Annotated in this window: 226 protein-coding genes, 7 pseudogenes and 2 riboswitches (2 of these 235 only partly in view); of the genes and pseudogenes, 138 read left to right on the top strand and 95 right to left on the bottom strand. The window is 54.7% G+C overall.

The genetic code is table 11. The features are described 5' to 3' along the window. Both F3I47_RS13855 and F3I47_RS13850 read left to right on the top strand, forming a co-directional pair. Positions 1-146: the final stretch of an FAD-dependent oxidoreductase gene (locus F3I47_RS13855; protein ID WP_150029158.1), read on the top strand. Its footprint begins 1081 nt before the window's first position; only the last 146 of its 1227 coding nucleotides appear in the window; its start codon lies beyond the left edge, outside the window; its stop codon occupies positions 144-146. A 146-nt stretch (positions 147-292) separates the two neighbouring features. Continuing rightward, on the top strand, positions 293-2065 hold the full coding sequence (locus tag F3I47_RS13850; RefSeq protein ID WP_150029157.1) for an EAL domain-containing protein: 1773 nt from the start codon (positions 293-295) through the stop codon (positions 2063-2065). A gap of 36 nt (positions 2066-2101) precedes the next feature. Here F3I47_RS13850 and F3I47_RS13845 read toward each other — a convergent pair whose 3' ends face one another. The 6 genes from F3I47_RS13845 to ascF form a co-directional block, all read right to left on the bottom strand. Next, positions 2102-3037 (bottom strand): ABC transporter substrate-binding protein, encoded by a 936-nt coding sequence (locus tag F3I47_RS13845; RefSeq protein ID WP_150029156.1) that lies wholly within the window; start codon positions 3035-3037, stop codon positions 2102-2104. A gap of 25 nt (positions 3038-3062) precedes the next feature. Further along, a complete protein-coding gene (locus F3I47_RS13840) occupies positions 3063-3821 on the bottom strand; it encodes an ABC transporter permease (protein WP_046102761.1) in 759 nt (252 codons plus the stop codon). Next, positions 3818-4558, bottom strand: coding sequence for an ABC transporter ATP-binding protein (locus tag F3I47_RS13835; protein WP_150029155.1), 741 nt, complete (start codon positions 4556-4558; stop codon positions 3818-3820). The genes F3I47_RS13840 and F3I47_RS13835 overlap by 4 nt, the downstream gene beginning before the upstream one ends. Continuing rightward, positions 4555-5256 carry a thiaminase II gene (tenA, locus tag F3I47_RS13830; RefSeq protein WP_150029154.1) on the bottom strand — a complete coding sequence of 234 codons (702 nt, stop codon included), beginning with the start codon at positions 5254-5256 and terminating at the stop codon, positions 4555-4557. The genes F3I47_RS13835 and tenA overlap by 4 nt, the downstream gene beginning before the upstream one ends. Positions 5257-5326: 70 nt before the next feature. Next, a riboswitch (TPP riboswitch) is annotated at positions 5327-5429 on the bottom strand. Between the two features lie 106 nt (positions 5430-5535). Next, positions 5536-6966 carry a 6-phospho-beta-glucosidase gene (locus F3I47_RS13825; protein ID WP_150029153.1) on the bottom strand — a complete coding sequence of 477 codons (1431 nt, stop codon included), beginning with the start codon at positions 6964-6966 and terminating at the stop codon, positions 5536-5538. A 36-nt stretch (positions 6967-7002) separates the two neighbouring features. Beyond that, positions 7003-8451 (bottom strand): PTS cellobiose/arbutin/salicin transporter subunit IIBC, encoded by a 1449-nt coding sequence (gene ascF, locus F3I47_RS13820; RefSeq protein ID WP_058957089.1) that lies wholly within the window; start codon positions 8449-8451, stop codon positions 7003-7005. A 255-nt stretch (positions 8452-8706) separates the two neighbouring features. Between ascF and F3I47_RS13815 the strand changes: the two genes are divergently transcribed. Then, complete coding sequence (locus F3I47_RS13815; RefSeq protein ID WP_150029152.1) at positions 8707-9723, top strand: LacI family DNA-binding transcriptional regulator; 1017 nt, start codon at positions 8707-8709, stop codon at positions 9721-9723. On the opposite strand, the gene F3I47_RS13810 is transcribed toward F3I47_RS13815, so the two are convergent. Beyond that, a complete protein-coding gene (locus tag F3I47_RS13810) occupies positions 9720-10469 on the bottom strand; it encodes a DNA-binding transcriptional regulator YciT (RefSeq protein WP_150029151.1) in 750 nt (249 codons plus the stop codon). The two genes, F3I47_RS13815 and F3I47_RS13810, sit on opposite strands and share 4 nt — an antisense overlap. Before the next feature lie 74 nt (positions 10470-10543). Further along, on the bottom strand, positions 10544-11806 hold the full coding sequence (locus tag F3I47_RS13805; protein ID WP_150029150.1) for a DUF1479 domain-containing protein: 1263 nt from the start codon (positions 11804-11806) through the stop codon (positions 10544-10546). 253 nt (positions 11807-12059) lie between these two features. Here F3I47_RS13805 and F3I47_RS13800 point away from each other — a divergent pair, with 253 nt between their 5' ends. Continuing rightward, complete coding sequence (locus tag F3I47_RS13800; RefSeq protein WP_150029302.1) at positions 12060-12881, top strand: Cof-type HAD-IIB family hydrolase; 822 nt, start codon at positions 12060-12062, stop codon at positions 12879-12881. 36 nt (positions 12882-12917) lie between these two features. Here the strand turns inward: F3I47_RS13800 and F3I47_RS13795 are convergent, their stop codons facing one another. After that, positions 12918-13304, bottom strand: coding sequence for a helix-turn-helix domain-containing protein (locus F3I47_RS13795; protein ID WP_058957093.1), 387 nt, complete (start codon positions 13302-13304; stop codon positions 12918-12920). Positions 13305-13415: 111 nt separating this feature from the next. Here F3I47_RS13795 and F3I47_RS13790 point away from each other — a divergent pair, with 111 nt between their 5' ends. Next, positions 13416-14465 (top strand): NAD(P)-dependent alcohol dehydrogenase, encoded by a 1050-nt coding sequence (locus F3I47_RS13790; RefSeq protein WP_111207289.1) that lies wholly within the window; start codon positions 13416-13418, stop codon positions 14463-14465. A 203-nt stretch (positions 14466-14668) separates the two neighbouring features. On the opposite strand, the gene F3I47_RS13785 is transcribed toward F3I47_RS13790, so the two are convergent. The 3 genes from F3I47_RS13785 to F3I47_RS13775 form a co-directional block, all read right to left on the bottom strand. Further along, positions 14669-15352, bottom strand: a complete 684-nt coding sequence (locus tag F3I47_RS13785; protein WP_058957095.1) for a hypothetical protein — start codon at positions 15350-15352, stop codon at positions 14669-14671. An 82-nt stretch (positions 15353-15434) separates the two neighbouring features. Next, positions 15435-15677 (bottom strand): hypothetical protein, encoded by a 243-nt coding sequence (locus F3I47_RS13780; RefSeq protein ID WP_150029149.1) that lies wholly within the window; start codon positions 15675-15677, stop codon positions 15435-15437. A 2-nt stretch (positions 15678-15679) separates the two neighbouring features. Further along, a complete protein-coding gene (locus F3I47_RS13775) occupies positions 15680-15904 on the bottom strand; it encodes a hypothetical protein (protein ID WP_009092851.1) in 225 nt (74 codons plus the stop codon). A 214-nt stretch (positions 15905-16118) separates the two neighbouring features. Between F3I47_RS13775 and F3I47_RS13770 the strand changes: the two genes are divergently transcribed. Continuing rightward, the gene (locus F3I47_RS13770; RefSeq protein ID WP_009092853.1) at positions 16119-16424 is read left to right on the top strand and encodes a hypothetical protein; all 306 of its coding nucleotides are present in this window, start codon (positions 16119-16121) and stop codon (positions 16422-16424) included. A 173-nt stretch (positions 16425-16597) separates the two neighbouring features. Then, on the top strand, positions 16598-17689 hold the full coding sequence (locus F3I47_RS13765) for a diguanylate cyclase (protein ID WP_111207290.1): 1092 nt from the start codon (positions 16598-16600) through the stop codon (positions 17687-17689). 37 nt (positions 17690-17726) lie between these two features. On the opposite strand, the gene map is transcribed toward F3I47_RS13765, so the two are convergent. From map to F3I47_RS13685, 15 genes are all read right to left on the bottom strand, one after another. Next, complete coding sequence (gene map / locus F3I47_RS13760) at positions 17727-18512, bottom strand: type I methionyl aminopeptidase (protein ID WP_009092855.1); 786 nt, start codon at positions 18510-18512, stop codon at positions 17727-17729. Next, positions 18509-18754 carry a ParD-like family protein gene (locus tag F3I47_RS13755; protein ID WP_150029148.1) on the bottom strand — a complete coding sequence of 82 codons (246 nt, stop codon included), beginning with the start codon at positions 18752-18754 and terminating at the stop codon, positions 18509-18511. The genes map and F3I47_RS13755 overlap by 4 nt, the downstream gene beginning before the upstream one ends. Positions 18755-18873: 119 nt before the next feature. Further along, complete coding sequence (locus tag F3I47_RS13750; RefSeq protein ID WP_140922844.1) at positions 18874-19959, bottom strand: tyrosine-type recombinase/integrase; 1086 nt, start codon at positions 19957-19959, stop codon at positions 18874-18876. A gap of 3 nt (positions 19960-19962) precedes the next feature. Further along, positions 19963-20199, bottom strand: a complete 237-nt coding sequence (locus F3I47_RS13745; protein ID WP_140922846.1) for an excisionase — start codon at positions 20197-20199, stop codon at positions 19963-19965. 609 nt (positions 20200-20808) lie between these two features. Then, positions 20809-21108: a hypothetical protein gene (locus F3I47_RS13740; RefSeq protein ID WP_150029147.1), complete on the bottom strand. Its 300-nt coding sequence runs from the start codon at positions 21106-21108 to the stop codon at positions 20809-20811. Positions 21109-21285: 177 nt separating this feature from the next. Next, positions 21286-21483: an ANR family transcriptional regulator gene (locus F3I47_RS22730; protein ID WP_223812730.1), complete on the bottom strand. Its 198-nt coding sequence runs from the start codon at positions 21481-21483 to the stop codon at positions 21286-21288. A gap of 40 nt (positions 21484-21523) precedes the next feature. Further along, entirely contained in the window at positions 21524-22543 is a 1020-nt protein-coding gene (locus tag F3I47_RS13730) for a RecT family recombinase (RefSeq protein WP_140922852.1), read from the bottom strand. Continuing rightward, positions 22540-23361, bottom strand: a complete 822-nt coding sequence (locus F3I47_RS13725; RefSeq protein WP_140922854.1) for a PD-(D/E)XK nuclease-like domain-containing protein — start codon at positions 23359-23361, stop codon at positions 22540-22542. The genes F3I47_RS13730 and F3I47_RS13725 overlap by 4 nt, the downstream gene beginning before the upstream one ends. Continuing rightward, positions 23358-23651 carry a host nuclease inhibitor GamL gene (gene gamL / locus F3I47_RS13720; RefSeq protein WP_140922856.1) on the bottom strand — a complete coding sequence of 98 codons (294 nt, stop codon included), beginning with the start codon at positions 23649-23651 and terminating at the stop codon, positions 23358-23360. Before gamL ends, F3I47_RS13725 begins: the two co-directional genes overlap by 4 nt. Further along, entirely contained in the window at positions 23648-23857 is a 210-nt protein-coding gene (locus tag F3I47_RS13715; protein WP_140922858.1) for a hypothetical protein, read from the bottom strand. Before F3I47_RS13715 ends, gamL begins: the two co-directional genes overlap by 4 nt. A gap of 131 nt (positions 23858-23988) precedes the next feature. Next, complete coding sequence (locus tag F3I47_RS13710; RefSeq protein WP_140922860.1) at positions 23989-24213, bottom strand: hypothetical protein; 225 nt, start codon at positions 24211-24213, stop codon at positions 23989-23991. A gap of 632 nt (positions 24214-24845) precedes the next feature. Next, positions 24846-25112 (bottom strand): hypothetical protein, encoded by a 267-nt coding sequence (locus tag F3I47_RS13700; protein WP_140922864.1) that lies wholly within the window; start codon positions 25110-25112, stop codon positions 24846-24848. Between the two features lie 71 nt (positions 25113-25183). Further along, entirely contained in the window at positions 25184-25381 is a 198-nt protein-coding gene (locus tag F3I47_RS13695) for a hypothetical protein (protein WP_140922866.1), read from the bottom strand. Between the two features lie 147 nt (positions 25382-25528). Further along, positions 25529-25801 (bottom strand): hypothetical protein, encoded by a 273-nt coding sequence (locus F3I47_RS13690; protein WP_140922868.1) that lies wholly within the window; start codon positions 25799-25801, stop codon positions 25529-25531. Positions 25802-26595: 794 nt separating this feature from the next. Continuing rightward, positions 26596-27246 (bottom strand): LexA family transcriptional regulator, encoded by a 651-nt coding sequence (locus tag F3I47_RS13685; protein WP_150029145.1) that lies wholly within the window; start codon positions 27244-27246, stop codon positions 26596-26598. A gap of 102 nt (positions 27247-27348) precedes the next feature. On the opposite strand from F3I47_RS13685, the gene F3I47_RS13680 reads away from it, so the two are divergent. From F3I47_RS13680 to F3I47_RS13650, 6 genes are all read left to right on the top strand, one after another. Continuing rightward, positions 27349-27594, top strand: a complete 246-nt coding sequence (locus F3I47_RS13680; RefSeq protein ID WP_150029144.1) for a helix-turn-helix transcriptional regulator — start codon at positions 27349-27351, stop codon at positions 27592-27594. A gap of 47 nt (positions 27595-27641) precedes the next feature. Then, positions 27642-28844 carry a DnaT-like ssDNA-binding domain-containing protein gene (locus F3I47_RS13675; RefSeq protein WP_140923057.1) on the top strand — a complete coding sequence of 401 codons (1203 nt, stop codon included), beginning with the start codon at positions 27642-27644 and terminating at the stop codon, positions 28842-28844. Between the two features lie 94 nt (positions 28845-28938). Then, positions 28939-29397, top strand: a complete 459-nt coding sequence (locus F3I47_RS13670) for a DnaT-like ssDNA-binding domain-containing protein (protein WP_140923056.1) — start codon at positions 28939-28941, stop codon at positions 29395-29397. A 619-nt stretch (positions 29398-30016) separates the two neighbouring features. Further along, positions 30017-30937: a myo-inosose-2 dehydratase gene (gene iolE / locus F3I47_RS13660; protein WP_150029143.1), complete on the top strand. Its 921-nt coding sequence runs from the start codon at positions 30017-30019 to the stop codon at positions 30935-30937. After that, positions 30934-32121 (top strand): Gfo/Idh/MocA family protein, encoded by a 1188-nt coding sequence (locus tag F3I47_RS13655; RefSeq protein WP_140923054.1) that lies wholly within the window; start codon positions 30934-30936, stop codon positions 32119-32121. Before iolE ends, F3I47_RS13655 begins: the two co-directional genes overlap by 4 nt. Positions 32122-32132: 11 nt before the next feature. Beyond that, positions 32133-33164, top strand: a complete 1032-nt coding sequence (locus tag F3I47_RS13650) for a Gfo/Idh/MocA family protein (protein WP_150029142.1) — start codon at positions 32133-32135, stop codon at positions 33162-33164. A gap of 74 nt (positions 33165-33238) precedes the next feature. On the opposite strand, the gene F3I47_RS13645 is transcribed toward F3I47_RS13650, so the two are convergent. Continuing rightward, positions 33239-34249, bottom strand: coding sequence for a Gfo/Idh/MocA family oxidoreductase (locus F3I47_RS13645; protein ID WP_140923052.1), 1011 nt, complete (start codon positions 34247-34249; stop codon positions 33239-33241). A gap of 113 nt (positions 34250-34362) precedes the next feature. On the opposite strand from F3I47_RS13645, the gene F3I47_RS13640 reads away from it, so the two are divergent. From F3I47_RS13640 to F3I47_RS13610, 7 genes and pseudogenes are all read left to right on the top strand, one after another. Next, positions 34363-35382 (top strand): LacI family DNA-binding transcriptional regulator, encoded by a 1020-nt coding sequence (locus F3I47_RS13640; RefSeq protein ID WP_140923051.1) that lies wholly within the window; start codon positions 34363-34365, stop codon positions 35380-35382. A gap of 91 nt (positions 35383-35473) precedes the next feature. Continuing rightward, a pseudogene (locus F3I47_RS13635) lies at positions 35474-36594 on the top strand (IS3 family transposase). Positions 36595-36948: 354 nt separating this feature from the next. After that, positions 36949-38883 carry a methyl-accepting chemotaxis protein gene (locus tag F3I47_RS13630; protein WP_140923050.1) on the top strand — a complete coding sequence of 645 codons (1935 nt, stop codon included), beginning with the start codon at positions 36949-36951 and terminating at the stop codon, positions 38881-38883. Positions 38884-39688: 805 nt separating this feature from the next. Then, the gene (locus F3I47_RS13625; RefSeq protein ID WP_140923049.1) at positions 39689-39928 is read left to right on the top strand and encodes a DNA polymerase V; all 240 of its coding nucleotides are present in this window, start codon (positions 39689-39691) and stop codon (positions 39926-39928) included. Then, positions 39928-40155: pseudogene (locus tag F3I47_RS13620) on the top strand (DNA polymerase V subunit UmuC); the annotation flags it as partial. The gene F3I47_RS13625 and the pseudogene F3I47_RS13620, both read left to right, overlap by 1 nt. A 73-nt stretch (positions 40156-40228) precedes the next feature. After that, positions 40229-41212 (top strand): tyrosine-type recombinase/integrase, encoded by a 984-nt coding sequence (locus F3I47_RS13615; RefSeq protein ID WP_150029141.1) that lies wholly within the window; start codon positions 40229-40231, stop codon positions 41210-41212. 1 nt (position 41213) lies between these two features. Beyond that, positions 41214-43337, top strand: coding sequence for a tyrosine-type recombinase/integrase (locus F3I47_RS13610; RefSeq protein WP_150029140.1), 2124 nt, complete (start codon positions 41214-41216; stop codon positions 43335-43337). Between the two features lie 975 nt (positions 43338-44312). Here the strand turns inward: F3I47_RS13610 and F3I47_RS13595 are convergent. From F3I47_RS13595 to F3I47_RS13575, 5 genes are all read right to left on the bottom strand, one after another. Beyond that, the gene (locus F3I47_RS13595; RefSeq protein WP_150029138.1) at positions 44313-44771 is read right to left on the bottom strand and encodes a hypothetical protein; all 459 of its coding nucleotides are present in this window, start codon (positions 44769-44771) and stop codon (positions 44313-44315) included. 90 nt (positions 44772-44861) lie between these two features. Continuing rightward, the gene (locus tag F3I47_RS13590) at positions 44862-45227 is read right to left on the bottom strand and encodes a hypothetical protein (protein WP_150029137.1); all 366 of its coding nucleotides are present in this window, start codon (positions 45225-45227) and stop codon (positions 44862-44864) included. Positions 45228-45382: 155 nt separating this feature from the next. Then, positions 45383-46081, bottom strand: a complete 699-nt coding sequence (locus F3I47_RS13585) for a DUF1868 domain-containing protein (RefSeq protein WP_140923096.1) — start codon at positions 46079-46081, stop codon at positions 45383-45385. Positions 46082-46151: 70 nt separating this feature from the next. Further along, positions 46152-47270 carry an ROK family transcriptional regulator gene (locus F3I47_RS13580; RefSeq protein ID WP_150029136.1) on the bottom strand — a complete coding sequence of 373 codons (1119 nt, stop codon included), beginning with the start codon at positions 47268-47270 and terminating at the stop codon, positions 46152-46154. A 29-nt stretch (positions 47271-47299) separates the two neighbouring features. Beyond that, positions 47300-48127 (bottom strand): glycerophosphodiester phosphodiesterase family protein, encoded by an 828-nt coding sequence (locus tag F3I47_RS13575; RefSeq protein ID WP_223812725.1) that lies wholly within the window; start codon positions 48125-48127, stop codon positions 47300-47302. 215 nt (positions 48128-48342) lie between these two features. Here F3I47_RS13575 and F3I47_RS13570 point away from each other — a divergent pair, with 215 nt between their 5' ends. The 17 genes and pseudogenes from F3I47_RS13570 (at position 48343) to F3I47_RS13490 (ending at position 59877) form a co-directional block, all read left to right on the top strand. Further along, a complete protein-coding gene (locus F3I47_RS13570) occupies positions 48343-49410 on the top strand; it encodes an ABC transporter ATP-binding protein (protein WP_046102998.1) in 1068 nt (355 codons plus the stop codon). Continuing rightward, entirely contained in the window at positions 49407-50276 is an 870-nt protein-coding gene (locus F3I47_RS13565) for an ABC transporter permease (protein ID WP_150029135.1), read from the top strand. Before F3I47_RS13570 ends, F3I47_RS13565 begins: the two co-directional genes overlap by 4 nt. Beyond that, on the top strand, positions 50273-51115 hold the full coding sequence (locus tag F3I47_RS13560; protein WP_140923103.1) for an ABC transporter permease: 843 nt from the start codon (positions 50273-50275) through the stop codon (positions 51113-51115). The genes F3I47_RS13565 and F3I47_RS13560 overlap by 4 nt, the downstream gene beginning before the upstream one ends. A gap of 15 nt (positions 51116-51130) precedes the next feature. Continuing rightward, positions 51131-52231, top strand: coding sequence for an ABC transporter substrate-binding protein (locus F3I47_RS13555; RefSeq protein ID WP_150029134.1), 1101 nt, complete (start codon positions 51131-51133; stop codon positions 52229-52231). Positions 52232-52556: 325 nt separating this feature from the next. Continuing rightward, a pseudogene (gene umuC, locus F3I47_RS13550) lies at positions 52557-53600 on the top strand (translesion error-prone DNA polymerase V subunit UmuC); the annotation flags it as partial. 164 nt (positions 53601-53764) lie between these two features. Beyond that, positions 53765-54004 carry a regulatory protein YcgZ gene (gene ycgZ, locus F3I47_RS13545; protein ID WP_140923105.1) on the top strand — a complete coding sequence of 80 codons (240 nt, stop codon included), beginning with the start codon at positions 53765-53767 and terminating at the stop codon, positions 54002-54004. Positions 54005-54059: 55 nt separating this feature from the next. Further along, positions 54060-54338, top strand: a complete 279-nt coding sequence (locus F3I47_RS13540; RefSeq protein ID WP_010670499.1) for a hypothetical protein — start codon at positions 54060-54062, stop codon at positions 54336-54338. Between the two features lie 1059 nt (positions 54339-55397). Continuing rightward, positions 55398-55769 carry a LuxR C-terminal-related transcriptional regulator gene (locus F3I47_RS13535; RefSeq protein WP_190311325.1) on the top strand — a complete coding sequence of 124 codons (372 nt, stop codon included), beginning with the start codon at positions 55398-55400 and terminating at the stop codon, positions 55767-55769. 16 nt (positions 55770-55785) lie between these two features. After that, positions 55786-56070 (top strand): hypothetical protein, encoded by a 285-nt coding sequence (locus F3I47_RS13530; protein ID WP_140029386.1) that lies wholly within the window; start codon positions 55786-55788, stop codon positions 56068-56070. Between the two features lie 51 nt (positions 56071-56121). After that, entirely contained in the window at positions 56122-56826 is a 705-nt protein-coding gene (locus F3I47_RS13525; protein ID WP_150029132.1) for an antitermination protein, read from the top strand. Positions 56827-57039: 213 nt separating this feature from the next. Further along, entirely contained in the window at positions 57040-57261 is a 222-nt protein-coding gene (locus F3I47_RS13520) for a phage holin (protein ID WP_140923108.1), read from the top strand. Between the two features lie 3 nt (positions 57262-57264). Then, positions 57265-57768, top strand: a complete 504-nt coding sequence (locus F3I47_RS13515; RefSeq protein WP_150029131.1) for a lysozyme — start codon at positions 57265-57267, stop codon at positions 57766-57768. Further along, a complete protein-coding gene (locus tag F3I47_RS22345; protein WP_190311324.1) occupies positions 57731-58159 on the top strand; it encodes a hypothetical protein in 429 nt (142 codons plus the stop codon). The genes F3I47_RS13515 and F3I47_RS22345 overlap by 38 nt, the downstream gene beginning before the upstream one ends. A 190-nt stretch (positions 58160-58349) precedes the next feature. Further along, positions 58350-58544: a hypothetical protein gene (locus F3I47_RS13505; RefSeq protein WP_140923110.1), complete on the top strand. Its 195-nt coding sequence runs from the start codon at positions 58350-58352 to the stop codon at positions 58542-58544. A gap of 92 nt (positions 58545-58636) precedes the next feature. Further along, complete coding sequence (locus tag F3I47_RS13500; protein ID WP_140923111.1) at positions 58637-59020, top strand: hypothetical protein; 384 nt, start codon at positions 58637-58639, stop codon at positions 59018-59020. Positions 59021-59297: 277 nt separating this feature from the next. Beyond that, positions 59298-59522: a hypothetical protein gene (locus F3I47_RS13495; protein ID WP_140923112.1), complete on the top strand. Its 225-nt coding sequence runs from the start codon at positions 59298-59300 to the stop codon at positions 59520-59522. A 112-nt stretch (positions 59523-59634) separates the two neighbouring features. Beyond that, positions 59635-59877 carry a DUF4282 domain-containing protein gene (locus tag F3I47_RS13490; RefSeq protein ID WP_140923113.1) on the top strand — a complete coding sequence of 81 codons (243 nt, stop codon included), beginning with the start codon at positions 59635-59637 and terminating at the stop codon, positions 59875-59877. A gap of 96 nt (positions 59878-59973) precedes the next feature. Here F3I47_RS13490 and F3I47_RS13485 read toward each other — a convergent pair whose 3' ends face one another. Continuing rightward, positions 59974-60318 carry a hypothetical protein gene (locus F3I47_RS13485; protein WP_140923114.1) on the bottom strand — a complete coding sequence of 115 codons (345 nt, stop codon included), beginning with the start codon at positions 60316-60318 and terminating at the stop codon, positions 59974-59976. A 26-nt stretch (positions 60319-60344) separates the two neighbouring features. Between F3I47_RS13485 and F3I47_RS13480 the strand changes: the two genes are divergently transcribed. From F3I47_RS13480 to F3I47_RS13435, 10 genes and pseudogenes are all read left to right on the top strand, one after another. Continuing rightward, positions 60345-60917 (top strand): terminase small subunit, encoded by a 573-nt coding sequence (locus F3I47_RS13480; protein WP_140923115.1) that lies wholly within the window; start codon positions 60345-60347, stop codon positions 60915-60917. After that, a pseudogene (locus F3I47_RS13475) lies at positions 60904-62187 on the top strand (DNA-packaging protein); the annotation flags it as partial. The gene F3I47_RS13480 and the pseudogene F3I47_RS13475, both read left to right, overlap by 14 nt. 167 nt (positions 62188-62354) lie before the next feature. Next, a complete protein-coding gene (locus F3I47_RS13470) occupies positions 62355-62744 on the top strand; it encodes a hypothetical protein (RefSeq protein WP_223812722.1) in 390 nt (129 codons plus the stop codon). A gap of 2 nt (positions 62745-62746) precedes the next feature. Then, positions 62747-63862, top strand: a complete 1116-nt coding sequence (locus tag F3I47_RS13465) for a phage late control D family protein (protein ID WP_140923354.1) — start codon at positions 62747-62749, stop codon at positions 63860-63862. Beyond that, positions 63859-64470 (top strand): phage baseplate assembly protein V, encoded by a 612-nt coding sequence (locus F3I47_RS13460; protein WP_140923355.1) that lies wholly within the window; start codon positions 63859-63861, stop codon positions 64468-64470. Before F3I47_RS13465 ends, F3I47_RS13460 begins: the two co-directional genes overlap by 4 nt. Before the next feature lie 3 nt (positions 64471-64473). After that, positions 64474-64839 carry a phage tail protein gene (locus F3I47_RS13455; RefSeq protein WP_140923356.1) on the top strand — a complete coding sequence of 122 codons (366 nt, stop codon included), beginning with the start codon at positions 64474-64476 and terminating at the stop codon, positions 64837-64839. A gap of 4 nt (positions 64840-64843) precedes the next feature. Continuing rightward, positions 64844-65953 carry a baseplate J/gp47 family protein gene (locus tag F3I47_RS13450; RefSeq protein ID WP_150029130.1) on the top strand — a complete coding sequence of 370 codons (1110 nt, stop codon included), beginning with the start codon at positions 64844-64846 and terminating at the stop codon, positions 65951-65953. Next, positions 65954-66616 (top strand): hypothetical protein, encoded by a 663-nt coding sequence (locus F3I47_RS13445; protein ID WP_140923358.1) that lies wholly within the window; start codon positions 65954-65956, stop codon positions 66614-66616. Between the two features lie 49 nt (positions 66617-66665). Next, entirely contained in the window at positions 66666-68084 is a 1419-nt protein-coding gene (locus F3I47_RS13440) for a hypothetical protein (protein WP_140923359.1), read from the top strand. A gap of 2 nt (positions 68085-68086) precedes the next feature. Then, positions 68087-68512, top strand: coding sequence for a tail fiber assembly protein (locus F3I47_RS13435; RefSeq protein ID WP_140923360.1), 426 nt, complete (start codon positions 68087-68089; stop codon positions 68510-68512). 35 nt (positions 68513-68547) lie between these two features. Here the strand turns inward: F3I47_RS13435 and F3I47_RS13430 are convergent, their stop codons facing one another. Next, positions 68548-69153, bottom strand: a complete 606-nt coding sequence (locus F3I47_RS13430) for an Ail/Lom family outer membrane beta-barrel protein (RefSeq protein ID WP_190311323.1) — start codon at positions 69151-69153, stop codon at positions 68548-68550. A 101-nt stretch (positions 69154-69254) separates the two neighbouring features. Here F3I47_RS13430 and F3I47_RS13425 point away from each other — a divergent pair. Beyond that, positions 69255-69412 (top strand): annotated as a pseudogene (locus F3I47_RS13425) (ASCH domain-containing protein); the annotation flags it as partial. Between the two features lie 380 nt (positions 69413-69792). Here the strand turns inward: F3I47_RS13425 and F3I47_RS13420 are convergent. Next, complete coding sequence (locus F3I47_RS13420; protein ID WP_150029128.1) at positions 69793-70494, bottom strand: hypothetical protein; 702 nt, start codon at positions 70492-70494, stop codon at positions 69793-69795. A 404-nt stretch (positions 70495-70898) separates the two neighbouring features. Next, positions 70899-72077 carry an aminotransferase class I/II-fold pyridoxal phosphate-dependent enzyme gene (locus F3I47_RS13415; RefSeq protein ID WP_150029127.1) on the bottom strand — a complete coding sequence of 393 codons (1179 nt, stop codon included), beginning with the start codon at positions 72075-72077 and terminating at the stop codon, positions 70899-70901. Between the two features lie 240 nt (positions 72078-72317). On the opposite strand from F3I47_RS13415, the gene F3I47_RS13410 reads away from it, so the two are divergent. The 8 genes from F3I47_RS13410 to F3I47_RS13380 all read left to right on the top strand — a co-directional run bounded on the left by F3I47_RS13410 (position 72318) and on the right by F3I47_RS13380 (position 79283). Next, positions 72318-73130, top strand: coding sequence for a MetQ/NlpA family ABC transporter substrate-binding protein (locus F3I47_RS13410; protein ID WP_150029301.1), 813 nt, complete (start codon positions 72318-72320; stop codon positions 73128-73130). Further along, positions 73127-74152 (top strand): methionine ABC transporter ATP-binding protein, encoded by a 1026-nt coding sequence (locus F3I47_RS13405; protein WP_140923363.1) that lies wholly within the window; start codon positions 73127-73129, stop codon positions 74150-74152. The genes F3I47_RS13410 and F3I47_RS13405 overlap by 4 nt, the downstream gene beginning before the upstream one ends. After that, the gene (locus tag F3I47_RS13400) at positions 74145-74813 is read left to right on the top strand and encodes a methionine ABC transporter permease (RefSeq protein ID WP_150029126.1); all 669 of its coding nucleotides are present in this window, start codon (positions 74145-74147) and stop codon (positions 74811-74813) included. Before F3I47_RS13405 ends, F3I47_RS13400 begins: the two co-directional genes overlap by 8 nt. Positions 74814-74830: 17 nt before the next feature. After that, positions 74831-75295, top strand: coding sequence for an S-ribosylhomocysteine lyase (locus F3I47_RS13395; RefSeq protein ID WP_140923365.1), 465 nt, complete (start codon positions 74831-74833; stop codon positions 75293-75295). Continuing rightward, positions 75295-75456, top strand: coding sequence for an SDR family NAD(P)-dependent oxidoreductase (locus tag F3I47_RS22340; protein WP_190311322.1), 162 nt, complete (start codon positions 75295-75297; stop codon positions 75454-75456). Before F3I47_RS13395 ends, F3I47_RS22340 begins: the two co-directional genes overlap by 1 nt. A 187-nt stretch (positions 75457-75643) precedes the next feature. Beyond that, complete coding sequence (locus tag F3I47_RS22510; RefSeq protein ID WP_223812721.1) at positions 75644-75769, top strand: SDR family oxidoreductase; 126 nt, start codon at positions 75644-75646, stop codon at positions 75767-75769. A 16-nt stretch (positions 75770-75785) separates the two neighbouring features. After that, positions 75786-78131, top strand: a complete 2346-nt coding sequence (locus F3I47_RS13385) for a molybdopterin-dependent oxidoreductase (protein WP_150029125.1) — start codon at positions 75786-75788, stop codon at positions 78129-78131. Positions 78132-78173: 42 nt separating this feature from the next. Beyond that, complete coding sequence (locus F3I47_RS13380; RefSeq protein WP_150029124.1) at positions 78174-79283, top strand: iron-containing alcohol dehydrogenase family protein; 1110 nt, start codon at positions 78174-78176, stop codon at positions 79281-79283. Positions 79284-80121: 838 nt separating this feature from the next. On the opposite strand, the gene F3I47_RS13375 is transcribed toward F3I47_RS13380, so the two are convergent. The 3 genes and pseudogenes from F3I47_RS13375 to F3I47_RS13365 form a co-directional block, all read right to left on the bottom strand. Continuing rightward, a complete protein-coding gene (locus F3I47_RS13375) occupies positions 80122-82050 on the bottom strand; it encodes a methyl-accepting chemotaxis protein (RefSeq protein WP_150029123.1) in 1929 nt (642 codons plus the stop codon). Between the two features lie 413 nt (positions 82051-82463). Further along, positions 82464-82954 (bottom strand): annotated as a pseudogene (locus F3I47_RS13370) (DDE-type integrase/transposase/recombinase); the annotation flags it as partial. Between the two features lie 155 nt (positions 82955-83109). Continuing rightward, complete coding sequence (locus F3I47_RS13365) at positions 83110-83583, bottom strand: MarR family winged helix-turn-helix transcriptional regulator (protein ID WP_150029122.1); 474 nt, start codon at positions 83581-83583, stop codon at positions 83110-83112. A gap of 139 nt (positions 83584-83722) precedes the next feature. Between F3I47_RS13365 and F3I47_RS13360 the strand changes: the two genes are divergently transcribed. From F3I47_RS13360 to umuC (F3I47_RS13340), 5 genes are all read left to right on the top strand, one after another. Further along, entirely contained in the window at positions 83723-84154 is a 432-nt protein-coding gene (locus tag F3I47_RS13360; RefSeq protein WP_009092860.1) for an organic hydroperoxide resistance protein, read from the top strand. Positions 84155-84247: 93 nt separating this feature from the next. Further along, a complete protein-coding gene (locus F3I47_RS13355; RefSeq protein WP_150029121.1) occupies positions 84248-85036 on the top strand; it encodes an HpcH/HpaI aldolase/citrate lyase family protein in 789 nt (262 codons plus the stop codon). Positions 85037-85207: 171 nt separating this feature from the next. Continuing rightward, positions 85208-85918: a nitroreductase gene (locus tag F3I47_RS13350; RefSeq protein WP_150029120.1), complete on the top strand. Its 711-nt coding sequence runs from the start codon at positions 85208-85210 to the stop codon at positions 85916-85918. Between the two features lie 267 nt (positions 85919-86185). Then, entirely contained in the window at positions 86186-86563 is a 378-nt protein-coding gene (locus F3I47_RS13345; protein WP_009092864.1) for a peptidase, read from the top strand. Between the two features lie 2 nt (positions 86564-86565). Next, a complete protein-coding gene (gene umuC, locus F3I47_RS13340) occupies positions 86566-87828 on the top strand; it encodes a translesion error-prone DNA polymerase V subunit UmuC (protein ID WP_150029119.1) in 1263 nt (420 codons plus the stop codon). Positions 87829-89171: 1343 nt separating this feature from the next. Here umuC (F3I47_RS13340) and F3I47_RS13330 read toward each other — a convergent pair. Beyond that, positions 89172-89558, bottom strand: a complete 387-nt coding sequence (locus F3I47_RS13330) for a nuclear transport factor 2 family protein (protein WP_190311333.1) — start codon at positions 89556-89558, stop codon at positions 89172-89174. Positions 89559-89657: 99 nt separating this feature from the next. On the opposite strand from F3I47_RS13330, the gene F3I47_RS13325 reads away from it, so the two are divergent. After that, positions 89658-90428, top strand: a complete 771-nt coding sequence (locus tag F3I47_RS13325) for a helix-turn-helix domain-containing protein (protein ID WP_223812720.1) — start codon at positions 89658-89660, stop codon at positions 90426-90428. Positions 90429-90527: 99 nt separating this feature from the next. On the opposite strand, the gene F3I47_RS13320 is transcribed toward F3I47_RS13325, so the two are convergent. Beyond that, positions 90528-90854 (bottom strand): four-helix bundle copper-binding protein, encoded by a 327-nt coding sequence (locus F3I47_RS13320; RefSeq protein WP_140029438.1) that lies wholly within the window; start codon positions 90852-90854, stop codon positions 90528-90530. A gap of 357 nt (positions 90855-91211) precedes the next feature. Here F3I47_RS13320 and F3I47_RS13315 point away from each other — a divergent pair, with 357 nt between their 5' ends. Next, positions 91212-91577 (top strand): hypothetical protein, encoded by a 366-nt coding sequence (locus F3I47_RS13315; protein WP_150029116.1) that lies wholly within the window; start codon positions 91212-91214, stop codon positions 91575-91577. Between the two features lie 49 nt (positions 91578-91626). Next, on the top strand, positions 91627-93684 hold the full coding sequence (locus F3I47_RS13310) for a pyrroloquinoline quinone-dependent dehydrogenase (RefSeq protein ID WP_370462010.1): 2058 nt from the start codon (positions 91627-91629) through the stop codon (positions 93682-93684). A 173-nt stretch (positions 93685-93857) separates the two neighbouring features. Here F3I47_RS13310 and F3I47_RS13305 read toward each other — a convergent pair whose 3' ends face one another. Next, a complete protein-coding gene (locus tag F3I47_RS13305; protein WP_150029114.1) occupies positions 93858-95003 on the bottom strand; it encodes a serine hydrolase in 1146 nt (381 codons plus the stop codon). A 73-nt stretch (positions 95004-95076) separates the two neighbouring features. Between F3I47_RS13305 and F3I47_RS13300 the strand changes: the two genes are divergently transcribed. Together F3I47_RS13300 and F3I47_RS13295 are read left to right on the top strand one after the other, a co-directional pair. Then, complete coding sequence (locus F3I47_RS13300; RefSeq protein ID WP_150029113.1) at positions 95077-95691, top strand: TetR/AcrR family transcriptional regulator; 615 nt, start codon at positions 95077-95079, stop codon at positions 95689-95691. A 474-nt stretch (positions 95692-96165) separates the two neighbouring features. Continuing rightward, positions 96166-96345 (top strand): general stress protein, encoded by a 180-nt coding sequence (locus tag F3I47_RS13295; protein WP_009092874.1) that lies wholly within the window; start codon positions 96166-96168, stop codon positions 96343-96345. 174 nt (positions 96346-96519) lie between these two features. Here the strand turns inward: F3I47_RS13295 and F3I47_RS13290 are convergent, their stop codons facing one another. After that, complete coding sequence (locus F3I47_RS13290) at positions 96520-97803, bottom strand: DUF2254 domain-containing protein (protein ID WP_370461998.1); 1284 nt, start codon at positions 97801-97803, stop codon at positions 96520-96522. 520 nt (positions 97804-98323) lie between these two features. Here F3I47_RS13290 and F3I47_RS13285 point away from each other — a divergent pair. Continuing rightward, positions 98324-99802: a SulP family inorganic anion transporter gene (locus F3I47_RS13285; RefSeq protein WP_150029111.1), complete on the top strand. Its 1479-nt coding sequence runs from the start codon at positions 98324-98326 to the stop codon at positions 99800-99802. 74 nt (positions 99803-99876) lie between these two features. Here the strand turns inward: F3I47_RS13285 and F3I47_RS13280 are convergent, their stop codons facing one another. Then, on the bottom strand, positions 99877-100596 hold the full coding sequence (locus F3I47_RS13280) for an aspartate/glutamate racemase family protein (RefSeq protein ID WP_150029110.1): 720 nt from the start codon (positions 100594-100596) through the stop codon (positions 99877-99879). A 246-nt stretch (positions 100597-100842) separates the two neighbouring features. On the opposite strand from F3I47_RS13280, the gene F3I47_RS13275 reads away from it, so the two are divergent. From F3I47_RS13275 to F3I47_RS13240, 8 genes are all read left to right on the top strand, one after another. Next, positions 100843-101802: a LysR family transcriptional regulator gene (locus tag F3I47_RS13275; RefSeq protein ID WP_046102728.1), complete on the top strand. Its 960-nt coding sequence runs from the start codon at positions 100843-100845 to the stop codon at positions 101800-101802. A 346-nt stretch (positions 101803-102148) separates the two neighbouring features. Continuing rightward, positions 102149-103603, top strand: coding sequence for an NAD(P)-binding domain-containing protein (locus F3I47_RS13270; protein ID WP_150029109.1), 1455 nt, complete (start codon positions 102149-102151; stop codon positions 103601-103603). Next, a complete protein-coding gene (locus F3I47_RS13265) occupies positions 103600-104082 on the top strand; it encodes a CMD domain-containing protein (protein WP_150029108.1) in 483 nt (160 codons plus the stop codon). Before F3I47_RS13270 ends, F3I47_RS13265 begins: the two co-directional genes overlap by 4 nt. Then, positions 104079-104645 carry a peroxidase-related enzyme gene (locus tag F3I47_RS13260; RefSeq protein ID WP_046102724.1) on the top strand — a complete coding sequence of 189 codons (567 nt, stop codon included), beginning with the start codon at positions 104079-104081 and terminating at the stop codon, positions 104643-104645. Before F3I47_RS13265 ends, F3I47_RS13260 begins: the two co-directional genes overlap by 4 nt. 12 nt (positions 104646-104657) lie before the next feature. After that, complete coding sequence (locus F3I47_RS13255; protein WP_009092882.1) at positions 104658-105395, top strand: amino acid ABC transporter ATP-binding protein; 738 nt, start codon at positions 104658-104660, stop codon at positions 105393-105395. 20 nt (positions 105396-105415) lie between these two features. Then, positions 105416-106231 carry a transporter substrate-binding domain-containing protein gene (locus F3I47_RS13250; RefSeq protein ID WP_046102723.1) on the top strand — a complete coding sequence of 272 codons (816 nt, stop codon included), beginning with the start codon at positions 105416-105418 and terminating at the stop codon, positions 106229-106231. Between the two features lie 79 nt (positions 106232-106310). Beyond that, positions 106311-107000 (top strand): amino acid ABC transporter permease, encoded by a 690-nt coding sequence (locus F3I47_RS13245; protein ID WP_009092884.1) that lies wholly within the window; start codon positions 106311-106313, stop codon positions 106998-107000. 16 nt (positions 107001-107016) lie between these two features. After that, a complete protein-coding gene (locus F3I47_RS13240) occupies positions 107017-107709 on the top strand; it encodes an amino acid ABC transporter permease (protein WP_140923388.1) in 693 nt (230 codons plus the stop codon). 99 nt (positions 107710-107808) lie between these two features. On the opposite strand, the gene F3I47_RS13235 is transcribed toward F3I47_RS13240, so the two are convergent. After that, entirely contained in the window at positions 107809-108012 is a 204-nt protein-coding gene (locus F3I47_RS13235; protein ID WP_150029107.1) for a hypothetical protein, read from the bottom strand. 135 nt (positions 108013-108147) lie between these two features. Here F3I47_RS13235 and F3I47_RS13230 point away from each other — a divergent pair, with 135 nt between their 5' ends. The 8 genes from F3I47_RS13230 to F3I47_RS13195 all read left to right on the top strand — a co-directional run bounded on the left by F3I47_RS13230 (position 108148) and on the right by F3I47_RS13195 (position 114305). After that, a complete protein-coding gene (locus tag F3I47_RS13230) occupies positions 108148-108840 on the top strand; it encodes an SOS response-associated peptidase family protein (protein WP_150029106.1) in 693 nt (230 codons plus the stop codon). 601 nt (positions 108841-109441) lie between these two features. Then, positions 109442-109627: a general stress protein gene (locus tag F3I47_RS13225; protein WP_072215481.1), complete on the top strand. Its 186-nt coding sequence runs from the start codon at positions 109442-109444 to the stop codon at positions 109625-109627. Between the two features lie 93 nt (positions 109628-109720). Beyond that, a complete protein-coding gene (locus tag F3I47_RS13220; protein ID WP_150029105.1) occupies positions 109721-110290 on the top strand; it encodes a DUF4142 domain-containing protein in 570 nt (189 codons plus the stop codon). Between the two features lie 315 nt (positions 110291-110605). Continuing rightward, a complete protein-coding gene (locus F3I47_RS13215; protein ID WP_150029104.1) occupies positions 110606-111649 on the top strand; it encodes a catalase family peroxidase in 1044 nt (347 codons plus the stop codon). Continuing rightward, positions 111649-112230: a cytochrome b gene (locus tag F3I47_RS13210; protein WP_150029103.1), complete on the top strand. Its 582-nt coding sequence runs from the start codon at positions 111649-111651 to the stop codon at positions 112228-112230. Before F3I47_RS13215 ends, F3I47_RS13210 begins: the two co-directional genes overlap by 1 nt. 54 nt (positions 112231-112284) lie before the next feature. After that, entirely contained in the window at positions 112285-112875 is a 591-nt protein-coding gene (locus F3I47_RS13205; protein ID WP_150029102.1) for a TetR/AcrR family transcriptional regulator, read from the top strand. A gap of 150 nt (positions 112876-113025) precedes the next feature. Further along, positions 113026-113658 (top strand): hypothetical protein, encoded by a 633-nt coding sequence (locus tag F3I47_RS13200; RefSeq protein WP_150029101.1) that lies wholly within the window; start codon positions 113026-113028, stop codon positions 113656-113658. A 29-nt stretch (positions 113659-113687) separates the two neighbouring features. Further along, the gene (locus tag F3I47_RS13195) at positions 113688-114305 is read left to right on the top strand and encodes a DUF308 domain-containing protein (RefSeq protein WP_223812719.1); all 618 of its coding nucleotides are present in this window, start codon (positions 113688-113690) and stop codon (positions 114303-114305) included. 23 nt (positions 114306-114328) lie between these two features. Here the strand turns inward: F3I47_RS13195 and F3I47_RS13190 are convergent, their stop codons facing one another. Then, a complete protein-coding gene (locus F3I47_RS13190) occupies positions 114329-115189 on the bottom strand; it encodes a LysR family transcriptional regulator (protein ID WP_150029100.1) in 861 nt (286 codons plus the stop codon). A gap of 123 nt (positions 115190-115312) precedes the next feature. Between F3I47_RS13190 and F3I47_RS13185 the strand changes: the two genes are divergently transcribed. Beyond that, positions 115313-116059 (top strand): SDR family NAD(P)-dependent oxidoreductase, encoded by a 747-nt coding sequence (locus tag F3I47_RS13185; RefSeq protein ID WP_150029099.1) that lies wholly within the window; start codon positions 115313-115315, stop codon positions 116057-116059. A gap of 97 nt (positions 116060-116156) precedes the next feature. Next, positions 116157-117635: an MFS transporter gene (locus F3I47_RS13180; RefSeq protein WP_150029098.1), complete on the top strand. Its 1479-nt coding sequence runs from the start codon at positions 116157-116159 to the stop codon at positions 117633-117635. Here the strand turns inward: F3I47_RS13180 and F3I47_RS13175 are convergent. Beyond that, positions 117632-118465 (bottom strand): oxidoreductase, encoded by an 834-nt coding sequence (locus F3I47_RS13175; protein WP_150029097.1) that lies wholly within the window; start codon positions 118463-118465, stop codon positions 117632-117634. The genes F3I47_RS13180 and F3I47_RS13175 overlap by 4 nt on opposite strands. Positions 118466-118570: 105 nt before the next feature. Between F3I47_RS13175 and F3I47_RS13170 the strand changes: the two genes are divergently transcribed. Next, complete coding sequence (locus tag F3I47_RS13170) at positions 118571-119491, top strand: AraC family transcriptional regulator (RefSeq protein WP_150029096.1); 921 nt, start codon at positions 118571-118573, stop codon at positions 119489-119491. 13 nt (positions 119492-119504) lie between these two features. Here F3I47_RS13170 and F3I47_RS13165 read toward each other — a convergent pair whose 3' ends face one another. After that, entirely contained in the window at positions 119505-119888 is a 384-nt protein-coding gene (locus tag F3I47_RS13165; protein WP_140029134.1) for a Rid family hydrolase, read from the bottom strand. A 175-nt stretch (positions 119889-120063) separates the two neighbouring features. Here F3I47_RS13165 and F3I47_RS13160 point away from each other — a divergent pair, with 175 nt between their 5' ends. From F3I47_RS13160 to F3I47_RS13145, 4 genes are all read left to right on the top strand, one after another. Continuing rightward, complete coding sequence (locus F3I47_RS13160; RefSeq protein WP_370462009.1) at positions 120064-120399, top strand: DUF305 domain-containing protein; 336 nt, start codon at positions 120064-120066, stop codon at positions 120397-120399. Positions 120400-120531: 132 nt separating this feature from the next. Beyond that, entirely contained in the window at positions 120532-120882 is a 351-nt protein-coding gene (locus tag F3I47_RS13155; protein ID WP_046102708.1) for a DUF3147 family protein, read from the top strand. A 287-nt stretch (positions 120883-121169) separates the two neighbouring features. Continuing rightward, complete coding sequence (locus tag F3I47_RS13150) at positions 121170-121670, top strand: anti-virulence regulator CigR family protein (protein WP_150042074.1); 501 nt, start codon at positions 121170-121172, stop codon at positions 121668-121670. Between the two features lie 161 nt (positions 121671-121831). After that, complete coding sequence (locus F3I47_RS13145; RefSeq protein ID WP_150029095.1) at positions 121832-122320, top strand: DinB family protein; 489 nt, start codon at positions 121832-121834, stop codon at positions 122318-122320. A gap of 55 nt (positions 122321-122375) precedes the next feature. On the opposite strand, the gene F3I47_RS13140 is transcribed toward F3I47_RS13145, so the two are convergent. Continuing rightward, positions 122376-122996, bottom strand: a complete 621-nt coding sequence (locus F3I47_RS13140) for a protein phosphatase CheZ (RefSeq protein WP_150029094.1) — start codon at positions 122994-122996, stop codon at positions 122376-122378. A 439-nt stretch (positions 122997-123435) separates the two neighbouring features. Then, positions 123436-124356, bottom strand: coding sequence for a LysR family transcriptional regulator (locus F3I47_RS13135; protein WP_111208762.1), 921 nt, complete (start codon positions 124354-124356; stop codon positions 123436-123438). A gap of 105 nt (positions 124357-124461) precedes the next feature. On the opposite strand from F3I47_RS13135, the gene F3I47_RS13130 reads away from it, so the two are divergent. Then, positions 124462-125487 (top strand): NAD(P)-dependent alcohol dehydrogenase, encoded by a 1026-nt coding sequence (locus F3I47_RS13130; protein WP_150029093.1) that lies wholly within the window; start codon positions 124462-124464, stop codon positions 125485-125487. Here F3I47_RS13130 and F3I47_RS13125 read toward each other — a convergent pair. After that, positions 125474-126175 carry an O-methyltransferase gene (locus tag F3I47_RS13125; protein WP_058957138.1) on the bottom strand — a complete coding sequence of 234 codons (702 nt, stop codon included), beginning with the start codon at positions 126173-126175 and terminating at the stop codon, positions 125474-125476. The two genes, F3I47_RS13130 and F3I47_RS13125, sit on opposite strands and share 14 nt — an antisense overlap. A 30-nt stretch (positions 126176-126205) precedes the next feature. Beyond that, the gene (locus F3I47_RS13120; RefSeq protein WP_150029092.1) at positions 126206-127711 is read right to left on the bottom strand and encodes an MFS transporter; all 1506 of its coding nucleotides are present in this window, start codon (positions 127709-127711) and stop codon (positions 126206-126208) included. Between the two features lie 117 nt (positions 127712-127828). Here F3I47_RS13120 and F3I47_RS13115 point away from each other — a divergent pair, with 117 nt between their 5' ends. Then, a complete protein-coding gene (locus tag F3I47_RS13115) occupies positions 127829-128719 on the top strand; it encodes a LysR substrate-binding domain-containing protein (protein ID WP_150029091.1) in 891 nt (296 codons plus the stop codon). 7 nt (positions 128720-128726) lie between these two features. Here F3I47_RS13115 and F3I47_RS13110 read toward each other — a convergent pair whose 3' ends face one another. From F3I47_RS13110 to F3I47_RS13100, 3 genes are all read right to left on the bottom strand, one after another. Next, positions 128727-129509 carry a Brp/Blh family beta-carotene 15,15'-dioxygenase gene (locus F3I47_RS13110; protein ID WP_150029090.1) on the bottom strand — a complete coding sequence of 261 codons (783 nt, stop codon included), beginning with the start codon at positions 129507-129509 and terminating at the stop codon, positions 128727-128729. A gap of 23 nt (positions 129510-129532) precedes the next feature. Further along, the gene (locus tag F3I47_RS13105; protein ID WP_058957156.1) at positions 129533-130243 is read right to left on the bottom strand and encodes a bacteriorhodopsin; all 711 of its coding nucleotides are present in this window, start codon (positions 130241-130243) and stop codon (positions 129533-129535) included. A 710-nt stretch (positions 130244-130953) separates the two neighbouring features. Then, the gene (locus tag F3I47_RS13100; protein WP_150029089.1) at positions 130954-132153 is read right to left on the bottom strand and encodes an MFS transporter; all 1200 of its coding nucleotides are present in this window, start codon (positions 132151-132153) and stop codon (positions 130954-130956) included. A gap of 166 nt (positions 132154-132319) precedes the next feature. On the opposite strand from F3I47_RS13100, the gene F3I47_RS13095 reads away from it, so the two are divergent. Beyond that, a complete protein-coding gene (locus tag F3I47_RS13095; protein ID WP_111208755.1) occupies positions 132320-132937 on the top strand; it encodes a TetR/AcrR family transcriptional regulator in 618 nt (205 codons plus the stop codon). Positions 132938-132991: 54 nt separating this feature from the next. On the opposite strand, the gene F3I47_RS13090 is transcribed toward F3I47_RS13095, so the two are convergent. Both F3I47_RS13090 and F3I47_RS13085 read right to left on the bottom strand, forming a co-directional pair. After that, positions 132992-133348, bottom strand: coding sequence for a hypothetical protein (locus F3I47_RS13090; RefSeq protein WP_140923407.1), 357 nt, complete (start codon positions 133346-133348; stop codon positions 132992-132994). Between the two features lie 378 nt (positions 133349-133726). Beyond that, positions 133727-133948 carry a hypothetical protein gene (locus tag F3I47_RS13085; RefSeq protein ID WP_009092919.1) on the bottom strand — a complete coding sequence of 74 codons (222 nt, stop codon included), beginning with the start codon at positions 133946-133948 and terminating at the stop codon, positions 133727-133729. Between the two features lie 571 nt (positions 133949-134519). Between F3I47_RS13085 and F3I47_RS13080 the strand changes: the two genes are divergently transcribed. Then, the gene (locus F3I47_RS13080) at positions 134520-135629 is read left to right on the top strand and encodes an SDR family oxidoreductase (RefSeq protein WP_150029088.1); all 1110 of its coding nucleotides are present in this window, start codon (positions 134520-134522) and stop codon (positions 135627-135629) included. 87 nt (positions 135630-135716) lie between these two features. Here the strand turns inward: F3I47_RS13080 and F3I47_RS13075 are convergent, their stop codons facing one another. After that, a complete protein-coding gene (locus F3I47_RS13075; RefSeq protein WP_150029298.1) occupies positions 135717-137891 on the bottom strand; it encodes a TonB-dependent siderophore receptor in 2175 nt (724 codons plus the stop codon). A gap of 371 nt (positions 137892-138262) precedes the next feature. On the opposite strand from F3I47_RS13075, the gene F3I47_RS13070 reads away from it, so the two are divergent. Next, positions 138263-139312 carry a site-specific integrase gene (locus F3I47_RS13070; protein ID WP_150029297.1) on the top strand — a complete coding sequence of 350 codons (1050 nt, stop codon included), beginning with the start codon at positions 138263-138265 and terminating at the stop codon, positions 139310-139312. A gap of 8 nt (positions 139313-139320) precedes the next feature. Here F3I47_RS13070 and pagP read toward each other — a convergent pair whose 3' ends face one another. Next, entirely contained in the window at positions 139321-139899 is a 579-nt protein-coding gene (gene pagP / locus F3I47_RS13065; protein ID WP_046102693.1) for a lipid IV(A) palmitoyltransferase PagP, read from the bottom strand. Positions 139900-140333: 434 nt separating this feature from the next. Here pagP and fhuE point away from each other — a divergent pair, with 434 nt between their 5' ends. Continuing rightward, complete coding sequence (gene fhuE / locus F3I47_RS13060) at positions 140334-142556, top strand: ferric-rhodotorulic acid/ferric-coprogen receptor FhuE (RefSeq protein WP_150029087.1); 2223 nt, start codon at positions 140334-140336, stop codon at positions 142554-142556. 55 nt (positions 142557-142611) lie between these two features. On the opposite strand, the gene F3I47_RS13055 is transcribed toward fhuE, so the two are convergent. Beyond that, positions 142612-143457: a VOC family protein gene (locus tag F3I47_RS13055; protein ID WP_150029295.1), complete on the bottom strand. Its 846-nt coding sequence runs from the start codon at positions 143455-143457 to the stop codon at positions 142612-142614. A 20-nt stretch (positions 143458-143477) separates the two neighbouring features. Further along, positions 143478-144617, bottom strand: a complete 1140-nt coding sequence (locus tag F3I47_RS13050) for an amidohydrolase (protein ID WP_150029086.1) — start codon at positions 144615-144617, stop codon at positions 143478-143480. Between the two features lie 358 nt (positions 144618-144975). On the opposite strand from F3I47_RS13050, the gene F3I47_RS13045 reads away from it, so the two are divergent. After that, on the top strand, positions 144976-146406 hold the full coding sequence (locus F3I47_RS13045; protein ID WP_150029085.1) for an FAD/NAD(P)-binding protein: 1431 nt from the start codon (positions 144976-144978) through the stop codon (positions 146404-146406). Between the two features lie 71 nt (positions 146407-146477). Here the strand turns inward: F3I47_RS13045 and F3I47_RS13040 are convergent, their stop codons facing one another. The 7 genes from F3I47_RS13040 to F3I47_RS13010 all read right to left on the bottom strand — a co-directional run bounded on the left by F3I47_RS13040 (position 146478) and on the right by F3I47_RS13010 (position 155697). Then, positions 146478-147713 carry an MFS transporter gene (locus F3I47_RS13040; protein WP_150029084.1) on the bottom strand — a complete coding sequence of 412 codons (1236 nt, stop codon included), beginning with the start codon at positions 147711-147713 and terminating at the stop codon, positions 146478-146480. A 78-nt stretch (positions 147714-147791) separates the two neighbouring features. After that, complete coding sequence (locus tag F3I47_RS13035) at positions 147792-150146, bottom strand: GNAT family N-acetyltransferase (RefSeq protein WP_150029083.1); 2355 nt, start codon at positions 150144-150146, stop codon at positions 147792-147794. Between the two features lies 1 nt (position 150147). Then, the gene (locus tag F3I47_RS13030; RefSeq protein ID WP_046102688.1) at positions 150148-151440 is read right to left on the bottom strand and encodes a lysine N(6)-hydroxylase/L-ornithine N(5)-oxygenase family protein; all 1293 of its coding nucleotides are present in this window, start codon (positions 151438-151440) and stop codon (positions 150148-150150) included. A gap of 1 nt (position 151441) precedes the next feature. Then, the gene (locus tag F3I47_RS13025) at positions 151442-153004 is read right to left on the bottom strand and encodes an aspartate aminotransferase family protein (protein ID WP_150029082.1); all 1563 of its coding nucleotides are present in this window, start codon (positions 153002-153004) and stop codon (positions 151442-151444) included. A 510-nt stretch (positions 153005-153514) separates the two neighbouring features. Next, on the bottom strand, positions 153515-154888 hold the full coding sequence (locus F3I47_RS13020; protein WP_009092932.1) for a PTS ascorbate transporter subunit IIC: 1374 nt from the start codon (positions 154886-154888) through the stop codon (positions 153515-153517). Positions 154889-154917: 29 nt separating this feature from the next. Next, positions 154918-155199, bottom strand: coding sequence for a PTS sugar transporter subunit IIB (locus F3I47_RS13015; RefSeq protein ID WP_009092933.1), 282 nt, complete (start codon positions 155197-155199; stop codon positions 154918-154920). A 48-nt stretch (positions 155200-155247) separates the two neighbouring features. After that, a complete protein-coding gene (locus F3I47_RS13010; protein ID WP_150029081.1) occupies positions 155248-155697 on the bottom strand; it encodes a PTS sugar transporter subunit IIA in 450 nt (149 codons plus the stop codon). 418 nt (positions 155698-156115) lie between these two features. Between F3I47_RS13010 and F3I47_RS13005 the strand changes: the two genes are divergently transcribed. From F3I47_RS13005 to F3I47_RS12955, 11 genes are all read left to right on the top strand, one after another. Continuing rightward, a complete protein-coding gene (locus F3I47_RS13005) occupies positions 156116-156850 on the top strand; it encodes a GntR family transcriptional regulator (RefSeq protein ID WP_009092935.1) in 735 nt (244 codons plus the stop codon). 259 nt (positions 156851-157109) lie between these two features. Further along, positions 157110-158108 carry an MsnO8 family LLM class oxidoreductase gene (locus tag F3I47_RS13000; protein ID WP_150029080.1) on the top strand — a complete coding sequence of 333 codons (999 nt, stop codon included), beginning with the start codon at positions 157110-157112 and terminating at the stop codon, positions 158106-158108. Between the two features lie 23 nt (positions 158109-158131). Beyond that, positions 158132-159283, top strand: a complete 1152-nt coding sequence (locus F3I47_RS12995) for an amidohydrolase (RefSeq protein ID WP_150029079.1) — start codon at positions 158132-158134, stop codon at positions 159281-159283. Between the two features lie 84 nt (positions 159284-159367). Further along, complete coding sequence (locus tag F3I47_RS12990; RefSeq protein ID WP_150029078.1) at positions 159368-160681, top strand: LLM class flavin-dependent oxidoreductase; 1314 nt, start codon at positions 159368-159370, stop codon at positions 160679-160681. 11 nt (positions 160682-160692) lie between these two features. Beyond that, positions 160693-161634 (top strand): ABC transporter substrate-binding protein, encoded by a 942-nt coding sequence (locus tag F3I47_RS12985; protein ID WP_150029077.1) that lies wholly within the window; start codon positions 160693-160695, stop codon positions 161632-161634. A 9-nt stretch (positions 161635-161643) separates the two neighbouring features. After that, positions 161644-162156 (top strand): GNAT family N-acetyltransferase, encoded by a 513-nt coding sequence (locus tag F3I47_RS12980; protein ID WP_150029076.1) that lies wholly within the window; start codon positions 161644-161646, stop codon positions 162154-162156. A gap of 9 nt (positions 162157-162165) precedes the next feature. After that, complete coding sequence (locus tag F3I47_RS12975; RefSeq protein WP_150029075.1) at positions 162166-163098, top strand: amino acid ABC transporter permease; 933 nt, start codon at positions 162166-162168, stop codon at positions 163096-163098. Further along, a complete protein-coding gene (locus F3I47_RS12970) occupies positions 163082-163876 on the top strand; it encodes an amino acid ABC transporter ATP-binding protein (RefSeq protein ID WP_009092943.1) in 795 nt (264 codons plus the stop codon). Before F3I47_RS12975 ends, F3I47_RS12970 begins: the two co-directional genes overlap by 17 nt. A gap of 53 nt (positions 163877-163929) precedes the next feature. After that, positions 163930-164781, top strand: coding sequence for an ABC transporter substrate-binding protein (locus tag F3I47_RS12965; RefSeq protein WP_370462008.1), 852 nt, complete (start codon positions 163930-163932; stop codon positions 164779-164781). A gap of 156 nt (positions 164782-164937) precedes the next feature. Next, positions 164938-165498 (top strand): non-canonical purine NTP pyrophosphatase, encoded by a 561-nt coding sequence (locus tag F3I47_RS12960; protein ID WP_009092945.1) that lies wholly within the window; start codon positions 164938-164940, stop codon positions 165496-165498. Then, positions 165495-166289 (top strand): SIR2 family protein, encoded by a 795-nt coding sequence (locus tag F3I47_RS12955; protein ID WP_009092947.1) that lies wholly within the window; start codon positions 165495-165497, stop codon positions 166287-166289. The genes F3I47_RS12960 and F3I47_RS12955 overlap by 4 nt, the downstream gene beginning before the upstream one ends. 110 nt (positions 166290-166399) lie before the next feature. Here the strand turns inward: F3I47_RS12955 and F3I47_RS12950 are convergent, their stop codons facing one another. Then, positions 166400-167362, bottom strand: coding sequence for a benzoate transporter (locus F3I47_RS12950; protein ID WP_111208740.1), 963 nt, complete (start codon positions 167360-167362; stop codon positions 166400-166402). A 231-nt stretch (positions 167363-167593) separates the two neighbouring features. On the opposite strand from F3I47_RS12950, the gene F3I47_RS12945 reads away from it, so the two are divergent. The 3 genes from F3I47_RS12945 to F3I47_RS12935 all read left to right on the top strand — a co-directional run bounded on the left by F3I47_RS12945 (position 167594) and on the right by F3I47_RS12935 (position 170835). Beyond that, the gene (locus F3I47_RS12945; protein WP_046102677.1) at positions 167594-167920 is read left to right on the top strand and encodes a YebG family protein; all 327 of its coding nucleotides are present in this window, start codon (positions 167594-167596) and stop codon (positions 167918-167920) included. A 1000-nt stretch (positions 167921-168920) separates the two neighbouring features. After that, a complete protein-coding gene (locus F3I47_RS22725; RefSeq protein ID WP_150029073.1) occupies positions 168921-169181 on the top strand; it encodes a phage holin family protein in 261 nt (86 codons plus the stop codon). Positions 169182-169209: 28 nt separating this feature from the next. After that, positions 169210-170835 carry a cholesterol oxidase substrate-binding domain-containing protein gene (locus F3I47_RS12935; RefSeq protein WP_150029072.1) on the top strand — a complete coding sequence of 542 codons (1626 nt, stop codon included), beginning with the start codon at positions 169210-169212 and terminating at the stop codon, positions 170833-170835. A 64-nt stretch (positions 170836-170899) separates the two neighbouring features. Here F3I47_RS12935 and F3I47_RS12930 read toward each other — a convergent pair whose 3' ends face one another. Next, positions 170900-171175 carry a hypothetical protein gene (locus F3I47_RS12930; RefSeq protein ID WP_150029071.1) on the bottom strand — a complete coding sequence of 92 codons (276 nt, stop codon included), beginning with the start codon at positions 171173-171175 and terminating at the stop codon, positions 170900-170902. 690 nt (positions 171176-171865) lie between these two features. Between F3I47_RS12930 and licT the strand changes: the two genes are divergently transcribed. From licT to F3I47_RS12910, 3 genes are all read left to right on the top strand, one after another. Beyond that, positions 171866-172699, top strand: coding sequence for a BglG family transcription antiterminator LicT (licT, locus tag F3I47_RS12920; RefSeq protein WP_009092953.1), 834 nt, complete (start codon positions 171866-171868; stop codon positions 172697-172699). Between the two features lie 136 nt (positions 172700-172835). Then, complete coding sequence (gene bglF / locus F3I47_RS12915) at positions 172836-174698, top strand: PTS beta-glucoside transporter subunit IIABC (RefSeq protein ID WP_150029070.1); 1863 nt, start codon at positions 172836-172838, stop codon at positions 174696-174698. Between the two features lie 12 nt (positions 174699-174710). Continuing rightward, positions 174711-176105, top strand: coding sequence for a glycoside hydrolase family 1 protein (locus F3I47_RS12910; RefSeq protein WP_150029069.1), 1395 nt, complete (start codon positions 174711-174713; stop codon positions 176103-176105). A gap of 65 nt (positions 176106-176170) precedes the next feature. On the opposite strand, the gene F3I47_RS12905 is transcribed toward F3I47_RS12910, so the two are convergent. Further along, positions 176171-177298, bottom strand: coding sequence for a Fic family protein (locus F3I47_RS12905; RefSeq protein WP_150029068.1), 1128 nt, complete (start codon positions 177296-177298; stop codon positions 176171-176173). A 520-nt stretch (positions 177299-177818) separates the two neighbouring features. On the opposite strand from F3I47_RS12905, the gene F3I47_RS12900 reads away from it, so the two are divergent. Next, positions 177819-179759: a methyl-accepting chemotaxis protein gene (locus tag F3I47_RS12900; RefSeq protein ID WP_150041105.1), complete on the top strand. Its 1941-nt coding sequence runs from the start codon at positions 177819-177821 to the stop codon at positions 179757-179759. A gap of 121 nt (positions 179760-179880) precedes the next feature. Here F3I47_RS12900 and F3I47_RS12895 read toward each other — a convergent pair whose 3' ends face one another. From F3I47_RS12895 to F3I47_RS12875, 5 genes are read right to left on the bottom strand one after another with little or no spacing between them, the layout of a single operon-like run. Beyond that, a complete protein-coding gene (locus F3I47_RS12895; protein ID WP_150029066.1) occupies positions 179881-180963 on the bottom strand; it encodes an ABC transporter ATP-binding protein in 1083 nt (360 codons plus the stop codon). A gap of 2 nt (positions 180964-180965) precedes the next feature. After that, positions 180966-181913: a carbohydrate kinase family protein gene (locus F3I47_RS12890; RefSeq protein WP_009092959.1), complete on the bottom strand. Its 948-nt coding sequence runs from the start codon at positions 181911-181913 to the stop codon at positions 180966-180968. Between the two features lie 2 nt (positions 181914-181915). After that, positions 181916-182755, bottom strand: coding sequence for a carbohydrate ABC transporter permease (locus tag F3I47_RS12885; protein ID WP_150029065.1), 840 nt, complete (start codon positions 182753-182755; stop codon positions 181916-181918). Beyond that, on the bottom strand, positions 182745-183653 hold the full coding sequence (locus F3I47_RS12880; protein ID WP_150029064.1) for a carbohydrate ABC transporter permease: 909 nt from the start codon (positions 183651-183653) through the stop codon (positions 182745-182747). Before F3I47_RS12880 ends, F3I47_RS12885 begins: the two co-directional genes overlap by 11 nt. A gap of 9 nt (positions 183654-183662) precedes the next feature. Continuing rightward, a complete protein-coding gene (locus tag F3I47_RS12875; protein WP_150029063.1) occupies positions 183663-184910 on the bottom strand; it encodes an extracellular solute-binding protein in 1248 nt (415 codons plus the stop codon). A gap of 293 nt (positions 184911-185203) precedes the next feature. On the opposite strand from F3I47_RS12875, the gene F3I47_RS12870 reads away from it, so the two are divergent. Continuing rightward, entirely contained in the window at positions 185204-186373 is a 1170-nt protein-coding gene (locus F3I47_RS12870) for an ROK family transcriptional regulator (RefSeq protein ID WP_150029062.1), read from the top strand. Positions 186374-186413: 40 nt separating this feature from the next. Here F3I47_RS12870 and F3I47_RS12865 read toward each other — a convergent pair whose 3' ends face one another. From F3I47_RS12865 to F3I47_RS12855, 3 genes are all read right to left on the bottom strand, one after another. Further along, entirely contained in the window at positions 186414-187688 is a 1275-nt protein-coding gene (locus tag F3I47_RS12865; RefSeq protein WP_009092964.1) for a Glu/Leu/Phe/Val dehydrogenase, read from the bottom strand. 455 nt (positions 187689-188143) lie between these two features. Then, on the bottom strand, positions 188144-188533 hold the full coding sequence (locus tag F3I47_RS12860; RefSeq protein WP_150029061.1) for a DUF1090 domain-containing protein: 390 nt from the start codon (positions 188531-188533) through the stop codon (positions 188144-188146). Positions 188534-188657: 124 nt separating this feature from the next. Beyond that, complete coding sequence (locus F3I47_RS12855; RefSeq protein WP_150029060.1) at positions 188658-189428, bottom strand: MerR family transcriptional regulator; 771 nt, start codon at positions 189426-189428, stop codon at positions 188658-188660. Positions 189429-189790: 362 nt separating this feature from the next. Here F3I47_RS12855 and F3I47_RS12850 point away from each other — a divergent pair, with 362 nt between their 5' ends. After that, on the top strand, positions 189791-190186 hold the full coding sequence (locus F3I47_RS12850; protein WP_046102667.1) for a hypothetical protein: 396 nt from the start codon (positions 189791-189793) through the stop codon (positions 190184-190186). 44 nt (positions 190187-190230) lie between these two features. Here the strand turns inward: F3I47_RS12850 and F3I47_RS12845 are convergent, their stop codons facing one another. Both F3I47_RS12845 and F3I47_RS12840 read right to left on the bottom strand, forming a co-directional pair. Next, entirely contained in the window at positions 190231-190704 is a 474-nt protein-coding gene (locus F3I47_RS12845; RefSeq protein WP_150029059.1) for a nuclear transport factor 2 family protein, read from the bottom strand. 63 nt (positions 190705-190767) lie between these two features. Then, on the bottom strand, positions 190768-191202 hold the full coding sequence (locus tag F3I47_RS12840) for a 6,7-dimethyl-8-ribityllumazine synthase (RefSeq protein ID WP_058958077.1): 435 nt from the start codon (positions 191200-191202) through the stop codon (positions 190768-190770). Positions 191203-191579: 377 nt separating this feature from the next. Here F3I47_RS12840 and F3I47_RS12835 point away from each other — a divergent pair, with 377 nt between their 5' ends. Then, positions 191580-192287 (top strand): phage antirepressor KilAC domain-containing protein, encoded by a 708-nt coding sequence (locus F3I47_RS12835; protein ID WP_009092970.1) that lies wholly within the window; start codon positions 191580-191582, stop codon positions 192285-192287. 146 nt (positions 192288-192433) lie between these two features. On the opposite strand, the gene F3I47_RS12830 is transcribed toward F3I47_RS12835, so the two are convergent. After that, on the bottom strand, positions 192434-193231 hold the full coding sequence (locus F3I47_RS12830) for a MetQ/NlpA family ABC transporter substrate-binding protein (protein WP_009092972.1): 798 nt from the start codon (positions 193229-193231) through the stop codon (positions 192434-192436). Between the two features lie 290 nt (positions 193232-193521). Here F3I47_RS12830 and F3I47_RS12825 point away from each other — a divergent pair, with 290 nt between their 5' ends. The 7 genes from F3I47_RS12825 to uca all read left to right on the top strand — a co-directional run bounded on the left by F3I47_RS12825 (position 193522) and on the right by uca (position 202240). Beyond that, the gene (locus tag F3I47_RS12825) at positions 193522-193908 is read left to right on the top strand and encodes a cupin domain-containing protein (RefSeq protein ID WP_009092973.1); all 387 of its coding nucleotides are present in this window, start codon (positions 193522-193524) and stop codon (positions 193906-193908) included. A 352-nt stretch (positions 193909-194260) separates the two neighbouring features. Beyond that, positions 194261-194359: riboswitch (guanidine-I (ykkC/yxkD leader) on the top strand. A 60-nt stretch (positions 194360-194419) separates the two neighbouring features. Continuing rightward, complete coding sequence (locus F3I47_RS12820) at positions 194420-195478, top strand: putative urea ABC transporter substrate-binding protein (protein ID WP_150029058.1); 1059 nt, start codon at positions 194420-194422, stop codon at positions 195476-195478. A gap of 24 nt (positions 195479-195502) precedes the next feature. Continuing rightward, complete coding sequence (locus F3I47_RS12815; RefSeq protein ID WP_150029057.1) at positions 195503-196318, top strand: ABC transporter permease; 816 nt, start codon at positions 195503-195505, stop codon at positions 196316-196318. Beyond that, entirely contained in the window at positions 196315-197100 is a 786-nt protein-coding gene (locus F3I47_RS12810; protein WP_150029056.1) for an ABC transporter ATP-binding protein, read from the top strand. The genes F3I47_RS12815 and F3I47_RS12810 overlap by 4 nt, the downstream gene beginning before the upstream one ends. Further along, positions 197097-197825, top strand: a complete 729-nt coding sequence (locus tag F3I47_RS12805; protein WP_150029055.1) for an urea amidolyase associated protein UAAP1 — start codon at positions 197097-197099, stop codon at positions 197823-197825. The genes F3I47_RS12810 and F3I47_RS12805 overlap by 4 nt, the downstream gene beginning before the upstream one ends. Before the next feature lie 10 nt (positions 197826-197835). Beyond that, on the top strand, positions 197836-198471 hold the full coding sequence (locus tag F3I47_RS12800; RefSeq protein ID WP_150029054.1) for an urea amidolyase associated protein UAAP2: 636 nt from the start codon (positions 197836-197838) through the stop codon (positions 198469-198471). Positions 198472-198634: 163 nt separating this feature from the next. Continuing rightward, a complete protein-coding gene (uca, locus tag F3I47_RS12795) occupies positions 198635-202240 on the top strand; it encodes an urea carboxylase (RefSeq protein WP_150029053.1) in 3606 nt (1201 codons plus the stop codon). Between the two features lie 41 nt (positions 202241-202281). Here the strand turns inward: uca and F3I47_RS12790 are convergent, their stop codons facing one another. After that, positions 202282-203184: a LysR substrate-binding domain-containing protein gene (locus F3I47_RS12790; protein WP_150029052.1), complete on the bottom strand. Its 903-nt coding sequence runs from the start codon at positions 203182-203184 to the stop codon at positions 202282-202284. Between the two features lie 100 nt (positions 203185-203284). Between F3I47_RS12790 and F3I47_RS12785 the strand changes: the two genes are divergently transcribed. Beyond that, positions 203285-204058 carry a 2OG-Fe(II) oxygenase family protein gene (locus F3I47_RS12785; RefSeq protein WP_150029051.1) on the top strand — a complete coding sequence of 258 codons (774 nt, stop codon included), beginning with the start codon at positions 203285-203287 and terminating at the stop codon, positions 204056-204058. Here F3I47_RS12785 and F3I47_RS22500 read toward each other — a convergent pair. Next, positions 204017-204253: pseudogene (locus F3I47_RS22500) on the bottom strand (DUF2817 domain-containing protein); the annotation flags it as partial. The gene F3I47_RS12785 and the pseudogene F3I47_RS22500 sit on opposite strands and share 42 nt — an antisense overlap. A 571-nt stretch (positions 204254-204824) precedes the next feature. Here F3I47_RS22500 and F3I47_RS12770 point away from each other — a divergent pair. Further along, positions 204825-205343 carry a GrpB family protein gene (locus F3I47_RS12770; RefSeq protein WP_150029050.1) on the top strand — a complete coding sequence of 173 codons (519 nt, stop codon included), beginning with the start codon at positions 204825-204827 and terminating at the stop codon, positions 205341-205343. Positions 205344-205464: 121 nt separating this feature from the next. After that, positions 205465-206496 carry an AraC family transcriptional regulator gene (locus F3I47_RS12765; protein ID WP_150029049.1) on the top strand — a complete coding sequence of 344 codons (1032 nt, stop codon included), beginning with the start codon at positions 205465-205467 and terminating at the stop codon, positions 206494-206496. On the opposite strand, the gene F3I47_RS12760 is transcribed toward F3I47_RS12765, so the two are convergent. Next, positions 206402-207487, bottom strand: a complete 1086-nt coding sequence (locus tag F3I47_RS12760; protein WP_150029048.1) for an alpha/beta fold hydrolase — start codon at positions 207485-207487, stop codon at positions 206402-206404. The two genes, F3I47_RS12765 and F3I47_RS12760, sit on opposite strands and share 95 nt — an antisense overlap. Before the next feature lie 203 nt (positions 207488-207690). Continuing rightward, on the bottom strand, positions 207691-208899 hold the full coding sequence (locus F3I47_RS12755) for an aldose 1-epimerase family protein (protein WP_150029047.1): 1209 nt from the start codon (positions 208897-208899) through the stop codon (positions 207691-207693). 366 nt (positions 208900-209265) lie between these two features. Here F3I47_RS12755 and F3I47_RS12745 point away from each other — a divergent pair, with 366 nt between their 5' ends. The 5 genes from F3I47_RS12745 to F3I47_RS12725 all read left to right on the top strand — a co-directional run bounded on the left by F3I47_RS12745 (position 209266) and on the right by F3I47_RS12725 (position 212877). Beyond that, positions 209266-209823 carry a peroxiredoxin gene (locus F3I47_RS12745; RefSeq protein WP_150029045.1) on the top strand — a complete coding sequence of 186 codons (558 nt, stop codon included), beginning with the start codon at positions 209266-209268 and terminating at the stop codon, positions 209821-209823. A 24-nt stretch (positions 209824-209847) separates the two neighbouring features. Further along, entirely contained in the window at positions 209848-211089 is a 1242-nt protein-coding gene (locus F3I47_RS12740) for a protein-disulfide reductase DsbD (protein ID WP_150029044.1), read from the top strand. Between the two features lie 47 nt (positions 211090-211136). After that, the gene (locus F3I47_RS12735; RefSeq protein ID WP_140923443.1) at positions 211137-211691 is read left to right on the top strand and encodes a sigma-70 family RNA polymerase sigma factor; all 555 of its coding nucleotides are present in this window, start codon (positions 211137-211139) and stop codon (positions 211689-211691) included. Next, positions 211678-212319, top strand: coding sequence for an NrsF family protein (locus F3I47_RS12730; protein WP_009092994.1), 642 nt, complete (start codon positions 211678-211680; stop codon positions 212317-212319). Before F3I47_RS12735 ends, F3I47_RS12730 begins: the two co-directional genes overlap by 14 nt. 150 nt (positions 212320-212469) lie before the next feature. After that, on the top strand, positions 212470-212877 hold the full coding sequence (locus F3I47_RS12725; RefSeq protein WP_033736762.1) for a GFA family protein: 408 nt from the start codon (positions 212470-212472) through the stop codon (positions 212875-212877). A 15-nt stretch (positions 212878-212892) separates the two neighbouring features. Here F3I47_RS12725 and F3I47_RS12720 read toward each other — a convergent pair whose 3' ends face one another. Beyond that, a complete protein-coding gene (locus tag F3I47_RS12720) occupies positions 212893-213378 on the bottom strand; it encodes a DUF1641 domain-containing protein (protein ID WP_150029043.1) in 486 nt (161 codons plus the stop codon). After that, positions 213378-216350, bottom strand: coding sequence for a formate dehydrogenase subunit alpha (gene fdhF / locus F3I47_RS12715; RefSeq protein ID WP_150029042.1), 2973 nt, complete (start codon positions 216348-216350; stop codon positions 213378-213380). The genes F3I47_RS12720 and fdhF overlap by 1 nt, the downstream gene beginning before the upstream one ends. Positions 216351-217184: 834 nt before the next feature. Here fdhF and F3I47_RS12710 point away from each other — a divergent pair. Next, complete coding sequence (locus F3I47_RS12710) at positions 217185-217805, top strand: response regulator transcription factor (RefSeq protein WP_150029041.1); 621 nt, start codon at positions 217185-217187, stop codon at positions 217803-217805. Between the two features lie 25 nt (positions 217806-217830). Here F3I47_RS12710 and F3I47_RS12705 read toward each other — a convergent pair whose 3' ends face one another. The 5 genes from F3I47_RS12705 to F3I47_RS12685 all read right to left on the bottom strand — a co-directional run bounded on the left by F3I47_RS12705 (position 217831) and on the right by F3I47_RS12685 (position 225028). After that, entirely contained in the window at positions 217831-223365 is a 5535-nt protein-coding gene (locus F3I47_RS12705) for an AAA family ATPase (RefSeq protein WP_150029040.1), read from the bottom strand. Beyond that, positions 223365-223748 (bottom strand): response regulator transcription factor, encoded by a 384-nt coding sequence (locus F3I47_RS12700; RefSeq protein ID WP_009093000.1) that lies wholly within the window; start codon positions 223746-223748, stop codon positions 223365-223367. Before F3I47_RS12700 ends, F3I47_RS12705 begins: the two co-directional genes overlap by 1 nt. Before the next feature lie 43 nt (positions 223749-223791). Further along, positions 223792-224046 (bottom strand): XapX domain-containing protein, encoded by a 255-nt coding sequence (locus F3I47_RS12695; RefSeq protein ID WP_150029039.1) that lies wholly within the window; start codon positions 224044-224046, stop codon positions 223792-223794. Positions 224047-224053: 7 nt separating this feature from the next. Continuing rightward, positions 224054-224272 (bottom strand): DUF1427 family protein, encoded by a 219-nt coding sequence (locus tag F3I47_RS12690; RefSeq protein ID WP_150029038.1) that lies wholly within the window; start codon positions 224270-224272, stop codon positions 224054-224056. Between the two features lie 63 nt (positions 224273-224335). Then, positions 224336-225028, bottom strand: a complete 693-nt coding sequence (locus tag F3I47_RS12685) for a hydrolase (RefSeq protein ID WP_150029037.1) — start codon at positions 225026-225028, stop codon at positions 224336-224338. A gap of 287 nt (positions 225029-225315) precedes the next feature. Here F3I47_RS12685 and F3I47_RS12680 point away from each other — a divergent pair, with 287 nt between their 5' ends. Genes F3I47_RS12680 through F3I47_RS12665 form a run of 4 tightly spaced genes read left to right on the top strand, consistent with a single transcriptional unit; the run spans position 225316 to position 230105 of the window. After that, a complete protein-coding gene (locus F3I47_RS12680) occupies positions 225316-227193 on the top strand; it encodes an amidohydrolase (RefSeq protein ID WP_150029036.1) in 1878 nt (625 codons plus the stop codon). Positions 227194-227195: 2 nt separating this feature from the next. Beyond that, on the top strand, positions 227196-227618 hold the full coding sequence (locus F3I47_RS12675; protein ID WP_150029294.1) for a DoxX family protein: 423 nt from the start codon (positions 227196-227198) through the stop codon (positions 227616-227618). Further along, complete coding sequence (locus F3I47_RS12670) at positions 227605-229233, top strand: MFS transporter (RefSeq protein ID WP_150029035.1); 1629 nt, start codon at positions 227605-227607, stop codon at positions 229231-229233. The genes F3I47_RS12675 and F3I47_RS12670 overlap by 14 nt, the downstream gene beginning before the upstream one ends. 50 nt (positions 229234-229283) lie before the next feature. After that, positions 229284-230105: an alpha/beta fold hydrolase gene (locus tag F3I47_RS12665; protein ID WP_150029034.1), complete on the top strand. Its 822-nt coding sequence runs from the start codon at positions 229284-229286 to the stop codon at positions 230103-230105. A gap of 129 nt (positions 230106-230234) precedes the next feature. Here the strand turns inward: F3I47_RS12665 and F3I47_RS12660 are convergent, their stop codons facing one another. Further along, positions 230235-230686, bottom strand: the 3' portion of a protein-coding gene (locus tag F3I47_RS12660; protein ID WP_150029033.1) for a LacI family DNA-binding transcriptional regulator. It continues 529 nt past the right edge of the window; the window shows 452 of its 981 coding nt (coding positions 530-981); its start codon lies beyond the right edge, outside the window; it ends in the stop codon at positions 230235-230237.

Here is a 230686-nt window from a genome sequence, read left to right as displayed (position 1 = left end):
AGAGCAAAAATAAAACCGGTGGCAGCAGTCGCATTCCCGGGATAATCGGTCGGCTGCCCTTTCTGAAGTTTATGGCCGGTCGCCTCATCGGACTCGGGTTCCGGCCGGAATCGCCGCAGGTTGCACGTGGCAAGGACAATAAATGATTTCGACAGCGTTCAGATATCGTGCGACACTGTTTCGCTGTGGAATTACTGTCAGATTGAGCCGCTATTTATCTGATAATTGGGCGCTAATTGAGCATTAAGCAGCGAAATTATTTCGAATTTTGCGCCTGCATAGGAGAGGTTTCGTGCATAACGAGCAAAATGGCAGTGACGTAAAACGACTGAGTGCTATTAAGGCACTGCTCTCACCGGATGAAACCCGGGATGAGGTGCTGGAAAGATTTGTGAATCTTGCCAGTGAGGTCCTGGGTATCTCAGGCAGCTTCATTTCGATTATTGACGACCATAATCAGTATATTAAAGCCTCTCGCAACTTCGATCTTCAGCAATCGACCCGGGATGAGTCACTTTGCCGCCATGTGATTGATGGCGAAGGCCATCTGGTGGTGGTGGACACCCTGCTGGATGAGCGCTTCGTCACCCACCCGTTTGTGAAAGGCGATCCGCATATCCGTTTCTACGCCGGTGTCTCGCTGCAGAATCTTGAAGGTTCGGTACTGGGAACGCTCTGCGTCACGGATACCGAGCCTCACCCCTTTACCGACGAGAAACTGACGGTTCTGCGCTCACTGGCAACGCTGGTCACCTCGTTTCTGGATGCCTGGAATAATGCGGGCTTTACCGATGTCATCACGCATCTGCCGAATCGTCCCCGCCTGCTGCGCGATATACAGCAGCTGACCCTGACCGCACCCCATAGCCGCTTTCGTCTGATCCTGATCGACTGCATCGACATTATTCGCGCGTATGAGCTTTCACGTGCCGTCGGGATCGCCCCGATGGAGAAACTGCTGAAGCAGATGGCGGAAGATGTCGCTCACCGACTCAATCTGGCTGAAAACGAAACGCTCTACAGCTTTGCACCGGGCCGCTTCGCCATCATTCAGCCCTGGTCTGGTCGCTACACTGCGCAGAATATGGTTGAGCTGTTCACAGGCCTCAAGGCCGATCTGGCCGAGAACATTACGCTTGATCTGGATGTCCACACCGGCGAAACCGAGTTTGTGCCGTCGCAGATGGATGCCAATGAAACGATGCGTCAGGCGTTAAGCGCGCTGCACGAAGCGGTTGATGAGAACATCAGCGCGATGGTGTTTGATGAGAGTTACGATACACGCCGCACCGAAGACTTTATGATCATGAACGATCTGGCGCAGGCGCTGCATAAAAATGAAGAGCTTTATCTCGCCTGGCAGCCCAAAATCTGCCTGAGAACCGGCAAAACTGTCGGGCTGGAAGCACTCATCCGCTGGAATCATCCTGAGCGGGGTGAACTTTTCCCTTCAGAATTTATTCCGTTAGCGGGTAAAACGAATCTGATTTCCGATCTTACCAACTGGGTCATCGATCACACGATAGAGCAACTGGCGCGCTGGAATCGCGAATACGATCTGATTCCGGTCTCCATTAACGTCAGTGAACGTGATTTCTCAAAAGCTGATTTTGCCGACAACCTGCTGGCGAAATTGACGGCCGCGCAGCTCCCCGCCTCAATTATGGGTATTGAATGTCTGGAGAATGAACTGATCACCAAAAGCGATGTGGGGATCAAGGGGCTGGAAGCACTGAAATCGCACGGCTTTGTCATTTCACTGGATGATTTCGGCGTAGGCTACAGCAACATCAGCTACCTGCAGGATATCCCGCTGGATGTGATCAAAATCGATCGCTCCCTGATCTCGCGCATGGGTGAGGATGAGGCGTCTAAAATCATCGTCAGGTGCATTATTCAGATGCTGAAAGAGCTGAACTACACCGTACTGGCGGAAGGGGTCGAGACCGAGTCGACGCTGGCACTGCTGAAAAGTTACGGCTGTGACGAAATTCAGGGTTACTTCTTCTCAAAACCGCTGCCCGCCAGTGACATCGAACACTGGCTCTATCAGAAGGTCCGCTAGGAAATCGGCCCGCGGCGCACGCTGCGGGCCGGTCTCTTATTCGCTTTCAGTGGCGTAGCGATCAACCGGGGTCATGCGTTTAATCAGCTGGTTATCGAAGAGAAATTGTTCATAAGCCTGATAGCGTGCGCGATCCAGTTTTGCCGGATCGGCGGCGAACAGCGGCAGCGTCGCTATCCATGACTGGTGATTTAACGGCGTATTCAGTTCCGGATGGGCGCGGGCAAACCGTTGCCAGCTCGCTTCAGGCTGGGCCTGTAACGTCGCATTTCCCTTCTTCAGTGCCCGCAGAAATTTTCTGATCTTTTCTGAATGCGCCTCATCCCGATGGGCCACGATGATCAGCTCGTCATAAGCCGGAACGCCGTAATCCTCAACGTTAAACACCACCGGATCTTTCCCCTTATATTTCATCTCCAGCGCTTCGATGTTGCGATAGCCACCGATCACCGCATCCACTTTTCCGGTCAGCAGGGCGCTGGTGAGCTGAAAGTTGACGTTAATCAGCCTCACCTGATCGGCCTTTACTCCTTCATGGCTCAGCATGGTCGCCAGCGTCGCCTGCTCAATACCGCTGACGGAATAGCCGATGCGTTTGCCTTTTAACGCCCCCGGACTCTTCATCGACCTGTCGAGTGTGATCAGCGTATTCAGCGGCGTATTGATCAGGGTGCCGACCCGCATCAGTGGCAGGCCCTGGTCGGCGAAGAAATGCAGCTGAGGCTGGTAAGTGATGGCTAAGTCTGCCTGCTTTGCGGCCACCAGTCGCGGCGGCAGCGCCGGATCGGAAGGGGGAATGATGCTGACCTCCAGCCCCTCTCCGGCAAAGGCGCCGGTCTGTTGTGCCACCATGATCGGCGCGTGATCGGGATTGATATACCAGTCGAGCACCAGCGTCAGTTTTTCCATTGCCTGAAGGGGGGTGGCGAAGGCGGCACCCAGCAGCAGGGTAAAGAGCGGTATTTTCGTCATACTTTTTTCTCGTCAGTTAAGGTCATTAATCCGTTTCGGGGGCCCAGCTAATCAGGCGACGGAGCAGGAAATCGATGAACAGCCACAGCAGCAGCGTCATCAGCACCAGAATGAACAGGGCGGCAAAGCAGAGATCACTCTGCATCCGGGCATTGGCATTCAGCATGACGTAGCCCAGTCCTTCCGCTGAGCCGACCCACTCTCCGATAATGGCGCCAATCGGGGCCACCGCGGCCGCCATCCGTAAACCTGACCCCAGCGCGGGCAGTGCCGCCAGCAGCCGGACATGACGCAGCTGAGCCGCGCGTGAGGCGCCCAGCGTGCGGGCCAGATCGAGATAGCCGGGCGGGACGCGGCGCAGGCCATCAAAAAAGGCGGAGGTCACCGGGAAAAAGATGACCAGCACCGCCATTGCGACTTTGGCGCTCATCCCGAAGCCGAACCAGAGCACCAGCAGGGGCGCCAGCGCAAACACCGGGATCGCCTGGCTGGTGATCACCAGCGGCATCATCCAGCGCTGCAACCGCGGCGAAAAGGACATCCCCAGCGCGAGCAGGGCACCCAGCAGCACGCCCAGTGCCATGCCGCTGAGGATCTCCGTCAGGGTGATGAGGCTGTGCTGGCTGAGATAGCGGGCGTTCTGCCAGAGCGCGGTGGCGACCGCCGGGGGTGAGGGCAGCAAAAAAGCGGGGACGGAAAGGGTAACGAGCCACCACAATCCGATGAGGCCCGTAAAAAGCGTCACGCCACGGCGTAGTCCGCCAGATCGTTGTCCTGACGTCATCCGGCTAACCTGCTCAGCTGATTCAGCACGGCAGCCTGACTCCGGATGACGCTGACATCCTCTGCCGCCCGTGGAGGCTGCCCCTGGAGGGAGGGAGAGGCTTCGATACCCGTCGGGCCGATTACCAGCAGATGATGACTCAATCGGCAGGCTTCTGCAGCATCATGCGTTATCAGCAACACGGTGTGCCCGGCCAGCACTTCCGCGGCCAGCGTCTGAATCTGACTGCGGGTCAGGGCATCCAGCGCAGAGAAGGGTTCATCCATCAGCACTACGGGCTGGCGGGTATAGAGGGTGCGAGCCAGTGCGGCGCGCTGACGCATCCCGCCGGAGAGCGTCGCGGGCCGTGCGGTGGCATAACGACTCAGACCGACACGCGCCAGCAGGTGCTGCGCCCGCTCACGATCCGGCTTCTCCCCGTTCAGGCGGCTGGCCAGACAAACGTTCTGCTCTACTGTCAGCCACGGATAGAGCAAGTCCTGTTGTCCCATCCAGGCGATGCGTCCGGTCAGTGGCAGGCCATCACTGCCGCTGACCTGGCCGGAGGAAGGCGGTAACAGACCGGCAATCACCCGCATCAGACTGCTTTTACCCACGCCGCTCGCCCCCAGCAACGCTGTAAACTGGCCACCCGCAATCTCCAGAGTGAGCTGGCTGAAGAGCTGCTGCTGACCCAACCTGAGTGACAGCTGACGGATTGCGATACCGGGCGGCGCCGAACAGGCTGACGCAATCATGGGCGGACCTGCCGACTGGCCGCATGATTCAGTCCCATCTGCCAGAACGCGGATTCCAGCCGTGTGGCAGTAGTAAAAATCTGCGCCAGTGAGGCAAAACGCTGCTCAGCCGCACGCTCGCCCGCCAGGGTTTCAAACAGCGAAAGGGCGTTGCGAACGCCGTTCAGATAGGACTCATCGCCGTAGTTTTCTATCCACGCCGCATAAGGATTATCGCTGAAGCGGGTTGCAGGATCCTGTAGCAGGGTCAGACCCGTTTCAGCGTAACCGGCGACACAGGGCATCAGCGCGGTCAGCAACTCCAGCGCATCGCCGCTGTGACCCACATCCAGCACATAGCGGGTGTAGTTGAGCGTTTCCACCGCCTCCGGTTCGCTCGCCATTGCCGCTTCGCTGATGCCCCACTGCTGGCAGTAGTCCAGATGCAGCGGCAGTTCGCTGACGATGGCGTTGAGCGACGCCGTCGCGCTGCGCAGGGCGTCCGGTGCGGAGAGCTTGCTTATCAGCAGGCCCCAGGCGCGGGCGAAGTGCAGCAGAAACAGATAATCCTGGGTGAGATAATGGCGAAACGCGGCGGGGGGCAGCGTACCCTGACCGAGCTGCTGTACAAAGTCATGTGCCACATAGGCGTGCCAGTGAGGGCCAGCCTGCTGACGCAGACGACCGTAAAAGCCGGTTTCGAAAAGCGGATGTGTCATCAGATCTCCTGTCACAATGGAGATCCGGGCATACGGGCTGGAACAGGGAGTGATGCAGGAGATGACGCAGAAATATCTGCCGACCCGTCCCTTCGCTGGCATGACCCAGATCAGGTTCAAAGGGTTCGGCTTACGCCATCTCAGCCCATAACAGGACACCCCTCGGAGACATCGGTTATACGATAATTACCGGCAGAGTACAACGGCAGGTTGAGTGCATACCTGCGGCGTCGCTGACAGGCGTATCACCGCAGACACAACACTCAATAAGTGACGTTGTCACTCAAGATCGGCTCCGTTGCTGGCAATGACCTTCTTATACCACCAGAATGACTTCTTACGCGTGCGGGCCAGCGTACCACGCCCGAGATCGTCACGGTCAACATAGACAAAACCGTAGCGCTTACTCATCTCACCGGTTGAGGCCGCCACCAGATCGATACAGCCCCAGCTGGTGTAGCCCATGACCGGCACGCCATCTTCAATCGCGTCACCCATCGCGCGGATGTGTTCACGCAGATAGCTGATGCGGTAGTCGTCATGGATTTCGCCACTGGCATCGGGTTCATCGCGTGCGCCCAGACCATTTTCGACCAGGAAAAGCGGCTTCTGATAGCGGTCATACATCATGTTCATGGTGATCCGTAATCCGAGTGGATCGATGCCCCAGCCCCATTCACTGCGCGGCACATGGGGATTCGTCAGAGACTTCACCACATTGGCGGCGCTGCTGTTCTGCTCGTTCATCTCCGCCGAGGCGCAGCGTGAGGCGTAGTAGCTGAACGAAACAAAATCGACGCTGTTTTTCAGAATTTCCGCGTCACCCTCCTCGATCTTCAGCGTTACGCCTTTCTCCCGAAACAGCCGGGCCGCGTAGGCGGGATAGGCGCCGCGTGCCTGCACATCGATAAAGAAGAGGTTTTCACGATCTTTTTCCAGCGCGGCCCAGACATCCTCCGGTTTACTCGACCAGGGGTAGAAGTTGCCGCCCGCCAGCATGCAGCCAACCTGGTTAGCCGGATTGACCTCATGCGCAATGCGGGTCACCTCCGCGCTGGCGACCAGCTCATGATGCGCCGCCTGATATTTCACCTGCTCCGGATTTTCGTCGGGTTCAAACACCAGTCCGGCACCCGAGAAGGGGCTGTGGAGCAGGATATTAATCTCGTTGAAGGTCAGCCAGTACTTCACCAGACCATCAAACGCCTCGAAACAGCTGCGGGCATAGCGGGCAAAAAAGTCGATCATTTTACGGTTACGCCACGAGCCATACTCCGTCACCAGATGCATCGGCACATCAAAATGGCAGAGGGTGACCAGCGGTTCGATCTGATGTTTCCGGCACTCTTCAAACACTGAACGGTAAAAAGCAATGCCTTCCGGGCAAGGTGTCAGCTCATCGCCGTTGGGATAGAGACGGCTCCAGGCAATTGAGGTGCGGAACACGCTGAAACCCATCTCCGCCATCAGCGCGATGTCCTCCCGGTAGCGATGATAAAAATCGATCGCATTATGGCTGGGGTAGAACTCGTCGTCGCGAAGCGCAAACCGTTTTTCAAGACCGAGTTTGACCGGCATCCGGTGCGGGCCATTCGGGATCATATCGACGGTGGTTAACCCTTTTCCGCCTTCGCGAAAACCGCCTTCGCTCTGGTTGGCGGCCAGTGCACCGCCCCATAAAAACCCTTGCGGAAACCTTGATTCAGACATGCATTCCTCTTTTCCGGGTCGGTAAGACCCTTTCCTTTAGTGGCTGTTAATGGCGTTGACGCGTTCGGGTACGGCTGCCGGTTGTGCCGTGGTGGTGGCGTCGGTTTCAGGGATATCTTCAAAGCCTAACAGCAGCGTCAGCACAAACGACAGCACCACAGACAACACCATCACCGCGCCGACCCAGACAATACTCATCGGGTTGGTGGGATCAAAAAACTGCACGCTGGTAAACAGGCCAGGCGACGCCATCGAGTGGCTGGCCAGACCGCCAATGCCTGCTACCGCGCCGCAGATAAAACCGCTGATCAGACAGGCGACCAGCGGGCGTTTCAGCCGGACGGCCACACCATACAGCGCAGGTTCTGAAATGCCGGCAACGATAGCGGAGGCCGCCGCCGCGAGCGCGGTCTGACGCAGTTCCCGGTTTTTGGTGCGGAAGGCTACCGCCAGAGACGATCCCCCCAGCGACAGGTTGGCACCAATCTCGGAGGGCATCACCATGCCCTCTTTGCCGGTTTCAGCAATGGTCTGAATGATGGTCGGGGTAAACACCCGGTGCATACCGGTCATCACCAGCAGGGGCCAGATCGCGCCCATAATCGCGACTGAGAGCCAGCCGAGATAGCCATGGACGGTGTAGACCAGCGCAGAGATGCCGCTGCCGATCCAGATGCCAATCGGACCAATCAGCACGATTGCGATGGGTGCGGCAATCAGCACAATCAGCATCGGTTTCAGGAAGTTTTTGGTGACGGCCGGGGTAATGCGGTCCACGCCGCGCTCAATGTGTGACAGGATCCAGGTCATCACCAGCGCCGGAATCACCGTGTAGGTATATTTCACCGCCGTGACCGGAATGAAGGCAAATTCTACGGCCTGACCCTGCGCCGCTTTCGCCATCAGATCGATAAAGTTAGGGTGCACCAGCACGCCAGCAATGGCGATCGCCAGCGACATATTGGTTTTAAACTTCAGCGCGGCAGAGGCGGCTACCATCACCGGCAGGAAGAAAAAGGCCCCGTCGCCAATCACGTTGAGGATCACCAGCGTGGAGGAGCCTTTTTCAAACACACCGGCCATATCCAGTATCATCGCCAGCAGCTTAACCATCGACCCGCCGATAATGGCCGGGATCAGCGGTGACATCGTGCCGACCAGCGCATCCAGAATGCCTGCGCCGATGCTTTTCAGCGTGATTTTGCGTTTCACCGGCGTGGATGAGTCGGCGGCAGGGGATCCCATCGCCTGCAGCGCCTGAAAGGCCTGAGAGACGTTATTGCCAATGATCACCTGACACTGGGTGTCGTTGTGAACCACGCCCATCACGCCATCGATCGCTTTCAGCCGGGGATAGTCCACCTGGGTTTCATCTTTCACCACAAACCGCAGTCGGGTCATGCAGTGCGTTACGGCTTCGATATTGTTGAGGCCGCCTAGCGCATCGACGATGGCGCGTGACACCTCGGCATAGTTTCTGGGCATGATCGCTCTTCTCTGTAGGGTAAATCGGTCAATGTTGTTATGTTTTGCGCCTGCATGCAGGCAGATAGGAAACCGGTTTCACAAAATCATGAAGGGCTTTTATGACCGGGACAAGCCTAAAAATCAGCCAGATTTTCATTTTGTGACCGGCGTCACCCGCCATTGGCGCAAAGGCCGGCTGAGCGCGAGGGTAAATATTTCCAATATTGAGAGGCTTAGGTAGACTGCAGAACGACGCAGTAAAGGAGCATCAGCATGGCAACGATTCAGGAAGTGGCGAACAGGGCGGGCGTCTCAAAAGCGACAGTGTCACGCGTGCTCTCCGGCAACGGGTATGTCGGTCAGGAAAAGCGTCAGAGAGTTCTCGATGCGATTGCCGAAACCGGCTACCGGCCTAATCTGCTGGCGCGCAATCTGGCAACGAAAAGCTCTCAGACTATCGGGCTGGTGATCACCAACACCCTCTACAGCGGAAGCTACTTTACGGAACTGATGGCGCACTCGGCGCGCATACTGGAGCAGCAGGGCCGCCAGCTGATTCTGGCCGATGGCAAACATACGGCGGAGCAGGAGCAGGCGGCAATTCAGTTTCTGCTCGATCTGCGCTGCGACGGCATCATCATCTATCCGCGCTTTCTGTCCATTGATGCGCTGGATGCCATTATCTCCCGTCACAAACAGCCGATCCTGGTCATTAACCGGCGGCTGCGTGTCAATCAAAGCTACTGCATCTACAGCGATCAGCACGCCGGCAGCGTCACGGCGGTGAGTCATCTGCTGAATCAGGGGCATCGCGACATCGCCTTTATTACCGGATCGCTCGATTCCCCGACCGGGGTGGAACGCCTCTCCGGCTATCGTGCCGCGCTGGCAGCACAGGGTCTCGACGCCGATCCGGCGCGTATTGTGTCAGGCCGCTGGACGGCTCAGAGCGGGATGGAGGCCGTGGATACGCTGCTGGTACGCGGGGTATCCTTCTCCGCGCTGGTGGCGAGTAATGATGAGATGGCGATCGGGGCGATCAAACGGCTTACAGCGTGCCGGATAGCGGTGCCCGATCAGGTTTCAGTGATCGGTTTCGATGATATCCCGCTGGCACCCTACATCACGCCGTCATTATCCAGCATGAAACTGCCGGTGACGGAGATGATCAATGAGACGATTCATCGCCTGCTGACCATGCTGGATGGCGGTGACTGGTCTGCCCATCCCCCCTTTACCGCCAGCCTGATGCTACGCGATTCGGTCACGCAGGGACCGGGCGCGGTTTAACCCGTGGCGACCGTTATCACGTTAACCGCGCGCGCCTTAAGCTGCTCTGCCGTGACGGCATCCAGCGTTTTATCGGTAATCACATGCCCGACCTGATAACCGGATGAGAGCGGATAGGGATGGATCTGGCCAAATTTAGAGGCGTCGGTCAGGGCGTAGTTTTCCGCCCCTTTTGCCAGAACGGCATCCACCACATCACAGCGCAGCATGTTGCGACCGGTAAAGCCGGTTTCCGGATGCCAGCCATCCACGCCGACAAATGCCCGGTGAAAGTGAACCTGCTGAATGGAGTAGCGGGTCAGCGGGCCGACAACCGACTCACTGCTTTTCTGCAGCATCCCACCCAGCACAATCACTTCGCAGGCCGCCTCACGCAGAAGCTGGGCAATGTAGTGGCTGACGGTAATCAGGGTCAGATCGGCACGGTCGGCCAGCGCGCGCGCCAGCAGGGCGTTGGTGCTGCCGCCTTCAATAAATACCGACTCCCCCGGCTCAACCAGACGGGCTGCGTGAAGCGCCAGCGTCTGCTTGATGGGGTAGCGGGTGTTCAGGCGGGTACCGACGTTATCGCTGTCCAGCGCCTGCGCAGAGCCGTGAACCCGCCGCAGCAGACGGTCACGCTCCAGCAGCGTGAGATCCTGACGCACGGTAACTTCAGAAACCCCGGTGAGCTGTGCCAGTTCACTGACCGTCACGCTGCCCCGGCTATTAACCAGTTGAATAATCTGATGATGTCGCGGATTCATAATGGGATGTCGCAGAAAAACAGGAGTGGCAGTGTATCAGGGTTTTCCCCGCGCCGGTGCAGCGCGGGGGCAGATCAGGCTAAATCCAGCGAGCGACGTCCGTTAAGATTGAGATCTTCCGGCCTGAAACGTTGATCCCACGACGCTTCATAATGCTCCGGAGGAAAATCGCCTGGCGAATGGCCCTGCGCCAGCGCCTGTGCGACATGGCGGGCATAGAGGCGGTTTTTTTCACACAGCGGGGCGGCCGGAATGTACATCACATTACTCCAGCCCTGCTGATCTCTGACCGGCGCCACGGCGTGAATCACATCACAGTGCCACCACACCGAATCCCCTGCCTCTAAGGCCGGTATCGGACAGAGTCCGGCCATCAGGTGCGGATGCCACTGCTCGTTAACCGGTAAGACCCGGCCTGGGGCGACGCCGCAGAGCTCATCCTCCGGCACATCTGAAAGCAGTGGACGCAGCAGCACATAAGCCATCGCCTGCGGCACCGGCACGACGTGCAGCAGGCCCTGATCGGGGATCATATCAGAGAGGGCAGTCCAGCCCTGAAAGGTGCGGAACACAGAACATTTGGTGGTGCCAGGCAGATCATACTCATCCACTTCAGTGCGGTGTGCCGCGTCCCAGGGGTCATAAGCGGCAAAGTCACCGTGAAACAGCTTACTGAAAACCTGCTGATAAGCCGGGAGCAGCCAGCGTTCCAGCGCGCCGGAATCGGTATGAGCCCCTAATCCGCCGGAGGTGGTGCCAGGCAGGCGACGGCGAATGCGATCGGGATAGATGATGCTGACATCCGGGTCAAACCACTCTTTGCCCTGTGAATCGAAGGTCCATAACCTGTTCAGGAAAGATTGCGCGTGTGCCATTGCCGGGCTTTGTCGCGCCTGCATTTGCGCCTGCGACCAGTAAACAGGATAAATTTCAGGACGCGAGGCGGCCAGCGTGCCAAAAAAATCATCGCCCGGCCCGCGATACTGTTCGTCAAACCGGTTGAGCTCCAGGTAGTCGAGCATTGACTTATCCCAGGCCAGCGCCTGCTCCCGGGGAAAGTGCTGCTTAATCACGACACAGCCGCGCCGTTTAATTCGCGTCCGGGTTTCATCTGAAACCTGTCCCTCTGCAATATCCTGCATCGGCACCACTGGCCAGGCGCTGCCCGTCCACTCCTCATCCGCTTTTGCCTCCGTAATCGCCGCCTCGATGCTGTCACACACCTGCCGGAAAAGGCCTTCAACATCACCTATCTGCTGCCGCAACTGCTGTTTCACTGCGCTTATTGACGCTTTGACGTCTTCCGGCAATGGGGTCGATCGGGTCTCATCATGCATCTCAGGCTCCTCAATATTCGGGTTGAGTTACGAATGTAATTAAAATAACCTTCATTCGTAATTTACGGCTGAGATTAACATCTTTTTAACGCTCCGAAACGTGCGTGATAACACAACTCCGGAACCGGAAGGCTCCGAAAGCCGTTAGCAACGTCACTATTTGCATTCTCATTAATCCACACAGCGAGTAAGCTTTATGAATCAAATCAATCAGCCGAAAGGACAGAACGGCGACTCTATAGGGGCAGGTGAGATGGCGGTTAAGATGATTGCGGTGGATATGGATGGCACCTTTCTGGACGACAACAAAGCGTACAACGTTCAGCGGTTCTCACGGCAGTATGCGCTGCTGAAGCAGAAGGGCATCCGTTTTGTGGTTGCCAGCGGGAACCAGTATTACCAGTTACAGCGCTATTTTCCCGACATCAAAGATGAGATCGCGTTCGTCGCGGAGAATGGCGCGTGGGTTTCAGACTGCAACGAAGAGATCTTCTGTGGCGAGCTGGCCCGCGAGAAGGTGCATAAGATTCTGGATATCCTCGCGCATGAACCCGATATTGCGGTGGTGGTGTGCGGGCGTAATGGCGCTTACATGCACGCATCGGCTTCTGACGAGGTGATGGCTAAGCTCTCAAATCACTATCACCGGCTGGAAAAACGCGATGACCTCTATGCCATTGACGATACAATTTTCAAATTCTCGCTGAATCTGGAGCATGAAGGGGTGGATGCCCTGCTGCAACGGCTGCATGCCAGACTCGGCGAGCTGGAAAACATCATGCATCCGGTCTCCAGCGGGTTTGGCTTTATAGACCTGATCATTCCTGGCTGCCACAAGGCGCATGGCATTGCGCTGCTGCAGGAGAAGTGGGACATCAGCGACTGCGAAGTGCTGGCCATCGGTGACAGCGCCAACGACATTGAGATGCTGCGTCAGGCCTGTTTCAGTTTCTCAATGGCGAATGCCGCCGCTTCTGTCGCCGCCGTGGCGCGATATCAGACGCAGAGCAACAATGAAGAGGGGGCGCTGAATGTGATCTCCCGCGTGCTGGCGCGCGAATTTCCCTTTGAGTGAGGCCGGGCCGGGCTGACAGGCCCACCTGGTCCTCCTTCAGGCCTCCCGGTGGCTGCGCGCGTGATCCTCCATTTCATCCAGCGCAGCCTGATTTTCCAGGCCCCACTGATACATCTGCTCAATTGGCCCGGCAAATGTCATGCCCAGCGCGGTCAGGCTGTACTCCACTTTCGGCGGCACCACCTGCCAGACATGGCGTGCAACCAGCCCGCGCTGCTCCAGCTCGCGCAGCGTCTGAATCAGCATCTTCTTTGAAATTCCCTGCAGGCTCCGCTCCAGTTCACCCGTGCGCGCACGGTGTTCCGGCCAGTGATAAAGCGCATGCAGCACCATCGTGCTCCACTTGACGGAAAAGAGTTCCAGCAGGCGGCGCGGCGGTGAATCCGCATAAAACAGCAGTTTTCCATCAACCCAGGCGGGCATTATTGCCTCCTTAGCAGGGTGGTAACCAAAAGGTAACTACTACCAAAACCGATCCCATGTGTCTATAGTGTGCTGCTTTCTTTACGACCATCAGGTGATAAGAGGCAACAGATGAAGATTAATGCACTGGTCGCCAGTCAGGCAGATCAACCGCTGCGCGCAGGTCAGGTGGAGTTACGCGAGCTTCAGGCTGACGATGTTAAACTCGAGATCCTTTACTGCGGCGTCTGTCACTCCGATTTGCATATGGCGCGCAATGAGTGGGGCGTAAGCCGCTATCCCCTTGTGCCGGGTCACGAAATTGTCGGCCGGGTGGTGGCAGTGGGTGAGAACGTCACTCAGTTTGCGGTCGGAGAGATTGCCGGGGTCGGCGTGATGGTTGACGCCTGTCGCGAGTGCCATTTCTGCCAGCAGCATGAAGAGCAGTACTGTGAGGCAGGCTTTACGCCGACCTATAACGGAACCGATAAGTACACCGGTAACACGACCTTTGGCGGCTATGCCCAACATGTGATTGCCGATCACCATTTTGTCGTGCGGGTGCCTGATAACCTGGCGCTGAACGCGGTGGCACCACTGCTCTGCGCGGGCGTCACCGTCTGGTCACCGCTGCGCCACTTTAATGTCAAAGCGGGGGATCGCGTCGGGGTAGTAGGCCTGGGCGGCCTGGGCCATATGGCGGTTAAGCTGGCCAGTGCGCTGGGCGCAGAGGTCACCTTGTTTACTACCTCGCCGGAGAAAGGGGCGGATGCCCGCCGGCTGGGCGCCAAAAACGTGGTGGTTTCCCGTGACGCGGCCCAGATGGCGGCCTGTCAGGCATCCCTGGATATCATTCTGGACTGCGTGGCTGCGCCACACGATCTCGATCCCTATCTGAATACGCTGAAAACCAACGGTCAGCTGGTGCTGGTGGGTATCCCCGATCAGCCTCATCCGTCACCAAATGTGACACCGATGGTGTTCCGCCGTCTGAGTATTACCGGCACCTCAATTGGCAGTATTCAGGAGACGCAGGAGATGCTCGACTTCTGTGGGCAGCACAACATTACGGCGGATGTTGAGATGATTACCGGTGAGGAGGTCGAAACGGCCTTTGAACGTATGCTGACCAGCGATGTGAAATATCGTTTTGTGATTGATATGCAGAAAACGCGCTGGTAACGCCAGGGGGCACGCTGTGAAGGCGTGCCCGGCACGATGCCCGCGTTTCTGAATGAGCGATGATAGTTACAACATACTGTTACGTTGCTGAATCAGGTGTCAGATAGCTGGGTGCGAAAGGGCTGAGCAGCCAGACCGGGCCTGTTGCAGCAAAAAAATACCCGGCTTGCGGGCCGGGTATTCTCTCAATTCTGGCGTTTTAGTTACGCCTGCGCGTCATCCGCTTTATCCTTCGCCGCTTCCTCTTTCTCTGCAGCATGAGTAAAAGGTTTGAGCAGCTGTATATCCAGAATCACATAGACCATGGTGCTGATGAACAGCGAAATCACGCTGCCGAAAACGCCGCTGGTGGTGAAGGTCAGATAGTTATAGGTGACCAGCCAGGTCAGGCAGATAAACAGCGCGAGAGAGATGTAGAGATTGGGCACGGAGTAGTTACTGGTGCCGCCCCCCTGGGTATGGGTAGCTTTAAACAGATTACCGATAGAATATTTTTCCAGCACCAGGATGGCATTTTCCCAGTTGCGCTGTTTACGTGCGCTGGCGCGTGTCAGGAACAGATAGAGAATAGAGACAAAAAAACCGGAGAAGGCGATCAGCACCGGAATCGCCTCCAGGGCATATTCGATGCTCTTATGGCCGGTGGTGGTGCTGAGATCCAGCGTCAGCGAGGCACCGAGCGCAGCATATAAAAACAGGAACAGCAGCATAAACGTCAGAGTGCGTTTCCAGTCACCGTCGATCTCTGCTTCTTTTTGCTGGATAGCCAGCTGAAGCGATTGCTGAATCTGTCGTGCCTGAGGTGAATCTGTGTCGAGCGTGTCGCAGGGCGCAGCAAAGAAGTTATGCATAAACAGCGCATCTTCTTTCTGAATAGTGATTTTCATCAGAAACCTGTGTGCGGAGAAATTTCCTTTATTCTAATCGGCACGACATGAATTAACAGTCACTTTGCCTTTTAAGCCCGCATTAATGGGAAATCAGGTGAAACAGTGAGCTGATAACAGAGTCCGTAGCAAAGTTCTGCGGAGCGCGCTCTTCCTCGCGGCGTAGCTGCTCATAACGCAGCAGGGCTGCATCTGCGTTATCCGCAAAAATCACTTCCCATACCACTCTGTAGCCTTCAGCGGTTAATTTCTCCCGCTTGTCCTTATGGGTGAGATTAACGGCCAGGATTTCACGGCTTTTCTGAAGCACGCAGTAATCGGGCATGACTATTTCTCCACAGGTGTGTCGAGCGCCTTAAACTGCTTGATGGCGTCATGAATATTGTTGGTTTCCACGGTCGCAATGCAGCGGTCACCGTTGAAAACATCATAACGGGCATTGCGCAGCTGAAACAGCAGATCGCGTCCCCGAAAGTGGATGCGTTTCTGTCTAACTCCAATGCCATGCCGCCGTAACAGGGCCTGTGACAGGCGATCGGTCTCTTTAGTCATTCCGTTAGCCTCCCGGCAGTACGTGGTCACTGCCAGTAAACCTGATAAACATTAGTTTTATATTAAGAGACAACCCTGTTTTTCGCATGGCCATCCGATGAAGCGGGACGAATGCGCTGCAAAGTGAAGAAGATGCAGGACAGAGGCGGTTTCTGACTTAATAAACCGTAAATGCGGTACACTCATCTCACCCTTCGCCACGAGACAGAGTGCTATGAACGACAAGAAGATGATTTCCATTGATCAGTTCAACGCTGATGAACGACTGGCCGTCGAACAGACCGTTAAAGGGCTGATGGAAAAGTATCGTCAGCGCACCGGTAAAGAGCCGGATAGTAAAAAGGAAAAAGAATTCAGCAGTGAAGCGCGTCGGATCGTTATGACGGCAAAGCAGGAAAAAGAGAAAGCGCAGGCGCTGAAGGCGAAAAAACCCCTCCGCAAAAAGAAACCCTCCTCACTGACAGCCAGTGAAGTCAGCGACTTCAGCTGGTCCGCCTCGGTTGCTAAGGGCCGCAGATAAAAACCCCCCATCGCGCTGGCAGGCGACAGCAGTCATCTGTCAGCCGAACAATACCGGCTCTTAGCGCGTAGTCGATCATTCTTAATCCGGCAATAAGAATATTCTGCAAACATATTACTTTTATTCACTAGTTTGGATAAACTGACGTAACCTTTCGCTGCTTCAGTCTGCATATGAACTATTACACACCTGACGATGCTCAACTGAGGCGGCGCGCCAGCCGATTCGTGCGCCGTATGTTTATGATGCGTCAGCTTGGTACGCTGCTCTGCTTTTTGCCGATCCTGTCAGTGCTGATGGAGCGGGGGAAATGCGCGGAACTCTGCCTGCTGCTGTTCGTCAACGCGTTTGTCTGGCCCTATGCCGCCTACAGGCTGGCCTTACGATCGCGCGACCCCACAGGATTTGAACGCAAGAGTCTGACGCTGGATGCGGCTTTTGGCGGCGTCTGGGTAGGGATGATGGCGCTGAGTCCTTTCCCCTCACTGGTTATCATGGCCGTGCTGATTTCTGACCGCTATTCCGCGGGCGGCTGGGTACAGCTGAAATCTGCGCTGCAGGCCTTTTTGCTCACTTTTGTGCTGGTATGGTCAGTCGCGGGTGCACCGATCATGCTGAACTTCTCTACCCGTACCGCCTGGCTGACTCTGCCACTGGCCAGTGTTTATCTGCTGGCGCTCAGTGTGGTTTCGCACAATCTGACGCTGAGCCTGCGTAAAAAGAATCGCGAGCTGGAGCGCATCGCGCTGATGGACCCCGGCCTGAAAATCCCGAACCGTCGTCTGTTTGAGCAGCGACTGGAAAGCGAATTTCTGCGCACTCAGCGAGGCGAGGGCAACGCCTGGCTCATGCTGCTGGATGTCGATCACTTCAAACAGGTTAATGACACGTTTGGCCATGAGGCGGGCGACTTTCTGCTGACAGAGATTTCGGCACTGTTACGAAACAGCGTGGGTCTGAAAGATATACCCGCCCGATTTGGCGGGGATGAGCTGTGCGTCATTGTGCGTGAGGCCGATGAAGCCAGCATCCTGCGACTGGCTAAAAAGATCCAGGAAGGCATTACCTTGCTGCGGTTGCCTGCTTCGCCCACTTTTCAGAGTTCGGTGAGTATCGGGATTGCTTCAGCGCGCGAAGCGGCTTCGATTCATGAATGGCTGCGACGCGCTGATGAGGCGCTTTATCAGGTGAAGCGCGCCGGACGCAATGATGTGCATGTCTGGCGGGCTTCCTCCCTCAACACACTTAGTGAAGTTCGCGACTGAAAAAGTCCAGAGCCTGAGACACTCTCAGGCCACTGGATTAAATTGCCGGGTAGTCACCGGTGCCTTCCGGCCAGGGCGTCAGCAGATCGAAGCCGCTTTCCGTCACGGCGACCGTGTGCTCCCACTGCGCCGAGAGTGAACGATCTTTCGTCACCACCGTCCAGCCATCAGACAGCACGCTGGTGCCCGCTTTACCGGCATTGATCATCGGTTCGATGGTGAAGATCATGCCCGCCTTGAGTGGCATTCCCTGGCCCGGTGTGCCGTAGTGCAGCACCTGCGGTTCGGTGTGGTAAATCTCACCCACCCCGTGACCGCAATATTCACGCACCACGGAGAAACCGGCCGCTTCTGCCACACGCTGTATTGCGGCGCCGATATCGCCCAGCGTTGCGCCCGGACGGACCGTTTTGATCCCGGCCACCAGCGACTGATAGGTGATCTCAACCAGCCGTTTCGCCCGGACTGATGGCGTGCCGACGAAGTACATGCGGCTGGTGTCGCCGTACCAGCCATCCTTGATGACCGCTACATCGATATTAACGATATCGCCATCCTTGAGCTTTTTCCCGGCCGGGATACCGTGGCAGACCACATGATTGACCGAGGTGCAGGTAGTGCGGGTATAGCCTTGATAGCCGATGTTGGCTGGCGTCACCTTCAGTTCGTTCACAATAAAGTCGTGACAGATATCATCCAGCTCTTCGGTGGTGATGCCAGGCCGGACGTGTGGCGTGATCATGGCCAGCACCTGCGCGGCAGCCTGTCCCGCTGCCCGGGCCATCTCGATTTCTGCTGCGGTATGAATTTTAACGCTGTTCATGACACATCTCCTTGTGTGGCGAGGATCTCTTCAGGAAGCATATTCCGGATATCGGTGCGGCCTTCCACCTCCAGCCGGATCAGCATCTGCGTCAGTTGGTGTTGGGTCTGCTGGGGATAGAGTTCCGCCAGCATGCCGATTTTAAGCCAGTGTTCAGCCTGTGCATTGATGGAGCGGCTCATCGCCTGACTGGCGATGCGCAGATTCTCATGCATCAAATCCGAGATTTTTACGATACCCATGCTAATCCTATATAAAACGTATATGTTTCGTATATAGCATATCCTTAACCTCATGAGTTGAAAAGGCAAATTACAGCCCGTCCGAAAATGTCCGAAATTTGTCCGAAATTACAGATACATCATACCAGTACGTACGCATCGCCACGGGAGTCCAGGTACTTCTGAGTCATGGTGAGATTCCTGTGGCCCAACAGCCGCTGTGTAAATGCCTGACCGTAATGTGCCTCATATAATCTTCCGGACAGGCTGCGGATTTCGTGAAAGGTTGGCGGGTTTGGCAAGGCGTCCAGACCGCAACGGGCCCGCGTGCGCGTGAATGCCTGCGTCAGGTTTTCCGGGCGAACCGGGCCGGGCCTGCGTCCATGACGTCGTGTAGCGGAATAGATAAAATGCGGTGAAGGATTATTCCGCCGGCATAACTCAATCACGTCGTTCAGTGTCATGCCGATATCGGGCAGCGCCAGATCAACGGGGATGGCTAACTTACTGCCTTTCTTACTCTGTGTGATGAACAGTCTGCCATCACGAACGTCGGTGAACCTCATGCGGGTAATATCCTCCCGGCGCTGAGCAGTAACCACAGCGACCAGCAGTGCCCGGTAAAACCAGGGTTCGGATTCAGGTACGGCCTCTAGCAGCATCCGGAACTGCTCAACTGAAAGCCGGCTCCTCTGAACCCTGGGCTGTTTTGCCCGTGTGGGTTCAACCGGATTCCTTTCAATCACCCCCGCCACAATCGCCTCACGAAACACATCATTCAGGACACTGCGCAGAATGACTGCCATTGTCTGTTTATTTTCGGTGACATAGACATCCAGAAACAGGGCAATATCGCGGGTCGTGACTGCATTCATCGCCAGGTCACCCAAAGATTTCCGGATTGCGTTCAGCTGGTATTTACGCAGCCGAAGGGTGACCGGTTTTACGTTGCGCCTGACAAGGATTGCCTCATAGGATGAAAGCCATTCAGACACTGTCATAACGGGCCGCGCCTGTAATTTATTCAGAAGGGCGGAGGGAACATAATCCCGGTCCAGATAATGGTTGGCTTCAATAGCCTGAGCAATCGCTTCCCGGCGTGAAACATTACCCAGTGAATACTCTTTTCCGGTGTGAGGATTGCGCCAGTGGTACGTCTTGCGGGTGCGGCGGTAGGTCAGATTGCGGGGGAGATTGGCATCATAAGATTCAGGCCTTTTAATCATATGTCACTTTTCCATCAGCAGATTACGCCCGATAAGACTATGCGAATGGGCGTTCGGATTTCTGACGCGTTTACGGGGGTTGAGATACACCGCTTCCGGATGAAGCCGGTACTCTTTGCCGTGTAACTCCGGGCACGGGTAAATTCGCCCTTCGCGTGCCCAGCGGCGAAGAGTGGACAGGGAAGGTGGCTGAGAATAGGTCTCGCTCGCCCACTCAGTCAGGGTAAGCAGCTTAGCCATGATTTACCTCCGGTTTTCGGTCCATAAAAAAACCCCGCAAAGGCGGGGTCTCATTGTTTATCTTTGTCGCGCTTATCCTGCTCAGGCTTCCATTCAAGCCCACACATGTCGCAGGAAAACTTCTTGTCAGGACGCTTTCGTGGTCCCCAGAAATTGCAGAAAGGACACGTTCTGGGTCTGTAAGCTATTTTCATACACCCCACCGATGCAACGAGTGCTATCACCCGGCTCCTGCAACAATACTGTATAATCTGCCTGAATTATTTCTAATCGCTTCCTGCGGAGAATGCATCTTGCATTTATGAAGGATAACAGACTGATTAACACGTTATTTTTGCAGGTTAAAAGCATGGCCGTAGGCCAAGATCGCGGTGATAAGTGGTTTTTGATCGCCGGTTATTACCGATAAAGGCTGGAATTTATTTTGAATAGATATTTACTCTGCTCTGGCGAGGTTAATGGTGTAGATAAACGCTGCCAGTATGAAACCCGTATTAATTGAATTGACCATTGATGCCTGCCTGTAAGTGGAACTAATAAGTGTTATCTATTTTTCAGTATAGAATGATTTATTAGCTTTAGAAAGATTGTTTTAAAACGTTAATCACATTATTCAGAAGACGAGGTGAGAAGAAAATATTGTACATCTTCACCAAGAATATCCGTCTTCAGGGTTGCAAACAGGGGCGCAATGTAATCCCCACTTTCATCATTTTGCTCAATATAGTCCCGGGCTTCGTCATAAGTCAGGAAAGGCTTATCTGCTTTACTCTCTGCATGTTTTACAGTCCATGAAACAGGTGAGGCGGTCAGGGATAACCGCGCGATGAAATACACCATTTGCTCAACCGGGTCAGAACAATGATGATTCAGTCGGTTGTCAATATAACTCAATAGCTTCCCTTTCATTCTGGCTCCGATCAGGCGAGTGTGTGTGCATTGACGTTTATATTCAAAACGGTTAGTAATTCTGGTCAGGTCTGATGACAAGTAAATTAGCATCGTGAATTTGTTTCGTGAAGTCAGAAAAATGAATAATCGTATGTCTTTGAATGTGTGCAGGGGGCTCCTTTTTTTTTGAAAATTTCAAGACCAACCATTACGAATTATACTTTTACATAATTCCGCGCGATGCGCAGACCAGCATGCGTTGATTTCCTTTCTGGCGAGCTTTATGGCCTTACGCCAGAGTTTACTCGCCTGTTCGTACTGGCCAGAACGCTCAGCTCTGGCGGCTGATTCAGCGACAGAATTGTAACGATCATTTCGGTTTATCTTTGCCATGCTGACGGACGGGTTCATAATCGCCTCTTAATGACCAGGGTCAGGGGGTGCTTTTTGCCTGCGCTTCCACAAGCTCTGCTTTGCGGACCAGAAAAACATCCGTTGCTTTACTGAGCAAATCAGGATGGTTAGCAAGCTTGAGAGCAGCGTATCGATAGCATTTGTCGAGGCCTGGCAGAGTGACCTCATTCAGGGCAGCGCCGGAAAAATCAGTCAGCAGCTCTTCAGGTGTTCGTTCAGCCAGCCGCTTGCTGCCCGGACAGCCATCATGGCTGGCAATGTCTCCCTCCCTGGCCGGGATATCTTCCTCTGACACGGCAGGAGAGGCTTTCGCGGAGTTCTCCTGCCCGCACGGCAAAGTAAGCGCCTGGCTGTTAATAAGCGCGTTCAAATCATCCCCCGGGGTTGCAGGCATAATATTGTGTTCAACAGGGCGAACCGTCTCAAGTTCATCAGGTGTATAAACGCCCAGAATGACATCTGGACAATGCAGGCGGGCCCAGCGTTTGACAGCCAGATAAGCCAGTTGCTGTTTAGGATCGCTTGCCCAGAGTGTGGAGTTTCTTACCTGCGCCTGTGACAACAGCAACTCCAGAATTCGCGGCTTCGCCTCATTCTTCATCGTTGCCCAGACGCGGACACCGCATCCTGATTCATCGTTGAGTGTCCAGTCAGGCGCCGCGTACTTATTCCCCTTACCGGAGGTTTTTTCGGTAAATTTGCCAATGACGTTCTCCCAGGGACCAAACCATTCGTATTGAAGGCGATCGCGCGTCGGTGCCATTGTCGTGATGACAGCATTGACCAGTTGTGCTTCGTAGCCCAGTACGCCGCTGACCATGTACGTCTTCTGTGCTACGGCAAAGGGATTCATTTGCCACTGCAGTGCCTGCATTGCCACGGCGAGACAGTCTGACGCATTGCCGGCCAGATGAGCGGGAACGGTGACTCGGCTGTTTGCCATAATTTCGGCAAGGCGGATCAGCTTATCCAGCGTGTCAGGACTGAATATCGCCGCGGTGTTTGGGGTAGTTTCTGGTGTGGTGAGTTGTCTGCTCATAACAAATTATCCTGTTTGCGTGCCCAGGCCGGACGCCTGAGTTCTTCGACGCCGCCCCAGTTGTTGCTGAGACGGCAATGATGGTAAGTGTTCAGATCACGGCGAAAGAGCTGGTAGCCAGTCTTAACATCTGCTGCGTGCAGCTGGAACGTACGCACCGGGTACCGACCGCAGTCGATGTTTTCACTGACCGCGATAAACACGAATTGCGGATATTCCCCGAAATGCGCACTGAAACCTTCGCGATAACAGGCGTCCTGAACGTGATAGCGAAATTCTTCGACATGACGCGCGAACCGCGCCATGTCCGCGACTTTTTTTATATCCGCAATAACCGGCTGCGTGGTCAGGAATTTATCGGGCCGGATGCGACAAAGCTCACCGGTTTCGTCATCATTCCAGTAAATCGAGGCTTCACAGTGCCCATCGGCTTCCAGTAGACAGCGTGCAGCGGGATGCGCGAAGACGCTCTCACGCATCAGCTGTAGCTTCCGGCTTTGATCTGCGTCCAGTACGATCAGGCCGAGTCCCGCACAGTCACGAAGATAAGCCTGTTCGCTGATTTTTCCTTCCGTGGTGCGCCGGTTGAAATTCGGTGCCACAACATATCTGCTGTCGAACCTGTCCGGCTCCAGAAGCAGGCAGTGAAGGGCACTTCCCATTTCCAGTGCGACCGTCTTCGCTTCATCGACGGGGGCATATTTACGCCAGAGATAAACTGCCGGATTGAGGGCAATATCATCCAGCTGTGATTTACTGACGCCCGGCCCGGCGTGATAAGCTTCATTGCTGAGGTCGTGATAAATACCCGGTTTCATTCCGCCGCCTCCCAGCCAAGCAGCACCTGCAGGTCGTAATTACGGGCCGCCTGCAGATAGGCAAGATTCGTGATAAAGCTGATGTATTCCTCACCGGCTTCCGGATGGGCACAGCACTTCATCGCATCAGGATGAAGGTTCCAGTGGCGGAACAGGTGAAGGTGGTCAGGAAAACAGGACAGGAGCCGCTGGGCTTCGTCATCGATCCACTGTTCTTTCATGATGGCGTCCTGCTCCCGGTCATCCAGGTAATCTTTGTGACGTTCCAGCAATGCAAAGGGCGTGGTCATGGCTTCCCCTCCTGAAGAAGAATGCCGACAAACCGGTCAAAGACCACCTGCATCACGGGCAGTGGTGGCTGGGGTGGCAATGCCGGGGATGAGGGCGACGAAAAGCTGGCACCGTTAACGATATTTTCAGGCGTAAACTCGATATCACGAATGGCATTAAAAGGGCGAGCAAAAGCAGCATCGCCCCTGATGTCTGGTTGCATCATGGGAAATGATCCTTTAAATAGTCAGTTAACCTGTTCCGGTTCTGATAAGCCCGGCAGTACGATGAGGGGCAGGGATGACGTGTTTACTCAGGTGTCAGTGTATCCGGGTATGACGGCATCAGACCCAGCATTTACTCTTCTTCTTCACGGCGGGCCTCGCGGGTCGCCTTTAGGATTTCAACCGGGTCTCCAGCTATCCGCGTATGAATAACAAACGTGCCCGTGTGAGTAACCCGGGCATCAGGCGCGGCAGTGACTGCAGCCCTGACCACACGTTCATGGAAAAATGCACGAAAAACACAGGTCCGGATATGAAGCGTCGCTTCTGCGGGCGTCGCGATGTACTGGATTTTCATTTCTGAATCTCCTGTTAGTGAAAACTAACTGATATCGACATCAATTGTCAGGCCACTGATCCGCACCGGGTATCATCCGGGTACTGCCTGTGCAGGACTGAACAACAATCCCGCATACAGGCATTTCCAGTGATGGGCATCATGAAGATGCTGTTGCTCTTTAGCATTTTCGGCGTATCGACGCTGTCTTTCCCGGCAGAGCAATGCGGCTAACCGCCGGGCTATATCTGATTGTCATAGTCTGCATGGCTGAGTAATTCCCAGCTCTGCCCCTTGTCTCTGGATAACAGCCGCCACTGAGGGGTTACCCGCAAAGTCAGGTACTGCCCACGATAGGTTCGTCTCGCATGGATTTTGCCGGTACGCCAATGCTCTTTTATTCGTTCAGCACGCTGTCTTATCCGTTCAGGTGCGTGAGGTTTTGACATCAGTCTCACCTCATATCAGCGCGCAGACTGTGGCCAATTGCTGCGCAAAAGCCCGATGAAAGCTTTTCATGAAATGCTTACGCCGTCTTAAGGAATTCAGGTTAAAAATGAACCGGTCAGTTTGCGTGTGGTAACGCATACGATGCCTCCTGATGCAAAAAAACCGCCTCATCGGGCGGTCGTGTCAGATAACATGAGTTGCGTTCAGTCATTCACCCCTTCTTCAGGCGGGTATGCGCAGCAGGGGCATTTGTGGCGCAGCTCAGGGTACAGTTCAAAGATGCCCGACAGATTTGCCCTGAGCATTTCATCCAGCGGACCCATGACGCTTTGACGATATAGCGCGGCCTCATCAGAACTGACTTTACCCTCGCTGTTCATACCATCGATTTTCGTCACTGAGGTTGTGACAAGTTTTGCCAGTGCCAGCAAAGTGTCAGTGATATGCTCTGCTGCTTCCCGGTTTTTCATAATGAACCTCCTGAAAAGATAACTTCCCTGCAAGCAGGTGATGGTCACCTGTCCCGCAGGACATGTTTGTATCAATGAATAATGATGATGCGGGTATGACGAACGAAGTCCGCTAAGTCAGCCCCCACCTTTTGCCATTGCGTCAGCGCCTCAAGCACGTCAGTCCGGGACTTACACTGGCTGGCACTCAGATAGGCGTGTATATGGATCAATGCGAGCCGCTGCATCTCCTTGTGTGTAAGAGCTTCCGTGGATCTGTTTTTGGTCATGATGTACTCCGGATAAAAAGAAATAAAAAAACCCGCCGAGGCGGGTTGAGTCTGGTTTAGCTGGAAACCGTCAGGAAAAGATAATCAGAAAACCGAAATAAGCAGGTCATGTGAATATGCTGGCCTGCCAGTCGAGCGGTTATGAAGTTACTCAGAACTATTTTCGGAGCCTTCTTCACAGCGCTCACAGATACTGCATCTGGAGCCTAAATCAGGATATTCAGCAATGACAGGATCAAGAAGTTCGGTGTACAGGATCTCAAGGATGACATTGACTTTATGTAGGTGGGTGCCAGCCTGTTCTTCAGTGACTTTCCCCTCCTTTTGATAATGAACCATCTGGCCAGTCGACTCTTCAAGTTCCCGGGCTATCATCATGACGGTCTGACTGATACGCACTGCTGCTTCGCGATATAACATGTTTACTCCTCAGGTGAAGTTGCCCTTCAGGCAGAGTGGAAAGGGGGTATGAAGCCGCAGAGGCACTGCTTTTCAGCATAAAGCCGAAAAAAATCCCGCACTGGGCGGGAAGGTTGCAGGCACTGCGTTTGTTGATAACGACTTTTAGTTTTGGATCAGGGTGCCACTACTTTCTTAATTCCCTGGTGTCAGGTCAGGCCTGACGGTGATGTTATAGGGGAGTTCAGATTCAGAGTTCTGAATAAATTCATAAATCCTTTCGCGCAGACACCTCGTTTTAAGATGCGTAAAAGATTTATGTGCATCAGTGATGGGACAGAGTGAGCAGGGGAGATTTATTTTTGTGAGGTTTGCTCTTCCCGAAGCAACAACGACGCGCGTCGCGGATCAGGACTAACTCACTGCGCGTTGCTGGCTTATGATATCTGTTTATGTGCACCAGAGGTGCCCGCGGGTCAAACCTGAGACCGCAAACCGGACACGTTACACTGTGCTTTTTCATTAGAACCTCCATCAACAAAGGAAATGGCGCTATGTAGTGCCATCTCGTTTGCTGAGAGGATGGTGGGTTTTGCCACTTCGGGATCTCGTGCTCCTGCACTCCTCCCGCCCGACAATATGCTGTGCCGTTCAGAATGAAGGTAGGATACATATTGTATTTTGTTTTATCAATACAAATTGTATATTTACCTGAGGTGCGTTTACTTGTTGACTTCAAACAGGAAGAGTGAAATCTGAAAGAGATTGCTCTCTTAATCAGTGAATAGAAAGGATAAAATGATATTTTGTGCTTTTTACTTTAGTTTCAGTTTAGATTCGACTGCAATTGCTAAGATTTTATGCTCATCTGTGATTACATCTACTGGCCATCTTGGGTTCATAGGAACAAGTAGGCGCCTATGGCCATCAGATTGAATTTTCTTAAAACTGAGCTCGCTGTTGTTTTTAGACATAACAAGAATCAGATCCTCTTCTTGAGGAACTCTACCCATATCAAAAAGAACCAAAGAACCTGAAGGAACACTAAAACCGGTCGGGGATAGCATTGCATCACCTTCGACTTTGTACCAAAAACCTTTACCAAGAATGACCGCGCCTGACTCTATCCACTCATTTGCAAAATTATCTGCTTCATTTGAACCCAGGTCATCAACATAATTAATAATTAATTCCTTTGATAACAAGGGGTAACAGTTTATCTTCTTGGTCGCGCAAGATGAGTTATTAAAGTCTTCTGAGGTGAATATTGAACCATTTTTATCAACTTTAAATTCATCTATATCGAGTATATGAAGAATTCTTGCTATCACCTCTAGCTCAGGGGAACGGCGGGCATTGAGCCAATGGCTGACTGCTCCTGGTGTAATACCTAGATGCTCTGATAATTTTTCTTGAGTCATTCCAAGATCTTTCATTCTGACCTTAGCGACTTCGTTCCATTTCATTAGGATGTTTGCCTTATAAAATCATAAACCAAGCAATGTACATTTTGTAGACATCTGCACTCTGTTAAGATACATAATGTATACACTGTGATCGGGGCATTTATGAACAATTTAAAATCGTACAGAAAATCTGCAGGCTTAACCCAAAGGGAGCTGGCTCTCTTAGCTGACTGCACTGCCGGTGCTATCTCTCATTGGGAGTCTGGCCGACGCCAAATGACGATTAACACCTGCAGGAAACTAGTAAATATTCTGCGTGATCAGGGTCTTGATACAAGTATGGATCAGCTTGCATGTTCTTCAAACCAAATACGAGACAACGCTCATAGTAACTTTACTTCAACCTGAAAATATTTTACAGAAAAAACAATATGTAAGGATTAGTAAGGGTTTATATGGCCAGCAACTGGATCAAAATGAGCGCTTCTCTGAAGACGCATCCCAAGGTAAATGAAATTGCTGCGCTGCTGGAAAGCCCGGCGGAAGGAAGCGCAGGGTTTGAGGTGTCAGTTGGTGGGCAGCGTGGCGAACTGCTAACGCGTAACGTTACACGTTGCGTTACTGTCACGGCATTACTGCTTATCTGGAGCGCTGCCAGTGAGCACACCTGTGATGGCGTGTTCCGTAATGTCGATCTCAGTTACCTGGATGTACTGGCTGAGTATTCCGGTTTCGGGGAGGCGCTGGCCGCAGTCGGGTGGGCTGTCTACGATGCGGAAGAGCACTGTGTCATCCTGAAGACGGATAACGATGAGAGTGTGGTAGCTGGTTCAAAAAAGTCTTCATCCGCCGAACGGCAGCGGCGTTACAGACAGAGAAAACGTGCGCAAAAAAATGTTACGCAGACCGTAACGCCCAACATAACGCGTAACGCGCCAAGCGTAACGCAGATCGTAACGCGTGACGTAACGCCGGGCGTAGCGCGTTACGCGTGTTTTAATTATTTAAGATCTAAAACAACACATAAAAACAAAAACAACACATATCGCGCGCGTAAATTTCCTGGTCGTTCTGTGGATAACTCGGTCTCTGATACACCACAAGCCGTGGTGGCACAGGGTTTCAGAGCAGTACAGGTCGCTGATGCAGACGTATTTATCCATCCGAGTCAGCAGCTCGGCCATGATGGTGGCGTAACTCGTTACGGTACGCAAAGCGTTACGCCCATGCATAACGCCACCGTAACGGAGCGTAACTCATCGACCCCGGTGCAACGGAACTCCGCTGGAGTAAGGCTGCGTTACGCACAACAACAAATGCCCCCAGACTTGGTTAACCGCTCTGCCACTAATCCCGAATTACCAGAGAATAAGTTTGTTATGTTTGACGGGTGGCAGCCTTCAGCAACGTTTAGTGACACCGCCGATAGTATAGGTATCAAGATTTCAGCAGCACCTGACAGGCTGCAGCTGGCTGATTTCGTGAATTACTGGAAAGCAGAAAGCGTGGCGTACTACCAGGTTCAGTGGGAAATGAAACTGGCACGCTATATTGAAAAAGGGCGCAAAAACTTTTCCTCAAAGCGTTGCAGAGAAAGACGAGACTGCACGCTGGTATCTGAGATGAATTATGTAATACCTGAGGGGTTCAGAGGGTGACGAATTAATCCAATCCATTGACCGCCGGTTTTCTGCATCGCGTCCTGTAGGGTTCTAACGAACCTGAATCATCAGCAGGCCAGCGAGGTTCTGGGTGGCCGAATATGGACCGGCTCAAGATGAATTAAGGCACCCGAACACGCGTCCGGACGACGCCAACGTACGGCTCAAAAATCAAATCGCGCTGAATTTGCGTCCGGATCCTGTGCCTGCTGACCAAGCGGGGGAACGGTGCAAACGCACGGCAAGTCATCCTGCAGAAAAATTTGTGATGTTCGCGGGCTGGCAGCCGTTGTCGGGCCTGCGCGGAACGGCAAGCAAAATCGGCATAGAAATTTCAGGTCCTCCAGACCCGGCCAGGCTTGCAGATTTTGTCACCTTCTGGGAGGCCGATGGGGCGGCTTACAACCAGGTTCAGTGGGAAATGAAACTGGCACGCTATGTTGAAAAAGGGCGCAAACACCTTTCCTCAAAGCGATCCAGAGAAAGACGAGACTGCACGCGGGTATCTGAAATGAATTATGAAATACCTGAGGGGTTCAGAGGTGGGTAAGGGCGGTACCTAGCCTCTTGTCGAAGAAGGCGACTTTTTAGATGGTAAACCGTCCGCTTTGAGCGAAAAGCGGACATTAGGACATAAACACATATAAGGGTCTTCGCATCCGCTATTGAAGTTATGGGCAGAGCTGTTCAGAATTATCGTCGTTTATATTCTTCAGTTATTTACCTGACAATGTCGCGGGTTTACCTGCTTCCAGTACGCCTTCAGGTACACCCCTGAGGACAACCGCACCGGCATTGATAATACTATCCGAGCCAATGGTGACGCAGGGAAGAACAGAGACCCCAGCTCCATCCAGACGTTATTCCTTATTATTACAGGGTAGATAAATTCCAGCCCCTTATTTCTTCGCCCGGCATCGCATGGGTGCCCTGCTGTTTACCACTGATGATTTCCAGCCGCAGGACGGTAAGTGGTAAAAGGACCAGAGCGAGGCGACTTATTAACCCGACGAGCGGGTTAATATTTGAGTTTCTTCCAATCAATAACAATATGAAACAGGCAGGCATTATATTTTCTCCGGATGAGGGTTTTACCTCATTGAACCGGTAACAATTCCAGTTACACCATCCATATAGTGCTCTCAGACTGACCTGTAAGGAGGTATGTCCTGATGAGTCCACATATTCGATTAGGTGTAAGCCCGCTGAGCTGGACCAATGATGTTTTGCCCGATCTGGGCGAGAGTATTTCACTTGAAACCTGCCTGACACAGGCTGCATCTGCCGGTTATCAGGGAATTGAACTGGGCAGAAAATTTCCCCGTACCCATGCGGAGTTAGCCCCGCTGTTGCATAAGGCCGGACTCCAGCTTGCTTCCGGCTGGCACAGCGGTTTCCTTGCCGAACGCGGCGTTGCCGATGAAATCGCAGCCGTGGAATCACACGCCGCACTTCTCAGGGCATTAGGGGCAGAAGTCATGGTTTACGGCGAATGCGGCTGTATGCCGGGCAGTCATCCGCTGGACCAGCCCCTTTCTCTTTCGCCGTCCCTGAGCAGCCTGGATGCTGATGAATATGCCCGCAAAGTGAGCAGGTTTGCCGATATTCTGATGGACAGGTTCGGCCTGAAACTGGCCTATCATCATCATCTGATGATGCTGGTTGAGCAGCATCATGAACTGGAAGAATTTCTGATTAAAACCTCCGACAGTGTGGGACTGGTTCTGGACTCCGGACACGCTTTTGCCGCTGGTGTTAACCTGGCTCAGATAACTGAAAATTTTGGTCACCGTATCGTGCACATTCATCTGAAAGACGTCCGTGCCGATGTCCTGCATCAGGTTCTGGAAAACGACCTGAGCTTTAACGATGCGGTACGCGCGGGACTCTTCACTGTGCCGGGAGAGGGCTGCATTGATTATTCTCCGCTGACTGACTTCATTGCGCACGCAGACTATCAGGGCTGGCTGATAGTCGAGGCGGAGCAGGACCCGCAAAAAGAAGAGCCGTCTGCTGCCGTGTCCCGGGCGTTTCAATGGGTAAAAAACTCTTTTTCACCGTCTCTTTCTGCAGAGGAAACCGTCCAATGAAAGACAACCTCAACATTGGTTTAATCGGCTCGGGATTCATGGGGCAGGCGCATGCTGATGCCTACCGCCGCGCAGCAATGATTTATCCGGACCTGCCGAAGCGTCCTCGTCTCTATGCACTGGCCGATCAGAATCAGGCCTTAGCCGACGAGAATGCGGTGCGCTTCGGGGCTGATAAGGCCTATGGGGACTGGCGTGATCTGATTAACGACCCGCAGGTTGACGTGGTGGATATCACCTCACCCAACCATCTGCACTTTGAAATGGCGCTGGCAGCGATTGCAGCAGGCAAGCACGTGTACTGTGAAAAACCACTGGCCGTCAGTTCGCAGGAGGCACTGCAGATGACGCAGGCAGCAGAGCAGGCCGGCGTCAAAACGATGGTGGCCTTTAACAACATCAAAACGCCCGCAGCGTTACTGGCAAAACAGATTATTGAGCGCGGCGATATCGGTACGCCAATCCGCTTTCGCGGCACCTTTGACCAGGGTTTTTACAATGACCCGGAGCTGCCCTGGTCATGGCGCTGCTCCAGAAGCCTGGGCGGCAGCGGATCTCTGGGCGACCTGGGGGCTCACACCCTTTCCGTCGCGCAGTTTCTCATGGGTGAGATCAGCGAGGTAACGGCCAGCGCGCAGACCTACCTCCGGCAGCGCCCTGTTCCTCAGGTGGACGCCGGTTATGCCAGCCGGATTGATGACCAGGCAGAATGGCGTGAGGTTGAAAACGACGACCAGGTGCAGTGTCTTGTCAGCTTTGAAAGCGGGGCCAGCGGCGTGATTGAAGCCTCACGCCTGGCTGCCGGTCGCATTTTCGGTGTGTTCTGGGAGGTTTCCGGTACCGAGGGCACCCTTTATATGGACGGCGAACGTTTCAATGAGCTGCAGGTTTATCGCTTCAGTGATGACAGACACGATCGGGGCTTCAAGACCCTGTATGCAGGCAGCCAGATCCCGGCCTATTCTGGCTTCTTCGGATTCGATTTTGGCGGCGGCGGACTCGGGTATTTTGATGTCAAAGTCATCGAAGTTCATGACCTGGTTCAGGGGATCTGCAGCGATAGCGACTGTTATCCGGACTTTGCATTTGGCCTGCAGAACCAGCAAATCCTGACCGCCATCGAGCAGTCCATTATATCCCGTCAGTGGGTTGCAGTTGCAGGCAACCGCCAGAACAATGCTTAAAAGGAATCACTATGTTTCCCTCATCCCTGCCCGTCCCGCGACTGCCCTCTGAAAAGTCGATACCCGTACTGCGCTGGGGAATTATCGGCCCCGGCTGGATCGCCGAACACTTTGCCCGCGCACTGAAAGCGCACACCGGACAGCAGCTGGTTGCAGTATCAGCAAGAAACAAAGTAAAAGCACAGGCATTCGCCGAGCGCTGGGCAATTCCGGCGGCCTTCAGCAGCACAGATGAAATGCTGGCAATGAAGGATCTGGACGCAATCTACATCGCCACACCACATAACCATCATTTTCCGGATGGCATGAAAGCACTGAATGCGGGCAAACATGTGCTGATTGAGAAACCTCTGGCGCTGAATGTCAGGGAGGCAGAGACCCTGCAGGCGAAGGCCCGTCAGAAAGGGCTGCTGTGTATGGAAGGCATGTGGTGTGATTTCGCGCCAAAATACGATGTGTTGCGTCAGCTTTTAAACGACGGGGTGATGGGTGATCTTCATACCCTGACTGCCGATCACGGCGAATTTTTTACGCACGACCACCGCATCTTCAATGCCGATCTGGCCGGAGGTCCGATGCTGGATTTAGGCAGTTATCTGGTTTCGCTGAGCGTGATGGTGGCAGGTGAACCGGTCCGCATCCAGTCCTGCGGTCAACCGGCAGAACAGAATGTTAACGGGCAGGCTTCTATGCTGTTCGAACATACCTGTGGCATGCATTCGGTGCTGAACACGACCCTGTTCAGCAATACGCCCGGAAGTGCGGTGATTGCGGGACGCAATGCCACCCTGGTTCTGGCGGGACAGTTTTATGCACCCGGCGGATTTGTGCTGACCTCAAGCCAGGGTGGCCACACGCTGTGCTGGGAAGAACCCGCCAGCCGTTACGCGCAGCTCTGTCATGAAATCCGCCATTTTTCATGGTGCGTGGGGCAGGGATTAAACGACTCGCCCGTTCGCCCGTTGTCCGCCGTACTCAGTACTCTGAAAGCGATGGATACGGTGAGGAGACAGCTTGGGATCGTATTCAACGAAGAGCACTAAAATCTGCAGCAGCCAGGGCTGCGTATCCGTAGCTTCCGGGGCCATATCCTGACAGGACCGGCCCCGGACCTTTATCACAACACCCTGTCGACCGGGCAGAACATTCCGGTTGTCAGGGACTTCGTCGCGGCTTCCGCGATCGCCTGCGCCTGAATCCCATCCAGCAGTCCGGGTAAATCAGCCACATCCTCCCCGTTCAGAGAGCGGACAAACGCGTCAAGATGCTGATAGTAGGTGCCCTGGACACGGCTGAACCAGTCCGCATAAAGGCCCTGTTTGATAATGGCCTTTCCCTGGTAAAGCGTCATCCCCGGCGGGCTCTGGGAACCGGACTCTGCCAGTCCTTTTTCGCCCATCACACTGATCCTTTCATCATAGCCATAGCCCGTACGACGCGTGTTGTCGAGCTGCGCAAACGCGCCCTGCTGCATCTGCATAATCAGCACCGATGTATCCACATCGCCAAACTCGCTGATGGCAGGCATCGCCAGTGCGGCACCCATAGCGCCCACTGAAATAACATCATCGGCTGTCAGCCAGCGCAGCAGGTCAAAAAAATGGATCGCCTGGTCACGCATCTGGCCGCCGGAAGACTTAAGGTAGCTGAGCGGTGGAAGTTCCGACGCACGGCAGACCATCTGGATTAACTCAGGACGCCCGACAGTTCCCTGTTCCAGCTGACGCTTTAACTGCTGATGGCTGCTGTCAAATCGGCGATTGAAGCCGACCGTGATTTTTGTCTTCAGTGGCAGCACGTTTTCAGCGACGCGCGTTGCTGTTGCCAGCGATAAATCGATCGGTTTTTCACAATAAACGGCCTTACCCGCCTTCGCCGCCGCTTCAAGCAGTTCAGCATGTGACGGCGTTGCGCTGGCTATCAGCACGGCATCTATATTGTCACTGTTAATGGCGGCGCTGACTTCGCCCGCCGCGCACTTCATCTGTCCGGCCAGTGCGGCGGCGCGGGCCGTGTCCAGGTCGGCCAGCATCGCAAGCTCAATACCCGGGTGCGTCGCAAGGTTTGCAGCATGTACCTGTCCGATAAAGCCACAGCCAATCAGGGCAAAACGTTTTTTCTGCGTCATGATGATTTCCTGTCTGAAGGTCAAATTTCAGAGATAAAGACGTTGCCAAATTAGCCTGCCGTCATACCCTGAGGAACGCATGTTTTGAGGGAATTACCTCAGCAGGAACTCTGATGAAGACACTGACTCTTGAAATGCTGGCAGAACGGGCAGGTGTTAGCCTGGCTACGGTCGACCGCGTGCTGAATGAGCGGGGCGGCGTCTCTCCCCGGACTATACTGAAAGTACTTGAAGCCGCGCGTGAGGCTGGTTTGAAGCGCATTCTGCCTGAAGAGCATCGTCGTGCCTGGCAGATAGAGGTACTGCTGAGTGGCGACGACGCTTTCTTTTTCAGGCAGCTTGCTCGCGATTTTTCCGCTGTCGCGACCGCTCTGGGTTATCGCCGCTTAGTGCTTCACCGCACTTTTGTGCCGGAGTCCTGTCCGGACAGACTGGCTGTACTCATTGAAGAACGCAGCAAAATACGTGACGCCCTGATTATCTTTGCGCATGAACATCCTGCTGTTTATCAGGCGCTGCAGTGCTGCAGACAACGCGGAGTGCCGGTGGTAACACTCGTCACGGATCTGGCTGGCGCACACAGGCTGTGTCATGTTGGCATTGACCAGCTGCAGGCAGGCCGCACAGCCGGGCTGATGATGGGCAACCTGATCAGACAACAGGGCGATGTGATTGTGGTAAGTGGACGCAGTGAATACCGCGCCCATCAGCAGCGTATTCAGGGCTTTCGCGATGTCCTTGAAAAGCGCTTTCCTGACGTGACATTACGGGAGGTACTGGCGGGTCAGGAAAGCCGCATAACCATCAGCAGACTGCTTGAAAAAGAGCTGGTGCGGTCGGCTGAGGTGGTGGGACTTTACAACACCGGCCTGGGTAATACCGAAATCAGCGAGGCTCTGGCGAGGCATCGTCTGACGCAGGCCTGCACACTCATTACTCACGAATTGTATTCCACCACGAAAGCACTGTTTAGCAGAAACGCTCTGACCCTCACGCTGGATCAGAACACGGCTCGCCATGCGCAGCTGTCGGTAGACATCCTGCTGAGTTATCTCGAACACGGCAAAATACCTGAGGAATACAACAGCGGAAAAGTCACCTTTATGCTTTATACGCAGGAGAACTTTTATTAGTAATCAGTAACTCATTAAGTTGACCTGCTCCCCGTTGATTAATACACCCTGATGTTAGTAATGTCTTCATAAGCCACATGAGGCCATCCCCATGAAAACGCGTTTTCCCGACGAACAGATCATCAGTATTCTTCGCGAGGCTGAATCCGGGGTTTCTGCCCGGGAACTCTGCCGTAAGCATGCTATTTCTGACGCTACTTTCTACACCTGGCGTCAAAAGTATGGCGGTATGGAGGTGTCCGGGGTTAAACGCCAGAAGTCACCTGAGGAAGAGAACGCCAGACTCAGGAAGCTGCTCGCCGAGGCCATGCTGGAGAAGGAGGCGCTTCAGATGGCTCCTGGGCGAAAGTACTGACGACAGACCAGAAGCGCGAAGTCGTGGTGTTGATGTGTGATGCGACCGGTCTGTCGCAACGTCGTGCCTGCAGACTCACAGGTTTGTCCCTGTCAATCTGCCGCTATGACGCTCAGCGTCCGGCGGCTGATGCCCATTTATCAGGGCGCATTACTGAACTGGCACTGGAGCGCAGGCATTTTAGCTACCACCGCATATGGCAGTTACTGCGCCGTGAAGGGCTTCTGGTTAATCACAAGCGCGTGTACCGCCTTTATCATCTGAACGGGCTGGGCGTTAAACGCAGACGTCGTCGTAAAGGGCTTGCAACAGAACGTCTGCCGCAGCTCCGCCCGGCGGCACCCAACATGAACTGGTCGATGGATTTCGTCATGGATGCGCTGGCTACTGGTCTCAGGATCAAGTGCCTTACCTGCGTTGATGACTTCACAAAGGAATGCCTGACGGTCACTGTTGCCTTCGGGATTTAAGGCGTGCAGGTCACGCGTATTCTGGAGAGCATTGCGCTGTTTCGCGGCTATCCGGCTAGGATAAGAACCGATCAGGGCCCGGAGTTTACCTGCCGCGTGCTCGATCAGTGGGCCTTTGAGCATGGCATAGAGCTCCAGCTTAACCAGCCCGGCAAGCCAACACAGAACGGATTTATTGAGAGTTTTAACGGACGCTTTCGCGATGAATCCCTGAATGAACACTGGTTCAGCGACGTAAATCATGCCAGGAAAACCATCAGCGAATGGCGTCAGGATTATAACGAATGTCGCCCGCACTCCACGCTGAATTATCAGACGCCGTCTGAATTTGCAGCGAGCTGGAGAAAGGGTAATTCTGAGAGTGAAGGATTCGACATTACTAACTGAGTTTTGTATTTAATCCTGGGGGCAGGTCAATGTTAAGCGTATGAGTATCAGTACGGGCAACACGTTCCATATACCCAAAAATAGTTATTATCCGGGTTTTTAATGTATGAAACTGGCAAGCTAAGCGGCGTAATACTTAGTAAGCTGATACAGACATTTTTAAAACACGAATGCAATCGTTTGCCTTCTTGGCGTGTTGTGACTTCATGCTAAGAATAAATTATTTAAACTCAAGCTCACAGCATTATATTTTTTACGGCCTGTAAAGTTAGCTAAATGCCAACCGATAACGTTTTTATGATGTTTTACTTTGCATCTTTTGAGAGAAACTAATTAATTCAGCAGGAATTAAAAATGAATAACATTCTTAACAATATTAACCTTACGGCCAAGTTTGCGATTCTCGGCTTGTTCTGTCTTGTCCTTTTCTCAGTTCCTACTGTGCTTTTTGTATCAGAGGGCAATAAATATATTCATGACAAGCAACGGGAAGTGACAGGGGTACCTGTTGAGAACAGGATTCTGGCTCTGCTGAATCTGATACAGCGCCATCGTGCTGAGACTGCCCTTGCCATTGCACAGAAAAATCCTGCCACCTCATCACGTCTGCGGGTACGGGATGACATTGTCAGTGTCTCTGATGCTCTTACAAAAGACATGGCACAGACTGAGGGCAGTGCCGGGGTCATTGAGAAAATCAACGGTGTACGCGCGCAATGGGACGCACTGCAGCAGGACATTGATGCGTCGAAACTGGATCAGACGGCCAGCCTTAACGCACATGCGCTGCTCATCCGCAGACTTCTGAATGTAAACCGTGACGTGCTGGATTTCTACGGTCTTTCACTTGATTCGGATATCAGTACCTATCGCCTGATTACGAGTAACTTTGCCTCTCTGCCTGAACTGACCGAAAGCCTCGGAAAAATCCGCGCTTTTGGCACTTCACTGCTTGCCAGAAAGGAAGCCGTAAGCGAGGCGGACTCCGTCCGCATGGAATCTTTACTCAGTACGGGTGCTTATAACCTGGGGCTGTTTGAGCAGGATTCAGAAAAGCTTTTTTCCTCTGATGCCGGACTGAAGCAAAAATTCAGTACTGATGCAGATGCGGCCGTACAGGAAGCAACTAATGCCCTGAAAACCGCCGGGGCGTTGTTTATCAGCCGCAGTATGACGAATCAGAGTCCGCAGGACTATGCTGCGCTTTTTACCAGCTCGATAAACAGATTCAGTACCTATGCAATTGCCGGCGGTAATGAACTGAATGATCTGCTGAATCAGCAGATAACGGACCACCGGCATGCACAGTATGGTTTGCTTGGCGTTCTTCTCTTTATGGTCCTGCTTTCTGTTGTTTTCGCACTGATCATTATCCGTTCTGTTACCCGGCCTATCGGGGCAGCGTCAAAGCTTGCGCTTGAAGTGGCAGGAGGCGATCTGACCACATCTTTTTCCGTGACAGGGCGAAATGAAACAGCCGGACTGCTCAGGGCATTACTGCAGATGAGTCAGCGGCTGACAGTGACAGTAGAGAATATTAAAAGTAATGCTGTCACTATTGCCACCTCATCTGAGGAGATTGCCCGCGGTAATGGCGATCTCTCTGCGCGAACGGAAGAGCAGGCTGCATCGCTGGCTGAAACGGCCGCCAGTATGGAACAGCTCTCTTCAATCATCGGCAACAATGCTGAAAATACCCGCCATGCAGCTGAAATGGCTGGCTCCGCTACCAGCGCGGCACTGCGTGGTGGCCAGGCCATGGAATCCGTGCTGTGTTCTATGGAAAAAATAAGCAGCAGTGCAGGGCAGATCAAGGAAATTATCTCTGTCATTGACGGGATTGCGTTTCAGACGAATATTCTCGCGTTAAACGCGGCCGTTGAAGCTGCGCGGGCCGGTGAGCACGGCAAAGGTTTTGCCGTTGTTGCGTCGGAAGTCAGGGCGCTGGCACAGCGCTCGGCTGGTGCGGCGAAGGAAATTAAAGGGCTGATCGAACAGTCGGTGGAGAATGCGGAGCAGGGCATTTCAATGACACGGGATGCCGGTGAAAAAGTTAAGGAAAGTATGGATGCGATTGAACAGACAGCGCAGCTGGTCAGGGAAATTTCATCTTCTTCTGAAGAGCAGAGCGCCGGCGTATCGCAGATAAATATTGCGGTGACGCAGATGGATCAGGTGACGCAGCAGAATGCCGTGCTGGTTGAAGAATCTGCATCATCTGCTGATGAACTGGCAAGCCGGGCCGCTAATCTCAGAGATGCTGTCAGCGTGTTTCGGACGAACGCTTGATGATATCCGGGTAAAGCGCTATCGTTATTGGCCTGTAAGCAGGCATCTGACAAATACCAACTTTATCGGTTTCCCTTATTGATATCCTCATTATAAGCCATCCGCTGGGATGGCTTACTCAGTTCAGGCCGCTATGGCTGCGAAAATTCCTCACGAAAGCCCCGTCCTTACGGAAAGTATCATGACTATTAGTTCTGGGTATAGCACCCTGATTTCGGACGAACATGCTGATGAAGCTAAACGGCTGAGGTAACAGACTTACAAAACTTTCTGGTAATATCATCCTTAAGGATCAAGTAGGCGATCAGGTGGTGGTTTGTGTTTTACCCGAATAGCGGTTGCTGAAGAATTCAGTGAAAAAAGTACGGGGCCTCAGGGCCCCGTTTTTTCGATACGTTTGCCAGCCAAATAGTACAATGTTTGTGGACGACCATTGAATATCTTAACTGCGTAGCGGAAGTGGTTGATTGCGCCTTATCCTGCTGGCGGGATGCGGGATGCGGGATGCGGGATGCGGGATGCGGAATGAGTGAGGCTTTTTCAGACATGATTGTGACTGCAGTCCGGTATTTGTCTACATTTCAGGATAAAAAACATTCTGCCTGCGATGGAATATGCGTTTAATGATTACATACAGATAGCAGAATAAATTCTAAATTGGCTTTATCTCAACATTAAAATTCATAATAACCCCCACCGTACCTTTGATTCTCGCTTTACAAAATTTCAAATATCATCAGCTTGCTCATAGCCACTGATTACAATTACTGTTTATATATACAGCTTTTATCAGAGGGGATTCATCATGCCACGCGATTATGAAATCAATGACGCATTCAGACTGGCCATTAAACGCGACGCGCGCGGCCGATACACCGTCAGCACACTTGATTTTATTGAGAAACTTCAGCAGCTGAACTGGCATTTCACATTGTGGGAAGCAAACAGGTGGATAGAAGCGCACAAGTCAGATTTCCGGGACATCTCTGCAGAAGAAGGTGAAGAACGAACTTTTCAGGTCTTCAATCCAAATGGCGCTATGTGATGTTTGCGCTGGTGGATGTGAACTCGTTCTATGCCAGTTGCGAGACAGTATTTCGTCCCGACCTGCGTGGTAAACCAGTACTGGTTCTGAGTAATAATGATGGCTGTGTCATTGCCCGGAGCGCAGAAGCCAAAGCGCTGGCCATTCCTATGGGGGCGCCCTATTTCAAACTCAGGGACGACATCAGGCGGCACCGGATCCATGTGTTCAGCAGCAATTATGCGCTGTAGTAAGTTAAGTGGAATGCAACATTAGCTAAGTAAACTTTGAGCAGCAAAACTGTCGTCAGAGGTAAACGCGATGCTGATCCCACCAGATGAACACGTCCTGTTACTGGCAGAGCGCTGGCTGAAACTGTTATCCGATCTGGGTCGGACGCAGGCCACTCTCGCCGCCTACCGCGGTGCACTACGCCACTATTTTGCTTTCTGCCGCCAGAATCAGATTGAACCTGAAAAGGCCCGATTCGAAGACCTGGCTGCTTACATCAGTCCTCAGTTACCCGGTATGCCTACTCCCGCGGCCAGCGCCACGCTCCAGCTGCGCCTGTCAGCAATCCGTCTCTGGTATGACTTTCTGATGTTTCTGGACCTCTGCACGGTCAATCCGCTGCTCCGATCCGGCACGCCTGGCATGCTCAGTTCCGGCCGGGGACTGGTTCCTCGTGTCATACAGCTGCCGCGTATTCCTGCCGATGCGCAATGGCAGTCTTTTCTCATTCATGCCGCCGCTTCCCCGCTCCGTGACCGCCTGATGCTGGCATTAACCTACTACGGCGCGCTGCGGCGGTCTGAAGTCACCTCGCTGAGTATTGAAGACTTCGATTTCGCGCACCGTCTTATCCGCATCCGGGCAGAAACCACTAAGAGCCGGCGTGAACGAATAGTCTGCTACAGTCCGGCCGTTGCACCCGTACTGGCGGCTCATCTTGTGCAGATGAAGCGAACCGGAATCTGCCGGGGTGCCCTGTTTCGTTCCGCGTCAGACCGGAATCCGGGCGTGCCGCTTTCATTCTGGACCTGGAGCAAAACGGTCCGGAAATGGGCGCTTGAGTCCGGTATGCCGGACATCTCAACCCATACTTTCCGGCATCTACGACTCACACACCTTGCCCGCGCGGGCTGGAAACTGCACGAACTTGCCACCTATGCAGGACATCGCGACCTGACCACAACACAGATCTACATTCATCTTTCTGGTAGAGACCTGGCTGCCCGGATGGCTGGCGCGATTGAAACGGCAGATATAAGGATGGCAAACCTCATTTTCAGCCCGGAGAATTAATATGAGCCCAGTCACACCATCCGGAATCAACTGGCACCCTTTCAACATAACTGAATACCGGCTTAAAACCTCGCTGACATCCGCCGAGCAGGCAGCACTGGCCAGCTCCCACAGCCGGTCCGGTATGTTAAGGGTGAAACCTGCGCCTGACCTTATCAGGCCGCTGATAGATATTGCCAGTGGAAGTGGCTGCAGCAGCAAAATCACCGGGCTTGTAATATCCAGGTTGCTGCGTGAAATGCATGAAGCTGGCATGCCCTGCTGGTGCTGGCCGCGGGAGCGCTGGCAGACGCTGTGCCGGGAAGTCAGGGAGGGCCGTCCGTTAATGGCCGCGTTTGCCTGGCATCTGGCTGATTTGCATGATCCACTTAGCCTGCCTGATATCCGCAAACCCGCGCTTTATGCCTCAGCTATTTTTGGCCAGACTTTTTATTATCAGGAACTGCAACGGCTGACCAATACGCTGACGTCGCTGGGCTATGCCCCGGCCAGCCAGAAAAATCACATCTCAGGCATACTGGCCACGCTGATGATTGTAAACAGGGATCCACGGCTTGAGGCATTTACGCCGGAACTGTTGTGGCAGGTCCAGTCCGGCATGGACGCAGGCACCTCCCGATATGTCGGGCGGGTTTCACACGGACTCGCTGCGCTGGGCATCATCAGCGCCCCGATGAGGATGCGAAACTACACCAAATGGTACGAAAAACCGGTGCAGGGGATCGACCCGGCCTGGGTGCACTGGTGCCGTCGATGGCGGGAAACGTCGGTGCTAAGGCCACGCTCCCGCGAAAGCCTGTACAGTTTTGTTCTGCGATGCGGCCTCTGGCTGGCAGGAGCACATCCGGAGGTACGGGAGCCCAAAGACTGGAGCATTGAAATTTGCGCCAGCTTCATCGCGGCGGTAGGCCGGATGAACGTGGATGATCTTCAGCTGGGCACTGAAAGGGGCACCCGCAAATCGGTGCGCTCCGGCGAGCCCATGATGCCGCATTCCAGGGCGAATTTTATTTATTCACTGCGCCGTTTTATGATCGATTACGAAAACTGGGGCTGGGGACGTCTGCGTTTCAGCCCTGCCCGTCATCTTTCAACACCCGATACCCCCCTTTTCCGCCGTGGAGTCAATCCCCGGGTTATCGATGACCCCGTCTGGCTGAAATTGATATGGGCCAGTCTGAATCTGAGTCAGGGAGACCTGCTCACTGAAATACACTATCCGCTTGCCATGCTGCAGGCGATGGCCGTTATCTGGACCCATGCCGGGCTGAGAAAGAGCGAGCTCCTCCGGCTGACCACCGGGTGCATCGCGGCACAGGCGGATGATATTGTAAAAGAGGATGGCAGTATCATCCCTGCTGGCACGTTGTGCTGGCTGAATATCCCGGCAGGTAAAACCTCTAAAGCCTTTGTGAAACCGGTAGCGGCCGTGGTGAAAAAGTATGTCGACATCTGGCTGGATGAACGTCCTTCTGAACAGGCTATGCTTACCGACGAGCGAACCGGTGAGAAAGTACGTCTTCTGTTTCAGTACCGCGGTAAGCCTGCCGGCAGCGCTATCCTTAACCGCACGGTGATACCGATGCTCTGTGCGAGGGCGGGCGTGCCTTTAGAAGACAGCGGCGGAATGATAACCAGCCACCGTGGACGGGCTTCAGCAGTGACCGCACTGGCCAGCGTACCTCAGGGCATGTCTCTGTACGAACTGATGCAGTGGACGGGACATGCAACGCCTCAGGCCACCATGCATTATCTCCGCATCCGCCCAACGCAGCTGGCAGCTTCGTTTGTCAGGGCAGACAGGGTCGCTCACATGATAAGCGTGCTCATTGATCACGATCCGGCAGCCGCCAGCCTGACCGGACCCGCGACCTATTACGATTTGGGTGATTCTTACTGCACGAATCCCTTCTGGAGCAGCTGTCGGCACCGCATGGCCTGCATCGGCTGTGATTTTAACCTGCTCAAACAGAGTGCGCGCGGACTGGTGCTGGAAAGCAAAGCTTCTGCCAGACGTTACCTTGAAGAAGTTCCGCTCACACCAGATGAGAGGGCCATCGTTGAACAGGACGCAGAGAAAATTGAGCAGGCTCTTCAAAAATTACCGCTTAAACCTGAAGTGTAAAACGGTCCGCTCTGTGCCAGAAGCGGACATTACCTAATTAAGTACCGGCAGCCGATGGCCAGCACGGAGCGTTTGACGAGGCAGGCGTCGTCAAAGCTGCTATCACCGCGCATCAGATAAGTAGCGACCATCAATACGGATTCTGAAAAAAGTGTCACTGTCTGCGGCCGCACAGAACGCCTGGTAAACCTTTGCCGGTACGGCAAGCTAGCGCCTGCAAGCGCCGTTCCGGTACTCCAGCTCCAGCACGCCTGTAGTCGCGTCGTATCCCGCGCTTCTGAAAAGCGCAGATGTAACTTCATGTCTGTTCATAGTGTTCTTCCGGGCAGGTCCCTGATGAAGAGAATATTTGATCGTAAAAGCGCGGGGCACCCGTGCAGAATACCTGTACAGGGTAAAATACAATGGCATACAGCATGCTGTTTACTTGCGGCTAATCCACTGCGTGTCCTTGACTATGAACGCCCCGGGCGTTTACTGAAAACTTTATAAAGTAGTGATTTTATTTGTTATAGGTCTTAACCGGTTTACACGTCGGCGTGCTTACGGTTGGTTCCTGTAACGGAAGGCCAGGAATCACGTGGGCTTCACAGTCTAAAATACGCCCCTTATCAGTAGTTGCGCGATACGATATCACCTGAGACCCGAGCGCGTCAGGCTTAGACATGGAAACATTAGTCACAGTTATCTCATCGGAAGACCCCAGGCCTAACATTTTGGAAGTATCAGCCTGTAGTATCGGGATTGCGAGATCAGGAGACATCGTAGTACACGCACTTAAAAGAAAAGAAATAGCTGAAATACAGATAATTTTTTTCATGATTTTAACTCCAGATTATTCATGTTAAATTTTATTTGCTAATTACCAATGGTCTACCAGCAACATATTTAGCTCATCGTTAAATGGTCAAGATTATTGATATAAGTATTCCTTTTAAGTAATGGTTTTTATTTGAAGTCTAGCAGGTATTCAGGTCAGTTTATTCCCCAATAATGTAATATGCCGGTTGTACCGAATCCCCAGCCTCCTAATCCACAGTTACCTTTGACTTCGTAGTAATCGATTATGTTCGTTTTGGGATCAGCCCAGAATCCAACTCTACATGACTCCTGCACATGTTGTGTTTCGAACTGATTAACCAGAATCGGACGGCCTTGTGACGTATCCATATAAGAACCGTTGAACTTTTCCTGATCGTATTCAAGTCCCTTAAAATAAAACTGATAAAAATTATGTCCGTAAAATTTACTTTCCGTACTGACACTTGTTTCTGTACTAACAAACAATGGATTACCGAAAACCCTGTAGGCTTCATTGATGTTTTTTCCCATAAGATTTGCTGCTGCCGTCCGCTCAGGAGCCAGAGTCGAGCACCCTGATAACAGGCAGGAAACTAAAACAACAAAAGTTTTAATATTTAATTTTTTACACATTTTAATCCCGAATCAAAGGTAAGCTCAATCAGAGAATGGCGAAAGTTATATTATTTAATAAAGTATCTGATTAATATTCTGGGAGGGTTATTAAGTTTCACATCCCCGGATTTTAGGTTGGATAACTGTTGAAAACCATTTGGCTAGTATCCCGTTCACGAAAATAAACTCGTGATAATTAACTTCATACTCCTGAAGGTAACTGCATGAGATTAAGTCGTATTTATATGTAGTCTTGCTATACAGATAAAACAGCATGCTGGTTCCATTACTCAGGTTTATGATTTTTAGTGGTAAGCCTAATGAAATCAGCAGTTCATCCTGAGATGCCCCTACCCATGATGCAGCGATATCTGAAGCAATCTGATCATATTTATTAAGCATCAGATTACCAAGTGGAGAGCCTGCGCTCCCGGATAAAATGAAAACAGGTCTAACCATAGAAAGCCACCTCATGTAATTCTCCTTCACAGAGCGACCTGACAGTTATGTTGCTGATAGTTAATTTTTTTATTGAGCGCGACCTGACCCTGTTTAATGTAGAGTTTCTTTATTTGAATATTTCAACGCTGCGAGGTCGGGAAAACAATAAAAACCATGTCGAGCCGGATTTAGAATATTCTTCGGAATGAATACATGTCCCGTAAGGTACAGAACTCAAATTCCCGAATGGTAATGTTACCAGCCTTCGCAATCATTTCTCTCCACTCCATGCTTTTATCTCTGTACTCCAGCATTTCCGCTCCATCAAGAGTCTCCAGAAGATATCCGAGCGTAATATGGTACTGATAGGAGCAATGATCGTCGCGACGAATACCCGTTATTTCTGACAACTCATCTCTTATTTTCTGAAGACGATTGTGTGTAGTCTGATCGGCCGGTTTTAGCGGGATGAAAAAATTATCATTTCTTCCCGGTAATGGTGCGTCTGAGTCCACTATGAAATCAAAGGATTCAGACAGGCCTGGCTGACGTAAATTAAGTTTATCCAGAAAACATCTGTTAAGCTCCTCCAGCTCCAGCTCACGAGATATACCGGCTGGCCATGGGCCTGAATGACGATCGCACTCGTTTACACCGGTAAAAAGCGTAATGTGGTAACTACTGGATGGAAGGGCCGTCATTTTCCTGAAAAAACTGGTTTCCGGCAGTGCTCTGTATACATTAAGAATTGTATCAAAAGTCTTAAATCCTTCCCCCTGCTGTTCAAGGTGGCCAAGAAATGTATTACCCGCAAAAGGTAAAGGACACCCGGAGGATGAAAATTTTCTTCCCACATCCGGGGCGTAACTGACAAAATCACGTGACATATCCCATCCTCTTTTACTGATATACGGGCCGGCGTACCCTTTACACCAGAGTAAAACTAATCCGGCACTGCTACTTTTTTATATTCAGTGTGTAATATAAAGGCAGCATTGCTGCCCCGCGTGACGCACCCTCTTTACTGAAAGCAGAAGCTTCAATTTGTGCTGATGGCCGTAACGGCTCTAATCGTCCGCTGACTCTGAGTTTGAGCTCCTTCACCAGCCGCCCGACGATTTTTTTAGGCATCGCGCCACCCAGCGTGATAACTTCAGGGTCCAGCCACTGGATACAGCTGAATATAATGGGTTCCAGTTGTTCACTGACACGCGCTATCCAGCACTCAATAACCTTATTCCCGCTGCCAGCAAGGCCATCAAGTTCATCGGGATCCAGACCGGCCTTCTCCAGAGTGATAAGCAAATCTTTATAAGAAGGCCTTGGCAGTTCGAGTGGGAAACTCATTCCAAGTTCTCCGGCATTCGAAAACCCCCCACTCAGAAGCTTATTGTCAGCAATAATGCCTGCAGCAATTCCGTAACCCAGATCAATAAGGACCAGGTCAGAAATGTTACTGTGATTACCGGAGTAATATTCGGCAATGACAGAAGCATTTACGATGTTTTCTACCCAGGTCGGGTAAGGTAACGCTGCAGCAAAAACTGCCTGAAGGTCAACCTCCCTCCAGGTATCAAGCCATGCTACTGTCTGTCTTTTACGGCCGTCTTTTTTCAGGAATCCCGGAACGGCATATCCAATGCCCAGTATTCGTGAGTTACTTAAACGTTTCTTTTTAAGTGCACCGGCAACCATCTGTATGACCTGATTGACCGTATGGGCTATTTCACGGTTTTCAGTATGTTTTTCTGAAACCTGTATGAGCGGTTTTCCGCTTAGGTCAACGACGGCAATGTCAATAAACCCAGGACTGAAGGAAACGCCTACAGAGCAGGCCCCTCCTGGGTTCAGGCGCAGGGGTAAAGAAGGCTGACCACGCTTGCCATCATGTACAGGCTCACCCTCGATAATCAGCCCGGTAAAAATCAGTTCACGACACTGCTGTGTTATAGCTCCCGGAGTCAGTCCTGAGAGGCGACTGAGTTCGGCACGTGTAACGGTGCCATGATTCCTGATCAGGTCGAGCAGGTTACGCTGCGTCGCGCTCAGTTCTAAAGGTGCACTGACTAAAGTCATGATAATTCCTATATGCGGGTATCAAATGGTTAAGCACATTTTAACCCGGCATCTTTGATGAGTCTTTTGACATACAGGACGTCATCATGGCTGACCATGTCAATCAGACCTTCCTTCATCCAGAACAGTATCTCGCTGCGGACATCATGCCCGAACTTAAAACGGTAGTACTCCAGCGTATCAAGACCGAGCTTGCCCGGAGTAAGGTAAAGGCGTACACCTAATCCCGCCTGCTTATAGGCCTTCAGATCGTCTATATGTGTATGTTCATATTCAAGACAAACACAATCAGCACCCGAACCGAGAATAGCTTCAAGCTGATTCTTATAACGTTCAAGTGAGACTGTCTGAATCTTCAGACCCGGAACACTGTCCCTGACCTGATTAAGCAGTACATGGTTAAACCCCAGTAACTGCATTCTTTCGATAATGCCGGTTCTGGTGTTCACCAGTTGGGTGAATCTTTCAATAAAGCGGTCAAGACGGCAGCGCTGTTTTATCTCTACGACAAGACCCATATCGTGTCTGATCGCCCAGTCAAAGATGTCATCCAGTAGCGGTATAGCAGCCTTTCCTTCTTCGGAGGAAACGCTGACGCCAAAGTCATACGTTCTCAGTTCGTCGAGAGTCATATTTGCCACATAACCAGAGCCATCCGATACTCTGTCAATGCGGTAATCATGAATAACCACCATTTTCTCATCCTTAGTCATGTGCACATCGAGTTCAATACTCGACATTCCAGCCAGGCGTGCGCCATCAAATGCTAAAAGCGTATTTTCAGGATACTTACTGGAGTATCCACGATGGCCGTTCGCCAGTACGACCCCTTTACTGGCCTGATGGAAGTTGAACACGTTCAGCACCTTTGAGAAAAAGTATTATTCTTCACTATTAAGTATGTTATCTAAACTTAATAAAAAAAGCAGCGAAAATCTAATTTATTTTTTTATTTAATAAAATCATATACATACAGTTTTCTTAATGAGGGTTATCCTCAAGCAATTCACTGTCACAAAATTTTAATGTTTAATCATTAAAGTTAATCGTGATGATAATTAGGGACTGCATGATGGCTAAACTGAGACTTGAAAAAATTACAAAGCGTTTTGACGAGTACTATGCAGCGAGAGAGATCTCTTTCGATGTTGAAGAAGGGGAGTTTGTCACCCTGCTGGGACCCAGCGGATGCGGTAAAACAACCCTTCTGAAGATGATTGCGGGATTCGTTACCCCAGACAGTGGAAACATCATTCTGAACGGTCAGGCAATTAATACACTACCCCCGGAGAAGCGAAGCACTGCGATGTGTTTCCAGTCTTACGCTTTATTCCCTCATCTGAATGTTGTTCACAATATTGCTTATGGGCTGAAGCAGAAGAGGATCCCCCCTGGCGAACAGAAAGCTACGGTCAATACCGTGCTGAAACAGATGGGCCTCGGATCACAAAGACACAAAATGCCTTCTCAGCTTTCAGGCGGGCAACAGCAAAGAGTTGCGATCGCGAGAGCCATGGTAACAAAGCCTCACGTCATGCTTTTTGATGAACCTCTTTCCAATCTGGATGCAAAGCTGCGTGAAAGTGTGAGATATGAAATCAAACAGCTTCAGGAGCGCCACAATCTTACATCAGTTTATGTGACGCATGACCAGAGTGAAGCGCTCTCCATGTCAGACAAAATTGTGGTACTCAATGCAGGGAACATTGCGCAGGCAGGCACACCTGAAGAAATATACTATCAGCCGGCAAACCGCTTTATTGCCGATTTTATTGGTGCGGCAAATATTATGCAGGCAACCATATGCAGGGCAGAACAACCCGGCTATTACAGGGTATCCACTTCAATGGGGGGCTTCTACGTCAGCTCTTCGAGAGTACCTGAAAGCGATCATTGCTGGATATGCTGGCGACCCGAAGATGCTGTATACATTCCGGAAAGCAGAAAAGACTCTAATCACTTTACCATCACCGTTGAAAGTATGGCTTTTATGGGAAACCATACCGAGGCTTTGGGGCACACAAGCGATGGAACCGGCGTGCGGCTGCAACTTATAAAAAAACCTTACTTTAAAACCGGTGAGCAGGCATGTTTCTATTTGCCTGAAAATGCCATCGTATTTCTGGAGCCTGTGATATGAAAACTAATGTCCGGCAGGAGTTATTTGCCTGGCTTCTTATGATAAGCGGGCTTGGTACTATCCTTATGCTTATAGGCTCAACATTCTATGTTCTGATAGCGCAGAGTATTGGCTATTTTAATCTGACGGGTGAAAGTTATTTTACACTTCAGTACTGGTCCGGGATGCTTCGCGATCCCGTACTGGTGAGCTCACTTCTTTATTCATTGAAAGTTTCACTTCTCGGAGCCCTGGGGGCCGTTATTCTCGCCTACCCCATCGCTTTATGGCTGAGAAAGCCGCTGCCCATGAAAGAAAGTATCATTGCCATACTGCGTATACCTATGTTTATTCCTGGCCTTGTTGCAGCCTTTTTATTTATTAACATCATTTCATTCCATGGTGTTATTAATGAATTCCTTCTGGCCGCAAAAGTTATCGCTGCGCCGCTGCGTATGCAGAATGACAGTTTCGGCACGGGAGTCATTGTCCTGCAGATATGGAAGAATATGCCCTTTGCGCTGATTCTGATAAGCAGTTCAGTGAATACTGTGAAAAATGATCTTTTAAACGCATCGGTAAATTTAGGCGCTAATAAGTGGCAGCGGTTTATCACTATTGTACTGCCACTTACCCTGCCCGCAGTGCAGGTGGCATTGATTATTGTATTCATTGATGCGATCGGTGACTTTGCTTTTTACTCAGTCGCCGGGCCTCATGATGTTTATTCACTTGCGCGACTGATGCAGTCAACGGCTATGGAGTACGGAGAATGGAATAACGCTGCCGTGATTGCCATGATCATCATGATAACCTCACTCTTATTCAGTATAGCAGTTAAGTTAATGATAACACCTTTCATGACATGCAAAGGCGACCTGAAATGAACGTGAACAGTCCAGAAAAGACCAGTGTAGTCATGAGAGTGTCGGTAGCTTTTTTTCTCATTGCTAATTTTATATGGCTTGGGCTGCCCGTGGGCATGGCGGTAATATGGTCGATGGTTGACCCTGCACATCCCTGGAGTTTCCCTGACATATTTCCGGACAGCCTCTCTTTCACAAGATGGGTAAATATGTGGCAGACGACATCGCTTCCTGACGCTATGTTCAACAGTTATTCGATAGCGTTAACAGTAGCTCCCCTGAGTCTGTTACTGGCTCTTCCTACTGCTTATGCTTTCGGACGCATACCTTTCAGAGGAAAAGGGATAGCTGAAATCCTGACGCTGATCCCGCTCGTTATGCCGGGTATGTTGATCGGCATATTTTTCAGCGCCATGATCTTTCAGCTCAATATCGAAAATCCTTTTATCAGCATCGTTACGGGACATACTGTCCTCGCACTGCCTTATGCAATAAGAATACTTTCCGCCGGTTTCCGGGCTGTACCGCAGGAGATGATTGACGCCAGCCGCGATCTGGGTTCGGACAGGTGGGCAACATTCAGGAATGCTTATCTGCCTTTTCTGAAGAGTGCCATTCTTGCTACTCTGATACTGTGTTTCGTCAGGAGTCTTGAGGAATTTTCCGTTTCATATGTACTGGGTTCACCGGATTTTATTACCATTCCGACAATACTTTATTCTTTCCTTGGATACACGTTTGTAAGACCAGACGCAGCAGTTGTATCAATGATACTCATCATTCCTAACATTTTCCTTATGATCATCATTGAAAGAGCGCTGAAGGATAATTATGCGGCTGAGGCAACTGGCAAATATTAATATGAAGAGGTTAATATGAAACGCTTTTTAACTTTAACTACCGTTATAACGGTTACTTGTCTCTCTTTTTCCGCGGCAAAGGGAGCGCAGCTTTCAGAAATGACGTGGAGCGAGGTTGTCTCCCAGGCAAAAAACGAAGGGACAGTTAACTTTAATGTCTGGTATCTCAAGCCACAATGGCGAAATTTTGTAAAAGAATTTGAACATGAGTACGGTATTAAAGTAATCATTCCTGAATCGACCATAGACGGGAATCTGAATAAAATTCTTGCTGAAAAAAATAAAGAAACCGGGAAGCTTGATGTAGTAGGCTTTACGATGAGCCAGATGCCACTTGTCCTTAACTCTCATACCGTTTCGCCAGTAGCATGGCTTCCTGAATACCAGAATGGCTATAGTCAAGTCAATGGTACCGACTTCCTGGGATATGGCCTTGCATTCTGGGGAAGCCAGACCGGGTTTGCGTATGACCCGCTGCAAATGCAGGACAAAAAACTGCCTCAGACTCTGGAGGAGCTTCAGGGCTTCATCGACAACAATCTAAATTTATTTGGATACAATGATCCGCAAAATGGCGGGGCGGGTGAAGCTTTTATACAGAGAGTACTGACACTCCACGGACAGGGAGAGCATAAGTTAGCTGATAAAGCAGACCCGGCCGTTCTCCAGCAGTGGGATAAAGGATGGGAATGGTTTATTAAAAATAAAAGTAAAATCACGCTCACAAAATCGCAGGCAGACAGTCTTACCCGTATCAATGATGGCGAGCTTATTCTGGCACCTGCGTGGGAAGATCACCTGCTGACTCTTAAAAAAACAGGTGCAGTGACATCACGCATAAAATTTTATGTACCCGGGTTTGATATGCCTGCCGGTGCCAACGCTGTAGTAATAGCTAAAAATTCAGCACACCCCGCTGCATCTGCTCTGTTTGTCAACTGGCTGATCAGTGAAAAAACGCAAAGCGAACTCCATAACGTTTTTGGCTCAATTCCTGTCAATAAACATCTGAATAAGGAATTCGATGAGAAATTTCAGAAGGTAAGCTTTTATAACGCCCCATACAGCGTTGAGCTCAAAAAAGAATTTTCAAGGCGGGTATTGCTGAGACGATAAAATTTACCGTTAAACATTTTCCGCAGAATAAATGATTTTTATCAGGTTACACATCCTGTCTCTCATCAATAAGGTGCTATATCAGCTCTGGTATATGCACCTTTTGTCCTGTTCACGATGCGCGCGACTCACGCTCGCTTTCTGTGACCGCATTAAAAGTTATATGTGGCACACAGGTCAGGTGCCAGTAAGAGGTAATTCCCAGGGGAAATTTCGTGTATTAAGTTAAAAATCATTAACTGCGCATTATCTGGACTGACAAGATGGATTCTGCTTTTCGCTCATAGCAGCCATTCCAATCCAAACTAATCGTGTAGATTTTCCATTCCACATAAATGCCGATATGAGCAGCCGGGTTATGACAACGCTGGAGCAGATGGCTCCCAGCGTGGAAGTCTATTCGATAGACGAAGCGTTCCTGGATCTGACCGGTGTGCGCAACTGCATGGTTCTGGAAAACTTCGGACGGGAAGTGCGTGAGACGATCAAACGTAACACGCATCTGACCGTGGGCGTGGGCATCGCACAGACCAAAACGCTGGCTAAGCTTGCAAACCACGCCGCCAAGAAGTGGAAGCAGACTGGTGGCGTCGTCGATCTGTCGAATGTTGACCGGCAGCGAAAGCTGATGGCACTGGTGCCGGTTGAAGAAGTGTGGGGAGTAGGCAGGCGTATAAGTAAAAAACTCAATGCCATGGGCATCACCACAGCCAGAGACCTCGCCGAACAGAGCACCTGGATCATCCGCAAACACTTCAATGTTGTACTCGAGCGTACCGTCAGGGAGCTGCGCGGCGAACCCTGTCTGGCGCTCGAAGAATTTGCACCTGTCAAACAGCAGATTGTCTGCTCGCGCTCGTTCGGCTCACGCATCACTGAGTATATGGATATGCGGCAGGCAGTGTGCGCATTCGCCGAGCGTGCTGCTGAAAAGCTGAGACAGGAGAGGCAGTACTGCAGGCAGATAGCGGTTTTTGTCCGGACCAGTCCGCATGCCGTCGGTGAGGAATTTTACGGTAATCAGGCAATCGGCAAACTGCTTACCCCTTCAAACGACACCCGCGATATCATCCGCGTCGCTATGGATGCGCTCGACCGCATATGGGTGGACGGGCACCGGTACATGAAAGCAGGCGTGATGCTGGGCGATTTTTACAGCCAAGGCGTGGCCCAGCTCAGCCTGTTTGACGAATATCAGCCGCAGGCAAACAGCGAGGCCCTGATGCGGGTCGTCGATGGACTTAATCAGAGTGGTAAGGCCAGTCTGTTTTTTGCAGGGCAGGGGATTCAGAAATCCTGGTCTATGAAGCGGGATATGCTGTCGCCTGCCTACACAACGCGGGTATCGGACCTGCCCCGGGCAAGATAAGACTCCAGTCAGGCTGTAGCAGTACTCCACCCGGATGGATACTCTCCAGCATCTGTCCTTGTCAGTAGCTGTTGTAAGCGAAACGGAAATATCTGTACAAAGCCAGGTTTTCTGTATAATTTTCGCAAAAAAGGTTATTTTCGAATCATACAGTGGGGTCAGTCATGCAACTGAATCTTAGCACCACAGGTTCCAACAGCGATATCGCTGACTATTTCAGCCGTGCAAATCTGCTCCCGCTGCAGGAAACGCTTGGTTCAGTTGTTGCTGAGATCCTCAGTTCAGGTCAGACACTGAATCGCAAAGCTATCTGCTTAAGGCTGATTGTACGTCTTGATAAGGCTTCATCTGATGCAGAAGAACAGCAGTTGCATGCGCTGATTGAGCTTTTGTTCAGCAAATGAGTGTGATTTCACTGCCATCTTTTCGGTGTCGTGAGACAGGAGACCAGCCGCAGTCATGACAGAACAGGATATGCAATTGCTGCGTGATGTGCTCATCGGGGAAGCGACTCTCGCCATACTTAATGACAACACACGTGTCTCATGGCCGGGCATACTGAACAAGCTGAACAGTTTTCTTAAAACAGAAAGTGATATACACAGGATTGATGCCCTGAAACTGGCTATCAATGATGTCAGCGACGAAATCAAAAGGCGCGATGCACTACAGAGAAGTGCTATGGGAGAATTCACCATGAACTCAACCGACAGTTACGATGACCTGACCTGGCATTGATCGTCATTTCATATCCCTTTTTGCTGATGACAGTACAGTGCCCTGCGTGAGGTGTCTGCAGAGATATCCCGACAGGGGGCATTTTCTCTCTGATGACTTGAAGGGAGATGTGTATTGACCTTCTCAGTCCTTGTGCGCAGCGCAGCGGTATGGAAATGCTAATGGGCCTCAAGGACGCAACGGGATCATCCTGATCGGCTTCTGGCGGTCGCCAGACTTCATTTCATCTGCTGTTCAACGAATTTAAGACAATTGGAGCAGGCTATAGTGTCAATAGTGCTATCACGCAGTCACTGAATCGCACGCGTAATGGTGTCAGCTGTTTCAGTATTGTTCGGCGTCGGCACCCTCGGTCATGCCTGCCATCTCATCTGAAGTAATATGCGCTTTCTTTTTCAATTTGTATCAGGATGGTTTTAGAGATACCCCGTAGCATCATGTAATACTCCCTTTCTGTGAGTGGGAAAAAAGCACTCCTCTCATTATCTTCCCTATTTTTTCATGACTGAAAGGTGATTTTCACGGTGTCAATTTAACCGATATGTGAGTATCTGAATGAAAGTATAAATCCTCCTTCTAATATTCAGGCTCGTCAGAATTCATTTTGGGTAGGAATGGGTGCTAACAGGAGTCTGAAAGTTTTTCCTAATACTAATCCTGGTTCAATGTTAATTCATTTTATTCAGCAGGTTACGTTTAATGCGTCAGGCTGAGAATCTCCAGTGCCAAACGATTGCATTGAATGTGCAGCGGGATGTGAGTAGTAATAATATGCGTTTTGAGGAGGGTGAGATTAGTTTTTTTGGCCTTAAATGCCAGAGACGGATAACAGGATATGAATAGTAAAGAACGCTGTGTTGTGGTCATCGGTGACAACAATATTTTGCATTACGGTTTATTCAGCCTCATAGACAGTGCATGCAGTAAAAAAACCTGACAGTTTTATCGTGCAGGGACAGCCGGAAATTCAGTATTCATTCAGCAGCCAGATATCAGGGGCGTTATCATCTCGCCGTTATGTGCCTGGGATACGATGACTTTTTTCCCTGCTGGTTCAGCTTGTTTCTGACACTGGTGCGAAAAACCAACGGTAATGTTCTGGTCTTCACTGACAATCAGGACCTGCTGGATAGCCGGAAAAGGAGTCTTCTGAACCGCGTCTGTGATATGGAGTTTGTTCTGGATGTATCCATGCCCGTTTCATACATCGCGTTTGTGCTCAGACGCTATCTGGAGAGAAAGCGTTCTGAAAGAGAAAACTGCAGAATAACCCTGCGCGAGCATGCCGTTATTGATGGATTTCTGAACGGAATGGATGTCCGGCATCACTCTTCATTGCTGGGGATCCAAATCCGGACGGTCTATCAGCACCGGAAAAACTGTGCCAATAAGCTGGGCGTCAGGAATCTTAAAGATTTACTCAGGCTCTAACAGCAGGGGAAGTCGCGTGCCTGTCATCAATATTCATAAAATCGACTGGTTTCGGATCCTCACCGACCTGAGCCGTTCCGGTTACTCTCTGCAGGACATCGCAGACGAACTGGATGTGGTGGCTTCCACACTTATCGGGTGGAAGAAAGGGGCCAGCCCCCGTCACCATTCTGGTGAAGCGCTCATTGAATTGTGGTGCCGGGTGACGGAGAAGGGCAGACACCAGCTGCCCAGGGAAAAATTTGTTCAGAAATTCATTTTTCATTCGCGAGAACGCGTCTGCAGGCATTCAGAAAAATGAATCTGAACCGACTCATAGTGCCGGTGGCATTCTTACCGGCACAGAGTCACTATGATGAAACTTGAAAGTGTTGTTAAGTACCATTCACCGCGCTCCGTTTCGCCTTTCACCCGCCAGTCCTCCCGTTCACCTGATGATATGACCGGCAGCGATGTGATGGCTGCACTGGGTATGACACAAAAGCGAGCCCCTCTCGGTTACTCCGCCTTCTTCGGTAAAATGCACCTGAGTCGTTACGACAGAGATCGTGCCATACGGTTGCTCACCATGACCGGTATGAAGGCATCAGCCCGGTATCCGGCCCTTGCAAAACTGCCGGAAGAAGAGCGTATGGCCATCATCACGACCATCGCGGGCTATGCCTTTCTTGATTATGCGCGCAGCCCGGATACTGAATCGCCATGTCATGCCTGTCACGGCACAGGCCTGCGCAACGGAAAGTGCTGCAGCAAATGCAGCGGGAAGGGTGTCGTGCGAGCAGCCTGCAAGGACTGTAAAGGGCGAGGGGAAGCGCTTAACCGTGTGATGACACGCTTTCAGGGCGTGCCGGTTTATCAGCCCTGTAAGCGGTGTTCCGGGCGCGGCTTTGAACGTATCCCTTCCGCTGTTGTGTTCAGGGCGGTGTGTCAGGTCACGCAGGCTGTTACGCTGGATACGTGGAACAAGAGCGTGAAGCAGCTGCTGGAGTTTCTGGTCGCCGAGCTGCACCGGGAAGAGGCCTGGGCGGAAAAGCAGCTGACACATATCACTAAGTAGCAAGCGATAATTAAATCTACGATGTTATCGCTCGCTATTTACTTTTCCATTTTTTGTGTTAGATTGACTCCAACGATGGGTAAATGACCCTCAAGAAATTCCTGTTAAGCCCTGGCATGTTGTCAGGGCTTTTTTATGGCCGGATGCCGTCAGTGTATCCTGCTCATCCACCGGCTCCGGCTCTCTTTCTTCCTTTCTGCGCGGCAACTCCTGATGAGCAAACTCACAACCGGCATCGCATACGGCGTATCCGCAGGCGAAGTTGTCCATGGCGTCCTGACCTTTTTCAGCCCGGAAGAGTGGAGTGCGGTGGGCGTTCTGGCCGGCATAAGCCTCGCGACTATCACCTGCATCATCAACGGGTATTACCGGCGCAAGGCAACACTGGCAGAAATCAGGGCACTGCGCTGCACCTGCCAGGACAAGGCGAATTAATTCATGGCCATCTCCGTCGTGCTGCGTAACAGACTTCTGGCTGCAGCTGGTGGAGGGGTGCTGACTCTGGCAATGATACTGCTGGGCGGTCCGGATGGTCTGGAAGGGCGTCGTTATGTTCCATATCGGGATGTCGCCGGTGTGCTCACCGTCTGCGATGGTCACACCGGCCCCGATATTGTCAGAAATAAAACCTACACCGCCAGGGAATGTGATGCTCTTCTGCGCGAAGACCTGAAACCCGTTCAGGCAGCTGTTGACAGTCTGGTCACTGTCCCCCTCAGCGATTACCAGCGCGCTGCACTCTACAGCTTTAGCTTTAACACCGGTACTGACGCTTTTTCCCGATCTTCCCTTCTGAAAAAGCTCAACGCAGGCGACAATACGGGTGCGTGCAGTGAAATGCGCCGCTGGGTCTTTGCGGGCGGCAGAAAGTGGAGAGGGCTGATGAAACGCCGCGAAACTGAACGTGCACTTTGCATGGCGAAGAGCAGCGATGACATTTAGCAGGATTAAGTGGGGTGCTGTGACCATCACGGCTCTGCTTATTCTTGTCATGGCGCTGAGCGTCACCCTGAAACTTCAGTCCTTATCGAAAGCCGTGCTCATTCAGCAGAACAGGCAGCTTGCGCAGGAAAAAACTTCAGCTGAGATGATTGCGAATAACGTCCTCAGGGCAACAGTACTCTTCAGCGACATTGCACAGGCAACCCACAATGCGAATCACGTCAGTAATGCAGAGAGCGAGCGCAGAGTGGTGGTTATTCGCAAGCTGGTCAAGGGTAACAGCTGTGCTACTGAACCTGTGCCTCATCCTGCTGCTGACCAGTTGCGTGCGCACCGGGACAAAGTACGTACCGGTGCCGCCAGTGCCCATCCCGGTGAGTCTGCTGGCTGACTGCGCTGTGCCTTTGATTCCTGACCCGTTGACCTGGGGAGACAGCCTGGAGCTGAATGAGCGCCTGCTTAACGCTCTGGAGCAGTGCAACCACGACAAAGCCGGCATCCGGCAAATCGAACGGGAACGGCAGAAATGAATATGCTGGGCTGAGGACCTGCTTATCCCTCCTGAAGAAGAGAATTCTGAAATGTCAGAATCAATGAATGACGAAGTCGTTGAACAGTCCGAATTCTCTGCCGTAGCAGCTCAGGCCCCATCAGCTGAAGTCAAAGTGGGCGTTCATGATTTTGAAGCTGCGCTGGCGTTTGTTGAAAGTGGCGTTGCTCTGCTGGGCGAAGCCGCAAAGGACGATGTGAAAGCACTGGCGATTATGTATCGCTGAGTAATGCAGTGCACACGTCGTGCAAGGCAACGTGAGCATTCCAAGGAGCATCAGGTATGATTCTCATATAAATAGCTCAGGATGAGGATCATATGAAAAAGGTAGTCAAAACTTTAGTCATCGCCATTACAGTTCTGGCAGTGCTGGCTTTTGCTGTAATGATTCTGTTGATAGTATCGATCAGACCTTCAAAAGTTGATGCTGCCCAGGCTGAAGCCTGCAGACATTATGATTATCAGACCATCATGACTAAGGTTATTCGGGCTAAGACCGGAGATCAGGCTGAATGGAAAAGTTTCTCTGACGTTCAGGACGCCGCTCAAAATAATGGGATTCTGATCGACTATGGACAGATGACATTCGGGAACGATATCTGGTTAGTGCCTTTTACTAAGCGTAACGGCCAGTCAGCTAACGGGGAATACTTTGGCATGCTTGATTGCACGACAGATAGTGTTGAGTTCAGCAAAAAGTGATTTTCTATGAGTAGCAAGTAAGCACTATCAGTTGCATTTTTTATTTCGCCTGATTGCAGCGGCGACAGCTTATGAAAAATTGACCACCGGTCATACTTGCGCCGCTCAACAGCATCATTTCACACTCAGAGAGCGAATTACAGTCGCAGAAAAGTAAAGATTCGTGCTGCAGTAGCACATCAGTAAGCAGTATCTGAGATTATTGCGCATATTTAAGTTCCAGCTTAACTCGCAGTAATGCATTATCTTCTGTAAATGTTTCTTGCCTGAGTGAATCATGGAAATTGAGATTGGAAGTTTTACCCGAGTTAATGGAGAGTCTGTCTATGCTGAGGTGACGATTTACACCGACCCTGACTCGGGTGGTGAAAACGTGTCTTTGTACCTGAAGTTGCCTTATGAGGTGGAAACCACTTTAGCTGAGTTAGAAAAGCTGGCTAAAACTGAAGCAATCAAAAAGATGCGATCTGCAGCAGATTGGTTAGCCGAAAAAGCTTACTAACCGCAGCTGCTTCATCACAGGGCGCATTTGCGAGTGCGCCCGATGATAACTCTTGAAGAATTGATTTCGAAACATTAAGATTATTCTTCTTTTCAATCAGGAAGATTGCCAAATGTTTGGATTCGACAAATTAATAACCCCACGAATCATTAGCGCCCTTTACATTATCACTGTTGCTCTGCTTGCTGTTGCTGCTGTTTTGACCTTCTTTACAAGAGGATTCAATGCTGCCGGTTTACTGCTACTGATAATGGCTCTTTTCGCAAGGATATTTTTTGAATGCATTATGGTTTCATTTAAAAACAATGAATACCTGCGTCGCATAGCTGAATCTCTCGAAAAACAGTCACATTGATTAAGCCGCCTCCGGGCGGTTTTTTATTCAGTTGAGTTTAAGGATAGATACTTAGTGCCCCTGATATTTCAAATATAGTATGTATTGTTATCAGCATTATCTAGCGGACACAAAAAAAGCCCTTATTGCCCACTCGAAAACGGCTCTATAGATAGTCTCGTGATAAACCGAATCCATATTTCGTAAGAAACTGACCATTGATGCGATAGTACTGTCAGCCTCGAATAGGCTAACTTCAGCAGGTCTATCATCGTCTTCATCATTATATTCTATCAAAATCATGGATTTACTTTTGACAGTGACATCTGACAGGGTTAGGTCACAAGTCCCAGGAAGGCTGCACCAAATTCTAAAGTCGCCCATTATTTCAATATTAGTTGGGTAAAAATAAAACGACTCATCCTTGTTTAGATACTCTTCCAGATCTGAATACTTACTCACATCACCTCCATTGAGCACATAAAGTTATGGCACTCACTGACAAACAAGAAATGTTCTGTCGAGAGTACCTCGTCGATTTGAACGCAACGCAGGCTGCTATTCGAGCTGGGTATAGTCCAAAAACTGCGAATGAACAGGGTGCCCGTCTATTAGCAAATGTTAGCGTCCAGATAAGAATCGCTGAACTAAAAGCCAGACGCAATGATCGGGTTGATGTTGATGCTGATTATGTTCTGAAGCGATTGTTTGAGATAGACCAGATGGACGTGATCGACATCATGACAGATGACATGCGCATCAAACCTGTATCGCAATGGCCTTCATCATGGCGTCGGTATCTGAGCGGATTCGATCTGGCTGAGATGTTTGAAGGTCGCGGTGAAGAGCGCGAGATGGTCGGCATCCTGAAAAAGATTAAGTGGCCGGACAAAGTCAGAAATCTGGAATTGCTCGGTAAACACATTTCCGTGCAGGCATTCCGCGAACAGGCTGCGACATCACTGACAGGCAAAGACGGCGGCCCGCTCGAGGTTGCACTGCTTACACGCGAGGAATACCGGCAGGCGCGCCGGGAAATGCTGGAGGATGACGACTGCTGACTTTAAGACCGCTGCTCGCCGTATAGAGTGTGAAGAAGACGGGATGTACTTTGCCCGCTATTTCTTTAAGCAGCGCACTGGCAGCAGAATGATTGTCGCGCCTCATCATCAGGTGATTCAGCGGACGCTGGACCGGGTGATTGATGGCGACATCCGGCGACTCATCATCAATGTGCCTCCGGGCTACACTAAAACGGAACTGGCCACCATCAACATGATGGGCCGCGGGCTGGCGCTGAACCGCCGTGCACGCTTCATGCACCTGTCGTATTCCCACAACCTGGCATTACTGAACTCGTCAACCACGCGCAGCATCGTGAAGTCTGCTGCCTTTCAGGCCATGTGGCCGATGGCGCTGCGCGATGATGCCGACAGTAAAGCCATGTGGTGGACCGAACACGGCGGCGGGGTGTATGCCTCGTCCGCTGCGGGGCAGGTTACCGGCTTTCGTGCCGGACACATGGAGCCGGGGTGGCAGGGCAGTCTGATCATTGACGACCCGGTCAAACCTGACGACGCCTACAGCGAAACCATACGCGTCGGGGTCAACACCCGCTTCAACGAAACCATTCGTTCCCGTCTGGCTATTGAGACCACGCCCATCGTAGTCATCATGCAGCGCATTCACTACCACGATCTCAGCGGATACCTGCTGCGTGGTGGCAGCGGCGAACAGTGGCACCACCTGAACCTGCCGGTGCTGATTGATAACAGCGAACCGTATTCGCTGGTGTACCCGGAAAACACGCACGCGATCCCCATCGATCATGGTCTGCCTGACGGCTGGCTCTGGCCTTACAAGCACAACGAATCGCATCGCGTCTCGCTGTTTTCACACCGGCGTACCGCGGAAGCGCAGTACATGCAGCGGCCCCGCCGGTTTAATGCTGATGGCGCACTCTGGACCGAAGCGATGGTGTCCTGTGCGCGTGCGCTGGATATCACCCTGCAGCCGTCGCGGACGGTCGTTGCCATCGACCCGCAGGCGACGAACAGCGAAGAGAGTGACGAAACCGGTATTGTCGTGGCGAGCAGTTACGGGCGCGGCAATGACCGGCTGTTCTCTGCAGATGCCGATTACTCCGGGAAGTACTCGCCCAACGGCTGGGCGAAGCGCGCCATCAGAGCGTATGAGGAGCACCACGCTGAAGCCATCGTCATTGAAACCAACCAGGGCGGTGATATGGCCGAAGATACCCTGCGCAATGCGGGCTTTCGCGGGCGCATCGTCCGCGTCCATGCCAGCAGGGGCAAATTTGCCCGGGCAGAGCACTGCGGGAACTGATTGACAGTGACCTGGGCCGGGCACTGGGTCTGGCTGATCTGATTAATATTGATGCCGTTACGCAGACCGTTAAAGACCTGCATCAGGCTGTTAAGCAGGTCACCGACTTTGCACATGCCACGGTCGCGCAGGTGCAGGCCGTTGTCAGGCCGATGATTACTGCCCGGAACATCATTCACCATGAGCTGGCGCTGCTTGAAGCCGCAGCGCGTGACATCACCTCACTGGGCGGACTGGTACCCGGCAACCCCGTCTCCAGAACCGTCAGTAATCTGCTCCTTCAGTCAGACCACGTGACCCGCATTCCTGCTCTCTACCGCCTTCAGGACGTGCTGGGAAGGCTGCATAAAAACGTCAAGGCAGGGCAGTCTGCCGCTGGAATAAAGGCTGTTACGCTGTCGGGCGGCAACCTTTACCAGGTGGCATCAGAGCAGTATGGAGACGCCTCTTTATGGACCAGCGTCGCTGATGCCAATGACCTGTCCGATCCGCAGCTGAGCGGCATTCACACGCTGAAGATACCCGCCAGCCCGAGGCAATAGCGATGGACGTTAATCATCCCATAACAGCATCCAGTGCCCGGCACGTCAGCGGGCGCTGTCTTTTAAACGGCAACAGTGTGCCATTTGTATCCTTCAGCATTGAGAGCAATGCGTTTCGCGGCGCGGGCACGTTTGAGCTGACGCTGGCGATTTCAGCGCTGCTGCCCGCCATGCAGCTGCTCAGCTGGTGGGCGGTGCAGACCACCATCAGGGTTGAGCTGTTTATCTCAGTCGTGACCCCGGCAGGCATTGATGAAAAAAAACACATTACCGGCAATATTGATACCTGGCATTACGAACCGGCGCGATTTGAAATCACCGCAGAAGGGCGCGATTACACCGCGAAACTGATTGATGCGAAGACACCCGGCGAGAGCTTTAAAAACCTCACCAGCTCACAGATAGCCTCCACGCTGGCGCAGCGTCACGGCCTGACACCGGTTGTGACAGCGACGACGCAGCGTGTGGGCGAATATTATCAGATTGATTCAACACATCTGACCGGCGAGCAGAGTGAATGGGACCTCATTACCGGGCTCGCAGCGATTGAAAACTTTTCAGTTTATGTAGAGGGTGAAAACCTTCACTTCGAACCGAAGCGAGCACCTGCTAGTGATGGACACTATATTATCCGCTGGCAACCGCCTGGCGAGCAGGGGTATCCGCGGTGCAATGTCTCTGATGACTTGTCATTTTCACGTGCACTGACCATTTCAAAAGGGGTAATGGTGGAAGTTCTGAGCTGGAATGCAAAGCTGAAGAACAGGCAGTTTATCGCAACTTATCCGGGACCGGCCCATGGAACCTTACCGGGTAAGGCCATAGCCGAAAAGCAGGTCTATCGCGTAATCCGTAACGGATTAACTCCCACAGCCGCTCTTGAGCTGGCCCGGTCTCTCTACAGGCAAATCATTCAGCATGAGATGACGTTCAGCGGTTCTGTACCGGGCGACAATCTGCTCATGCCCGGTACATACATACGTATTGAGGGCACCGAAAGCCCGTTTGATCAGGTTTATTACTGTGATCGTATACGGCGCACGGTGAACTGGGAAACAGGCTACAGAATGCACATCTCTGGCAAAAACCACAGCCCTGCACTGGACATTGAACGGTGAGAGCACTGCTGAATGTTATGGCCGCCACAGCCCGCCAGTCCGCTGCAGGTGTAAGCGGGACCCGTCAGGGCATCATCACCGCCTATGACCCGGTCAATTATGCAGTAAAGGTTCAGATTCAGCCGACCGGTGAGGAAACCGGCTGGATACCGCTCAGTACGCCGTGGGCGGGTAATGGCTGGGGGCTGGCAGCAGGGCCGGTGATCGGCGCAGTAGCGGAAGTGGGATTTGATTCCGGTCTGCCGGGCGCAGGGATGGCACAAGGGCAGTTCTATAACGATACGGACTGCTGTCCGGGACCGCCGTCCGGTGAGTTCTGGCTGGTGCATCAGAGTGGGTCATTGCTGAAGTTTCTTAACAGCGGGGAAGTCCTGCTGAGTGCGAAGGAAAAACTTATCTATGATGCACCGGCACATCACTTCACGGGGGGTGATGTGCGGATGGAAGGGGATCTGACTGTCGTCCGGGACATTCGCGACAACAATGGCCGCTATGGCACCGTTCATCGTATCCGCTCGGTTTATGGTGGTCATACTCATCTTGAGAAGGGACAGGGCAACTTTACAGCCCCTCCGAAGCAGCAAATCGACAGCAGTCTGGAACGGTAATCTATGCACGACCTCTATCACTTCACCGGCGGAGATCTGGGCCCTTCTTCTACAGGTGACTTACGCACTGCCGTCGGAGGAGAACATGCTAAGCAGCGCATTCTTCGCCGACTGCTGACCAATCCGGGGGACTATCTTTTTCACCCTGAATACGGTGCCGGGCTGGGAAAGAAAGTGGGTGAGACACTCAAGCCGGGTGAGTGGAGGGCACTCATACGCGGTCAGATGTTGCTGGAAGATGCTGTATCCCGCCAACCTCCCCCTGCTGTGAAGCTGGCTCTTGTTGAGGGGGGCATCAGTGTGTCGATCGCCTACACCGATGCCATAACCGGCACGCCTGAAACTCTTCACTTCGATGTCATGAGGTAAGTGTATGTCATCGCTTAACGTCAAATCCTTCACTGAACTTGTCAGCGAGCAGGTCACATCCATTCAGGCGCGCTCAGCAAAGCTGGTGGACTTCTCTGTTGGCAGTATTCTGCGCTCACTTGCAGAGTCAAATGCGGGTGTGACCATGTGGATCCAGCAGTTAATTGTGAAACTGCTGGTCAGGACCCGCGCGGCCACCTGCTCCGGGGAAGACCTTGATAGCTGGATGGCGGACTTTGGCTTTTTTCGTCGCTCTGCCGTGCAGGCCATCGGAAAAGTGACGTTCTCCAGGGTTACGCCAGCGTGTCAGGCAATAATTCCGGTTGGTACGCAAATAACCACAATCGACGGCACTCAGACCTTCACAGTCGTCGCAGATAAGCCTGGTCAGCCAGAATACACTTTAGCGGCTGGCGTTAAGGCTTTGGAGCTTCCGGTACAGGCAAATATTGCCGGCGCGGGCGGGAATGTGCGGGCAGGCACCCTCAGCATTATTACCAGCACATTGTTATATGTTGATCAGGTAACCAATACTGAGCCGTTTACCGGTGGGAAGGATGCAGAGACGGATGACGACTTCCGCGCGCGATTCAGAATGTGGATCGCTTCATTATCAAAAGCTACCAGAGCGGCGATTGCGTTTGCGCTCAGTAATGTGCAGAACGGGATGAGCTTTACACTGACAGAAAATGTGGCCCGGGATGGAACGCCAAAGCCGGGGTATTTCTATGCAATTGTCGACGACGGGAGTGGCAATCCACCCGCTGAACTCATTGACAGGGCATACAGGGCAATAGATGCCGTTCGCGGCTTCACTCTTACTTTTGGTGTCTTTACGCCGGATAAAATTATTGCCAACGTCATTCTTTCTTTTATTTCAGCCGAGGGCGCTGACCATGCAAAGGTTGTGGAACTAATTGAACACGCAATAAAGGACTACATCCAGGGCCTCAAACCAGGCCAGCTTCTGGCTTATACCCAGCTTGTTAGAGTGGCGTATGCTGCCAGTCCCCTGGTGACGAATGTGACCTCTGTCAGCCTCAATGGCGCAAAAGCTGATCTGGCTGCTTCCCCCGCGCAGGTGATTCGAAAAGGTGATATTACGGTGAGCTGAATGGCAAAAGGCGATCAGAACGACTTCCTCATGCGACTTGCCGCGCTGCTGCCGCAAGGCTGGTTCAACGATAACAGCCGGATTCTGACAGGCACGCTGTCTGCCTGTGCCACCTCGTTATCCTGGTGCTACACACTTTATCGTTATGCCTGTCAGCAGACGCGAATCTCTTCAGCCAGCGATGGATGGCTTGATATCGTTGCATATGACTTTCTGGGGGGCCGGCTTATCAGGCAGGCAGGTGTATCTGATGAGAAGTTCAGACACCAGATACGACTCAGTCTTTTCCGGGAACGTGGAACACGGCAGGCGGTAACCGACATTATTGAGATGCTGACCGGGAATAAACCGGTCGTATTTGAACCGTCGCGTCCTGCGGATACCGGGTCATACGGCGGACCGGTTACAGGTTATGGCACAGCCGGCAGATATGGTTCCTGCTGCCTGCCTTATCAGGCATTTGTCGACGTCAGTCGCCCCAGAGGGCAGGGCATTCCCCGTATTGCAGGCTATGGCGTCTCAACCGCGGGATACGATACCCCGTCGTGCGCACAGTACGCCTCCCGCGAAATGTTCACCGGCAGTGTATCCGATGCGCAGATTTACGCCGCGATAGAATCCGTTAAACCGGAAGGCACGCTTGTCTGGGTGAGAATACATTAATTACTACCCAGGTTAATAATCGACGGCCACCCTGCAGGTGGCTTTTTTTATGGGTAACATTATGGATCGTCAGATTGTATACCCGGGCGCCATACCGCTCGAAACTGACCTGCTGAACACGAATAAATTCGCCATGACAGGACTGGCAAAACTGGCCGCAGCCATTCTGGGTGAGGGTACCTGCCTGCATGGTCTGAACTGCAAGCCTACCGTACCAGCTTCCATGAATGTCGAAGTTGGCGAAGGGCAGATTTACTCCCTCCAGCCTTCTGATGCTACACCTTATTCCTCACTGGCTGCTGATAACGGAAGTACCCTCCTTAAACAGGGATTTAATATGTCTCGGTGCCTGTTCAGGCTTGATGCACCCGCTGTGCAAGGCTACAGCATTAACTATCTGATTCAGGCGACTTACGCAGATATCGATACAGGCCTGACAGTATTGCCCTATTACAATGCGACTGACCCGGCAATTGCCTACAGCGGGCCGCATAACAGCGGCAACGCACAAAGCACAGTGAGATCAGGGCAATGTCATCTGTCAGTGAAAGCGGGTGTTGCTGCCCGTACAGGTGAGCAGAGGTCCCCGGCACCAGATCCAGGTTATACGCCAGCATGGGTCATCACCGTGGAAAACGGCGCGCTATCGATAGGAGGCGCAGCAATACGTATGGCTGATCATGCGCCATTTCTTCCGGAAAACGGCTTCATTAGTGCTGTGCAGCAGGGACGTCTTAATAATTGCAAAACTAAAACCGAAGGCGACAGCTATCATCTTATCTGTCAGCCACCCGTCACAACCCTCGCAGAGGGTATGCGTCTCTTTTTCCGCACAGCAGTGACCAACACAGGACCCTGTAAACTTCGTGTTGGCGATTTGCCTGCATATCCCGTATATGACAACGCCGCCAGAGAACTCATCAAGGGCACGCTCAGCATGTGTCATCAAAACGAAGTCGAGTGGAATGCGACGCTGAATGCGTGGATCTTGTGTAATCACCAGCAGCAAGTCGACTGGGATGATTTTAACAAACGTTTTATCTCAATCAGCGGCGGAGAAATAACCGGCGATTTGACGGTTGAAGGTTCGCTGAGTACGGAGAAAGCACTGAAGGTCGGTGAATCAGAATTAATTGCCGAAGGGGATATTAAGGGCAAAACCTGGGGCGGAAGTCTGCAGAAATGGCTGATAAACCGCTCAGCATCTTTGCTGAAGGGAGATGACTATCTGGTCTGGAAAGATCCGGTCAGTCACCTCATCATTCAGGGTGGGCATCGTTCAGGTGCAGGTGATATTGGATTTCTCACCACATTTCCCAGTAAGTGTCTGACCGTATTAATCACGCAGTCAGGTAAAAAAGGACAGAGTAAAGACAATTCGTTCGTGGACAATGTAAGCACCCAAAAATTCACCTTGCATGCAGGCAAGGGTGAACCATCATTTTACTGGCTGGCAATGGGATATTAATCATGCGGTTTGGTTACAGTGCAAAAGTGAATGCTTTTTTTTTGCTGGATGATGAAGAGGCTTACAGGGCAGGTGGCACCTGGCAGGATGATATTATTCCCGTTACGGAAGACGTCTGGCGTCAGTTTGTCAGTCAGCCACCGGAAGGCAAAACACGAGGTGCAGGAAAAAACGGCATGCCTGAATGGGTTGATATTCCTGATCGGGAAAAAAGGGAGGCAGACCGGCGTTTTGCATTAAAGAGTGACCTGCTGGAAAAGGCGGTCGAAGAAATACGCATGCTGACAATTGTTCAGGACGTTTATGGACTGAGTATTGAGGAAAAAGGAAAACTCGCTGACTGGAAAAAATATTTAGCGGATGTCTACAGGATGGAAATAAACAGTAAGGATAAGGTTGACTGGCCCCGTGCGCCGGGCAAGGCATAAAATGGCCCACATCCTGTGGACCATAAAACAAAAACTCAGAAGCGATAACCAACATCCATAAAACCGCTTTTGACCGGGTGTTTTTTATCATCAAAACTGGCGCGCGAGCCTTCATAGCCTGCAGTCAGCGCCAGATTATCAGCAGGATTAAGCGTAATACCGGTGCTGTATGCATACTGACTGGATGACTGACCGTGCGTGTTGTCAGAAGCAGAAACAGGCTTGACGCTTCGGGCAGGGAATTCGACTCTCGAATGAGAAATACCCCCAAGAGCAAATACGCTTAAATTCTCAGATAGCCGGTAGGTTGGCCCTGCCATTACGGAGTAATATTCAGCCTTACTATCAAGGTTATGTTTTTTTCGGTAACTCTCTCTGCAGGTTTTATCAGCCTGTCTGCATGAGGAGAGTTCATCCTGCCAGCTATTCTTCATCGCGGTCAGCGACCCCATCACACCCCAGGGTTTCGCATTCTCATACTGAAACCTGAAGTTCCCGCCTCTGACATCTCCAAAATCTCTGATATGCCCCTGTTCATAACCTAAAGACATGGTCGGCCTTTCCTGTGACCCGTACGCCATCGTGGCGGAGCACGTAATCACAGCGATCGCGAGACCTGATAATGATTTTCTGAACAACATCTGAACACCTTTTAAACATGGGATGCTGATTTCGGCATGCATACCCGTTGAGGGAGACCCATTTATATCCAGTGTGAAGTTCAGAAAAGTGAAAACAGACAGTTTTAATGAAACTGGTCCGTTTTTGTGATGTTACTGAGGGGTTTGCCCGCAAAGAAGGCGAGGGCGATATAAGTCTCGAATGCTGGCAGAAAGAGCATAAGTGGTTTTTCTCAGTGCAGAATATTTTTCTGGCAATATGGAAATTATCGCAAAATAATTTGAGGTGATTGAGTCGTTGTAAGATTGAACGGGTATTCTGGCATTTCATACCTTATGATTTATTACAATGTCCGCTTCTGGCACAAAGCGGACGTCATACCAGCTTTGCAAGAAATGAACGAAAGCTGAGAGCGATCTCGCGATCGGACTGATTATCATAGTTTTACGAATGCCAATCCGAGTGTGAAACGTGGCTAAGCTATCGAATTTTCTCCCGGCAGGCAGACGTTGCAGCTGCAATTTCATCGGCAATCCTCTGCACGGTCATCCTACCTGCTAAAGCTGGTAATAACGGGGTTTCACTCTATTCAGACTGAAACCCCGAAGATTTAATGGCAATTAACTAAACTGGCTTCTGATTATTTTTATAATTTAGTATCACTTTATAACTTCTCTGGGCTCCCCTTGATAAGTTACACTAATAGCGATTAAAACAAGCTTAGCGATTTGCTGTGGCGTATAATAATCTGAAAAATTCTGGAAAATAGCTTTCTCAAAATCTGTTAACCCGTCATTGGTATCAACAAACGCTGGCGTGCCGTCCGGGAAGTAACGAAACTCTATATGACGCCGCTTCATTTCTGTTTGCATATTGTAAAAAATACGTTTGTTTTCACTTTCACTGCCTTCCAGCTTAGCCCAGGTCAGAAAATCATAAAATGGCTTGAGTCTCTGATTTATGTTCTCTTTATTAAAATTCCCTGTGCCAGCAACCAGAAGAAATACGGTGCTACCATTTGTAATAAAATTATGACTACCATCAATATTTTCAGACAGTAAAACGGTGTTAGTATATTCTGTGAAATTATGATGGGTATCATTATATTTTTTAGGATGGATATCGATATCGTAAAACTTACTTCCCAGCAAAGTACCGCAACCGGACAGACTGAGTGTCATGATGAGGGACATTGTTAATCTGACAAAAAAATTACTCACTTGCATGCACCGTTCAAATAAAAATATTATCGGCAAGAAAAACCATAACTTTAGAGGATTCGTGTAATCGTTTTTATCCCTTCCCATCACCTTTGATATCAGAAAAGCTTGAATCTGCTGACCTGAAAAATCATATGCCATATCGCTTCATGATAAAGTTAATATGCCGTTCTCTACCTGGATTAAAAAAAAGATATAAAAGTATTTCATATATCTGGTTTGAAGCGTACTGTACTGTCCCCGGTTGCTCCACACAAACTGTTGTTCACTACGTCCGCTTCTGGCACAAGGCGGACAGACGGCTCTCAAGGCCCGCTATGAGCGAAAAGCTGACATAAACATCGGGTGCGCTGGGCCATTTAGGAGCATCAAAAAACCAGGCCTGAGAGACCCGGGCTCTGTGAATTCCCTCGAAGTGATCTACTATTCCGCGCAGCTATTAAGCCGGTGAGTTTTATGCTGAAGCGATGATGCAGACTACTACACGTCAGGCTGCTGCTTGCAGGTTGTAGGCTCCTGTGCGCACCTGCTAAAAAGTGTCGGGTTCAACTGAAGAGTTTCAGTGCCGCAATCCGCTTCAGCGACTCATCCAGTGCCTCGTCGCTGGCGGTCAGGCTCAGGCGTATAAACCCTTCGCCGCCAGCGCCAAAACCGTGCCCTGGAGCAACCAGAACCTGCGCCTCGTGCAGCAGGTGCTCGGTGAACAGCTGCGAGCTGTATCCCGCTGGAACCGGTAGCCAGAGGAAGAAGGTGCCCTGGCGGGCATCCATCGGCCAGCGCATCGCTTCCAGCGCGCGGATAACCCGCTCGCGACGATGGTGGTAAAGTGAGGCAAACTCCGCAACCGCGCTCTCCGGCAGACCCAGCGCGGTAATTGCCGCATCCTGCACCGCCCCAAACACTGTGCTGTAGCTGTGGGTGTGCAGCTTTTTAAATGCGCTAATCACCGAGGCATTGCCGACGGCGAAGCCGAAGCGCCAGCCTGCCATCAGGAAGGTTTTCGACATCGTATAGATCTCAACGCTCCACTCTTTAGCCTCCGGCTGCGACAGCAGGCTCGGCGGCGCGTCCTGCGGATGGCGGCCAATCGCCGAGTAGGCGAAATCGTGCAGAAGCGGAATGTTCAGCCGCTGCACGAACGCCAGCGCATCGTCAAACAATTGCGGGGTGGCCACCGCCCCGGTGGGATTGTGAGGATAGTTCAGCATCAGCAGCCCGGCATGCTGAGTGACAGCTTTCGGCACCTCGGTAAAGTCCGGCAGAAACTGGTTTGATGCGTGCAGCGGAATACCGTAGAACTTTGCGTGCGCCTGCGCGGCGGCCGAACGGTAAATGGGGTAGCACGGATCGGTCGAAATCATATACTGACCGGGTGCGAGCAGCGCACGCGGCAGGCCGGTCACGCCGATATGCGAGCCGTGGAAAACGGCAATTTCGCTATCCGGGTCCAGCTCTGTGCCGTACTGACGTTGATAAAAGCGGGCTATCGCCTGGCGCAGCGCGGGCTTGCCCCAGAACGATGGATAATCGTGGTTTTCTGGCTGCGCAGCGGCGGATTGCAGCGTGGCCACCACTGCTGCCGGCGTAGGCTGGCGCGGACTGCCGGAAGACAGGTCAATCAGCGGGCGCTGTGAGGTATCGATCTGTGCCGCCATCTTTTCCAGCGCACTAAACAGATTCTCTTCTAACTGATCAAGCAGGGGTGAAGCAGAAAATACCGGCATAACACATCCCGATAAAAAAATAATACCTGGACTATGGCATAGCCCGTCATTTCATAAAATGAAATTATCCGGCAGGAAAAATATTAAAATTAATAAGGATATTAATAAATCGCAATAACAAAAAACGGTTAAGGTTAGCACAATAAAGATATTGAGCGGAATTCACTTTTGCTGCAAAATCCTAAGTATATTGGAATCAATTATTTTTGTATTCAACACGTTACCGGAGAGAATGTTTCTATGCGCAGGTCATTGATTAGCGGAATTGTTGTTGCCTTATTGTCTTCTGCTGCAGTTATTTCGACAGCGCATGCCGATGATAAATTAATTCGTTTGGGTTTTAATCCCGGCCCTTATAAAGAACAGTTTCAAAAAGGCGTTGCGCCCTTTTTGATCAAGAAGGGGTATAAAGTCGAGTATAAAGATTTCAGCGACGGTATTCAGGTTAATGATGCGGTGGCGCGGGGTAATATTGAAGCCAATATTATGCAGCACCCGGTTTACTTAAAATCCGTCAACGAACGTCTGGGGATCGATAACGTCGGCATTGTGCAGGTGCCAACCCCACCAATGGGCCTCTATGCCGGCAGGCTCAACACGCTGAACACCCCAAAGCCGGGCACGGTGATTTCAGTCCCGAACCAGGCACCTAATGAATACCGCGCCCTGCTGGTGCTGCAAAGCCTCGGCTGGGTTAAGCTCAAGGCCGATATCGACCCGGCGTCCTTCTCACAGAAAGCGATCATCGAAAATCCCTACAAAATCGTGCTGAAAGAAATGGATAACGCCCAGCAGGTTCGCGCACTGCCGGACGTTGATTTCGGCCTGATTCAGGGGAACTTTGCTGTCTCCAGCGGAATGAAATTAAGCTCGGCGCTGAAACTGGAAACGCCAACCAGCCAGTTTATCAATGTGGTCACGGTAGCCGGGAAAAATGAAGACGCGCAGTTCGCTAAAGATATCGTGGCAGGCTACCACTCCGCCGAGTTTAAAACCTATATCACCAGCCATTCGCAGTACGACGGCTACCTGCAGCCCAGCTATTTCAAATGAGCCAGCCGGTTATCCGCTTTAACGCGGTCAGCAAAACGTTTACCCGTAAGGGAGAAAGCTTCCTTGCGCTGGATAACGTCAATCTGACGATTAATCAGGGTGATATCTTTGGCGTAATCGGTACCAGCGGCGCGGGAAAAAGTACGCTGCTGCGCTTAATAAACCATCTTGAAGCGCCTACTCAGGGCGATGTGCTGATTAACAATCTGTCGCTGCAGGGCATCAGTAAGAAACAGCTGAACCAATTAAAGAAAGATATTGGAATGATCTTTCAGCACTTCAACCTGCTGAACTCACGCACGGTATTTCACAACGTGGCGATACCGCTGATCTTACAGGGGCGCGATAAAGCCTTTATTCGTGAGCGGGTGAGCGAGCTCCTGGCTTTCGTGAACCTCAGTGATAAAGCAGAAAGTTATCCCGATGAGCTTTCCGGTGGGCAAAAACAGCGCGTGGGGATTGCACGCGCGCTGGCCACCAATCCGTCAATTCTGCTGTGTGATGAAGCGACTTCGGCCCTGGACCCGCACACCACCGTGCAGATCCTGCTGCTGCTGCAGGAAATCAACCGCCGCTACGGCATCACCATTGTGCTAATTACCCACGAAATGTCCGTGGTACAGAAAATCTGCCACAAGGTCGCGGTGATGGCACAGGGGCGGGTAGTTGAACAGGGCAGCGTACTGGATCTGTTTGGCCAGCCTAAGGAGGAGGTCACCGCCAGCTTTGTACAGTCGGTGATCCATGATCGCCTGCCGGAACAGACCGTGGCGCGCATCAGGCAGCAAAGCCAGAGCCGGGCACTGCGGCTGGAATTCGTCGGTCAGACCGCGCAGCAGCCGATCGTTAACCGGCTGATCCGCGAGTATCCGGTGGAGGTCAATATCCTGTTTGCCAGCATGTCAGAAATTCAGAACACCATTCTCGGTTTTATGATCGTGCAGATCGGCGGGGAAACGGCGGACATTGATGCGGCAATCCGCTACCTCCATGACGCAGGAGTGAAAATCAGCGATGTTTGAATTTATTGATACCGCCGTGACCGGCGATCAGTTTCTGCTGGCGCTGTACGACACGCTGATTATGGTCAGCGTCTCGCTGGGATTTGGTGCGCTCCTTGGTATCCCACTTGGCATTGTGCTGGTACTGTGCCGCCCCGGTGGCATTTTGCCCAACGTGGCGCTGCACCAGCTCCTCAATCCCGTGGTCAATATCCTGCGTTCCCTGCCGTTTATCATCCTGCTAATCAGCATTCTTCCGGTCACCCGCTGGCTGGTCGGCACTACCATCGGCACCGCCGGCGCGATTGTGCCGCTGGTAGTGTTTATCGCTCCCTATATTGTCCGGCTGGTGGAAAGTTCTCTGCTGGAGGTAGATGACGGCATTCTTGAATCCGCCAACGCCATGGGGGCCAGTACCATCCAAACCATCTGGTACTTTATGCTGCCGGAAGCCGCATCATCGCTGATCCTGGCACTCACCACCGCCACGATCGGCCTACTGGGTGCCACCGCGATGGCCGGCACCGTCGGTGGCGGCGGCATCGGCGATCTGGCCATTACCTACGGATATCAGCGCTTTGATGCCTTCGCCACGCTCACCACCGCGCTGGTGCTGATCGTAATCGTGCAGCTTTTACAGACCTTCGGCACGCGTCTGGCGCGACGGATACGTCGCGAATAATGGTAAGGAGAAACAGTATGCCAGCAGTAGAGAGCTTTACGCTTGACCATAACAAAGTCATCGCCCCGTATGTGCGGGTGGCCGGCAATGAAAAACACGTGCTGGGAAGCGTGGTGGAAAAATACGACCTGCGCCTGCTGCAGCCGAACGTGGATGCTATCCCGACAGCTGCAATGCATACGCTGGAGCACCTGCTGGCCTTCGGCCTGCGTGAAGAGCTGGAGGGCGTGATCGATATTTCCCCGATGGGTTGCCGCACCGGCTTCTATTTAATCCTGTGGGATAATCGCGACCCAAAAACCATCGCTACCGCGCTGACCCGCGTGCTGGAGCGTGTCGTTGATGCCACCGACGTCCCGGCGGTTACGCCACTGGAATGCGGTAACTATCGCGACCACTCGCTGTTCTCGGCGAAAGAGTATGCGCGCCAGATATTGGCGGCCGGGATCAGCACCGACGCCTTTTCCCGCCAGGTGGTTTAATGGTTTCTATCGATCTTCGGGGGCAGACGGCGGTGGTCACCGGCGGACTGCAGGGGATCGGACGGTCGATCGCCGAACTGCTGCATCAGGCTGGTGCCTGCGTGGTGGTAGGCGACATCGCCATCATCGCGAGTGAAACCGGCGATCGCTGGCTGTGGTAGTCCTTTGATATCTCCCGGCCTGAACAGGCAGGCGAGTTGATTGCAGTGATGAAGCCCCGGCGCTATGGACGTATTATCAATATCGCCTCGCAGGCGGGGAAAAAGCTATCGCCTGATTGGGTAGTATGTCGCCTCAAGGCATGCGGTACTCGTTTAACTAACTACCTATGCTGAAGACTGCTCACAGGTGCCGCTGGGGCGCACCGCACAGCCTGAAGACGTTGCCAGCGTGGTGCTGTTTCTCGCCAGTCCGCTGTCCTCTTATATGGCCGGCCAGGCGATTAACGTCACTGGCGGTATGACCATGCATTAACATCCCGGAGTGCACCATGAGCCAGCAGGCCGAAGCCGAAAAACGACTGACCGTGACCCACTGGGGCACCTATCGGGTGACCACTGATAACGGAGTACTGACTGCCGTCGAGCCCGTTGAGTGGGACCGCAATCCGTCGAAGATTGGCTTCTCGATGCCGGGTGCGGTGCAGGGCAACAGCCGCGTACGGCGGCCGGCGGTGAGGCTCGGCTACCTGCAGGGCAAGCCTGCCAACCGTGAGGGACGTGGTAAAGAACCCTTTGTGGAAGTGAGTTGGGAGCAGGCGCTGTCGCTGGTGGCCGGTGAGTTGCGGCGGGTAAAAGATACCCACAGTAATCAGGCGATCTATGGCGGTTCCTACGGCTGGTCGAGCGCCGGGCGCTTCCATCATGCGCAAAGCCAGCTGCATCGCTTCCTCAATCTGTTTGGCGGCTATACCGCCAGTACCAATACCTACAGTATCGCCGCCGGAGAACGCGTTTTGCCGCATATTCTCGGCGATCTCGACGATCTTCAGCGTCAGCACACCCACTGGCCGGTATTGGCTGCACACTGTGAACTGTTCGTTGCCATCGGCGGCCTGCCGCTGCGTAATGCCCAGGTTAATGGCGGCGGAGCCAACGATCATGCCCTGGACTACTGGCTGCAAACCCTGCGTGCCAACGGCTGCCGTTTTATTAACGTTAGCCCGGTGCGCAACGATCTGGCCGCTGTCCACGATGCAGAATGGCTAGCGATCCAGCCCGGTAGTGATACCGCGCTGCTGCTGGCGGTGTGTCAGGTGCTGATTGCCGAGCTGCTTATTAATCATGATTTTATCTCCCGCTGTACAGTTGGCTATGATCGCTTTGCTGCTTACCTGCAGGGCGAGGATGACGGCGAGGCAAAAACGCCTGAGTGGGCGGCGACCATCACCGGGCTGCCGGCGGATACCATCCGCCAGCTGGCGCGACAGATGGCGCAGAAGAAAACGATGATCAATATGGCGTGGTCGGTTCAGCGTGCACGTCAGGGTGAGCAGGCCTACTGGGCGCTGGTGGCGGTCACCGCGCTGTTAGGACAAATTGGCACCCCCGGCGGCGGCATCGGTTTTGGCTATGCCTCGACGAATCTGGCTGGTGCCGAACGGCGGCGCTTCTCCGGTCCGCGTATGCCAGCAGGCCGCAACGCGGTCAGTACGCGTATTCCGGTGGCGCGTATCACCGATATGTTGCTGCATCCCGGAGAAAGCTACGAATTCGATGGCCAGACCCTAACCTATCCCGATATCCGCCTCGTTTACTGGGCGGGCGGCAACAGCTTCCACCATCATCAGGATCTCAACCGGCTGATCGATGGTTGGCGGCGGCCGGAAACGGTAATCGTCCATGAACAGTACTGGACCGCGCAGGCCAAATTCGCTGATATCGTGCTGCCCGCTACGACGTCACTGGAGCGAGAAGATATCGGAAGCGCCAGCAACGACGGCTTTATGATCGCCATGCGCCAGCATCTGCCGCCGCAGGGGGAAGCGCGGGATGATTATGCCATCTTCAGCGCGCTGGCTGAAAAGCTGGATTTTGCCGCGCAGTTTACCGAAGGGTACAGCGCGCGAGGCTGGCTGGAAAAGATTTATCAGGATTCCCGTCCGCGGGCCGCAGAGGACGGCATTCAGCTGCCAGACTTCGAGGATTTCTGGGGGCAGGGCAAGCTGGAATACGCTGTACCAGACGTGCCGCAGATCCTTCTGAAGGCCTTCCGGGACGATCCCGAGGCCGCGCCGCTGTCTACGCCGTCGGGTAAAATCGAGCTCTTTTCTGCGGCGGTGGCAGCCTTTGGCTACCGCGAAGCGCCGGGCTACGCCTACTGGTACACAGATGAGCAAAATGCCCAACAGGCACTGCGCCAGCGCTGGCCGCTGCATCTGTTGTCTAGCCAGCCGCGCATGCGGCTGCACAGCCAGTACGACCACGGTTCGGTCAGCCAGCAGACCAAAATTAACGGTCGCGAGCCGCTGTGGATGCATCCGGAGGACGCTGCCGCGCGCGGCATCGGCGAGCGCGATATCGTGAAAGTGTTTAACGATCGCGGCGCGCTGCTGGCTGGGGTACATCTCACCGAGGATATCCGGCCCGGTGTGGTGCAGATCTCCACCGGTGCCTGGTACGATCCGCTGAATGCACAGGAAAACCGCTCACTGGATAAACACGGCAACCCGAACGTGTTAACCACCGACATAGGCAGTTCACGGCTCGGCCAGGGCAGTACGGCACAAACCTGCTTCGTGGAAATTGTCCTCTTTAACGAACCGCTGCCGGAGGTGACGGCCTGGCTGCCGCCGACGTTTGTGGTCTGGACCAGCGAGACAATACAGGAACCGTAGTCACGTAGCCCGTCACAGATTTTGTTGTCATCGGAGGATGCCATGAGTACAGTTCAACCGCTATCACCGCCCGCGCAGTTCGCAATCAAGTCACCGGGCAACTACATCCAGCAGGCGGGCCTTGTCCACCAGGTCGGTGAACGCATCCGTCCGCTGGTCGATCATCTGCGCATTCTCACGTCGCCACAGGCCTGGCAGGCGGTGAACCCGGCGCTGGAGGAGAGCCTGAACCGGGAAGGTGTGCGCTGGCAGGTGGAGTATTTAACCGGCGAATGCACCGATGCGACCATCGCCCGATTTCGCCATAACCTGCTGAAGCAGGGCGCGGAAGGCATTCTGGCCATCGGTGGCGGGCGCGTGCTGGATACCGCGAAAGCCGTTAACGATGCGCTGGGCGATCGCCAGCTTATTGTGCTACCGACGCTGGCGGCAACCTGCGCCGCCTGGTCGCCGCTGGCGATTATCTACAATGAAGAAGGCGGCCATCTCGACAGCCTGGCATTGAATGCCATGCCTGCACTGATTCTGGTCGACAGTGAAATCATCACCCGCGCCGACGTGCGCTATTTGCGCTCCGGCATCGTCGATGCGCTGGCGAAATGGGTGGAATTTGATCCCTGGCAGCGGCATAACCCGCACCATCTGGCGCTGGAGGTAAAAGTGTCGGCGGCCAGGCAGGCCTACGATACACTCCTGCACTGGGGCGAAAAGGCGATCGTGGCAAATGAGAAGCAGCAGGTGACGCCGGCACTGGAAAGGGTGATTGAGGCCAATATCGTGCTGGCCGGATTAGCCAACAGCGTGCGCGGTGAACTGGATACGCCGGGGCTGGCGCACGTGATCCACGATACGTTGACTCATCAGCCGGAGCTGCAGGACTGGCTGCACGGCGAAAAAGTCGGATTCAGCCTGTTACTTCAATCTCTGGTGGAGTACGGTAAGCCGAATGCGCAGCTGCTCAACCTACTAAAAATCTACCGCAGCCCGCTTCGGCTGCCCGCGCTAGAGGGGGACAGAGAGGCGCGCATTGCTCAGATTGCCGCCGATATCCGCTTCCCTCAGAAAAGCCTGAACGGCCTGCCGTTTGCCGTCACCGTTGGAACGCTGCATCGGGCGCTGCTGGCAACTGAGGCAAAGGACTTCGCAGAATAGACTTAAGTGAGGCATCTGCCATTTCCTGCACAGTCTTCGAAGGCGTGATGATGTATGGATAGGCTTATCTGCTGAAATGAACCACAAGCGCAGTCGAAAAGCTACCAGATGCTCAAGCAAAAATAATGTAGGGCGGCCTTGCCCAGTTCAGGCAGCAGCAGCCCCATGCAAACTCAGATGCTTTGATGGCGGCACTGAAAGCATTAATCGCTCAGGGAAAGGCAAGGTCTGGTTTGCGGGGCAGTGAGCGCGCGACAGCTCATGGCGGATGAAGCGCGAAAAATTGTCTCCACGCTATAAACGAGTCTGAAAGATATTCCGGGAATAAAAGGATTTAACCTGATGATGCAAGGTAGATCGCGAGAGTCGGTGAGGAGTAAAGAGGCTTCAGGCAAAAACATTTTAATCCGAAACCTGTCCGAACAGAGTCGGAAAAAATGCTAACTCTTTGATTATAAAGGGATGCATTGGTAAGCATTGCTATCAACAATGAGCGGGCAATATACGCGTATCTCGTTGAAATAGCTTAACTAATCGTTGGCTTTAGGACAAATATGTTTCGTATATAGCATATCTGTTATGGCATGGGTTGCAAGGGTAAATTTACGCGCGCAGGAAAATGCCCCTAATTACAGAGACATCATATCAGTACATACGTATCGCCACGTGAAGCGAGGTCCTTCTGAGTCAGTGTGAAATCGCTGCACGCAACTGGAACACATTGCTCTAAGGTGCAGCCATGCTTGCAGGTTACTAAATCGCCCGGCGCCAGATAGCTGGCCCGGGCAGTAATGCTGGATCAGTTTTAGGGCTCATCGCAGCCAAACCTTGATTTGCACTATCCGTTAACCACTTTGAATATGGATATTTCCTGTGCGAGCTGTGCTGCCTCGTCACGCAGAACCTGAGTGTTTTCTGCAGTCTGGTTGATGAGCGACAGGTTTTGCTGAATACCGCGCTCCATCTGTGTAACTGCCAGCGTCATTTCAGAAATGCCTTTGCTCTGCTCATCACCGGCGACCCGCATCTCCCCAACAACCTGTCTGACGCGATGTACGTCGTTAACCAGTTGTTTCAGTTGCTCACCAGCACCTTTCACCAGCTTGCTGCCAGCAATGACCGTGCTGTCGGAATCGGAAATGAGGAGTTTGATTTCCTGTGCTGCGTTTGCGCTACGCTGCGCCAGCGCACGGACTTCTGCTGCGACAACGGCAAATCCTTTTCCCTGCTCACCGGCGCGCGCCGCTTCTACTGCCGCATTCAGCGCAAGTATATTGGTCTGGAAGGCAATGCTGTCAATCAGTCCCAGGATTTCAGCGACGCGCTGTGAGGAGTTCTGAATGGCTGCCATAGTGTGCACCATTTCCTCCATTGTTCCTGAACTGGTCTGCGCAATCTGTGAAGTTTTTTCCGCGACCGTATCAGCCAGCCGGGTGTTTTCAGCGTTCTGCTGTACTGTTGCGTTAAGTTGTTCCATCGCAGCAGCACTCTGCTCAAGCGCAGCGGCCTGCTCCGCAATCTTGTCTGAAAATGACTGATTGCTTTGAGCCAGCCCAGATGCATTGATCGCTACCGTTTCGCTGCTGCCTTGAACACGGGTGATTACACCCGCAATCTTATCGACGAAAATGTTGAAGGCTCCGGCAATGTCGGCAAGTTCGTCGTGACCATTACGCTCAAGACGGCGCGTCAGATCGCCATCTCCTGTCGCAATCTCGTTCAGAGCATCATAGGTATGACGCAGGCGCTGACCAATACGCTGTGTAAACCACCAGGTGAGAATAAGCAGAATAATCATGGCAGGCACAAGGAATATGAAAATATCCCACATAATCGTGCGGGCCATGCCACTGACCACTTTCTCCGGCGTAACCAGACCTATGATCCAGCCAGTTCCCGGCATGCGGAACAGGGTAACCTGTGCGGATTGATTCAGGTGTGCATCATTAATACGATCGACAGTGGCCAGGGTTGCATCAGGCCCGAGGCTTTTTAATTTTGACACAACGGGCTGCAGCCAGCTCTCTTTCTGAGCAACAGTGGATAAGGTATTCAGCACTTTGGTATCCACGCCAGGGTAGTAGAGCAGCGTACCGGTCTTGTCTGCCGCAAGGGCATAACCCCCCGTCACATTACCCTGAGTTTTCACAAACTGTGCCAGGTTATCCAGCATCACATCCAGTGTAGCGACACCCGCGAAACGGTCACCGGCATAGTAGGGTACGCTGCAGGTCACCATTTTGACGCCTGAAACCTGATCCTGATAAACATCGGACCAGGTACAGCGATCGCGTGGCGCATTGCGAGCCTGTGTATACCAGCTTTCCTTGTGATAATCGCCGGTAGCAGGCTGATTATATCCGTCAGAGTAAGCGAGTTTGCCACTCTCTTCACGCGCCCAGAAGAAGCTGCGCAGTGCAGTGCCTGCAACAAACGCATCCGGCTCAGGCCAGATGCCTCCACCGGCGATAGTATGATTACCATTACTGTCGATCATTTGCGGAAAACTGTTCTGCCACAGCGAAACATCGTGTGGCAGCACCTCTGCCAGACGCGCCATGCTGACTGCCTCTCCCTGAATGCCCGCCAGCTGCTGGTCCAGCCTGCTGACCAGGTTTCCACCGGCTTGCTCAATTAATTTATTGCTGGCTTCAATAATGCGTGGCTGACCACGTAACAACAGTACAAGACAGACAATTGCAGTCGTCACGCCTAACAGCAGGACGCCACCCAATGTCATTTTTGTAGCAATACGTGCAGGAAACATATTTATCCTTATTTATCAGGAAATTATTTTCTTTATGTGACGAGCTTTCTCTGGAAAGCAACCTGGTGATATACCCCTTATTGATTATCGGCAGGCGCCTGCGGATGTTCAGAAAATGTCCAGCTTATTTAGCTGGTCAGAGGAGAACCGCCCGTTCTCCGGTATTAGCCCTGTCTGCTTGTGTAACGAAAAAGTGCTGAGTGTGAGGACATCGATAACTTCCGGAGATCCAGTGGTGCCTCAGAAATGACACTCCCTGATGCAAATTAACGGGCAGGCAGGGTGTCATCAGACGCAGTCGGGCAATGAGGACGCAACGTACAGCAGTCGCTCGCAGGACAGCGTTTCACCGTTCTGGCCGTTACCGGATGAGTTCATTGAATGGTGCAGGGAGGGGGATTTGGCGCTGCGGGCTGTTCACGCGATTCGTAGTTCTTTTTCTTTATCCGTTCACGCTTCAGCAATTGAAAAAAGCTTTCTGCAACTGCATTATCGTGGCAGTTACCGCGATGGCTCATGCTGACTTCAACTCCATGTGATTTCTGGAACGGCCACCACTCATGGCTTGTGGACTGACTGCCCTGGTCAGAGAACCAGCGCCTGTTTTTGGGGGTTATGCCGCCTTACAGCTATCAGCAATGCGTTCAGGACACTCTCCTTTTCCATCTGCGGTTACATTGACCGCCAGCAATTTTGCGTGAGAACAGATCAACAATCATGGCAGGATACAGCCAGCCTTCGTGGGGCCTGATGCAGGTAATGTCCCTCATCCAATGCTCATGCGGAGCAACAGGATTGATTGTCGCAGGAGCCTGTTGGGAGACACGATACTTACCTCGCCTTTACCTGCCCGCAGATCCAGATGGTTCCTGCGATAACCCTGGACGCATCCTGATAATGGCCATGATCAACAACCTCTTTTACTGCTTCAATTTAAACTCTTCAGAATAGCGCTTACTGCCCATGTGCACCTCTCTTTAGAATATTTTAAAGGACGGGGCTGTTAAACCTGTGGCGATTCATTCACGGGATAAGTAGCTCAGACAGTGAGGTTAAAATTCAGTCTGAGTTTGATGTATTTAATAAATTATCTCGTACCCTGAGGATTGCTTTTTGCAGCACCTGCACTTCTTCCAGGGTCAGTCCAAGACCATTAAAAACATCCAGACAGCGATGGCTTGCTTTGAGCAATTCTCTCCCACAATCAGTAAGAAAAATGCCCACTTTTCGCTCGTCTTCCTTTGAACGTAACCTAAGTACGACATCCTTTTTTTCAAGGTTTTTTAACAATGGCGTCAGGGTGCTGGAGGCTAAAAACAGTTTCTCACCTAATTGATTCACGGTCTGGCCATCCTCTTCAGCCAGAGCCAGAAGCGTAATCCATTGCGTGTAAGTTAAGCCCAGTTCAGCCAGGTAGGGCTGATAAGCCTTGCCGAATGCAAGGTTAGCCGTATAGGTTGCAAAGCACAGAAAATCGCCAAGTTTCGGCAAGTTAGTGTACTCAGTCATATCAGGAATTTTGCTGTCAGTCATCAGATCTCTCCCGTGCATTTCGCCCTATCATATCGCATACGATTTATTTTGTAAATTTTATTGACGCCACTGAATCATGCAATATGATCTGGTCATAATATATCGCATACGATTTAATAAACCAGTAAGGATTAACACCATGAAAATTTTTTATAAAACTCGTGCAACTTCAGTCGGTGGTCGTGATGGCCACGTCGCGCTGGATGATGGTTCATTCGGTCTGGATTTAGTCAGCTTCAAAAATGAAAGTGGTAAGACAGGTGCTAATCCTGAGCAGTTATTCGCGATGGGGTATGCAGCATGTTTCGATAACGCCCTGATTCATATCATCCAGCAACAAAAACTGGAAGGTGTTTCGACAAAAACTTCCTGCGCTGTTGGCATAGGACAAAATGCTCAGGGGGGATTTGCTCTGGATGTTGATTTGGATGTGGAAGTACGGGGAATGGACAAAAATTCCGCAACTGAACTTGTGAAGAAAGGACACGAAGTGTGCCCATATTCAAATGCCACACGAAATAATATTAATGTTCGTCTGCATGTAAGTGTTGTCGACACTTTTGATATCTGATGAATTAATAAAATGCCCAATTTGCGCGAGGAAAAATATCCTTACGCAGTTCTGATTTCAGTACGCAACTCTATAATAAGGAATATACAGATTATGGCTATTGTTAAAGATTATCTGAAGAATAATTTTAAGCATAATATCGAAAAGGGAAACCTGCAATTAGGTATAGGTCTCGAAATCCCCTCAGCTGATGTGGCTGAGGTTCTGGCAACCAGTAATTTTGACTGGTTGTTCATTGACGGTGAACATGGCGCTCATACTGTAGAAAGTATTGTTGCTGCGGCACGGGCCATTGCACCATTTAATATGACGCCTGTAGTTCGTGTCGGAGGCCCCAGTACCGGCCTGATTAAACAGTTAATGGACCAGGGGATAAACAATATTATATTCCCTAAAGTAGAAACAAAAGAAGAAGCAGAACAAATCATGTACTGGTCTTCTTTTGCACCTCGTGGTAATCGTGGTATGGGTGCTTCTGCTGTTCGTGCTGGTTTATATGGTCGTATACCTTGCTATATGGAAAGGATTGCCAGTGAATCAATGATGATTATTCAAATCGAAAGCCGTAAAGGCCTTGAGAATCTGGAAGAAATTTGTTCTGTATCGGATATTGGTGCCATTTTCCTGGGCCCAATTGATTTGGCCGTTGATATGGGGCATGGGTTAAATATTTTCCATCCAGAAGTCGTTGAGGCGATGGAATATATGATCAAAAAAGTTAACACACTCGGCATCCCTGTTGGGACAATAGCCGTCACTCCGGAGCAAGCAAAAAATTATAAAGATCTGGGCGTTTCATTCCTGGCTGTAGGAGGGGATACCATGCTGCTTTCCAGTGGTGCGGATGAGGCCCATAAGAATTATTCTGATAGCCTGAAGTAATAATTACAGGGCGATTTTTTCGTTATTAGCATTGGCCGAAAAGATGCCTTTGCTAAAGACATTAAAAGATCCCACTTTTTTGGTGCCACGTTATCTTGCGGGCTCCAGTCCTGATGACTGGAAAAGTGTAGGAAAAAGGTTTCAAACATTATCCAGATTAAGGAAGCCGTTATGACGATGAAGACTGTCCAATCCGAAACATCATCCGAAGAGACACTGTCATTCAAAGAAACTGCCCACGCACGTCGCTCTATCCGCAGTTTTCTCGACAAACCTGTGCCGCTAAGCATCATACGTGAGGTACTGGAGGACGCCCAGAGCGCGCCATCCAACTGTAACACGCAGCCCTGGAATACCCACATCGTTCGGGGCGAAAAGCTTAAGCAGCTTTCCAGCATTCTCCACGTAAAAAATGATGCCGGTGAGTTCTCCCCGGATTTCTCTTTCGACCAGAATCACTTTTACGGCGAATATCGTAAGCGTAACGATGCGATGGGCAAAGCCTACTACGAAGCCATGAACGTTATGCGCGAGGATAAAGAAGGCCGGCATCGCGTGGGGGCGATGAACTACTCGTTCTTTAACGCCCCGCAGGCCGCGTTCCTGTTCATGCCTTCATTTGGCGACAACGTCCGCGTTGCGGGTGATATCGGTATGTATGGTCAGATGTTCCTGCTGTCGCTTGCGGCACGCGGTCTCGGTGGTATTCCTCAGACCTCGCTCGGTTTTTTTGCCGACCCCATCCGCGAATTCCTCGGCGTTTCTGACGAGTTAAAACTGCTGTTTGGTATCTCCTTCGGCTACCCGGACGAGTCAGCCCCCGGAAGTCGCCTCTGCATGGATCGCGTGCCGGTCGACACCAGCGTGACTTTCCACGGCTGAAACACCGGGGGCGGCAACGTTTTGCCGCCCCCGGTTTTCTGTTTCTGCGAGCCATACATATACCGAATGAAAATGCATTGCTGGAAAGATGTGGATGCTTTTGAATATGAATAAGAGAACAAAACTCGCTTTTTGCCTATAGCAGACACCGGCGTACACACATGAGCATTGCCGGCTGTAACGACTTATACTCATCACAGGAGTCATAAATGTGTATGCCTGTTGGATGCAGACAGGCAGCAATGCTGGTCAGAATGGAGCATTTTAATGGCCTTTCAGAATCCCGCTCAGAACTACACCGAAACGCGCCTTAACCTGGGCGATCTCGTTCATCTTTCCCCTTACTCAACCTATTTGATGCGCAGCGAAAGCGACTGCCCCGATGCCGGTATTGTGAAAGGATCCGTGCTGGCTATCGATCGTGCACTAACGCCTGTACACCGCCAGCTAATCGTTGCTGAGGTTGACGGGGAGCTGACGCTGAGACGACTGCTGCTCAATCCGGTTCCCGCGCTGCAGGCGCTGGACGAGGACGAAACGGTAACAGTGCTGGATGTGAACCAGACGCTGCCCGTCTGGGGTGTGGTTGCCTATGCGCTCACTGATGTGGCCGGGGTGGGATTCAACGGGCCGGCAGGAGAGTAGGGATGTTTGCGCTGGCCGATGCCAATAATTTTTACGCCTCCTGTGAAACGGTATTCCGACCCGACCTGCGCGGAAAACCCATTGTGGTTGTGTCGAATAATGATGGCTGCGTTATTGCCCGCTCGGATGAAGCAAAGCGAATGGGCATAAAAATGGCGGCCCCGCTGTTTAAGAATGAGCGTTTCTTCAGGGAGAACGGGGTATACGTATTCAGCTCCAACTACGAGCTGTATGGCGACATGTCGGCACGCATGATGGCGATACTGGGGGAGATGGCTGCGGGGCAGGAAGTTTACTCAATTGACGAGTGTTTTCTGGACGTTCCAGGGATTAACAGCCTTATCCCGCTTGAGACCTTCGGACAGCAGATGCGCGAGCGTATCCGCAGGGAAACGGGACTCATTATCGGCGTGGGGTTTGCGCCGACGAAAACGCTGGCGAAACTGGCCAACCATGCGGCAAAGAAATGGACACAGACTAACGGCGTCGTGGACCTGTCCGACAGACACCGGCAGCGAAAGCTCCTGCATCTGACCAACGTCAGCGATATCTGGGGTATTGGTCAGCGCATCAGCAAACGCATGAATCAGCTGGGAATAACAACGGCTCTGCAGCTGGCAGACAGCAACATCAGCATGATACGGAAAAATTTTGACGTCATCGTTGAGCGTATCACCCGTGAGCTGAATGGTGAGTCCTGCATTGCGCTTGAGGATGCACCGCCGCCAAAAGAGCACATACTGAACTCGCGGTCTTTTGGTGAAAGAGTCACAAAACTGGAAGACATGCAGCAGGCAATCGTGCTGTATGCCACGCGTGCGGCAGAAAAGCTCAGGGAGCAGAATTCACGCTGCAGGCATATCAGTGTCTCAGTTGCCACCGGCAGACATGGCGATGAGCCGCGATATTCCAACACGGCATCCTGCATGTGCGATTATCCGACCAGTGATACGCGGGACATTATAGAATCAGCGCTTCGCGGTCTTGGAACTATCTGGCGGGAGGGCTTCCGCTATGCCAAAGCTGGGGTGATGTTGGGAGATTTTTACCCGTCCGGCATGACGCAGTTTGACCTGTTCAGTGAGCAGCAGCCCCGTGCAAACGCAGATGCTTTAATGGCGGCACTGGACGGCATTAATCGTTCAGGGAAAGGAAAGGTCTGGTTTGCGGGGCAGGGAGCGCGCGACAGTTCATGGCAGATGAAGCGTGAAAGGTTGTCGCCACGCTATACAACTAGGTTAAAAGATATTCCGGGAATAAAATAATCTCACCTGATGATGCGAAGGCAGATCGCGAGAGCCTGTCTGGATTAAAGAGGTTTCAGGGAAGAATAGCCTTATCCGAAGGCTGCCATAAAAATACAAATGCCTCATACCTGCAATGTTGCAAAAATGGTATTACGGCTTCAACGTTTGCTTCTGAAACAAAGCGGACTGACGTCAGGTCAGCTTCCGTGATGATCGAAAAGCGCCGGGCGGATAAACCTTTTCTGGGCCAGCACATTATGTTTTTCTTCGCCTGGCAATCGTAACAAGGACACTATCGTGAAAATCTACTGGACACAAAAGAGTATTCCCGAACTAAAAGACCTATCTTTTCGGGAGCGGGGAAGTCGTTGGCGTAGAGCATACAAATCGGCCTTCCGGCACTGGCAGACCTGGGTGGGACTCATGCTCTGCGGGGCCCTCGGTGGCGCGGGAGCGTACTGTGGCGGCATAACCGGCGCCGTAATATGTGGCGGGCTGGGCGGCTTTATTTACGGACAGATCGTGACACACGTTGTCCTGAAACATTATCGCCACCGGCTGCAGGACGAAGCCCGCTGATCTTTGAAGACATTAAGGCTTGCAGGCTCAGTAAGCTGTTGGTGTGGGTCTTGATTTATGCGTCTCAGTGAATGCCACTGGGAGCTACTGATAGTCAGTCAGCTGCGCCGCTGTAGTCTCCCTGAACTGTGGGGGGCAAAAGGCCTGAGGCATGCTGATAACGCTGGCGTCGCTTAGCCATATTTCTATTTTTCCGGTTGCTGAAATGAGCAGTGGTGTCAAAACGCCCATGCACAGCACATTATTGATGTGAACAAACATTACCCGACTGATGCTGGGCGACTTCGCGTTTATGAATTTGAAGTGCCCAGGCAGGTTGCCATTTATGACAGGCAGAAGATCGTACAGGCTCAGCTGAGCGGGTTCTGTCTCAGTAACCGGTGATCTGCCGGGCAATGCTTATTTCGCTGCCGCTGATGTTGAGTGCCTCTATGGAGACATGGCCAGAGGGCTGGCCGCTGGCGGCATCGCCTCCTTAGGACAGTTACAGTTGCTGAAGCCGTTGCTGGGTCTCGCAATTTCGGCAACGCTGCTGTCTGAAACGGTAGGCCCGGTGATGATTATGATAATGCTGGGTATCATCCTGTGTGTAATCTGCTCAAGCAGATTTGTACATCAGGCCACAACCACTTCCTCTGTCTTTTTGGGCGCTGAAAATGACCGCTTCTGACCAGGAATGTGGCTTTTATTGCAGGATGATGTTGTCATGTTCAATCTCAATCGGGTCAGGAGATGTGATTCGGGTTGCCGCCTGTGAGCGAACAGCAGATATAAAAACCTGATTATCTGGCGCTTCCTAGGTCTCGGTCACTTTCCAGACCTTTAATCATTAGTGTGGCTTCTTCGATACGAATAAATCGTCCAGAATCATCTGTTTCAGCGAACATATACACTTCCATAACTGCCTCTTCACCATCACGCTTAAAACACAAAACACGATGCCTTGAAGCATAGCGATTTCCATCCCGTAACTCGTCGTGCATCTCAATTATGCCGGAAGCAATGATCTCGCGAAGTTTACGTGCATGTTGAGTAAATCCATCTAAGTCCTCCCACGCGTTATCAGTACGCTGCCGATAACCGGGACTAAAATAGCGATTAATTATCACATCGAGTGGCATCTGCTGTTGGTTAAGAATCTCATCCAGTACGTCAGTAATAGAAATCATTTTCATGGTCTGCCCTCAGTAAAAGTCAGGCGTACTTTACAATCGACCCGATGGCTTCGGTACGGTATAAAAGACATCAAATACCTCAGGCGCGCCAATATGACTGAACCATTGATTTCGTTCACCCGGACTTTAGCTCCAGATGGCCCCCCATTGATTGTCACAGTCAGCCAGTCTGATGCAATAAGGGAAACGGCTCGCCACCATCACTTCTGTGGACAATTACTCGGAGCTGAGGATGGGCTGCTTACGGTCGATGCCGGAGATTATCGGTGGGTCGTACCGGCAACGCATGCCGTATGGATACCTCCAGATGTTTCGCATGGACTACGCTCGCACGGCCCTTATTCAGGCTGGAGTATCTATGTGTCTGCCACCCTATGCAGTGAACTAACTGATAAACCTGCTGTTCTCTCAATTACAAATCTGTTGCGTGAGGCAATAACACGGGCTGCCTCATGGGAAAATGCAGAGTTAAATGCGCCTCAAAAACGTTTAGCTGGCGTTATTCTGGATGAAATAGGCTCCCTTCCTGAAGTCGATCTTGGGCTGCCCATGCCGCAGGATGTCCGGCTCGTCAGAATTGCTCAGGCACTATCTGACAACCCGAACGACGATCGTGGACTTAAGGAATGGGCGGTCTGGGCAGGAATATCTTCGCGCACACTGTCTCGTCGGTTTAACGCTGAAACTGGTTTTACCTTTAATGAATGGCGACAGCGCATACGGCTACTCAAGGCTCTTGAGCTTTTGGCTTCAGGCAAGCAAGTGACAACAGTTGCACTGGAACTTGGGTACAACAATGTGAGTGCCTTCATCGCCCTGTTTCGCAGAGTATTTGGTACGACGCCTGCGCGGTTTAAAGTTTAAATATTCAGGCCTGCATTAAGCGTCCGCTTCTGGCACAAGCGGGCTTACCACCGGGAATAAAAAACCCGCCGAAGCGGGTTTAGCAAATTTAATTCATTCTCAGGCTGCCATCTTTCTGCATTGTTCAGCACAGTGATGACAAGCTCTGGAGCACTCCTGACAATGATCATGTTCATGCTTTCCACACTCATCGCCGCACTTCTGACAAACGTCAGCGCAAAGACGGCATAGCGCCTGTGCTGAGTCGCTATTTAGTGTCATGAATTGAGCTGCGAGACGGCAGATATTTGCACATTGCATATCCAGCTTTATGCATTCACGCATCATTTCAAGATTCTCTTCTTCGAGACATGAAGCCGCGCAGTTATCACATGCAGCTGCGCACAGGTAACAGGATTCGATGCATTTTTTATATTCGTCTGACATGATATCTCCTCAGCTAAAGTTACAGATTAAGCATGGATGAGATAACTGATTATGCAATTCTGGTATTAGTTAATAACCTTTCCGGGGTTTCACACACTCCATAACATCGCCTCTTCTATTCAAAAATACTTTTTGCCCGCAGCACATCCCGGCTTGCGTAATTCCGTTTTCCTTCCAGGCCTGAGGTGCGCAGCTTCCCTGAGGAAGCTCACGCATTAACCGGTGACCTGAATACATTGGTTGTTCAGTCAGCTACAGATGGCAGGTTTTTTTATCATTTTCCGGTGAAAAACAGCCGCATAAACCTGCCAGTGCGCCATATTTAATGATTAATCAAATACCATGGGACTTCCTGTTATGTTGCAACCTCAATCTTCACATCTGGGCGGCTTACTGCTGCTGATCGCGGCAGCGATCGGTTTCGCGGTGGCTTTGTATGCGTGGCTGACGCCACTGACCGGTGTGACCGGTACAATCGGCGCGTTAGGTGTGGCTATTGCCAGCGTCATTCTGGCGATACTGACATTTATTCTGCGTAGTGCATCCGGTCGCGGTGCACGTGCGACAGTAATTGTTCTGACCCTGGTCGTGTTATTCGGTACTGCTTTCGCCGCCGCCTTGCTGCATCAGTACATCATTACGGCAGCGATGGTTGCAGGCCTTATTGGTCTGATTACGCTCTGCAGAAACCCCGCCCGTCCTGACCATCGCGTTAAAGCCTGAGGAAACCTTCGTGAAGAACAATAAAACGACTCCGGTAATGAAAGTCGGCATGACGGCGCTGGCGCTGCTGCTTACCCCACTGGCACTCCATGCGCAGGATAAAGCTGCGGAGGCCTCTATGGGCGCGCGGGAGAAGGTCAGTCCGGATGCGGCTGATCACCAATCTCCCGGTACCACTAACACCACAGACGATGCATCAACCGGCAAGCGTGATGGAGATAAGGTCGCAACGGCAGACAATCCGCCGACTTCTCTGGTGCCATCGGGTGCGACCTGGGACAGCTTTCATGGTCAGCTTAACGCGCAGAAATACAGCCCGCTGAAGCAGATCAATACCGACAACGTCAGCCAGTTAAAGAAGATCTGGGAATTTCATACCGGTGATGTCTCGGACGGCAAGGGTGACACGCCCGCGACCGTCTGGTCAGCCACCCCTATTTTTGCCAATCAGACCCTGTATATCGGTACGCCTTTCGATCGCCTGATTGCCCTCGATCCCGGTACGGGCAAAGAGAAATGGCACTACGACACCAAGTCCCCGCGTAAAGCCCTGACCCAGCCCGTTCTGAAAAACCGGGGCGTCTCTTACTGGCAGGCAAAAACCCCCGTCGCCGGACAGGCGTGTCAGAAAATCGTCTACATGGGTACGGTTGATGGCAAGCTCTTTGCGCTGGATGCCGATTCCGGAAAGCCATGCAGCGACTTTGCTGATAATGGTGTTCTCGATCTGAATCAGTGGAACACGATTAACGCCAAATACCCGCTTTCAGTTCTGCAGCCACCAACGGTCGTGGGTAACCACCTGCTGATTGGTTGGGCGGGCAAGGACTGGGCCTATGCTGAAGCGCCTCCGGGCACAGTTTTCGCTGTGAATGCGCAGACCGGCAAACGCGAGTGGACGTTTGACGCTATTCCGGAAGCGGTCCGCAAACGGACCGGTACGGCTAACGTCTGGACACATATGTCAGCTGATGAGGCGCATGGACTGGTGTATCTGCCGGTCTCATCGCCGTCTCCCAACTACTGGGGAGGTAACCGCACTGCACCTATCCCACTGGCTACCTCAACCACTGCACTGGATGTGAACACAGGTAAAGTCGTCTGGTCCCGTCAGTGGGTGCACCACGATGTGTGGGACTACGACATCAACTCGGCGCCGACACTGATGGATATCACGGTCAATGGCAAACCGATCCCGGCACTGATTCAGGCAACCAAGCAGGGCTTTTTGTTTGTAGTGAATCGGCTGACCGGTGAGGATGTCTGGCCGATTGAAGAGCGACCTGTGCCGCAGGGTGATGGCTCGGTTCAGGGTGAAGTTCTTTCACCCACGCAGCCATTCCCGACGAAACCTGCACCGCTGCTTGACCAGTCGAAAAAGCCAGCGATCTGGAAACTGGCGGATATGGTGGGGGCTGGTCAGTGTTCAAGGCTGTGGGATAAGCTGACCTACGAAGGCATGTACACGCCGCCTGTCACCAAAGGCGAAGGCACACTGACGTATCCGGACAGTGCGGGTGGCGTGCAGTGGGGCGGCGTCGCGTTCGATCCTCAAAAACAGATCGCGATCGTTAACACCTCCCATATCGTGCAGTACGTTAAGCTCTACAGCCGCGAAGATTATGAAAAAGCGGATAATGGCGCGGGCAATGAGAGTGGTTTTGCACCACAGGAAGGCGCGCCTTACGGCATGCGTCTCATGGTTGCCAATAACTGGCTGGGCATGCCGTGCTGGCAGCCACCCTTTGGTGAAATCGTGGCGATTGATATGCACACCGGTGACGTCAAATGGCGTCGTCCTGTTGGCGCATCTCAGCAGTATGGCTTCTTTATGCCAGAAAGCTGGGGCTCACCGACCATCGGCGGCCCGGCAGTCACTGCGGGCGGCGTGATATTTATTGGTGCGTCAATGGATGCTAAGGTTCGTGCCTATTCCGTGGAGAGTGGCGAGGAGCTGTGGTCCGATCAGGCAGAAGCCCCTGCGGTAGCCAATCCCTCGGTCTATGAGTATAAAGGCCGCCAGTACGTGGCGTTTGTCGCCGGCGGTAATACCATCCTCAAGGATCAGGTGGGCGACCAGGTGGTGGTTTACGCTTTACCTGAATAGCGGTTGCTTAAGATTCCGTGAAGAATGTATGGGGCCCATGGGGCCCCATTTTTTAAGCGAGCCAGTCCGCAGCAAATTAAGCCGGACTCTGATAATCCAGCGATAAATGTGGACGGCACACCAGAAAGGGTGACCGTCGGAAGCATAGGCTGTATCACCAGCAGGACGGTGTTTCAGCTGAGAGATCCATACACCGCATCCCTGATATCGTTGACCAGCTGGCCGCACATGCCTTCAAAAGCGGTGTTGGTAAGGATAACGACCCGTAAATCATTTTCAGTATCAACAAACCAGCTGTGACCATAAACCCCGCCCCATTGCAATGTCCCTTTAGCCTGAGGTGATGCAGCCATTTCAGGGTCAGATAACACCGCCCAGCCATAACCAAAACCCCAGCCTGGACCCAGCGCCTGAGCTTCGGGACTCGCATGATCTTTCATCATGATTTCAAGCGTTTCAGGTCTGATAAGTGCCGAACCGCTTGGCTTGATATGCATAAGGAACCGGAGGATGTCTTCAGCTGTACCTGCCATTCCACATCCGCCTGAAGGATAGGAGCCGGGATGAAGAATGCGATCGGGATGGAATTTCACCTTTCCGCCCCAGAGTGGCAGAGCGGTCTCGTGCGTCATTCTGAGCGGACGGGGTTCGGCATTGGCATAAGGCACCGCAAGACGGGAAGGGTCTGAAACGGCGAAGTCACTATCCCGCAGTGCCAGCGGTTCCGTGATTTCCTGCCGGATAATCTGCGCCAGTGACAGACCGGTTGCCGCCTCCAGCACGGCGCCAAGAACATCTGTTGCCAGTGAGTATTTCCACGCCGACCCGGGATTGAATAACAGGGGGGCTTTTGCAAGACGCTGAAGGTTTTCCCGGAGTTCGAGGCCAGGTTGATCAAGCCCGTCTGAGACGTTGAAAAGGTGGTACTCGCTCTCTTCGGGCTCAAGAAAACCGTAACTCAGCCCTGACATGTGCGCCAGAAGATGATGAATCAGGATGACTGGTTCACTGCCGTCCCGAAGTTTTGGCCGAAAATCGTGCAGCCATTGCGTCACCGGCTGTTCCAGGCCAATCAGCCCGCGCTCGACAAGACGCATTGCCGCAACAGATACCAGTGGTTTGGTGATTGAGGAGAGACGAAAAATCGCATCCTGCTGCATATTAATCGCGTTTTCCCGGTCCTGCAGCCCCGCTGCGCGGCGATAAATGACCTCATCGCCTTTAGCAACCATGACTACCGTGCCAACGATTCTGTGATCTTCCAGCGCGCTCTCTATGGCCTGATTGACTGCTGTGGTTAAGGAATGTGCATCTGACATAGGTTTACCTTTGTATTTTTAGAGTGACCACTCCATAATAATCAAGGTAAAATTTATTTCAAGAGTGATCATTGTGAAAAATACACGTTCGCGCGGCCGTCCGCTCTCTTTTGACCGGGAGCTTGTCCTTTCTAAAGCTGCTGAATGCTTCTGGGCAAATGGTTATGAGGGCACCTCAATCGCTGACCTCACTCAGGCTATGGGCATTACTCCCCAAAGTCTTTACACCGCCTTCCACTCAAAGGCCGAGCTCTTCAGTCAGGCACTTGACTGGTATGCAGCAACCTTTGGCGGTTTAGAACCGGACAATTTAGATGCGCCAGGGATAGTCGATACCTTGACCCATTGGCTGCACAGACAGGCAGAGGCCTTTGCCTCCCCGTTACATCCCAAAGGATGCATGATCTCAGTGGCGGCGATAGGGTTCGCCGAAGAAAACAGGGCCATTGCCCGTATGGCATCAGCAAAACGGGAAGCGACGATTGAGCGACTGAGGCAAAGGCTGTCGCGGGCAGTAAGTGAAGGAGAGCTGAAAGCGGAGACTGACTCCGCCTCCCTCGCGCGTTTTATTGGCGCTATCGTTCAGGGAATGACGATCCAGGCCAGAGATGGGGCAACTGAACAGCAGCTTACCGCTCTGGCAGCGCTGGCATGCACAGCATTAACGGATTGTCTTCTGAACCAGTGAGTCAGAAAGCGCAAACTATGGCTGATTAAGTGCAAACAGATGCCCGCCTTCAGGAATACCTGAGGTGGTACAGAAGAGGCCAACCGTTATGCCGTTGGCCGCTTTGCGTCAGTCAGTCAGTCAGCTGCACGCTCAGCTAATACTTTGTCCGCTTCACTGCGCATCACGCGTCTGAGCGAGGTGCGCAGGGCGCTAATTTATAGATAAGTAAAAATTTATTAACGAGTTGTGCGGCTGAAACTAAATAGATTTTTCTATAAGCCCGTGTTTTATTTTCATAAAGAGCAGCGCTGTCGCCTGGCTTATTTTGATTTTTTTCGTTTCGCTTGTTTTATTTTCCCCGCAGAGTTTAAACGGGTCCGCTTGCAAACATTCCTGCCCCCTCTAGAATAAACAGTGCAACACGAATACGGCTGGCGATATTTATCATGCCGGTTACCATCTATTTTTAGAAAAGTTATCCAGGAGGATAATATGGCCGAACATCGTGGTGGTTCAGGTAATTTTGCAGAAAACCCTGAGAAAGCATCTGAAGCGGGTAAAAAAGGCGGGCAAAACAGTGGCGGTAACTTCGCCAATGACCGTGAAAAAGCTTCAGAAGCGGGCAAAAAAGGTGGCCAGAATAGCCACGGGGGCGGACGTAAGTCTGAATAATCAGAGATGTTAATGCTGATTTAGCCTCAGGCCCCGGCATTCCTGCCGGGGCTTTCATTTTTAATACATTGAGAGGTGAGGATTAATTTACGAAACCCATTGTCAATAAATAAGCGCTGCCGCAGTGTTACTGGCAACTTTAATTAAATCCTTTCTCTGCCAGCCGATATTATTTTATATCAGGCTCTCTTCTTCACTTATTCCCATCCCGTTTAAATAGTGCCAGCCATAAGCACGTTTAACTGCCTCTTTATCTGCCTCACAATGCATCGCGTGACTGGCACGCGTCAGCGCAAGCAGGGCATGGCGCTGCGCCTCTGCGGCATAACGTTGAGGTGAAATCACCGCCAGCGAGTGCAGCGCTTTCTGCAGGCGCAGCTGAACTTCGACCAGTGCGGCACCATCGCGCGCAATCCCGGTGAAAATATCGTCAAACATGTCGCAGATTTGTGCGGGCTGCATAAAGAGCCGCGGGTAGAGCGTGGTGGCAGAGTCTGCAGAGGCGGGCAGGGTAAACAACCTGACCGCCCGGCCGATAATATCGATCGCAGTGCCCGGATCGTTAACCGCCGGAGATAGTGCGCGTGAGGCGATTTCGGACAGGACACACAGCCCAAAGCGGGGGTCCTGTTCAAAGGAACGCTGCTCACCCAGGGTGAAGGCATGACACAATCTTTGCATCTCATCCTCCTCCAGTGGCCGATCGCACCAGAGTAGCGGGGCGCCATGATGAATAAAAGTGCCCGGCTGAGCGGCAAGATAAAGATGACAGTCGTTCTCCTGAGCGAAGTCGGAAAGATGTTGCAGGTCAACATGTTGCAGATAGCCGGTCTGCGGATGAAAGATGCTCTGCGGGGCGCTGTTCTCCGGCAGAACACCGTTCCAGGCAGAGCAGCCCATACAGGGTTGCCGGAGGCGATCGTGGAGGGCTGCCGTGGTGGCTTCTTCGACGCGATGTGAAGTGTCAGACATGCAGCCAAACTGGGCCAGATGCTGTATCCAGCGCAGCAGCGTCACGACAATCGTGGCAATGACCACCAGGGTGACAAAAAAGAGAATCACCCGCCCCTGGGTGCCATAGGCGCCCATGCCAAGGGCGATGATGCCCACCAGGCTGTAAAGAAAGGAGCCAATAAAGGTCGCCAGCACATTCTGCGTTGTGCCATCCTCAAGCAACAGCACCGTAGCGCGTGGCGTCACGCTGCTGCTGGCAGAGTTATAAGCCGTAACCACGATATTGAGCGAGAAGGTCGTAACGGCCAGCATACTTGAGGCGAGTATCGTCAGGATCTTATCAACCGCGTCACTGCCCACAATCCCTGATACCGAAACCGGTATAAAGGGTTTAATGGCGATAGCGACAAGGGCAGTGATAATTGCCAATAGCGCAAATAATGAACTGCGAAACCAGAGCTGTCGGGTCAGCCGCAGAAGAAGCCACCGCGTTTTAGACATCATGTCACCTTTTTAATCAGTTTATCGTCGCGGCTTCGCATCAGGCCTTCGTCCGCTGTCCTTATAAAGCCACACTGTCACCTCTCTTTTCTGACCATCGGCCTGGGCAGAAACCTTCATTTACAGAGCTGGCTGGTTGCAAGGTAAGAATAGCCACGGATTGGCGCATTGACACCCGCGCGCCCTGCGCGGAAAGGCGCTGACCTGTTGCAGCGGGGTTGATCGGTCATGGCATTCGTTTATAGTAACGGGTCTGTCTGTTCAGCTTTTCGCTCTGATCAGATATCACGGCCCGCGTTCAGAACAGCATTGCGCGGGATGACTTCCGTCCTGAAGGCACTTTGTAGCCGTAAAGGAGAACCTAAAATCATGCGTCTTACGCCACCCTGAGTCTTACCCCTCCTCTGTCGCACTGAGCCCGCTCAGCTGCGCGCCCTGCACATCCCGTCTGCGGATGGATCTTTTCGTATCTGAAAATTATTGCCCCTGCGGGCTGACTTTATTCAAAATCTGAGAAATTATTATGCTGCTGTCCTCGACGCGTAAGGACTGGCTGGGTAACGTCCGTGGTGACGTCCTTGCCGGTATTGTTGTCGCGCTCGCGCTTATTCCGGAAGCGATCGCTTTTTCCATCATTGCTGGTGTCGACCCCCAGGTCGGCCTCTATTCCGCCTTCTGTATTCCCATCGTCATGGCCTTCTTTGGTGGCCGCCCGGCGATGATCTCTTCCTCAACCGGTGCGATGGCACTGCTGATGGTCACGCTGGTTAAAGACCACGGACTGCAATATCTGCTTGCGGCCTCTGTGCTGACCGGCGTGTTCCAGCTTATAGCCGGATACCTCAAGCTCGGCAGCCTGATGCGCTACGTTTCACGCTCGGTGGTGACCGGCTTCGTGAACGCCCTGGCGATACTGATATTTATGGCGCAGTTACCGGAGCTGACGCATGTCACCTGGCACGTCTATGCGCTCACCGCTGCCGGGCTCGGCATTATTTATCTCTTCCCGTACCTGAATAAAACGATTCCTTCCCCCCTGGTCTGCATCATCGTGCTGACCGCTATCTCTGTCTGGCTGCACCTGGACGTTCGCACGGTGGGCGATATGGGTAAACTGCCTGACAGCCTGCCGGTGTTCCTCATTCCGGATATCCCGCTTAACCTTGAGACCCTGCTGATCATTCTGCCGTACTCGGCGGGGCTGGCCGTGGTAGGGCTGCTGGAATCCATGATGACCGCCACAATTGTGGATGATATGACCGACACAGCGAGTGACAAGAACCGCGAGTGCAAAGCACAGGGTATTGCCAATATCTGCACTTCGTTTATTGGCGGGATGGCGGGCTGTGCCATGATTGGCCAGTCGGTAATCAATGTTAAATCGGGTGGGCGGGGACGGCTTTCCACGCTTATGGCGGGCGTGGTGCTGCTGTTGATGGTGGTATTCCTGCGCGACTGGGTGTCGCAGATACCCATGGCGGCGCTGGTTGCGGTGATGATTATGGTTTCCATCGGCACCTTTTCATGGCAATCCCTTGCGAATCTGCGCACCCACCCGCTTTCAAGCAGCGTCGTGATGCTGGCGACCGTGGCCGTGGTGGTCGCCACCCATAATCTGGCCTTTGGCGTGCTGACCGGGGTACTGATTGCATCACTGAACTTTGCCACTAAGGTGGCCCACTTTATGGCCGTTTCCTCTGCCGTAGAGGGCAATACCCGCACCTATACCGTGAGCGGACAACTCTTCTTTGCCTCAGCTGACCGGTTTACCCGCCATTTCGATTTTCGCGAGAAGCTGGATAGTGTGGTGATCGACGTGACGCACGCCCATTTCTGGGATATCACCGCAGTCAATGCGCTGGACCGCATTGTGATTAAGTTTCGCCGTGAGGGCACCGATGTCGACATCAGGGGAATGAACGACGCGACCCGGACGCTGGTTGACCGGTTCGGCGTGCATGACAAACCTGAAAAGGTAAAAAAGCTGATGAGCGGCCACTAATTCATTGATGATTTATGGTGATACAGGATCGGCTTTCAGCCGCGTCATCAGTTGAAAGCAGAATGCCGTGGCGATCACCACGGCATTGGATTGTAACCACTTAGCAGCCTGAAGGTCTGGATAGTTGCCCTGGACAGCGTTGCTGCAGTATCGGCAATGGTAAAGCGGTAAGAGTGATCCTTTATCAGGGGGCTGAGATCGGTACAGGCAATCAGAAGCGCCTCTGCCTCAAGCCTTTCCACTTCAGCGACTAACGCCTTCCATCCTGCCTGCACCTCAGCGTCGTGGAAGCCTTTTGCTTTCACTTGCCCGATTAAAGCTGTGGTCATTTCACGAAGCCGCTTTGAATCAATCATCTCGCGGCCAGACGCTTTTATACGTGCCTGATAGAAACCGGCTTCGAGGGTAGGTTCTGTCGCCAGTACTGCGATTCTGCTGGCTTCTGCGGGTAGCGACGCCAGGACACTCTCTGCAATATGAAGAAGGGGAATATCACCACAGGCCTTTTTCATTTCGGCGAAATAGCAGTGTGCAAGATTACAGGGAACCGCTATCAGGCTGACTCTGGCCTTAACGAGGTCGGCAATGCCCTCCTGCAGGGCGGTAACCATAGCGTGAGCGTCAATGTCCCTGCCGGGCCAGAACGGGGTCGGCAAAGAGATGATATGCATTTTAGGAAAATCCAGATCATATTTTGCACCATAGCCCAGCTGGCACTCTGTCACCAGCATATCAATGAACGGGGCCGTAGAACGGGGTCCCATACCTGCAAGTACACCTATAGAAACCGTCACGCCAGCGTCTCCTTTCCTTAATTCTCTTTCCGGATACCCGGACCTTACTGAGTGGTCAGCATCATTGAAGGGTGACATTTCCGTTGTCTCTTTACCAGAGTTCACAGGCAGCAGGGTGATGGCGGATAACGGACTGCGCTGCCCCGCAGATTGCTCGTGGTGGCTAATTCGGCACACTCTCTCTATGATGACTTTTTTCCGACTCTCTGTCGGGAACGATCAACGACTCAGGGAAGTATCTTCGCGATGACCATGTTAAATGACCTCGATCTGCGTCAGCTGGAGGCCTTCTCGGCGGTAATTTCTGCGGGCAGCGTCACGGCGGCAGCCAAAGCACTGAACCGCTCGCAGCCCGCTGTTTCCCGTCTGATTCAGGAGCTGGAGCAGTCGCTGGGCTACCCCCTGTTTATCCGCAACGGCCCACGCATTCATCCCTCTGAAGAGGCGTTACAGCTGCATCAGTATGTGCAAAAAGCACTGCTCTCTTTGCAGCAGATCCGCTTACGCGCCCAGGAGATTGCGCATCAGCAGCATCGCCCGCTCAGTATTGCCGCGACCCCTGCGCTGGCGGCGGGATTACTGCCGCAGGCGCTGGCCGCACTGAACCTGCAGAACAAAGTCCAGATCATCAGTGAATCTGCCGTTCAGACGGCGCACGCGGTGATCACCGCAGAGGCTGACATCGGTTTATGCAGTCTGCCGCTGGAACATCACGCGGTTGAACTGCACTGGATTGGACAGTCTCAGTGCGTCGTGGCGCTGCCGGAAGAGGATGAGCTGGCGGCGAACCGGGAGCTTTCGCTGAGCCAGCTGGCAGGCCGCCGGCTGATCGCTCCCTTCAGCCCGCAGCGCTTACGCGGACGCTATGAAAAAGCGCTGAAAAAGGTCAGAGCCCCGCTGCTGGAAACCATTGAAACCAACTCTTCGGCCAATATCCTGGGCTGCGTGCGGGCTGGATTAGGTGTGGCGATCCTCGAACCGGTAACGGGCTGGGGCATGCCGCTGGCCGGTGTGGCAATCCGCCCGATTCAGGAAGATATTCCTTACTTCTTTGGCGTCATCACCCCTCAGGGCCGCCAGATTTCCAGTGCGGCTCAGGCGCTGGTGGAGGCCCTGGCCGATGCTGCCGCACACCTGTTGCCGGGGTTTGAACGTCTGACAGCCAGTGAACATCCCCGCATCATGCGTATTATCAACCAGAATTAACACCGCCTCTCCCGGTCACCCGGCAGGGTGACCTCTCCTCCTGCCACAATCAACAGATACCCGTCAGGGTTAACCGGGCGCAGGCTTCTGAATAATCCCTGTGATTTCAATGCTTATAACTTATGCGGCATAAGATATAAGAAATCCATTGGTCAATGGGTGAGCGTGCTTCTTGACTCCGATTTGGGGCAAGAGGAATATGCGAAAACTGAGTTCTTACTATGCGTCATGATGATTCTTATCCGCTTACTATGCGTTTTTAAGATAATAAAAAGCAGGGTCATCGGCGCGTTTAAATCGTTTTCGCCCGCTATCCGGCGATCGCTGACACCAGGGAAATCTCTATATGACGTATGCCGCCAAAGGCCTTGCCGCGCTTGAAGCTCAGCTGCAGCAGGATCTGGAATGTCTGGAATTGCCCGCCAAATCCTGGGTGCCGGAGCGCACCTGGCAGGGGGCGCCGGTTCGCGATGTCGTGGTCATCGGTGCCGGGATGTGCGGTCTGGCTGCGCTCGCTAAATTACAGCTCACCGGCATCAGCAATGTGGTGGCGTATGACGCCGCACCGGCAGGGCGGGAAGGCCCCTGGGTGACCTTTGCACGCATGGAAACCCTGCGCTCGCCGAAAACGCTACAGGGCCCGGCACTCGGTCTTGCACCGCTGACCTTCCGCGCATGGTTTACGGCGCAGTGGGGCAAGGAAGCCTGGCAGGCGCTGGATAAAATCCCTAAAGCGCAGTGGATGGATTATCTGATCTGGTATCGCAGGGTGCTGAATCTGCCGGTGCAGAACAACGTGCGGGTCTGCACTATCGCACAGGCCGGAGATGTCATTGCGCTGGATCTGGACGGCGCCGAAACCGGCCGTGTTTACACACGCCGTCTGGTGCTGGCTACCGGACGTTCAGGACTGGGCGGGTTTGCCGTTCCGGATTTCCTGCAGGGTATTGATCGCCGGTTCTGGGCACACTCCGCCGATGATATCGATTTTGCGGCGTTACAGGGCAAACGCGTGGCGGTGATTGGAGCAGGCGCGTCGTCGATGGATAACGCAGCCACCGCACTGGAGCAGGGTGCCGCAGCGGTCGATCTGCTGATCCGGCGCAAAGCGATGCCGCGTATCAACAAGATGACCGGCATCGGCAGCCAGGGGGTGATACACGGCATGCACTCTCTGCCGGATGCGTGGAAATGGAAGTTTGTCGACTACACCGCCGCGACACAAACGCCGCCGCCTCGCGCGTCAACCCTGCGCGTCTCCCGCCATGACAATGCGCGTTTCTTTCTCGACTGTGCCATTAACGCCGTCAGGCAGGAAGCAGAGGGCCTGGTGATTGAAACCACCCAGGGCGCACTGCGCTACGACTTCCTGATCGCCGCCACCGGCTTCACCAACGATTTCAACGGCCGGCCGGAGTTTGCTGCCATCGCGCCGCATATCCGCAGCTGGGCCGACGGCCGTTATCAGCCAGAGATGGGGCCAGCACGTCAGAACCTGCTGGACGCGCCGGATCTGGGGCCTTCCTTTGAGTTTCGCGAAGTGACGCCGGGGGCCTGCCCGATGCTGGCACACATCCACTGCTTTAACGATGCCGCGATGCTGACGCACGGCAAAGTCTCCGGCGATATTCCGGCCGTGAGTGCGGGGGCCGATCGTCTGGTGCGCGGCATAACGGCCTCGCTGTTTGCCGAGGATGTCGAACAGCACTTCGCCAGTTTACAGGCTTATGACACCCCTGAATTGCAGGGGGATGAATGGGTGGATTCAACCCCGCAACTAAAACAGGAGAACGCGTTGTGATCGACGTTATTGATCAGGCAGCCGGATTAACACCCGATGAGGCGTTGTATCAGACGCGCCGCCTGCGCCCCGAATTTGTTGAGGGTGCAGAAGCGTGCCGTCTGTCCGTGCTGGCGCCCGAAGATGAACAGGGTTTACCGGCGGATCTGCGTCTGGCGCTGGCCCAGCGCATGGCACACCAGAACGATGATGCCGCGCTGCAACAGGATTACGAGGCTCAGCTGGCGGCGTTAAGTCCGTCTGACGTGCTGCTGACCCTGGCCGCGCGCGGTGGGGTGAGTGAAGAGCCACTGGCAACGATTGTGCGCCATGCCGATCTGGTGACGCAGCAACCCATTCAGGCGACCGAACAGCATATCCGGCTGCTTGAGCAGGCCGGGTTAAGCAACCCGCAAATCGTCGCGCTCTCGGAACTGATCGCCTTTGTTAACTTCCAGACGCGCGTCGCGGCTGGCTTACGCCTGATGAGGTCCGCATGATTCCGTCAGTTAACCTCAAACCACTGCACTGGCATCCCTATATCACGCCGGTCGAGGTTGAACAGGCGACACCGGCGCAGCTTGATGCGATGAAGGTGACGCCCTCCAACAAGAAAATCTCAGAGTACGTGCGCACGCTGGTGCACGATCCCGAAAGTTACACCGCCCGCACCGGCCTGTTCAACGCCATTATGTATGTTGAAGGGGGACTGGACCGCGCGGATCGTGAACTGGGCGCGCTCGGTGCATCCATCGTCAACGGTTGTCGCTACTGTGCGGTGGTGCATGCGCGCCGTCATGCCCAGCTGGCCGGGAATGACGCGGTGGTCAGTGCGGTCTACTTCGACAGGGCGGATGTATTAGGTGAACGCGACGCGGCGATCTATCACTTTGCCCGTCGTTTATCGGTCACGCCCTCTGAGGCGACGCCGGACGATGTGGCCGCTCTGCGCGCTGTCGGCATGAACGATCAGGAGATCATCGATCTCATCCACGCCATCGCCATCTTTGGCTGGGCCAACCGTCTGATGCATGTGCTCGGCCATGCTGACCTGAACAAATAAGGGCTGCACCGGATGTTAGAACTCAACAATATTACGCTCGCTTACGGCAGCAACCCGATTCTCAAAGGCGTCGACCTGTCGGTCAAACGTGGCGATGTGGTGTCGATCATCGGGCCAAGCGGCACCGGGAAAACCACGCTGCTGCGCTGCATCAACTATCTGGCGAAGCCCTCTGCGGGGACGATTCAGCTCGATCAGATCCGCATGGATTATCAGTCACCCGACAAAGCGGCGATTCAGGCGATCCGTCTGCGTACCGCCATGGTGTTTCAGCAGTTTAACGTCTTCAAGAACATGACGGTGCTGGAGAACGTGATGGACCCGCTGATCGTCATCCAGCGTAAAACCCGACAGCAGGCGCGCGACATCGCCGTGCAGGAGCTGGAGCGCGTAGGCCTGGGGGCGAAGCACCATCACTATCCGTCACAGCTGTCTGGCGGGCAGTTACAGCGTACCGGTATCGCACGGGCGCTGGCAGTCCGTCCCGACGTGATGCTGTTTGATGAACCGACCTCATCGCTCGATCCCGAGCTGGTGGGGGAAGTGCTTAAAGTGATCAAAGATGTGGCGTCATCCGGCATTACCTCGCTGCTGGTGACGCACGAAATGCAGTTTGCGAAGAGCATTTCGAACCGCATCGTGTTTATGGATCAGGGTGTGGTGGCTGCGCAGGGGACGCCAGCAGAGATGTTTGATAACCCCACGCTGCCGCGCCTTGCCCAGTTCCTCAACTCAGAAAAAGTATTCTAATAAACACAGGAGTCAGAGACATGCCTGCAATCAAAACCACATTACGTCGCCTGGCCGCGCCTGGCATCATCGCACTGGCCCTGATCAGCGGTAACAGCTTTGCGGATGCCGTTCGCACCATTAAGATCGCCACCGCAGCAGAGTCCAAACCCCTGTCATGGGGCGCAATCGGCCATGAGCCACAGGGCTACGAGCCGGACGTACTGAGAGCGATCAACGCGAAGCTGCCACAGTATAAATTTGTGATGGAAGGCGCGGCGGATATCGCTCAGGAAACCGGTCTGGTGACCGGCAAATATGACATGGCGACGGGCGGATATTATAAAGCGCCTGCCCGCAGTAAACAGTTCCTCATCCCCGATGCACCGATCGGTGCCAGCCTGATGAAGATTTACAGTCGCAGCGACAGCAACATCAACAGCATGAAAGATCTGGTCGGTAAGAATATCGTGCCGGTGACCGCAGGCGGTGGTGTCTATAAGTTTGTCACCCAGTGGCAGCAGGAAAATCCGAACGACAAAATCACCATCAAAGCGTCCAGCGCGGGTGTGCCTTACCCGGATCGCCTGAAAGAGGTGCAGAACGGGAAATATGACGCGCTGATCCTGCCGTCAAATCTGGGTGAGCAGACGGTCATCGACAACCAGAAGCTGGCGATCAAAGCCAGTGAGCCGGTGGTGATTAACAACACCTATGTGCTGATCCACCGCTCCGCTGAGAATCAGGCGCTGAGTGATGACATCGCTCAATCGTTGAAGGCGCTGAAAGCGGATGGCACGCTGGATAAGCTGGCGCAGAAGTGGTTTGGCGAAGACGTGACGAAGTACATGAAGTAACAGATTCACTGCGCCCGATGTCAGATCGGGCGCAGGCTGTCCTTTTTAGCAGGAGTGTTTCACCGTGAATCTATCCTCCATGATCCCAGAACTGCTGTCGGCGCTGCCTCTGACGCTCGGCATCATGTTTGTGGCGATGATTATCGGGTTCTTTCTGGCGCTTATCGCCACGTTTTTCCGCGTGCGCCGTCTTCCCGTGATCAGCCAGCTGGCCGATCTCTATGTCTCCTACGCGCGCAGCGTGCCCGTGGTGCTGCAGCTGTTTGTCGCCTTCTACGGCATGCCACTGATTACCGATAACTTCGGTTTTCGCGACTTTTTCACCGCCAACGTGGCGGCGATGATCGGCCTGAGCCTCTATCACGGAGGTTACCTGTCGGAAGTGATGCGCCCGGCCTATCTTGCGGTTGAGCGTGGTCAGCACGATGCCACCGACAGCCTGGGCTACAGCTTCCGCCAGAAAATGCTGCGTGTCATCGGCCCACAGGCGGTGCACTTTGCGCTGCCGGGCTACGGAAATGCCATTATCTATCTGATTCATAATGTGGCGCTGGTGATGTACATCGGTGCAGCTGATGTGATGGCGACCGCGCACCTGATTATGGAACGCGATTACAACCAGTATCAGTTCGGCACCTATCTGGTGCTGGCCGTGCTCTATTCACTGCTGTGCGGTGTGGCGTGGCTGGTTATCCGCTTCTTCGAACAACGTCATGCGAAGTACAGCGCTAAGTCTGCACCGCGCGTGAAGTTCACCACCAGCGTCTGAGCAGGGGAGAAAAACTATGTTTGATGCTGAGGTGTTACTGCCGGACTTCTGGAGCATTCTGGATGCGGTGCCGGTAACGCTGCTGATGGCAGTGACGATATTCATCTGTTCGACGCTGCTGGGCGGACTGTTTGCCTTTATTGAGCATCAGCGCATCCCGGTGCTGCGGCAGCTGGTCATCGCCTACAAAATTGCCTTCAAAGGTGTGCCGATGGTGGTGGTGATTTTCCTCGCCTACTACGGTCTGCCCCCGGCGCTCCACTTTGTCGCCACGCTGTCCGGAATAGCGGTCAATGCTCACTCGCTGCCGAACTGGGTCATCATCATTGTGGCGCTGAGTGCCTGCGTAGCGGCGTTCCAGGCTGAAGTGTGGAAAGGCGCGCTGAATTCGTTCGACAGCGGTCAGTCGGATGCCGCCTTATCGCTCGGCTACAGCGGCGGACAGCTGTTCCGTCGGGTGATGTTCCCACAGATCATCGTGGCGGCAATCCCCGACCTGGCGAATGCGTTTATGGTGATCATGAAAGCCCTGTCGCTGGCGTTTGCCATCGAAGTGGTGGATATTTTTGCTCAGGCCCAGTTAACGGCAGCCCTGAACTTCTACTATCTCGAAGCCTTCCTGATTGCGGCAGCGTTCTACATGGTGATTGCCTATGTGGTCACGAAAATTGCCGACAGGATTGAGGCCGCACTGCGCGTGCGCACCTGATAATTATTGCGTTGTCATGAAAGGGCCGCCCGGTGTGGCATAAGCCGGGCGGCCAGGATCGGTTAAAAGCGGTTTTGCCGATTTTGATCAAATGGGGCACTACGCAGGCCGGACCCTGGCCTTAGTGGGATGTCCGTCGCGGCCATCGTCATGCGTGTGATCAGGATCGGGCTCAATCAGCACGATAAAATCCTCTCCTTTTCCGTCGCGCGATAACGTAATTAAATCGCCTGCGCGGGGCTTCGCGTCAAAGTCATGCTCTTCTTCCACGCCTGTATCTTCAAAAACCACCGTAATTTTCATTTTCGCGTCCTCTGTCTGATGAGCTGCGTCGTGACCTCAGTATTCGCTGACGCTGACCAGAATAAGAGTAGCGCATCCTGAAAATAGCCTGAGCGGCCTGCCCGTAACACACTATCCTTTGCAGAGGAGGTGACTATGTGTGGACGGTTTGCGCAGTACAGCAGCAGAGATGAATACTTTGACGCACTGGGGCTGACGCCCGATGAGGTCATTTACGATCCGGAACCGATAGGGCGCTACAACGTTGCGCCTGGAACAAACGTCCTGCTGCTCAATGAGCGGGAGGAGGAGATCCACTTTGACCCGGTCAACTGGGGTTATGGTCCGGAGTGGTGGCACAAGCAGCCACTCATCAATGCGCGGGGTGAGACGGCTGCCACAGGGCGTATGTTTAAACCTCTCTGGGAGCATGGACGCGCCATTGTTCCGGCAGATGGCTGGTTTGAATGGAAGCGGGACGGCAAAGCAAAACAGCCCTATTTTATCTGCCACAAAAAGCAGGAGCCGCTGTTCTTTGCTGCGATTGGCAGGGCGCCTTACGGCAGGGATCACGGGCGCGAGGGGTTTGTCATCGTAACGGCCGCGAGCAATCACGGCATGGTCGATATCCACGATCGTCGCCCGCTGGTTTTGCGTGCCGATGCAGTACGCGAATGGCTGAGTGCAGAAACCACGCCAGAACGTGCACAGGAGATCGCACGTGACGCAGCCTTACCTGAGACAGCCTTTACCTGGCATCCTGTTACCCGCAAAGTCGGCAACATTCATAATCAGGGTAAATTCCTGATTGAGGCGATTGAACCTGACTCAGTTGGAAACGCAGATTGAATTGATTTCCGGATTGCGTCCCGCGCCGCTGGCACAAATTCAGTAAAATTTATTTTCATCGATTCGGGATTGCTCTTGATCCTCTGATAGATTGCCACATTTTAAGGGAAGCGGTACTTTACTGGCGCAGTTCATTTATCTGCCATCCATGACAACTGCTGGACCGGAAACAGGAAACATTTACTGAAAATTCCAGCTTCACGATTTTGCCTCATTCCTGCTTTTTATTTTTTTGCCGCTTACGCTTTATTTCTGAAAAGAAGCTTGTAATTTTCTTCTTTTAGCGCCAGTCCTGCTGATTTTACGCGTGGCATCAGGCTCGTAAGATTATTTAACATGCTGAACAGGCAGCAGGTTATCTCTGTCCGGGTTACGGCTAAGAATCGTCTTAAAAACGCATCAGGAAAGCGATGCAATGATTTTCGCTTTGGTACAGATTTCAGAGTGAACCTGTTGCTTATAAAGACGATATATTTTTTTCTGAGCGAAGCGGGAATATTTAACGCGATGATTTTCTCAGTGGAAATAATGCTAAAAGTTTGTGTTTAAACACCATTCAAACCACGCTTGTTAAGTCCTTAACATTTAAAGTGAGATGAATATGAACAAGCACAGAGGCGGATCGGGTAATTTCGCAGAAAATCCCCAGCGGGCTTCAGAAGCGGGACGGATTGGCGGAAAAGCCAGTAGTGGGAATTTTAAAAATAACCCTGAACGGGCCGTTGAAGCGGGACGTAAAGGGGGTTCAGTGAGCCGTCGCGGTAAAACGCAGGAAACCCGTGCCTGACTCCGCTATTGCTGCACGGTATTCAGATCTATTTTGTCCGGAACTTTGTGCCGTGCAGAGTTCATTTTCTCCCGCCCTGTTCAGGAGTACACAATGCAATATACAAAAACGGTGAAAGGGCTGCTGGCTGTCTCAGCAGTGGTGACCCTGTTCTCTACTGCCAGCGTGCAGGCTCAGACGCAGACGAACACACCGCAAAGCGGTAATCCCGCCTCCTCCGCATCGAACGGAAAACTCAGCGCCGGCGACCAGAAAGCGGTTAAAGAGATGGCGCAGGCCAATATCAATGAAATTGCCGCCGCAAAAATCGCGCTCAGTAAGTCGCAAAGCGCTGACGTTAAGGCCTTCGCTCAGAAGATGGTTGCCGATCACGGCGCTGCCCTGACCAAAGTGCAGACGGTCGCTCAGCAAAAAGGGGTCGCGCTACCCACTGAGCCGGATGCCACGCATAAGGCGATGGCCCTGGAACTGGAAAAGCAGAGCGGCGGGGCATTTGACAAAATGTATATGGAAAATGCCGGCCTGAAAGACCATAAAATGGTGCTGTCAACGCTGGAAAGTGATGCTAAGACGATAAAAGATCCGGATGTAAAAGCGCTGGCCGACGCGCATACCCCGGTTGTCGAGCAGCACCTGAAATCTGCCCAACAGATGTCGCAGTAACCGGCTCAGGGTTTACTGAGTAAACAGCGTGCCGGGTGGGCAGGGCGTCCGGAAGGGTGGACGCCATTTGTCGCGATGTACCGGCCGGAAAAGACGCTGTCTGTAACTCCTGATACGCCCCTCATCCAGCTTCCTCTCTGAAGCACAGATGATTAAAAGAAAGACGCAAAGTCGTTTGACACCTTAGCCTACCTACTAGTAGATTCATTGCAGGCCCGGCGCGATTAACGGGGTCATCGTTCTGTCAGAGGCAAAACGTGAAGGATGACGCGCGAATGAGCGTTGACGTTAATTTCTGCAATGTTGAGTGTGTTAATGAATAAATCTTCTCTTTCTGACCGTCAGAAATTAGCGCGTCTGGCGATAATCGCTGTCATACCGTTACTGCTGCTTGCGCTCTTACTGTGGGCGGGTGGCTGGCTGGACAGGTCGCGGCTGACATCGGATAAGCTGGTCACGGCTTTAGAAAAGTCGGGCGGCAGGCATCCAGGCTTTCGCCGCAATCATGCTAAAGGCGTCTGTATTCTGGGCGACTTTTCGTCAAACGGTAACGCCAGTGCCCTGTCGCGCGCCGCGCTGTTCGCGCCAGGGGTGACGCCTGTGGTGGGTCGTCTGGCAATTGCAGGCGGCAATCCCCATGCGCCTGACTATACGGTGCCGGTGCGCAGCATGGCGCTGGCCTTTTATCAGAAAAATGGTGAACAGTGGCGAACCGGCATGAATGCGATGCCGTTCTTTCCGGTCCAGAGCGTGGAGGGTTTTTACGATCTGCAGGTCGCGACGCTGCCGGATGCCCGAACGGGTAAACCCGATCCCGCTAAAGTTCAGGCTTTTGTGCAGCAGCACCCGGAGATCAAACGCTTTTTTGGCTGGGCAAAGCAGGCAGTGCCTTCTTCCAGCTGGATTAGCGATCGCTTTAACAGCCTGAACGCCTTTAATTTTATCGATGCCGCAGGCCATTCCCATCTGGTGCGCTGGAGTATGGTGCCGCACGCTGACTATCAGCCGATAGCGGTAAAAGAGAAGGGGGACGCTGACTTCTTACGAAACGATTTGCAGCAGCGACTGGCACAGGGGCCGCAGCAGTGGGACCTGATCATCACCGAAGCGGATGCAGGGGATAAAGGCAATGATGCGTCGGTGGCGTGGCCAGAAGACCGCAGGAAGATCACTGCCGGTACCCTCACCATCCATACGATGACGGCTCAGCAGGATGGCGCGTGTAACGACATCAATTACGATCCGCTGATTTTACCGGATGGCATTGCAGCCTCGGATGACCCGCTTCTGAATGCGCGTTCATCTGCGTATGCCAAATCTTATAATGCTCGCACCCACGAACAGGCCGGGGCTCACTGATGAAACAGAAAAACACTTTTCACCCGGCACTGCGCATCATCCACTGGCTGATGGCCGCGGCCATCATGGCAATGCTGTTTATGGGTGTCGCCATGGTCTCCACGGTGTCGTCATGGCACAGCCTGCTGGTGGCCATACATAAACCGCTGGGCCTGATGATTCTGTTGCTGGTGATTGTGCGGCTCTGGCTGCGCTTCACTACCGCTAAACCTGCGCTGCCGGCCACGCTACCGGGCTGGCAGAAGGGGTTAGCGCATCTGTCCCACTGGGCGCTGTATGCCATGATGCTGGCTCAGCCTCTCATCGGCTGGGCGATGCAGTCGGCCGCTGGTTATCCCATTACCCTGGGTAACCGGGTGCTGCCGGCCATTTTTCCTGTCAGCAACGACGCCTATGCTGTGCTGCGGCCGCTTCACAGCTGGGTTGCTTTGGCCCTTTTCCTGACGGTGATGTTGCATCTTGCCGCTGCCCTGTTCCATGGGTTGATACTGCGTGATGGGGTGTTCAGCAGTATGGCTGGCCTGAGTAAGCGTAAAGGAGGCGCGCCAGGCTCGCTTGACAACCCGCATGGCGGTCAGTAGGTTCAGGGCCGTTTACCGATTTGCTGTTAATTGATCTCAACTGCCGGAGCATGCATGAGTACCGAACGTTCACAGAAAGCCGAAGAAATAATGCACCATACCCGAATGCTGCTCACCTCCGGCGGATATAACAGCTTCAGCTATGCCGATCTGGCTGAGCGGGTAAAAATCCGCAAATCCAGTATTCATCACCATTTCCCCGCCAAAGCGGATCTGGTGCAGGCGGTGGTGAGTGATTATCGTCAGCAGGCACAGACAGGCATGGCGGCAATCAGTCAGCACTTCGCCGGAGATGCCCTGGGGGAGATTAACAGCTATGTGAACTTCTGGGCCACCTGCATAAAAGAGAACAACTCGCCTTTCTGTATCTGTGTGATGCTGGCTGTGGAGTTACCGGTTTTACCTGAAGAGGTCGCTCAGGAAGTGACCGGACATTTTAGCGATCTCACGGAATGGCTGACCGCCGTGCTCGACAGGGGAAATAAGAGCCACGTGTTTAACCTGCAGGAAAGTGCAGCAGCAGAAGCGAAATCGGTTATGGCGACGGTACATGGTGCGATTATTGCTGCACGCGCTTTTAATAATCCCGACATATTTCTGCAAATTGTCGAACCGGTAATAAAACGATTACTGAAAAGTCACTAATCGAGTCCGGGTAAATAGCCGCCTTTGCGGCACCTGTTACTATTTTCCCGCTTTCATTTAAATTCAGCGCGCTGCTGCTGAATTTTATTGCGGGCTATCCAGAAGAACGGTTAATTATTCCCGGTAATTACATTATCCGGAATCACTGCCATGCATCCGCTGGCGGAACAGATCGCTTTTGTCTCAGCAAACACGAGGAAGTTATTTATGACGACAGTTCGTGCTCTGCCATCATTACCTGTTCTCTCTTCATTCTGTTTTAGAATGAGTAACCAGCCTGACGCCATTGCAGCCGGTTTTCAGACGCAGTTGCAGAATCAGGTCCGGCTTTCACTGGCTCATAAGGTCCCGCTGCCCGCCGGGCAAAAAATAGCGGTCGCTGCCACTCCTCAGCGGACGCACATTGATGCACTACTTGCGCAACTGCTGGCGGACAGAAAGCGAGTCTCAGAGGCCGTCTGTCATGCGGATGAGCATCGTGAATCTGCTTCATTGCCGTGCCAGCTGATGAATAAAAATGAACTCGCGTTGAGATGTGACGCTGACGTTTATTCACTGATCCCGGACGTGCCGTTTGTCTGCCCGCCACCTTATCCGCCAGGGAGTGTGAGCCCGCTAACGCCGATTGTTATCTGGACTGCGCCTGAGATCGTCCGGTTCCCTGCTTTGAGTCCCAGAGGAGGGCTATTGCGAATACGCAGTGTTCGTCTGATAAACAAAGCCGGTTATCGCCGGAGGGGAATCAGCGAAAACGACCTGAATTATATTGCCCCGTCTCACTGAAACGCCGGGCACTGAGTCAGTCAGCGCCTGTGAAAGTATTTACCTTCAGATCAAACCGGAGAGTTATTATGCAGACCCCTCAACCATCTATTACGCACGCCCAGAACCAATGGCTTCAGTCTTATTACTATATCCGTGCGATCGCATCTGTTATATGGATTTTACTCGCGGTTTTGATTGGTAAAGATCATCCCGGCATCGGAGCCGTTCTCTTTATTCTCTATCCGGCCTGGGATGCCCTGGCAAATTATTTAGATGCCAGTAAGTCAGGCGGATTAGCGGTAAATCCACCGCAGAAATTTAACCTGATTGTGAGCCTGATTGTCGCGGCGGCGATTATCTGGTCACTCTCCGTCAGCATAAATGCGACCATCAAAGTCTTTGGTATCTGGGCAATTTTTTCGGGCCTGCTTCAGCTTTCGGCGTCCCTCCGCCGCTGGAACTCTTCCAATGGGCAGTGGGCGATGATTTTAAGTGGTGCGCAATCTGCGCTGGCGGGCATTTTTATGTTCAGGCAGGCGAGCAGTGATATGCATCTGGATGTCACCACGGTTGCCCCCTACGCGGCGTTTGGCGTCTTCTATTTCCTGATTTCCGCCATCACGCTGACTCTTAAAAATGGTCGCAGGCGTAAAGTGACGGTGTAAACACCTGACGCCGTCATGCCCTGTCAGTCGGGTTCGGGGGCCAGCATCGTTTCTGCAAGATCAAGCAGGGCACGCAGCCGGTCCATATGACGGAGGTCCTGATGATAGCCTGCCCAGATATCCCTTGAAGGCGGCATATCTGGCGTGGCAATGCGCTGCAGGCCTGGCGTGGCGTCGCCCAGTGGCTGAGGCAGCACGGCGACGCCCATCCCGCGCAGGCACATCTGCGCCTGAACAGCCCGGCTGGTGCTTTTCAATGCCGGGGCCGACTGCGGAAACCGTTCCAGAAGCCAGGAAACGTCAGGAAAGTGTGACTGTGCGCTGTTCATCAGGATCAGCCCTACCGAAGAGGGGGCGCTTAACAGCGCCTCCGCCTTCTCTGGCGTCCCGTAGAGGGCATAAGGCACGCTCATCAGACGTCGCTGAACGATGTCGGGATCGGTAAAAGGCACAATTCGAAATGCGACGTCGGCATCGCGGCGCGACAGATCGAGCAGGCGAAAGCTGGCGATCACCTCCGGCACGATCGCCGGATGACGGCGCGTCAGTTCGCTCAGAACCGGTGCCAGCACGTAGTTAGTAAACCACTCTGCCGCTGAGATACGTAAAATCCCTTCAAGGCGTTCATGATTTCCGGCCAGGCGTCGCTCCATCGCCAGCGCCGAATTTTCCATCGCTTCGGCCAGCTTCATCACGCCGTCACCGGCATCGGTCAGCACCAGGCCATCCTGTGTCCGGCGAAACAGTGCCTGCTGCGCCTCATCCTCCAGAGCCTTTATGCGGCGTCCTACCGTCGGATGACTCACGCCCAGACTCAGGGCCGCTTTCCCGTAAGAGCCGTTACGCATGACGGCAAGAAATACCTGAACATCACTCCACTCCACAGCCGCGCCCTCCGTACAAAAATGAACATTGAATATACAAAAGTGTCAGTTCTCAAACAACTTTGAAGGTATCAACATAGCTTCCATTGGGTCGCCGCAGGCGTCTTTATCAGGAAGCTAACTATGAAGAGATTAAAAGACAAAGTCGCTCTTGTTACCGGTGGTTCAAAAGGTATCGGAGCCGCAGTAGCCCGTCAGCTGGCCGCCGAGGGGGCAAAAGTGGTTGTCAGTTACCTCTCAGACAGAGAGGGGGCTGAGCAGGTGGTCGCCGCTATCGACGCGGCCGCGGGTGAGGCGCTGGCTGTAGCAGCCGATGTCACCAGCCAGGCCGGGGTTGAAGCTCTGGTCAGCACCACGCTCACGCATTTCGGACAGCTGGATATCGTGGTGAATAACGCCGGTGTTTATCAGTTCGCCGCCATTGAGGAGAGCACCGAAGCGCTCTATCGCCGCCAGTTCGACATCAATGTTCTGGGGCCATTGTTAGTCACCGCGGCGGCCGTCCCTTACATGGGCAGGGGAGGCAGCATCATCAACATCAGTTCGTTTGTCACCCGCGTCTTCATCGCCGAAAGCGCCATCTACAGCGGGGCTAAAGGCGCGATAGATGCCATCACGGGCGTACTTTCGAAAGAGCTTGGTCCGCGCGGCATCCGGGTAAATGCGGTCAATCCCGGTCTGATCGAAACAGAAGGAAGTCACAGCGCTGGCGCGATGAATTCGGCGTTCCAGACGTGGAATGAAGCGCAGACGCCGCTCGGCCGTATCGGTCAGGTAGAGGATGTTGCACCGATCGTCTCTTTTCTCGCTTCAGAGGAAGCGGGCTGGATAAACGGTGAAGTGATACTGGCCTCCGGCGGTATGCGCTGATTGTCGCGCCGCTGGGCTGACAGGGGCGACACGCCCCTTCCGATCCCTTGCCTCATGTCCCTGATGGGGGACGTTGCCATTTTCTAAGGAGTGATTAATGTCCATACATCACATCCCGCAGGCCGAGCCACGTCGCTGGGCCATGTTTATCATTTTACTGGTCGGCGCTTTCCTGCCGCCGCTCGATTTCTTTATCGTCAACGTGGCACTGCCCGCGATTCAGCATGAACTGGGTACGTCATCCTCGGCGGAGCAGCTGGTGATCTCCTCTTATGCCGCGGTGTATGCGGTGACGCTGATTACCGGAGGGCGTCTGGGTGATATTTATGGTCGTGGAAAAATGTTCTTTCTGGGGCTGATCGGTTTTGCCGCTGCCTCTGTGCTGTGTGGTTTTGCCTGGTCACCCTGGGTTCTGATTGCCGGACGCCTACTGCAGGGGGTGACAGCCGCCATTATGGCCCCACAGGCGCTGGCTTCCGTTCAGGCTATTTTTCCTGAAGCGGAGAGACCGCTGGCGCTGAGTATCTATGGTGCCGTGTTTGGGCTGGCTTCTGTTATCGGACAGGTGCTGGGGGGCATTCTGATTCAGGCCGATCTGTTTCATCTCGGATGGCGGGCAATTTTTCTGGTTAACCTGCCGGTAGCGCTGCTGGTTGTTCTTTTTGGCCTGCCGCTGCTGAAGGAAACGCGGGCACCCTTCGCTCAGCGACTCGATCCTGTTGGCACACTGCTGGCAACGCTGACGCTGAGTGCGCTGATTGTTCCGCTGATTGAAGGCCGGGAGGCAGGGTGGCCCTGGTGGACGTGGCTGCTCTTTGTGACGGTCCCGCTGCTGGCCTCGGCATTATGGCGTTATGAGCATCGCCTCAGCCTGAAGGGCGGAACGCCACTGCTGAATCCGACTGTACTGCGCGCGCCGGGCCTGGGGCAGGGACTGGTCATCGTTCTGCTGTTCTATTCGATTGGTACCTTCTTTCTGCTCTTTTCTGTGTATCTGCAGGGCGCGCTGCATCTGAACGCGCTGACAGCAGGCACGCTTTTTCTGCCCTTTGGTCTGGGATTTCTGATCGGGCCACTGCTCACCCCTTACCTGAGACGCTTTGTCGGCAACCTGCTCAGCGCCATCGGGATGGGATGCGAGACCGCGGGACTGGCGGGGCTGGCATGGCTGATCGCCACGACGCAGACAGGCCACTCTCCCGCCATGCTGCCGCTCGCGGCGCTCCTTTTCCTGACGGGGCTGGGTCAGGGGCTGGCAATGCCAACGCTGGTGCGGATGGTGACAGGCCAGGTTGCGGCGCCGTTTTCAGGGATGATTGCGGGCGTCACCAGCGCCGCGTTGCAAATCAGCACGGCGCTCAGCGTGGCCGTCATCGGCGGACTTTTCTACAGCCTGCTCGGCAGTGATAAAAGTGCAGCCGGGATTTCGCAGGCGTTTATTGTTGCACTTTTGACGATGGCCGGCTGCCTGGCGGTAGGGGCAGGGCTGAGTATCCGCTTAATCCGGCGCACCTCCGGGCGCACGGACGTCTCAGCCAGCGTTTCCCTTCCATCCCGCCGTCGCGGAACCGGTTAGTCATCCGTCGAGCGCGTAACCGTTTCCCAGCGATCGATCTCCTCACTGAGTGCCGTCAGCTTCTGGCGCACTAAGTCCAGGGCATCACTGCCCAGCAACAGATGAGCGGGTGGATTGTGGCTTTCAATCAGTGCCAGTATGGCCCGGGCAGCCTTTGTGGGGTTGCCGCGTTGCTTTCCGCTCTTTTCTTCACGGGCCTGACGGATGGGGTCGAATAATGCGTCATAGTCCGGGATCGTGCGCGCGCTTCTTACCATCGAACGCCCTGCCCAGTCTGTGCGGAATGAGCCGGGGGCCACGGCGGTAACCGCGATATTAAAGGGTGTCAGCTCCTTGCCTAAGGTTTCTGAAATGCCCTCTAATGCAAACTTGCTGCCGCAGTAGTAGCTGATGCCGGGCAGGGTGATAAAACCGCCCATCGAGGTGATGTTAATGATATGGCCGCGACGGCGCTGACGCATGCCCGGCAGCAGAGCCTTGATCATCGCGACCGCGCCAAAGACATTAACGTCAAACTGGTGGCGCATCTCTTCCAGAGAAGACTCCTCCATGATGCCTTCGTGGCCGTAACCGGCGTTGTTTACCAGCACATCAACTTCACCGAAGGTAGATTCAATCTCCCTGACCACCTCATCAATACGCTCAGCCTCTGTCACATCCAGCAGACGGCCTGCCGCGCGCGCAGGATCCAGCGCCTCAAATGCCTCCAGCGCGGCACGGTTACGCACCGTGCCGATGACCCGATGCCCGGACCTGAGTGCCTCCTGTGCCAGAGCAAGACCAAACCCGCTGCTGACGCCTGTGATTAAGATTGTTTTTGCCGTTGTCATAATCAAAACCTCCATGAATTGTCGGAATTGCATGGTATTCTCTGTGGAGCCGGATTTTCAGGCCCTTTCTTCTCGTTTTCTTGCCTGATCTTATGAGGTGCAGCGATGTCCGACATGATCACCCTGATAAAAGCCCTTGCCCCGCAGGAGGGCTATAATCTGACCGCCTTATCGGGTGTGCGCATTTTGCGTTCCGATCGCCCGCTGGCCAGAACGCCGGTGCTGTATGACCCCGGGATCGTGATTGTCTGTCAGGGCAGCAAACGCGGTTATTTTGGCCAGCAGACTTACATCTATGATGAACAGCACTATCTGGCGGTGTCCGTGCCGGTTCCGTTTACGATGGAAACCGATGCGTCTGCAGCGCATCCCCTGCTGGCCATTTATCTGCATCTGGATTTTCAGCTGGCCGCTGAGCTTATGTTGCAGATCAATCAGCATGAGGCGCTGCACCCTGCGACCGCGCCACAGAGCATGATCTCCAGCCCGATGGATGAGCCGGTGAGGTCAGCTGTAGAGGGGTTGCTTAAGGTCCTGAACAATCCGCTTGAAGTTGAGATTCTTGGCCAGGCGCGGTTGCGGGAGCTCTATTTTCGCGTACTGACCGGTGCGCAGGGTAACGCCATGCGAGCCGCGCTGGCGTTACAGGGGCAGTTCAGCAGAATAGGAAAAGTATTGCAGCGCATCCATGCCACCTATGCAGAATCCGTGACGCTGACTGAGCTGGCTCATGAAGCGGGCATGAGCGTGCCGACCTTTCATCTTCATTTTAAAGCGATCACCCGCTTGCCACCGATGCAGTATGTGAAATCGGTGCGCCTCCACCAGGCGCGAATGCTGATGGTTCGTCAGCAGATGACCGCGGCCTCTGCCAGTTTCGCCGTGGGCTATGAGAGCCCTTCGCAGTTCAATCGTGAATTTAAACGCTTGTTTGGTCTGCCTCCGGCAGAGGAGATCAAACGCATGCAGAAACACTTCGCTGTTCCGCCTGCGCAGGACGCCTCAGTTTTCGTTTCTTCACACTGACGCCGGGCTGACACTATTTTCTGGCCACAATCCGCATTTCCACCAGCGCATTCTCCGGAATGAATTCCGACACGCCGATCGCAGACCATGCCGGATAGGGGGCCTTGATATAGGCATCTTTCACGCTGGAAAACAGGGCGATATGTTTTTTCAGGTCGATATGAAAAGTGGTCATCTCCACAATGTTGTCATAGGTTAAACCGGCAGCGTTCAGGTAGACGCCCAGCTTATAAAACGCATCATGAAATTGCTCGCCAGGATCTTTGCTTATCGGTTTGTCCTTACGCGCAGCGGTAACCCCTGAGAGATAGAATGTGCCATCGGATTCGATAACCGGAGAGAAGTGCCAGTCATGGTAATAGTGTTTAAAGTCTTCAGGGACGATGGGTTTTTTCATGATCTCTCACGCTGATGAGCTTAATGGTTCAGGTCTGTTCTGCATCCCGATCTCTGCTCAGAGGTCGAATCCGCTCAGACCGGCTTAATCACCAGGTTAGCGCAAATGCAGGTTGCCGTCAGCTACACTCAGAATTCTTAACCCGCAAAAGGAAGAGAACATGAAAAAGTCACAGATGGCCCTGCTATCACTGCTGGTGGTTATGCCGGTGACGGCCATGGCGCAGAAAGCAGAGATGAACATGACGCACGACATGCCGGATTCTCCCGCATCAAAAGAGTACATGGCGGGCATGCAGAAGATGCATCACAACATGATGGCGGCAATGAAGGAGCAGGATCCTGACAGGGCCTTTGCCAGCGGCATGGCCGAGCATCACAAAGGAGCGATTGCCATGGCTGAAACGGAGCTGAAATATGGTAAAGATCCTGAAATGAGAAAGATGGCGCAGGAGATTATCAAAGCGCAGAAGGGTGAAATCGAACAGCTGGAAAAATGGCTGCAGAAATAATGGCTGCGATGGCGTGAAGCGCATTCACGTGATGATCTTCACAACGTTACCGCCAGAGAGTCTTGCTGCCGTTGCTGGTGCTTTATTAAACCCGCAGGGCTGACTTGTGGGTTTAAGATTCAGGAGAGTGTGATGATCTGGCTCGTGACAAAATATGCGATAACGGCCTTTATGGTTGTACTGATCTCAGAAGTGGCAAAGCGCAGCGACCGGCTCGGCGGCCTGCTCGCGGCCCTGCCGCTGGTGACCCTGCTGGTGCTTATCTGGATGAAGCTGGAAGGGCAGGCACAGGAAAAAATTGCCGCTCACGCCTGGTATACCTTCTGGTACGTGGTGCCGACACTGCCGATGTTTATCCTGTTCCCCTTTATTTACCCGCGTGCTGGCTTCTGGCTGACACTGCTCATCGCCTGCGCGATAACCGTCCTGCTCTTTGCCCTCTGGGCAATATTACTGAAGCGATTTGGAATCATTCTTCTCTGAATAAGTCTGCATGCGTTAATAAGCGCTGAAAAAGGCGATTCGACTTGCTGCCTTAATACCGGCATCTGTCACCATGAAGTGGCGGTAATTAAATCCTCAGACAGAATCAGAATGACTATTTTATGCGGCCAGTTTGCGTTAAAACACCATTTCTTCATTGTCTGTCCGAACATTAAAATAATCTTTTTCTTAAAGCAGGAAACGCTGCTTTGAGAGATCGTGAGATTGTTAACTTTGCCGCGTTAGCTAATATTTCAGAGACGCAATCGATATTAAGGAATTTCATCATGCTTAAGCAACGTACTCTTAAAGCAGCCGTTGCGCTGGTTATAGGTTTTGCCGTCTGTGCTGCACCGGTTTATGCAAATCCTGGCAATGGCAATGGCAATGGCAATGGCAATGGTCACGGTAACGGGAATCACGGGAACAATGGCGCGCACGGCAATAAAGGGCCGGGTAACGCAAAATCAAAAAACGAACATGGACATCGTAAAAATGCCGGGAAACCCGATCGCGTAGACGCCGACATCAACTTCTCTCGTGCACGGAGCCTTGCCGTCAACTATGGCCTGGTTGGCTATCAGTCCCTGCCGCCGGGCATCGCAAAGAAAGTGGCACGCGGTAAACCGTTGCCGCCCGGCATTGCGAAAAAAGCGTTGCCCGCTTCCATGCTAAACGATCTGCCTTACTATCCGGGCTACGAGTGGCGAGCCGTGGGCGACGATTTAGTGCTGATTGCCCTGAGTACGGCAATCGTGACCGCCGTCATCAACGGTGTATTTGATTAATCCTGTAACAGAGACTCCGCTCAACGCTGGCGGAGTCTTATCAGCCAGGTTCATCGTCAGGTTGAAAAACGGGTGAGGGCAGGTAATACCTGAAAGATTAAACGCTGCGATAAGTTGTGTATTATTGTCAGGCTATCAGAACAGGTTAATCAGGAAAAAGCATGGACTGGGACACGCTGGTTACACTTTTAAAATTCAAACGCTGGATTGATGCCGAAACCCTTAAAACGATTAAAGGCCTCAGCGACAATGCTGATGCACATAAACGTCACCTGATGTTAAGGCTGATGAACCACATCTATGTGACAGACATGATTTTCAGCGCCAATATTTCGGGGAAGCCACACGGCTATACGGCCCTGAACACGCCTGAAACACCCTCAGCAGAAGAACTTGAAGTTAAAATGGCCGTCTGTACCAACGGATATATTGAATATGTCAGCGCACTCTCTCCCGCCGATTTAGACGAAACGATTACATTCCGTTTTGTCGATGGAGGCGAGGGCAGGATGAGGGCCGTTGATATGCTGAATCACATGCTTTTGCATGGAAGCTACCACCGCGGCGCAACAGGCTGGTTAATCTCGGAGTGCGGTGGTGTTCCGCCCAAAGATGTGCTGACCGTTTTTCTGCGGGATCACAATCACTGACAGGAAGGATCTTCTGGCGGCGTTGATGGCCGCCATACGTCTTCACGCAGTCGGTCTATATCCCCAGACTGGCCAGCAGATCATCCACATCATCCTGACTGGCGGCAGGTTCCGCTGAGAACGCAGGTGCCGGCGGCGTAGCGCGCGCGGCGCTGGATGGCGAAGCTGATTTATCGCGGATCACCTGGATTAACTGCTGCTCTGCCTGATTCAGCACCGCCATCATCGCCTGCACGATCTGCCCGGTAATATCCTGGAATCCCTGCGCCATCATAATGGCGTGCAGATGCTGACGTGTCAGATTCGTGGCATGAGGGACATCATCCAGCAGGGCAACGGTATCTGCCGCTAACAGATGTGTTTGCTCTTTCGTCAGGGATTCTGCTGACGTGGCATTCCAGCGCTGCAGTAATCGATCCGCCTTTTCTGTCAGCTGAGTCTGCACCGGCTGAGTGATTTCAACGCTGTTAATAACCTCATCTGCGGCTTCACGGGTCAGTGTGACCACGTAGCCCAGTCTTTCACGCGCGTTGGGGATGCTTCCCGCAACCTCGGCAATGGTTTTATCCAGTCCCAGCTGTTGCAGACTGTCCCGAAGCGTCCGCAGGATAGCGCCCGCACGCGCCGTGATCTCGGTGATTTCCTGTTGCTCACTATGGGTATCGGGTAATGACATGGGTGCTTTCTCCTGCGTAGGCAATGTCGCTATCTGCTGTTATCGGCAGTTCCTGGCGGAATTTGATTTTTTCCTCCTGACGGCGGGGGAGGGGGGATGGGAAGGCGGCTGAAACAGCATGAAGAAACGTCAGTGTCGTGTCTGAGAAAAGCGGTTATGCGGCTATGTGAATAGCAAGCTATAAATAAATCAGCGATTTTATCGCTTGCTATTTACTTTGGCATTTTTTGTGGTAGATTGGCTTTAACGATGGGTAGATGACCCTCGAGAGATTTTTTATTCAGCCCTGGCAATCCTGTCAGGGCTTTTTTTTTGGCTGGATCTCTTCAGTCTGCTCAGCTCAATGACTCGCCAGGACATAAAGCCCCTAACCTACAGCACTACAGCCCCGGCGCTGTCATTACGCATCAGGTTTGTGTCTGATGTTTATGGCACGCCATCAGACCTGTGCTTCGGCGGCGTCCATCATCGCTGGCAGGGCGCTGAACAGCGCCTGAATAGCCAGCCTGACTTTCAGCGACTGATGCGGCGTGCGCAGCCAGACGACAGAAACCGGCCAGCTTCCGGAGGTATGTTCTTTCAGTATCTGTTTCAGGCTGCCGCTGATGAGGTCGTCCCGCACCAGCCAGTAAGGTAACCAGGCGATACCGGCCCCCGTCAGCGTCATATCTTTTACCGCCTGCATATCATCCAGGGTGAATCGGGCAGGCGGCGAAATCTCCACCGCGTCACCCCGTTCATTTTTAACCTGCCACTTCAGCACCTGTCCGCCACGGATGTAGGCCACTGCCGCATGGTGCCGGAGTTCATCCGGGGAAGCCGGCTCGCCAGCCTGGCTGAGATAGTCCGGTGACGCGCAGAAGACCATCGTGTGATAAGCCAGCCGCCGGGCTATCAGGCTGCTACTGTCAGCCAGCGCGCCAATCCTGACTGCCAGATCGAAACCCTCTCCGGACAAATCGACCTGACGATCGCTGAAAGATATCTCCAGTTCCAGCTTCGGGTGCGCTTTCGCCAGCGCGGAGAAGACAGGCGAGACACAGAGGTGCCCCAGCAGCACCGGCACCGATACGCGAAGTTTACCGCTGGCCTGCAGCTTGCCGCTCTCCAGCAGATCCTCGGCAGCCTTGAGTTCGTTCATCGCCCGGCGACAATATTCATAATAGAGCGCGCCTTCATCGGTAAGACTCTGTTTGCGGGTGGTGCGGTTAAACAGCGTGACGCCAAGTCTCTCTTCGAGACGGGCGATGGTTTTTGCGACGGCAGAGCGCGTAACGTGCAGCCGCTCTGCTGCCTGAGAGAAACTCATGGATTCAGCTACGGCCACAAATACCGGAATGGTGTTCATTTCGCTTTTCATATTGTCGCCTCAGCGGAATCAATGACGAGAAATAGTATCGCCGTCGTATCTTAAAAGGCAATGCTACGATTCTGATCTCTGCTCTTAACCCCTACAGGAATCGCGATGAATCACACCATGAAACGCTGGACACTGAATGAGATTGGCCGTCAGCATCTGACACTCACCGAGACCGCCATCCCGCAGCCGGGTCCGGGCGAAGTGCTGGTCCGGGTAAGTGCCGTTGCCCTTAACTTCCGGGATAAGGTCATTATTGAAGGTGGGATGGGAAAAGGAATGCCGATGCCTTTTACGCCGGGTTCCGATATGGCCGGCGTGGTTGAGGCTGTCGGTCCGGGCACGTCTCGTTTTAAACAGGGTGATCGCGTCATCTCCTCGTTCAACGCAGACTGGATCGAGGGAAAGGCGGTTAACAACGCCAGAAATCCGCACTACAACACCCTCGGCTACGCCTTGCAGGGCGTGCTGGCAGAATATGTGGTGATGAACGAAGCGTGGCTGGTCAACGCCCCGCAAACGCTGAGCGATGCGGAAGCCTGCACCCTGGTCTGTGCGGGGCTGACCGCCTGGTTTGCACTGATTGAACGCGGGGGCCTTAAAGCGGGCGAAAGCGTTCTGGTGCAGGGAACCGGCGGGGTGGCTCTGTTTGCACTTCAGATCGCCCGCGCGATGGGTGCAGAGGTCTTTATCACCTCCTCCAGTGATGAGAAGCTGGCGGCAGCAACCGCGCTAGGGGCAACCCATGGCATTAACCGTCAAAAGGAAGAGTGGGTAGAAGCCGTTTACCGCCTGACGCACGATCGGGGTATTGACCATGTGATAGACACCGTCGGCGGGCGTAACTTCGCCGATTCTGTCCGCGCTGTCGCCTCACATGGCCGCATCTCCCTGATCGGGATGATGGACACGCACGACACGTCAGCCTCTGGCGGATTGCTGCTGCTCAAATCTCCGACGGTTCAGGGCATCGGCGTGGGGCACCGGCGGGCGCTGGAGGATCTGGTCCGGGCGGTGGATGTCATAAACCTGAAGCCGGTCATCGATAAAGCCTACCGGTTCGATGAACTGCCTGCGGCACTGGCGCATCTTGACCGGGGCGCATTCGGGAAGATTGTTATCAGCCTGGACTGACAGCGCGCCCGGCCTTAACCAGGGCCAGCACAAAACCATCCCATCCCTTCTCACCCACCGTCTGAATGGCGGTGGCGTCAAGCCGCTCATCCTCAGCAATCATCCGGACAAACTCCCGCAGGCCCCGGACATTAGGATCGTGACTTTCCGCATCAAGCACCTGTCCGCCACGCACCGTGTTATCACCGACGATAACCGTGCCCGGGCGAGAGAGTCTGATGGCCCATTCCAGATAACATGGATTGTTCACCTTGTCGGCATCAATAAAAATCAGATCAAAGGGCGCCTCCAGGTCAGGCAGGATATCAAGCGCTGCGCCAGTGTGCAGCGTAACGCAGTGCGTCAGCCCGGCTTGATGGATATTCTGGCGGGCGACCTCTGCATGATGCTCACTGTATTCGATAGTGGTCACGCTTCCATGCTGAGGAAGCGCTCTGGCCATCCAGATCGTGCTGTATCCGCCAAGCGTACCGATTTCAAGAACCCGGACGGCCTGCGACATCCGTACGAACAGTGACAACATTTTTCCCTGCAAAGCAGACACATCATGAGCAGGTAAGCCCTGCTTTGCGTTGTTAGAGAGCGCGAAATTTAATTCAGCATCTTCGGGCGCAAGCTTTTCAGAAAACCAGGCATCCACCTGTGCCCACTTATCTGAATCTGTCGAGGGATAGTCAGGGATTCGCATAGGTTATTCACTCTCCTCAGAAAAGGTGTTTTAGCGGCGCGGCTGGCCCGACAGGGCCAGGATGGCCAGGGCGCAACACAGTGTGATGGCTGCCAGCACCCGGAAAAGGCACAGATAGGCGCTGTCATAACTATTCTGGACCACTGCGCGGGAAACGCCGGGTAAAAGTGTTATTGCCTGCTGAAGATTGCCGCCTCCCAGCCAGGCTGCCGCCTGGTGTATCTCCGCTGATGTCAGCCCCTGAACGGTTTTGCTGAGGTTCACATCGTTCATTCTGGTAAGAAAGGCGGAAACCATCGCCAGCGCGATGCCTTCTCCCGCTACACGAACGGTGTTGAACAGGCCGGCCGCCATTCCGGCTTTTTCAACCGGAACCGCAGAGAGGGCAAGTCCATCCATCAGCCCCCACGGCAGCGCCGCGCCTGCACCGGTTATCAGCAATGCGACGATAAGCAGCAGGGCGCTGTGACCCTGTAACGCCTGCCCGAGGAAAAGTAACCCGGCTGCCGCGATCATCAGCCCGGATGCTGACACCACGGACGGTGAAAACCAGCGCGTCAGCACGGCGGCGCAGGCGGGAAGAACCAGCATCGGTGCAGTCAGGGCCATAAGGAAAAGCGCACTTCGCGACTCACTGAATCCATTTCCCCCCATAAAGTGCAGCGGAACGATGATCAACAGCACAACGTAGCAGTAGCAGGTTGCCACCGGCAGCAGCAGAATCCCGGCGAAGCGCGGGCTGCGCAGCAGGGAAATATCGAGCACAGGATGGGCAGTACGCTGGCAACGCACAATAAATGCACCCAGAAGCAGCATGGAGCAGAGGAACAGCACCAGCGGCAGAGGGGATAAAAACCCGAACGTGGATAACAGCATCATCGCAGTGGTAAACAGAATCAGCGCCGCGGTAAACAGCGTCAGCCCGGCTTTATCTGCCGGATGAGAGGCGTTCAGCGCCGATAGCGGCAGGTATGCCCTGCCGGCAAGCAGCACGCCGCCTGAAAGCAGCGCAAACAGGATATAGACCCAGCGCCAGCCGAGGGTATCGGTAATAAAGCCCACCGCCAGCGGTCCAAACGCTAAGCCAGCGCCGAAGAGGGTGCCGAGCAGGCTGAACATCCGCGTCCGGTCTGCGCCCTCATAGATGCTGGCCAGCAGCGCGCTGCCGCTGGCTAAGAGCATGGCTGCGGCCAGCCCCTGCAGAGACCTGAGCAGGCCCTGCATTATCAGGTTGTTCATCACGCCGATGATGAGACTGCTGAGACAGAACAGCGCTGCGCCAGCGATAAAAACAGGTTTTCTGCCGAGGGCGTCTGCAGCAATGCCTGCTGTCAGCAGAAAACTGCCAAACGTCAGCATAAATCCATTCGTCAGCCATGACAGCTCGCCAGGGGAACCGCCCAGCATGTGCTGGATGGCAGGCGTGGTAACCACACCGCCGGTGAAACTCAACGGCAAAAGCAGCGCCGCCATAAAAACGGTAAGGGCGGCTGGGGTTCTGGTGTGGCGAAAAAGCGCGCGGGCTCTGTATGACATAACAAGACCTTTTATCCTGACAGCGAATGAGTGAAAACTGCTGCGATGTTATTGCGGACATCTGAGTGGATAAATAGACTGGATGGACGGTCTCAATGGACATAAAGTTGATAATCGATGGATAGCCTGACTTCTCTTACCTCTTTTGTACGGACAGCCGAGACGCTGAGCTTTGTTCAGGCTGCGCGACTGCTGGGAATTTCAGCGTCAGCAGTCGGTAAGAACGTCGCCAGACTGGAGCAAAAACTGGGCGTGCGGCTTTTTAACCGCAGCACAAGAAATGTGAGCCTGACGACGGAAGGGGCGGCACTACTCACCCGATGCAAAGCGATCCTGGAACAGCTTCAGGAAGCTGAGTCAGCACTGGCGAGCAGTGCCGCAGAACCTGCTGGCAGACTCCGGGTCTCACTCCCCGCCGCGGGCTACAGATTACTGCTTCCTGCACTCCCCGCGTTTACGCGCCGTTATCCTCAGATCGAACTGGATCTGGATTTCAGCGATCGGCTGGTGAATATCATCGACGAAGGATTTGACGTGGCGATCCGCAGCGGCGAGTTAGCTGATTCCAGGCTGACGGCAAAAAGGCTGGGTCATTTCCGCTTCCTCCTCTGCGCCAGTCCCGCTTATCTGAACAATTCCGGGGTTCCGGCGTCAGCGGATGATCTGGCTGAACACAGGTGCATTTTTTTCCGCCTGCCCGCCACCGGCTTGCTACAGACATGGGAGCTTCAGGGGCTGCGGCCCGGTGCTGAACCCAGAGCGGCATCGGTGTTGACGGTAAATAACATTGAAGCGGCGATTGGCCTGAGCTTATCGGGAATGGGTATCAGCTATCTGCCCGACTTCGCCGTTCGCGACGCGCTGGCTGAGGGACAGCTAAAAGAAGTAATGCAGGGTTGCTGTACACAGCAGGGGCACTTCTCCGCCGTGTGGCCCTCCGGCCGCTACCTCTCCGCCCGGGTCCGCTGTTTTATCGATTTTATTGCTGAGTCGGGACTGGCCCTTTAAGACCGTCTCACGCCTGCTGCGGCGGTTCAAACCAGGGTGTCACCAGCATATGCGGAAGGGCGAGCGCGGCAAGGGCGGCAAACAGCGACCGGATGCCCGCAGCGTCACCGGGTAACATCATATAAATGATCAGCGAGGCCAGCACTATGGCCGCGGTCAATATCGGCCAGGTCAGATGGAGATAGCCCGCGTATGTGGTAAAGCCCAGCTGGTCACGACGCAGTCGGGTTTGTGGCAGCGCGTGCAGAATCAAAAATCCCATCGAGAAGCCGACGAAAGGCGGCAGCAGCAGCAGCGCCAGAATGCCCGCGATAAGATGTCCATCCCGCCGAAGAAGCCCGGTGAGGGTCAGCCCCAGCGCACCAATGCCACCGAGGATCGCAAGGGCCGCCGTCACAGACCCCGGCATCACGGATGCCAGTCCGGCCTGATGCAGGATAGACCTGAACGCGGGCAGATGAAGAGTGGCCGGGGCCGCTATCATCGTAATCCCCCGCGCCAGACGTTCTGTCAGTCCGCCGTGCGGTGCATCCTCAAGGGCAAAATGGACAGCTGAGGCGATCAGAAAGCCGGGCAACGCCAGCCCTGGCGCGCGGTGCCACCAGAGCAGACAGAGCGCAATCACTGCGCCATACAGGGCAAGAAACGGCAGCCGGCGGCGACGCTGAACCACGTCCAGATCGCTGGCGCCGTGCGCCATGCCGATAATCCCGATAGCGATAACCGCAAACAGCACCTGTACGGACAGCGGGCAGAAGGAGGCAGCCAGGGCTGCCCCCCACAGAGCCATCCATCCGGCCCCTGATCGTGTTATCACTTCACGGTACCCGTGCGGCGGGTATGATCGAGCGCTTTTTCCAGGTTAGCCGCCGCGTAAAAGGCATAGAAGACCTTCGCGATGATATCCAGCACTAAAAATGCCCAGACCGATGAGGGGTCGGTAATGATTTTCAGGCCTTCCGGACCGACGAGGAACACAATCGGATAGATGAACCAGACGACGGTCAGCAGCGCGACATTTTTATTATAGGCACCCGCCAGTGCACTGCCGCGATTGGCCGCCATGGTGCGAAGCGGTCCCCACAGCAGGTAAACCACACCCAGAAACGCGGCACAGGACCAGAGGTACCAGACCCATTTCGCCGCCGCCGTTTCAGCCAGTGACGAAACCAGACCGGTGATAATCATCATGACATCCAGCACGATGATGGCAGTGAGAAAACCGCCCATTTCACCGGGTTTACCGTGTTCATGGAAGGCGAGCATGACCAGTCCTGCCAGTAAAATCGGGGTCGTAATCGACCAGTCAGCGTAACGCGCCAGATAGACGGTGCTGCCGCTGTCCAGCGTCAGATTACCGAACCCGAATGCCATGGCCAGATAGGCGGTGGCGGCGATAAAAGGGACGGATGCATGCATGAGGGTATGATGACGGGAAGGAAATGTTTTGCCGCCGGTGGCGTAAATAACCAGTGACGCAATTGCCATGACCGAAAACCCGATCAAAAATGCGGTTTGATCCATGTTAATCTCTCCTGAGCAGTAGCGCGGAAATGCCGCCTGCTGCGTTGCCATAAATTGAATGCGTTTATATTCCGAAAAGAATATGCATTCAGTATAAGGCGATTTCAGCAGCCTGCTCATTGTCAGGACGATTTCCGCCTGCGGATTAAAATAAAGAGGGTGAAAAGCCCTCGTTATCTGATTTAAAAAAGAACGGTGATGTTACGTTCTGTTTCTTAGCGTTTCGTTTTCCGATCGGCTGTCGGGTTGCCGTCAGGCTTAATGGTTATTTTCTGCTTAAAATTCAAGTGCCTGAATGCGTTGAGAAACCGAGTTTCTGTTTCACACAAAAAAGAGAAAGTACAAGAAAAATATTTTTATCTGGAAAAATGAACACGCTGTACTAAGTCAATCCCGTGACGACATCAGGATTCAGGTCAGCGATGCGTGAAATAACAGAAGTCAGCACCTCTTATTGCCCGCCAGGATAATCAGAAAACCCGAAGCGGCGTGCTGAATAGTGACCCGACAGAAAAGGGAAATATCCTGTAAACGATCGTCGCGGCTTAGGCGAGGGCGCTAATAAGTGCGGGAAGAAGACGGAAATAGTCAGGCCCGCATCGTCATTCGTTTATCTGCTTTACTCTTTCTGTTCACCGCTGCGTATTGCGCAGACCGCATCTGTTTTGTTCTCTGCGCCATGATTATGCCTGCGTGAACGCTGCAACCGGTCAGTGATGTCTGGCACCAGGGCGGAAAGCCTGCTGTTTAGCCAGCAAGGCGATTACAAACGCCACTGCCATCAGCGCCATCAGCGCCCACGGAAATGAAGCGGCACCGACACGATTGAGCAACAGTCCGCCGAGAATGCCGCCACTGGCGATCGCCAGATTCCACGCGGTCGTCACCATCGCCTGAACCACATCCACATGGTTGCCTGCCGAATCAGCGGCGGCCGTCTGCATCTGGGTTGATGCCCCACCGAATGACCATCCCCAGACGATAACCGCCAGGAAGATAACAACCTGTTCCCGCATGCCCATAGCCAGCACCACAGAGACCGCAGTCAGTGCCGCCAGGCTAAGCAGCACCAGCCTGCGCAGGTGGCGATCGACCCAGATGCCGGTTATCCCGATCCCGGTTAATGCGGCCAGTCCGAACACCAGCAGGATAAGACCGACAGCGTTGCTCAAGCCCGACAGCGCCAGAAAGGGCCCGATAAAGGTATAAAGAATATTGTGGGCGGTCATCCAGAGAAAGATGACCGCCAGCACCGGGCGAACACCCGGCATCCTGAAAACCTGCCAGACGGGCAGACGGCGGTCTGCCTTCTGTCCCGGCAGATCAGGAACGGCAACCCATGCCCAGATAAACAGCACAATCGCCAGGGCAGCCATCACGCCAAAGGCGACCCGCCATCCCAGCATGTTTCCCAGCCAGGAGCCTGCGGGTGTGCCCAGGGATAACGCAACCGGAATGCCGACCATCGCAATGGCCAGGGCGCGACCCTGTAAATCTGGCGCAACAAGACGCCGCGCATAGCCTGCCAGCATTCCCCAGGCCAGCCCGGCCGCCACACCGGACATAAAACGGGCCGCCAGCGTGAGCCAGTAGCTGGCAGAAAAGGTGGCGATGGTGTTGAAAATCACAAAAATCCCGATAGCGAGCAGCAGGACTTTTTTGCGGCGCCAGCCGCTGGTCAGCACGGTCAGCGGGATCGCCGCCAGCAGTGACCCCAGAGCATAGAGACTCACTAACTGTCCTGCCATCACCTGAGAGACGCCAAGTCCCTGACTGATGTCCGGCAGCAGACCGGCTGGCAGGGTTTCGGTCAGAATGGCGATAAAGCCGGTCATGGCAAAGGCCAGCAGGGAGGCGAGCGGCAGACCCGCCTGAGCGGTGACTTCACGGGGTTCGATATGAGCGGACACGTTAACCTCTTTTAATCTCACTGAAGGAAAGAAGCCGCTGACAGCGGACTTCGAGACATCTGTATCGATTGGTATATTTCTCGAAACTAGAGATCGGGTCGTCACTTGTCAAGCACATATGTATCGATTAGTATTTAAGTCTCACAGGCATGAACAGGAGGGGGCTATGGCTCAGATGGGACGTCCACGTTCGTTTGACCGGGACGAGGCGATTCGTCAGGCAATGTTTCTTTTCTGGCAGCATGGCTTCGAGTCCACCTCGCTTGCTCTGCTCAAGGCCAGTCTCGGCAACGGCATTACCGCACCCAGTTTCTACGCTGCATTTGGCTCAAAAGAGGCGCTGTTTGAAGAGGTTGTCGACTGTTATCTCTCCTCATATGGTCAGGTTAACGACTGTCTCTGGGACGACGAGCTCAGGCCGTTTGATGCCATAGAACAGGCATTGCGCGCTTCCGCAAAGATGCAGACCGATCCGGGGCATCCCAGCGGCTGTCTGATCGCCTTGTCCGTAAATACCTGTTCCCCTTCAAACGAGCACATCCGCACCTTACTGGCAACGCAACGCCAGCGCACCCGGTCGGGGTTTTTGCGCTGTGTCGTCAGAGCCAAAGAGGCGGGCGAGTTGGCTGCCGACACCGATGCGCGTGCGCTGGCACAGACCTTTCACAGTTTTGAGACAGGACTTTCGACGGAAGCGCGGGATGGGGCAACGGGAGAGGAACTGGATGCAGCCGTGACGGCTGCGCTGAAAGTCTGGGAGAGGTTTACAACGAAGGCGGCATAGCCTGAAGCCATAGACGTTTCATCATAAAGCCCGCACCGGGCGGGCTGAATACGTCTACAGGCCGACCAGCGTAATGCGTTTCCGGGCGGTCAGCGTTTCATACAGCGCTTTAGCCAGACGGTCAGCTTCCACCACGCCACATTCCGACTGCTCGCCGTCGGGATCAGCCCAGAACGATTTAATACGCAGTGTGGTGTTGATCCTGGCGACGCGCTCCATCTCCAGCACGGCAAGCACCTGATGCCGCATCTCTCCCCCTTTAACGCTCGATTTAGCCTCTATCACGGCTGCGCGGGTGGCTTTTCCGTCATAGATGACATGGCAGCGTGCGCCGTTAAGGTTGAAAGTATGAAGCACCTCATAAAGGCCCTGAACTGTCTTTGCACTGTAGGATAACGGCATATCAAACATAACAGATCCCTCTGACGCGGAACGGTGTGAGCCCCCAGCATAGGTGAACTGTAACCAGAGGAGAAGTTACTGTTTTTTAATGAGAAATATAGATATCTAAGGATACTGTAACGTCCGTGATTTTTATTCCAGTTCTGGCTGGCACTACCAGAAAGCGAAGCGCGAAAAGAGGAGGCCTGGCGGGGGCGGATTTGGGTTAATAAAAAGCCTGCGCGAGGCAGGCTAATCGTTCCAGCAGAATGTATGCACACAATCTGATATTTGTCTGCTTCCGCCATCGTACAGGAGAAATATTAGGATAAGATTAAGAATAATCGCTATCTCAACGCATTAACTTTTGTTGTGCGCGACGTCCTGATTACGCGGCGTGCGGTCAGTTTATTTTTGTGCCTGCGTGTTTTGCTCAGCCTCTTTCTGTTTTTTCTTCGCCATATGATGACCGACTGCGCAACCGGCTGCGGCGCCAGCCACACCATGATGGGCAAGATGACCTGCCACGCCGCCTGCTACGGCACCCTTAAGACATCCGGCGGCGTTAGCCTGCAGGTTGACGGACAAAAACAGACCGGTAGCCATAACGATAACTGATAATTTTTTCATCTCTTCCTGTCCTGGTGTTCGTGGTTGTATGTTCATGCCGACAGAGCATAGCCGCTTTTTTTCACTTCAGGCTGGCCCGGTCAGAGTTATCGCGAAGTTAGTTACCGGTCGTTACGCTTTTGTCGTTCTTCACCGCAATGCGTGATTTATTTCAGCGGGTGTCATACTGGATCGAAATTAAACGACAGATAAACGAAAGCAGAATGCGATCCTCTCTTTTCTCTCTGTTTAACCCGTGGTGAGAATATTGAAGACTGTAATGAAGCAAAAAAAATAAATAGTCCGTTTTTATTTTCATTCCTGAAAATGTTTATTAGTTCAGCGAAAAAAAATTAAAAAATGAGTTGATTCCATATGGCAAAGATTGTTGAAATCAGGCGGCAGGTTCAGCCGGCAGCTATTTAATTATTGTTTAACTTTGTCAGCTGAAAGATAAACAAAATCTAAATAGATGAGTACGGTGAAATTATTTAACGCCATGCAGGGGAGTTCACTGAAGTGAATTTCACTCCTGTTCTGGAAAACATTCTTTAATGCTTTCCTGTGATTAACCAGAACGAATGACACTATCATGAAAAATATACTCATTACCGGGTCAACAGGTTTTTTAGGCGGCGCTGTCGTCGCCCGTTTATTGCAGAACAGTCCCAGGGACAGACTGCTGCTCCTTGTCAGAGGCGAAAATGTTGAGGAGGGGGTAAACCGCGTTAAAACAAACCTGAAAAACTTTGGGTTAGATGAGTCATTAATCAGCACGATAGAGAGTGACAATATTCTTCTGGGCGACCTCGCCTTCACGGAAAACTTTATCCACGACACGCGCCTTGACGACGTGACGCACGTGATTAACTGCGCCGCCGTCGCATCCTTTGGCAATAACCCCTTTATCTGGAAAGTGAATGTTGAGGGCACGTTTCAGTTTGCCGAGCGCATGAGCCGCGTTGCGGGGCTGAAGAAGTTTATCCACGTGGGTACGGCCATGTCCTGCGCCCCGGAACCGGGATCGCTGGTGACCGAGAGCGAGCTGGACTCCAGCCGCGATCAGCACGTTGTCGAGTACACCTGGAGTAAGGCCTCAATTGAAAAACTGATGACGGAAAAGCTGCCCGGGCTGCCGCTGGTTATCGCGCGTCCTTCGATTGTCGTGGGCCATTCCGATCAGGGTTGTCTGCCCTCAGCCAGCATTTTCTGGGTGTTCCGGATGGTGCTGGCGCTGGGTAAATTCACCTGCGAACTTGGCGATCGGATTGATGTGGTGCCGGTTGATTACTGCGCAGAGGCACTGGTACTGCTGCTTGATGCGGAAGCGGTGATCAATGAGGTCATTCACATTTCTGCCGGGGCGCAGAGCAGTGTCACCTTCGCGGAAATTGACGAAGCGATGGCCAGAGCATCCGGTGAAAAAGCCCTGGGACCGGATTATCAGAAGGTCTCCTATAAACACCTGGCGGAGAGCAGAAGAACCTTTAAAGATCTGTTCGGGCCCTGTAACGAACGCATCATGCTGCGAGCCATGAATTTATATGGTCATTTTTCCAATCTGAATGTGGTCTTTGATAATTCAAAATTACTGCAGCTGGGAATGAGCAGGCCTTCACGCTTCACCGATTATCTGGATCGCTGTGTGGTGACGACGCGTAATTCAAAGATTGCAGAACTGATGCAGGTGGACTTTAAATAGCAGAGTCCGGGCGTGGATAGCTGGGGTATTGAGCTCAGGAGTTGATGTGAAAATGAAAAAGCGCTTCCGGAGGGAAGCGCGTTATTTTCAGAAGGTGAACGTCAGACCAGCATAATAGGCACGACCCGGTTCATTATAGGTTGAAGCCCCGTCAGCTTCGCGATACAGCTGTTTATCCAGCAGGTTATTAATCCCGGCATTGGCGCGCAGGTTTTTAGTAATATCATAATTAAAGTTAATGCCAAAGATGGAATACGCGCCCACTTCACGATCAGACATCGATCCATTTTCCGTCCGCGACTCGGCATGGCGGCGCGGTTTCTGACGCCCATACATGGTCCAGTTCAGGTCAGTCGAGAAATCCTGCGTAACCTGCCAGTCGAGCAGGGTATTAATGGTATATTTCGGAATGATCGACAGCGGGTTTCCGGTCTCCTTATCCTTAGACTCGATCATATAGGTAGCATTAGTGCGCCACTCCAGTGTGTCCCGGACCAGTGGAATCGTGACGTTACCCTCCAGCCCCTCAACCACCGCTTTGCCGCCGTTACTCCATTGCAGAATATTATTGCCATTGGAGGCGTAGCCCAGCACCTCGGTACCGGAGACGATTTTGTTTTTATAGTCATTGCGGAACCAGGTGATCCCCGCAATATATCCCTGCTCGCTGTACTCAATACCCAGTTCTTTATTAACGCTGACTTCGGGATCAAGATTTTCATTACCCAGCAGATAGCAGCTGCCGCGCGCAACATTGACCGGACAGCCGTTGCCCCGGGTCGCCAGTAAATACCCTTCACTGGACTGATAGAGGTTGGGGGCTTTGAATGCACGGGCAATACCCGCCTTCAGCGTAAAACTGTCGCCCAGTCCCTGCGAGATATTCAGCGACGGACTCCAGTTAGCGCCGAACGTATCGTGATAATCAAAGCGCAATCCGGGGATCACTTCAGTGCTGTCCGTCAGGGCGATGTTATCTTCAAAGTAAAGGGAGCTGAGCGTGGCGCTGTTTTTACTGTTGCGACTGCCGGGGTCACCACTGACCCCATTGATCGAAACGCCTGGCGCACGGGTGCCATTCATGGAGTTGGGATCGTTCAGCTCATCCCGGTTCCACTCCGCGCCCAGCGTCACGGTCTGTTCACGCAGCAGTTCCAGGGGGAAACTGATCTCTCCGCCAGCACGATAACTGTCGAAACGGCTGGTCGAAAAGGTTCTGCTGTTGATCCGGCCTTCACCTGAACCGGCTGTGCCTTCGTTCAGGCGGGTATTGTTGGTTTTTTCATAGTTGAAGGTGAGTTTCGACTGTCCCCAGTCCCAGATCCCATTGTGGGCAAGCCCCCAGGTCTGACGATAGAGCCGGTTGGTCTCCGCACCATCGAGCGATTCGATCAGCGCATTACCGGCCCCGTTGCTGTACTGTGTATCACCGGCATAGATATTGCCCTGGCGGCTATAGCCGTAACTGAAATCCAGCACCTGAAGCGGCGTGATCTTCCAGGAGAGCACGCTGTTAATGTCTTTGTTACGCACACCTTCACGACCGGCGGCAGCCGAGCCGTTCTGCGACTGGTTAATATCGAAGCCATCACTGTCGGTTTTGTTGATGTTGCCATAGAGACGCATGGTCAGCGCATCGCCTGCCAGCGGCCCGCTCAGATTGAAGTTGGCGCGGCGCGTTGCGCCTTCTTTATTATCTTCCGGCTGGTTGGTGTAGAGCGACAGCGAACCGCTCCAGTGATCGGTGGGACGTTTGGTGATGATGTTCACCACACCGCCGGCCGCGCCGGAACCATAGCGGGCTGCCGCCGGTCCGCGAATGACTTCAATCCGCTCGACCATTTCAGGTGGCACCCAGTTAGAGTCACCGCGGGAGTCACGCTCGCCACGCCAGCTGTATCGAACCGAATTGCGCGACGTGGTGGGAACGCCATCGATCAGAATCAGGGTGTTTTCCGGCCCCATGCCGCGAATGTCGATCTGACGATTGTTGCCGCGCACGCCGTTAGCACTGTTGCCGGTAAGATTAACACCCGGCATTTTGCGGATAATATCGGAGAGGTCATTGACCGGCGGATTCTTTCTGATGTCCTGCGCGGTGATCACCGATACCCCCGGCTGCTGCTTTAACTCCTCTTCGGCGGTGACCAGCATGGTCTGATCGTCGGCCAGCTTCTCCGTCTCTTCCTGACTCGCCCCGTTGGCCGAAGCACTTAATACGCCAGCCAGCAGCAGCGCAGCAGGGCGCTTATGGACACGCATAGTTACATTCACTTAGAAGTTCTCCCTGAATCGTTAATGTATGTAAGCAAATGCGTATGATAATGATAATAGTTCGCATTGTATATCGCAGCAAGGGATCTTTACATTCCCGCATTCGCGATCGTGCTGTCGCCTCAGAGAGCGGCAAATTCGTGCGGAAAACGTACAGCCGGGAGGTATCTGGTTCTGTGTCATGGCCCGTTTTAATTCTCAGATTTCATCAGAATGCGTTTCCGTGACTCCAGACTTAATAGGTCTGGAGTCACAGCGACTGAGTCAGTAGAATGGCCCGCCTGTAGAGTGAAAGGGAGAATAATGTGATCGATCGGACATCCAGCCCGGTGCGCTCCGCGCATGTCGGCCAGCACGTCATGATCTGGCTGGAGCAGGTTAAAGCCGCCTCGTTAGGTGAGCTGGATAACTTCGGGGATGAAGGAACCGTAGAGCAGGTGATGAAGGTCTGGGTCAAACTTTCGCTGCTGATCAGCCGCCGCCGCCCGGAGATCGCCGTTTCTTCCCTGCTGAAACATGTTCTGCCCGGTATTGGTTCTCAGCCGCTGAAAAACCTGACGCGTCTGCGTCTCAACCGGCTCTATAACATCCTGATTGCGGAAGGGAAAAAGGAGGAGGCGCGGCGGGTCTTTGCACTGACGAAACAGTTTCTGGCCTGGGCCGAGATGCAGGGCTATCTCGATCACTCCCCGATTGCCTCAATGAAAAAGCGCGATGTGGCGGGCCGGGCATCACCGCCGCGCAGTCGCCAGCTGAGCGATGCGGAGATCTGGGTTTTCTGGCACGGGCTGGACAACTGGGCACTGTCGGAACAGGCGCGCTGGGCGCTGCGGTTGTGTCTGGTCAGCGCCCGGCGACCGGATGAGATTGTGCAGGCGCAGAAAGCGGAGTTTGATCTGCAGCTGGAACTCTGGAAGCAGGGCACCCGTAATAAATCGCAGCGGGAGCATGTGCTGCCAATCTCACCGCTGATGCATCAGTGCATCGAGGCTCTGCTACAGGCCGCCGATCCGGACTCCCCCTGGCTGGTGCCCGCACCCCGCGATCCGCAGCAGCCGCTCTCTAAAGGCGCGCTCAATCAGGCGCTGCGCCGGATGATCCGCGCCCCGCGCGGGCTGGGACTGGAAACCTTCACGCCGCGCGACCTGCGCCGCACCGCGCGATCCAAACTCTCTGCGCTCGATACGCCCAACGACGTTGCCCGCAAAATCATGAACCATGCGCTGGAAGGGATCGATCGGGTTTATGACACGCATGACTACCTGAGCCAGATGCGCATCGCCATGAACCGTTTTTCTGCTGCCGTTGAGCAGATCATCGCCTGCGAAAGTTATCATCAGCTGCAACACCGCTATGAGGGTGAAACCCTGTTACTCGACGAGCGCGCCATCATGGCGATGGCGCGCTGACCGGACCGTCAGAAGTGGTAACGCAGCCAGGCAAAGTAGACGTTGCCGTTATTGTGCGTGCCGGGGATGTAGGTCATCTGGAAATCGAGATCGCCATAGCCGATGGCGGCAAGCGGCAGTATCGCCGGCACCGGGATGTAATCCCAGTTGTGACGTGCCGTCACACCGGCGGTATAACCCGCGCCCCAGTGGAAATTCTGATCGGCCAGCGGACGCCACGTCGCCACCCAGCCGTAGCCGCCAAAGGGCTCCCACTTATTAAAGGAGTCCTTGAACGCCATTAAGTAGATACCGTTCCAGTTACCTTTTTCATCGTAGCGGGAGATACCGCCACCGGCGCCCCAGGGTCTTTCATTATATCTATCAATATGTTCCCGGTCGTAGGTTGCACGGTTGTGCCACGTGATAGCGGGCAGGTAAAAATCGATACCCTGTGGCTGCTGCCAGGTCGTGGCAACGTTATTGCTGAAGGTGTTCCAGCCAGCACTGACATTCTGCACCAGCGTGGCAGACCAGGCAGAAGGGGCTGAAAACAGACTCAAAACGGTCGTCGTCATCAGCGCATTGAAAAGGGAAGTTTTGCGCATGTGCGAATTCCTGCAATCTCTGGTGTTTAATAAGGTAATAAAAGGGTTAAGGCGGGTATTGTGGCATGAAGAGTGACAACTTCAGGTCAATGAACGGCCCTTACGGGATATTATAGTGACGGTAAGCGAAACGGCACCCGAATTTTTCTGATAAAGCCGCCGGGATTTATCGGGCAACTTCTCCCATCTTCCTTTTCACGGCTTCTCCGGCACCGATCATTTCCTGAAAAAAGCGGCATCATCTGTTAACAAAATCTTGCAATGAAAATCGCAATGCGTATATTTCTCATTTGCTTTAAAGGTTTATCACACCCGCCTCAGGCGCACAGGGAAAACGTTTCTGGTTCCTCAAACCAAAAGCAGGGCAGCGATGTCCGCAGGATGCACGGTCGTGACAGTGGCAGATAAAAATCATAAAGATAATTGAGGAATAAATGAACGCATTTGAATTTCAGCGTGCCGGGGAAACGGGCGCGACGGCTTCGCACCGCCTGTTCCGCCTCTCCCTGCTGGCTGCCCTGGTTGCCACCTCACTGGGACAGAACGTGGCCCGTGCCGCAGAAAGCGCGGCATCCGCCGTCAGCGATGAGCAGACCCTCACCGTCAGCGCCTCTGCCGATGACGGCGTGACAACGTCACCTGCCACCGATTACAGCGTACCGGTTACCCGTGCAGGCACAAAAATGCTCGGTACCGTGCGGGATGTGCCACAGTCTGTCAGCATCGTCAGTTCGCAACGGATGGCTGACCAGCAACTGCAGTCGCTGGATGACGTTCTGGCTAACACCACCGGCATCCGCGGCGTCAGTGTCGATATGGATCGTACCAGCTACTACTCCCGCGGCTTTTTGATCGACAACTATATGGTCGATGGTATTCCGACCGCGTTTGCCGAGCGCTGGAATCTGGGTGACGCGCAGACTGACATGGCGCTCTATGAGCGTGTTGAAGTGGTGCGCGGGGCAACCGGTCTGCTGACCGGTCCGGGCAATCCCTCTGCCGCCATTAACATGGTGCGCAAACATGCAGACAGCAAAACGTTCGGCGGCACCGTCTCCGCCAGCTACGGCAGCTGGAACAAACAGCGTTATGTGGCCGATCTCTCGGCACCGCTCAGTGACAGCGGCAATGTCCGTGGCCGGCTGATCGCGGGCTGGCAGGATAACAACAGTTTCATTGAGCGCTACGGCGCTAAAAAACAGTTTATCTATGGCGTGGTTGATGCCGACCTGACCGACTCTGCCACGCTCTCGGTCGGGTATGAGTTCAGCCAGGTTAACACCGATTCCACGATGTGGGGGGGCGCGCCGCGCTGGTATACCGACGGGACGCAGATCCACGCCCGTCGCGGCTATAACACCGCGCCTGACTGGGCCTACAACGACAAAGAGAACCGCAAGCTCTTCGTCAACCTGAAACAGGACTTCGCTAACGGCTGGAACCTGACGCTGAACGGCACGCATAATGAGATGCGTCTGGACAGTAAGCAGATCTATCTCGATGGCTTCTTCGATCGCAACAGCGGCGCGGGTGTCTCCTCCTATGCCAACTACCCGGTGGTGGGCGGGACCGGCTACAACACCGGAAAACGCAAGGTGGATGCGGTCGATGCCTTTGCCAGTGGCCCGTATGAGCTGCTGGGACGTCAGCATGAACTGATGGTGGGGGTCAGTTACAGCCGTCAGGATAATAAATATTTCAGTACGTTTGAGAACATCTCGCCTGAATCGCTGGGCAACTTCAACGATTTCAACGGCCAGTATCCGGAATCGGCCTGGACACCGCGCCTGCCGGCCAGCGATACCCAGCTGGTGCACCAGAAGTCGACCTATATGGCAACCCGTCTGTCGCTGGCCGATCCGCTGCATCTGATCCTCGGCGCCCGTTACACCAACTGGAATCGCGAAACACCCGGCGGTGAGATGGAGAAGAACAACACCACGCCGTATGGCGGTCTGATTTATGACTTCGCCGAAAACTGGTCTGCCTACGCCAGTTACACCTCGGTATTCCAGCCGCAGGATTATCGCGATGTCAGCGGGGCCTATCTGTCGCCGGTGATCGGCAAAAACTATGAGGCCGGTCTGAAATCAGACTGGATGAACAGCCGCTTCACTACCTCACTTTCCGTGTTCCGCACCGAACTGGATAATGTCGGAGAAGCCACCACGCAGATCGTTCAGGGTTCCGGCGATGTGGCCTATATTGGCCGCAAAGGGGTGGTGAGTCGCGGCGTGGAGTTTGAGGTCAACGGCGCATTAACCGATGACTGGCAGATGACCTTTGGCGGCACGCGCTACATCGCAGAAAACCGCGATGGCACGACGTTCAATCCGCAACTGCCGCAGACCAGCTTCAACCTCTTAACCAGCTACCGTCTGCCTGCTCTGCAGGCGCTGACGCTGGGCGGCGGCGTCAACTGGCAGACGCACATCTGGAACGACGTCGGAGCGCCGGAAGGCAATGGCACCTGGCGGGCACGTCAGGGCAGCTACGCGCTGGTTGATCTCTTTGCCCGCTATCAGGTGAATAAAAATCTGTCGCTGCAGGGCAACCTGAATAACCTGTTCGACAAGGCGTATGACACCAGCGTCGCCAGTTCGGTGGTCTACGGCGAGCCGCGTAATTTCTCGGTCACCGCCAGCTACACCTTCTGATCGCACTCCATGAAAAACGCCTCAGCCGGGGCGTTTTTTTTGGATCATGCCGCCTTCAGGCAAAACGCAGCGCCAGATTAAAGCCCTCTCCGCACGCCACGACAATCGCCTCAGCCTGCTCGTGAAACAGAATATTCCCTGCCAGCAACGCGTTTTTCACCAGGGCGAGATCCGTTGTGGCAAACCCCAGCGCCACCATCCGGGCGCTGCCATCATAATCCTCCGGCAATGGACCGAAGCGCTGTTGCGCATAGTCAGCGGAGGCAAAGCGCACCGTCGCAGCCCCGGCGCGCAGCACGAAAGCGCCTTCCGGACAGGCAAGAACCTTTGCGGCACCAAAAAGGCGGCTGTAGACCTGCGCCGCGTGCGCCGGGTCCTGCGCGACGATGACAAACTCACTGATATTCTGCACCCCATTGTGATGGCGCTGCCAGGCGGGCTGCCACACCGTGTCCGGCGTCAGATGCTGGCAGAAAAAGGATCGTCCATTGGGGATCAGTGAGGCACGCAGCCTCACGGTCCGGAAGTGCGCTTCACTGACCGAGCCATCCGGCAGGGTCACCGGCCGCCAGAAGGCAGCAGGCGGATCGCCATCCAGATCCTGTCTTTCCAGGTGCAGAAACTCACTCTCTGCATCGCTGCTTTTCCACACCAGTCCGCTTAGTCCCAGCGGAGAATTCCACTGGTCGGCACGCTGGCTGCCTTTGCCGGGCTCATAGCCGAGCAGCTCCAGATAATTTTCGCCAAAAATAGCCAGATGATTGCTCGATCCCAGCGACTGGTGGCCCCGCTCGGTGAGCTGAAAGCCGAGCCGCCGGAAGCGGGCGCTGGCGTTATCCAGCTGGTCGGCCACATTAATAACCGCGTGGTCGAGAACCGGTTGCGGCACCGGAACAGCGATCGTCGTACGCTTTTTTTTCGTCATTGCGCTACCACTCTCTGCAGCGCGCGCGGCACCAGCCGGGTAAAGTACGCCACGGCCGGGCCTATCAGCGCCTCATCCGGATCGAAAGCGGCGTGATGCAAACCATACTCGCTGGCACTGCCGATGCTGACAAAGGCGCCCGGCACCTGTTGCAGGTAGAAAGCAAAATCTTCGCCACCCATCTGTGGCGTCTCCGCCTGTTCAGCGAGATAGCCGCTCTCGCGGGCGACGTCCAGCGCCACCTCCACCCACGCCGGGGTATTGATCAGCGCAGGCGGGCCAGCCGTCCACACCAGTTCTGCGGTCGCGCCAAATCCGCCAGCAATACCCTGAATCAGCGCCCGGATGCGATGCGGGATCTGCTCGCGGATCGCGCTGTTGTGGGTGCGTACGGTTCCCTCCAGTTCGACGGTCTGGGGCAGCACATTCCAGGTATTCCCGGCGGTAAAGCGCGTGACGCTCAGCACGACGGTTTCCAGCGAGCTGAACACCCGACTCGGCAGGGTCTGCAGGGCCGTCACAATATGGCTGGCCACCACAATAGAATCGATGCCCTCCTGGGGGCGGGCAGCATGCGCGCCTTTGCCCGCAACGCGGATCACAAAGCGATCCACATTGGCATAAAACGCGCCCGGGCGGCTGCGCAGGGTGCCCAGCGGCAGGTCGGGGGCATTATGCAGGCCAAATATCGCCTTCACGCCCTCCAGCGCACCCGCCGCGATCAGCTGCTGCGCGCCATCGAAGGTCTCCTCAGCAGGCTGAAACAGAATCCGCACCCGGCCTGGCAGCGTGCTTTCCTGCTGCTTCAGCTGCAGGGCAACGCCCAGCATGACGGCGCTGTGAACGTCATGGCCGCAGGCGTGCATCACACCCGGCTGACGGGATCGCCACGGGCGGTCGGTGATCTCCTCAATCGGTAGCGCATCTATGTCAGCACGCAGGGCGATGAGCGCTTCACCGTGACCCATTTCTGCCACCACGCCCGTTTTCAGCCCCAGCGGCAACAGCCGTATCCCGGCCTCGGTCAGCCAGCGGCTCAGGCGTTCCGTGGTGGCAAATTCATGATTCGAGAGTTCAGGATGCTGGTGCAGTTCACGCCGCCACTGCACCAGCTGTTCGGTTAAAGGCAATGTCATGGTTATCCCTGTTGTTCCGGCAGAAAAGGCTCGCCCGGCGTCAGCATCAGGCGGCTGGCGCAGGCAAAAAAGGTTGGGCATGAATCAGAGCAGGCAGGGAGAGCATGGCGCAGGGTGAAATAACGTCTTCATGATAAATTCCTTTGTTATTAATTGCCTCAGCAGGCGGAATCATCATCGAATGACGCAGGGCGCAGATAAAGAAAGGAATTGGTCAAAGCTTATCTGAAAAAAATAAATGCGGATTGCTGTCAGCTTCTCATACCAGTCGAATCATCCGCCACTCTCTATGATAGCGGTTATAATTGTGCATATTTTGTTCGTAGCTAACAGATAACCCTATCCCGATGGAGTTTCTATGAATAATCTGCATGTTGCTATTATTGGTGCTGGCGCAACCGGCGTGGCCGCGTTTATTGCCCTTGTCCGACAGGGGGCCTGCAAACGCATTACACTGCTGGATGCGTCGGGGCCCGCCATCGGGCAGGTTTATGCCAGTCAGCATCCGGAACTCCTCTGTAATACCTCTGTTGAATTAATGTCTCTGTTACCGCCGCACTATCACGATTTACTTCATTACCTGCATGAGCATACAAATAACGAGATTACGCTGGCAGATTTTGTTTCCCGTAAAATCATCGGAGATTATATTCAGGACCGATATACCCGTTATCTCTCCCTGGCTTATCAGCAGGGCATAAGCGTCTCCTTTATCAGGGATGCGGGGAAACAGGTTATGCGTCAGCCGGGCGGTGATTATCTTATCGAAACCCGGCAGAGCGGCACCATTGCTGCCGATGCGGTAATCGTCTGCACCGGTTACACGCATCCCGCGATTCCTGAGGCCCTGGCATCCTATCAGGGCGATCCTCTGTTTTTTGCTTCACCCTATCCGGAAAAACTGATGCTGGAAAAGATCCGGCCGGATAGTCATGTCCTCATCGTGGGAACACGGCTCTCCGCGATAGATGCGGCATTAGTTCTTTGCCGACAGGGGTGCCGGGTCAGCCTGGTTTCTCCCTCCGGCGACCTGCCGGCGGTGCGCTCTGCCGTCATGCTCAGACCCATTCAGGCTTCGCGACTCGCCTGGCTTACAGACAGCGCGGTAATCAGTGAACAGGTCAGGCCGGACATCAGAAAATGGGTGATCCGGCTGCTGGCTCACGCCTCGGCGATCTCCCTCAGAGAGCAGTTTGTCGCAGAGGCGGAGAGTATCCAGCGACTGCGGGAAGAGAGTGAACTGGCGCGTCAGGACAAAACGGAATGGCAGTACAGGATTGTCGGAATGATTAACGTGATCAATCAGCATTCGCACACACTCCCCGAGGCAGTTAAGCACTCCCTGAGCGCCTTTCTGCGGGCAACAGGTCGCTATATCAGCGCGATGCCCTTAAAGAATGCCGAAAAATTGCTTGGTTATGTTGATAGCGGGTTATTAAGCGTTGAAAAGCTGAGGGCTGACTCTCTGCAGAAATCAGATTCGGGCTGGACCCTCAGCAACCCGCAGGGCGAAATCACACACTTTGACGCCCTTGTCTGTGCCACCGGCTACGCACCGCCCACACATTCGATGACCCATAATGGGCTGATCCTCGCGGATGCCCGTGACACTTCAGCCGCACCGCCCCGGCTGAATAACCATTTACAGCTGCACCTGGCCCACAGCGTGTCGCCTGAATCTGTCTGGCTGGCAGGCATATCAACGCATCTGTCCGTCCCAGTGGTGAATGCGCTGTTTGTTGCGGTCGAACAGGTGAACAGAATTGCACAACAAATCAAAAGATTATAAGGATTGAGTGATTGCGTTGTGATGCCGTCAGAGCAAGAGGCCTGCGTCCGGCCCCTTACCCTGACGAGACGCTACTCAGTACAGAGTGCCTGCTGGCGACACTGACTTTCGCGCAGAAACGCGCTGACCAGAACGAGCCATAGCAGACCGCAGGTCAGATTCACCAGGCTAAAGCCGCCGGTGCCAAAGCTGAAATAAGCCGTTTTCGCGGCTTCAATGCCCAGCGCAATAATCAGGATGCTCACCATGCCCAGCAGTGCCGCGACGCTGCCTTTTCCGGCGCTGCTGGAAAAGAGCGTCATACGGTAAAGTCCGGCGTTAATCAGCCCGGTGCCGAAGCCGTAGATACTCATTCCGGCAGTGAGCCACAGATAGCTTTGCGGATTCAGCAGGGTGGCGACCACCGCAACGGTCAGTCCGCAGACTACTGGCCAGGCACCCAGCTTTACCGGCTGTTCAATCGGCAGACGGCTGGATAAACGGCCCAGCGTCAGGTTGCCCGCAATCATCGCGGCAAAGACCGGCAGCTGAAGCAGGGCATAGTCGATGCGGCTCAGTTGCGCGCCGTGGATCAGGATGACGGGTGAAAGCGCCACCCAGGCAATGCAGGGGACGCTGACCAGACCGATAGCCAGTGAACCGCGCATCACCTGACGATCCTTCAGCAACCCCGCGTAACCGCTGATAATCGATCGCAGCGACAGCGCTTTTTGACGATCGCCCGCCGTTTCAGGCATGGCATACCAGAGCCCGGCCAGCGCCAGCGCCGCAACAGCGCCAATCAGCCAGAACAGCGTGCGCCATTCTCCCACAGTCAGAAACGCCGCGCCCGCCAGCGGCCCGGCCAGCGGAGCCAGCAGGGCGACGTTGGCCATCAGCGCCATCATTTTGATGCTGAGCGACTCGGTGAACGCCTCCTGGATCGCTGCATAACCCACTGCACCGATGAAACAGAGGCTGATCCCCTGCAGGAAGCGCAGCAGAACGAACTGCTCAATGCTTTGTACCCAATGCGTTGCGATGCAGGAGAGCATAAAAAAGGTCACGCCACCGATCAGCACCGGACGCCGTCCGATGCGGTCCGAGAGCGGGCCAAGCAGCCACTGCAGCAGGATGCCACCGGCCAGGTAAGCAGTCAGGGAAGTAGAAACCCACTCCGGCCCCACCTTAAACTCCTGAGTCACCAGCAGCATCCCGGGCTGGATCATGTCATGAGCGATATAGGTCGCAAACTCAAACAGCACCAGCGACAGGGGAAAGATCAGATGCCGCCGGGTCAGCTTTGCGACCGGAATAAAAGAGGACATTACAGATTCCTGCGATAACTCATTAAAAAAAGGCGGCCACCCAGGTGACCGCCTGACCATTACGTGACAGGGTAACGCTTAGCGCCAGCGCGCGATCGGATTGACCAGGGTACCGGCAAATTTCAGGTTTTCCGCCGGGTCGGTGAGGTTAATCATCTGCTGGTTGTTGGCCAGCTGCAGGCGGTTGAGGCAGGAGCGGGTGAACTCTGGCGCAAACATGTCATAGCGCGCAAACTTCGTCGCCATCTGCGGATGCGCCTGCTGATAATCCTTCACGCATTCCGCTACCGACTGCCAGAACTGCTCCTCAGGCAGTGTGCCTGACTGGTCGAGGATCGCGCTGATAAAGCGGAAAATGCAGTCAAAGACGTCGGTGAAGATCGACAGCAGTTTAAGCTCCTCCGGCACATCCACCGCCAGTCGCTGCACACCTTCCGGCAGCACGGCATCCGGGTTCATCACCGCGATCTCCTCGCCAATATCCTTCATATAGGCACTGACCGGTACGTTGTTCTCCAGCAGCATAATCAGGTTTTCGCCGTGCGGCATAAACACCAGGTCATGCTGATAGAAGCAGTGCAGCAGCGGACTGAGGTAGCAGGTCAGATAGCGATCAATCCACTGCTTCGCGGGTAAACCGGAATCGGCAATCAGCGCGGGCAGCAATGCCTGCTGATGGTGATCGACGTGCAGGAACGAGGCCATGGTCATCAGACGCTGACCGGGTTGCAGGCTGGCCACCGGATTGTCGCGCCACAGGGCGGCAAACATCTTCTTGTAAGCGGAGTCGCCTTTAATCGCCTGCTCGTAATAGCGGTTGTGATAACCGACCGAAGCAACTTCGCGCAGGATGCGGAAATCGCACTTCTTCAGCCAGGCATCGTTTGTCACCAGCTGCTCCAGCCAGCCGTTGATGGCTGGTGTGGTCGCCATGTAGTAGGGCGACAGACCGCGCATAAAGCCCATGTTCAGCACCGAAAGCGCGGTTTTGACGTAGCGCTTTTCCGGCTGACTGCGGTTAAAGAAGGTGCGGATGGACTGCTGCGCCTGATAGGCGTCGTCGCCCGTGCCGAGCCAGACAATATCGTGATTCGCGATGTCCGCGGCGAAAACCGTCAGCAGTTTGTTCTGCCACTGCCACGGGTGCACCGGCATCAGAATATACTCCTCAACCGCCAGCCCTTTTTGCTCCAGCTGCGCATTAAACTGCTCAACGGTGTTCTGGCCCAGCTCATCACGCAGCAGCTGCTCGTAACTCAGCTCGCTCAGGCTGGCGAAATGCGCATTGCGGCGGTGGACCGCGACCCAGATAAGGTGAACCGGCGCGGCGGCTTCGGGTGCATAGGCCAGGTAGTCCTGCGCATCAAAGCCGATGCGGCCGTTGTTCGCGACAAAGCAGGGATGCCCTTCGGTCATGGCCGCTTCAACGGTCTGGAAATCCGCGGAGACCAGCGCCTGACTGTCCGGATTGTGCTTCTGCAGCTTATAGACAGCGCTGCAAAGGGTGCTGCTGATCTCTTCCATGTAGGTAGCCAGCAGCGCCTGGGGAATGCCGATCTCCCCGTTGAACTCCACGATAAACTTCAGCGCATCCAGCGGCAGATCATGGCCATTCTCCTGCTTACGCAGTGAACCCGCGTCAATCTCCCAGTGATCCAGCGCCAGCCGTGCCGCGCGGAAATGGTAGCTCGCCTCGCCACCCGGTACCGCCAGCTGATAGCTGCCGTTGCCGGATTCCTGCGGCGCGATGATTTTTTCATGCGCAAACTCGGCAATCGCTTTGCGGATCAGCATGCGGTTTGCCTGCGCCCAGTTGTCGCCCGTCAGATGGGTGCCGTTCATCAGTGAAGAGGGGGTGGTCATAGTCTGCGACTCCTGCAGTAACGCGTGTTGATAATCTTCCCGCTGGCAGAAGGCCAGCCAGGCGGTTTTATGGCCCAGGTCGAGGGTATGCTGATAGCGGAAACCGGCGCGCCTGTTCAGAACGTGGATCTTCTCGTTGCGCACGTCCGGCTCGACCACTACGCGGTTCACTTCGGGACGGCTGAACATATATTCCATCACCAGCGAAAAGACCTGCCAGCTGAAGGCGCGGATCGGCTTGCTGGCCGGGGCAATCAGGATGTGCATGCCGTAGTCATCGGGCGCAGCCGGGTAAAATTTTCCAATCTCATCATCACAGGCGCGATAGCACTCAATCAGACAGATCGGCTCATCGTTGCAGCAGCCAATCAGTGCCGCTTTGGGATCCTTTGCCGTCAGTGTCTGATAGAACGCCGCAACCTGCTCCAGGCTCTGCTGCTGCATGCCCCAGAAGCGCGCATAGTCGCGGGTGACCCAGCTGTGGATGAGCGGCGCATCGCTGGCCTGCATCGGACGGAGGGTGAACAGACCCGCGGGACGGCGGGCGCTGAACAGGATAGATGAACTCATTTCAGCGCTCCGTTTTAGCCGGGAAAGTCTGGAAGGCGATCTGACGCTCGATCGGGTAAACCTCGCGTCCGGTCAGTTCGCGCAGCAGCACCGAGTTGCGGTAGCAGGCCATCCCCAGATCCGGGGTGACAAAGCCGTGGGTGTGTAGCTCGGCGTTTTGGACAAAGACCTGATTGTGATGGTCGATGCTGTAGTTGCGCTGCACGTCGTAGCGACCTTTCTCATCCCAGCGCAGACGCGCGGTGATCCCCTCCAGAAACATCGGTGGCCGATAGTGATAGCCGGTTGCCATCACCAGCCCTTCGGTGCGGCGGGTAAAGGTACAGTCCTGCTCCTCCTGATGCAGCGTCAGCTCAAATTCCCCCTCCGGCAGCCAGCGCATCGCGGTCAGGGCCGAGTGGGTGAAGAGATTGACGTTCAGATCGCCATCGAGCTGTTTAACGTACATCAGATCGTAAATGTCATTAATCAGGCTGCTGTTGATCCCCTTGTAGAGGTTCTTATGACGGGCATTGAGTTCGTCGCGGGTGCTGGCAGGCAGGGCGTGGAAGTAGTCCACCCACTCCGGCGAGGTCATCTCCAGCGTCAGCTTGGTGTACTCCAGCGGGTAAAAGCGCGGCGCACGGGTGATCCAGTTGAGCTGATAACCAAAGCGATCGATATCGGTCAGCAGGTCATAGTAGATTTCCGCTGCACTCTGACCGCTGCCCAGCACGGTTATCGACCGCTTCTGCTGCAACGCGGCTTTGTTCGCCAGATAGTGACTGGAGTGGGTCAGGCGCTGACGATGCGGCTGACTGCATTCCGGCATCCAGGCCACCGGGCCGGTGCCGAGAATCAGATGACGCGCCTGATAACGCTGTTTCTCGCCGCTGCGGGTCTCCCTGACCTCCAGCTGATAGAGGCCGGAGGCCTCATCGTAGCTGACATACTCGACGTGGCTGTTCCAGCGCAGATTCGACAGCTTTGAGCTGGCCCACTGGCAATACTGGTTGTACTCCTTGCGCATCAGGAAGAAGTCTTCCCGGATGTAGAACGAGTAGAGTTTCCCCTTCTCCTTCATGTAATTAAGCAGGCTGTACGGGCTGGTCGGATCGGCCAGCGTCACCAGGTCAGCCATGAACGGGGTCTGCAGATGGGCACTTTCCAGCATCATGCCGGTGTGCCAGTCAAACCCCGGATTCTCATCCAGGAAAAGACCGTTCAGACCCTCAACCGGCTCACTCAGGCAGGCGAGACTCAGGTTGAAAGGACCGATGCCGATGCCAATAAAATCGTAAACAGGACTCTTCATTTCACATCTCTCCCTGGTTCGCCGCGCGCAGCGCAGACGCCCGGACCTGCTCGCGGCCATAGTGCGCAATCAGGCTCAGCACATCTTCGAGGTCGGCAGGGGTCGTGGTCGGATTTAGCAGGGTAAATTTCAGGTACTGACGGCCGTCGACTTTGGTGCCGGCAATCACGGCATTTCCGGAGCGGAACAGCGCTTTGCGGATCGCGGCGTTGATTTCGTCGATCTGCGCATCACTGGCGTGTTTGCCCGGCACGTAGCGGAAAATCTGGGTGGTCAGTTCCGGGGCGTGCAGCACTTCGATAGACGGGTGATCGCTCAGCAGCTGATGCGCCGTCTGTGTCAGCGCGATCAGGGTATCAAAGGCCTCACCCAGCGCCGCTGGCCCCATGACGCGCAGCGTCAGCCACATTTTCAGGGCATCAAAACGGCGGGTGGTCTGAATGCTCTTGTTGACCAGGTTCGGCGTCCCTTCCTGCTGGGCGCTGAGCGGATTCAGGTAGTCGGCATGGTGGGTGACATGCTTCAGGTTCTGGCTATCCCGGACGAAGAAGGCCCCGCAGCTGACGGTCTGGAAGAAAGATTTGTGATAATCGACGGTGACAGAATCCGCCCGCTCAATGCCGTTCAGACGCGAGCGATGCTGCTCAGAGACCAGCAGCCCGCAGCCATAGGCGGCGTCAACGTGCATCCATAAACCGTAATCGTCACAGAGACGCGCGATTTCCGGCAGCGGATCGATGCTGCCAAAATCGGTGGTGCCGCTGGTGGCGACAACCGCAATCGGGATCAGCCCTTCGCTGCGGCAGCGCTCAATCTCCTGCGCCAGCAGGGCCGGGTCCATGCGGAACTGCTCGTCGTGATCGATAGCGATCACCGCATCGTAACCCAGCCCCAGAATCGCCATCGATTTCTGGATGCTGAAGTGGCTCAGCTTCGATGTAAAGACGCGCCACTTCGGAGCGGTCTCTGGCAGGCCGCGCTGCTTGATCAGGTGACCGGGATGATGCGCCGCGCACCAGCTGTCACGCGCCAGCAGCATCGCCATCAGATTCGACTGGGTGCCGCCACTGGTGAAGATCCCGTCTGATCCGGCGGGCAGGCCGATGCGGCCCAGTGTCCAGTCGATCACCTTCTGCTCAATGAGGGTGCCGCCTGCGCTCTGATCCCAGGTATCCACCGAGCTGTTCACCGCCGCCATAATCTGTTCAGCCATCAGCGAAGGCAGCACAACAGGGCAGTTGAGGTGTGCCAGATATTTCGGGTGATGGAACCAGACGGCGTCACGCAGATAGAGCTGACTCAGCTCCGCCAGAGCGTCATCGTTGTTACCCAGAGGACGGTCAAGATCGACATCGCTGAATTCCGCCGCCAGTTCATGAGGCAGGATGCCGCTGAACGGCTTCTCAACACCGGTGATGGTGCGGGTCATCAGCGCCAGCACCTCCTGCGTCTGCTGCGACCAGGCAGCCAGTTGCCGATCGTTGAAAATCGCCGTTTCGGCCGTGCAGGCAGTGGAGGCCGGTTCGAAGTCCTGTGCCGATTGAATAGATGAGCGTAAAAGCATGTTCAGTTCCTGTGCGTTAAAACCATAACCCTGCCGACCTGAATCAGCAGCGTGGGATATCCGCTCAAAACTCCAGTAAACATAAAAATGACTAACCAGATAAAAGCCCTGACAATCCTGGGGACCAGGGTTTTCATCCTGAAACAGGTAAATACCGCATATTTTTTGTGGATTAGGCCGCGTTTATCGCGTTGTTATATGCGGATGAGAGTGTAAATGTTAATCATTATCATTCAAATGTTTTGTTGTTAAATTTTATTTATTAGCGCATCTAATGTTGAAAGTGTGACTCAGATCACTTTTATGAATCGGAATAGTCCTTTTTTTGCGGCTTTCAGGGCCAGCAGAAGGCAGTGAAACAGTCAAAATAGCGGCTGCAGGCGGAGCAGAAGAGAACGGAGAGGGGATGATAAAGGGGCGTTTAACGGGTCTGAGAAGGGCGGCACTCACCTGAAAAGGAACAACCAGAAAGTCACGCCTGCCCTTTCTGGTTGGGATCAAAAATGGAAACTAACCTGCATCGGTTTCGGCAGGCATTTTCTTTCTGGCGGTGAAGTTATAGAGCACTAACAGAGCGAAAATACCGGTAACGATCAGGGTAATGGTGCCCTTATCCATAAAGTGAGCCATGTTGCCCAGCAGAATGCCTGTGACGCCGAAGTCGGTGTCCGAGAAGGTGGTGTTGGTCAGCCCAATCTGTCCAAGCACGGGCAGCAGCGCCACCGGCAGGAAGGTAATTAACAGCCCATGTGCAAAGGCACCGCAAATCGCCCCGCGTTTGCCGCCGGTCGCATTACCAAACACCCCCGCGGTGGCACCGCAGAAGAAGTGAGGAACCACACCTGGCAGAATCAAAACCCAGTGCAGCTGGCCGAGGACAAACAGCCCCACCAGACCCCCGGCAAAGCTGGAGATGAAGCCAACCAGAACCGCGTTCGGGGCATAGGGGAAGACAATCGGGCAATCCAGCGCCGGGCGGGCTTCCGGCACCAGTTTTTCTGAAAAGCCGGTAAAGGCCGGGACAATTTCAGCCAGGATTAAGCGAACCCCCTGCAGAATGATGAAGACGCCTGCGGCAAAGGTAATGGCCTGAATAAACGAGTAAACGAGGTAGTTCTGACCATTGCTGAAGGTGGATTCCACATAGGCTTTACCGGCCGAGATCGACAGGATTAAGTAGATAATCATCATCGTCAGTGAGATGGAGATGGTACTGTCGCGCAAAAAACTCAGGTTTTTTGGCATGTTCATCTCTTCGGTCGAGCGCGAGCCTTTGCCCACCAGAGAGCCGATCCAGCCCGACAGGACATAACCGATGGTGCCGGTGTGCGCCAGCGCCACCTGGTCACCGCCAATGATCTTCCGCATATAGGGCTGAGCGATGGCCGGAAACGTGGCCATCAGCATCCCCAGTGCCAGCGAACCGGTATAGATGAGCTGAATGCCTTCAAAACCCGCGACCGATAATATGATCGCGATCATGCAGGCCATATAAAAGGTCACATGCCCTGACAGGTAAATATATTTAAGCCGGGTGAACCTGGCGACGAGGATATTGGCGACCATACCAAAGGCCATAATCATCGTGGTCGGCGCACCATATTTTGCCAGTGCGATAGAGACCATCGCCTCATTATTCGGGATAATGCCCTGAACATTGAACGCATGTTTAAAAATATCGCCAAGCGGCGTCAGGGAACCGACCAGAACGGTCGCGCCACCGGCCAGCACCAGGAAGCCCAGAATCGTTTTTACCGTGCCCTTAATCACATCCGGGAAGGGTTTCTTCTGCGCAACCAGGCCGAAAAATGCCACCAGTCCGACTAATATAGAGGGCACTTTCAGCACGTCGACGACGAACTGCAAAAGATTTTGAGTAAACATATTAACCTCGAGGGTAAGTGTTTATCGGGTTATAACTGTCCGTTTTTCTCAAAATAGTCTCGTATTTTTTGCTCAATCTCTTTCAGGTCAATAATGTTATTGATGATGATGATTTTCTCTTCCGGAAGATTGGCGCTGTAGGCAATATCTTTTGCCATCACAAAAATATCCGCCACGTCGGGCGTTACCGAGCCGAGATCGGAATGTTCAACCTCAGCCTCCACCCCTAATGTCTTCAGCACTTTTTTGATGTTCATTTCCATCATGAAACTGCTGCCCAGACCTGAACCACACACTGCCATCATCTTCATATCCGACCTCATTCTCTGGTGATCAAAATTAACGTGTTAACGGGTACATCAGACGCCTGACAAAATTGCCAGCAGCGCTTCATGGCTGTCTGCATTAAAAACCTGCGCCATAATGTTCTCATCGGAGAGGACTTCCGCCAGCTGGGAAATCATTTCGATATGGCTGTTACTGTCCGGTGCGGCAAACATAAAAAGGACTTTCACCGGATCGTTCTCTTCAGAATCAAATTTCACCGCCGTTCCCAGCAGCAGCACCGACAGCCCCAGTCCGAGCGCGCCCTGTTCCGGACGAGCGTGAGGCATGGCAATCTGCGGAGCGATAACAAAAAAGGGGCCGATCGCCTTCTTTTGCTGGATGATGGCATCAATGTAAGCCTGTGAGATCACGCCTTCGCTGAGCAGAGGACGCCCTGCCAGCACAATCGCTTCCTGCCAGTCAGCCACGCGCTCCACGTACTGAATTCGCTCGCTTTTCAACCAATCCGCCAGATGTGACATCGCTGTAATCCTGTCTCTCGTTGCGCGTTCAAAGTTAACGCCACGCAGATGCCGTTTGCGCGTCGCCGCGCTCTTCGGCATGGCTGCGTTCGTTAACTCTCCTTGAACCTGTACAGACACTTTCCAGAGATTCGCCCTGATGACTTCCCGCTGTGAGGGGGCCAGCCGGTGGATAAGTGACCCGGCAACACATCTGTACAGGTTAAAGATGTCTAGTCATCCTGATGATGTCCTTCGACGTGTAGGGACACAACCGCTAAAATTAAAATATGGCTACACAGGCTTAACATCTGTGCCAATTTGATAGGTTGGTCACATATTCACCTGACCGGAGTAGTACTTCTCCGGCAATGTCAGGCAGAAAGGGAGTGGCACGGATACAGGGAGTCTCTCCTTCACGCAAATGGGAAGAACGTCGATGGCTGATGGCATGACTGAAAAGCAGAAAGAGGTGGTCGATTATATCCTCACGCGGATTAAAGATGACGGCCTTCAACCCGGCGAAAAGCTGGATACGGAAATAGCTATCGCAAAGTGCCTCGGTATTACCCGCACAACGGTGCGTGAAGCGACCCGAATTCTGGTGGAGCAGCAGCGTATTTATCGGGTGAAGGGATCGGGGATATTTGTGGGTGCGACGGAGATCAGTAGCCAGGCTCACCGATATCACGTGCTTTCCCCGTTTGATTATCAGGCCCAGAGAAACGGACACAAAGGCGTCCGTAAAATTATCTCTGCCAGCATTATCCGGGTGCCATCGGCAGAGATGGCGCAGGCGCTGCGCATTAAAACCAGCGATCCGATCTACAAAATATTACGACTGATGTGCTTCGATGAGACGCCGGTGGCGCTGGAACATATTCATCTGCCGGTGAATATGTTTAACAGCATGGAGTTCAGCAAACTGGAAGTGTCGAAATATGCCTATATCGAGGAAGTGACCGGAAAAAAAGTGCAGCTGCGCGACCAGCATTTAACGGCCATTAACCTGACGCAGGCTGAGACGCTGGCATTACTGAAATTAGGGGCAGGGGATGCAGTCATCCAGATCAATGAGACGGTTTTTCTCGATGATGGCGTTCCCTGCGAGGTTAATGTGGCGATTATCAACACCCGCTTTTTTCCACTGAAGCAGAACTCTCAGCGCCCCTGAATAAAGCCGGTAATTCAGCGCTTCACATAAGACGATTTTGTGCAATCCTTTGCCACTCTGCACGTTTTATTCACTCTGAACCCGCCCTGATAAGGCGATAACAGGCCCGGTTTCGGGCTTTCCTCCCTTATTTCGCTTTTATTTCGCCGCGCCCCGCCAATATGACGAATTCAATAAAGCATAAAACAATATGATGTTTTACCAATAATCGCCTGCGCAGCACACTGGTCAGCAACCGGAATCAATAAGGACCAGGTGAATGGCATATCAATTAAGTCTGTTAGACAAAGCGCCCATCCTGCAGGGCGAGACGCCCACGGCGGCGCTTCAGCGCACGCTGCAACTGGCGCAGCGGGCAGAGGCGTGGGGCTATCACCGCTTCTGGCTGGCGGAACATCACAACACTGCACAGCTTGCCAGCCCTTCACCGGAGCTTCTGATCGCCTGGATCATTGCACAGACCCGCCATATCCGGGTCGGATCGGGCGGCGTGATGTTGCAGCACTACAGCCCCTATAAAGTGGCCGAAAACTTCAACCTGCTCGCCTCGCTGGCGCCGGGGCGCATCGATCTCGGCGTCGGGAAAGCGCCAGGCGGGTTACCGCTCTCCACCCAGGCGCTGCAGCGGGGTGTTGATGCCGCCAGTAAAGGCAGCTTTGCCGAACAGCTTCAGCTGCTGGATAGCTGGCTGAAACCGGATCAGCCGAAACCGGATGAAGAGGGGCTGGCGGCGACACCGCTGCCTGCGCGTCCGGCTAGCCGTTTTCTGCTGGGGGCCAGCGAAGAGAGCGCGCGGCTGGCTGCCTCGCTGGGCTGGCAGTTTGTCTTTGCGGCGCATCTGAATGGTGACCGCGCGTTGCTTGAGCATGCGCTGAGTACCTACACCCGCCTGAGTCACGGTCAGCGCGCGCTGGTTGCGGTTCAGGTAGTGGTGGCTGACTCGCCCGCTGAAGCTGACCTGCTGGTTGCCTCTCTGCGCCACTATCATGTGGCGGTAAAAGGGGGCCCGGGTGTCAACGTCGCCAGCCTGGAGCAGGCGGAGCGCTTCGTGCGTCAGGGAGGCTATCGCGACTATCAGATTGAACCTCGCACCCCGTCACTGCTGAAAGGCACGGCGGCGCAGGTTCATGCTCAGCTGGACGCCCTGCATCATCACTTTGCTATCGACGAGTTCGTCATCGATACGCCCGTTACCGATCCGGTTGCCCGCCAGCGCTCGCTGGAACTGCTGGCCACCCACCATCTGATTGCGGCCTGATCCCCAGCCAGCGGAGAGTCATCATGTACCCTGAATCACAACTGATTGAATGGCGACGCGAACTGCATACCTGGCCGGAGCTGTCCGGACAGGAGTTTGCGACGACCGCACGGCTGCGCGGCTGGCTGCAGGCCGCAGGCATCCGGCTGCGCGATTACCCGCTGGAAACCGGTGTGGTCGCTGAAATCGGCCAGGGTGAAACGGTGATTGCTCTGCGCGCCGACATTGACGCGCTGCCCATCAATGAGGCGAGCGGGGTGCGTTTTCACTCCCGTCATCCCGGCGTGATGCACGCCTGCGGTCACGACCTGCACAGCGCGGTGATGCTGGGCGCGGCCCTGCAGCTTCAGGCTCAGGCCGACACCCTGCCCGGACGGGTACGCATCCTGTTTCAGCCCGCCGAGGAGATTGCGCGTGGTGCCCGGCAGTTCATCGGGGCGGGCGTGCTGGATGAGGTGCAGGCTATCTTCGGGATGCACAACGAACCTTCGCTGCCGCTTGGTACGTTTGCCACCCGCAGCGGCGCGTTCTACGCCAATGCCGACAAATTCATCATCCGCGTGACCGGCAAAGGTGCGCATGCCGCCTACCCGGAGCAGGGCGTCGACAGCATCGTGACGGCCAGCCAGATTATTCAGGCACTGCAGGGACTCACCAGCCGCAGTTTTAACGCCTTCGACAGCCTGGTGCTCAGCATCACCCGCATCGACGGCGGCAAAAGCTGGAATGTGTTGCCGGGCGGGGTGGAGTTTGGCGGCACGGCACGTACGCACGACCTGCAGGTGCGCGCCGACCTGGAGCAGCGGGTGCGTACCCTGGTTGAGCAGTTTGCCGCGGCCAATGGCGCGCAGGCGACCCTGACCTGGCAGCCTGGCCCGCCGGTGCTGATCAACGATCCCCACTGGGCAGGATTCTGCAGCGATGTGGCCCGCCAGGCGGGTTACCGGGTCCAGACCGCCGAACTGCATCTGCTGGGTGAAGACTTTGCTTTTTATCTGCAACAGGTGCCCGGCGCCTTTGTCAGCATCGGCAGCGCCAGCGAGTTTGGCCTGCATCACGCCAGCTTTACCCCCGACGAGGCGCTGATTGCGCCCGCCGCTGGCTACTTCGCTCAACTGGCTCGCCAGGCGCTGCAACATCTCAGTGCGCGATGTCAGGCATCCCTTCCACTCTGAATAGCATTTATCTGCTGCCGTAACCGCACGACGGTGCTGAACAGCGTCGTCAGGCACCGCGACGACTAAAAAAGAGAGAACATCATGACCACAAGACAACTTCGGCTGGGCACCATTCTGCATGGCGCCTCAGGCAACATGTCCGCCTGGCGCCATCCGGCGGCCCAGGCCGATGCCAGCATCAGCCTGGATTACGCCAGAAAAATCGCCCGTAAGGCGGAGCAGGGCAAACTCGATTTTCTGTTTGTCGCCGACGGATTGTTTATCAATGAGAAATCGATTCCCCACTTTCTTAACCGCTTTGAGCCGCTGACGCTGCTCTCGGCGCTGGCCGGTGTCACGGAGCATCTGGGGCTGGTCGGCACCGTCTCCACCTCCTACAGCGAACCGTTCACCGTGGCGCGTCAGTTCGCCAGCCTCGACCATCTCAGCGGCGGGCGCGCAGGCTGGAACGTGGTGACGTCCCCGCTGGAAGGATCGGCAAAAAACTTCTCCCGCCAGCAGCATCCGGAACATGCACTGCGCTACCGCATTGCCGATGAGTATCTGCAGGTGGTGAAAGGGCTGTGGGATTCGTGGGAGCAGGATGCGTTTGTGCGGGACAAGGCGAGCGGGCAGTTTTTCGATCCGGCGAAGCTGCACACCCTGGATCATCACGGTGACTTCTTCCAGGTGCAGGGACCGCTGAATATCGGCCGTACGCCGCAGGGGCGTCCGATTATTTTCCAGGCGGGCGCATCCGCAGACGGCAAAAAGCTGGCGGCGCGCCATGCCGACGCCATCTTCACTCATCAGCCAACGCGCGAAGAGGCGCAGGCCTTCTATCAGGATGTGAAGCAGCAACTGGTGGCCAATGGCCGTCAGCCGGACGATCTGCACATCTTTCAGGGTGTCAGCGTGATTGTGGGCGATAACGCTGATGACGTCGAACAGCAGTACCAGACCACTGCGGCGCTGGTTTCGGTGACTGATGCGCTGAACTACCTTGGACGCTTCTTTGACCATCACGACTTTTCGCAGTACCCGCTGGATCAGCCGTTCCCCGATATCGGCGACATCGGACAGAACAGCTTCCGCAGCACCACCGACGAGATCAAACGCAAAGCGAAAGAGCAGGGTCACACCCTGCGTCAGGCGGCACTGGAAGCGGCCACCCCGCGCCCCCTGTTTCACGGCACGCCTGAAGAGGTGGCGGATGGCCTGCAGCTCTGGTTTGAAACCCACGCCACTGACGGCTTCATCATCAATGGCGGCACGCCTGACACCTTTGAACGCTTTGTCGATCGGGTGGTGCCGATTCTGCAGGCACGCGGCCTGACGCGCCGTGACTATCCGGGCACCACCCTGCGCGACAGCTTCGCCCTGAAATCCCCCGTTAATCAGTTCACCTCACAATAAGAGTCCGGATCATGCAAAAACCCTTACGTCTCATCGCTCTGCTTATGCTGGCCGCCAGCAGCCACGCTCTGGCAGAGGGCACCAGCGTCTCCTACAACGGCCAGCGTGTCAGCGTGGAAGCCAATAAAGCGCCGATCAACACCGCGAAAAATGCGGAGGCCATCGCGCAGCTGCCCGCCGGTCACCATTTTGTGGTGCCGGGCGCATTTACCGTGGCGGTGGCCGCGCTTAACTCTCCGCCGCTTACTGTCTTTTCTGACGACAACAAAACCCTGCTCGGCAGCGAGGTGGATATCGCCCGGCTGGTCGCCGACAGCCTGGGACTGAAGCTGAATGTTGTCCCGACCTCCTGGGAGGACTGGCCGCTCGGCGTCGCCTCGGGCAAGTATGACGCGGCAATCTCGAACATCACCGTGACGAAGCCACGCAAAGAGAAGTTCGACTTCGCGACCTATCGCAAAGACTCGCTGGGCTTTTATGTCCGGACCGGCAGCCCGATTCAGTCGCTGACCAAAGCGGCGGAGATTGCCGGACTGCGGATCATCGTGGGATCCGGCACCAATCAGGAGGCGATCCTGCTGGCGTGGGATAAAGAGAATCAGGCTAAGGGCCTGAAACCCTTTACGCCGATCTATGCCAAAGATGATGCCGCGCAGACGCTGGCGCTCCAGTCGGGTCGGGCAGACGCCTATTTCGGGCCGAATGTGATCGGGGCCTGGAAGGCGGCTCTGACCGGGAAAACCCGGCTGGTGGGGAGTGTGGATGGGGGCTGGCCAAAAGCGGCTCACATTGCGGTGACGGTGAAAAAAGGCAGCGGTCTGGCCGAACCGATTAGCACGGCGCTGAATGGCGTGATCGGCAATGGCGACTATCAGAAGGTGCTTAACCGCTGGGGCGAAGGCGTTGAGCAGATTGGTCATTCCGAAGTTAATCCCGCCGGACTGGGCGATTAAGGAGCTGAAATGAGTGAATTAACGTTTCGCGAGGTGTCGCCCGAGGCGCCAGAGCTGCAACCGATCCTGGGCGGCCTGTTCGGTGAATATGCCGCTCGCTACGGCGACTACTTTGCCCGGCTTAAGGAGCAGGAGCTGACAGAGTGGTATCTGCCGCCGCAGGGGCTGTTTATTGTGCTGGAGCGCGACGACGAGATCATCGCGATGGGCGCCTACAAACCTTATGACCTGCAGACCGCCGAGCTTAAGCGCATCTGGACCCGCAGCGATCTGCGCCGTCAGGGTCTGGCATTGGTGGTCCTGCAGGAGCTGGAGCGTCGGGCCCTGCAGGCGGGCTATCAGCGGCTCTTTCTCACCACCGGCTTCCGTCAGCCTGAGGCCGTCCGGCTCTACACCGGTCACGGATATCAGCCTCAGTTCGATCTCAGCGGCGATCTGGAGCGTTACGGTCAGCCGCCCCATGACGGGCGACTGCGTTTCATTAAAGTGATTGGCGTGTATAACGTCGCGGAAGCGAGTTAAGGATCGACGATGAGTAAACCTCAGCATCAACAGTTACAGGTGGTGCCGGCCCGTTATCCGGCACGCATCGCTGGCGCGATCGTTGCGCTGTTTATTCTGGCAGGCGTCGTGCAGTCGGTGGCCTTTAATCCGCGCTGGGAGTGGGGGGTGTTTGCACGCTGGTTCTTTGATCCGGTGATCCTGCACGGTCTGGGACAGACGCTGCTGCTCACCCTGCTGGGGACGATCTTCAGCCTGCTGGCTGGCGGTCTGCTGGCTCTGGCGCGCCTCTCCTCCTCCTGGCTGCTGAGCACGCTGGCATGGGGCTACATCTGGCTGTTTCGTTCACTGCCGCTGATCGTCGTGCTGATTATTCTTTATAACTTCGCCTATCTCTATGAAACGCTCTCGATAGGGATTCCGTTTACCGGCCTGTCGTGGGGCGCGTTTCAGACCATCAATGTGCTGGGACAGTTTCCGGCCGCGGTCATCGGCCTGACACTGGTGCAGGCGGCCTACAGCGCGGAGATCATTCGCGGCGGCATTCTCGGTGTCGATCAGGGGCAGGTGGAGGCGGCTTCTGCGCTCGGCCTCTCTGCCACGCGCCGCACCTTCCGCATCATTCTGCCGCAGGCGCTGCGCACCATTATTCCGACCACGTTCAATGAGATCATCAGCCTGGCGAAAGGCACGGCGATGGTTTATGTGCTGGCCATGCCGGAGCTCTTTTACACCATTCAGATGATCTATAACCGCAATCAGGAGGTCATCCCGCTGCTGATGGTGGGTGCCGCGTGGTATCTGATTATCACCACCGTGCTCTCCGTCATTCAGTACAACGCAGAACGCTGGATGGCCCGCAGCGTAACGCGTGAACCGCAACCCTCTCGCTGGCGTCAATGGCGCAACCGCGTCTCGCCACTTCAACCGACCGAGGAGATCAGCCATGTCCGAAGCCATTGATTATCGCCTTTCTCACACCAGCGGGGCCATCAGCATCACCGGCGTCAGTAAACGTTTTGGCAAACATAAAGCGCTGGATAATGTCTCGCTCTCCCTGCCGCCTGGCTCGGTCACGGTGATCCTCGGCCCCTCCGGCTCCGGTAAATCCACCCTGCTGCGCACCATCAATCATCTGGAGCGGGTCGATGAAGGCTTTATTCAGATTGATGGCGACTATATCGGCTATCAGCAGCGCGGCAACAAGCTCTATGAGCTGAAGGAGCAGGCGATTCTGCGGCAGCGCATTAACGTCGGCTACGTCTTCCAGAACTTTAACCTGTTCCCGCACCTGAGCGTGCTGGATAACCTGATTGAAGCACCGATTGCGCATCGCCAGCTCTCCCGGCAGGCGGCGATTCAGCGGGCCGGTGAACTGCTGGACATTGTCGGCCTGCGCCACAAAGCCGATGCCTGGCCGCGCCACCTGTCAGGCGGGCAGCAGCAGCGCATCGCTATCGCGCGGGCGCTGATGCTCAATCCCAGGGTGATGCTGTTCGATGAACCCACCTCGGCGCTGGACCCGGAACTGGTCGGCGAAGTGCTCGATGTGATCAAGAAGCTGGCGCGCTCCGGCACCACGCTGGTCATTGTGACGCACGAGATTGGGTTTGCCCGCGAAGTGGCTGACCATGTGGTCTTTATGGTGGATGGCCGGATTGTGGAGCAGGGCACGACCCAGCAGGTGCTCAGCAATCCGCGTCACGAGCGCACCCGTCGCTTCCTGGCGCGCGTCTTATGAGGCGCCTGACGCCTCTGGCGCTGGCATTCGCGGGGCTGATCCCGGCGCTCTCCATGGCCGCCCCGGAAAAGCCCGACATCCGCCGCAACGAAACGCCCATCCATGCTCCGGCTAATCCGCTGGCGATCGCTAAAATTCCGGCGAACTATCACTTTATCGAGCCGGGCACCCTGACCGTGGCGACCTCAGCCACAAACTCGCCGCCGCTGGCGCTGCTGGCCTCTGACAACGTGACCCGCATCGGCAGCGATCCCGAAATCGCCAGGCTGCTGGCTGACAGTCTGGGGTTAAAGCTGAAGCTGGTGCCGGCCTCATGGGAGGACTGGCCGCTGGGGATCAGCGCCGGACGCTATGATGTGGCGATGTTTAATATCGCCGTCACCGAAGAGCGTAAGAAGAAGTTCGACTTTGCCACCTATCGTGCTGACAACCACGCTTTCGCGGTGAAAAAGGAGAGTTCGATCAGACAGATCAGTGCCCCTGCTGACATTGCCGGGAAGCGCATTATCGTGTCGTCGGGCACCAATCAGGAGCGGATCCTGCTGAGCTGGGATGCACAGAACCGGGCGAAAGGCCTGCCTGCCGTGACGCCGATCTACCTGACCGATGATGCCTCTGCGACGCTGACGCTGCTGTCGGGACGGGCCGACGCCCTGTTTGGCCCGCACTCCATGGCCGCCTGGAAAGCCGCGTCGCGCGGCCAGACCCGACTGGTGGGCAACGGGCCGTTCCGTGCCTGGGTCGCCGTCACCACCAAAAAGGGCAATGGCCTGGCCCCGGCACTGCAGACTGCGCTGGATGGCACCATCGCGGGCGGCCAGTATCAGCAGGTGCTGGCCCGCTGGGGTGAACAGGATGAGGCCGTCGACCACTCCCTGATAAACCCGCCGGGTATCGTTTACTGACACCGCCAGACCGGTTGCACTGCGCTAACCGGTCTGGTGCACGGCATGCTGATAACCCGATAATTGCACTACACTCTCCGGCGTGACTGTTTTATCCTGCCCCCTCAAACTCATAAAAAATTCTGTTGTGTGGCGGAGTTACAGCCCTGGAAGCCCATGAAAATCAGATTCCTTTCTGCCAATGAGCAAAAGCTGGCGGAGGTGCGCAAGATACTCGAACCTGTCGGGGTCGAAGTGCTGCCTATCGCCCGTCGCATCGAAGAAATACAGACAGAAAACGAGCTTGACCTGGTGCGTGACAAGCTGACCAAAGCTTTCGCGCTAATCGGACGGCCGCTGTTTGTTGAGCACACCGGCCTCTATCTGGATGGCCTGAATGGGTTACCCGCGGGTCTGACCCGCATCTTCTGGAATCGCCTCGACGCTGAGCGCTTTACGGCGCTGGTGCAGGGACTCGACAGCCAGGCCGTCACGGCCAAAACGGTGCTGGGTTACTGTGACGGCCGCAAGATGTATCAGTTTTCAGGCGAGCTGCGCGGCACCATCGCGGCAAAACCCGCCGGCACGCGCGGCTTTCAGTGGGACTGCGTCTTTATTCCGGAAGGCTATGAGCAGACCTTCGCCGAAATGGGTGAACTCAAGAATGAGATCTCCATGCGGCGCATTGCGCTGGATCGCTTCGCCACCTTTTTGAAAACCGCCCGGGGAGTGGCATGAAACCTGAACTCAAACGCGCCTATGATTCCGGCAAACTGATCCTGTTTGCCGGTGCCGGTATCTCACGCAATTTCGGCCTGCCGGAGTGGCATGAGCTGATTGCTCACCTCGCGCATGAACTGGGCTACGATCCAAAAATCTTTAATACTTACGGCACGCACCTGTCGCTGGCGGAGTATTACAAACAGAAAAAAGGCTCGCTGGGTCCGCTGCGCAGCTGGATGGATCGCGAGTGGCACCGGCCCGATATTGATGTCCGCTCTTCTGAAATTCATACCATGATTACGCAGGGTAATTTCTCGCGTATCTACACCACTAACTACGATCGCTGGCTGGAAGCGGCGCACGACGCGCACGGGGTTCCCTATTATAAAGTGGCGAACGCTGCCGATCTGGTGTCGCTGACCGAAGAGAAGCGACATATCATCAAACTTCACGGCGATTTCGACGACGATACCTCCATCGTGCTGGATGAAAGCAGCTATTTTGAACGTCTCTATTTCGACTCGCCGCTCGACATCAAACTCACCCACGACGTGATGGGCAATTCGGTGCTGTTTGTCGGCTACAGCATCAGTGACTTCAACATTCGCCTGCTCTTTTACCGTCTGACGAAAATGTGGGGCCGCACCGGGCTGGCAACGGCCCGGCCAAAATCGTACCTGTTTACCAACCGCAACAACCCGGTGGCCAAAGAGGTGCTGGGGCAGTGGGGGATCGAGGTGATCGTCTCGGAAGAGGATGATCCGCGTAAAGCGCTGGCACAGTTCCTGGAAGAGTTGCTGGTGTAATGCCCGTATCGCCGTAATCCCCTGCTCAGGGGAAGGCTGCTTTAAATCAATCGATGCCCGATTGTTGAGATAAAACAGCCCGCTCAGAGCGGGCTGTCAGGTTAAAAGTCTTATCGTTTTATAAACTCTTCGAATTTTTCCTGATTATCTACCAGCCAGGCCGGCATATATTCATAATCAATAGGCCGGATGACCATCTTCCTTGGCCGGTTCCAGATATCTATATTTTTATCAACACAGCGCCGGATGTGATCCGGATTATTGAACTCGGGAAGATTATTTTCTGTATGGGAAATTGTCTCCATCTTCTCGCTGATGCGTGCATCGGTCATTACCCAGGAAAAATGCCAGCCCGCGTTCATGACAATCCGGGTGCGCATCTTAAGAAGTCTCCAGCGCCACCAGCTATCCCGTATTGGGGTGCCTTTACGCTTCACGTTGCGTAACAACTCTGGCTGTCCCTGAAAAAAGCCCTTAAGGTTTTTCATCGTCGTCATTTTCGGCAGGCGACATAAGCGCGCCGAGCCATCATCGTTGAGTACCTGAACATTAAATTTATAGTTAAAAAAGTTCTGATACAGCGTCGTGCACAGATGACGGCGACTGAACTGCGTGAGGGCAGCAGGGTGAGGAATTTCATCAACGTCGGAAATGATGATGATATCGTCGTCCTGAGCATGGCGCAGACCATGCATAATGCTGTTACGCGCAATGGTTTCATTTTCCCACGGATCGGATTCCCCGGCTTTCACCACAGAACTGCCGGACAGGAATTCATGTTGATAAATCGTGGGAACGGAATCATTTATCACATAGATGATCTTTTCGCGAAACGCGGCGAACCGGTCAATATTGAAATTAAGTTTTTCTCGTCGCTTGCCCGTGAAAGTATAGAGAGATTCAACGATGACAAAGCGGTCAACATGCTCATAAAGTGTATTTAAACGCAGCTCAAGAAGCATATCTTCATCATAGTACAGGAAACAATCGTAAATCATTGGCGAACTAATCCTTTTGCCATCATCATCAATTTTATTTTTTGCGGATTGTACCTGCTGTTTTACGCTTTCCATACACTTTCCAGCGTTTTTACTGCCACCCTCCTGAAAGAATCTTTCCGCTCTCTCCTGAAGCTGCGTCAGACAGGGGAATCTGAACCCATCATCGGATTAGCGTCCTGATCGAAGAAAAGCCTGCGCGCTGATAAGGTTCAATCGCACATCTCCGATAAACTCCATTCTCTGCTGGCAAAGCAAACTGAGCATGATATACTGTATGTATACACAGTACCTGAGGGCGAAAAGATGGCTGTTGAAACAAAATTTGTAGTAGTCAGAAAGGGTGAAGAGAAGATGACGTTTGCCAATAAGAAAGAGGCCGATGCCTACGACAAAATGCTCGATATGGCCGAAGCCTTCACCGACTGGCTGTTACAGCATCAGCCCGCGATGGACGAAGCACAGGCGGAAACGCTGGGCCTGCTGATTGCTGAGCAGAAAGAGTCGGTACAGCATATCCTTCGCACCAGCAAACTGCCGGAGGCGACGACCCATGCTTCCCGCTCAGACGATGCTGACAACCAGGCTGATGAGCCTGCGGCGAAGAAAGTGCGCGCAGTAAAAGCGGCCTAATCTTCTCTATAACGCCGGAAGCGAACCTTCCGGCGTTGCTGTTTCTGACTTAAGATTCTCTTCCCGTCTCATCCGTATTAGCTCATTAAATGAGCCCCATCGTTCATCGTTATTCCTGAGCGCTCTGATTCTGACAGAACAGGCGGGGGGTAATGCACATTAAAATTCTTTTCTGAAAAATATAAGCTCATCAAAATTCTTTGCCCGCACTCTCCCCGCCCCATCAGTGATGACATTAGTGCTCAGACAGGGTCAGCATACCTGTTCCGCCTCTATCAATCTCTCCTGGCAGTAAATAAGGCATCCTGAAACAGGGTAATTCCTGCTTAAGTCGGGAAAGAAAATGTGAAAACCCTTCCGGAAATCCCCCCAGTCATTGAACAGGAAGATGCTACTGAATTTTTTAATTTTTTTATGAACCTGTACGTTAAAAACGCGCTTTCCAAAAAAATTATCATATTGGACTTTTTTTTAATTAACATCTACCGCCTGTCATGTATAGAAATCATAAAAACGGAGAGGAGGTTCGATTTTGATTATACTTGTGAATAAAAAAACCAGAAGCCTGTTTTGTAAAGGAAAGGTAATTTCCCTGAGCAGGAACGAATTCACACTTTTTATTTTTATGATCAAAAGCAGGAAGGCAAAGGAGATTGATGTTGCCGATTTAATTTTACAGGTATGGGAATCAAGATATAAATCCATCTCTGCTAATAATATTTCTCAGCTTTTCTATCTGTTGAGAAAAAAAGTTCAGATTATAGATCCCCTTTTGAATCTGACTTACTCAAAAAGCAAAGGCGTTCAGTTTTTTATACCCAAAAACCTCGTTTTTATCACCTGTAATGAAAAGATCTACTTCTTTTTACAAAAGAAAATCACCTGGTTCAGAAAATTTAAACGCCGCACTCTATTTTTTATTTGAGCATTGCGCTGATCTTCATTATCACTATATCCACTCCAGGTACGACAGGAGGCGTTAACATGTCAGGGGAGATATATGAGAAATGAACCTGAAACAATCTGGCTGGTGATCTTCTTGCTGATATCCTTTTTCGGGGGCGTAACAAGATATCTGTTAAGTGCTTACGCAGGAAGAGCAGCGCCAACGATACAAACACTTTTATCTGCGCTGACCATCTCAATTTTCTGGGGACTCCTTGGAGGTATTATATGTGTTAATTATGGATTGAGCCTGTATGAAGCCATTGTTATAAGTGGGTCTGTCTCATTTTTCTGTGGTGGATGTGTTTACCGTTAAATCTGAAGAGTATAAATAAGGACATTCTATGAGCAACCAGATTGCAACTGCATTCCCGTTAAAAACGTTCCGCACTGATTTTTTAAACTGGTCAAAAGAGACATCCGGAAAAAACATTCTCTCATGTTCACCTAAAACCAGTGCTGAATTACTCGATGTCATTAACTGGGCTGTTGATAATAAATTCAAAGTTCGCCCGGTAGGTATTCAGCATAACTGGTCAAGATTGACTATTGATAATAATGCTGACAACAGTGATGTTGTCCTGGTTGACATGACGAAACATCTTAATGCTGCAACGATAGTTAAACATGGTGATTACGGCTATGTCACGGCTCAGACCGGCATTCAGATGGAAGCTCTTGTTACTCTGCTTGAGAAAAAGAAATTGGGCTTTTATAGCATGCCTGCACCAGGCGATCTGACGCTTGGCGGTGTTCTCGCAATAGGAGGACATGGAACCGGCATCCCCTCTGTCAATGAAGAACGCCCCGCAGGGGGGAGCTGGGGAACCGTCAGCAATAACATTGTCGAACTCAAAGCCATTGTATGGGATGACAATCTTAAGCAGTACGTGTTGAAAACGTTCGAAAGAACCAACCCGGAGATATCAGCCTTTATGATTCATGTCGGGAGAGCATTTATTTATGAAGTTAAACTTCAGGTACCGCGCAACAAGCGTTTACGCTGCCAAAGCTTTGTCAATGTTCCCGCCGTCGAATTATTTGGTCAGGAGGGTGAAGGTATCAGAACCTATACCTCCTTTCTGGATAAATGCGGTCGTGCTGAGATCATCTGGTTTCCGTTTACTACCACACCATGGTTAAAAATCTGGACAGAGTCTCCAGCCTACAACAGGATATCCAGACCCGTCCATTCTCCCTTTAACTATCCTTTTTCGGATAATATTCCTGTTCAGGTTTCCGATTTGGTCAGGAAGATTCACAATGGCTTTCCGGAACTCACACCTTCATTAGGAAACCTGATGTTCAATCTGGTCAATATCGGACTTGGTGCGACAATCAGTAGCGACCTGTGGGGGTGGAGCAAAGATGTCTTGATGTATATCAAGCCAGACACGCTTCGGGTGACGGCTAACGGCTATGTCATCTTCACCCGCAGAGAGAACATTCAAAAGGTACTCAGTGAATTTAAGGCGAAATATGAGAGCATGGTGGATATCTACAAAAAATCTAACGCTTATCCCATGAATGGTCCGATTGAAATTCGTGTGACCGGTTTAGATAATCCAGCTGATACCGATATTGCTGGTGCTGTTCCTCCTGCACTCTCCGCAGCCCGGCCTGTTGATGCTCACCCTGAATGGGATGTTGCAATCTGGCTGGATAATCTGACGATGCCTGGTACTCCTGACTCACTGAAGTTTTTCAGAGAGTTGGAAGAGTGGGTGTTCAATCACTATTCTGGCGATTATGCAACGGTACGCGTTGAGTGGAGCAAAGGCTGGGGATATTCAGAAAAAGATGCCTGGGATAATGAGACGGTTATCGACACCCTTATTCCTGATAGCTTAACTCAGGGTATCACCGATGGGTATGACTGGCGTTTTGCAAAAGCGACGCTCGATAAGTATGACCCTCACTACCTCTACTCTTCACCTTTAACCATGAGGCTTTTTAAAGCGACCCTGTAGTCATCATTCGGTCGCTATGAATGAAGCCACCTAAACGGTGGCTTCATATCCGGATAGCTTATTTTTAATCACCCCATTCCTCATTGAAATGGTAGTTAATCTGACTGGCATCGCCACCCAGCGCACTGCCTAATGAAGCAATCGTTGTAAATATAGCAAAGCCAATCGAGTCAAGGGCGTGATGAATGCTTCCTAAGCCGATGGCATCCAATAGTCTCCCTGGAAAAGAGAGCAGGGGGGTATTGAATAAGTCGTTAATCAGCTTTACACCACCAACAATAATTTCACCAACGTTGCCACCTGAGACTGAGTTTACTTCGGTTATAGTAAGTTCACGCATTGAAATTTCCTTATCACAATAATAAATGGCAAATTTATTACAAAATAATTCTGCCTTCAATTGATGGTTGCATAAGCCAGACAGGCTGTCAATAATCCGGAAGCCAACTTCTCTTCATGAGAAAATAATAAATCTTCTCCAGCCTGATATCCGGAAGGAGTCGTTTAAATTATTTTTCATTATTCAGGATGTCTATTTCCGGTTTTTTATTGTTCCGTCGCATCTCACTATCTGCGGCTTGTTAATTCGCTCACACTTTTTCTGAAACAGAAATTCCCCGGCTTTTCACTGCCCGCGTTCGATAATAGTGTGGCCCCATCATCTGCAAAGGGTTATTACTGGTTAACAGGAAAAACCTGAGCGTCTCACGGTTTCTGCCACTGTGAGGCGCTCAGGTTTTTTTTGCCTTGCTCGTCCCTTCAGCTGGCTGGAACTGCAGCCGGCATTCAGTACTGGCATCGCCCGGCGGGTATCGCCCGCACTCAGGATGCCTGGGTGACGGAACGTAAAACCGTGGTGACATTTTAAATTTCCCTGTGCAGCAGGATCGCCGTCACGCTTTTCACCGAGGCAGATTGAGGTCCGCCTTAAAAATGGTAGAGTGCGCCTAGTGGATTGTTACTGCTCAGGCAGGCAAAACCTGATTTCTGGCGTCAGCCGGAGGTCAGGTTTTTTGTTTTTGGGGTCTGGATGAAAATCGCCAAAGTGCTTAATAACAATGTGGTGGTGGTTCAGGACGAACAGGGACGTGAGCAGGTCGTGATGGGACGCGGACTGGCTTTTCAGAAGCGTGTCGGGGACAGTCTTGATACCGCGCAGATTGAGAAGGTATTCGCGCTGCAAAGCGATCTTCTGGTGCGCCGTCTTGAGGAGTTACTGAACCAGATCCCTGCTGAGGTCATGACGACCTGTGACCGCATTATTAACCTGGCAGCGCAGCGATTAGGGAAACTGCAGGAGAGTCTCTACATCACATTAACGGATCACTGTTTCTTTGCCATCGAGCGGCAGAAGAAGGGGCTGGCGATAAAAAACGTGCTGCTCTGGGATATCAGGCGACTCTATCCCCGGGAGTTTGAGCTGGGTCAGGAAGCCCGTGCCATCATCGCCCGTCGTCTGAATGTGGAACTGCCTGAGGATGAAGCCGGATTTATCGCGCTTCATCTGGTAACGGCTCAGCTCAACAACGAAATGCCGGAAGTGATGGATGTGACGCGGGTGATGCAGGACGTTCTGCAACTGGTGAAGTATCAGCTGCAGCTGGACTATGACGAGTCATCGCTGAGTTACCAGCGGTTCGTCACCCATCTGAAGTTTTTTGCCCAGCGGATGCTGACACGAACCGTCGTTGATGACGATGATGTGTCACTCCATACCGCGGTCAAAGAGAACTATCCCAAAGCGTGGAAATGCGCGGTGAAGATTGCGCAGCATCTGCAGCAAAGCTATCAGCGCGATCTGACAGCGGAAGAGATGATGTTTCTCGCCATTCATATCGAACGGGTGAGAAAAGAGGGGCGTTAACCCCCTGAACCTGGATTGTTACTGCGTAGTGCAGGCAAAACCTGAGCGCGGCCTCTGAAAAGAGGTCGTTCTCAGGTTTTTTTATTTTTGGCTCCCTCAACGGATGTCTGCGGACATCGCTTGTAAGGAAAGAGAGATGGAATATCAGAAACTGGCGCAGGAGATCCTCAGCCATGTGGGTGGTAAAGCGAACATCGTCAGCCTGGAGCATTGCGCCACCCGGCTTCGTTTCAGACTGAAAGAGAGTCAGAAGGCGGATGCGGAGGCACTGAAGAAAAACCCGGGTGTGATTATGGTGGTTGAAAGCGGCGGTCAGTTCCAGGTCGTCATCGGCAACCATGTGCATGCAGTCTGGCAGGCGGTTCGCGCTGAAGCGGGACTACGCGATGACGCTCCTGTCGCAACGGACGAAAACGACAGTGGCGGTAATCTCTTCAGCCGGCTTATCGACATCATTTCAGGTATTTTCACCCCCTTTATCGGCATTCTGGCCGCTTCGGGCATTCTCAAAGGCCTGCTGGCCCTGGCTGTGGTCTGCGGCTGGCTTTCCGTTGAGAGCGGCACCTATAAAATCTGGTTTGCTGCCAGTGATGCGCTGTTCTTCTTTTTCCCGCTGGTGCTGGGTTTTACCGCCGGTAAGAAGTTTGGTGGCAATCCCTTCATCACCATGGTAATCGGCGGAGCACTCACCCATCCGACCATGATCGCCGCCTTTAATGCCAGCCAGCAGACCGGCGCAATGGCGGACGCGTTTCTGGGTATCCCTGTCACCTGGTTCAACTACAGTGCGTCGGTCATTCCGGTGATTCTTGCCGCGTGGGTGAGCTGCTGGCTGGAAAAGCAGAGCAACAGGCGGCTTCCTGCCTCCATGAAGAACTTTTTTACGCCCCTGATCTGCCTGGGCGTTACCGTGCCGCTGACTTTTCTGGTGATTGGCCCCGTGGCCACCTGGCTGAGCATGATGCTGGCCAACGGCTACCAGTGGATTTATGCGCTGGCCCCCTGGCTGGCTGGCGCCGCCATGGGTGCGCTGTGGCAGGTCTGTGTGATCTTTGGTCTGCACTGGGGGCTGGTGCCTCTCATGATCAATAACCTGGCGGTGCTGGGGCACGACTCAATGCTGCCGATGCTGCTGCCCGCCGTCATGGGTCAGGTTGGCGCCGCGCTGGGGATTTTCCTGCGCAGCCGTGATGACCGGCAGAAGGTGCTGGCTGGCTCGTCCGTGACGGCAGGGATTTTTGGAATTACCGAACCGGCTGTGTATGGCGTCAATCTGCCGCTGCGTCGTCCCTTTATTTTTGGCTGCGTGGCGGGTGCTATCGGCGGGGCGATTGTCGGCTTCAGCCACACACACGTTTACTCCTTTGGCTTTGCCAACATCTTCACGATTGCTCAGATGATCCCGCCCGGCGGGGTCGATGCCACCTTATGGGGCGGGATTGCCGGAACAGTGCTGGCGCTGTTTCTGAGCTGCGGCATGACCCTGCTTGCCGGTATGCCCAAAGCCGCCCCCCCTGTGGCGGCGACACCCCTCTCCTCAGACGAAAACGCGATCCTTTCCCCGCTGTCTGGCACCGTGCTGGCGCTCGATAAGGTGCCGGACGCCACGTTCGCCAGTGGCCTGCTGGGACGCGGTGTCGCCATCATTCCGCTTGATAACAAAGTCATCGCGCCATTTGCCGGTGAGGTCGCCTCGCTGTTTCAGACCCGGCACGCCATCGGCTTACTGAGTGATAGCGGCGTCGAGCTGTTGATCCACGTCGGCATCGATACGGTGAAGCTCGACGGCAAGCCGTTTATCGCACACGTCAGCGCAGGCGACAAAATTCAACCGGGCGATCTGCTGCTGGAATTTGATCGTCAGGCGATCCTTGATGCCGGCTATGACCTGACCACCCCCATCATTATCAGTAACAGCGATGACTACGCTGATGTCATCACGGCCGCAGCCAGCACCGTGACGGCCGGACAATCGTTACTCAGCCTCAGCCATCAATAACAGGAGAACAGCATGAAAACTTTCCCGGATTCATTTTTATGGGGCGGCGCCGTTGCCGCAAATCAGGTGGAAGGGGCCTGGCGTGAGGCGGGTAAAGGCCTTTCGACCTCCGACCTTCAGCCGCAGGGGATTTTTGGTCCGGTTTGCGAGCGGGGCCCAGGCACTCACAGCCTCAAGGATGTGGCGATTGATTTTTACCACCGCTATCCGGAGGATATCCGCCTGTTTGCCGAGATGGGCTTCAGCTGCCTGCGGGTCTCAATTGCGTGGACACGCATCTTTCCGCAGGGTGATGAGCAGCAGCCTGAAGAGGCGGGTCTGGCTTTTTATGACCGGCTGTTTGACGAGCTGGCCGCCCACAACATCACGCCGCTTGTGACGCTGTCACACTATGAGATGCCCTGGGGACTGGTGACGCAGTATGGGGGCTGGGGCAATCGGCGGGTGATTGATTTCTTCAGTCACTACGCCCGCACCGTCTTTACCCGTTACCGGCATAAAGTCAGACTCTGGCTGACCTTTAATGAGATTAACATGTCGCTGCATGCTCCTCTGACCGGGGTGGGCCTGCCGGAAACCGCCAGCAAAGGGGAGGTGTATCAGGCGATTCACCATCAGCTGGTCGCCAGCGCGCTGGCGGTAAAAGCCTGCCATGAGATTATCCCTGACGCCCAAATCGGCAACATGCTGCTGGGTGGGCTGGTCTATCCATTGAGTTGCAAACCCGAAGATGTTCTGGAAGCCCTGCAGGAGAACCGGACATGGCAATTCTTTGGCGACGTTCAGTGCCGTGGCGCTTATCCGGGCTACATGTTGCGCTTCTTCCGCGACAACCATATTGCCCTTGAGATCACCGACGCCGACCGTGAAGCGCTGAAATCGACCGTCGATTTCATCTCTTTCAGCTACTACATGACCGGCTGCGTCACCGCCGATGCCGCGCTGAATCAGCAGCTGCGGGGCAATATCCTGAGTATGGTACCGAACCCCCATCTGCCCGCGTCTGAATGGGGCTGGCAGATTGATCCGATCGGCTTGCGAACGCTGCTCAATCTGCTGTGGGATCGCTATCAGAAGCCGCTGTTTATCGTTGAGAATGGGCTTGGCGCGAAAGATAAACCCGATGCCACCGGGGTCGTGCAGGATGACTACCGCATCAGCTACCTCAACGATCATCTGGTGCAGGTCCGTGAGGCGATTGAAGATGGCGTGGAGGTCATGGGCTATACCAGCTGGGGCCCGATCGATCTGGTCAGCGCATCGAAAGCCGAACTCTCTAAACGCTACGGATTTATCTACGTCGATCGCGACGATAACGGTGAGGGTTCACTGGCGCGCAGCCGCAAGAAAAGCTTCTACTGGTATAAAGAGGTCATCGCCACCCGTGGAGGATCCCTGAAAGGATGATCGCCGCGGGAAAGCGACATCGCGCTGCCTGCGATCTCTTTTCCCTCCGTGCAAAACCGGCTGAGTCAGGGTGTCTCGCCGGTATTAACCTGATAGCGGGTGCTCCTGCCGCCGCCTTCCAGACGGTAAAGGCACCCTTTTTCGACCAGATCCGCCAGATGTCGGGTTGCAGTCGCTTTACTGACTTTTGCCACCTTCTGATACTGACTGGCGCTGATCCCCTGTTCAAATCCCTGCTCGCCGCCATCCAGCAGCCGGTTCAGCACTTTAACCTGCTCCTGACTCAGTCCCGTTCCCTGATAGCGCAGCCAGAATCGCGCCTTAATCTGCGTGCGGTCAATCACGCTCATCGCCTGTTGCAGGCTCTCATCAAGGATATCCAGAAACCACACCAGCCAGCGGGTGATGTCGGTGTCGCCTTTTTGCGTCTGTTCCAGAATGCAGTAATAGTCCGCACGGTGCGCCAGAATGGCGGGAGACATGGCGTAGAGACGGATACTCTGACTGTCGGCCTGCGCCAGTGCCAGGTCGGTGAGTGCCCGCGTGATACGGCCGTTGCCGTCATCAAAGGGATGCAGGGTCACAAACCAGAGATGACAGATCGCGGCCCGCAGCAACGGGTCGAGCATGACGTCCTGCTGGCTCTGGTTAAACCACGCAATAAACTGCGCCAGCTGCGGCTCCAGTCCGTCACGCGGCGGGGCTTCAAAATGGACGGTAGGCCGGTCGATACGCCCTGAGACCACCTGCATCGGCTCGCTGCCACGCAACATCCCGACGCTCAGACGCTGCACCGTCCATTCATCTGCCGGAAACAGCCAGTGATGCCACTGATACAGCCGCTCCATCGTCAGCGGCTGGCTGCGGTTGTTGATCGCGTCCAGCATCATCGCCGCCAGGCCTTCTGAGCGGTCAGAGACCGGCCAGGGCTGCTCTTCCGTGACGCCCAGCCGCCGCGCCAGCGACGAGCGGACCGACTGCACGTTAACCCGCTCCTCTTCAATGGCCGATGAGGAGAGGATATTACTGAGCAGGGTATCCAGCGTCTGGCTTTCGCTGTCGGGGTGCAGACTGGCGCGGCCCAGCAGCAGGCCGCGCTGCTGCTGCAGATGGCGCAGGCGCGGTAACAGCACGGCATCCTGCCAGTGAAAGTGGGGCCAGTCGGCCTGTTGCCAGATCCAGTGGGTGTTCATCGTCAGCTCAGGGTCAGGAAATGAGCCGAATCACGCACCTTATTCGGCTCACAGAATGAGGCGATAATAACAAATAATCGGCTCACAGAATACGCTGGCGAACCTGAGGACAGAAAAAAGGGCCCGCAGGCCCTGTCTGTTTAGCGGGAGAACTGAATAAAGGTGTCTGAGTAGTAATGTACAATCCAGGCAACATAAGCCAGCCAGATAATTAACCCACCTGTTAAACCGAATTTACCAATCATTGATTTCTCTCCACAGTGATAAGGGTCTGCAGCAATGTTTTACATAAACTGACAGTTGTGGAGAGCGGCTGTATTGTCGCAGATCAAAAAAATCCCGTTCATCATTCACGACATAATCCCTTAGCGATCAATTTCCCCGAAATAATCAGGCGGCGTTCTGCGTGCCGCAGGCTGAGCGCAGGGTAAAGTTCAAAAAAACGCCGCCGATAGATGATCTCAGGAGCACTATAACCACAAGGAGGTAAAGAGCAGGATCATTTCCAGGGGAAAAAATTATGTCCAGTTCGTTACTAAAAAAGAAAAAAATGAGTACCCGTGCGCAGATGCTGCTCATGGGCGGTTTAACCATCACGCTGGGCTTTACCGTCACCATCGGTGTCCTCAGCTGGCAGTCCGGTAAAGAGCAGAAAGCGCTGGCAGAGAAGTATCTGCAGCAGATTGCCCAGAGCCGGGGTCTGCAGGTGCAGCAGGAGCTGACACATGCGCGCGATGTGGCCAGTCATCTTGGACAAAGTCTGATCGCTTTACCGCATGCAGGCATTACCGATCGCAAGGCAGCGGACAAAGTGATGGAATATGCGCTACGCGCCAATCCGGAGTATCTGTCGATGTCAGTGATATTCGAACAGAATGCGTTCGATGGCCGCGATGCGGAGTTCGCCACCCAGCAGGGTCAGGCGCCACAGGGCCGCTATGCCTGGTTTGTTGACCGTGATGCCTCAGGCCATTACGCCATGCATCCTCTGCTTTCTTACCTCACGCCGGGACAGGGCGACTACTATCTCATCCCGCAAAAGTCTCAAAAAGATACGCTTACCGAACCCTATAGCTACGCCTATAACGGCGTGCCGACATTACTCACTTCGGTTGCTGCGGTGATTATGGATCAGGGCACGCTGAAAGCGGTCGTCACGTCAGATATTTCGCTGGCCTCGCTGCAAAAGAAAGTGAACCAGATTAAACCCTGGCAGGGCACCGGCTATGCGCTGCTGCTCTCCAATGGCGGCAATGTGGTCTCATCGCCGGTTAAAGAGGAGGCCGGAAAACCCTGGAAAGGACAAACCGATAACTTTACCTCGAAGGTGGTGCAGCATTTTGATGGGGTACTGGGTGAAGAGGCACTGGTCACCTGGCAGCCGGTCGTGATCGGCAACAGCGATAAGCCCTGGTATCTGGGTGTGGTCGCGCCGGTCAGCCAGGTGATGGCCGCCGCCAACCGCCAGCTGATGTGGGCAGTGATCCTGATGGTGGTGAGCATTCTGCTGGTCGGTACGGTGCTGGGTATGCTGTTCAGCCGTAAGGTGCTGCGTCCGATTGGCGGCGAGCCGATTGAAGCGGCTCAGATCGCGCTGGCGGTAGCCGATGGCAAACTGGATAACGCGATTGCCGTGCAGAAGGGTGATCGCAGCAGCCTGTTCTTTGCCCTTGAGACCATGCAGACCCAGCTGCGACAGATTGTCGGACAGATTAAAGATGCCAGTGAATCGGTGCGTCAGGGAGCGGGGGAAATTGCCAGCGGCAACCTCAACCTGGCGTCGCGCACCGAGGAGCAGGCTGCTGCGCTGGAGCAGACCGCCGCCAGCATGGAGCAGATTAGCGCCACGATTCGTCTGAACGCCGACAACGCACAGCAGGCGACCAGCCTGACCGAAAACGCCACGCACATCGCCAGCCGCGGTGCCACGCTGGTCGGTGAGGTCGTGCAGACCATGGCGCAGATCGATGACAGCTCGAAAAAAATTGGCGATATCACCACGATGATCAACAGCATCGCTTTCCAGACCAATATTCTGGCGCTGAATGCAGCAGTGGAAGCGGCGCGTGCTGGTGAACAGGGACGCGGCTTCGCCGTGGTCGCCAGTGAGGTGCGTAATCTGGCCCAGCGCAGTGCCAACGCTGTGAAAGAGATTGGCGCGCTGATCGAAGAGTCAAGCGTGCGGGTCGAAAGCGGCGTCCGGCTGGTGAACGATGCCGGTAAGACCATGCAGGAGATGATGCAGGCGGTGAACTCGGTGCAGGGGATTATCGGTGAGATTGTCACCGCCTCTGACGAGCAGGCGCGTGGCATCAGTCAGGTCACGATTGCCGTCAACGAGATGGATGGCACCACCCAGCAGAACGCCGCGCTGGTGCAGCAGATGTCCGCCGCCGCCAGTTCACTGGAGGATCAGGCGCAGCAGCTGGCGCAGACGGTGGAGCAGTTTCACCTGGCATAAAACGCACTGACAACGCCGTCGCTGCCGGACAGGGCGACGGCGCAGACCTCTTCCGCAAAGTCGCAACACCCGCCATCCCTGGCGGGTTAGCCCTCTGTGTGGGCTGTCTGATGCAAATTCATTACGCCTCTGTCAGGCGCTCACCGCTGACGGCATCAAACAGGTGCATCCTGTCCGGATTAACCGTTACCGGCAGCGTGCCACCCGGCACGGCATCACTGCGGCCGCTCAGCTGCATATGCAGCAAAAATCCCTGCCACTTGAGATGTAACAGCGTCGACTCCCCCGTAATCTCAACGATATTCACCGTCGCCGGTTGCCCGCTGACATCGGTGATCAGATCGTGAGGGCGCACGCCCAGCGTGACCGACTGACCCGCCTGCTGCTGTGCGGCACGGTGCCAGCGGGAAGGGAGCCGCAGCCACTGCTCACCACAGCAGACGCCTGGCACGGCGTCCCGTACTTCAAAGCGGGCATCCAGCAGATTCATCGGCGGTGAGCCGATAAACCGCGCCACGAAGGTGTTAACCGGGCGATCATAAATCGCCAGCGGCGCACCCTGCTGCACGATAACGCCATCCTTCATCACCACGATCTGATCGGCCAGCGTCATCGCTTCGACCTGATCGTGGGTGACATAAACCATGGTGGTTTTAAAACGCTGATGAAGCGATTTGATTTCGGCGCGCAGCTCCATCCGCAACTGCGCATCCAGGTTCGAGAGCGGCTCATCAAATAAAAACACCTGCGGGTTGCGCACCATCGCCCGGCCCATCGCCACGCGCTGCCGCTGTCCGCCCGATAAAGCCCGGGGATAGCGCTGCAACAGCTGGTCGATGCCGAGAATGCCCGCAATCCGGGCGATTTTGCTCTTCTGCTCCTCGCGCTTCACCTTTTTCACCTGCATATGAAACGCCAGGTTCTCAGCGACGGTCAGGTGCGGATAGAGCGCGTAGCTCTGAAACACCATCGCGATATCCCGGTCGGCGGGGTCGAGATCGTTGATGCGCTTTTTGTCGAGCAGGATGTCGCCGTCAGAGACGCTATCCAGACCGGCAAGCAGCCGCAGCAGGGTGGATTTACCGCAGCCGGAGGGACCGACCAGCACGGTAAAAGTGCCGTCAGGAATGGTTAAATCCAGCGGCTGCAGTACGCTCTGTTTACCGTAGCGCTTCGCCACCCGTACAAGTTCAACACTGGCCATGGTCAGCGCACCTCATTTGAAAGTTGGAGTTGTTGCCAGCTGGGATAGCGGCGCGGTGAGCTACTGATTGCCTGTGACGCCACGTCAATGCCCCAGCGCAGTGCGGTGTGAGAGGAGTGCTGATAGAGCAGGGCCGTGAGAAAACCGGCATTGAAACTGTCCCCCGCACCGATGGTGTCGACCACCGTCACCGGTTGTGCGGCGGCAAATTGCACAGAGGCGGCAGACCAGAGGCGTGCGCCCTCTGCGCCGCACTTGATCACACATCCGCCGCGGCCGCTGAGCCGCGCTGACAGCTGTTTGCCGCTCTGCTCCAGCAGCTCTGCACCCGCCAGACCCAGCGCCTCCACCTCATTCAGCAGCAGCCAGTCGCAGTCCGCTAACCAGGACGCAATCTGTAAGCGAAGGGCATCGCTCCAGCCCGCTGGCGGCCAGCCGGTGTCCACCGCCACACAAAAACCACGCTGCTGTAAGGTAGCCAGCAGCGCGGGATAGTGTGCATAAAGTTCCAGGCAGAGAAAGGTGCCGCACAGCAGCACGATGTCACCCGGGACGGCCTGCGGCGGCAGCTGAGCCAGCACATCGTCGACGGTCAGCAGGGTAATGTGCCCGTAGTTGCTGAGAAAGGAGCGTTCGTTATCGGGGTGAGTGACGCCTACCGTCAGTGACGTCTCGCAGGCGTAGCGCGGCCACTGCTTCGCACTGTGCGGAAAATGGCTGGCCAGCCAGTGACTCAGACCATCATTACCCTGGTTGGCGATAGCGCGATGCGGCACCTGCATCGCCTCCAGCGCCAGCGCGCAGTTTCCGGCCGAGCCGCCGGGCCGAAGCTCACTGTGCTGCAGCATCACTTCGGTGCCGCGCTGCGGCCAGTCACTGAGCGTACTCATGATTAAATCGACGTTGATATTACCCACCACATAGAGGGTGGCGACAGTGGAATGGTTCATAGTTATCCCTTACTTCCCCCGCTGGTGAGACCACTGACCAGCGTTTTCTGCAGCCAGATGGCGATAAACAGAGGCGGTACCGATGCCAGAATGCCAATGGCGGCGATCAGCCCGTCATCCGTCGCCCGTCCGGCGGTAAAACCGGCAATGGCGACCGGCAGGGTCTGGGCCGACAGATTGCTGGTGAACAGCAGCGCGTAAAAAAATTCATCCCAGGCGAGCAGCCAGCCAAACAGGGCAGCGGCACCCAGCACCGGTTTTGCCAGCGGCAGCGTGATGCGCAGCAGAACCTGCCAGAAGCGCAGGCCATCCAGCCGGGCTGCCTGTTCGATATCACGGGGCAGGGCGTCGAACTGATTCTTCAGCATCCAGGTCAGAAACGGCAGGATCAGCGAGCAGTAGACCATCACCAGACCGGGACGGGTGTTGAGCAGCCCCAGCTGTTGCAGCAGGAAGTAGAGCGGCAGTACAAAGGCCACGGGCGGCACCATATAGATCGCCAGGGCGCTGGAAAGCCAGGCCTCGCGACCGCTGTAGCGCGAGAAACTGAACGCCGCCGGGATCGCCAGCAGCAGGGAGATCGCCGTGGCGACCGACGCGACCAGCAGGCTGTTTCCCAGTGCATGCAGGAAGATCGCGCCCGGCTGGCCAGGTGCCAGCGAAATCAGCCCCTGATAGCGGCTGAAATCCCACTGGCGCGGCAGCCATTCTAACGGCACACGTGAGAGATCGCTGGCGGAACTGACGCTCATCAGAAACAGCCAGCCCATCGGGGCGAGAATGCTGAAGGCGACCAGCAGCGCAGCCCCGTAACGCAGCCCCTGGCGCAGTTTAGTTTTCATAGGCGGAACTCCGGCGGCGCTGATGCCATAACATCAGCAGATAGAGCGTGATCAGCAGGGCGCACATCAGGGTCATCAGGATCGCGTAGGCAGCGCCGCTGCCCGCACGCAGGTAGCTGAACGACTCCTGATAGACGAAGAAGCTCAAAGTTTTGGTGCTGTCCACCGGTCCGCCGCGCGTCATCACATAGATGATGTCAAAAATTTTAAAGGCATCGATGGTGCGCAACACCAGCGCCACGCCCAGCGGCGCGACAATCGCCGGGAAGGTGATCGCCCGGAAACGACGCCAGGCGGAGGCCCCATCCAGTCGAGCCGCCTCAAACAGATCGTCGGGGATCGACTGCAGCGCAGCCAGCACCAGCAGGGTGACCAGCGGATAGTTTTTCCAGATGTCTGCAAACATCACCGCATTCAGCGCGGCATCCGGCGACCCCAGCCAGCTGCGATAGCCGTCAATAATGCCCAGCTGGGTGAGCAGGGCGTTGATGCTGCCGTAGTCGGGGTTGAAGTTCAGCCGCCACATCATGGCATTGACAATCGTGGGCAGCGCCCACGGCAGGATTACCAGCACCCGCAGCACGTTGCGTCCGTGGAATCGCTGATTCAGCAGCAGCGCCACCAGCACGCCGATGATCCCTTCACAGACCACAGAAACCACGGTGAAATAGAGGGTACGCCAGATCGAAGCCCGGAAATCGGGATCGCTCAGCGCATAGAGGTAGTTTTCCAGCCCGACCCAGCCTGGCGTTTCCCCACTGCCAATCAGCGCAGCATCGGTAAAGCTGAGCCAGATTGTGCGCACCAGGGGCCAGGCGGTCAGCAGCAGCATCACCAGCAGCATGGGTGCCAGCAGCATCCATGCCTGACGCTGTTCGCGTTGACGCAGACTCAGCATCATCACTCCTTAACGCAGCCGGGCGGCGCTTTTATCGACCGTCGCCATCGCATCCTGGGCCGACGTTTTGCCCAGTAACACCTGCTGCAACTGCTGCTGGAGCTGGTTCGACAGGCGCGAGTAGTCGGCCGTCTCAGGACGTGACAGCATCACGTTAAGCGATTTATCCGCCGCGGCGATCAGACTCTCCTGACCTTTTTTCACCGCCTCATCCTGATAAGACGATTTCCAGATCGGCAGGCTGAGTTTCGCATACTGATTCTGCACCGGCTGAGAGGTCATATAGCGGATGTACTGCCACGCTTCATCCGCATGGCTGCTGCCTTTGGTGATGCCCAGCCCCATTGAGCCGTTGACCGCACCCACTTTGCCCGGTGCATCCCCCGGCGCAGGCATGATACCCACCTCACCCGCCACTTTGCTCTGCTTTGGATCGTTGGCCATGTTGTACATGTAGGTCCAGTTCAGCGCGAACGCCGCATCGCCATTGGAGAACGATTTACGCACATCCTCTTCCAGATATTCACGCGACGCCGGATTGCTCAGCCCCTGATCGAGTGAGCTTTTCATCAGCGCCAGCGCCTTCAGAGAGGCCGGGCTGGAGAAGTTGAGCTTGCCGTTCTGATAAAACTGGCCGCCAAAGCCGGAGACCAGCGTGGTGTAATCACACACCAGCGCTTCCGCCTGAGACCAGCTCCAGACGAGCGGATAGGTGACGATCTTTTTCTCTTTAATGATTTTCGCGTCATCCAGCACCTGCTGCCAGGTGTCTGGCAGCGTCGTAATGCCCGCTTTCGCCAGCATCGCTTTGTTGTAATAGAGGTACTTGGTGTCGAGGATCCACGGCATGCCGAGCGTTTTGCCTTTGTAGACCACCGTGTTCATCGCACCCGGGAAAACCTTCTCTTTTTCGTCGGGGGTAATGCGTGATGAGACATCCTGCAGCAGATCGAACCGGCTGAATTCTGCCGGCCAGATGGCATCGAACAGCACCACGTCATAACCATTGCCGCCCGCACCGCGCGCCGCCACGATCTTGTCATGCAGTGCTTCATAGGGAACAAACTCCAGATTGACGCTGACATCCGGATGCGCTTTCTGAAAGTTCTGCGTCATGGCGCGGATATCATTTTCGCTGTAGGCGGCCTGCGTCATAAACAGGGCATTAATCTGCGTGGCCGCCGCGGCGCTGCCTGCGCTTAACATCAGTAAGGCGGCAAAGCCGGCTTTGAGTCGGGGTGTGTAACGCTGTGACATGGTCTTCTCCACTATGCAGCAACAGGCTGTTGGTTAATTAAATCAATTTGATTGATTTAATCAGGGGCGTAATGGTCAGCGGGCAGGCTGACCTGTCAGGAATTAAGCAAAGGACGTGCCAGTAAAGGGCGGTAACAGTAACAACGTCGTAACAACGCTGGCGCCCAGCCTGCGCTTTTATCGCCGCCTTGCCTATCCTGAACCGCGGAAATTGCGTACACGATCAAAGATATTGTTTGCCTCCATTGCTCCGCATACCAATACTGTGAGGTCGCGCTGTAAGGGAAAACAACATGAGAACCTCAGGCACCAACCTTGAACATGCGCGGGCGCATAACCGCCGTGTGGTGATTGAAGCGATTCGTCTGCATGGTGAGCTGACCCGTGCTGAACTGGCACGGCTGACGGCGCTGACGCCGCAGACCGTCTCCAACATCGTGGCAGAGCTGGAGCAGGCTGAACTGCTGACCAGCCGCCAGCCACGCCGCAGCGGGCGTGGTCAGCCCTCCATTCCGGTCACGCTGAATCCGACCAGTGCCTGGTCGATCGGAATTCACCTCGATCACCAGACCCTGCTGCTGGTTCTGGTCGATCTCAGCGGCGAAGTCCACTTCCGCCGCCTCCTGCTGGTGCAGAAGCCCCAGCCTGCTGCTACCCTGGCGTGCATTGCTGACGTGCTGACGGAGATGCGGGCCTTTCTCGGCGCGCAGTGGCAGAAGGTATTAGGCATAGGCGTGGTGATGCCGGGACCGTTCGGCGTAGAGGGCATCTCATCAGTGGGGCCGACCACCCTGAACGGCTGGGAGCAGGTCGATATTGAAGCTGAACTTGGCGCGATCAGTGGCCTGCCGGTGACGCTGGAGAATGACGCCACCGTGGCCGCCATTGGTGAACGGTTTCATGGCATCGCCCGTCAGCTTAACTCCTTTATCTATCTCTATATCGGCACCGGCCTGGGCGCGGGGATCTTTACCGATGGCCACATCTACACCGGCCATGCCCATAACGCGGGTGAGATCGGCCACATCGTGGTCGAGCCGGGCGGGCGCGACTGCTACTGCGGCAATCAGGGCTGTCTTGAGCGTTATGTCTCGTTACAGGCTGCCTACGAGTTCTGCGGCCTCGATCCGATGCGGGCGCTGCCTGACGACCTGCTACAGACTGATCCTGCGCGTTTCAGTGCCTGGATTGAAAGCATAAAGACGCCACTGCGCCAGGCAATCAATATTCTGGAGTCGGTGTTTGATGCAGAAGCGGTGATTATCGGCGGGATGATGCCCGCGCCGTTGCTGGAGCAGATGGTCGCGCAGTTACCGCCGCTCTATCAGTCGGTGCGCGGACGCTATCTGAATGCAATGCGACTGAAGACCGGCATGACCGGCAGCGATACCGCCGCGCTGGGTGCCGCCGCGCTGCCCATATTCGATGAGTTTAACCCGCAGTTTCAGGTGCTGATGAAGTAGAGAGGAAATGGCGCTGTTGCAGACAACAGCGCCACCGGGATCAGCCCGGATAGATCCCGCGATCTTTACGCGCCATCAGGATACGCTCACACGCCACGATGTAGGCCGCGGTGCGCAGCGAGCACGCTTTCTCTTTCGACTTGTCCCAGACGTGAACCATCGCTTCTGTCATGATCTTGTCTGAGCGACGATTGATCTCATCTTCACTCCAGAAGAAGCTGGCCATGTCCTGCACCCATTCGAAGTAGCTGACGGTTACGCCGCCCGCATTGCAGACCACATCCGGCACCACGATAATGCCGCGCGAAGCGAGCATGTCGTCGGCGTCAGGGTAGGTGGGGCCGTTCGCGCCTTCCAGCACGATTTTGCAGCTCAGCACCTCAGCACGCTCACGGGTAATCTGACCCTCCAGCGCCGCCGGGATCAGAATGTCCATCTCCGTCGTCCAGAACGCCTCTTTCTCAATACTCTGCGCGCCCGGGAAACCGGCGATCTGCTTGTGCGCAATCTGCCATTCCGTCAGGGCTGCCATGTCGATACCGTCGGCATTGAACAGGGTGGCCGTGTGATCCTGAATCACCACCACGCGCGCGCCCGCCTCGTCAAACAGTCGGGCCGCTTCACTGCCGACATTACCAAACCCCTGAACCGCCACGCGGGCGCCTTCAATTTCAATGTCTGCGCGACGCGCCACTTCGCGTCCGGTGATAAAGACCCCGCGGCCGGTGGCTTTCTCACGGCCCAGCGAGCCGCCCAGATGAATGGGTTTACCGGTGACGACGCCAGTGACGGTGGTGCCGAGGTTCATGGAGTAGGTGTCCATCATCCACGCCATCACTTTACCGTTGGTGCCGACATCCGGAGCCGGGATATCTTTCTGCGGCCCGATGATGATGCCAATCTCACTGGTATACCGGCGTGTCAGACGCTCCAGCTCGCCCTCAGAAAGTTTAAAAGGATCGACGCGGATGCCCCCTTTAGCGCCACCGTAGGGCAGGTTAACGGCGGCACACTTGATGGTCATCCAGGCGGAAAGCGCCATGACTTCGTTAAGGTCGACATCCGGATGATAGCGAATGCCCCCTTTGCCGGGACCGCGTGAAAGGTTGTGCTGAACGCGATACCCTTCAAAATGGCGAATTGAGCCATCATCCATCTGCAGGGGAATGTCGACAATCAGTGCCCGCTTGGGATGACGTAAAGTATCTATCCAACGTGAAAGATCGCCCAGATAGGGCGCCACCCGGTCGATTTGCTGCAGGTAGGTTGACCAGGCAGATGTGCTGCTTTCAGACGCATAAGATAACTTATCCATAAAAAACCTTTCTTAATGAAGTTATTTATTGTGTGGAGCCGTGGATGACGCGCGTACTGTTTTGCGCCGTCATAATCTAACACTCCTGAAACAAATAAGATGTGGCAGGCGCCCGGCCCCGACCGGGTCATGCCCCATTCCGGGGCAGAGAAAGTGAATAGTTTGCTGATTACACCCCGCACAAGGCGAATAATGATGCGCGTGAAGTGCGTATTTTGTGAATAGCGTGAGAAAACTCGCTATCTTTCAATTCTTTGAAGGCGTTCAAAAAGTTAAAGAATTGATCGACGCGATATTGACTTTATTGCACCAATTAAGTGCATGAGAATAAGTAATCAACCGATTACATTAAGTAATGGATAAAAGGTGAATAGCGGTGATTATTCAGCAGGTTAGGAAACAGCCGGGAAAAGTTAAAAAATAAGAGGCCAGCGCTGCTGGCTGGCCTTATCAGATTAGTGAGTCAGCGCCTGTTCCGCTTCCTTCAGATCCTGACGCGCCTCAGCAAGCTTCTCTTCACGCTTGCGGATTTTGCTGGCACTGCGTTCTTCAGCTTTCGCCTGAGCCAGTTCCTGTTCGCGCTCCTGAACCTTGCTGCGCTTTTCGGCCACTTTTTCCTGTCGCTGCTTCAGCAAGCCGCTTTCGGTGCAGTGCTCTTCAACCTCACGCCGCGCTTTTTCCAGCCCGGCAATCTGGTGAGAATTATTGTGCTGTCGGGCAAAGGAGAGCTGCGTCTCAATCTCCTGCTTTTTCGCTGCACAACCGGTTAACGCAAAGTCGGCATGCGCCGCCGTGAAGGTCAGGGGCAGCAGGCAAAGGCTGAGGGCCAGTAAGGTCTTTTTCATTGTCGTCTCATCTATGAGTCAGGAGGTGGAGACAACAGTATACGAAGCCGCCTTAAGCGGTTCTTAACAGAAAAAAATATTCACTGGCGCGGAAAAAGCGGAGAGGGGGAAAGGCTGCCTGCTGTCAGGCAGCGCTTGAGGCGGTTGACCGGGAAAGGCTAAGGCGGCAATCAGGACCACTGAGCATAACGGGATACCCCTGCTGACTCTGCTTTCTGAAATAGTCCTGCATCACCTGACTGATGCCAGCACCACACCACATGACATGATGCGCATGGCGTCCGGTGTTGAACGCTGGTCGTCCGCTGGCACTGGCGTCCACCTCGACACTAAAACCCATCGCGGTCAGACGAATGGCTTCCAGCCAGATTTCGGTTTTGTCCATGACGCTCACGGCTTCCAGAAATAGCGGAACAGAGGCGTGGTTTCGCGCCGCATCACGCATCATCAGGTCAGCCTGCTGCTGCACCGTTTTTTCAAACCGGGCAAGACGGCGTGTGGCACCCTGACGCCGGTCTGCGTGAAGCCAGACACTCAGAGGGCGCAGCAGATTAATAATGAAGTCATCCCCGCTGTAGTTACCGGACATATTGTTCATCTGACGCGAAAGCGACAGGGGTGTCCCGAACTCAAGCTGCCAGAGCATGTCACCTTTACGCGCCGCCCAGCCGTGGGTCATGATCGAGGTGGCGGTCTGCTGACCCTGTCTGATCTCCTCGGGCGTCGCGCCCGTGGCAGTTAAGTCAACCAGCGTGCGGATTTCACTGAGCTGTGCGTCACTCCAGTGTTCAGCGTGTTGTCTGGGCGTCAGTAACCCCTGCTTCACCCAGCGCTTCAGGTTCGCAGGATGCGTGCCGGTTATTGCACAGACCGTTTCCGTTGTATGAAAAAGCATATTGTGCCCTCTGTTGAGGGAATGGCCGCCGGGGTTAACCGGGGATGAACGTCTACTATGAACCTGATAACCGCTAATGAACAGGGGGGCTCCGGAGGAAAAACAGCGGCCACGCGGCGTGACGCTGCGTTTATTCATCGTGAGCAGCCGGGTAAATTGAGGCTGATCAGCAGGTTAAAAAATCTGCGGCTCGTGAAAAAAAAGACTGTTTATTTATTCAGTAAAAATTCTTTACGCAACTATACCGGGCAAACCAGGGATATTTTAACTTTTTTAAGAGGATGCCGATCTCTCCTCCTCTTTTATCTGCCAGGCAAACGACTAAAATATGGGGCTCTGATGATCAGGAGAAAGAGTGCCCAATGCCTTATCGTTTTACCTTCGCCGCGTTGACGGTTGCTGCGTTATTAACCGGCTGTGCGAAACAGACGCCCAGCGATACGCCAGATGAATTTGCTGCGGGTCCGACGCAGATTGATGTCTCACACATTAAAACCCGTGCCGATGATGGTTCAAGCGTCTTCCTGACGGTAGATGGCAAAGATGCCGGTAAATTACCGAATGGCGAAAGCATGCTGCTGCACGTTCCGGCCGGAAAACACCAGATTGGCGGTTATGTGCCGACGCTGTTCGGGATGGGGCGTGTCACCATCGCACCGGTGGAAGTGACCACGTCACCTCAGGACGTCAAGAAAGTGGCCTATACGGTCACCCGTAACAAAGCCACCTTTGTCGAGAACAAGGACGAGCAGGGCTGAGCAGAGGACAGCGGAGAGCAACGCTCTCCGCTGAACGCGCCGCGTTATAAGCCGAGTTCACTCAGGGAAGGGTGATCGTCAGGCCGTCGTCCCTGCGGCCAGTGGAAAAGCCGCTGCGCTTCGCTGATTTTCAGATCGTTAATGCTGGCAAAGCGCTGCTTCATCAGACCCTGCTCGTCAAACGCCCAGTTCTCATTGCCGTAAGAGCGATACCACTGCCGCCGCTCATCGTGCCATTCATAGGCAAAGCGCACCGCTATCCGGTTTTGATCGAAACTCCACAGCTCCTTTATCAGCCGGTACTGCTGCTCCCGCTGCCATTTTTGCTCCAGAAAGGCGATGATCTCACTGCGGCCGGTCAGGAAGGTATCGCGGTTGCGCCACTGACTGTCCACAGAATAGGCCAGGGCTACCCGCCCGGCATCGCGGCTGTTCCAGCCATCCTCAGCCAGACGCACTTTCTCTGCCGCCTCTTCAGGCCGGGTAAAAGGGGGTAAGGGCAGACGTGAAGTTTCCAATGTTTCTCCTTAACGGCGCAAAGGCCCGGATGTTATCGCTAACCGGGCTGAGTTACGGCCATATTAAAGTTCAAGCGCGTGGATCTGGCAGACGGCACGAGCCGCTTCCTGACCTTTTTTCACGAAGTGCTGGGTGTAAAAGTCGATAAACTCCGCCGAAGGCTGGAAGTTATGCGGCGTCAGGGAGACCGAGAAGACCGGCACGTTGGTGGCCAGCTGGGCCTGCATCAGACCACTTACCACCGCCTGAGCCACAAAGTCATGGCGATAGATGCCGCCATCCACGACCAGCGCCGCGCAGACAATCGCATCAAAGTTGCCGGTCTGCGCCAGACGCTGTGCCAGCAGCGGCATTTCAAATGCGCCTGGCACATCCCAGGTTTTGATCTCACAGGAGGTTCCCCGGCTCTCCAGTTCCTGTTCGAATCCGGTCAGAACCTGAGAAACGATTTCGCTATGCCAGTTAGCTTTAATAAAGGCGACTTTCAACGGCTGCATGACTTACTCCAGTAAAAGGTAATATCCCGTGGTAATGAGCGCGATGACGTCCTTGAACCCCGGATGAAACGTTAAGCCGGACAGGCCGGTAACCTGCTGACTCTCATCACTATACTGTAATGTAAACAGCCTGTGTCCACCATTGTCATTATGTGTGAATAACCTTTCCTCTCTTTGCGGGCATTAAACCCTGTCAGACAACCGCCAGAGCCGTTCAGACGCCTGATCCTGCCCGCAGAATCCCTTTCACCGCCCGGTTTGCGTAACAGCTTCCGGTTATGAAACTGCTTAAATAAAATACTGGATACCTGAACAGTATTTTGTATAATAAATGGACTGCCCGCCGGGTATTGGTAGCGTTAGCGAGGGGTGAACCCATGATGATTTCGACTGAAAGCCTCAAATCTCTGGAACAATCGGTCACAATGAGCAGCCGTGAGCTGGCTCAGATGACCGGTATTACACATGGAGAAGTGAAGCGGTTAATCAAAAGTCTGGAAACGGCTCAGCGTCTTTCTCAGCCGCTCAAAGTGAATGACTATGAGCGCGAAGGGGAGGTGCGTCAGGAGTACCGCCTGAGCAAGCGTGACTCCCTGCTGGCCGTGGCACGCCTGTCGCCAGGCTTTACGGCCGAAGTGCTGGATCGCTGGCAGGACCGGGAAAGAACCACCCATCTGCCGGACTTTACCAACCCGGCTGAGGCTGCACGTGCCTGGGCTGAACAGTTTGAACAGCGTCAGGCGGCGGAGCAGCAGCTGGCTCTCTCCGCGCCTAAGGCCGCCTTCTTTGATAACTTCGTTCAGGTGGATGACTCGCTGGGCTTTCGTCAGCTCTGCAAAATGCTGAAAGCGAAAGAGCCGGAGTTTCGTCAGTTTCTGCTGGAGCGCAATATCATGTACCGCGCCAAAGGTACCCTGACGCCGCAGCATTACCATCTGCAGGCCGGCTACTTTACGCTGCACACCGGCACCGGCGAAAACCAGCACGCCTTCTCACAGGCGCGTTTTACCGCAAAAGGGGTGAAATGGGTGGCCAGCCTGTGGGCAGCGCATCTTTCCGCTCAGCCAAAAGGGGCCGCTGCGTAGCGGCGCCTCTGGCCTGGCGGGCTGGCGCGGCGTGACTGGCAGAGGTTAAGGCGCAGGCATCCGCTCATACTGTGCTGACATAAAAAAGGCCGCATCGGAATGCGGCCTTTTTTGATTTTTTGATCCCAGGGATGCGTTGCGGGCGATTACCAGCCTTTAATTGCATCGCCTTTATAAACTTCTTCCGCTTTAGCCGCGACTTCAGGCGACTGCAGCGCCGCTTTCAGCTTCTGAATTTTATCGCTGTCTTTATTGTCTTCGCGTGAAACCAGCGCATTGACGTAAGGCGAAGAGGCGCTTTCCATAAATAAACCATCGCGGTGAGCGGATAATCCCGCCTGAGCCGAGAAGTTCGTATTAATGATCGAGAACGCCACGTTCGGATCATCCAGCGTGCGGGTCAGCTGCGGCGTATCCACTTCAACCAGTTTCAGGTTTTTTGGATTTTCGATGATATCCAGTGAGGTGGGTAAATAACCCACACCCTCTTTCAGCTTAATCAGGCCCTGCGCCTGCAGCAGCAGCAGGCTGCGTCCCAGGGTGGTAGCTTCGTTAGAGATGGTCACTGTCGCACCATTCTGCAGCTCACTGATGTTCTTGATTTTGTGCGAATAGGCAGCAATCGGGAAGACGAACGTCTTGCCAACTACCGCAAATTTATAGCCGCGCTCTTTAGACTGATCTTCCAGATAAGGCAGGCTCTGGAAAGCGTTGGCGTCAACTTCCTTGTTATTCAGCGCTTCGTTCGGCAGTACATAGTCATTGAAGTTCAGCACTTCGACATCGAGCTGATATTTATCTTTTGCAACCTGTTTCACCACCTGCCAGATCGCTTCGTCCGGCCCGGTATTAATCGCCACTTTGACTTTGTTATCGTCATCTTTAGAGCAGGCGGATAATAATAAAACAGAACTGGCCAGTAATGCGGCAAACAAACCTTTCATTATCAGAAATCCCTCAGAGAATTGATGGCTTCAAAGATAATACAGAAATGTCAGGTTGCGAACTGACGGAGGGATATATCTTATAACCACATACTGGATATTGTTCATTAATTCATCAGGCCGGCGGCTTATGCCCGTGAATTAACCGATGCCATTCACGGCTGTCCGGGCGGTTTTATTCCTCTGGGGCACTCATCCGGTCAACATCCCCTCAGTCAGTCCGCGCATTCTCTTCTACGCTTAAAGCCTGCGGTTCGCAGCATTGCATTGATTGTTAACAGGGAATACTGATGTCAAAAGATGAAAAGAACGGGATCGAAGCGGTTGAAGTCATGCGCAGCGGGGAGGCCTGGAACGGAGAGGTCATTGAATCCTATCCGCACGGCGAGCCGGAACTGACCGTAATGCGCCTGTCACTGCCTGCCCATACGTCATTGCCGTGGCACACGCATCCGATGCCGAATGCGGCGTTTATCCTTTCAGGCACCCTGATTGTGGAAGACAAAGCGAGCGGGGAGCAGCGTACCTTCCACGCCGGAGAAGCGCTGAATGAGACGGTCAACAGTGCGCACCGCGGCTACACCCTGGAGGAGCCCGCCGAACTGGTGATTACCTATGCCGGGGTCAAAGGACAGGCGCTGACCGAGCCACTGCCGGGAGAACCCGAAGAGTTCTGACACCCTTGCAAAAACGGCAGTGCAGCGCGCTGCCGTTATTCATCCCGCCCGCAGCGCCGACGCTATTCACTTCCCTGATAAGCGATTCGCCAGAGCCTGCATATCCATATCCTGAAACCGCTGTTTTAGCGACAGGCGAGGCGCGTCACAGCTGAGTTCACCTGCGCTCAGAAATGGCATCCTGAAGAGGAGTGAATCCCGGCACTGATTATGTGCAACGCACGCTGCTGACTCACCATCACGGGGCCTGTCGTTTTATAAACTTTATAAGTGAATGATTAAAAAGAATTTAAATTCTGGTACGCCAATTGCAATAACCCGTTCAGTAAGCAGCGCACTACACAACTGATACTGAATAGCTGGCTAGGGTTCCGGTTCACGCAGGTGAATGTCTGGTCCGAGAGCTGGCGACCTCTGCGAGGTTACACGGCGGGACAAAAGCCCGGGAGACAGCGGCACCATCTGGTGTCTTGCGCTGCTCCCGTTTTTTTGTGCCAACCAGAGGTCAACCATGAAGACATTTTCCCTTCTCCGCACGCTCATTCTCTCCCTGGCACTGCTGGCCAGTGTGCCCTCTTTCGCCGCAGTTAAAAAAGAGTTCAACGTCTGCTGGACCATCTATGCGGGCTGGATGCCCTGGGGCACGATCGCTAATGAAAAAATCATCGATAAATGGGCCAGCAAATATGGCATTAAAATCAATATCGTCCAGCTGAATGACTATATCGAATCGATCAACCAGTACACCGCAGGGCAGTTCGACGGCTGCACCATGACAAATATGGATGCCCTGACCATTCCCGCCGCGGGCGGCGTCGATTCCACGGCGCTGATCACCGGCAGCTACTCCGAGGGTAACGACGGCATCGTTCTGAAAGGCGTGAATAAAGAACTCAGCGACCTGAAAGGCATGTCGGTTTATCTGCCCGCGCTGTCCGTATCGCACTATCTGCTGGTGCGCGGTCTGGAAAAGGCCGGACTGCAGGAGAAGGATGTTAAGGTCGTGAACACCTCCGATGCCGATATCGTCTCCGCCTTTGGCACCAGCGGTGTCAAAGCCGCAGTGGCCTGGAACCCGCAGCTTTCCGTCATCAAAAAGAGTCCGCAGACCACAGAAGTGTTCAGCTCCTCCGCCGTGCCGGGCGAGCTGATCGATATGATGGTCGTGAACACAGAAACCCTCCACGATAACCCCGCACTGGGCAAAGCGCTGACCGGTGCGTGGTTTGAGATGATGGCAAAAATGCAGGCGGGCGATACCCAGGCGCTGAGTGCGATGGCCGCGGATTCCGGCACTGACCTCGCCGGTTATCAGGCACAGCTCAAAACCACCCATCTCTTCTGGACCCCTGCCGATACAGAAGCCTTTGTCGCTTCGCCCGACCTGGCAAAAACCATGCAGCGCGTGGCCGCGTTCTCTTTTGATAAGGGGCTGCTCGGCGAGGGTGCGCAAAGCGCTGACTTCATCGGTATGGCCTTTCCCGGCAACCAGACCCTCGGCGACAAAGCCAACATCAGACTGCGCTTTGACGACAGCTATCTGAAGATGGCCGCGGCAGGCCAGCTCTGACTTCCGGGCTGAGGAGCTTACGCCATGCGCCATATTAACCGTTATCCCCGACAGGGAATACGCCTGACGCTGATGCTGTTGCCGTTTGTCTTGCTGATCGCCGCCTGGTTTATCAGCTCGGCGGTGCGGCTGGAAGCAAACCCGCAGGATAAACTGCTGCCCGGTCTGTCGCAGATGATCGCCGCGGTTGACCGGATGGCGTTCACGCCCGATAAACGCAGCGGTGAGTTTCTGCTGTGGGCGGATACGCTGATCAGTCTCACCCGTCTGCTGACGGGCCTGATGATCTCTGCGCTGATCGGCCTGGGCATCGGTATTGCCGCCGGGGTGTTTCCCATGACCCGCGCGGCGCTGTCGCCGTTTATGACCGTCGTGTCGATGATCCCGCCGCTGGCGCTGCTGCCGATGCTGTTTATCGTCTTCGGGCTGGATGAGCTGTCAAAAGTGATGCTCATCGTCATCGGCATCACCCCGATGCTGGCCCGCGACCTGGAACAGCGGGCGCGGGAGATCCCCATCGAGCTTTTCATCAAAGCCCAGACGCTGGGCGCGAACAGCTGGACGGTGGTATTGCGGGTAGTGCTGCCCCAGCTGCTGTCGCGACTCATTACCTCGCTGCGCCTGCTGCTGGGTTCGGCGTGGCTGTTCCTGATCTCCGCCGAAGCCATCTCTGCCACCGCCGGGCTGGGTTACCGCATCTTCCTCGTCCGCCGCTACATGGCGATGGACGTCATCATTCCTTATGTCATCTGGATAACCCTGCTGGCCTGGCTGATGGATCTGGCGCTGCGTCAGCTGCACAAAGCCTGTTTCCCGTGGGCGGAAGGAGGCCGGGAATGAGTTTTATCGATATCAAAAACATCTGGCAGGAATATGGCGACCACGTGGTGCTGGAGCGCATCAATCTGCAGGTCAGGGAAGGGGAGTTCTGCTCGCTGGTGGGTGCCTCCGGCTGCGGGAAATCGACTTTATTACGACTGCTGCTCGGTCAGGAGCAACCAACGCGCGGCACCATCACGCTCGATGGTGAGCCGCTGCCGGCGGAGCCCGATCGCAGTCGCGGCGTGGTCTTTCAGCGCTACTCGGTTTTTCCTCATCTCAACGTGCTGGATAACGTCACCATCGGTCTGGAACTGCCGGCGTCACCGCTGTGGGGCCGGCTGCTGGGCGCCCGAAAACGTCAGGCGCGTCATCAGGCCAGAGAGATGCTGGAGCGAGTGGGGCTGAGCCACGCGCTCGACAAATATCCGGCGCAGCTGTCGGGCGGGATGCAGCAGCGGCTGGCGATTGCCCAGGCGTTTGTCATGCAGCCACGCGTGCTGCTGCTGGATGAGCCCTTTGGCGCACTCGACCCCGGCATCCGCAAAGATATGCACGCCCTGCTGCTTCAGCTCTGGAGCGAAACCCGCATGAACGTCTTTATGGTCACGCACGACCTTGCCGAAGGGTTCAACCTGGGCACCCGGCTGCTGGTTTTTGACAAGGTGCGCCTCGATCCCCAGGCACCCAATGCGTGGGGGGCGCGTATCACCTATGACATTCCGCTTAACGAGACGCGGCTGTCCCAGCTGGCGACCGGCCGCAAAGACAACATTTACCCCTTAAAGGAGAACGCTCAATGACTGCACTTTTTCACTCCGGCCCCAGCCTGCGCGAAGAGCAGATTCCTGGCGGCGCGCATACCTCGCTGATCCTGCGTAAGGGCGGGATCCTGCGCCTGACCGATATCGACGGCGGGGCTAACGTCAGCGCCATGATGCTCAATCCGCACGAAAAAAGTGAACGGCTGAACCTGCCCGACACCCTTAAGGGTCAGCACACCGCGCGGCTGACCACCGGCCACTGTTTTTACTCTGATATGGGTCGCGTCCTGGCGGCTATCGTGGCGGACAGCTGCGGCTGGCATGACCCGTTCGGCGGCGTCCTTAACGCCGCCGAGACGCACGACAAGTACGGCAGCGGACGCTATCAGGAACTGCGCAACGGTTTCTACCGTAACGGCGTCGATAATCTGCTGGTGGAGATGGGTAAATGGGATCTCGGCCTGGAAGATCTGCTGATGGTGGTGAACTTTTTCAGCAAGGTCACGGTGGATGAGGCGGGGCGCTTTGCCTTTATTTCAGGCAACAGTCAGCCCGGCGATTTCGTTGAGCTGTATGCGCCGATGGACGTGCTGATCGTCCTGACCGCGCTGCCTCATCCTCAGGATCCCGCCACTCAGTATCTGCCGCGCCCGATTCAGCTGAACTGGTATCAGGCCGATGCGGGTCAGGCCCTCAGCGACGTCATTTTCACCCGCGATGAAAATCAGCGCGCCATGCAAAACACCCAACACTTTTCCCTGTAAGGAGGCTGTGATGACAGCGATTACCCCTGATTATCATCCTGAAACGGCAGTCTGGCGTCATGTGATCCCGGCCGGGGAGCCCTGTCTGTTCGAGGTCAAAAAAGGGCAGCGGCTGCGGCTGCTCGACCTCGAAGGTAACCAGGCGATCGATACCCTGTTCTATCGCGCCGATAACCCCCGCGAGCGTTACGATCCCCAGCGCACCCTGCGTCGTCAGGGAAAGGTCTATCTGACTACCGGCAGCGTGCTCTACTCCAATCTCGGTAATCCGCTGCTGACCCTGGTTGCCGATACCTGCGGACGCCACGACACCCTGGGCGGGGCCTGCTCCCAGGAGAGCAACACCGTGCGCTATGCCCACGATAAGCGCTACATGCATAGCTGCCGGGATAACTTTCTCTGCGCCTGCCTGCATGATGGCCGCCTTCACAAGCGGGATATCGGCGCCAATATCAACTTTTTTATGAACGTTCCGGTGACGCCGGAAGGGGGGCTGACCTTTGAAGATGGACTGTCAGCCCCCGGCAAATATGTTGATCTGATCGCGGCGTGTGACGTGATGGTGCTGATCTCGAACTGCCCCCAGCTCAATAACCCCTGCAACGGCTGGAACCCGACGCCTGCAGAGGTGCTGGTGTGGAACTGAATCTGCATGCGACAGCGCGACAGCCGGGCCTGACATTCCCGCTCTGATCGATCGCCTGTCTGCCTCTACCGCCGCTGCACTGTCAGGTGCCGGTCATCCCCGGGGACGGCCCCAGGGAATAGCGAATTCTGCGGGACGACCCGCCTCCCTGTGAGCATCACCTATGTTTGATACGTTACTGATTGCCAATCGCGGCGCGATCGCCTGCCGCATTCTGCGTACCCTGCACGCCATGCAGGTGAAAGGCATCGCCGTTTACTCTGAGGCTGACCTGAGCAGCCTGCATATCCGTGAGGCGGATAGCGCGATCAGCCTGGGCGACGGGCCCGCCGCGCAAACCTATCTGGTGGCGGAGAAGATCATCGCCGCCGCACGGCAGAGCGGGGCGAAAGCGATCCACCCCGGCTACGGTTTCCTCTCGGAAAATGCCGCCTTTGCCGAGGCGTGCGAGGCGGCGGGCCTGATTTTTGTCGGCCCCACGCCCCAGCAGCTGCGTACTTTCGGACTGAAACACACGGCACGCGCGCTGGCAAAAGCCGAAGGCGTTCCGCTGCTGGAGGGAAGTGAACTGCTGGCGGACCGCCATGAAGCCCGCCGGGCAGCGGCCCAGGTCGGCTATCCGGTCATGCTGAAAAGCACCGCAGGCGGCGGCGGCATCGGTATGCGCGTCTGCCGCGATGAGGATGAACTCGCCGACGCGTTTGACACGGTGCAGCGTCTTGGCCAGAACAACTTCAGCGATGCCGGGGTCTTTCTCGAAAAATATATCGAACGCGCCCGTCATCTTGAGGTACAGATTTTCGGTGATGGCAAAGGCGGAGTGATCGCGCTCGGCGTGCGTGACTGCTCGGTTCAGCGCCGTAATCAGAAAGTTATTGAAGAGACACCTGCACCCAATCTGCCTGACGGCATGGCAGAGGCACTCTGTTCCGCCGCCATCGTCCTGGGCAAAGCGGTGAACTATCGCAGCGCCGGAACGGTGGAATTTGTCTATGACAGCGCGGCGCAGCACTTCTATTTTCTGGAAGTGAACACCCGCCTCCAGGTCGAACATGGGGTCACGGAGCAGGTGTGGGGGGTTGACCTGGTGCAGTGGATGATCGAACTGGCCGCCGGGGCGCTCCCGCCGCTGGATCGTTTAGCCGCCACGCTGAAACCACAGGGCCACGCCATTCAGGCCCGGATCTACGCGGAAGATCCGGGACGGCAGTTTCAGCCATCACCCGGTCTGCTGACCGATGTTTTTTTCCCGCCAGCCGGAGGAAAGACGCTGCGTATCGACCGCTGGGTGGAGGCGGGCAGTGAAGTGCCGCCCTTTTTCGATCCGATGCTGGCGAAAACCATCGCCTGCTGTCCTACTCGCGACCAAGCCATTGCCACGCTGGCTCAGGCGCTGGCGGAAACCCGGTTATATGGTGTCGAGACCAATCGCCTCTATCTGCTGCAGATACTGGCTTTTGCGCCATTCACCACGGGGGAACCCTGGACCCGCTGTCTGGAGCAGCTCGGTTATCAGGCGGCCACGCTGGAGGTCTTGAGTGCCGGAACCCAGACCAGCGTGCAGGACTATCCCGGCCGTCTGGGCTACTGGGCGGTGGGGGTGCCGCCTTCGGGACCGATGGATGACCGCGCGCTGCGTTTCGGCAACCGCCTGCTGGGCAACGCTGAGGGCGATGCTGCGCTGGAGATCACCCTTAACGGCCCGACCCTGAAACTGAATACCGATGTGCAGGCGGTGGTCTGCGGAGCGCCGCTCCCCGTCACGCTGGAGGGGGTCGATCAGCCGATGAATACCGTCTTTACTGTTCCGGCAGGCTCAACGCTGAAGCTGGGCGCGATCGCAGGTACAGGCGTCAGAAGCTACCTCTGCCTGAGCGGCGGGATTCAGGTGCCGGATTATCTGGGCAGCAAAAGCACCTTTACGCTCGGCCAGTTCGGGGGACACGGAGGCCGGGCGCTGCGCAGCGGCGATGTGCTTCACCTGGCACCGCGCCCGGCAGACGTGACGGGCACAGCACTGCCCGCCTCGCTCTGCACGGGGCTGGCCGCGGTGCGCACGCTGAGGGTAATTTATGGCCCCCACGGCGCGCCGGAGTTTTTTACGCCCGACTATATCGGGACTTTTTTTGCCACCGAATGGGAAGTGCACTTCAACTCCAGCCGTACCGGTGTTCGCCTGATTGGACCGAAGCCGATCTGGGCCCGCGAGAGCGGGGGTGAGGCGGGACTGCATCCTTCCAACATTCATGATAATCCTTACGCGATTGGCGCAGTGGATTTCACCGGCGACATGCCGGTCATTCTCGGTCCCGATGGCCCCAGTCTGGGCGGCTTCGTCTGCCCGGTGACGGTCATCGAAGGGGATCTCTGGCAGCTGGGGCAGCTTAAAGCCGGTGATAAGGTGCAGTTTGTGGCGGTGGACATTCCCACCGCCCGCCGACTGGCCGCAGGAGGACGTGCCGAGCTGGCAACGCTCGAGCCACAGGCGATCGCCTGGCAGCCGGCACCGCTCACGTCGCCTGTCGTGATGACCTGCGGTGAAAAGGATAAGCGTCTGGTGGCGCGTCTCTCAGGCGATACGCATCTGCTGCTGGAAGCTGGCGAGCCGGAACTGGATCTGGTGCTGCGTTTTCGCATCCACGCGCTGATGCAGGCGATGGAAGCGCAATCCCGTCCGGGGGTCGTTGATATCACGCCCGGCATCCGCTCCCTGCAGATCCATTTCCAGCCGGAAACCCTGACCCCGGAGGCGCTGCTGGCGTGGGTGCGGGAGGCGTGGGAGGGGGTCTGCACAAGTGATGACCTTCAGGTGCCGACGCGCGTGGTGCATCTGCCGCTCTCCTGGGACGATCCCGCCTGTCAGAAAGCGGTCGAAAAATATATGACCACCGTGCGGCAGGACGCCCCCTGGTGCCCGGACAATCTGGAGTTCATCCGCCGGATCAACGATTTGCCGGATAAACAGGCCGTATGGCAGACGGTGTTTGATGCCCGCTATCTGGTGATGGGGCTGGGCGACGTCTATCTCGGCGCGCCCGTCGCCACACCGCTGGATCCCCGCCATCGTCTGGTCACCACGAAATATAATCCGGCACGCACCTGGACGGCCGAAAACTCGGTGGGGATTGGCGGGGCTTATCTCTGTGTCTACGGCATGGAAGGGCCTGGCGGCTATCAGTTTGTTGGCCGCACGCTGCAGATGTGGAATCGCTATCGCGATGTCGCCGATTTTGGCGGTAAGCCCTGGCTGCTGCGCTTTTTCGACCAGATTCGTTTCTATCCGGTTTCGGCTGATGAACTGCTGCAGATCCGTCGCGATTTTCCCGTAGGGCGCTATCCGCTGCGCATAGAACAGGGCACGCTGCGGCTGGCGGAATATCAGCATTTCCTCGACCGCGAAGCCGGAAGTATCAGCGCGTTTCGTCAACATCAGCAACAGGCGTTCAATGCTGAGCGTGACCGCTGGATAGCCAGCGGACAGGCACATTACATCACGCAGGAGAGTGAGGTGGCGGAAACGGGAGACGCGCCGCTTCAGGCCGGGGAGCAGGGCGTTGAAAGTCCGGTTTCCGGCAACCTGTGGCAGGTTCAGACGGCAGCGGGGTGCCGCGTGAAGGCGGGCGATACGCTGGTGGTGCTGGAATCGATGAAAATGGAAATTCCGCTGCTGGCCCCCTGTGACGGGGTGATTCAGCAGGTCAGCGTGCAGCCGGGCAGCGCCGTGCGGGCAGGACAGCGGGTGGCCATTATTCTTGAAGATCGGTCTTAACAGCCCTGCGTGACAGGGTCACCTGTCATGCAGAACACTTCTTAGCCTGCGCCCGCTTCACGCAGCCAGGTAATCAGCGCCTCGCTGCCCGGCTGACTCAGCGTGCGCTGTGGCCAGGCAAGGTAATAGGGTTTGCTAAGCGGCAGACTGAAATCGTCAACGATCGCCAGTTCGCCCCGCGCCAGCTCCGCCGCGATCAGGCGGCGCTGCCCCAGCAGCAGACCGGCCCCCGCCACGGCAGCATCAATTGCCAGCGAGGTCAGATTGAAACTGAATGCGGGCTGCGGAGCCGGTTCGTCCACGCCTCTGGCCTGAAACCAGCTTCGCCAGTCCGGCAGGAACCGGCCCTCATTGCCCCAGTCGAGGTGAATCAAAGGAGCCTGACGGAAGATCGTTTCTGGCGTATAGCGCTGGAGTAAGGCGGGGCTGGCAACCGGCAGCACCTCATCATGGAATAACCACTGCTTGTCCAGCTGCGGATAGCGATCTTCCCCAAAGCAGATGACGAAGTCTGCAGGCATCGCTGTGAAATCAACCTGCGCGTGCGTGCCGTGTAACGACAGATCGCTATCGGGGCAACAGGCGCGCCAGCTCGCCAGCCGGGGCAACAGCCATTTGGACGCCAGCGCCGGTAACGCATAGAGCGTGAGTGTCGGCGCTTTCGCCGCATGGCGAATATTCTGCTGACCCAGGTGCAGGATATCAAAGGCTTCGGTGACGTAGCGCAGATAGGCCTTGCCGGTGTCAGTCAGCATCACGCCGCTCTGGGTGCGTAAAAAGAGCGCACTGCCGAGCTGCTCCTCCAGCTGACGAATCTGCTGGCTAACCGCCGCCGGCGTCAATGCCAGCTGGGCCGCCGCTTTCGCCAGGCTGCCCAGTTCGGCGGCCACTTTAAAGGACTGGATAACACTGATTTTGGGCAACCGGGGTGAGTGGGCAGGCATTAACGCTTCCTTATCAGGGTATTAAGTTTTTATCGTTACACAGGCTTAGCAGGCGACAGGTAGAGTAGCATCACTCCTGCTCATGATGAGAACTGTTGCTATGACTGACTCCCTGGTTCGTCTTGATCTTCATCCGCTGGCCGATCGTGGCTGGCGTCACCGCTGTCGTGAACAATTGAACCACGCTGGCGCGCTGGTCCTGCGTCAGTTCTTACAGACCGCCGCTCTGGAGGCGATAGTTCAGGAGGGCAACGCCCAGCGTCACCTGGCTTATCACACGCTCAGCAAACATAACGTTTATCTGATGAAACCTGATGCGGCCTTCAGCGCCGATCATCCGCGCAATCGTGACGTAATCAGCACCAAAGGCTGCATTACCGATGACGCTATCGCGACCGACTCCCCGCTGCGTCAGCTTTATACGGATGAGCTGTTCAAACAGTTCCTCTGCGACGTGCTGGGAGAGGACGCGCTCTATCCCTATGCCGATCCGCTTTCGTCGATCAACCTGCATTATGCGCCTCACGGCCAGGAGCTGGGCTGGCACTTTGACAACTCCTCTTTTGCTATCACCCTGCTGGTGCAAAAACCGCAGGCGGGCGGGGTGTTTCAGTATGTGAAGGATCTGCGGGATGCCGATGCCGGTGAGATGAATTATACAGGCGTCGCGGCGGTGCTGGATGAACGCCAGCCGGTCGAGGCCCTGGCGATTGAGCCCGGCGATCTGGTGCTGTTTCGCGGGCGCAACGCCCTGCACCGCGTGACCCCGACCGAAGGTGAGGTGACCCGCATGCTGGCGGTGCTGGCTTACAACACGCAGCCCGGCATTGCGCTATCCGAAACCGCGCGGATGACTTTTTACGGCAGACTGTGAAATCAGGGCACGCCAGCCGCGCTCAAAGATTTGCTGCGTGCGGAAAGCCACTAACGCCCGCCAGTCTGCATCGCAGGGCCAGAATCCTTCGACAAGGTTTGCTTTGATCCTCTGGCCCTCTGCACTGGCGGGGTCGCCAGAGAGATGAAGCCAGTGATCGTCCCGCACCCGCCGATGCATCTCTTCTGCTTCATAAATTACCCTCTGACGGAGGTGAACCGCTGATGCAGAAAATCGATAAACAACGTACAGGATGCAAACGAACCTGAGAGGTTCGTCTGAAGCGCATGACTGCCTGTTAATTCAAACGCTGTTATGAAATGATTGCCAGGATTAATGAATTAAGGGGGAGGTGGCCATTGATACATGAACTCTGGGTCGAGCCTGATGGATGTCAGACATTTTGTCTGAAAGGCGTTCGGGGAAACAATGCAAGATCGTTATTAGAATCAGGTGCAAAACTTGTATGGGAAGTTGATGCTGTCAGCCATTATGAAGCAATGACACGCTATTATGAATATATGGGCTGGGGTCGATATAGCACGTCTTTTCCTGACGTGGATAGCAGAAGTTATCGTGAATTGGGCTGGGAATAGAGCAAATCAGCCAGCCATCATTATTTCCTTCCTGTTACTTCCTGACTTTGGCTGGCTTAATCACGATAAAAAACACCCTTGATGTGCCTGAGCAGGTACTTAACCTTACCGGCACCCATATGCGCATAATCTATCTTATGTTAAATAAGTGATTCGGAGAGCACACCACTATGCGAACTGTTGTTGTTGTGCCCTACGATAATCAATGGCCTGCACTGTTTGCGGCCGAAAGTGTCATGCTAAAAACATTGCTGAATGGCGCGGTTATCGGCCTCCATCACATCGGCAGCACATCAGTACCCGGCCTTGCGGCCAAACCCATTATTGATATCCTGCTGGAGGTAACTGATATTAATGCGCTGGATACCTGCTCCCCTGCATTGAGCCGCGCCGGATACCTTGCGCGCGGTGAATCGGGCATTGCCGGACGCAGATATTTCACTAAGGGAGGCGAACAGCGCAGTCATCATCTGCATGCGTTTTCGGCGGGAGATAAAGAGGTTTTGCGGCATCTTGCCTTTCGTGATTACCTGAGAGAAAACAGACGGGTTGCTGATGATTACGCTGAACTTAAACAGGCGGCAGCTTCACTGTGCCGCAACGACAGCCAGCGTTACAGCGCGCTCAAGACCGATTTTATAGAACACCATCTGCGGATGGCGCTGCGTGCCATGAACAGTCAGTCGTGACGCGCCGTTATGTTAAATGAGCATGCATCTGGTCAATCCGGTGACTGACTTCCGGCAGAGAAGACAACCTTCTGACATTTATGTAATCATTCAGTAAAATTCCTGTTCTGGTTATACCTCTATGCTCTCGGTGCCCTTTCCCGTCATTACGCTGATTGCTTTGCTTTTGCTGATCGCGGCCCTCTGCACAGCAGGCGCACGCCATAATGGCGCACTGCGTTTTCTTTTTGCCAGCTTCATCCTGATATTAACCAATACGCTGCGCTGGGAGTTTCACTCCGATCTACTGAGAAACCTGCAGTCAGTCATGGCCATTTTTCTGCCCGCTATTGCATGGAGCAGTTTCGTGCTGCCCGGCGAGCACAGGCAGAAGCGCTATGTGCTGATGCTGTTTGTACCCGTCGTTTTGTCACTACTGATCCGACTGCTGTGGGCGCCGGCTACAGATGTCGTGCTGGGCATACTGTTTTTCAGTTATGGCGTGGCTCTTTTCAGAGCGACGGGAAAGCCCCCCTTCCACTCTCTGCGACCGGGTGAGATTTCTCACTCTGACAGGCTCGCGCTGTTTGCGGGTTTCTTTCTCTGCTCCTCTGCGCTGACTGACCTTCTGATTGCTGTCGACTTCGGCTTCAGCGGGGGGAAATATGCCACCTCGATCGTGGCAGTTACGCAATTTGCGCTGCTGCCTCTGGTAGGAACGCTTATCTTCAGACTCATCAATCCGCCTCCGCTCATCGGGTCAGCCCCCGGTCAGGAGCAGAACAGAGAAAAAGAGAGAGCCGGGACGGCTGAGTTGACCGCCTTATACAGGAAGCTGGAAAAGCAGGTTCGTGAGGATGAACTCTACCTGAATCCGGATGTGACACTGGCGCTGCTGGCGAGGAAAACCGGCATACCTGCCCGCCATGTTTCTGCCGCCGTTAACTCGGTCAGACAGTGCAATGTTTCACAGTGGATTAATGGATTCAGGGTTGAACGGGCAAAAGCGTTGCTGATTAACACCGCTCTGCCCGTGACGCAAATCATGATGGAATCAGGCTTTATGACGAAGTCTAATTTTAATCGTGAATTCCTGCGGCTTTCCGGAACGTCGCCGGGGGCGTATCGTCAGCAGGCGCGGGATAATTCAGGGCTGACTGCAGAAAAAGCGTGATTTGGCTCCTCAGTTGCTGATGCAGTGCTCTGCGGTCAGCGCCCCGATCATCCTGACACACGATGCCGTCGCCGGGAGAAGCTTCATCTATAAGCTTCTCGCCACCCGGTTTGCATAACTGCATAAAACTGAAATGCGTAGCGCCCTTAACGATGCGGTAATGGTGCAGAGATGCAGGCAGGTTATCCGCAATGTAGGCAGACTCCTGCGCCGCAGGCAGCTCTCCCAGGCTGTCATTACCCGCCGCCAGGATAAGAATGGGCAGCGTCATTCGGGTAAGACTTTGGGAAGTAAAACCCGGCGCTAAACCCGCATCGAGTGAAACCACGGCACCGATCCTGCTATCACGAAGATCAGAGAAGCGATCCTGTGCGGCCACCTCATTCATTCCCAGCTTATTTGTCAGCCTGCAGTCACCACGACGCGGAAATCGCTGACAGTTGCTCAGGAAAAGCGAAGGGTCGAAACGCGCTCCGGCCAGTGAAAGCACCGTCCATCCGCCAAGCGAGTGCCCGATAGCCGCGATTCGTGTGGTGTCCGCCGCGCCAGCAAGATCGGAATGGAGGCTGATGAAATCAATCACCCGCGAGAGTTCACGGGGGCGCCGCCACAGTTTTTTGGCCGCGTCAGGATTCTGATCGAACGTCGTCGTACCGGGATGATCGGGAGCGGCGACAATGTATCCCTGCGCGGCCAGGGCGTCTGCCAGCCGGGAGAGATTTCTCCAGCTTCCGTTGTAGCCATGCGAAATCACAACGAGAGGATGCCTGCCAGGTATCGGGGAGGCATCAGGGATCACGCTGACCCCGACAAAAGCGGCATTTTCTCCGACCGTTTCTCTCTTCCCTTGCTGGATTGCCGGATACCAGATGGCCACACTGAGAGGACTTCCCGCCGAGTCTGATAACTCCACCTGCCGGAATCCCGGCGCTGCCTGTCCTCCTGCACAGAAAAATAAAAGGGATAACGCGATAAGGCGTGTTCTGACCATGAGTGATGCCCTGCTGTAATGAGTGAAGGCACAGTAATAATCCGCTGCAGGGTTTCAGCGCGTCCTCAAACACGATCCAGGTCCTGATTTTTACCGGCTGCGTGGTTTTTCGCGCTTTCAGACCCTCAACAGCCTCATGACGTTATCCGGTTCAGAAGGAAGATCCCGACGTGTCTATCGGCAGCGTCGGGACGTCAGGGGCGTTACTCTTTCGCGATCGGCGTCTCGCTCTCGTCAATCTTCGTCTCGCCCTGAATGTTCCTGATGCGTTTCTCTACGTCACTGACCTGCTCGCTGCTGTGCAGCAGGGTGTAAGTCAGATCAAACGCGGTGCTTGCACCCGGCTGCAGCTGCTTCACGCGCTTCTGCTCACGTTCAATCGTCACCGGATAGGCATAACTGGTACCGGGTTCAATGCCGGTGACATAACCCTGTTTCAGGGTGTCGGTATTTTTCCACAGGGTCAGCAGCGGCAGCTGGCGGGTATCAAACTGAATTGAGGCACCGCCCGTCCCGGCTTTATTGATGACTGCGGCAACGGTCTGGTGATTGCTGTCCGACAGCGGCTTGATGTTAAATACCATCTCATCAAAATCTTTGGTCGGGCCTTTATAGGTCTGCCACTCTTTTAATCCGGCTTTGGCATAGTCGTTGAACGGACTGATGCCGGACATCGGTGCCAGGAAGCGTGCGCCCTCTTCCAGAATCGGCGTGCCGAAGTTGCTGTGATAGATGATCTGATAGTCGTGCGGATAGTCAGCATGGTTGGTCAGCACATCGTGCAGGCTGAAGCTGTTACTGCCCGGCACATAGCGCAGTTCGGTCAGGGTCTGCAAATCGGCTTTCTTAAAGGTGCTCTCTTTAATCAGACCCCGAATGCGGATCTCATGGGGTGCTGCGTCAGCCACCTCAACTTCCAGCTGAGAGACAGGTGTGTTACCGGCTTTGCCGTGCAGCGTATAGATGCGCCCTTCGTCCGTCACCGGATGACCGGTCCATTCATAGCCGCAGCGCACCATCATCTCATTAAAGCCATCCAGCCAGCCCAGGCCATTACGGCTTTCAAGATTGATGTAAGCCGGGTTGACCACCTCTTTCACGGGAGAATCCCAGCCCATACGGGAACCAAAACCTTCCACGCGCAACAGATTCATCCCGCGGGTCGGACTCAGCGTAATGGTCAGGCCATCCTGACTGCGAATCGTCAGGATCTTACTGCCCTCCTGCTTACCGCCATGAAGCACTTTCTGTTCGATGCTGAACGGTTTACCCTGCAACTTCAGCTCACCGCTGGAAATCTGCCAGTTTCCCTGCTCAGTGCCCTGTTCAGCACTCGTCAGCACCCAGGTTTTTGCCGCAGCAGAACCTGAAACCAGCACCGCCAGTACCGTTAACGCCAGTTTAATCTTCATTTATAGCTCCGTTAGCTGAATCGTTTTTTCATAACATAAGTAAAATTTACTGACTGAAGGTTAAAAGAAACGTGACGATGCTCACCTGACGTGAAATGGCTCTGTTTTAGCGACAGTAATGCGGGCTGAATCACATAAAAAGCGTCCGGAAATGAATAATCACGACGGATTTTGTGAAATTGAACAGGCCTGGCTTTACTCGATTCAGCGTGTGACACGCACTGTTCGTATAAACGGCAGATAACAGTGGATTAAAAAAACGATAAAAAAATTTTCAGACGCCGCAACTTTTTCCGTTTTTAAACGAACCTGTTAACAGGGACGTCAGACAACCCCGTCTGATCGTCAATGGAGAGAGTAAAGCCAATGAAAATGACCCTGAAAACCCTGGCTGTCGTGACGCTGCTGGCCCTGAGTGTTCCGGCAACCTCCGCCTTTGCGGCATTACAGGCTGGAGAGAAAGCGCCAGATTTTAAACTGGATGCGGCCCTGGCGGGTAAATCCACCACCTTTTCACTGCAACAGGCCCTGAAAAAAGGCCCGGTTGTGCTCTACTTTTTCCCTGCGGCCTTCAGTGCGGGCTGTACGCTGGAAGCGCATGATTTTGCTGAAGCGACCGACGAGTTCAGTAAACTGGGTGCGACCGTCATTGGCGTGACCGCGGGTAACACCGATCAGATTGCGAAGTTCTCTCAGCTTGAGTGCCGTGACAAGTTTACCGTTGCCGCCGATCCGGGTGCGAAAGTGGCCGCAGAGTATAAGAGCACGATGGAGATGAAGGGGCAGAAGGTGTCAGACCGCACCTCTTACGTCATCGCGCCCGATGGAAAAATCCTGCTGAGCTACACCGATAAAAACCCTGACGCGCATATCCAGAAAGCCATGGATGCCGTTAAGAAATATCGTCAGGCCAACCCGGCATAACTTCATCATCTGAGCAGGTAAATCATGCTGACTGCGATTGCAGCCGCCTTTCTGGGCGGCATTATACTGAACCTCATGCCCTGCGTGTTTCCGGTGATTTCACTGAAAGCGCTGAGCCTGATCCGCCATCATGCCACCCCTTCGCACGCCAGAGCGGAGGGCGTGGCGTTTCTGCTGGGCGTCGTGGTGACCATGGTCGCCCTGACGGCGGTGCTGCTGCTGGCACGGGCAGGCGGTGCATCGGTGGGCTGGGGCTTTCAGCTGCAATCGCCACTGGTCATTGCTACCCTGATTCTGGTGATGCTGGGTTCGGCGCTGAACCTGCTCGGACTGTTTGAAGTCGGGCTGTCGATACAGCGGGTTGGCGGCGTGGGAAGCGACCGCGGTGGTCTGGTGGGGTCGGCACTGACCGGCGCGCTGGCTATTATCGTCGCCACGCCCTGTAGCGCACCTTTTATGGCGAGCGCAGTAGGCTACGCGCTGACGCAGCCCCCGCTGGTCAGCCTGGTGATCTTTATCGCGCTGGCGCTGGGCTTCGCTGCCCCCTTCACCCTGATCTCCTTTTTCCCGGTACTGGCGCGGATTCTGCCAAAACCGGGCGCCTGGATGAACACGCTCAAACAGGGCCTGGCCTTCCCGATGCTCGGCGCGGTGGGCTGGTTGATCTGGGTGCTGGAACGTCAGGCAGGCTCAGCCGCTCTGGCCGCAATTCTGGCCTGCTGCCTGCTGCTGAGTTTTGCAGCGTGGCTGTATGGCATGGCGCAGAAACGCCGTATGATGGGTCAGCGTCACGGGCTGCTGCATGTTGCCACCGCGTTTTTTCTCGCGCTGGTCGTGGTGCCTTTGATGAACCTTAACAGTTTTGCCGCCGCGCCTGCCGACACAGATACCGCCTCACAGGCGGCCGCTGCCGTTGCCTGGTCACCGCAAAACGTTGACGCGATCAAAGGCCAGGGCAAGCCCATTTTAGTGAACTTCACGGCCTCCTGGTGTATCACCTGTCAGGTCAACGACCGCACCTCGCTGTCGACGCAGGCGGTAAAAGCCGCGATGGCGCGCACCAGTACGATCTACATGGTGGCGGACTCCACCCAGTACAATCCTGATGTGGAACAGGCACTCAGCGACTTCGGTCGTGGCGGACTCCCGCTCTACGTGGTCTACCCGGCTGACGGGGGGAAACCGGAAGTGCTGCCACAGGTGCTGACGCCGGGGATTGTCATATCAGCGCTGGATAAGGCGACGGAAAAAGGAAAGAAAACCTGAAACGACTGAACCAACATGCGCCTGGGGCGCTGACCGGCTGATGTCCGATGCCAGAAACTGATCGGCGCGCACAGCAGTGGCCAGCGCTGATGGCACGCGCACAGGCGGGCGACAGAGCGGCCTATAACCAGTTACTGAAAGCGATGGTTCCGGCCATCCGGGCACTGGTGTGCAAAAAAATCCGCGACGAGGCCCTGGCTGAGGATGTGATTCAGGAGACGCTGCTGGCGATCCACCGGGTGCGGCATACCTACGACCCGCAGCGGCCTATCCTCCCCTGGGTAGCGGCTATCACCGCTGCCCGGACCATTGATGCGCTGCGTCAGCATGGCCGACGTCAGGAAGTCCAGGATGAGGAGGTGCTGCAACGCCAGCCTGCTGCCGGGGCTGACACCGCCGCCGATGCCGATATCCTCTCGGGTTATCTGGACACCCTTCCGCTGCGTCAGCGGGAAATTGTTGAATCCGTACATCTGCGTGAGCAGAGCCTGGCGCAGGCGGCCGCTGAAACGCATCAGTCGCTCTCTGCGGTTAAATCCCTGTTGCATCGCGCAATGGTTAATCTTCGTAAATATGGACGGGGTCATCATGAAAAATCATGACCAGTTAATCAATCAGCTCAGCGCCTCTGCGCAGCCGGTACGACGGGTGTGGCCAACACCCTGGCGCGTGGCGGGCTGGATCGCGCTGGCCCTGCCGTGCGGTGCGCTGAGCAGCTGGGCATTTCACACCAGGCAGACAGACTGGTCACAGCCCGGCGCGTTACTGGCGCTTGCTGGCCTGGTGCTGTCACTTATCATCGCGGGCAACATGCTGGCGGCGGCCTTTACACTGAGCATTGCGGGCAGGAAACCCCTCAGCCTGCGCGGTTCGGCGGTGCTGACGGCGATCTGGCTGGCGCTGAATCTGATCAACATGTCATCGTCAGAACCGCCAGCGGCAGCAGGCCGGTTTGGTGAAGGGATACACTGCTATCTGTTTATGCTCTCTGCCAGTGTGCCGATGATGCTGATCTCTGTGGTTGCCCTGCAGCGCACCCGATCACTCCATCCGGCGCGCAGTCTGGCCCTGACCGGCTGCAGCAGCGCATTCACCTCATCTATGCTGCTGTCGCTATGCCATGAAACCCACCTGCATGCCATCGACTTCTCCATGCATCTGGCCGCAGGCCTGACCATCGTGGCTCTGACGGTGCTGGCGGGCCGCCGCTGGGTCAGGCTGGAGAGGTAACCGCGACGGCGTTCACACTCTGCAGCCACTTTACCCCGCGCTGACCACCCCCGCTCTCCGTGTTAGCAACAAATCCGGCGCGGAGGCTGCCAAAACTCAGGCTTTGGCGTAGGCTGAAAGCTGGCTGGAATTACGACACGGGAGAAGGCAATGCACGAAGAACTAACGGCTCAATGCCACTGTGGCGCAGTGGCATTCAGGGTGACGCTGAAAGATGGGTTTAACACGGTGCGCCGCTGCAACTGCTCATTTTGCCGCATGCGCGGCGCAGTCGTGGTATTTGCCACTAACGTGGCGTTAACGCAGGGTGACGCGCAGCTCACCGAATATCGCTTTAACAGCAAACAGGTGGGACACTACTTCTGCTCGATCTGCGGCATCTACACCTTCCATCAGAGCCGCTCGCAACCCGATCAGTTTGGCGTGAACGTCGCCTGCCTGGACGGGGTTTCGCCCTTTGATTTCACCGACGTGCCGGTCTCCGATGGCATGAATCACCCCAAAGATGGCGGTGCCGGTGGGATCGCGGGTCATCTGGTTTACACGCCGACCCGCTGAGCCAGCCGGGAAGCACTATTCCCGGCTCGGTTTGCCGCTGAAACGGGTGATCGGCTTCTCCTCTTCCCTGTCGATCTGCTGAGAGAAGACATCCAGCGCCGTCAGGAGAGGTCGCAGGCCGCGCCACAGCTCCTCATCATTGAGCAGACGGATGATGCCGCGAATGCCCGGCGCGGCTTTTTCCTGACGGGCCTCTTCCCGCGCCGGTTTGACGGCCATTGCCGCCTCACGCACTGCCTGCAAAAGATGATTGAACCGCTCGGGCGGTACGCTGCCCAGCGTCATCATCAGCAGCGAAATGTTCTGAAGGGCATTCTGCGTGCCGGGCTGATTAAGACCCGATACCAGAATCTTACCCACCTCGCTATTCGACTTCACCAGATCGTTCGCCAGGCGCAGAAAACCGTGCTGGTGGAGATTTTCAATCAGCTCATCCATCGCCTCTCTGGCGGTCGGTTCGGTTCGCGCAGGCGTGACCTGATATTTTATCCGTTCAGCCATTAAAATTTCTCCGGTTTTTCAACATGTTCAGGTGGCTCACGATAGCCGGCCTGCTGCCACTTTTGCTCAATGGGCAGATGATCGAGTGGGGTCCGGCTGCCGTGCCGGAAGTTGTGAAGCGGCATCGGATCGGGCTGCGGCCGGCGGTCAATGCGCTTCATATTGACGGCAATCTCTTTATAGGCGGGTGTGTTGACATCAGGATCGTGATGTTCCCCGGTCAGGGCATTAACGCCATCCTTTCCGTGGTGGATTGGCATAAAGAGAATATGACCGGCCACGCGTTCGGTAATGACAACCGGCACATCCACCGAACCGCGCCGCGAGGTGATACGCACCCACTCCCCTTCGGTCAGGCTGCGCGACGCCGCCAGCGCCGGTGAGATCTCCACAAAGGCGTTGGGCGAGAGTGAGAGCATGCGTCCGCCCTGCCCGGTCTGATTCATCGACTGAAAATGCTCCAGCATCCGGCCGTTATTCAGCAGCAGATTATATTCCGCATCCTCCTGCTCGGCGGGAGGCTGCCAGCTCAGCGGATAGAGCCGGGCTTTGCCATCCGGGAAGTTAAACCGCTCGGTATAGAGCCGCGGAGTGCTTTCGCCCGCCGCGCTCACCGGCCAGAGCTGCGACTGCCAGCCGACCAGCTGTTCATAGCTGACGCCCGCAAAGATTTCTGCAATCCCTGCTGCCTCCGCCATGATCGCACCGGGATTCGGATAGTGCCATGGGTGGCCCAGTCGGGCTGCGAGTTCGGTAAAGATCTGCCAGTCAGGTCGGCTGTCACCCAGGGGTTTCATCGCCGGAGAGAAGTGCTGGATACGCCGCTCGGTGTTGACATAGGTGCCCTCTTTTTCGACGCTCGGGCAGCCGGGTAAGACGACATCGGCAAATTCAGCTGTGCGCGACATAAAGATGTCCTGCACCACCATAAATTCCAGTTTACTGAAGGCAGCGTGCACCGACGCGGAATCGGCATCGGCAAACGCCGTATCCTCCCCGGTGATGTACATTGCGCGAATCGTGCCCTCACCGGCCTCTTTCACCATTTTAAAGTTATCGGCCCCCGCTTTGTCGGAGAGCGCTTCCGGTGCCACGCCCCAGGCACGCGCCCATTTTTCTCGCATTGCCGGATCGGTCACTTTCTCATAGCCAGGGTAGAGATTACTCAGACAGCCAAAGTCACTGGCGCCCTGTACGTTGTTATGGCCGCGCATCGGATAGCCACCGGTGCCGGGCCGGCCATAGTTGCCGGTAACCAGCAGCAAATTCGACAGTGCCGTGCTGGTGTCTGCGCCGTGGCTGTGCTGCGTGATGCCCATCGCCCATAAGATACAGGCACTGCCCGCCTGGCCGATCATCTCTGCGGCTTCGATCAGCGCCGGTTCGCTCAGGTCACAAATCTCGCTGGCAAAAGCCAGGGTAAAGGGAGCCAGTGAAGCCCGGTACGCCCCCACCTGATTAACCCGCTGCGCCAGAAATGATTCATCGGCATAACCGTGGTCAAACATATATTTCGCCATCGCTGAGGCCCACACCAGATCGGTGCCGGGACGGATGCGCAGATAGCAATCGGCACGCTCGGCCATTTCATGACGGCGCGGATCGACAACCAGCAGCTTCTGACCGCGATGTTTATGACTCTGTTTGATGTGGGAGGCGATAACCGGGTGGTTTTCAGAGAGGTTACTGCCCACCAGGACTATCAGTTCCGTCTGCTGCAGGTCTGCAATCGTTCCGGCGTCACCGCCATAGCCCACCGTGCGAAACAGTCCCTCTGTCGCCGGGTTCTGGCAGTATCGGGAGGAGTTGTCGACGTTGTTAGTACCGAAGATCAGCCGGGCAATTTTCTGCGTCAGATAGGCTTCTTCGTTGCTGGCTTTACTGGAGCCGATAAAGCCAATCGCATCCCCGCCGTGTCGCCGCGCCACGGCCTGCAACCCCTCCGCTACCCGTTGCAGCGCCTCATCCCAGCTGGCGGGCCGGAAACGTCCGTTTTCACGGATCAGCGGGGTGGTCAGTCTTTCAGGACTGTTCACGAAGTCCCAGCCGAATTTGCCTTTCACGCAGGTCGAAATACCGTTGGCGGGGGCCTCTGCCACCGGCTGAATTTTCAGGATGTGGCGATCGCGGGTCCAGATTTCAAAACTGCATCCGACGCCGCAGTAAGTACAGACCGTTTTAGTCCGTTTGATTTCCGACTGCCGCAGTGCCACATCAATTTTTGAAACGCCGGTGATCGGCTCCATGCCGATGCTGTTCTCCAGCGCTTTTACGAAGTCGATAAGCGGGCGCTTCAGCCCTTCATCCATCGCCGTAAAAGGCCCCGCATCGGGCTGCATGGTTTTTTCCAGCAGCGCATTACAGGGGCAGACGGTGACGCAGTGACCACAGCTGACGCAGCTGGAGCCGGCGATTTCGGTTCCGCCATCCCACAGCACACGCGGGTGCGCCTGGGTGTAGTCAATGGAGAGCGTCTCGTTAACCTCGACATTCTGGCACGCTTCAACACAGCGGCCGCACAGGATGCACTGGTCAGGGTCGTAGGTGTAAAACGGATTAGAGTGATCTTTCGCGTAGGGCTTGGGCTGATGAGGATAGTACTGAATCGGAATGTGCATATCGGCCACGGCGTTATGCAGCGTGCAGTCCCCGGTATTGTGTTCGCAGACGGTGCAGTAGAGTTCATGACGGTTAAGCAGGCGATCCATCCCCTCCTGCTGCATCGCCTCCAGCACCAGGCCTTCACTCTGCACCGTTAAGCCCTCTTCGGTTCGCAGCGTACAGCCCCGCACCCGCTCACCGTTGGCTTCCACCCAGCAGACATCACAGCTCTGTAAGGGCGACAGCGCCGGATGGTAACAGACATGAGGCAATTTTTTTCCCCGGGCATCCAGAAAATCGATCAGCGGCTGGTCGGCCAGGCCCTGCATCCGTTCACCATTGAAAACAATAGTGCAGTAATTTTCACTCATATAAGCCCCATGGCGACATTGCGAATAGCTTCCGGCTGGAAAAATACCCCTGAATTTATAGGGTTGCCTCACAAGCTTAGTGAGGATTAGCCACTACGCCATCTGTACGGCTACGCTTATCCGGGTTAATCGCTGACAGTTAAGGCTTTTTTTAAATGTAATGACTTTTTACCAGACGAAATCAGCGCGCCTGATTAGGCAGGCGTCGGACGATGCCCGGCTCAATGGGGTTCCGCTGCTAAGCGACATTTATGCCGCTGCTGAAGGAGGGTGTTCAGGCTTCGTATTAAGCATGTTGTAACTATGGAAAAGTGAGAAGCCATTTATCTGAAACATTACGCGCGTTTTATCCTGCCTTGCACGACGCTTTTTTCGGCAGAAAACGTCTCCGTGTTTATCTGGCAGGTGCCGGTTTACCGTACCGCTTATTAACTGAGTGTAATAACGCACCGTCACTTCATTATTTCAGACGAAATAAGGCTGAAACGATTTTATCGTCTCGGCCGCTCTATGGATTATTATGATGCCGCAACAGCCCTATTCTCCTGCCCGCTGGTCACTCCTCTCAGCCTGTTATAAACAGGAGGATGAACTGAGCCTGTCCCGATATTGCCCACCGTGAAATTCGCGATCACATCAGGCGTGGGCGCTCATCATTTAGCCATATCAATCAGCCATTTATCCGAATCACTACGCCCCTGCAATAAAAGGATGATAATGATAATTGTTATGGTAATATCCTGTTAACCCTGCCCGTGACTTTCTCATCAGGGCCTTCTGGTACGTCATGATTAATTAACTGACCAGTAAACAACTGGCTGGAATGAGGTTCCAATGAATCCCATCGTATATATCGTTGACGACGACGCAGCAGTGACCTCTGCATTGTGCAATCTCTTTATTGCTGACGATTACACGGTTATCGCTTTTTCTTCTGCGCAAGCGTTTCTGGCGCACACGCTGACGTCCCTGCCCTGTTGCCTGATTCTGGATATTAATCTGCCGGACGCAGATGGGTTTGATATCGCCCGGTCGTTAATCGAACGCGGATATGCCATTCCCACCATCTTTCTGACCGGCTTCGGCACGATTCCGGTCACGGTGCGGGCGATGAAAACCGGCGCGTATGAGTTTCTGACCAAACCGGTCGATCCCGACCGTATATTGCAGGCGGTATCGGAAGCCTTACGCATCGCTGAGCAGAATATGGCTTCCTCCGAGGAGCGGCGAGAGTTACTGCAGCGACATCAGACGCTGACCCCGCGTGAAAGTGAGGTGATGCTGCTGGCAATCAGTGGCCTGCTGAACAAGCAGATTGCCGCCGAGATGGGCGTCAGTGAAATCACGGCAAAAGTCCACAAGCGGCGGGTGATGGAGAAGATGAATGCGCGTTCGCTGACCGATCTGGTCCGGGCGGCAGAACGGCTCAACATCGATCATACCCGGCGTCGCTGAGTGCCTGCGCAGCGACGCTGCACCCTTATCCCAGCGGAAGCGTGAACCAGAAGCGACTGCCGCCTTCCGCCCGGTTTTCCGCACCTAACTCACCGTGATGCTTTTTGATGATCCCTTTGCTGATGGTCAGCCCCATCCCCATGCCGCTTTTTTTCGTGGTGTAGAACGACTCAAAGATCCGCTCACGCACCTCATCCGGTAAGCCGCAGCCGCTATCCTGCACCTCAAACCGCAGCGTTTCCGGCGTCGGGTTTTCGGAGGTGAGACGCAGCAGGGCTGCGCGGGGTAATTCATCGGACATGGCATCGATAGCATTGATCACCAGATTCAGCAGCACCTGCTGAATCTGCACGCAATCGCAGAAAATATCCGCCTTTACGGCCCTGAACTTCAGCTCCAGGGAGATCCCCCGTCGCTCCAGTTCAATCCTGGAGAGCGCTAGTATATCCCGGGCGATCAGATGCAGATTCTCAGAGGCGAAGTTCGATTCGTTGTTGCGGGTCAGCGCCTGCAGACCACGAATAATCTCCCCGGCTCGCTTACCCTCATTGATAATCTCATTAAGGCCGCTGGTAACATTTTGCAGCATTAGCGGTTCCCGCTTTAACCAGCGCAGGCTGGCTCCGGCGTTGGCGACTATCGACATCAGCGGCTGATTAATTTCGTGGGCGATAGACGCAGTGAGTTGCCCGACCGTGTTAGCGCGTGTTACCCGCGCCAGATCGGCCTGCGCCATTCGCGCACTATCTTCAGCCGCGCGCTGTGAGGTGATATCCGTAATCGTGCCGAAGTACTCTTTAACGTCGGGGTAGTTTTCCACCGGTTCGCCGATGCCTTTGATATAGCGACACTCACCGTCCGGTCTGAGCACGCGGAACTCAGCCTGCATACTGCGTCCCTGACTGACGCTGTGCGTGACGAGTTCGCTGATACAGGTGTGGTCATCGGGATGCACCCGGGTCAGAAAGTCAGCCATCGACAATCTTTTCTGGCCGGCGGGCAGGCCCATAATGCGGCCATACTCATCGGATACCCGCATCATGTCCTCAGTGACCTCCCAGCGCCAGGTGCCGGTATGGCTGATCTTCTCGCCAAGCATCAGCGAAGTTTTACTGGCGCGCAGCTGTTTCTCTACCCGTCGCCGGTGGTTGTTCTCCTCCAGCAACTCGGCATAGAGCCGTGCCGTCTCCAGCGAGACGGCTGCCTGCGCACTCAGGGTTTTGACAATGTGCGAGTGTTCAGCGGTAAACGCGTCGGGCATCAGGCGATTTTCCAGATAGAGCACGCCAACCAGCGTCGCCTGCCTGAACATCGGCACACACAATACGGCGGCACCCGACGCCACCAGATAGGGGTCCTGACTGAAGGGGCTGAACGCTTCCGGTTTGCCGGTGCGGATCTCCTGACCGGTGCGGATGACGGCAGAGAGAACCGACAAAGGGAGATCGGTCGCGACAGGTCGCTCTTTGACTATCTGCACCCGCACGCCATCGGCCGTACTTTCGGCCCAGGCCTGCGTCTCCGGAAGACTGCCCTCCAGAACCCGGATGAGCCTGCAACGCTGGGCCCCGGCGCGTTCCAGCAGCATACGCATCAGGGTATGCACCAGCCGATCCAGATTGATCTCCTCGGTCAGGGCACGCACAGCCGTCAGCATGCTCTCCAGATCGTAAAAAGAGGCATTCTGCATAAAGGGGATGGTGGTCAGTGCACTCTCCGGTACTGGCACGGTCTGATGCGGAACGTGCTGCTCCAGCTGGTGCACCAGCGCCTGCGCACCCCAGTTTTCCCAGCTCGCCATCGCCGCTTTAAGATAGGCGTCCGCGGCGGTATCAAGCTGCAGGGCTTTGCAGCAGCGGCCCGCCAGCTGATTCGCCAGCGCATGAATGTGCAGATAACCCGCCTGGCGTGAGAGCCGGATCGCCTCCTCATACAGCGTCAGCGCATCACCTGTCTCCTGCCTGAGGCGCGCGCGCTCTGCCCGCAGCAGGGCAACTTTGTCAGCAAACAGTCCCGGGTTGAGGCGAGCCCAGCCCGAAAACGTCTCCAGATGGTGATCCAGCGCCGCGCTGTCTGCTGACCGGGGCTGCTGACACAGTGATAAGGCGCTGTAAAAATGCAGATCCATCAGGTAGATATAAGCCGGAACCGCGCTGACCAGCGGGCGAATCTCCGTAAAACAGCGCAGTGCGTCATCATATTCAGTGGCATAAAAATGCGCCATTCCCTGATAGAGACCGGCCCAGAAGCGCACCATCGCTTTAGGGCCGGCGACCGGGCCCGGTTCACTGCCCGCCACCAGCGGCAGAGAGACCGCGCGATCCCCGGCCCTGAACCCATTGCGGTCACGCAACTGCATCACCAGGTGCTTCTGCATCATCAGCACGTTTTCGATATCGGGATAATGCGTTTCACGCGTAAAGGCGAGGCCCCGCTCAATGGAGGTCTGCACTGACTCAAGATGATCGCCCCGCGTCAGCATGTTCATAATCTGATGACGCAGCGCGAGGCAGGCAAAAGAGCGATCGCCATGCTGCACCGCAACACGGAAGCTCTCCCGGGCAGATTCCACCGCAACGTCAATGGGCTGTGTCCAGATCCCGACCTGATCCAGCGGCAGCATCGTGCGCGCTTTATAGCGGGCAAAATCATGCTGCTCCACCAGTTCACGGGCTACCCGGCCACAGGCATAGGCAAACTGCCAGGCCTGATAGCGTTCGCCAATCAGCACGCTCAGCCACGCCAGGCTGAACGCAGAAGCGCCGGTCATGCCGTGATCCAGCGTCATCTCCAGCATACGGCAGACCAGTAACAGATGCAGTTGCGGACAGTCGTAGGCGGAGACATAAATGGTACTGGCCATCAGATCGAGCACCGCTTCAATGTCACGATTCTCGTTCAGCGGCAGGCGGGAAAAGGCGGCATGCGGCGAGTCACCCATTCTCGCCCTGAGCGCCTGCCAGGCGGTGTCAATCTCCGACTCATCCGGGTCACGCCTGAAGTGCACGCCGGAAACGGCCAGCCAGGCGAGTGCGGTTTCCAGCGCGAGATGGTTGTCAGACTGCCGCATATGGATTTCGGTAGCCAGACAGGCTGCCAGTGATTTCTCGCTGAGCGTGCCCGGTTTGCTCAGCAGCTGGCTACAGAGCATTTGCGCGGTGGCGAGATTGCCCTGTAAAAACTCGCACTCCGCCTCATCGATACGCAGCATAAAATCACTACCGCTGACGCCCTGCTGACCCAGCCGTTGCGCAGTGCGCAGATAGCGCAACGCTGAAAGATAGTCCCCGGCGCGTTTCGCCGCCTGTGCGGCACGCAGGCAGAGCGGATAATAACGCTCGCAGTCGGTGGCGCAGAGCGGCAGTTCAGCAATTCTGTCCACGTGATAAACCGTTCTGAAGAGCGCCTCATGACTTTCAGCGGTAACGGCGGCGGCTGTCAGCCAGGCCGCGGCCTGCTGATGAAGATGCTGTTGCTGGCGGAGATCGAGCAGTAAAAACGCCGCGTTATGGACCCGGTCATGGGTAAAGGCGTACTCCCCGCCCGTCAGGGTAATGAAGCGACCGCTGACGGCCGGTTCAAGCCATTCGATAATTTGCGCCACAGGATGCGCGCTGATATGAGCGATCAGGGCGAGCTCACCACTGGCACCCAGACAGGCCAGCGATCCCAGCAGCTGGCGGGTGATCGCCGGGAGCTGCGCCAGCTGATCGAGGACCAGACCGGCGACATTGTCAGTGTACTGTCGCGCAATCAGCTGCGCGCGGTCGTAATGCCACTTCAGCGGGCTCTGACGCACCGCAATCACCCCATCCTCTACCGCCTGCCGAAAGAAGGTCTGAACAGAAAGCGGATTGCCGCCGGTTTTCTCATAGAGGATCTGTGCCAGTTCGCGATGGCCGCAGGGGCGGGAATGCAGCATGTCAGCCAGCCAGCGGGCGATGCCTTTAACGCTGAGCGACTGGGGAGTCAGCGGCACCACCCGTGCCGCGGAGGCTCTGATCCGCAGCAGAAACCCGGCCACCATCGGACAGGGCATCGCGTCTCCCTCCCGGAAGGCCAGCACCAGCATCCAGGGCAGATGGGCATTACGGGTGACCAGATGCTCCAGCAATTGCAGCGTGGCATTGTCTGCCCAGTGAACATCATCAATCAGCAACACCAGCGGCCGCTCAGGCGTGGCAAAAGCGTCAATAAGCGCAGAAACCATCAGATTGAACTGCTCGCGGGCCTCCTGGGCAGGGCGCACCACCGGCTGCACCGCCCGGAGGTTGAGCAGCTGTTTCAGCTCCGGCACCAGTTCAATGGCCAGATCGGCATAGCCGCTCAGGCGCTGCCGCAGGCGAATTCGCCATTGGCTGACCTCCGGAGCAGACAGTCCTGACAGGTAAAGCGTTACGCTGCGCAGCGCGGAGGCGAGCGGGGCATAAGGGGCCATCGGCGAAAGCGGGTCGGCCTTGCTGGCCGCCAGCAGTACCTGTCGGCGCTGCAGGTTTTTAAGAGCAGAGGCGATAAGGGCCGATTTGCCTGAACCGGGCGCGCCGCTCAGCATGACCAGGCGCTGCGTACCGCTGCGGCTGAGGTCATCCAGCGTTCTCAGCAACTGATGCGCCTGCGGATGCTGCATAAACAGACCCGTGGCGCGAAATCCGGCGATAAACGGTTCCTGCAGGCCGGGCATGAACGGTTCGATGGTGTTCTCTGCGGTCAGCGTCGCCTGACAGCGGCGTAAGTCAGCCATCACGCCCTGAGCCGTCTGGTATCGCTCAGCGGGTGATTTGGCCAGCAGGCGCAGCAGAATGGCAGAGAGAATGGCTGGCACCGCCTCTCTGACCTGATCGGCGGGCCGGGGAGCGGTGGCAATGTGATGGTGGATCCACTCCGCCTCACCCGCACAGGGAGAGCCAAAGGGAAGCCTGCCGGTCAGGTATTGATAGAGCACTACGCCCAGGCTGTAGAGATCGCTGAGCGTGCTGACCGGATGGGGTGTCCGCCCCGTGTGTTCAGGTGACATGTAGGCCAGGGTTCCGCCAGAGGCGCGCAGACCCTCCGCCGACTGCCCCGCCAGGGAGGCGAGCCCGAAATTACCCAGCAGAAAGCGGTCATCGTCACCGATGAAGAAATGGTCTGGCTTGATATCCCCATGGACGATGCCCTGATGATGCGCCTGACTGAGCGTGGCGCAGAGTCGCAGTGCCACCTCGAGGAAATCCGCCAGGGTGCCCGGAGGATGCGCCAGCCTGTGCGCCAGGGTCTGAAAGGGAAAGGCGGGATAAACGAGCGCATAACGATTCTGGTAGCGGGTGGAGCCTGTGGCGGTGATGGCCCAGCGTGGCGAAAGATATCCCGCCAGCGCCCGTTCATTCTTAAGCCGCTGCGTGGCCTGATACGTGACCTCGTCACTTTGAGGCGTCGCGATAATGAATGCGTCGCCGGAAGGACGCTGAACCGCTATCCAGCACAGGCAGCCATCCTGCGCCAGCGTGGTCAGCGTGTCGGTTTCATCAAGGGTAGTGCCCGCGTCGTCACCCTCATGAACAGTGAGTGAAAGAGTGCTCATCAGCGCGCTTCTCCCTGTGATAACGCACAACGGATCAGCGTCAGCAGCGTATCAACATCAATGGGCTTGCGCAAAAAGGTCACGGCACCCAGTGCCACGGCATACCAGAGCGTTGTCTCTTCCTGATCGGCCGAGATAAAAATGACCGGCGGCAGACCGGGCCGCTGTTTCAGAAGCGTAAACAGCTCAAAGCCGGACATCCCCTTCAGTCCGATATCAATAATCAGCATCGCCGCCCCGGCCAGCGCATCATCATCGTTCAGCAGCGCCTCACCTGACTCAAATAATCGGGTGGCGTAGCCGTCTGAATGCAACAGATTGCTCAGTCCACTGCGGACCGCGCGTTCATCATCAACAATGATAATACGCTGTGACAGCGTCATGCGGATATCCTCTGGAACGCCTCACCCTGTGGCAGGCGAGGACTTAGGGCGTTTTATCGCCGTCGGGCGGCGGTGTGCCACTGATTTTTGGCACACATTCATGGCGAAACCACCTCAGCGTGACGGGCTCGCGGCGGCACAGACGCGTCGCCAGCGGAACCAGCTGTTCCCCCACCAGCATGCCAAAGAGTCCCAGCAGCGCCATGACAGGCGGTGCCGGTGAATTGACGTTGATCAGGGCATAGATTACCCCAGCCAGCAGACCCACCGCGAGAGAAATAATGTAGGATTTCAACATGATCGGCTTATCCCGTTGTGGCTGTCACAGGCCGCGCAGAACTCTGCTGCTGGAGAGTGGCAGGCTGTTCAGCAGGCAGGATCGCATCAATCAGCGCCCCGCCCAGCAGCATCCCCAGCAGTCCCACCAGCGCAATCGCTGGCGGAGCGGGCGAACGCACCTTAAGCAGGCCATAAAGCACGCCGATTACACTCCCTGCCGCCAGGGAAAGAAGAAAAGGATTCATCACCGGACTCCTGTTTTGCCACGCTGCTGACCGGAACAGGGGCACCGATCAGCAGCACGCGACTTAGCGGACGGGTGCGTGCACCGGGGCCAGGGTACGGTGTTCACTCTTCTGACGGGATGGCGCTTTGTGCACCATGGTATAGGCGTAATCCACACCAATGCCGTAGGCACCCGAGTGTTCTTTGGCAATGTTCATCACCGCATCGTAAGTGTCACGGTTGGCCCAGTCACGCTGCCACTCCAGCATCACCTGCTGCCAGGTGACCGGCACCACACCCGCCTGAATCATGCGTTGCATGGCGTAGTCGTGCGCTTCTTTGGTGGTACCGCCAGAGGCATCCGCCACCATGTAGATCTCGTAATCCCCTTCCAGCATCGCGCACAGCGCAAAGCTGTTATTGCACACTTCCGTCCAGAGGCCTGACACCACCACCTTTTTCTTTCCGTTTGCCGCCAGCGCGTCACGCACTTTCTGGTCATCCCAGGAGTTCATTGAGCTGCGCTCCAGAATATCCAGTCCCGGGAACACATCCAGCAGCTCCGGATAGGTATGACCGGAGAAACTTTCCGTTTCGACCGTCGTAATGATGGTGGGGATATTGAAGACTTTCGCCGCCTTCGCCAGGGCGACCGTGTTGTTTTTCAGCACCTGACGGTCAATGGACTGCACACCAAAGGCCATCTGCGGCTGCTGGTCAATAAAAATAATCTGGCTGTTATGTGGCGTAAGGACTTCAAGCTTAGCGTTGGACATGCGTTCACCCATAGAGGTTAAGTAACGGAATTCCGCCAACCGGCGCGGAGCAAAAGGAGCAGCCTGTGCCGGGTTAACACCCCGCTGCTGGCTGTCTGAACCCAGTTTAGGGTGAGCTGTCACGGCAAACTATTATCTCTGCGTATAACTATACGAAGGTATAGGTATCCCTCTGTATAACTAGACGCGCCCTCAGCCCACTCACCATAATCCGCCTGATTCGAGGCCGCCTGTCTGCGGCACTTCCTGTCCGGCGCGATGCCGGACAACCCCGTTGAGGAGGATCTATGGTTACGCTGGGTAAAGCTGAACTGATACTGACCCATGGCAAATTTCATACTGTTGACCGCAGCAATCCGGTGGCAGAAGCCGTTGCGATTCGTGACGGAAAATTCGTTGCGGTGGGAACGCTTGCCGACGCGATGGCGTTTCATTGCGACGGCACCCGGGTGATCGATCTTAAAGGTCACACCGCCGTGCCTGGTCTTAATGACTCTCACCTGCACCTGATCCGCGGTGGCCTGAACTACAACCTTGAGCTGCGCTGGGAGGGCGTTCCCTCTGTCGCGGATGCGCTGAGGATGCTGAGAGATCAGGCACTGCGAACCCCGACGCCTCAGTGGGTACGGGTCGTGGGCGGCTGGACGGAATTTCAGTTTGCCGAGCGGCGCATGCCGACGCTGGATGAGATCAATGAAGCAGCGCCCGACACACCGGTCTTCCTGCTGCACCTCTATGACCGCGCCCTGCTCAACCGCGCCGCGCTGAAAGCGGTCGGCTACACCAGAGAGACGCCCAACCCGCCGGGGGGAGAAATCCAGCGCGACAGCAACGGTAATCCTACCGGCCTGCTGATCGCCCGTCCCAACGCCATGATCCTTTACGCCACGCTGGCGAAAGGCCCGACGCTGCCACTGGAGCAGCAGGTCAACTCAACCCGGCAGTTTATGCGTGAGCTGAATCGCCTGGGGCTGACCAGCGCCATTGATGCGGGCGGCGGCTTCCAGAACTATCCCGAAGATTACGAGGTGATAGCAGAGCTGCATCAGAAAAAGCAGATGACGGTGCGCATCGCCTATAACCTTTTTACCCAGCGTCCGGGCCATGAGCTGGAGGACTTCGAAAAGTGGACTGACATGCTGACGCCAGGTCAGGGCAGCGACTATTTCCGTCACAACGGCGCAGGTGAAATGCTGGTCTTCTCAGCCGCCGACTTTGAAGACTTTCTGGAGCCGCGACCCGACCTGGCCCCCGGCATGGAGGATGAGCTGGAGCGCGTGGTGCGTCATCTGGTGGAACATCGCTGGCCTTTCCGCCTGCATGCGACTTATGACGAATCGATTAGCCGGATGCTGGATGTATTCGAGAAGGTCGACCGTGACATTCCGTTCAACGGGCTGCACTGGTTCTTCGATCACGCGGAGACGATCACGCAGCGAAATATCGACCGTATCAAAGCGCTGGGCGGCGGCATTGCCGTGCAGCACCGCATGGCCTTCCAGGGGGAATATTTTGCGGAGCGTTACGGCATTGAGGCGACCCGCCATACGCCGCCGGTGCAGAAAATGCTGGAAACCGGCGTTCCGGTCGGACTCGGCACCGATGCAACCCGCGTGGCCAGCTACAACCCCTGGACCGCACTCTACTGGCTGGTTTCCGGCCGCACCGTAGGCGGCATGCAGATGTATGATGTCAATGCCCGCCTTGACCGCGACACGGCGCTGATGCTCTGGACCCAGGGCAGCGCCTGGTTCTCCAGTGAGCAGGGCAAAAAAGGTCAAATCCAGGTCGGACAGCTGGCGGATCTGGCGGTGCTGAGCAAAGACTACTTCAGCGTGCCGGAAGAGGAGATCAAGGGCATCGAGTCCGTGCTGACCGTGGTGGATGGCAATATCGTCTATGCCGCCGGTGCATTCAGCACGGAGGCACCGCCCGCCATTCCGGTTCTGCCAGAGTGGTCGCCGGTGGTCAGGGTTCCCGGCCACTATCGCAGCGCGCCGCCGGTGGCACAGAGCCGTGCCGGGATGATGCCTGCCGCGCACCATTGCAGCGGCCCGTGCGGCGTCCATCGCCATTCGCACGAGATTGCCCGTGGTGCCGGCGTGCCGGTCGCTGAGGATAACGCCTTCTGGGGGGCGCTGGGCTGCAGCTGCTTTGCATTCTGATGATGAAGAACCTATCTGCTTACTCGCCCCGTCTTAATGCGGGGCTGTTCTTCCTGCGCCTGACCGGCAGCCTGCTGCTGTTACAGGTGCATGGCGTGCCGAAAATTCTGCATTTCAGCGAAGAACTGACGCGTATCGAGGATCCGTTTGGGCTGGGCCCGATGATGAGCCTGCTGCCGGCCATTCTGGCGGAAGTGATCTGCCCGATCCTCATTATCTTCGGCTGGGGGAGTCGGATTGCCTGCCTGCCCATCATCGGCGTTCTGCTGGTCGCGATGCTGGTGGTGCATCCGGACTGGTCACTGGCGGAGGGCCAGTTCGGCTGGCTGTTGCTGATCATCTTTACCACGCTGGCACTGACCGGGCCGGGCGACTGGCGGCTTGGCGCGGCAAAACCCCCGGAGGTTCGTCATGGCGCAGGCTAAGGATATTCAGCTGTCTGAACAGCCCCAGCCTGGTGAACAGCCCGCTGGCGAGGTGTCGCCCTTAGCGCCACTGCGCCAGCCGGTGTTCCGCATGCTCTGGATTGCGACCGTGGTCTCCAATATCGGGTCATGGATGAACGATGTGGGGGTCAACTGGAGCATGCTGACGCTGAGTGCTGACCCGCTGGCCGTCGCGCTGGTTCAGGCGGCCAGCAGCCTGCCGATGTTCCTGTTCGCGCTGCCTTCCGGCGTCATGGCCGATATCATTGACCGTCGTAAATACCTGCTCTTTTCTCAGCTCTGGACATTTATTGCCGCCGCCGGTCTGACGCTGCTCGCCTGGACCGGACAGGTGACACCGGAATACCTGCTGGCCGCCGCCTTTTTACTGAGCGCCGGGGCCGCCATGAGTTCGCCCCCCTTCCAGGCGATCGTGCCGGATCTGGTCGCAAAAAAGGAGCTGGGTGCCGCGATTGCCCTTAACTCGCTGGGTATCAATATCAGCCGCGCGATAGGTCCGGCGCTGGGCGGCCTGGTCCTGTCGTTTACCGGCCCGTGGATGGTCTTTCTGCTCAATGCGCTGTCGGTGCTGGGTGTGACCTGGGTGCTCTGGCGCTGGAAGGCGGAGCCGGCCATTCAGCGTCTGCCCCCTGAGCACTTCTTTTCGGCGGTGCGCGCCGGTCTGCGTTATGTTCACGCTGCACCGGTGTTGCGAAACGTCCTGGTTCGCACCCTGGCGTTCTTTCTGTTTGGCAGTGCGGGCTGGGCGCTGCTGCCGCTGGTGGCGCGGCGTGAACTCGGCCTTGGCCCCGGCGGCTACGGCATTATGCTGGCCTGCATTGGTGTCGGCGCGATTACCGGCGCGGTGCTGCTGCCGCGTCTGCGGCGTCATTTCAGTTCCGATCGCCTGATGGTCATCGCCAGCCTGATCTTCGCTCTGACCCTGCTGGCACTCGCCTTTGTGCGCCACTTCTGGCTGCTGAATGCGTGTGAGTTCTTCACCGGGCTGGCCTGGATTACGGTGCTGTCGACGCTGAATCTCGGCGCACAGCGCAGTGCCGCGAAGTGGGTGAAAGCGCGTGCGCTGGCGGTCTATCTGACGCTCTTCTTCGGTTCCATGACCGCAGGCAGCGCAATCTGGGGACAGCTCGCCTCCCGCTTCAGCATTCCGTTGTCACTCTGCATCGCCGCGGCAGGGATGGTCATCGCCAGCGCGACCGTCTGGCGCTGGCGGCTCGATCAGGACCCCGATCTCAACCTCGACATAATCGGGGATGGCGTCACACCCCCCGCACTGGATATCCGCCATGAACGCGGACCGGTGATGGTGAATTACGAATACCGGGTTACGCTTGATGATGTACACGCCTTTACGATCTGCATGCAGGATATGCGGCGGGTCAGGCGTCGCGGCGGCGCCATCAGCTGGTCTCTCTATGAAGATATTCTGCAGCCCGGCATTTTCGTGGAAACGTTTGTAGTGGGCTCCTGGGTCGAACATCTGCGGCAGAAGGCGCGCTACACCATGAACGATAAAAAGATTGAGCGGCGGGTTTTCGCCTTTCATCAGGGTGAAACCGCCCCTGAAGTTCGCTATCTGGTGGCCCCGGTTTAACGGGCGCATCACCGACATATCATCCATCACGTCAGACAGAGGGCAATATCATGAGCACCTTTAAAGCAACCGACGGCACGCAAATTTATTTTAAGGACTGGGGCACCGGCAAGCCTGTTTTATTCAGTCACGGCTGGCCGCTGGACGCGGATATGTGGGATAGCCAGATGAACTTCCTGGCCGGGCGCGGTTATCGCGTGATTGCCTTTGACCGCCGCGGTTTTGGTCGCTCCGATCAACCCTGGAACGGCAATAATTACGACACCTTTGCCTCAGATATCAACGATCTCATCACCCATCTGGATCTGCAGCAGGTGACGCTGGTCGGCTTCTCTATGGGTGGCGGCGACGTGACGCGCTACATCGGCCAGTATGGCAGCGATCGCGTGGCGGCGCTGGTGCTGCTGGGTGCCGTCACACCCATCTTTGGTAAAACGGCAGACTATCCGCAGGGGGTGGATATGTCGGTCTTTGAAGGTATCTGCGACGGCCTGCTTAAGGATCGTGCCCAGTTTATCAAAGAGTTTGCCACCCCCTTCTATGGCACCAACGCCGGGCAGACCGTTTCCGAGGGCGTCCTGACGCAGACGCTGAACATTGCCCTGCTGGCCTCGCTGAAAAGCACCGTGGATTGCGTGACGGCCTTTGCCGAAACCGATTTCCGTGCAGACGTGGCGAAGGTGAAGGTACCAACGCTGGTGATTCATGGCAGCAACGATCAGGTCGTTCCGTTTGAGTCTACCGGCAAAGTGGCGGCGGAGATGATTGAGGGGGCGGAACTGAAGGTTTATGACAATGCGCCACACGGTTTTGCGGTGACGCATCAGGATCAGCTGAATCAGGATCTGCTGGCCTTCCTGAACGCACTCTGACCCATACAGGGCGTAGCCGAGACTGCGCCCTTTTCACCCGCCTGCGCGCCTTGCCAGCGGCAGCCGGTTCATGCCAGATTATCCCCCGCTGTCCCTTCACCTCCCGTCATTGTGCCGGAATCCGCATCTTTAACCACTGGCCCGCACCACCAGCTCAGCCGGCATCACCACCCGTTGCGGCGGCACATCGGGCTGGGCAATTTTTTGCAGCAGCAGCTCGCAGGCCCGACGACCCATCACGCCTGAAGGCTGTGCCAGGGTCGTTAACGGAGGTGACACCATCTCCGCCAGGTCGCTGCCATCGAACCCCACCACGGCAATATCCTGCGGGATCTGCAGGCCCGCCTGCTGGATCGCCGCCATCGCCCCTGCTGCCAGCGTGTCAGACACGGCAAACACCGCATCGGGCCACGTCTCCCCGGCCAGTAGCGCAAGCATCGCCGCTTTACCGGCGCTGAAACTCAACGCGCTGGCGCAGATGATGCTCTGCCATTCCCGCTGCTCCTCTTCCAGTTGCCGGAGGTAGCCCTGCTGCCGCAGCCGGGCATATTTGTAGCTCAGATCATGATTGATCAGCGCAA

The organism is Pantoea sp. M_10 (genome assembly GCF_008631515.1).
Classification (GTDB): Bacteria; Pseudomonadota; Gammaproteobacteria; order Enterobacterales; family Enterobacteriaceae; genus Pantoea; species Pantoea anthophila.
The sequence above is the reverse complement of the archived record's forward strand: the minus strand, read 5'-3'. Positions and strand labels throughout refer to the sequence as shown.

Bases quoted from the DNA above. Each gene is read 5' to 3' on its own strand.
- F3I47_RS13685 (WP_150029145.1), bottom strand. From the start codon at position 27,246: ATGAAATGGAACGAAGTCGCTAAGGTCAGAATGAAAGATCTTGGAATG.
- F3I47_RS13745 (WP_140922846.1), bottom strand. From the start codon at position 20,199: ATGGCTAAGCTGCTTACCCTGACTGAGTGGGCGAGCGAGACCTATTCT.
- F3I47_RS12725 (WP_033736762.1), top strand. From the start codon at position 212,470: ATGCACGAAGAACTAACGGCTCAATGCCACTGTGGCGCAGTGGCATTC.
- F3I47_RS13355 (WP_150029121.1), top strand. From the start codon at position 84,248: ATGGCTATTGTTAAAGATTATCTGAAGAATAATTTTAAGCATAATATC.
- F3I47_RS12705 (WP_150029040.1), bottom strand. From the start codon at position 223,365: ATGAGCACTCTTTCACTCACTGTTCATGAGGGTGACGACGCGGGCACT.
- F3I47_RS13155 (WP_046102708.1), top strand. From the start codon at position 120,532: ATGATCTGGCTCGTGACAAAATATGCGATAACGGCCTTTATGGTTGTA.
- F3I47_RS13040 (WP_150029084.1), bottom strand. From the start codon at position 147,713: ATGTCCTCTTTTATTCCGGTCGCAAAGCTGACCCGGCGGCATCTGATC.
- F3I47_RS13560 (WP_140923103.1), top strand. From the start codon at position 50,273: ATGAACGTGAACAGTCCAGAAAAGACCAGTGTAGTCATGAGAGTGTCG.
- F3I47_RS12745 (WP_150029045.1), top strand. From the start codon at position 209,266: ATGAAAATGACCCTGAAAACCCTGGCTGTCGTGACGCTGCTGGCCCTG.
- F3I47_RS13305 (WP_150029114.1), bottom strand. From the start codon at position 95,003: ATGTCAGATGCACATTCCTTAACCACAGCAGTCAATCAGGCCATAGAG.
- F3I47_RS12770 (WP_150029050.1), top strand. From the start codon at position 204,825: ATGCGAACTGTTGTTGTTGTGCCCTACGATAATCAATGGCCTGCACTG.
- F3I47_RS13135 (WP_111208762.1), bottom strand. From the start codon at position 124,356: ATGAAAAGCGAAATGAACACCATTCCGGTATTTGTGGCCGTAGCTGAA.
- F3I47_RS13840 (WP_046102761.1), bottom strand. From the start codon at position 3,821: ATGACGTCAGGACAACGATCTGGCGGACTACGCCGTGGCGTGACGCTT.
- F3I47_RS13755 (WP_150029148.1), bottom strand. From the start codon at position 18,754: ATGGGTATCGTAAAAATCTCGGATTTGATGCATGAGAATCTGCGCATC.
- F3I47_RS12895 (WP_150029066.1), bottom strand. From the start codon at position 180,963: ATGGCCAGTGTTGAACTTGTACGGGTGGCGAAGCGCTACGGTAAACAG.
- F3I47_RS13780 (WP_150029149.1), bottom strand. From the start codon at position 15,677: ATGCCCGATTACTGCGTGCTTCAGAAAAGCCGTGAAATCCTGGCCGTT.
- F3I47_RS12815 (WP_150029057.1), top strand. From the start codon at position 195,503: ATGCGCCATATTAACCGTTATCCCCGACAGGGAATACGCCTGACGCTG.
- F3I47_RS13640 (WP_140923051.1), top strand. From the start codon at position 34,363: ATGAAGACACTGACTCTTGAAATGCTGGCAGAACGGGCAGGTGTTAGC.
- F3I47_RS13775 (WP_009092851.1), bottom strand. From the start codon at position 15,904: ATGACTAAAGAGACCGATCGCCTGTCACAGGCCCTGTTACGGCGGCAT.
- F3I47_RS12810 (WP_150029056.1), top strand. From the start codon at position 196,315: ATGAGTTTTATCGATATCAAAAACATCTGGCAGGAATATGGCGACCAC.
- F3I47_RS12880 (WP_150029064.1), bottom strand. From the start codon at position 183,653: ATGCTGAGTCTGCGTCAACGCGAACAGCGTCAGGCATGGATGCTGCTG.
- F3I47_RS13005 (WP_009092935.1), top strand. From the start codon at position 156,116: ATGGCTGATGGCATGACTGAAAAGCAGAAAGAGGTGGTCGATTATATC.
- F3I47_RS13565 (WP_150029135.1), top strand. From the start codon at position 49,407: ATGAAAACTAATGTCCGGCAGGAGTTATTTGCCTGGCTTCTTATGATA.
- F3I47_RS12840 (WP_058958077.1), bottom strand. From the start codon at position 191,202: ATGCAGCCGTTGAAAGTCGCCTTTATTAAAGCTAACTGGCATAGCGAA.
- F3I47_RS13405 (WP_140923363.1), top strand. From the start codon at position 73,127: ATGAGCCAGCCGGTTATCCGCTTTAACGCGGTCAGCAAAACGTTTACC.
- F3I47_RS13480 (WP_140923115.1), top strand. From the start codon at position 60,345: ATGGCACTCACTGACAAACAAGAAATGTTCTGTCGAGAGTACCTCGTC.
- F3I47_RS13655 (WP_140923054.1), top strand. From the start codon at position 30,934: ATGAAAGACAACCTCAACATTGGTTTAATCGGCTCGGGATTCATGGGG.
- F3I47_RS13315 (WP_150029116.1), top strand. From the start codon at position 91,212: ATGTTGCAACCTCAATCTTCACATCTGGGCGGCTTACTGCTGCTGATC.
- F3I47_RS13590 (WP_150029137.1), bottom strand. From the start codon at position 45,227: ATGAGGTGGCTTTCTATGGTTAGACCTGTTTTCATTTTATCCGGGAGC.
- F3I47_RS13430 (WP_190311323.1), bottom strand. From the start codon at position 69,153: ATGTTGTTCAGAAAATCATTATCAGGTCTCGCGATCGCTGTGATTACG.
- F3I47_RS13770 (WP_009092853.1), top strand. From the start codon at position 16,119: ATGAACGACAAGAAGATGATTTCCATTGATCAGTTCAACGCTGATGAA.
- F3I47_RS13285 (WP_150029111.1), top strand. From the start codon at position 98,324: ATGCTGCTGTCCTCGACGCGTAAGGACTGGCTGGGTAACGTCCGTGGT.
- F3I47_RS12850 (WP_046102667.1), top strand. From the start codon at position 189,791: ATGCCTTATCGTTTTACCTTCGCCGCGTTGACGGTTGCTGCGTTATTA.
- fhuE (WP_150029087.1), top strand. From the start codon at position 140,334: ATGAACGCATTTGAATTTCAGCGTGCCGGGGAAACGGGCGCGACGGCT.
- F3I47_RS12955 (WP_009092947.1), top strand. From the start codon at position 165,495: ATGAAACCTGAACTCAAACGCGCCTATGATTCCGGCAAACTGATCCTG.
- F3I47_RS13110 (WP_150029090.1), bottom strand. From the start codon at position 129,509: ATGGCTCTGTGGGGGGCAGCCCTGGCTGCCTCCTTCTGCCCGCTGTCC.
- F3I47_RS13630 (WP_140923050.1), top strand. From the start codon at position 36,949: ATGAATAACATTCTTAACAATATTAACCTTACGGCCAAGTTTGCGATT.
- F3I47_RS13615 (WP_150029141.1), top strand. From the start codon at position 40,229: ATGCTGATCCCACCAGATGAACACGTCCTGTTACTGGCAGAGCGCTGG.
- F3I47_RS13790 (WP_111207289.1), top strand. From the start codon at position 13,416: ATGAAGATTAATGCACTGGTCGCCAGTCAGGCAGATCAACCGCTGCGC.
- F3I47_RS13445 (WP_140923358.1), top strand. From the start codon at position 65,954: ATGGCAAAAGGCGATCAGAACGACTTCCTCATGCGACTTGCCGCGCTG.
- F3I47_RS12820 (WP_150029058.1), top strand. From the start codon at position 194,420: ATGAAGACATTTTCCCTTCTCCGCACGCTCATTCTCTCCCTGGCACTG.
- F3I47_RS12975 (WP_150029075.1), top strand. From the start codon at position 162,166: ATGAGTAAACCTCAGCATCAACAGTTACAGGTGGTGCCGGCCCGTTAT.
- F3I47_RS13045 (WP_150029085.1), top strand. From the start codon at position 144,976: ATGAATAATCTGCATGTTGCTATTATTGGTGCTGGCGCAACCGGCGTG.
- F3I47_RS13010 (WP_150029081.1), bottom strand. From the start codon at position 155,697: ATGTCACATCTGGCGGATTGGTTGAAAAGCGAGCGAATTCAGTACGTG.
- F3I47_RS13350 (WP_150029120.1), top strand. From the start codon at position 85,208: ATGACGATGAAGACTGTCCAATCCGAAACATCATCCGAAGAGACACTG.
- F3I47_RS12720 (WP_150029043.1), bottom strand. From the start codon at position 213,378: ATGGCTGAACGGATAAAATATCAGGTCACGCCTGCGCGAACCGAACCG.
- F3I47_RS12905 (WP_150029068.1), bottom strand. From the start codon at position 177,298: ATGAACACCCACTGGATCTGGCAACAGGCCGACTGGCCCCACTTTCAC.
- F3I47_RS13375 (WP_150029123.1), bottom strand. From the start codon at position 82,050: ATGTTTCCTGCACGTATTGCTACAAAAATGACATTGGGTGGCGTCCTG.
- F3I47_RS12985 (WP_150029077.1), top strand. From the start codon at position 160,693: ATGCAAAAACCCTTACGTCTCATCGCTCTGCTTATGCTGGCCGCCAGC.
- F3I47_RS13170 (WP_150029096.1), top strand. From the start codon at position 118,571: ATGTCCGACATGATCACCCTGATAAAAGCCCTTGCCCCGCAGGAGGGC.
- F3I47_RS13130 (WP_150029093.1), top strand. From the start codon at position 124,462: ATGAATCACACCATGAAACGCTGGACACTGAATGAGATTGGCCGTCAG.
- F3I47_RS12885 (WP_150029065.1), bottom strand. From the start codon at position 182,755: ATGAAAACTAAACTGCGCCAGGGGCTGCGTTACGGGGCTGCGCTGCTG.
- F3I47_RS12870 (WP_150029062.1), top strand. From the start codon at position 185,204: ATGAGAACCTCAGGCACCAACCTTGAACATGCGCGGGCGCATAACCGC.
- F3I47_RS12865 (WP_009092964.1), bottom strand. From the start codon at position 187,688: ATGGATAAGTTATCTTATGCGTCTGAAAGCAGCACATCTGCCTGGTCA.
- F3I47_RS12730 (WP_009092994.1), top strand. From the start codon at position 211,678: ATGAAAAATCATGACCAGTTAATCAATCAGCTCAGCGCCTCTGCGCAG.
- F3I47_RS12930 (WP_150029071.1), bottom strand. From the start codon at position 171,175: ATGCGTGAACTTACTATAACCGAAGTAAACTCAGTCTCAGGTGGCAAC.
- F3I47_RS13440 (WP_140923359.1), top strand. From the start codon at position 66,666: ATGGGTAACATTATGGATCGTCAGATTGTATACCCGGGCGCCATACCG.
- F3I47_RS12755 (WP_150029047.1), bottom strand. From the start codon at position 208,899: ATGAAGATTAAACTGGCGTTAACGGTACTGGCGGTGCTGGTTTCAGGT.
- F3I47_RS12965 (WP_370462008.1), top strand. From the start codon at position 163,930: ATGGCCGCCCCGGAAAAGCCCGACATCCGCCGCAACGAAACGCCCATC.
- F3I47_RS13715 (WP_140922858.1), bottom strand. From the start codon at position 23,857: ATGATGCAACCAGACATCAGGGGCGATGCTGCTTTTGCTCGCCCTTTT.
- uca (WP_150029053.1), top strand. From the start codon at position 198,635: ATGTTTGATACGTTACTGATTGCCAATCGCGGCGCGATCGCCTGCCGC.
- F3I47_RS12740 (WP_150029044.1), top strand. From the start codon at position 209,848: ATGCTGACTGCGATTGCAGCCGCCTTTCTGGGCGGCATTATACTGAAC.
- F3I47_RS13215 (WP_150029104.1), top strand. From the start codon at position 110,606: ATGAATAAATCTTCTCTTTCTGACCGTCAGAAATTAGCGCGTCTGGCG.
- F3I47_RS13470 (WP_223812722.1), top strand. From the start codon at position 62,355: ATGATTACTGCCCGGAACATCATTCACCATGAGCTGGCGCTGCTTGAA.
- F3I47_RS13540 (WP_010670499.1), top strand. From the start codon at position 54,060: ATGACAGAACAGGATATGCAATTGCTGCGTGATGTGCTCATCGGGGAA.
- F3I47_RS12690 (WP_150029038.1), bottom strand. From the start codon at position 224,272: ATGAATCCTTTTCTTCTTTCCCTGGCGGCAGGGAGTGTAATCGGCGTG.
- F3I47_RS13520 (WP_140923108.1), top strand. From the start codon at position 57,040: ATGAGCAAACTCACAACCGGCATCGCATACGGCGTATCCGCAGGCGAA.
- F3I47_RS13465 (WP_140923354.1), top strand. From the start codon at position 62,747: ATGGACGTTAATCATCCCATAACAGCATCCAGTGCCCGGCACGTCAGC.
- F3I47_RS13810 (WP_150029151.1), bottom strand. From the start codon at position 10,469: ATGAATCCGCGACATCATCAGATTATTCAACTGGTTAATAGCCGGGGC.
- F3I47_RS12675 (WP_150029294.1), top strand. From the start codon at position 227,196: ATGAAGAACCTATCTGCTTACTCGCCCCGTCTTAATGCGGGGCTGTTC.
- F3I47_RS13675 (WP_140923057.1), top strand. From the start codon at position 27,642: ATGGCCAGCAACTGGATCAAAATGAGCGCTTCTCTGAAGACGCATCCC.
- F3I47_RS13700 (WP_140922864.1), bottom strand. From the start codon at position 25,112: ATGAAAAACCGGGAAGCAGCAGAGCATATCACTGACACTTTGCTGGCA.
- F3I47_RS12835 (WP_009092970.1), top strand. From the start codon at position 191,580: ATGATGATTTCGACTGAAAGCCTCAAATCTCTGGAACAATCGGTCACA.
- F3I47_RS12670 (WP_150029035.1), top strand. From the start codon at position 227,605: ATGGCGCAGGCTAAGGATATTCAGCTGTCTGAACAGCCCCAGCCTGGT.
- pagP (WP_046102693.1), bottom strand. From the start codon at position 139,899: ATGCGCAAAACTTCCCTTTTCAATGCGCTGATGACGACGACCGTTTTG.
- F3I47_RS13555 (WP_150029134.1), top strand. From the start codon at position 51,131: ATGAAACGCTTTTTAACTTTAACTACCGTTATAACGGTTACTTGTCTC.
- F3I47_RS12805 (WP_150029055.1), top strand. From the start codon at position 197,097: ATGACTGCACTTTTTCACTCCGGCCCCAGCCTGCGCGAAGAGCAGATT.
- F3I47_RS13020 (WP_009092932.1), bottom strand. From the start codon at position 154,888: ATGTTTACTCAAAATCTTTTGCAGTTCGTCGTCGACGTGCTGAAAGTG.
- F3I47_RS12765 (WP_150029049.1), top strand. From the start codon at position 205,465: ATGCTCTCGGTGCCCTTTCCCGTCATTACGCTGATTGCTTTGCTTTTG.
- F3I47_RS13455 (WP_140923356.1), top strand. From the start codon at position 64,474: ATGCACGACCTCTATCACTTCACCGGCGGAGATCTGGGCCCTTCTTCT.
- F3I47_RS13295 (WP_009092874.1), top strand. From the start codon at position 96,166: ATGGCCGAACATCGTGGTGGTTCAGGTAATTTTGCAGAAAACCCTGAG.
- F3I47_RS13400 (WP_150029126.1), top strand. From the start codon at position 74,145: ATGTTTGAATTTATTGATACCGCCGTGACCGGCGATCAGTTTCTGCTG.
- F3I47_RS13270 (WP_150029109.1), top strand. From the start codon at position 102,149: ATGACGTATGCCGCCAAAGGCCTTGCCGCGCTTGAAGCTCAGCTGCAG.
- F3I47_RS13250 (WP_046102723.1), top strand. From the start codon at position 105,416: ATGCCTGCAATCAAAACCACATTACGTCGCCTGGCCGCGCCTGGCATC.
- F3I47_RS13090 (WP_140923407.1), bottom strand. From the start codon at position 133,348: ATGTTTGATATGCCGTTATCCTACAGTGCAAAGACAGTTCAGGGCCTT.
- F3I47_RS12680 (WP_150029036.1), top strand. From the start codon at position 225,316: ATGGTTACGCTGGGTAAAGCTGAACTGATACTGACCCATGGCAAATTT.
- F3I47_RS13070 (WP_150029297.1), top strand. From the start codon at position 138,263: ATGATCTGGCTGGAGCAGGTTAAAGCCGCCTCGTTAGGTGAGCTGGAT.
- F3I47_RS13290 (WP_370461998.1), bottom strand. From the start codon at position 97,803: ATGATGTCTAAAACGCGGTGGCTTCTTCTGCGGCTGACCCGACAGCTC.
- F3I47_RS13160 (WP_370462009.1), top strand. From the start codon at position 120,064: ATGGCCCTGCTATCACTGCTGGTGGTTATGCCGGTGACGGCCATGGCG.
- F3I47_RS13145 (WP_150029095.1), top strand. From the start codon at position 121,832: ATGGACTGGGACACGCTGGTTACACTTTTAAAATTCAAACGCTGGATT.
- F3I47_RS13825 (WP_150029153.1), bottom strand. From the start codon at position 6,966: ATGTCTGAATCAAGGTTTCCGCAAGGGTTTTTATGGGGCGGTGCACTG.
- F3I47_RS13525 (WP_150029132.1), top strand. From the start codon at position 56,122: ATGATGAAACTTGAAAGTGTTGTTAAGTACCATTCACCGCGCTCCGTT.
- F3I47_RS13625 (WP_140923049.1), top strand. From the start codon at position 39,689: ATGCCACGCGATTATGAAATCAATGACGCATTCAGACTGGCCATTAAA.
- F3I47_RS13245 (WP_009092884.1), top strand. From the start codon at position 106,311: ATGATCCCAGAACTGCTGTCGGCGCTGCCTCTGACGCTCGGCATCATG.
- F3I47_RS12790 (WP_150029052.1), bottom strand. From the start codon at position 203,184: ATGCCTGCCCACTCACCCCGGTTGCCCAAAATCAGTGTTATCCAGTCC.
- umuC (WP_150029119.1), top strand. From the start codon at position 86,566: ATGTTTGCGCTGGCCGATGCCAATAATTTTTACGCCTCCTGTGAAACG.
- F3I47_RS13815 (WP_150029152.1), top strand. From the start codon at position 8,707: ATGGCAACGATTCAGGAAGTGGCGAACAGGGCGGGCGTCTCAAAAGCG.
- F3I47_RS13175 (WP_150029097.1), bottom strand. From the start codon at position 118,465: ATGACAACGGCAAAAACAATCTTAATCACAGGCGTCAGCAGCGGGTTT.
- F3I47_RS12735 (WP_140923443.1), top strand. From the start codon at position 211,137: ATGCCAGAAACTGATCGGCGCGCACAGCAGTGGCCAGCGCTGATGGCA.
- F3I47_RS13740 (WP_150029147.1), bottom strand. From the start codon at position 21,108: ATGAAAGGGAAGCTATTGAGTTATATTGACAACCGACTGAATCATCAT.
- F3I47_RS13730 (WP_140922852.1), bottom strand. From the start codon at position 22,543: ATGAGCAGACAACTCACCACACCAGAAACTACCCCAAACACCGCGGCG.
- F3I47_RS12665 (WP_150029034.1), top strand. From the start codon at position 229,284: ATGAGCACCTTTAAAGCAACCGACGGCACGCAAATTTATTTTAAGGAC.
- F3I47_RS13750 (WP_140922844.1), bottom strand. From the start codon at position 19,959: ATGATTAAAAGGCCTGAATCTTATGATGCCAATCTCCCCCGCAATCTG.
- F3I47_RS13580 (WP_150029136.1), bottom strand. From the start codon at position 47,270: ATGACTTTAGTCAGTGCACCTTTAGAACTGAGCGCGACGCAGCGTAAC.
- F3I47_RS13395 (WP_140923365.1), top strand. From the start codon at position 74,831: ATGCCAGCAGTAGAGAGCTTTACGCTTGACCATAACAAAGTCATCGCC.
- licT (WP_009092953.1), top strand. From the start codon at position 171,866: ATGAAAATCGCCAAAGTGCTTAATAACAATGTGGTGGTGGTTCAGGAC.
- F3I47_RS13255 (WP_009092882.1), top strand. From the start codon at position 104,658: ATGTTAGAACTCAACAATATTACGCTCGCTTACGGCAGCAACCCGATT.
- F3I47_RS13420 (WP_150029128.1), bottom strand. From the start codon at position 70,494: ATGGCATATGATTTTTCAGGTCAGCAGATTCAAGCTTTTCTGATATCA.
- F3I47_RS13225 (WP_072215481.1), top strand. From the start codon at position 109,442: ATGAACAAGCACAGAGGCGGATCGGGTAATTTCGCAGAAAATCCCCAG.
- F3I47_RS13320 (WP_140029438.1), bottom strand. From the start codon at position 90,854: ATGTCAGACGAATATAAAAAATGCATCGAATCCTGTTACCTGTGCGCA.
- F3I47_RS13410 (WP_150029301.1), top strand. From the start codon at position 72,318: ATGCGCAGGTCATTGATTAGCGGAATTGTTGTTGCCTTATTGTCTTCT.
- F3I47_RS13015 (WP_009092933.1), bottom strand. From the start codon at position 155,199: ATGAAGATGATGGCAGTGTGTGGTTCAGGTCTGGGCAGCAGTTTCATG.
- F3I47_RS13495 (WP_140923112.1), top strand. From the start codon at position 59,298: ATGGAAATTGAGATTGGAAGTTTTACCCGAGTTAATGGAGAGTCTGTC.
- F3I47_RS13115 (WP_150029091.1), top strand. From the start codon at position 127,829: ATGGATAGCCTGACTTCTCTTACCTCTTTTGTACGGACAGCCGAGACG.
- bglF (WP_150029070.1), top strand. From the start codon at position 172,836: ATGGAATATCAGAAACTGGCGCAGGAGATCCTCAGCCATGTGGGTGGT.
- F3I47_RS13585 (WP_140923096.1), bottom strand. From the start codon at position 46,081: ATGTCACGTGATTTTGTCAGTTACGCCCCGGATGTGGGAAGAAAATTT.
- F3I47_RS13515 (WP_150029131.1), top strand. From the start codon at position 57,265: ATGGCCATCTCCGTCGTGCTGCGTAACAGACTTCTGGCTGCAGCTGGT.
- F3I47_RS12700 (WP_009093000.1), bottom strand. From the start codon at position 223,748: ATGACGCTGTCACAGCGTATTATCATTGTTGATGATGAACGCGCGGTC.
- F3I47_RS22725 (WP_150029073.1), top strand. From the start codon at position 168,921: ATGAGAAATGAACCTGAAACAATCTGGCTGGTGATCTTCTTGCTGATA.
- ycgZ (WP_140923105.1), top strand. From the start codon at position 53,765: ATGCAACTGAATCTTAGCACCACAGGTTCCAACAGCGATATCGCTGAC.
- F3I47_RS13385 (WP_150029125.1), top strand. From the start codon at position 75,786: ATGAGCCAGCAGGCCGAAGCCGAAAAACGACTGACCGTGACCCACTGG.
- gamL (WP_140922856.1), bottom strand. From the start codon at position 23,651: ATGACCACGCCCTTTGCATTGCTGGAACGTCACAAAGATTACCTGGAT.
- F3I47_RS13835 (WP_150029155.1), bottom strand. From the start codon at position 4,558: ATGATTGCGTCAGCCTGTTCGGCGCCGCCCGGTATCGCAATCCGTCAG.
- F3I47_RS13360 (WP_009092860.1), top strand. From the start codon at position 83,723: ATGAAAATTTTTTATAAAACTCGTGCAACTTCAGTCGGTGGTCGTGAT.
- F3I47_RS13025 (WP_150029082.1), bottom strand. From the start codon at position 153,004: ATGCTTTTACGCTCATCTATTCAATCGGCACAGGACTTCGAACCGGCC.
- F3I47_RS13210 (WP_150029103.1), top strand. From the start codon at position 111,649: ATGAAACAGAAAAACACTTTTCACCCGGCACTGCGCATCATCCACTGG.
- F3I47_RS12800 (WP_150029054.1), top strand. From the start codon at position 197,836: ATGACAGCGATTACCCCTGATTATCATCCTGAAACGGCAGTCTGGCGT.
- F3I47_RS13150 (WP_150042074.1), top strand. From the start codon at position 121,170: ATGCTTAAGCAACGTACTCTTAAAGCAGCCGTTGCGCTGGTTATAGGT.
- F3I47_RS13185 (WP_150029099.1), top strand. From the start codon at position 115,313: ATGAAGAGATTAAAAGACAAAGTCGCTCTTGTTACCGGTGGTTCAAAA.
- F3I47_RS12910 (WP_150029069.1), top strand. From the start codon at position 174,711: ATGAAAACTTTCCCGGATTCATTTTTATGGGGCGGCGCCGTTGCCGCA.
- F3I47_RS13240 (WP_140923388.1), top strand. From the start codon at position 107,017: ATGTTTGATGCTGAGGTGTTACTGCCGGACTTCTGGAGCATTCTGGAT.
- F3I47_RS13200 (WP_150029101.1), top strand. From the start codon at position 113,026: ATGCATCCGCTGGCGGAACAGATCGCTTTTGTCTCAGCAAACACGAGG.
- F3I47_RS13030 (WP_046102688.1), bottom strand. From the start codon at position 151,440: ATGAAGAGTCCTGTTTACGATTTTATTGGCATCGGCATCGGTCCTTTC.
- F3I47_RS13105 (WP_058957156.1), bottom strand. From the start codon at position 130,243: ATGGATCAAACCGCATTTTTGATCGGGTTTTCGGTCATGGCAATTGCG.
- F3I47_RS22730 (WP_223812730.1), bottom strand. From the start codon at position 21,483: ATGGCAAAGATAAACCGAAATGATCGTTACAATTCTGTCGCTGAATCA.
- F3I47_RS13805 (WP_150029150.1), bottom strand. From the start codon at position 11,806: ATGCATGATGAGACCCGATCGACCCCATTGCCGGAAGACGTCAAAGCG.
- F3I47_RS13415 (WP_150029127.1), bottom strand. From the start codon at position 72,077: ATGCCGGTATTTTCTGCTTCACCCCTGCTTGATCAGTTAGAAGAGAAT.
- F3I47_RS13695 (WP_140922866.1), bottom strand. From the start codon at position 25,381: ATGACCAAAAACAGATCCACGGAAGCTCTTACACACAAGGAGATGCAG.
- F3I47_RS13080 (WP_150029088.1), top strand. From the start codon at position 134,520: ATGAAAAATATACTCATTACCGGGTCAACAGGTTTTTTAGGCGGCGCT.
- F3I47_RS13220 (WP_150029105.1), top strand. From the start codon at position 109,721: ATGCAATATACAAAAACGGTGAAAGGGCTGCTGGCTGTCTCAGCAGTG.
- tenA (WP_150029154.1), bottom strand. From the start codon at position 5,256: ATGACACATCCGCTTTTCGAAACCGGCTTTTACGGTCGTCTGCGTCAG.
- ascF (WP_058957089.1), bottom strand. From the start codon at position 8,451: ATGCCCAGAAACTATGCCGAGGTGTCACGCGCCATCGTCGATGCGCTA.
- F3I47_RS12970 (WP_009092943.1), top strand. From the start codon at position 163,082: ATGTCCGAAGCCATTGATTATCGCCTTTCTCACACCAGCGGGGCCATC.
- F3I47_RS13570 (WP_046102998.1), top strand. From the start codon at position 48,343: ATGGCTAAACTGAGACTTGAAAAAATTACAAAGCGTTTTGACGAGTAC.
- F3I47_RS13490 (WP_140923113.1), top strand. From the start codon at position 59,635: ATGTTTGGATTCGACAAATTAATAACCCCACGAATCATTAGCGCCCTT.
- F3I47_RS12900 (WP_150041105.1), top strand. From the start codon at position 177,819: ATGTCCAGTTCGTTACTAAAAAAGAAAAAAATGAGTACCCGTGCGCAG.
- F3I47_RS13180 (WP_150029098.1), top strand. From the start codon at position 116,157: ATGTCCATACATCACATCCCGCAGGCCGAGCCACGTCGCTGGGCCATG.
- F3I47_RS13690 (WP_140922868.1), bottom strand. From the start codon at position 25,801: ATGTTATATCGCGAAGCAGCAGTGCGTATCAGTCAGACCGTCATGATG.
- F3I47_RS12950 (WP_111208740.1), bottom strand. From the start codon at position 167,362: ATGGAAAGCGTAAAACAGCAGGTACAATCCGCAAAAAATAAAATTGAT.
- F3I47_RS13000 (WP_150029080.1), top strand. From the start codon at position 157,110: ATGGCATATCAATTAAGTCTGTTAGACAAAGCGCCCATCCTGCAGGGC.
- F3I47_RS13120 (WP_150029092.1), bottom strand. From the start codon at position 127,711: ATGTCATACAGAGCCCGCGCGCTTTTTCGCCACACCAGAACCCCAGCC.
- F3I47_RS13275 (WP_046102728.1), top strand. From the start codon at position 100,843: ATGACCATGTTAAATGACCTCGATCTGCGTCAGCTGGAGGCCTTCTCG.
- F3I47_RS12980 (WP_150029076.1), top strand. From the start codon at position 161,644: ATGAGTGAATTAACGTTTCGCGAGGTGTCGCCCGAGGCGCCAGAGCTG.
- F3I47_RS13610 (WP_150029140.1), top strand. From the start codon at position 41,214: ATGAGCCCAGTCACACCATCCGGAATCAACTGGCACCCTTTCAACATA.
- F3I47_RS13800 (WP_150029302.1), top strand. From the start codon at position 12,060: ATGGCGGTTAAGATGATTGCGGTGGATATGGATGGCACCTTTCTGGAC.
- F3I47_RS13435 (WP_140923360.1), top strand. From the start codon at position 68,087: ATGCGGTTTGGTTACAGTGCAAAAGTGAATGCTTTTTTTTTGCTGGAT.
- F3I47_RS13795 (WP_058957093.1), bottom strand. From the start codon at position 13,304: ATGCCCGCCTGGGTTGATGGAAAACTGCTGTTTTATGCGGATTCACCG.
- F3I47_RS12685 (WP_150029037.1), bottom strand. From the start codon at position 225,028: ATGTCCAACGCTAAGCTTGAAGTCCTTACGCCACATAACAGCCAGATT.
- F3I47_RS12785 (WP_150029051.1), top strand. From the start codon at position 203,285: ATGACTGACTCCCTGGTTCGTCTTGATCTTCATCCGCTGGCCGATCGT.
- map (WP_009092855.1), bottom strand. From the start codon at position 18,512: ATGAACAGCGTTAAAATTCATACCGCAGCAGAAATCGAGATGGCCCGG.
- F3I47_RS13140 (WP_150029094.1), bottom strand. From the start codon at position 122,996: ATGTCATTACCCGATACCCATAGTGAGCAACAGGAAATCACCGAGATC.
- F3I47_RS13325 (WP_223812720.1), top strand. From the start codon at position 89,658: ATGACTGAACCATTGATTTCGTTCACCCGGACTTTAGCTCCAGATGGC.
- F3I47_RS13785 (WP_058957095.1), bottom strand. From the start codon at position 15,352: ATGAAAATCACTATTCAGAAAGAAGATGCGCTGTTTATGCATAACTTC.
- F3I47_RS13450 (WP_150029130.1), top strand. From the start codon at position 64,844: ATGTCATCGCTTAACGTCAAATCCTTCACTGAACTTGTCAGCGAGCAG.
- F3I47_RS22340 (WP_190311322.1), top strand. From the start codon at position 75,295: ATGGTTTCTATCGATCTTCGGGGGCAGACGGCGGTGGTCACCGGCGGA.
- F3I47_RS13500 (WP_140923111.1), top strand. From the start codon at position 58,637: ATGAAAAAGGTAGTCAAAACTTTAGTCATCGCCATTACAGTTCTGGCA.
- F3I47_RS13075 (WP_150029298.1), bottom strand. From the start codon at position 137,891: ATGCGTGTCCATAAGCGCCCTGCTGCGCTGCTGCTGGCTGGCGTATTA.
- F3I47_RS13765 (WP_111207290.1), top strand. From the start codon at position 16,598: ATGAACTATTACACACCTGACGATGCTCAACTGAGGCGGCGCGCCAGC.
- F3I47_RS13165 (WP_140029134.1), bottom strand. From the start codon at position 119,888: ATGAAAAAACCCATCGTCCCTGAAGACTTTAAACACTATTACCATGAC.
- F3I47_RS12760 (WP_150029048.1), bottom strand. From the start codon at position 207,487: ATGGTCAGAACACGCCTTATCGCGTTATCCCTTTTATTTTTCTGTGCA.
- F3I47_RS13310 (WP_370462010.1), top strand. From the start codon at position 91,627: ATGACGGCGCTGGCGCTGCTGCTTACCCCACTGGCACTCCATGCGCAG.
- F3I47_RS12830 (WP_009092972.1), bottom strand. From the start codon at position 193,231: ATGAAAGGTTTGTTTGCCGCATTACTGGCCAGTTCTGTTTTATTATTA.
- F3I47_RS13680 (WP_150029144.1), top strand. From the start codon at position 27,349: ATGAACAATTTAAAATCGTACAGAAAATCTGCAGGCTTAACCCAAAGG.
- F3I47_RS13595 (WP_150029138.1), bottom strand. From the start codon at position 44,771: ATGTGTAAAAAATTAAATATTAAAACTTTTGTTGTTTTAGTTTCCTGC.
- F3I47_RS12990 (WP_150029078.1), top strand. From the start codon at position 159,368: ATGACCACAAGACAACTTCGGCTGGGCACCATTCTGCATGGCGCCTCA.
- F3I47_RS13035 (WP_150029083.1), bottom strand. From the start codon at position 150,146: ATGAGTTCATCTATCCTGTTCAGCGCCCGCCGTCCCGCGGGTCTGTTC.
- F3I47_RS13505 (WP_140923110.1), top strand. From the start codon at position 58,350: ATGTCAGAATCAATGAATGACGAAGTCGTTGAACAGTCCGAATTCTCT.
- F3I47_RS12875 (WP_150029063.1), bottom strand. From the start codon at position 184,910: ATGTCACAGCGTTACACACCCCGACTCAAAGCCGGCTTTGCCGCCTTA.
- F3I47_RS13260 (WP_046102724.1), top strand. From the start codon at position 104,079: ATGATTCCGTCAGTTAACCTCAAACCACTGCACTGGCATCCCTATATC.
- F3I47_RS13205 (WP_150029102.1), top strand. From the start codon at position 112,285: ATGAGTACCGAACGTTCACAGAAAGCCGAAGAAATAATGCACCATACC.
- F3I47_RS12710 (WP_150029041.1), top strand. From the start codon at position 217,185: ATGAATCCCATCGTATATATCGTTGACGACGACGCAGCAGTGACCTCT.
- F3I47_RS13380 (WP_150029124.1), top strand. From the start codon at position 78,174: ATGAGTACAGTTCAACCGCTATCACCGCCCGCGCAGTTCGCAATCAAG.
- F3I47_RS13345 (WP_009092864.1), top strand. From the start codon at position 86,186: ATGGCCTTTCAGAATCCCGCTCAGAACTACACCGAAACGCGCCTTAAC.
- F3I47_RS12855 (WP_150029060.1), bottom strand. From the start codon at position 189,428: ATGCTTTTTCATACAACGGAAACGGTCTGTGCAATAACCGGCACGCAT.
- F3I47_RS13050 (WP_150029086.1), bottom strand. From the start codon at position 144,617: ATGACATTGCCTTTAACCGAACAGCTGGTGCAGTGGCGGCGTGAACTG.
- F3I47_RS13125 (WP_058957138.1), bottom strand. From the start codon at position 126,175: ATGCGAATCCCTGACTATCCCTCGACAGATTCAGATAAGTGGGCACAG.
- F3I47_RS12825 (WP_009092973.1), top strand. From the start codon at position 193,522: ATGTCAAAAGATGAAAAGAACGGGATCGAAGCGGTTGAAGTCATGCGC.
- F3I47_RS13845 (WP_150029156.1), bottom strand. From the start codon at position 3,037: ATGACGAAAATACCGCTCTTTACCCTGCTGCTGGGTGCCGCCTTCGCC.
- F3I47_RS13725 (WP_140922854.1), bottom strand. From the start codon at position 23,361: ATGAAACCGGGTATTTATCACGACCTCAGCAATGAAGCTTATCACGCC.
- F3I47_RS12890 (WP_009092959.1), bottom strand. From the start codon at position 181,913: ATGAACCATTCCACTGTCGCCACCCTCTATGTGGTGGGTAATATCAAC.
- F3I47_RS12995 (WP_150029079.1), top strand. From the start codon at position 158,132: ATGTACCCTGAATCACAACTGATTGAATGGCGACGCGAACTGCATACC.
- F3I47_RS12945 (WP_046102677.1), top strand. From the start codon at position 167,594: ATGGCTGTTGAAACAAAATTTGTAGTAGTCAGAAAGGGTGAAGAGAAG.
- F3I47_RS13235 (WP_150029107.1), bottom strand. From the start codon at position 108,012: ATGAAAATTACGGTGGTTTTTGAAGATACAGGCGTGGAAGAAGAGCAT.
- F3I47_RS12695 (WP_150029039.1), bottom strand. From the start codon at position 224,046: ATGTTGAAATCCTACATTATTTCTCTCGCGGTGGGTCTGCTGGCTGGG.
- F3I47_RS13365 (WP_150029122.1), bottom strand. From the start codon at position 83,583: ATGACTGACAGCAAAATTCCTGATATGACTGAGTACACTAACTTGCCG.
- F3I47_RS13710 (WP_140922860.1), bottom strand. From the start codon at position 24,213: ATGAAAATCCAGTACATCGCGACGCCCGCAGAAGCGACGCTTCATATC.
- F3I47_RS12860 (WP_150029061.1), bottom strand. From the start codon at position 188,533: ATGAAAAAGACCTTACTGGCCCTCAGCCTTTGCCTGCTGCCCCTGACC.
- fdhF (WP_150029042.1), bottom strand. From the start codon at position 216,350: ATGAGTGAAAATTACTGCACTATTGTTTTCAATGGTGAACGGATGCAG.
- F3I47_RS13330 (WP_190311333.1), bottom strand. From the start codon at position 89,558: ATGATTTCTATTACTGACGTACTGGATGAGATTCTTAACCAACAGCAG.
- F3I47_RS13095 (WP_111208755.1), top strand. From the start codon at position 132,320: ATGGCTCAGATGGGACGTCCACGTTCGTTTGACCGGGACGAGGCGATT.
- F3I47_RS13650 (WP_150029142.1), top strand. From the start codon at position 32,133: ATGTTTCCCTCATCCCTGCCCGTCCCGCGACTGCCCTCTGAAAAGTCG.
- F3I47_RS13085 (WP_009092919.1), bottom strand. From the start codon at position 133,948: ATGAAAAAATTATCAGTTATCGTTATGGCTACCGGTCTGTTTTTGTCC.
- F3I47_RS13230 (WP_150029106.1), top strand. From the start codon at position 108,148: ATGTGTGGACGGTTTGCGCAGTACAGCAGCAGAGATGAATACTTTGAC.
- F3I47_RS12935 (WP_150029072.1), top strand. From the start codon at position 169,210: ATGAGCAACCAGATTGCAACTGCATTCCCGTTAAAAACGTTCCGCACT.
- F3I47_RS13645 (WP_140923052.1), bottom strand. From the start codon at position 34,249: ATGACGCAGAAAAAACGTTTTGCCCTGATTGGCTGTGGCTTTATCGGA.
- F3I47_RS12960 (WP_009092945.1), top strand. From the start codon at position 164,938: ATGAAAATCAGATTCCTTTCTGCCAATGAGCAAAAGCTGGCGGAGGTG.